The 230,686-nt window shown below is 63.3% G+C and carries 196 protein-coding genes, 7 tRNA genes and 1 pseudogene (2 of these 204 only partly in view); 95 read left to right on the top strand and 109 right to left on the bottom strand.

Going from position 1 to position 230,686, the window contains the following annotated elements; genetic code table 11:
- The 11 genes from lpxD to rpsB form a co-directional block, all read right to left on the bottom strand.
- A protein-coding gene (lpxD, locus tag OYT13_RS10180; RefSeq protein WP_017234131.1) for a UDP-3-O-(3-hydroxymyristoyl)glucosamine N-acyltransferase crosses the window boundary here: on the bottom strand, positions 1–297 show its 5' portion. Its footprint begins 774 nt before the window's first position; only the first 297 of its 1,071 coding nucleotides appear in the window; it begins with the start codon at positions 295–297; its stop codon lies beyond the left edge, outside the window.
- A 14-nt stretch (positions 298–311) separates the two neighbouring features.
- A complete protein-coding gene (locus OYT13_RS10175; RefSeq protein WP_017234132.1) occupies positions 312–854 on the bottom strand; it encodes an OmpH family outer membrane protein in 543 nt (180 codons plus the stop codon).
- Positions 855–901: 47 nt separating this feature from the next.
- Positions 902–3,205, bottom strand: coding sequence for an outer membrane protein assembly factor BamA (gene bamA, locus OYT13_RS10170; RefSeq protein ID WP_026131982.1), 2,304 nt, complete (start codon positions 3,203–3,205; stop codon positions 902–904).
- A 71-nt stretch (positions 3,206–3,276) separates the two neighbouring features.
- Positions 3,277–4,668 carry an RIP metalloprotease RseP gene (rseP, locus tag OYT13_RS10165; RefSeq protein WP_268567660.1) on the bottom strand — a complete coding sequence of 464 codons (1,392 nt, stop codon included), beginning with the start codon at positions 4,666–4,668 and terminating at the stop codon, positions 3,277–3,279.
- Positions 4,669–4,711: 43 nt separating this feature from the next.
- Positions 4,712–5,911: a 1-deoxy-D-xylulose-5-phosphate reductoisomerase gene (gene ispC, locus OYT13_RS10160; protein ID WP_268567659.1), complete on the bottom strand. Its 1,200-nt coding sequence runs from the start codon at positions 5,909–5,911 to the stop codon at positions 4,712–4,714.
- 2 nt (positions 5,912–5,913) lie between these two features.
- Positions 5,914–6,723, bottom strand: a complete 810-nt coding sequence (locus OYT13_RS10155; protein WP_261938685.1) for a phosphatidate cytidylyltransferase — start codon at positions 6,721–6,723, stop codon at positions 5,914–5,916.
- Complete coding sequence (gene uppS / locus OYT13_RS10150) at positions 6,723–7,505, bottom strand: polyprenyl diphosphate synthase (RefSeq protein ID WP_026131983.1); 783 nt, start codon at positions 7,503–7,505, stop codon at positions 6,723–6,725. The genes OYT13_RS10155 and uppS overlap by 1 nt, the downstream gene beginning before the upstream one ends.
- Before the next feature lie 64 nt (positions 7,506–7,569).
- Positions 7,570–8,130: a ribosome recycling factor gene (gene frr / locus OYT13_RS10145; protein WP_017234137.1), complete on the bottom strand. Its 561-nt coding sequence runs from the start codon at positions 8,128–8,130 to the stop codon at positions 7,570–7,572.
- An 85-nt stretch (positions 8,131–8,215) separates the two neighbouring features.
- Entirely contained in the window at positions 8,216–8,929 is a 714-nt protein-coding gene (gene pyrH / locus OYT13_RS10140; RefSeq protein WP_026131984.1) for a UMP kinase, read from the bottom strand.
- A gap of 97 nt (positions 8,930–9,026) precedes the next feature.
- Positions 9,027–9,908: a translation elongation factor Ts gene (gene tsf / locus OYT13_RS10135; RefSeq protein WP_026131985.1), complete on the bottom strand. Its 882-nt coding sequence runs from the start codon at positions 9,906–9,908 to the stop codon at positions 9,027–9,029.
- A 155-nt stretch (positions 9,909–10,063) separates the two neighbouring features.
- Complete coding sequence (gene rpsB, locus OYT13_RS10130; RefSeq protein ID WP_020372913.1) at positions 10,064–10,816, bottom strand: 30S ribosomal protein S2; 753 nt, start codon at positions 10,814–10,816, stop codon at positions 10,064–10,066.
- A gap of 520 nt (positions 10,817–11,336) precedes the next feature.
- Here rpsB and map point away from each other — a divergent pair.
- The 3 genes from map (at position 11,337) to OYT13_RS10115 (ending at position 16,664) form a co-directional block, all read left to right on the top strand.
- Positions 11,337–12,164: a type I methionyl aminopeptidase gene (gene map, locus OYT13_RS10125; protein ID WP_017234141.1), complete on the top strand. Its 828-nt coding sequence runs from the start codon at positions 11,337–11,339 to the stop codon at positions 12,162–12,164.
- 76 nt (positions 12,165–12,240) lie between these two features.
- Positions 12,241–14,805 (top strand): [protein-PII] uridylyltransferase, encoded by a 2,565-nt coding sequence (locus tag OYT13_RS10120; protein WP_017234142.1) that lies wholly within the window; start codon positions 12,241–12,243, stop codon positions 14,803–14,805.
- Positions 14,802–16,664 (top strand): pseudouridine synthase, encoded by a 1,863-nt coding sequence (locus tag OYT13_RS10115; RefSeq protein WP_268567658.1) that lies wholly within the window; start codon positions 14,802–14,804, stop codon positions 16,662–16,664. Before OYT13_RS10120 ends, OYT13_RS10115 begins: the two co-directional genes overlap by 4 nt.
- A gap of 200 nt (positions 16,665–16,864) precedes the next feature.
- Here OYT13_RS10115 and def read toward each other — a convergent pair whose 3' ends face one another.
- The 5 genes from def to OYT13_RS10090 form a co-directional block, all read right to left on the bottom strand.
- Positions 16,865–17,398 (bottom strand): peptide deformylase, encoded by a 534-nt coding sequence (gene def / locus OYT13_RS10110; RefSeq protein WP_150563524.1) that lies wholly within the window; start codon positions 17,396–17,398, stop codon positions 16,865–16,867.
- Between the two features lie 16 nt (positions 17,399–17,414).
- A complete protein-coding gene (ligA, locus tag OYT13_RS10105; protein ID WP_268567657.1) occupies positions 17,415–19,508 on the bottom strand; it encodes an NAD-dependent DNA ligase LigA in 2,094 nt (697 codons plus the stop codon).
- A 177-nt stretch (positions 19,509–19,685) separates the two neighbouring features.
- The gene (locus OYT13_RS10100) at positions 19,686–21,203 is read right to left on the bottom strand and encodes a cell division protein ZipA C-terminal FtsZ-binding domain-containing protein (RefSeq protein WP_268567656.1); all 1,518 of its coding nucleotides are present in this window, start codon (positions 21,201–21,203) and stop codon (positions 19,686–19,688) included.
- 39 nt (positions 21,204–21,242) lie between these two features.
- On the bottom strand, positions 21,243–24,758 hold the full coding sequence (gene smc / locus OYT13_RS10095) for a chromosome segregation protein SMC (protein WP_017234114.1): 3,516 nt from the start codon (positions 24,756–24,758) through the stop codon (positions 21,243–21,245).
- A gap of 123 nt (positions 24,759–24,881) precedes the next feature.
- Positions 24,882–25,868, bottom strand: coding sequence for a DMT family transporter (locus OYT13_RS10090; protein ID WP_268567655.1), 987 nt, complete (start codon positions 25,866–25,868; stop codon positions 24,882–24,884).
- A gap of 354 nt (positions 25,869–26,222) precedes the next feature.
- Between OYT13_RS10090 and dapC the strand changes: the two genes are divergently transcribed.
- From dapC to OYT13_RS10055, 7 genes are all read left to right on the top strand, one after another.
- Positions 26,223–27,425, top strand: coding sequence for a succinyldiaminopimelate transaminase (gene dapC / locus OYT13_RS10085; protein ID WP_150563529.1), 1,203 nt, complete (start codon positions 26,223–26,225; stop codon positions 27,423–27,425).
- A 24-nt stretch (positions 27,426–27,449) separates the two neighbouring features.
- The gene (dapD, locus tag OYT13_RS10080) at positions 27,450–28,277 is read left to right on the top strand and encodes a 2,3,4,5-tetrahydropyridine-2,6-dicarboxylate N-succinyltransferase (protein ID WP_017234110.1); all 828 of its coding nucleotides are present in this window, start codon (positions 27,450–27,452) and stop codon (positions 28,275–28,277) included.
- An 87-nt stretch (positions 28,278–28,364) separates the two neighbouring features.
- The gene (locus OYT13_RS10075; RefSeq protein ID WP_017234109.1) at positions 28,365–28,712 is read left to right on the top strand and encodes an ArsC family reductase; all 348 of its coding nucleotides are present in this window, start codon (positions 28,365–28,367) and stop codon (positions 28,710–28,712) included.
- Between the two features lie 4 nt (positions 28,713–28,716).
- Positions 28,717–29,868, top strand: coding sequence for a succinyl-diaminopimelate desuccinylase (gene dapE / locus OYT13_RS10070; RefSeq protein ID WP_017234108.1), 1,152 nt, complete (start codon positions 28,717–28,719; stop codon positions 29,866–29,868).
- 20 nt (positions 29,869–29,888) lie between these two features.
- A complete protein-coding gene (gene prmB, locus OYT13_RS10065) occupies positions 29,889–30,782 on the top strand; it encodes a 50S ribosomal protein L3 N(5)-glutamine methyltransferase (RefSeq protein WP_017234107.1) in 894 nt (297 codons plus the stop codon).
- Between the two features lie 111 nt (positions 30,783–30,893).
- Positions 30,894–32,321, top strand: coding sequence for a cardiolipin synthase (gene cls / locus OYT13_RS10060; RefSeq protein ID WP_017234106.1), 1,428 nt, complete (start codon positions 30,894–30,896; stop codon positions 32,319–32,321).
- A gap of 172 nt (positions 32,322–32,493) precedes the next feature.
- A complete protein-coding gene (locus OYT13_RS10055; protein WP_130025793.1) occupies positions 32,494–34,434 on the top strand; it encodes an ATP-binding cassette domain-containing protein in 1,941 nt (646 codons plus the stop codon).
- Between the two features lie 81 nt (positions 34,435–34,515).
- On the opposite strand, the gene radA is transcribed toward OYT13_RS10055, so the two are convergent.
- Together radA and alr are read right to left on the bottom strand one after the other, a co-directional pair.
- Positions 34,516–35,889, bottom strand: a complete 1,374-nt coding sequence (radA, locus tag OYT13_RS10050) for a DNA repair protein RadA (protein ID WP_017234104.1) — start codon at positions 35,887–35,889, stop codon at positions 34,516–34,518.
- Between the two features lie 23 nt (positions 35,890–35,912).
- Positions 35,913–36,983 (bottom strand): alanine racemase, encoded by a 1,071-nt coding sequence (gene alr / locus OYT13_RS10045; protein WP_017234103.1) that lies wholly within the window; start codon positions 36,981–36,983, stop codon positions 35,913–35,915.
- A 337-nt stretch (positions 36,984–37,320) separates the two neighbouring features.
- Between alr and lplT the strand changes: the two genes are divergently transcribed.
- A complete protein-coding gene (lplT, locus tag OYT13_RS10040; protein ID WP_017234102.1) occupies positions 37,321–38,613 on the top strand; it encodes a lysophospholipid transporter LplT in 1,293 nt (430 codons plus the stop codon).
- 1 nt (position 38,614) lies between these two features.
- Positions 38,615–39,439, top strand: coding sequence for a bifunctional hydroxymethylpyrimidine kinase/phosphomethylpyrimidine kinase (gene thiD, locus OYT13_RS10035; protein WP_268567654.1), 825 nt, complete (start codon positions 38,615–38,617; stop codon positions 39,437–39,439).
- Between the two features lie 52 nt (positions 39,440–39,491).
- Here the strand turns inward: thiD and OYT13_RS10030 are convergent, their stop codons facing one another.
- From OYT13_RS10030 to OYT13_RS10010, 5 genes are all read right to left on the bottom strand, one after another.
- Complete coding sequence (locus OYT13_RS10030) at positions 39,492–40,634, bottom strand: DUF1853 family protein (RefSeq protein WP_268567653.1); 1,143 nt, start codon at positions 40,632–40,634, stop codon at positions 39,492–39,494.
- On the bottom strand, positions 40,595–41,665 hold the full coding sequence (locus OYT13_RS10025) for a uracil-DNA glycosylase (protein ID WP_268567652.1): 1,071 nt from the start codon (positions 41,663–41,665) through the stop codon (positions 40,595–40,597). The genes OYT13_RS10030 and OYT13_RS10025 overlap by 40 nt, the downstream gene beginning before the upstream one ends.
- On the bottom strand, positions 41,652–42,131 hold the full coding sequence (rimI, locus tag OYT13_RS10020) for a ribosomal protein S18-alanine N-acetyltransferase (protein WP_017232251.1): 480 nt from the start codon (positions 42,129–42,131) through the stop codon (positions 41,652–41,654). The genes OYT13_RS10025 and rimI overlap by 14 nt, the downstream gene beginning before the upstream one ends.
- The gene (gene tsaB, locus OYT13_RS10015; protein WP_268567651.1) at positions 42,131–42,901 is read right to left on the bottom strand and encodes a tRNA (adenosine(37)-N6)-threonylcarbamoyltransferase complex dimerization subunit type 1 TsaB; all 771 of its coding nucleotides are present in this window, start codon (positions 42,899–42,901) and stop codon (positions 42,131–42,133) included. Before tsaB ends, rimI begins: the two co-directional genes overlap by 1 nt.
- A gap of 185 nt (positions 42,902–43,086) precedes the next feature.
- Positions 43,087–43,332: a hypothetical protein gene (locus OYT13_RS10010; protein WP_150563536.1), complete on the bottom strand. Its 246-nt coding sequence runs from the start codon at positions 43,330–43,332 to the stop codon at positions 43,087–43,089.
- Between OYT13_RS10010 and OYT13_RS10005 the strand changes: the two genes are divergently transcribed.
- Positions 43,331–45,130 carry a DEAD/DEAH box helicase gene (locus OYT13_RS10005; RefSeq protein ID WP_261938696.1) on the top strand — a complete coding sequence of 600 codons (1,800 nt, stop codon included), beginning with the start codon at positions 43,331–43,333 and terminating at the stop codon, positions 45,128–45,130. The two genes, OYT13_RS10010 and OYT13_RS10005, sit on opposite strands and share 2 nt — an antisense overlap.
- Positions 45,131–45,307: 177 nt before the next feature.
- Here OYT13_RS10005 and pip read toward each other — a convergent pair whose 3' ends face one another.
- From pip to OYT13_RS09990, 3 genes are all read right to left on the bottom strand, one after another.
- Positions 45,308–46,246, bottom strand: a complete 939-nt coding sequence (gene pip / locus OYT13_RS10000; protein WP_261939879.1) for a prolyl aminopeptidase — start codon at positions 46,244–46,246, stop codon at positions 45,308–45,310.
- Between the two features lie 402 nt (positions 46,247–46,648).
- Complete coding sequence (gene aceB / locus OYT13_RS09995) at positions 46,649–48,247, bottom strand: malate synthase A (protein ID WP_268567650.1); 1,599 nt, start codon at positions 48,245–48,247, stop codon at positions 46,649–46,651.
- 93 nt (positions 48,248–48,340) lie between these two features.
- Positions 48,341–49,048 carry a haloacid dehalogenase type II gene (locus OYT13_RS09990; RefSeq protein ID WP_017232256.1) on the bottom strand — a complete coding sequence of 236 codons (708 nt, stop codon included), beginning with the start codon at positions 49,046–49,048 and terminating at the stop codon, positions 48,341–48,343.
- A 119-nt stretch (positions 49,049–49,167) separates the two neighbouring features.
- On the opposite strand from OYT13_RS09990, the gene OYT13_RS09985 reads away from it, so the two are divergent.
- Both OYT13_RS09985 and OYT13_RS09980 read left to right on the top strand, forming a co-directional pair.
- Positions 49,168–50,109, top strand: a complete 942-nt coding sequence (locus tag OYT13_RS09985; RefSeq protein WP_150563538.1) for a LysR family transcriptional regulator — start codon at positions 49,168–49,170, stop codon at positions 50,107–50,109.
- Between the two features lie 287 nt (positions 50,110–50,396).
- Entirely contained in the window at positions 50,397–50,831 is a 435-nt protein-coding gene (locus OYT13_RS09980; RefSeq protein ID WP_026131659.1) for a universal stress protein, read from the top strand.
- 234 nt (positions 50,832–51,065) lie between these two features.
- Here OYT13_RS09980 and aceA read toward each other — a convergent pair whose 3' ends face one another.
- Positions 51,066–52,388, bottom strand: a complete 1,323-nt coding sequence (gene aceA, locus OYT13_RS09975) for an isocitrate lyase (protein WP_017232259.1) — start codon at positions 52,386–52,388, stop codon at positions 51,066–51,068.
- 333 nt (positions 52,389–52,721) lie between these two features.
- Positions 52,722–53,633: a DMT family transporter gene (locus OYT13_RS09970; RefSeq protein WP_039829890.1), complete on the bottom strand. Its 912-nt coding sequence runs from the start codon at positions 53,631–53,633 to the stop codon at positions 52,722–52,724.
- Positions 53,634–53,873: 240 nt separating this feature from the next.
- On the opposite strand from OYT13_RS09970, the gene OYT13_RS09965 reads away from it, so the two are divergent.
- Together OYT13_RS09965 and OYT13_RS09960 are read left to right on the top strand one after the other, a co-directional pair.
- Entirely contained in the window at positions 53,874–54,740 is an 867-nt protein-coding gene (locus tag OYT13_RS09965) for an NADPH-dependent 7-cyano-7-deazaguanine reductase QueF (protein WP_268567649.1), read from the top strand.
- Complete coding sequence (locus OYT13_RS09960) at positions 54,737–55,183, top strand: VUT family protein (RefSeq protein ID WP_268567648.1); 447 nt, start codon at positions 54,737–54,739, stop codon at positions 55,181–55,183. The genes OYT13_RS09965 and OYT13_RS09960 overlap by 4 nt, the downstream gene beginning before the upstream one ends.
- 127 nt (positions 55,184–55,310) lie before the next feature.
- On the opposite strand, the gene OYT13_RS09955 is transcribed toward OYT13_RS09960, so the two are convergent.
- Positions 55,311–55,805 (bottom strand): gamma-glutamylcyclotransferase family protein, encoded by a 495-nt coding sequence (locus OYT13_RS09955; RefSeq protein ID WP_268567647.1) that lies wholly within the window; start codon positions 55,803–55,805, stop codon positions 55,311–55,313.
- A gap of 222 nt (positions 55,806–56,027) precedes the next feature.
- The gene (gene clpB, locus OYT13_RS09950) at positions 56,028–58,664 is read right to left on the bottom strand and encodes an ATP-dependent chaperone ClpB (RefSeq protein WP_017232264.1); all 2,637 of its coding nucleotides are present in this window, start codon (positions 58,662–58,664) and stop codon (positions 56,028–56,030) included.
- A gap of 371 nt (positions 58,665–59,035) precedes the next feature.
- Between clpB and OYT13_RS09945 the strand changes: the two genes are divergently transcribed.
- Positions 59,036–59,434, top strand: a complete 399-nt coding sequence (locus OYT13_RS09945) for a group III truncated hemoglobin (RefSeq protein ID WP_268567646.1) — start codon at positions 59,036–59,038, stop codon at positions 59,432–59,434.
- A 57-nt stretch (positions 59,435–59,491) separates the two neighbouring features.
- Here the strand turns inward: OYT13_RS09945 and moaE are convergent, their stop codons facing one another.
- From moaE to OYT13_RS09915, 6 genes are read right to left on the bottom strand one after another with little or no spacing between them, the layout of a single operon-like run.
- The gene (gene moaE, locus OYT13_RS09940; protein WP_017232266.1) at positions 59,492–59,974 is read right to left on the bottom strand and encodes a molybdopterin synthase catalytic subunit MoaE; all 483 of its coding nucleotides are present in this window, start codon (positions 59,972–59,974) and stop codon (positions 59,492–59,494) included.
- Positions 59,975–60,026: 52 nt separating this feature from the next.
- The gene (gene moaD, locus OYT13_RS09935) at positions 60,027–60,284 is read right to left on the bottom strand and encodes a molybdopterin converting factor subunit 1 (protein ID WP_017232267.1); all 258 of its coding nucleotides are present in this window, start codon (positions 60,282–60,284) and stop codon (positions 60,027–60,029) included.
- Between the two features lie 39 nt (positions 60,285–60,323).
- The gene (locus OYT13_RS09930) at positions 60,324–61,535 is read right to left on the bottom strand and encodes a molybdopterin molybdotransferase MoeA (RefSeq protein ID WP_268567645.1); all 1,212 of its coding nucleotides are present in this window, start codon (positions 61,533–61,535) and stop codon (positions 60,324–60,326) included.
- A gap of 53 nt (positions 61,536–61,588) precedes the next feature.
- A complete protein-coding gene (gene thrC / locus OYT13_RS09925; RefSeq protein ID WP_268567644.1) occupies positions 61,589–63,055 on the bottom strand; it encodes a threonine synthase in 1,467 nt (488 codons plus the stop codon).
- Positions 63,056–63,095: 40 nt separating this feature from the next.
- Positions 63,096–64,406, bottom strand: coding sequence for a homoserine dehydrogenase (locus tag OYT13_RS09920; protein ID WP_017232270.1), 1,311 nt, complete (start codon positions 64,404–64,406; stop codon positions 63,096–63,098).
- 37 nt (positions 64,407–64,443) lie between these two features.
- A complete protein-coding gene (locus OYT13_RS09915; protein ID WP_017232271.1) occupies positions 64,444–65,670 on the bottom strand; it encodes a pyridoxal phosphate-dependent aminotransferase in 1,227 nt (408 codons plus the stop codon).
- Between the two features lie 324 nt (positions 65,671–65,994).
- On the opposite strand from OYT13_RS09915, the gene OYT13_RS09910 reads away from it, so the two are divergent.
- The 11 genes from OYT13_RS09910 to OYT13_RS09860 all read left to right on the top strand — a co-directional run bounded on the left by OYT13_RS09910 (position 65,995) and on the right by OYT13_RS09860 (position 77,665).
- Positions 65,995–66,381, top strand: a complete 387-nt coding sequence (locus OYT13_RS09910; RefSeq protein ID WP_017232272.1) for an Mth938-like domain-containing protein — start codon at positions 65,995–65,997, stop codon at positions 66,379–66,381.
- Positions 66,378–68,138 carry a glycosyltransferase family 39 protein gene (locus tag OYT13_RS09905; protein ID WP_017232273.1) on the top strand — a complete coding sequence of 587 codons (1,761 nt, stop codon included), beginning with the start codon at positions 66,378–66,380 and terminating at the stop codon, positions 68,136–68,138. The genes OYT13_RS09910 and OYT13_RS09905 overlap by 4 nt, the downstream gene beginning before the upstream one ends.
- 143 nt (positions 68,139–68,281) lie before the next feature.
- Positions 68,282–68,653 (top strand): SMR family transporter, encoded by a 372-nt coding sequence (locus tag OYT13_RS09900; RefSeq protein ID WP_017232274.1) that lies wholly within the window; start codon positions 68,282–68,284, stop codon positions 68,651–68,653.
- An 88-nt stretch (positions 68,654–68,741) separates the two neighbouring features.
- Positions 68,742–69,908 (top strand): DegT/DnrJ/EryC1/StrS family aminotransferase, encoded by a 1,167-nt coding sequence (locus OYT13_RS09895; RefSeq protein ID WP_261938703.1) that lies wholly within the window; start codon positions 68,742–68,744, stop codon positions 69,906–69,908.
- Positions 69,905–70,927 carry a glycosyltransferase gene (locus OYT13_RS09890; RefSeq protein ID WP_268567643.1) on the top strand — a complete coding sequence of 341 codons (1,023 nt, stop codon included), beginning with the start codon at positions 69,905–69,907 and terminating at the stop codon, positions 70,925–70,927. Before OYT13_RS09895 ends, OYT13_RS09890 begins: the two co-directional genes overlap by 4 nt.
- Positions 70,924–71,847: a formyltransferase gene (locus OYT13_RS09885; RefSeq protein WP_039829885.1), complete on the top strand. Its 924-nt coding sequence runs from the start codon at positions 70,924–70,926 to the stop codon at positions 71,845–71,847. The genes OYT13_RS09890 and OYT13_RS09885 overlap by 4 nt, the downstream gene beginning before the upstream one ends.
- Positions 71,848–71,854: 7 nt before the next feature.
- Entirely contained in the window at positions 71,855–72,904 is a 1,050-nt protein-coding gene (locus tag OYT13_RS09880; RefSeq protein ID WP_017232278.1) for a bifunctional UDP-4-keto-pentose/UDP-xylose synthase, read from the top strand.
- Between the two features lie 210 nt (positions 72,905–73,114).
- Positions 73,115–74,020 carry a polysaccharide deacetylase family protein gene (locus OYT13_RS09875; protein ID WP_017232279.1) on the top strand — a complete coding sequence of 302 codons (906 nt, stop codon included), beginning with the start codon at positions 73,115–73,117 and terminating at the stop codon, positions 74,018–74,020.
- 58 nt (positions 74,021–74,078) lie between these two features.
- Entirely contained in the window at positions 74,079–74,540 is a 462-nt protein-coding gene (locus OYT13_RS09870; protein WP_150563550.1) for a peroxiredoxin, read from the top strand.
- A 332-nt stretch (positions 74,541–74,872) separates the two neighbouring features.
- Positions 74,873–76,615 (top strand): PhoH family protein, encoded by a 1,743-nt coding sequence (locus tag OYT13_RS09865; RefSeq protein ID WP_017232281.1) that lies wholly within the window; start codon positions 74,873–74,875, stop codon positions 76,613–76,615.
- A gap of 231 nt (positions 76,616–76,846) precedes the next feature.
- Positions 76,847–77,665 (top strand): C40 family peptidase, encoded by an 819-nt coding sequence (locus tag OYT13_RS09860; protein WP_150563552.1) that lies wholly within the window; start codon positions 76,847–76,849, stop codon positions 77,663–77,665.
- Between the two features lie 372 nt (positions 77,666–78,037).
- Here the strand turns inward: OYT13_RS09860 and OYT13_RS09855 are convergent, their stop codons facing one another.
- The 8 genes from OYT13_RS09855 to OYT13_RS09820 all read right to left on the bottom strand — a co-directional run bounded on the left by OYT13_RS09855 (position 78,038) and on the right by OYT13_RS09820 (position 83,992).
- Positions 78,038–79,048 (bottom strand): inorganic phosphate transporter, encoded by a 1,011-nt coding sequence (locus OYT13_RS09855; RefSeq protein ID WP_017232284.1) that lies wholly within the window; start codon positions 79,046–79,048, stop codon positions 78,038–78,040.
- Positions 79,049–79,061: 13 nt separating this feature from the next.
- Positions 79,062–79,688, bottom strand: a complete 627-nt coding sequence (locus OYT13_RS09850) for a DUF47 domain-containing protein (protein ID WP_017232285.1) — start codon at positions 79,686–79,688, stop codon at positions 79,062–79,064.
- A 114-nt stretch (positions 79,689–79,802) separates the two neighbouring features.
- The gene (locus OYT13_RS09845; RefSeq protein WP_026131664.1) at positions 79,803–81,170 is read right to left on the bottom strand and encodes a replicative DNA helicase; all 1,368 of its coding nucleotides are present in this window, start codon (positions 81,168–81,170) and stop codon (positions 79,803–79,805) included.
- Between the two features lie 301 nt (positions 81,171–81,471).
- Complete coding sequence (gene rplI / locus OYT13_RS09840; RefSeq protein WP_017232287.1) at positions 81,472–81,924, bottom strand: 50S ribosomal protein L9; 453 nt, start codon at positions 81,922–81,924, stop codon at positions 81,472–81,474.
- Positions 81,925–81,951: 27 nt separating this feature from the next.
- Positions 81,952–82,233 carry a 30S ribosomal protein S18 gene (rpsR, locus tag OYT13_RS09835; protein ID WP_017232288.1) on the bottom strand — a complete coding sequence of 94 codons (282 nt, stop codon included), beginning with the start codon at positions 82,231–82,233 and terminating at the stop codon, positions 81,952–81,954.
- Positions 82,234–82,235: 2 nt separating this feature from the next.
- Entirely contained in the window at positions 82,236–82,538 is a 303-nt protein-coding gene (gene priB / locus OYT13_RS09830) for a primosomal replication protein N (protein ID WP_017232289.1), read from the bottom strand.
- A 46-nt stretch (positions 82,539–82,584) separates the two neighbouring features.
- Complete coding sequence (rpsF, locus tag OYT13_RS09825; RefSeq protein ID WP_017232290.1) at positions 82,585–82,962, bottom strand: 30S ribosomal protein S6; 378 nt, start codon at positions 82,960–82,962, stop codon at positions 82,585–82,587.
- A gap of 118 nt (positions 82,963–83,080) precedes the next feature.
- Positions 83,081–83,992 (bottom strand): LysR family transcriptional regulator, encoded by a 912-nt coding sequence (locus OYT13_RS09820; protein WP_017232291.1) that lies wholly within the window; start codon positions 83,990–83,992, stop codon positions 83,081–83,083.
- 121 nt (positions 83,993–84,113) lie between these two features.
- Here OYT13_RS09820 and gcl point away from each other — a divergent pair, with 121 nt between their 5' ends.
- From gcl to glxR, 3 genes are all read left to right on the top strand, one after another.
- Entirely contained in the window at positions 84,114–85,880 is a 1,767-nt protein-coding gene (gene gcl, locus OYT13_RS09815) for a glyoxylate carboligase (protein WP_017232292.1), read from the top strand.
- 156 nt (positions 85,881–86,036) lie between these two features.
- Positions 86,037–86,828, top strand: coding sequence for a hydroxypyruvate isomerase (gene hyi / locus OYT13_RS09810; RefSeq protein WP_017232293.1), 792 nt, complete (start codon positions 86,037–86,039; stop codon positions 86,826–86,828).
- Positions 86,829–87,067: 239 nt separating this feature from the next.
- Entirely contained in the window at positions 87,068–87,949 is an 882-nt protein-coding gene (gene glxR, locus OYT13_RS09805) for a 2-hydroxy-3-oxopropionate reductase (RefSeq protein ID WP_017232294.1), read from the top strand.
- Between the two features lie 126 nt (positions 87,950–88,075).
- Here glxR and OYT13_RS09800 read toward each other — a convergent pair whose 3' ends face one another.
- From OYT13_RS09800 to OYT13_RS09775, 6 genes are all read right to left on the bottom strand, one after another.
- Entirely contained in the window at positions 88,076–89,116 is a 1,041-nt protein-coding gene (locus OYT13_RS09800; RefSeq protein ID WP_017232295.1) for an asparaginase, read from the bottom strand.
- Positions 89,117–89,302: 186 nt separating this feature from the next.
- Positions 89,303–90,241 (bottom strand): CysB family HTH-type transcriptional regulator, encoded by a 939-nt coding sequence (locus OYT13_RS09795; RefSeq protein ID WP_017232296.1) that lies wholly within the window; start codon positions 90,239–90,241, stop codon positions 89,303–89,305.
- Positions 90,242–90,496: 255 nt separating this feature from the next.
- The gene (locus OYT13_RS09790) at positions 90,497–91,585 is read right to left on the bottom strand and encodes a sulfate/molybdate ABC transporter ATP-binding protein (protein WP_268567642.1); all 1,089 of its coding nucleotides are present in this window, start codon (positions 91,583–91,585) and stop codon (positions 90,497–90,499) included.
- 27 nt (positions 91,586–91,612) lie between these two features.
- Positions 91,613–92,518 carry a sulfate ABC transporter permease subunit CysW gene (gene cysW / locus OYT13_RS09785; protein ID WP_261938706.1) on the bottom strand — a complete coding sequence of 302 codons (906 nt, stop codon included), beginning with the start codon at positions 92,516–92,518 and terminating at the stop codon, positions 91,613–91,615.
- 20 nt (positions 92,519–92,538) lie between these two features.
- Positions 92,539–93,339 (bottom strand): sulfate ABC transporter permease subunit CysT, encoded by an 801-nt coding sequence (cysT, locus tag OYT13_RS09780; RefSeq protein WP_442796486.1) that lies wholly within the window; start codon positions 93,337–93,339, stop codon positions 92,539–92,541.
- Between the two features lie 97 nt (positions 93,340–93,436).
- Positions 93,437–94,468: a sulfate ABC transporter substrate-binding protein gene (locus OYT13_RS09775; RefSeq protein WP_268567640.1), complete on the bottom strand. Its 1,032-nt coding sequence runs from the start codon at positions 94,466–94,468 to the stop codon at positions 93,437–93,439.
- A 257-nt stretch (positions 94,469–94,725) separates the two neighbouring features.
- On the opposite strand from OYT13_RS09775, the gene lexA reads away from it, so the two are divergent.
- Together lexA and OYT13_RS09765 are read left to right on the top strand one after the other, a co-directional pair.
- Positions 94,726–95,379, top strand: coding sequence for a transcriptional repressor LexA (gene lexA, locus OYT13_RS09770; protein ID WP_017232301.1), 654 nt, complete (start codon positions 94,726–94,728; stop codon positions 95,377–95,379).
- Positions 95,380–95,553: 174 nt separating this feature from the next.
- On the top strand, positions 95,554–95,964 hold the full coding sequence (locus OYT13_RS09765) for a hypothetical protein (protein WP_017232302.1): 411 nt from the start codon (positions 95,554–95,556) through the stop codon (positions 95,962–95,964).
- Positions 95,965–96,002: 38 nt separating this feature from the next.
- Here the strand turns inward: OYT13_RS09765 and OYT13_RS09760 are convergent, their stop codons facing one another.
- Positions 96,003–97,115, bottom strand: a complete 1,113-nt coding sequence (locus OYT13_RS09760) for an enoyl-CoA hydratase/isomerase family protein (RefSeq protein WP_268567639.1) — start codon at positions 97,113–97,115, stop codon at positions 96,003–96,005.
- A gap of 136 nt (positions 97,116–97,251) precedes the next feature.
- Entirely contained in the window at positions 97,252–99,072 is a 1,821-nt protein-coding gene (gene typA / locus OYT13_RS09755; protein ID WP_017232304.1) for a translational GTPase TypA, read from the bottom strand.
- Between the two features lie 299 nt (positions 99,073–99,371).
- On the opposite strand from typA, the gene OYT13_RS09750 reads away from it, so the two are divergent.
- From OYT13_RS09750 to OYT13_RS09730, 5 genes are all read left to right on the top strand, one after another.
- Complete coding sequence (locus OYT13_RS09750; RefSeq protein WP_261938710.1) at positions 99,372–99,881, top strand: MarR family winged helix-turn-helix transcriptional regulator; 510 nt, start codon at positions 99,372–99,374, stop codon at positions 99,879–99,881.
- 117 nt (positions 99,882–99,998) lie between these two features.
- On the top strand, positions 99,999–101,516 hold the full coding sequence (locus tag OYT13_RS09745; protein WP_017232306.1) for an efflux transporter outer membrane subunit: 1,518 nt from the start codon (positions 99,999–100,001) through the stop codon (positions 101,514–101,516).
- Positions 101,517–101,589: 73 nt separating this feature from the next.
- Complete coding sequence (locus OYT13_RS09740; RefSeq protein ID WP_130025737.1) at positions 101,590–102,825, top strand: HlyD family secretion protein; 1,236 nt, start codon at positions 101,590–101,592, stop codon at positions 102,823–102,825.
- A 37-nt stretch (positions 102,826–102,862) separates the two neighbouring features.
- The gene (locus OYT13_RS09735; protein ID WP_026131667.1) at positions 102,863–104,413 is read left to right on the top strand and encodes a DHA2 family efflux MFS transporter permease subunit; all 1,551 of its coding nucleotides are present in this window, start codon (positions 102,863–102,865) and stop codon (positions 104,411–104,413) included.
- Between the two features lie 243 nt (positions 104,414–104,656).
- Positions 104,657–105,151: an acyl-CoA thioesterase gene (locus tag OYT13_RS09730; RefSeq protein ID WP_130025735.1), complete on the top strand. Its 495-nt coding sequence runs from the start codon at positions 104,657–104,659 to the stop codon at positions 105,149–105,151.
- Positions 105,152–105,292: 141 nt separating this feature from the next.
- Here OYT13_RS09730 and truB read toward each other — a convergent pair whose 3' ends face one another.
- The 7 genes from truB to scpB all read right to left on the bottom strand — a co-directional run bounded on the left by truB (position 105,293) and on the right by scpB (position 115,529).
- Complete coding sequence (truB, locus tag OYT13_RS09725; protein ID WP_268567638.1) at positions 105,293–106,279, bottom strand: tRNA pseudouridine(55) synthase TruB; 987 nt, start codon at positions 106,277–106,279, stop codon at positions 105,293–105,295.
- A 117-nt stretch (positions 106,280–106,396) separates the two neighbouring features.
- Positions 106,397–106,831: a 30S ribosome-binding factor RbfA gene (gene rbfA / locus OYT13_RS09720; protein WP_268567637.1), complete on the bottom strand. Its 435-nt coding sequence runs from the start codon at positions 106,829–106,831 to the stop codon at positions 106,397–106,399.
- Between the two features lie 83 nt (positions 106,832–106,914).
- Positions 106,915–109,863, bottom strand: a complete 2,949-nt coding sequence (gene infB / locus OYT13_RS09715) for a translation initiation factor IF-2 (RefSeq protein ID WP_150563587.1) — start codon at positions 109,861–109,863, stop codon at positions 106,915–106,917.
- 80 nt (positions 109,864–109,943) lie between these two features.
- Complete coding sequence (gene nusA, locus OYT13_RS09710; protein WP_017231556.1) at positions 109,944–111,419, bottom strand: transcription termination factor NusA; 1,476 nt, start codon at positions 111,417–111,419, stop codon at positions 109,944–109,946.
- Positions 111,416–111,874, bottom strand: a complete 459-nt coding sequence (gene rimP, locus OYT13_RS09705; protein WP_017231557.1) for a ribosome maturation factor RimP — start codon at positions 111,872–111,874, stop codon at positions 111,416–111,418. Before rimP ends, nusA begins: the two co-directional genes overlap by 4 nt.
- A gap of 460 nt (positions 111,875–112,334) precedes the next feature.
- Positions 112,335–114,155, bottom strand: a complete 1,821-nt coding sequence (locus tag OYT13_RS09700) for a pseudouridine synthase (protein ID WP_442796468.1) — start codon at positions 114,153–114,155, stop codon at positions 112,335–112,337.
- Between the two features lie 153 nt (positions 114,156–114,308).
- Positions 114,309–115,529, bottom strand: a complete 1,221-nt coding sequence (gene scpB / locus OYT13_RS09695; RefSeq protein WP_017231384.1) for an SMC-Scp complex subunit ScpB — start codon at positions 115,527–115,529, stop codon at positions 114,309–114,311.
- A 327-nt stretch (positions 115,530–115,856) separates the two neighbouring features.
- On the opposite strand from scpB, the gene fnr reads away from it, so the two are divergent.
- Together fnr and OYT13_RS09685 are read left to right on the top strand one after the other, a co-directional pair.
- The gene (fnr, locus tag OYT13_RS09690) at positions 115,857–116,585 is read left to right on the top strand and encodes a fumarate/nitrate reduction transcriptional regulator Fnr (protein WP_150563590.1); all 729 of its coding nucleotides are present in this window, start codon (positions 115,857–115,859) and stop codon (positions 116,583–116,585) included.
- A 271-nt stretch (positions 116,586–116,856) separates the two neighbouring features.
- The gene (locus OYT13_RS09685; protein WP_051060029.1) at positions 116,857–117,279 is read left to right on the top strand and encodes a YybH family protein; all 423 of its coding nucleotides are present in this window, start codon (positions 116,857–116,859) and stop codon (positions 117,277–117,279) included.
- 12 nt (positions 117,280–117,291) lie between these two features.
- Here the strand turns inward: OYT13_RS09685 and OYT13_RS09680 are convergent, their stop codons facing one another.
- Positions 117,292–118,224, bottom strand: coding sequence for a LysR family transcriptional regulator (locus tag OYT13_RS09680; protein WP_150563591.1), 933 nt, complete (start codon positions 118,222–118,224; stop codon positions 117,292–117,294).
- 137 nt (positions 118,225–118,361) lie between these two features.
- Here OYT13_RS09680 and OYT13_RS09675 point away from each other — a divergent pair, with 137 nt between their 5' ends.
- Positions 118,362–119,378 carry a zinc-binding alcohol dehydrogenase family protein gene (locus tag OYT13_RS09675; protein WP_268567636.1) on the top strand — a complete coding sequence of 339 codons (1,017 nt, stop codon included), beginning with the start codon at positions 118,362–118,364 and terminating at the stop codon, positions 119,376–119,378.
- A 115-nt stretch (positions 119,379–119,493) separates the two neighbouring features.
- Here OYT13_RS09675 and OYT13_RS09670 read toward each other — a convergent pair whose 3' ends face one another.
- The 4 genes from OYT13_RS09670 to hrpA all read right to left on the bottom strand — a co-directional run bounded on the left by OYT13_RS09670 (position 119,494) and on the right by hrpA (position 126,915).
- A complete protein-coding gene (locus OYT13_RS09670; RefSeq protein WP_017231389.1) occupies positions 119,494–120,333 on the bottom strand; it encodes a competence/damage-inducible protein A in 840 nt (279 codons plus the stop codon).
- 88 nt (positions 120,334–120,421) lie between these two features.
- Complete coding sequence (locus tag OYT13_RS09665) at positions 120,422–121,342, bottom strand: EI24 domain-containing protein (protein ID WP_017231390.1); 921 nt, start codon at positions 121,340–121,342, stop codon at positions 120,422–120,424.
- A 118-nt stretch (positions 121,343–121,460) separates the two neighbouring features.
- On the bottom strand, positions 121,461–122,456 hold the full coding sequence (locus OYT13_RS09660; RefSeq protein ID WP_017231391.1) for a YVTN family beta-propeller repeat protein: 996 nt from the start codon (positions 122,454–122,456) through the stop codon (positions 121,461–121,463).
- Positions 122,457–122,823: 367 nt separating this feature from the next.
- Entirely contained in the window at positions 122,824–126,915 is a 4,092-nt protein-coding gene (hrpA, locus tag OYT13_RS09655; RefSeq protein ID WP_268567635.1) for an ATP-dependent RNA helicase HrpA, read from the bottom strand.
- A 95-nt stretch (positions 126,916–127,010) separates the two neighbouring features.
- Between hrpA and argA the strand changes: the two genes are divergently transcribed.
- Both argA and OYT13_RS09645 read left to right on the top strand, forming a co-directional pair.
- Positions 127,011–128,360, top strand: a complete 1,350-nt coding sequence (gene argA / locus OYT13_RS09650; protein ID WP_130025723.1) for an amino-acid N-acetyltransferase — start codon at positions 127,011–127,013, stop codon at positions 128,358–128,360.
- A gap of 177 nt (positions 128,361–128,537) precedes the next feature.
- Positions 128,538–128,813, top strand: coding sequence for an oxidative damage protection protein (locus OYT13_RS09645; RefSeq protein WP_017235753.1), 276 nt, complete (start codon positions 128,538–128,540; stop codon positions 128,811–128,813).
- Between the two features lie 186 nt (positions 128,814–128,999).
- Here OYT13_RS09645 and OYT13_RS09640 read toward each other — a convergent pair whose 3' ends face one another.
- Complete coding sequence (locus OYT13_RS09640) at positions 129,000–130,067, bottom strand: hypothetical protein (RefSeq protein ID WP_017235752.1); 1,068 nt, start codon at positions 130,065–130,067, stop codon at positions 129,000–129,002.
- A gap of 15 nt (positions 130,068–130,082) precedes the next feature.
- Positions 130,083–130,775, bottom strand: coding sequence for a ribose-5-phosphate isomerase RpiA (gene rpiA, locus OYT13_RS09635; RefSeq protein ID WP_017235751.1), 693 nt, complete (start codon positions 130,773–130,775; stop codon positions 130,083–130,085).
- A gap of 127 nt (positions 130,776–130,902) precedes the next feature.
- On the opposite strand from rpiA, the gene tal reads away from it, so the two are divergent.
- Entirely contained in the window at positions 130,903–131,853 is a 951-nt protein-coding gene (tal, locus tag OYT13_RS09630; protein ID WP_268567634.1) for a transaldolase, read from the top strand.
- Positions 131,854–131,971: 118 nt separating this feature from the next.
- Here the strand turns inward: tal and rlmB are convergent, their stop codons facing one another.
- Positions 131,972–132,745, bottom strand: coding sequence for a 23S rRNA (guanosine(2251)-2'-O)-methyltransferase RlmB (gene rlmB, locus OYT13_RS09625; protein WP_017235749.1), 774 nt, complete (start codon positions 132,743–132,745; stop codon positions 131,972–131,974).
- Positions 132,746–132,925: 180 nt separating this feature from the next.
- Positions 132,926–135,499, bottom strand: coding sequence for a ribonuclease R (rnr, locus tag OYT13_RS09620; RefSeq protein WP_261938715.1), 2,574 nt, complete (start codon positions 135,497–135,499; stop codon positions 132,926–132,928).
- Positions 135,500–135,779: 280 nt separating this feature from the next.
- Between rnr and OYT13_RS09615 the strand changes: the two genes are divergently transcribed.
- From OYT13_RS09615 to OYT13_RS09600, 4 genes are all read left to right on the top strand, one after another.
- A tRNA-Leu gene (locus OYT13_RS09615) sits at positions 135,780–135,864 on the top strand.
- Between the two features lie 352 nt (positions 135,865–136,216).
- Positions 136,217–137,131 carry a LysR family transcriptional regulator gene (locus tag OYT13_RS09610; RefSeq protein WP_017232019.1) on the top strand — a complete coding sequence of 305 codons (915 nt, stop codon included), beginning with the start codon at positions 136,217–136,219 and terminating at the stop codon, positions 137,129–137,131.
- A 129-nt stretch (positions 137,132–137,260) separates the two neighbouring features.
- Positions 137,261–137,345 (top strand) — tRNA-Leu (locus OYT13_RS09605).
- Positions 137,346–137,415: 70 nt separating this feature from the next.
- A complete protein-coding gene (locus OYT13_RS09600; protein WP_026131869.1) occupies positions 137,416–138,135 on the top strand; it encodes a pseudouridine synthase in 720 nt (239 codons plus the stop codon).
- Between the two features lie 116 nt (positions 138,136–138,251).
- Here the strand turns inward: OYT13_RS09600 and OYT13_RS09595 are convergent, their stop codons facing one another.
- The 3 genes from OYT13_RS09595 to OYT13_RS09585 all read right to left on the bottom strand — a co-directional run bounded on the left by OYT13_RS09595 (position 138,252) and on the right by OYT13_RS09585 (position 140,859).
- Positions 138,252–139,124, bottom strand: a complete 873-nt coding sequence (locus tag OYT13_RS09595) for a 23S rRNA (adenine(2030)-N(6))-methyltransferase RlmJ (protein ID WP_017233530.1) — start codon at positions 139,122–139,124, stop codon at positions 138,252–138,254.
- Positions 139,124–139,786 (bottom strand): DNA-3-methyladenine glycosylase I, encoded by a 663-nt coding sequence (locus tag OYT13_RS09590; protein WP_017233529.1) that lies wholly within the window; start codon positions 139,784–139,786, stop codon positions 139,124–139,126. The genes OYT13_RS09595 and OYT13_RS09590 overlap by 1 nt, the downstream gene beginning before the upstream one ends.
- Before the next feature lie 212 nt (positions 139,787–139,998).
- Positions 139,999–140,859, bottom strand: coding sequence for a fumarylacetoacetate hydrolase family protein (locus OYT13_RS09585; RefSeq protein ID WP_150563601.1), 861 nt, complete (start codon positions 140,857–140,859; stop codon positions 139,999–140,001).
- 412 nt (positions 140,860–141,271) lie between these two features.
- Here OYT13_RS09585 and OYT13_RS09580 point away from each other — a divergent pair, with 412 nt between their 5' ends.
- Positions 141,272–142,354 (top strand): calcium:proton antiporter, encoded by a 1,083-nt coding sequence (locus OYT13_RS09580; RefSeq protein WP_026131867.1) that lies wholly within the window; start codon positions 141,272–141,274, stop codon positions 142,352–142,354.
- Positions 142,355–142,376: 22 nt separating this feature from the next.
- On the opposite strand, the gene OYT13_RS09575 is transcribed toward OYT13_RS09580, so the two are convergent.
- Together OYT13_RS09575 and OYT13_RS09570 are read right to left on the bottom strand one after the other, a co-directional pair.
- Positions 142,377–142,607, bottom strand: coding sequence for a hypothetical protein (locus OYT13_RS09575; protein WP_017233526.1), 231 nt, complete (start codon positions 142,605–142,607; stop codon positions 142,377–142,379).
- A 54-nt stretch (positions 142,608–142,661) separates the two neighbouring features.
- On the bottom strand, positions 142,662–142,916 hold the full coding sequence (locus tag OYT13_RS09570; RefSeq protein ID WP_150563603.1) for a hypothetical protein: 255 nt from the start codon (positions 142,914–142,916) through the stop codon (positions 142,662–142,664).
- A gap of 114 nt (positions 142,917–143,030) precedes the next feature.
- Between OYT13_RS09570 and OYT13_RS09565 the strand changes: the two genes are divergently transcribed.
- Together OYT13_RS09565 and xth are read left to right on the top strand one after the other, a co-directional pair.
- Positions 143,031–143,768, top strand: a complete 738-nt coding sequence (locus OYT13_RS09565; protein WP_261938716.1) for a riboflavin synthase subunit alpha — start codon at positions 143,031–143,033, stop codon at positions 143,766–143,768.
- Positions 143,769–143,796: 28 nt separating this feature from the next.
- Positions 143,797–144,576, top strand: a complete 780-nt coding sequence (xth, locus tag OYT13_RS09560; RefSeq protein ID WP_017233523.1) for an exodeoxyribonuclease III — start codon at positions 143,797–143,799, stop codon at positions 144,574–144,576.
- 105 nt (positions 144,577–144,681) lie between these two features.
- Here the strand turns inward: xth and OYT13_RS09555 are convergent, their stop codons facing one another.
- The 6 genes from OYT13_RS09555 to glnA all read right to left on the bottom strand — a co-directional run bounded on the left by OYT13_RS09555 (position 144,682) and on the right by glnA (position 154,289).
- Positions 144,682–145,665, bottom strand: a complete 984-nt coding sequence (locus OYT13_RS09555) for a flagellar brake protein (RefSeq protein ID WP_261938717.1) — start codon at positions 145,663–145,665, stop codon at positions 144,682–144,684.
- Positions 145,666–145,940: 275 nt separating this feature from the next.
- Positions 145,941–148,790, bottom strand: a complete 2,850-nt coding sequence (locus tag OYT13_RS09550) for a pentapeptide repeat-containing protein (protein ID WP_268567633.1) — start codon at positions 148,788–148,790, stop codon at positions 145,941–145,943.
- 125 nt (positions 148,791–148,915) lie between these two features.
- Entirely contained in the window at positions 148,916–149,797 is an 882-nt protein-coding gene (rfbD, locus tag OYT13_RS09545) for a dTDP-4-dehydrorhamnose reductase (RefSeq protein ID WP_017233520.1), read from the bottom strand.
- Positions 149,798–149,852: 55 nt separating this feature from the next.
- Positions 149,853–151,439 carry a nitrogen regulation protein NR(I) gene (ntrC, locus tag OYT13_RS09540; protein ID WP_261938719.1) on the bottom strand — a complete coding sequence of 529 codons (1,587 nt, stop codon included), beginning with the start codon at positions 151,437–151,439 and terminating at the stop codon, positions 149,853–149,855.
- Positions 151,440–151,501: 62 nt separating this feature from the next.
- Positions 151,502–152,632, bottom strand: coding sequence for a nitrogen regulation protein NR(II) (glnL, locus tag OYT13_RS09535; protein WP_268567871.1), 1,131 nt, complete (start codon positions 152,630–152,632; stop codon positions 151,502–151,504).
- A 241-nt stretch (positions 152,633–152,873) separates the two neighbouring features.
- The gene (gene glnA / locus OYT13_RS09530; protein ID WP_017233517.1) at positions 152,874–154,289 is read right to left on the bottom strand and encodes a type I glutamate--ammonia ligase; all 1,416 of its coding nucleotides are present in this window, start codon (positions 154,287–154,289) and stop codon (positions 152,874–152,876) included.
- Between the two features lie 463 nt (positions 154,290–154,752).
- Between glnA and OYT13_RS09525 the strand changes: the two genes are divergently transcribed.
- The 9 genes from OYT13_RS09525 (at position 154,753) to OYT13_RS09485 (ending at position 158,370) form a co-directional block, all read left to right on the top strand.
- Positions 154,753–155,220 (top strand): rhodanese-like domain-containing protein, encoded by a 468-nt coding sequence (locus OYT13_RS09525; protein WP_150563608.1) that lies wholly within the window; start codon positions 154,753–154,755, stop codon positions 155,218–155,220.
- Between the two features lie 107 nt (positions 155,221–155,327).
- Positions 155,328–155,945 (top strand): LysE family translocator, encoded by a 618-nt coding sequence (locus OYT13_RS09520; protein ID WP_017233514.1) that lies wholly within the window; start codon positions 155,328–155,330, stop codon positions 155,943–155,945.
- Positions 155,946–156,195: 250 nt separating this feature from the next.
- Complete coding sequence (locus OYT13_RS09515) at positions 156,196–156,528, top strand: DUF4148 domain-containing protein (RefSeq protein WP_017233513.1); 333 nt, start codon at positions 156,196–156,198, stop codon at positions 156,526–156,528.
- A gap of 434 nt (positions 156,529–156,962) precedes the next feature.
- Complete coding sequence (locus tag OYT13_RS09510) at positions 156,963–157,202, top strand: hypothetical protein (RefSeq protein ID WP_017233512.1); 240 nt, start codon at positions 156,963–156,965, stop codon at positions 157,200–157,202.
- Positions 157,203–157,385: 183 nt separating this feature from the next.
- Positions 157,386–157,571: a hypothetical protein gene (locus OYT13_RS09505; RefSeq protein ID WP_017233511.1), complete on the top strand. Its 186-nt coding sequence runs from the start codon at positions 157,386–157,388 to the stop codon at positions 157,569–157,571.
- Positions 157,572–157,642: 71 nt separating this feature from the next.
- Positions 157,643–157,718: transfer RNA gene (locus tag OYT13_RS09500), tRNA-Lys, on the top strand.
- 57 nt (positions 157,719–157,775) lie between these two features.
- Positions 157,776–157,851, top strand: a tRNA-Lys gene (locus tag OYT13_RS09495).
- 55 nt (positions 157,852–157,906) lie between these two features.
- Positions 157,907–157,982 (top strand) — tRNA-Lys (locus tag OYT13_RS09490).
- 199 nt (positions 157,983–158,181) lie between these two features.
- Positions 158,182–158,370 carry a glycine zipper 2TM domain-containing protein gene (locus OYT13_RS09485; RefSeq protein WP_150564494.1) on the top strand — a complete coding sequence of 63 codons (189 nt, stop codon included), beginning with the start codon at positions 158,182–158,184 and terminating at the stop codon, positions 158,368–158,370.
- A gap of 27 nt (positions 158,371–158,397) precedes the next feature.
- Here OYT13_RS09485 and OYT13_RS09480 read toward each other — a convergent pair whose 3' ends face one another.
- Positions 158,398–158,760 (bottom strand): hypothetical protein, encoded by a 363-nt coding sequence (locus OYT13_RS09480; RefSeq protein ID WP_150564495.1) that lies wholly within the window; start codon positions 158,758–158,760, stop codon positions 158,398–158,400.
- A gap of 359 nt (positions 158,761–159,119) precedes the next feature.
- Here OYT13_RS09480 and OYT13_RS09475 point away from each other — a divergent pair, with 359 nt between their 5' ends.
- The 4 genes from OYT13_RS09475 (at position 159,120) to fusA (ending at position 164,863) form a co-directional block, all read left to right on the top strand.
- Positions 159,120–159,389: a MoaD/ThiS family protein gene (locus OYT13_RS09475; RefSeq protein ID WP_026131863.1), complete on the top strand. Its 270-nt coding sequence runs from the start codon at positions 159,120–159,122 to the stop codon at positions 159,387–159,389.
- A gap of 72 nt (positions 159,390–159,461) precedes the next feature.
- Positions 159,462–160,586 carry an exo-alpha-sialidase gene (locus tag OYT13_RS09470; RefSeq protein ID WP_268567632.1) on the top strand — a complete coding sequence of 375 codons (1,125 nt, stop codon included), beginning with the start codon at positions 159,462–159,464 and terminating at the stop codon, positions 160,584–160,586.
- 314 nt (positions 160,587–160,900) lie between these two features.
- Entirely contained in the window at positions 160,901–162,547 is a 1,647-nt protein-coding gene (locus OYT13_RS09465; RefSeq protein ID WP_268567631.1) for a methyl-accepting chemotaxis protein, read from the top strand.
- Between the two features lie 219 nt (positions 162,548–162,766).
- Positions 162,767–164,863, top strand: coding sequence for an elongation factor G (fusA, locus tag OYT13_RS09460; protein WP_017232355.1), 2,097 nt, complete (start codon positions 162,767–162,769; stop codon positions 164,861–164,863).
- A 151-nt stretch (positions 164,864–165,014) separates the two neighbouring features.
- Here fusA and fghA read toward each other — a convergent pair whose 3' ends face one another.
- From fghA to OYT13_RS09445, 3 genes are all read right to left on the bottom strand, one after another.
- On the bottom strand, positions 165,015–165,869 hold the full coding sequence (gene fghA, locus OYT13_RS09455) for an S-formylglutathione hydrolase (protein ID WP_017232354.1): 855 nt from the start codon (positions 165,867–165,869) through the stop codon (positions 165,015–165,017).
- 471 nt (positions 165,870–166,340) lie between these two features.
- The gene (locus tag OYT13_RS09450; protein WP_268567630.1) at positions 166,341–167,813 is read right to left on the bottom strand and encodes an aminotransferase-like domain-containing protein; all 1,473 of its coding nucleotides are present in this window, start codon (positions 167,811–167,813) and stop codon (positions 166,341–166,343) included.
- 65 nt (positions 167,814–167,878) lie between these two features.
- Entirely contained in the window at positions 167,879–169,360 is a 1,482-nt protein-coding gene (locus OYT13_RS09445) for an EAL domain-containing protein (protein ID WP_268567629.1), read from the bottom strand.
- Positions 169,361–169,683: 323 nt separating this feature from the next.
- Between OYT13_RS09445 and OYT13_RS09440 the strand changes: the two genes are divergently transcribed.
- Positions 169,684–171,135, top strand: coding sequence for an aminotransferase-like domain-containing protein (locus OYT13_RS09440; RefSeq protein ID WP_261938725.1), 1,452 nt, complete (start codon positions 169,684–169,686; stop codon positions 171,133–171,135).
- A gap of 14 nt (positions 171,136–171,149) precedes the next feature.
- Here the strand turns inward: OYT13_RS09440 and OYT13_RS09435 are convergent, their stop codons facing one another.
- From OYT13_RS09435 to OYT13_RS09420, 4 genes and pseudogenes are all read right to left on the bottom strand, one after another.
- The gene (locus OYT13_RS09435) at positions 171,150–172,277 is read right to left on the bottom strand and encodes a diguanylate cyclase domain-containing protein (protein ID WP_268567628.1); all 1,128 of its coding nucleotides are present in this window, start codon (positions 172,275–172,277) and stop codon (positions 171,150–171,152) included.
- A gap of 123 nt (positions 172,278–172,400) precedes the next feature.
- Positions 172,401–172,802 carry a GAF domain-containing protein gene (locus OYT13_RS09430; RefSeq protein ID WP_268567627.1) on the bottom strand — a complete coding sequence of 134 codons (402 nt, stop codon included), beginning with the start codon at positions 172,800–172,802 and terminating at the stop codon, positions 172,401–172,403.
- Positions 172,708–173,694 (bottom strand): EAL domain-containing protein, encoded by a 987-nt coding sequence (locus tag OYT13_RS09425; protein ID WP_232424525.1) that lies wholly within the window; start codon positions 173,692–173,694, stop codon positions 172,708–172,710. The genes OYT13_RS09430 and OYT13_RS09425 overlap by 95 nt, the downstream gene beginning before the upstream one ends.
- A gap of 138 nt (positions 173,695–173,832) precedes the next feature.
- Positions 173,833–174,152: pseudogene (locus tag OYT13_RS09420) on the bottom strand (alpha/beta hydrolase-fold protein); the annotation flags it as partial.
- A 202-nt stretch (positions 174,153–174,354) separates the two neighbouring features.
- On the opposite strand from OYT13_RS09420, the gene OYT13_RS09415 reads away from it, so the two are divergent.
- The 6 genes from OYT13_RS09415 (at position 174,355) to OYT13_RS09390 (ending at position 178,813) form a co-directional block, all read left to right on the top strand.
- Positions 174,355–175,062 carry a succinate dehydrogenase iron-sulfur subunit gene (locus tag OYT13_RS09415; RefSeq protein ID WP_268567870.1) on the top strand — a complete coding sequence of 236 codons (708 nt, stop codon included), beginning with the start codon at positions 174,355–174,357 and terminating at the stop codon, positions 175,060–175,062.
- A 615-nt stretch (positions 175,063–175,677) separates the two neighbouring features.
- Positions 175,678–175,884: a hypothetical protein gene (locus tag OYT13_RS09410; protein WP_017232346.1), complete on the top strand. Its 207-nt coding sequence runs from the start codon at positions 175,678–175,680 to the stop codon at positions 175,882–175,884.
- Between the two features lie 112 nt (positions 175,885–175,996).
- Entirely contained in the window at positions 175,997–176,185 is a 189-nt protein-coding gene (locus OYT13_RS09405; protein ID WP_017232345.1) for a hypothetical protein, read from the top strand.
- 393 nt (positions 176,186–176,578) lie between these two features.
- Positions 176,579–176,872, top strand: a complete 294-nt coding sequence (locus OYT13_RS09400) for a hypothetical protein (protein ID WP_261938728.1) — start codon at positions 176,579–176,581, stop codon at positions 176,870–176,872.
- Positions 176,873–177,101: 229 nt separating this feature from the next.
- Complete coding sequence (locus OYT13_RS09395; protein ID WP_261938729.1) at positions 177,102–177,863, top strand: GntR family transcriptional regulator; 762 nt, start codon at positions 177,102–177,104, stop codon at positions 177,861–177,863.
- A gap of 2 nt (positions 177,864–177,865) precedes the next feature.
- On the top strand, positions 177,866–178,813 hold the full coding sequence (locus OYT13_RS09390; protein ID WP_017232342.1) for an AEC family transporter: 948 nt from the start codon (positions 177,866–177,868) through the stop codon (positions 178,811–178,813).
- 50 nt (positions 178,814–178,863) lie between these two features.
- On the opposite strand, the gene OYT13_RS09385 is transcribed toward OYT13_RS09390, so the two are convergent.
- On the bottom strand, positions 178,864–179,946 hold the full coding sequence (locus OYT13_RS09385; protein ID WP_261938730.1) for a sensor domain-containing diguanylate cyclase: 1,083 nt from the start codon (positions 179,944–179,946) through the stop codon (positions 178,864–178,866).
- Between the two features lie 881 nt (positions 179,947–180,827).
- Between OYT13_RS09385 and OYT13_RS09380 the strand changes: the two genes are divergently transcribed.
- Positions 180,828–181,031, top strand: a complete 204-nt coding sequence (locus OYT13_RS09380) for a cold-shock protein (RefSeq protein ID WP_017232339.1) — start codon at positions 180,828–180,830, stop codon at positions 181,029–181,031.
- Between the two features lie 137 nt (positions 181,032–181,168).
- Here OYT13_RS09380 and purT read toward each other — a convergent pair whose 3' ends face one another.
- Together purT and OYT13_RS09370 are read right to left on the bottom strand one after the other, a co-directional pair.
- Positions 181,169–182,371: a formate-dependent phosphoribosylglycinamide formyltransferase gene (gene purT / locus OYT13_RS09375; protein ID WP_017232338.1), complete on the bottom strand. Its 1,203-nt coding sequence runs from the start codon at positions 182,369–182,371 to the stop codon at positions 181,169–181,171.
- Between the two features lie 96 nt (positions 182,372–182,467).
- Positions 182,468–183,178 (bottom strand): TetR/AcrR family transcriptional regulator, encoded by a 711-nt coding sequence (locus OYT13_RS09370; protein ID WP_083902198.1) that lies wholly within the window; start codon positions 183,176–183,178, stop codon positions 182,468–182,470.
- A 106-nt stretch (positions 183,179–183,284) separates the two neighbouring features.
- Here OYT13_RS09370 and OYT13_RS09365 point away from each other — a divergent pair, with 106 nt between their 5' ends.
- From OYT13_RS09365 to OYT13_RS09350, 4 genes are all read left to right on the top strand, one after another.
- Positions 183,285–184,181: an SDR family NAD(P)-dependent oxidoreductase gene (locus OYT13_RS09365; RefSeq protein ID WP_268567626.1), complete on the top strand. Its 897-nt coding sequence runs from the start codon at positions 183,285–183,287 to the stop codon at positions 184,179–184,181.
- A 25-nt stretch (positions 184,182–184,206) separates the two neighbouring features.
- Entirely contained in the window at positions 184,207–185,781 is a 1,575-nt protein-coding gene (locus tag OYT13_RS09360; protein ID WP_268567625.1) for a flavin-containing monooxygenase, read from the top strand.
- A 112-nt stretch (positions 185,782–185,893) separates the two neighbouring features.
- Positions 185,894–186,889, top strand: a complete 996-nt coding sequence (locus tag OYT13_RS09355; RefSeq protein WP_268567624.1) for an alpha/beta fold hydrolase — start codon at positions 185,894–185,896, stop codon at positions 186,887–186,889.
- A gap of 39 nt (positions 186,890–186,928) precedes the next feature.
- Positions 186,929–188,623: an MBL fold metallo-hydrolase gene (locus tag OYT13_RS09350; protein ID WP_026131671.1), complete on the top strand. Its 1,695-nt coding sequence runs from the start codon at positions 186,929–186,931 to the stop codon at positions 188,621–188,623.
- Between the two features lie 22 nt (positions 188,624–188,645).
- On the opposite strand, the gene OYT13_RS09345 is transcribed toward OYT13_RS09350, so the two are convergent.
- Positions 188,646–188,894, bottom strand: coding sequence for a hypothetical protein (locus tag OYT13_RS09345; protein ID WP_261938732.1), 249 nt, complete (start codon positions 188,892–188,894; stop codon positions 188,646–188,648).
- A 648-nt stretch (positions 188,895–189,542) separates the two neighbouring features.
- Here OYT13_RS09345 and OYT13_RS09340 point away from each other — a divergent pair.
- Complete coding sequence (locus tag OYT13_RS09340) at positions 189,543–190,706, top strand: GGDEF domain-containing protein (RefSeq protein WP_232424524.1); 1,164 nt, start codon at positions 189,543–189,545, stop codon at positions 190,704–190,706.
- Between the two features lie 79 nt (positions 190,707–190,785).
- On the opposite strand, the gene OYT13_RS09335 is transcribed toward OYT13_RS09340, so the two are convergent.
- A tRNA-His gene (locus OYT13_RS09335) sits at positions 190,786–190,861 on the bottom strand.
- 188 nt (positions 190,862–191,049) lie between these two features.
- Positions 191,050–192,063: a tRNA dihydrouridine(20/20a) synthase DusA gene (gene dusA / locus OYT13_RS09330; protein ID WP_268567623.1), complete on the bottom strand. Its 1,014-nt coding sequence runs from the start codon at positions 192,061–192,063 to the stop codon at positions 191,050–191,052.
- 141 nt (positions 192,064–192,204) lie between these two features.
- On the opposite strand from dusA, the gene OYT13_RS09325 reads away from it, so the two are divergent.
- The gene (locus OYT13_RS09325) at positions 192,205–193,290 is read left to right on the top strand and encodes a site-specific integrase (RefSeq protein WP_268567622.1); all 1,086 of its coding nucleotides are present in this window, start codon (positions 192,205–192,207) and stop codon (positions 193,288–193,290) included.
- A 176-nt stretch (positions 193,291–193,466) separates the two neighbouring features.
- Here the strand turns inward: OYT13_RS09325 and OYT13_RS09320 are convergent, their stop codons facing one another.
- The 3 genes from OYT13_RS09320 to OYT13_RS09310 form a co-directional block, all read right to left on the bottom strand.
- Positions 193,467–193,982, bottom strand: a complete 516-nt coding sequence (locus tag OYT13_RS09320) for a hypothetical protein (RefSeq protein ID WP_268567621.1) — start codon at positions 193,980–193,982, stop codon at positions 193,467–193,469.
- A gap of 8 nt (positions 193,983–193,990) precedes the next feature.
- On the bottom strand, positions 193,991–194,707 hold the full coding sequence (locus OYT13_RS09315; RefSeq protein ID WP_268567620.1) for a DUF5343 domain-containing protein: 717 nt from the start codon (positions 194,705–194,707) through the stop codon (positions 193,991–193,993).
- Between the two features lie 612 nt (positions 194,708–195,319).
- A complete protein-coding gene (locus tag OYT13_RS09310; protein ID WP_268567619.1) occupies positions 195,320–197,260 on the bottom strand; it encodes an AAA family ATPase in 1,941 nt (646 codons plus the stop codon).
- 637 nt (positions 197,261–197,897) lie between these two features.
- Between OYT13_RS09310 and OYT13_RS09305 the strand changes: the two genes are divergently transcribed.
- Positions 197,898–198,362 carry a hypothetical protein gene (locus tag OYT13_RS09305; protein ID WP_268567618.1) on the top strand — a complete coding sequence of 155 codons (465 nt, stop codon included), beginning with the start codon at positions 197,898–197,900 and terminating at the stop codon, positions 198,360–198,362.
- 176 nt (positions 198,363–198,538) lie between these two features.
- Here OYT13_RS09305 and OYT13_RS09300 read toward each other — a convergent pair.
- Positions 198,539–199,737 (bottom strand): IS3 family transposase gene (locus tag OYT13_RS09300; RefSeq protein WP_181762485.1). Its coding sequence is split into 2 segments (ribosomal slippage): positions 198,539–199,422 and positions 199,422–199,737, totalling 1,200 coding nucleotides; the frame shifts between segments, so codons are not numbered across the junction.
- Positions 199,738–200,380: 643 nt separating this feature from the next.
- On the opposite strand from OYT13_RS09300, the gene OYT13_RS09295 reads away from it, so the two are divergent.
- From OYT13_RS09295 to OYT13_RS09280, 4 genes are all read left to right on the top strand, one after another.
- Entirely contained in the window at positions 200,381–200,602 is a 222-nt protein-coding gene (locus OYT13_RS09295) for a hypothetical protein (protein WP_042114726.1), read from the top strand.
- A 946-nt stretch (positions 200,603–201,548) separates the two neighbouring features.
- Positions 201,549–202,349, top strand: coding sequence for a rolling circle replication-associated protein (locus tag OYT13_RS09290; protein WP_268567617.1), 801 nt, complete (start codon positions 201,549–201,551; stop codon positions 202,347–202,349).
- A 108-nt stretch (positions 202,350–202,457) separates the two neighbouring features.
- On the top strand, positions 202,458–202,718 hold the full coding sequence (locus tag OYT13_RS09285; protein ID WP_010807246.1) for a pyocin activator PrtN family protein: 261 nt from the start codon (positions 202,458–202,460) through the stop codon (positions 202,716–202,718).
- 594 nt (positions 202,719–203,312) lie between these two features.
- The gene (locus OYT13_RS09280) at positions 203,313–204,197 is read left to right on the top strand and encodes an EamA family transporter (RefSeq protein WP_261938733.1); all 885 of its coding nucleotides are present in this window, start codon (positions 203,313–203,315) and stop codon (positions 204,195–204,197) included.
- 161 nt (positions 204,198–204,358) lie between these two features.
- On the opposite strand, the gene OYT13_RS09275 is transcribed toward OYT13_RS09280, so the two are convergent.
- A tRNA-Met gene (locus OYT13_RS09275) sits at positions 204,359–204,435 on the bottom strand.
- A gap of 200 nt (positions 204,436–204,635) precedes the next feature.
- Here OYT13_RS09275 and OYT13_RS09270 point away from each other — a divergent pair.
- The 6 genes from OYT13_RS09270 to OYT13_RS09245 all read left to right on the top strand — a co-directional run bounded on the left by OYT13_RS09270 (position 204,636) and on the right by OYT13_RS09245 (position 209,684).
- Complete coding sequence (locus tag OYT13_RS09270) at positions 204,636–205,253, top strand: NUDIX hydrolase (RefSeq protein ID WP_083902200.1); 618 nt, start codon at positions 204,636–204,638, stop codon at positions 205,251–205,253.
- A gap of 59 nt (positions 205,254–205,312) precedes the next feature.
- On the top strand, positions 205,313–206,077 hold the full coding sequence (gene aat / locus OYT13_RS09265) for a leucyl/phenylalanyl-tRNA--protein transferase (RefSeq protein ID WP_017232327.1): 765 nt from the start codon (positions 205,313–205,315) through the stop codon (positions 206,075–206,077).
- On the top strand, positions 206,074–206,850 hold the full coding sequence (locus OYT13_RS09260; protein WP_017232326.1) for an arginyltransferase: 777 nt from the start codon (positions 206,074–206,076) through the stop codon (positions 206,848–206,850). Before aat ends, OYT13_RS09260 begins: the two co-directional genes overlap by 4 nt.
- A 186-nt stretch (positions 206,851–207,036) precedes the next feature.
- On the top strand, positions 207,037–208,065 hold the full coding sequence (locus OYT13_RS09255) for a quinone-dependent dihydroorotate dehydrogenase (protein ID WP_026131670.1): 1,029 nt from the start codon (positions 207,037–207,039) through the stop codon (positions 208,063–208,065).
- Between the two features lie 50 nt (positions 208,066–208,115).
- Positions 208,116–208,913, top strand: a complete 798-nt coding sequence (locus OYT13_RS09250) for a transporter substrate-binding domain-containing protein (protein ID WP_026131669.1) — start codon at positions 208,116–208,118, stop codon at positions 208,911–208,913.
- Positions 208,914–209,024: 111 nt separating this feature from the next.
- Entirely contained in the window at positions 209,025–209,684 is a 660-nt protein-coding gene (locus OYT13_RS09245; protein ID WP_017232323.1) for an amino acid ABC transporter permease, read from the top strand.
- Positions 209,685–209,807: 123 nt separating this feature from the next.
- Here the strand turns inward: OYT13_RS09245 and OYT13_RS09240 are convergent, their stop codons facing one another.
- From OYT13_RS09240 to OYT13_RS09230, 3 genes are all read right to left on the bottom strand, one after another.
- Positions 209,808–211,217, bottom strand: coding sequence for a lactate utilization protein B (locus OYT13_RS09240; RefSeq protein ID WP_017232322.1), 1,410 nt, complete (start codon positions 211,215–211,217; stop codon positions 209,808–209,810).
- Between the two features lie 88 nt (positions 211,218–211,305).
- On the bottom strand, positions 211,306–212,031 hold the full coding sequence (locus OYT13_RS09235) for a (Fe-S)-binding protein (RefSeq protein ID WP_017232321.1): 726 nt from the start codon (positions 212,029–212,031) through the stop codon (positions 211,306–211,308).
- A gap of 90 nt (positions 212,032–212,121) precedes the next feature.
- The gene (locus tag OYT13_RS09230) at positions 212,122–213,171 is read right to left on the bottom strand and encodes a hypothetical protein (RefSeq protein WP_261938735.1); all 1,050 of its coding nucleotides are present in this window, start codon (positions 213,169–213,171) and stop codon (positions 212,122–212,124) included.
- 555 nt (positions 213,172–213,726) lie between these two features.
- On the opposite strand from OYT13_RS09230, the gene OYT13_RS09225 reads away from it, so the two are divergent.
- Positions 213,727–214,554, top strand: a complete 828-nt coding sequence (locus OYT13_RS09225; RefSeq protein WP_017232319.1) for an IclR family transcriptional regulator — start codon at positions 213,727–213,729, stop codon at positions 214,552–214,554.
- A gap of 92 nt (positions 214,555–214,646) precedes the next feature.
- Here OYT13_RS09225 and pbpG read toward each other — a convergent pair whose 3' ends face one another.
- The 4 genes from pbpG to OYT13_RS09205 all read right to left on the bottom strand — a co-directional run bounded on the left by pbpG (position 214,647) and on the right by OYT13_RS09205 (position 218,906).
- On the bottom strand, positions 214,647–215,900 hold the full coding sequence (gene pbpG / locus OYT13_RS09220) for a D-alanyl-D-alanine endopeptidase (protein WP_017232318.1): 1,254 nt from the start codon (positions 215,898–215,900) through the stop codon (positions 214,647–214,649).
- 188 nt (positions 215,901–216,088) lie between these two features.
- Positions 216,089–216,910, bottom strand: coding sequence for a nitroreductase (locus OYT13_RS09215; RefSeq protein ID WP_017232317.1), 822 nt, complete (start codon positions 216,908–216,910; stop codon positions 216,089–216,091).
- A 47-nt stretch (positions 216,911–216,957) separates the two neighbouring features.
- Positions 216,958–217,911, bottom strand: a complete 954-nt coding sequence (locus tag OYT13_RS09210; RefSeq protein WP_017232316.1) for a DMT family transporter — start codon at positions 217,909–217,911, stop codon at positions 216,958–216,960.
- Between the two features lie 53 nt (positions 217,912–217,964).
- Positions 217,965–218,906, bottom strand: coding sequence for a histone deacetylase family protein (locus OYT13_RS09205; RefSeq protein ID WP_261938736.1), 942 nt, complete (start codon positions 218,904–218,906; stop codon positions 217,965–217,967).
- Between the two features lie 486 nt (positions 218,907–219,392).
- Between OYT13_RS09205 and OYT13_RS09200 the strand changes: the two genes are divergently transcribed.
- Complete coding sequence (locus OYT13_RS09200) at positions 219,393–219,956, top strand: phasin family protein (protein ID WP_017232314.1); 564 nt, start codon at positions 219,393–219,395, stop codon at positions 219,954–219,956.
- A gap of 240 nt (positions 219,957–220,196) precedes the next feature.
- On the opposite strand, the gene lpdA is transcribed toward OYT13_RS09200, so the two are convergent.
- The 4 genes from lpdA to aceE all read right to left on the bottom strand — a co-directional run bounded on the left by lpdA (position 220,197) and on the right by aceE (position 227,101).
- A complete protein-coding gene (gene lpdA, locus OYT13_RS09195) occupies positions 220,197–221,969 on the bottom strand; it encodes a dihydrolipoyl dehydrogenase (RefSeq protein WP_268567616.1) in 1,773 nt (590 codons plus the stop codon).
- Between the two features lie 20 nt (positions 221,970–221,989).
- On the bottom strand, positions 221,990–222,571 hold the full coding sequence (locus OYT13_RS09190; RefSeq protein WP_026131554.1) for an MFS transporter: 582 nt from the start codon (positions 222,569–222,571) through the stop codon (positions 221,990–221,992).
- Positions 222,572–222,653: 82 nt separating this feature from the next.
- The gene (aceF, locus tag OYT13_RS09185; RefSeq protein WP_268567615.1) at positions 222,654–224,318 is read right to left on the bottom strand and encodes a dihydrolipoyllysine-residue acetyltransferase; all 1,665 of its coding nucleotides are present in this window, start codon (positions 224,316–224,318) and stop codon (positions 222,654–222,656) included.
- Between the two features lie 95 nt (positions 224,319–224,413).
- The gene (gene aceE, locus OYT13_RS09180) at positions 224,414–227,101 is read right to left on the bottom strand and encodes a pyruvate dehydrogenase (acetyl-transferring), homodimeric type (RefSeq protein WP_017231577.1); all 2,688 of its coding nucleotides are present in this window, start codon (positions 227,099–227,101) and stop codon (positions 224,414–224,416) included.
- Positions 227,102–227,443: 342 nt separating this feature from the next.
- On the opposite strand from aceE, the gene OYT13_RS09175 reads away from it, so the two are divergent.
- The 3 genes from OYT13_RS09175 to OYT13_RS09165 all read left to right on the top strand — a co-directional run.
- Entirely contained in the window at positions 227,444–229,927 is a 2,484-nt protein-coding gene (locus OYT13_RS09175) for a PAS domain-containing sensor histidine kinase (RefSeq protein ID WP_039829656.1), read from the top strand.
- The gene (locus tag OYT13_RS09170) at positions 229,924–230,568 is read left to right on the top strand and encodes a response regulator transcription factor (protein ID WP_017231575.1); all 645 of its coding nucleotides are present in this window, start codon (positions 229,924–229,926) and stop codon (positions 230,566–230,568) included. The genes OYT13_RS09175 and OYT13_RS09170 overlap by 4 nt, the downstream gene beginning before the upstream one ends.
- A 70-nt stretch (positions 230,569–230,638) precedes the next feature.
- Positions 230,639–230,686, top strand: partial view of a hypothetical protein gene (locus tag OYT13_RS09165; RefSeq protein ID WP_157211311.1) — the 5' portion only. Its footprint extends 96 nt past the window's final position; 48 of the gene's 144 nt are visible here — the first part of the coding sequence; its start codon is at positions 230,639–230,641; its stop codon lies beyond the right edge, outside the window.

Below are 230,686 nucleotides of genomic sequence, written 5' to 3'. Positions count from 1 at the left end.
CTGCGCGAACATCTGCGCGACGCGCGCGAAGTACGCATAAGGATTCGGCGCGAGAATCCACGCCCGCCCCTCATGCGACGGCAGCTTGTCGAAGTCGGCCTTCGAGAGAATCACCGCCGCCGCGCCCGAGTTGGGCACTTCGGCGAGATACAGCGGATTGGACAGAAACGCGAGCTGATTCGCACCCGCATGATCAAGCGGCGCCAGACCGGCCACGGTGACTTCGCCATCGCCCACGAGGTCGCCGCCAAAGCGGGCGACCAGCTGTGCCAACGAAATCGACGGCGATCCCGGCATCAAAGGCGAGACCGTCACTTGCCGGCGGTGCCGCCGCCCGAACTTGCGTTCAGGGTCTTGAGCACCTTGTCAGTGATGTCGATACGCGGGCTCACGTAGACGGCTTCCTGCACGATCAGATCATACTTTTCCGTTTCGGCAATCTGCTTGATGACGCGATTGGCGCGATCGAGCACCGCGGCGAGTTCTTCGTTGCGGCGCTGATTCAGGTCTTCACGAAACTCGCGCTGCTTGCGCTGGAATTCCGTGTCGGCCGCGGCCAGATCGCGCTGACGCTTGGCGCGCTCGGCGTCGGACAACGTCGGGTTGTCCTTGTCGAGCTTGTCCGACATGGCTTTGAGGCGCTGGGCCATGGCCTGCAGATCCGAGTCCCGCTTGGAGAACTCGGCTTCGAGCTTGGCTTGTGCGGCCTTGGCCGGTGCCGAATCGCGCAAAATGCGATCCGAATTGACGGCGGCGATGCGCGCATCCTGAGCCATGGCAGCAAAGGCTGCCCCAGCCAGCAACGCTGCGGCGAAGCCGCGCAGGCAATGCTTACGGATACCGTTCAATGTCATACCCCTTTACAACGATAAAACGTTCGGAACCGATCGACTCGCCGTCGTTAGAACGACGTACCGACCTGGAACTGGAATTTCTGGTACTGATCGCCCACCTTCTTGACCAGCGGGAAGCCCATCGAGAGCTTGAGCGGGCCAATCGGTGAAATCCACGACAAACCGAAGCCGTAGGAATAACGCAGGTTATTGAAGGTAATCGCCTGGCCGTTATCGAACACGTTACCACCGTCCATGAACGTGAAGATACGCAGCGTACGGTCATACCCCGTACCCGGCAGCGGGAACGTCAGCTCGATGTTGCCGATCAGCTTCGACGCGCCCCCGAGCGGTTCGCCATTGGTGTCCTTCGGACCCAGCGAACTCGGCTCATAGCCGCGCACCGAACCGATACCGCCGGCAAAGTAGTTCTTGAAGATCGGGAACGGCTGACCGCCCATCCCGTGGCCGTAGCCGATTTCGCCGTTGAGTGCCAGCGTAAAGCCACGGCTCACCGGGTAGTAGTACTGGTGCTGATAGTAGGCACGGTAGTACTTGGTCGTGCCAATCGGCGTACCGATTTCAATATTGGCCTGCTGATAATGACCGCGGTTCGGGATCAGCGCGCTATCACGCGAATCGCGCGACCAACCGATGGTCAGCGGATAGTTGTTGCTGACGTAGCCGAATTGGTTGGCGTAGTCGATGTAGCGCTGCGGCGTCGAGCCGTCGCTCGTCAGATGCAGACGCGTCTGTTCGAAGCCCAGACCGAAGAACACCGTATCGACTTCCGAGAACGGCACGCCGAACTTCAGATTGCCGCCCAGCGTGTTGATACGGAAATCCGAATCGCTCGTGAGCAGCAGCGGCTGATACGTGCGGTAGTAGATGTCCGTGATACGGCTCACGCCATCGACCGTGAAGTACGGATCAACCTGCGTGACAGCCAACGTCCGGTACGTCTTACCGGTGTTCACGTTGACCGACAGCGACGTACCCGACCCGAACACGTTGTCCTGGCTGATACCGGCTTGCAGCACGACCTTGTCCGTCGACGAGAAGCCCGCACCGACGTTGATCGTGCCAGTCGGCTTTTCTTCGACCTTCACCTGGAGGTCGACCTGGTCGTTCGAACCGGCCACCGGCTCGGTCGTCACGTTCACGTCGGTAAAGTAGCCCAGGCGGTTGATACGATCCTGCGACAGCTTGAGTCGATCGGCGTCGTACCAGGAGCTTTCGAGCTGGCGCATTTCGCGGCGAATCACTTCGTCACGCGTACGCGAGTTGCCCACGATGTTGATCTTGCGAACGTACACGCGACGACCCGGATCGACGGTCAGCGTGAGCGCCACGGTGTGGTCCTTCCGATCGATCGTCGGCTGAGCGTTCACGTTCGCGAACGCGAAGCCGTAGTTGCCCAGCATGTCGGAAATTGCCTTCGTGCTGGCCTGCAGCTTGGCCGCCGAGAACGTGTCGCCGGCCTTGAGTTGCACGAGCTTGCGCACGTCGTCCTGCTTGCCCAGCATCTCGCCGGTCAGCTTGACGTCCGACACTTTGTACGGATCGCCTTCGTGCAAGTTGATCGTCAGGAACATCTCGTCCTTGTCCGGCGTAATGGAAACGTCGGTGGAGTCGATGTTGAATTCCAGATAACCACGGTTCAGATAGAACGAACGCACCTTTTCCAGATCGCCCGTCAGCTTGTCCTTGGAGTACAAGTCGTTCTTCGAATACCACGACAGCCAATTCGGCGTGCCAAGTTGCATCTCGGCCGTCAGATCCGACGACGAGAATGCCTTGTTGCCAACGAAGTTGATCTGCTGGATCGTGGCCTTCGGGCCTTCCGTGACGGCGAACTGGATCCCCACGCGATTACGCTCGAGCGGCGTGATCGTCGTCTTCACCTCGGCAGCGTAGTAACCGCGCGTAAGGTATTGACGCTTGAGTTCCTGTTCCGATTTCTCTAGCAGATTTCGGTCGAAGCTGCGACCCTCGGTCAGGCCGACCGAACGCAAGGCCTTTTTCAAACCGTCCTTGTCGAATTCCTTGATGCCGAGGAAGTCGATGGAAGCAATCGCGGGACGCTCGTTGACGTGCACCACCAGCACGTTACCTTGCGCTTCGACGCTCACGTCCGAGAACAAGCCCGTTGCATAAAGGGCACGAATTGCTTCGGTGCCCTTATCGTCGTTGAACTTGTCGCCCGGCTTGACCGGCAAGTACGAAAACACCGTACCGGGTTCAATGCGCTGCAAGCCCTCCACTCGGATATCCTTGACCACGAACGGCTCGACGGCCCGCGCCAGGAAACTGTGTGCCGCCAGAACCGCAATCACCAGGGTCTTCGGAACAAGGTGGTATTTATTCGACAACTTGCTTCCCCAAGAAACAATTGAATCGTAACAACTCGGATTTGCCTGCGACGGCAGGCGCGTGACGCCGTCTAGTGCAACAATTTCGACAGGTCATTGAATAGGGCTACGGCAGACAGCGCGAGGATGCAAACGATGCCCACTCGTTGCAGTGCGCCCTGCCACCGCTCGGAGACTGCCCGACCGGTAATCGCTTCGACCGCATAATATAACAGATAGCCACCGTCCAGAACCGGAATCGGCAACAGATTCAATACGCCAAGGCTAATGCTGACAAGCGCGAGAAAGGCGACGAAATAATCCAGGCCGAGTCGGGCCGAACGCCCCGCATAGTCCGCAATCGTCACCGGCCCACTCAGATTCTTGAGCGATGCCTGCCCGGTAATCATCTTCCCGAACATTCGTACGCTGAACGAAGTGACATCCCAGGTGCGCTGCGCCCCCCTGCCAATGGCCTCGATCAGTCCATACCGGACCGTCACCGTATCGACCTGAGACGCCAGCGCCGCGCCGATCTTGCCCACGCGCGCACCGCCCGCCTCGGCCGGATCGACTTCCGCGCTTGGCGTCAGGGTCACGTTGTGCAGCGCGCCGTCGCGTCGCACGGTAAGCGTCATTGGCTTGCCCGGGTGAGCACGTACGGCGTCCACCAGTGCCTTGGCCGACGCGATGGGACTGCCGTCGACGGCCGTGATCTCGTCGCCGACACGTAGTCCAGCGGGCCCTGCCGCACCACCCGGCAGGAGCTGGCCCACCTTGACCCGCGCCGACGGCGTCAGACCGAGGCGCTGCATGAAGTCCTGCTCGCCATCGGCGTCGAAGTGCTGACCCGCCGCGTCCAGCATGTATTCAGCGCGCCCGTCGCGGGTACGCGCCACGAGCGTCACGCGCTGCCCTTCGATCATCGGATCGACCAGGCGCCAGCGAAGGTCTTCCCAGGACCGAACGGGCATCTCGTCTCCGACGGCTTCGTCAGGACTCTTCCCGTTCTCGCGAACGCCGGTAATCAACTCGCCACCGGACAGCCCCGCGCGAGCGGCCAGCGTACCGGCCGCCGGCGGTGCAATGCGCGCGACGGGTTCGGTCACGCCCGCGAGATTCAGGCCCGCATACAGGGCGATCGCCAGAAGGAAGTTCGCGACCGGACCGGCCGCCACAATGGCAAATCGCTTATAGACGGATTGGCGGTTGAAGGCCCGCGCGCGATCCTCCGGGGCGACGACCTGGGTTTCATCGCGCTCGTCGAGCATTCGGACGTACCCGCCCAGCGGCAGCGCGCAAACCGTCCACTCCGTACGATCGCGCCCCATCGTCCACTTGAGCAGCGGCGTGCCGAACCCGACCGAAAAACGCAGAACCTTGACGCCGCACAGCCGCGCGACCGAGTAGTGCCCCAACTCATGGAATACCACCAGCACGCCAATGGCGACGGCAAACGCAAGCAACGTGGTCAACAGAGTCATGAGCGAATGGGGGCGCGAAGGCGTTACGACATAGAGTCAGGCGTCAGGACGACGCCCGGGCCGGCAGTTTGGCGACGATGGCCGTCGCCAGTTCGCGCGCGCGGCGATCGGCGTCGAGCACGACGTCGAGCGACGTCGCCTCACCGACGGCAACCGTGTCGAGCACCTGCTCGACCACCTGGCCGATGGCCGTAAAGCGAATGCGGCCTTCAAGGAAGGCGGCCACGGCGATCTCGTTGGCCGCATTGAGCAGCGCGCCCGCCGTACCGCCGCGATGCAGCGCGTCGAATGCCAGACGCAGGCACGGAAAACGGCGCAAATCCGGCGCTTCGAAAGTCAGCTTGCCGATGTCGGCAAGATTGAGGCTCGCCACACCCGACGTCACCCGATCCGGGAACGCCAGCGCGTGGGCGATGGGCGTACGCATGTCCGGGTTGCCGAGTTGGGCGAGCGTCGAGCCGTCCGTGTACGTCACCATCGAGTGAATCACGCTCTGCGGATGGATCAACACCTCGATCTTCTCGGGCGGCATATTGAACAGCCAATGCGCCTCGATGACTTCGAGGCCCTTGTTCATCATGCTGGCGGAGTCGACCGAAATCTTGCGGCCCATCACCCAGTTCGGGTGCGCGCACGCCTCGTCCGGCGTCACGTTCTCGAGCGACGCCAGCTCGCGCTCGCGGAATGGCCCGCCCGACGCGGTCAACACCAGTTTTTCAACGCCGCGCGTCGACACGCGGGTCTCGCCGGCCACTTGCGGCAGGCATTGGAAGATGGCGTTGTGCTCGCTGTCGAGCGGCAACAACGTCGCCCCGGCGCGTTCGGCCGTCGCCATGAACAGGGCACCGGAGAGCACCAGCGACTCCTTGTTCGCCAGCAGAATGCGCTTGCCGGCGCGCGCGGCGGCGAGTGTCGACTGCAGCCCCGCGGCACCGACGATCGCCGCAACGACCATCGTGGCCTCGGCCGCTTGCGCGATCTCGACCAGCGCCTGCGGACCGTAGGTCACGTCGATCTTCAGACCGGCGTCAGCCAGACGCGCCGCCAGCGAGCGGGCACCATCGGCGTCGGCCACCACCGCCACTGCTGGGCGATGCGTGACGCACTGCTCGAACAGGCGATCCAGGTTACGGTGCGCCGACAACGCGTAGACGGAGAAGCGGCCGGGATGACGCCCCACCACATCGAGCGTGCTAACGCCAATGGAACCGGTGGAGCCAAGAATGGAGAGTCGTTGCGACATGATCAGACGAGGAGCAAAGCCAGCGGGAGCACCGGAAGCAACGCGTCGATTCGATCGAGCACGCCCCCGTGGCCGGGAAGCAGCGCGCTGGAATCCTTCACGCCGGCCTGCCGTTTGAGTTGAGATTCGAACAGATCGCCCACGACGGAGAAAGCCACCAGCACCGTCAGCGCCAATGCGCCCAGTGCCAGACCTTGCGTGCCGGCGAAATGAGAAACGAGGGTTGGCGCCTGCAAGCCGCTCGCGAGAACCCCGGCAGCGACCACGAGCACCAGCAGCCACCCGCCGATCGCCCCTTCCCAGGACTTGCCGGGACTGATCGACGGCGCGAGCTTGCGACGGCCAAACGCACGGCCGGCGAAATACGCGCCCGTGTCGGCAAGCCAGACGATCACGAGCACCGAGAGCAGGAATGCCACGCCGCGATCACGCGCCAGACACAGCGCCTGCCATGCCGCGATCAGCAACACCGGGCCGGCGACCAGCAACAAACCGCGCCATGCCCCTCGCGTCGCCGGCTTGCGGGCGAGCGTGTAGGGTCCCGCGAGCACCCAAAAGATGGCCGCGGGCTTGAGCCAGATTGACGAGAGCATCCAGCCGCCTGCCCATGTCAGGCCCACCCCCAGGAGGGCAAGCGCCCCATAGAAGACGGCGCCCGTGTCATTCAGACCGACGAGCCGCCCCCATTCCCAGCCGGCGGCGGCCACGATCACGGCGGCAAGTAATGCGAACTGCGCCGGCGTACCGACGAAGATCACAGGCAAAAGAATGGCGAGAAGTACGACAGCGGTAATGACGCGTGTCTTGAGCATCAGGCGGAATGTCCCGGAGGGCTCTGGACTTGCGCGCTGGTACGGCCGAAACGGCGCTCGCGCTGCTGAAACTCGGCGACGGCCCGTTTGAGGGTATTGGCGTTGAAGTCCGGCCAGAATTCTTCGGTGAAATACAACTCAGTGTACGCCAGTTGCCACAACAGAAAATTACTGATGCGTTGATCGCCACCGGTGCGAATGAAGAGATCCGGCTCCGGCGCGTAGGCCATGCTCAGGTAAGGCGCGAGATCGTCCTCGGTGAACGGCGCGTCGAGCGCCGCGGCACCACCGGCCGCCACACGCGCGGCGGCGAGCTTCTGGGCCGCCTGCAAAATGTCCCATCGGCCGCCATAGTTGGCGGCAATGGTCAGCGTGAGGCCCGTGTTGTCCTGTGTGCGGGCTTCCGCACGCCTGACCAGTTCCTGAATGCGCGGCTCGAACGCGTCGAGCGCGCCAATGACGCGAAGGCGAATACCGTTGCTGTGCAGCTTCCCGACTTCACGCTCGAGCGCGAGAATGAAAAGCTGCATCAGCGTCGACACCTCGTCCTGCGGACGGCGCCAGTTCTCGGAACTGAACGCGAACAGCGTCAGATACTCGACGCCGATTTCGGCGCAGGCCGTCACTGCCTCTCGCACGGCATCGACGCCACGCTTGTGGCCCGCCACGCGAGGCAACTTGCGACGGGTAGCCCAACGCCCATTGCCATCCATGACGATAGCAACGTGGCGAGGAATGCTCTCTGTCTTGGGAACGGAGCGCGTAGAGCTGAGAAAACCCATTGAGGTACGGTGCGGGAGTCGAGCGCGAAAGTCAGCGGAGGTCTTGCGGTGAGTGCCGGGGCACTCAGACCGTCATGATCTCGGCATCCTTCTGCTTGACCAGTTCGTCGATCTCGGCGACAAACTTGTCCGTGAGCTTCTGCACTTCGTCGCTGCCACGGCGCTCGTCGTCTTCCGACGCTTCCTTGTCCTTGACCAGCTTCTTGAGCTGCTCGTTGGCATCGCGGCGCAGGTTACGCACGGCGACCTTGGCGGCTTCGCCTTCCGACTTGACCAGCTTGGTCAGCTCGCGACGGCGCTCTTCGGTCGGCATCGGCATCGGCACACGAATCAGATCGCCTTGCGTGGCCGGGTTCAGACCCAGATCCGATTCGCGGATAGCCTTCTCGACCACGCCAACCATCTTCTTTTCCCACGGCTGCACGCCGATCGTACGGCTATCCACGAGGTTCACGTTGGCGACCTGGGAGATGGGCACCATCGAGCCGTAGTAGTCCACCTGAACGTGATCGAGCAGGCCGACGTGCGCACGACCGGTACGAATCTTCGCCAGGTTGTTCTTGAACGACTCGATCGAGCTTTTCATCTTTTGCTCGACACTTTTCTTGACGTCAGCAACGCTCATGACAACCTCCAAACCTTGAATTGTTACGCAAACGTAAATAATACGGCGTCGGCGCGCCCATGCACGCCGACGCCGCAATTTGAACTCAAACGTGGACGAGCGTTCCCTCGTCTTCGCCGAGAATGACGTGCTTGAGCGCGCCCGGCTTCACAATCGAGAAGACTCGCACCGGCATCTTCTGGTCGCGGCACAGCGCGAAAGCCGTCGCGTCCATGACCTGCAGGTGCTTGGAGATCGCCTCGTCGAAGCTGATGGTCGAATACTTTACCGCGTTGGGATCTTTCTTGGGGTCTGCGGAGTATACGCCGTCGACCTTGGTCGCCTTGAGGACCACTTCGGCGCCGACTTCCGAACCGCGCAGCGCCGCTGCCGTGTCGGTCGTAAAGAACGGGTTGCCGGTACCCGCGGCGAAAATCACGACTTTGCCCTCTTCGAGCTGACGGATCGCACGCGGGCGGATGTAGGGCTCGACCACCTGATCCATGCGCAGCGCGGACTGCACACGCGCTTCGATACCCGCATGGCGCATGGCATCCTGCAGCGCCAGGGCATTCATCATCGTGGCCAGCATGCCCATGTAGTCGGCCGTTGCACGGTCCATACCCGCGGCACCGCCTGCCACGCCCCGGAAAATATTACCGCCGCCGATCACGACGGCCAGTTGCGTGCCCAGGCGAACGACCTCGGCAATGTCGTCAACCATCCGTTCGATGGTCGCGCGGTTGATGCCGAACGCATCGTCACCCATGAGGGCTTCACCAGAGAGCTTGAGAAGTACGCGTTTGTAAGGAGTAGACATGGCGGTCCTTAAGAAGTCTGGTCGGGCACTGTTGGGTATTCTGGATGAAACAACGGGGACGGCACCGCCGCCCCCGGATACTGCGGTACTGCGCGAATTACGACTGCTTGGCCGCAGCCACTTGCGCCGCCACTTCCGCCGCGAAGTCGTCCTGCTTCTTCTCGATGCCTTCGCCGACCACGAACATGGTGAAAGCCTTCACCGTGGTGTTGTTGGCCTTGAGCATCTGCTCGACGCTCGACTTGTCGTCCTTCACGTAAGCCTGGTTGAACAGCGAGACTTCCTTGAGGAACTTCTGCACGCTGCCTTCCACCATCTTGGCCACGATCTCGGCCGGCTTGCCCGACTCGGCAGCCTTCTCGGCAGCGACCTTGCGCTCCTTCTCGATCAGTTCCGGCGAGACCTGATCGCCCGACACGGCCACCGGCTTCATTGCGGCGATGTGCATGGCGACGTTCTTGCCGACTTCGGCGTCAGCGCCGTCATACTCGACGACCACACCGATACGCGTGCCGTGCAGGTAAGCCGCCAGCTTGCCCGCCGTGTCATAGCGCTGGAAGCGACGAATGGTCATGTTTTCGCCGATCTTGCCGATCAGGTCCGCGCGCACTTGCTCAACGGTCTTGCCGTCGAGCGGCAGCGCCGACAGTGCCGCCACGTCGGCCGGGTTGTGCTCGGCGACCAGCTTGGCCACGTCGTTCGCAAACTTCAGGAAGTCGTCGTTCTTCGAGACGAAGTCGGTTTCGCAGTTGATTTCGACCACGGCACCCTTGCCGCCGTCGATGTAGGCAGCGATCACGCCTTCGGCGGTGATACGGCTGGCGGCCTTGCTGGCCTTGCTGCCCAGCTTGACACGCAGGATTTCTTCAGCACGGACCATGTCGCCATCGGCTTCGGTCAGCGCCTTCTTGCATTCCATCATCGGCGCATCGGTCTTGGCGCGCAGTTCGCCCACCATTGCTGCAGTAATTGCCGGCATATCGTTACTCCTGTATATCGAATCAGTCGGGAGTGGATGGCGTCCGGACGGCCTCGCTGCCCGCCCCGTGGCGCCCCGCGCACCCGACGCGGGAAAATCGGACTAAAAAAAAGGGGCGCCACCAGCAGCCCCTTTTGTTACGCAGCGGCGGCCGCTTACGCCTCTTCGTTCACTTCGACGAACTCGTCGTTGCCATCGCCGCGAACGGCTTCCACGACTTCCTTGACGGCGTTTGCACGGCCTTCGAGGACAGCGTCGGCAACGCCTTGCACGTACAGCTCGACAGCCTTGCTCGAGTCGTCGTTACCCGGGATGATGTAATCCACACCTTCCGGCGAGTGGTTCGTGTCGACCACGGCGATCACCGGAATGCCCAGCTTGTTGGCTTCCGTGATGGCGATCTTGTGGTAGCCGACGTCGACGACGAAAATGGCGTCGGGCATGCCGCCCATATCCTTCACGCCACCGATCGACTTCTGCAGCTTGGCCATTTCGCGATCGAACAGCAGCGCTTCCTTCTTGCTCATGCGCTCTTGCTCGCCGGCTTCCAGGGCCTGCTCCATGTCCTTGAGCTTCTTGATCGACGACTTCAGCGTCTTGAAGTTCGTCAGCATGCCGCCCAGCCAACGGTTGTTGACGTAGGGCATGCCGGCGCGACCCGCGGCTTCCGCCACGATGTCACGCGCCTGACGCTTCGTACCCACGAACAGGATCGTGCCGCGATTTGCTGCCAGTTGACGCACGTACTTCAGTGCGTCCTGGTACATCGGCAACGTCTTTTCGAGGTTGATGATGTGAATCTTGTTGCGATGGCCGAAGATATAGGGGGCCATCTTGGGGTTCCAGAAACGGGTTTGGTGACCAAAGTGGACGCCCGCTTCCAGCATCTGACGCATAGTGACAGACATGTGATTCTCCGTGAGGGTTAGGTCTTAGACCGGCTGCCGTACCCGTTTCGCCAGACTGCCACACAGCTTTGCATGACCCGTCTGCGAAGATCGGGCACCCTGGGTGCGCCGGCCCGCGATTTCAAAATTTCCAAGCCGACGATCGACAATGCCACCCCGCAATCCGCCGGATGCGGCACCGATCGGCACCACACTGGGGCAAAAACACCCCTGAAAACCCGGCGAAGACCGTTGAAACACAAGGGAAAACCCTTGGGTTTATTAGCAATTCGTCCTCGACTTAGCCCGAGATTATAGCATCGGAGCCCACCTGCACTCAAGCGACGCGTGAACTTGTGATGACAAGTCGGAAACGCCCGATCTGCGCGGCGCTCCGGCCGGTTCACCGCGCGAGCGAGCGCTGCGCCAGGAACCTTGGAAATTCCTCGTCGGAACGCTCCGAAATCCAAGCCGGACGGGGCGAAAACCGTCCGTTGGTGCGATAATGCGGCACTGTTTACGCAATCTCTCCGATTCAGCAATGGCCATCACCCTCAAGAATGCCCACGATATTGAAATGATGCGCGTCGCCTGCCGACTGGCCAGCGAGGTGCTCGATTTCATTACACCGCATGTGCGCGCCGGCGTCACGACCGGGGAGCTCGACCAGCTCTGCCACGAATACATGCTCAAGGAGCAGGGCACCGTGCCGGCACCGCTGAACTATCAACCGCCCGGTTATCCGCCCTACCCCAAGGCCACCTGCATCTCGGTCAACGACGTGATCTGTCACGGCATTCCCGGCGACAAAACGCTCAAGAACGGCGACGCCCTGAACATCGACATCACCGTCATCAAGGATGGCTACTTCGGCGATACCAGCCGCATGTTCATCGTCGGCGAAGGTTCGATCCTGGCGAAGCGTTTGGCTCAGGTGACGTATGAATGCATGTGGCTCGGCATCAACCAGGTGCGCCCGGGCGCGCATCTGGGCGATATCGGCCACGCCATCCAGACGCATGCCGAAGCCCAGGGATATAGCGTGGTTCGCGAATACTGTGGCCACGGCATCGGCCAGGTATTCCACGAGGACCCGCAGATCGTGCATTACGGTCGCCAGGGCACCGGCCTCGAGTTGCAGGCGGGCATGATCTTTACCATCGAGCCGATGATCAACGCGGGCAAGCGCGAGATTCGGACGATGCCCGATCAATGGACGGTCAAAACGCGCGATCGCAGTCTGTCGGCGCAATGGGAGCACACGGTGCTCGTGACGCCAACGGGCCACGAGGTGCTCACGCACTCCGCCCTGACGCCGCCGCCGCCGCCCGGTTCGTCGTACGTGACATCGTTCGCCACCGCTACCTGAGCCACTGAAGTCCGGCCGCCTGTCACCGCGGCGGCCGCCCGGCCTGACTCGTTACTTTCACCACCAGGAAGCCGCCATGCACGCGCGTGCGCACGCCCCGTCTCCGCTACGTCAGGCCCTCAAGGACCGCAAAGCCGAACTCGTCGACCGCTTTTCCACACATGGCAAGATCGACGTGCTTCTGCATGGCTTATGCCAGGCGGTCGATCAAGCCATGCGCGACGCGTGGGACGAGTGCGAAATGCCCGACGGTTTCGCGCTCGTCGCCGTGGGCGGCTACGGGCGCGGCGAACTGTACCCGCACTCGGACGTCGACATTCTCCTGCTCCACGCGGACGCCGACGCGCAGGTGCTCACCTCGCACGTGGAGCCGTTTATCGGCTTCCTGTGGGATATCGGGCTCGAGATCGGATCGTCAGTCCGCACGGTCGACGAGTGCATCACCGAAGCCCATGCCGACGTCACGGTACAAACCAGCCTGCTCGAAGCCCGCCTGCTCACCGGCAATGCGGCGCTCTTCGACGACTTCGAGCGGCGCTTCTCCGCCGATCTCGATCCGCGAGCGTTTTTCCGCAGCAAACAGCTGGAGATCCGCCAGCGTCACGCCAAGTATCAGGACACCCCGTACAGCCTTGAACCCAACTGCAAGGAAAGCCCCGGCGGACTGCGCGACCTGCAGGTCATTCTCTGGATGACGAAGGCCGCCGGCCTCGGCAACAGCTGGGCGGAACTGTTCGCGCGGGAACTGCTGACCGATCGCGAGCTCAAGGAGCTGCGACGCAACGAGCAATTCCTCAAGGGCCTGCGCGCACGGCTACACTTATTGGCGCGACGGCGTCAGGACGTGCTCGTATTCGACATGCAAACGTCGCTCGCGCAAAGTCTCGGCTTCGACGCCACCCCCACCAAGCGGGCCAGCGAGCAGCTCATGCGGCGCTACTACTGGGCCGCCAAAGCCGTCTCGCAACTCAATACGGTGCTGCTGCTCAACGTCGAAGCGCGCCTGTTCCCGCAAACCAGCGGGGTCACGCGGGTGATCAACGAGCGTTTCGTCGAGAAGCAAGGGATGATCGAAATCGTGGACGACGAGTTGTACCAGCGTCACCCGAACGCGATCCTCGAGACGTTCCTGCTTTACGAACAGGTCGTCGGTGTGAAGGGGCTCTCGGCGCGCACGCTGCGGGCGCTGTACAACGCTCGCGAACTGATGAACGCGCAGTGGCGCGCCGACCCCGAGAATCGCAGCACGTTTCTCGGCATTCTCCAGCAGCCACAGGGCATTACCCACGCCTTGCGCCTGATGAACCAGACGAGCGTGCTCGGCCGCTATCTGATCAACTTTCGTCGCGTGGTCGGCCAGATGCAGCACGACCTGTACCACGTCTACACCGTCGACCAGCACATCCTGATGGTCGTGCGCAACATCCGCCGTTTCGCCGTGGCGGAGCACGCGCACGAGTACCCGTTCTGCAGCCAGTTGATCGCGAACTTCGACCGACCTTGGGCGCTGACGGTCGCGGCCTTGTTTCACGACATTGCGAAGGGTCGCGGCGGCGATCACTCCACGCTCGGCATGGCCGATGCCCGACGTTTCTGCACCCGTCACGGCATCGACGAGGAGGACACGGATCTGATCGTCTGGCTGGTGGGTGAGCATCTGACGATGAGCACGGTGGCGCAGAAGCAGGACACCACCGACCCCGAGGTCATCCGCCGCTTTGCGGCGAAAGTGGGGAATGAGCGGCGCCTGACGGCACTGTATCTACTGACGGTCGCCGATATTCGCGGCACCAGCCCGAAGGTATGGAACGCCTGGAAGGGCAAGCTGCTCGAAGACCTGTACCGGCTGACGTTGCAGGTGCTGGGCGGCGCCAATCCGGATCCGCGTTCACAGCTCAAAACGCGCAAGGAAGAGGCCCTCGGGCTGCTGCGCCTCTACACCGTGCCGGAGCGCGCGCAGGAGGCGCTCTGGAGCACGCTGGACGTCGCCTACTTCCTGCGCAACGATCCGGCCGACGTCGCATGGCAGACGCGCCATCTTTGGCGGCACGTGGGCAGCGCGACCCCCATTGTCAAGGCACGTCCCTCACCGATCGGCGAAGGGCTGCAGGTGATGGTCTACGTGCGCGACCAGCTCGATCTGTTCGCGCGCATTTGCGGCTATTTCGAGCGCAAAGGGCTATCGATTCTCGACGCAAAGGTACATACGACCAGCCACGGCTTTGCCCTGGACAGCTTCCTGCTGACCGACCCGGGTCTGGACACGAGCTATCGCGACATCATCAATCTGGTGGAGAGCGAACTGGTGTCGCTGCTCACGCGTGTCGAGCCGCTGGCAGAGCCCAGCAAAGGCCGGCTGCCGCGACGCTCGCGCAGTTTCCCGGTCACGCCGCGCGTCGATTTGCGACCCGACGATCGCGGTCAGTACTACTTGCTATCGGTGTCGGCCAACGACCGCACCGGTCTGCTGTACGCGGTCGCTCGCGTGCTTGCGCGTCACGGCGTAAGCGTGCGTACCGCCCGCATCAACACCCTCGGCGAGCGTGTCGAAGACACGTTCCTGCTCGATGGCAGCCGTTTGCAGGACAGTCGTCTGCAAATCGCCGTCGAGACCGAATTACTCGAAGCATTGGAATCATGAGCGATACCCCGCGCACCAAACTGAGCGCCAAACATCCCCGCACTCTCGACAAGACTCGCGCTCCGGTGCGTTCGTCCGGCGCGCTGAGCCGTCCGACCAAAGCCGTGCCCGCGTCGATGCTCGACGCGAGCGGCGCAAAGAAGAAGCCGGCCGCGAAACCGGCACGACCGCGTCCGGTGGACAATGCGGCTGCGCCGGCGGGTACACGTCGCCCGGCCGGAAGTGCCGCCGCGCCACGCAAACCTGCGGCCGGCAGCACAACGCCGTACGAAAAGCGTTCGACGGGCGAACGTCCGCCCGCACGTGGCCAACGCGAGCGCGTTGCTGGCGCGCGTCCGGCACGACTTGACGACGAATCGCGTCCACGTCGCGCTGCCGAAGGTGGCGCCCGTGGCGATTTCGCCCGTCCGGCCAAACGGGGACCCGACGACCGCGCCCCGCGCCGTTTTGACGAAGATCGTCCGCGTCGTGCCGCCGAAGGTGGCGCCCGTGGCGATTTCGCCCGTCCGGCCAAACGGGGACCCGACGACCGCGCCCCGCGCCGTTTTGACGAAGATCGTCCGCGTCGTGCCGCCGAAGGTGGCGCCCGTGGCGATTTCGCCCGTCCGGCCAAACGGGGACCCGACGACCGCGCCCCGCGCCGTTTTGACGAAGATCGTCCGCGTCGTGCCGCCGAAGGTGGCGCCCGTGGCGATTTCGCCCGTCCGGCCAAACGGGGACCCGACGACCGCGCCCCGCGCCGTTTTGACGAAGATCGTCCGCGTCGTGCCGCCGAAGGTGGCGCCCGTGGCGATTTCGCCCGCCCGGCCAAACGGGGACCCGACGACCGCGCCCCGCGCCGTTTTGAAGAAGATCGTCCCCGTCGTGCCGCCGAAGGTGGCGCCCGTGGCGATTTCGCCCGTCCGGCTAAACGGGGACCCGACGACCGTGCCCCCCGCCGTTTTGACGAAGACCGCCCGCGTCGTGCTACCGAAGGCGGTTCCCGTGGCGAAGGCGCGCCCGGCGGCCGCTTCGCCCGCGACGATCGTGACGCGCGGACTGCACGGCCGGCACGCCCCGCGCGCGATGCCGATGACGACATCAAGGTCCATCACGACGCCGCTGGGTCGCTGCGCCTGTCCAAGCGCATGTCTGAGCTCGGCCTGTGTTCGCGTCGCGAAGCCGACGAGTGGATCGCCAAGGGCTGGGTTCGCGTCGACGGCAAGGTCGTGACCGAACTCGGCACGAAGATCCTGCCGACCCAGGACATCACCGTCGTGCAGGCTGCGCACAAGGAGCAGGCCAACCGCATGACGATTCTGCTGCACAAGCCCGTGGGCTACGTCTCCGCACAGGCAGAAGACGGCTACGAGCCCGCTGTCGTGCTGGTCACGCGCGAGCATCACTGGGCCGAGGACGATGCCGGCGTGCGCTTCTCGCCGTCGCATCTACGCAGTCTCGCGCCCGCCGGACGCCTCGACATCGACTCGACCGGCCTGCTCGTCCTGACGCAAGACGGTCGCATTGCCAAGCAACTGATCGGGGAAGATTCGGATATCGAGAAGGAGTACCTCGTGCGCGTCTCGTATAACGAGCATGTCGAGAACGTTCAGGCGCATTTCCCGACAGACCGTCTGGCCCTGCTGCGTCACGGCCTGGAACTCGACGATCAACCGCTCAAACCCGCACAGGTCGAGTGGCAGAACCCGGAGCAACTGCGCTTCGTGCTCAAGGAAGGCAAGAAACGCCAGATCCGCCGGATGTGCGAACTGGTCGGCCTGCATGTGACCGGCCTCAAGCGCGTTCGCATGGGACGCATCACGCTGGGCAACCTGCCCGTTGGTGAGTGGCGCTATCTGCGCGCCGGCGAAGGCTTCTGAGTCAGCGACGACATAGCCCATGAAAAAGCCCGCCATCGAGGCGGGCTCAGCGTTCAGACGAACCCCATGTTTTTCGGAGCATGGGGTTTTGTCTTTCAGGCGAGGGCATTATCGGACTGGCCCGCGATCCGGTCCAGACGCTCGGCAAGATCAGCCAATTGCCGCGTATCAGGTTAACGCGGTGCCGCCTCGTCCCCACGTCAGTCGTCGCTCTTGGGATCCAGTCCCGGAAAGAGAATCTCGGTAAATCCAAACTTGCTGAAGTCGGTAATGCGCATCGGGTAGAGCTTGCCGATCAGGTGGTCGCACTCGTGTTGAACGACCCGGGCGTGAAAGCCCTCAGCCACGCGGTCGATCGCTCGGCCATACTGGTCGACCCCCTCATAGCGCAGCATCGAATAACGATTGACCATGCCGCGCAGCCCCGGCACCGACAAGCAGCCTTCCCAGCCCTCTTCCATGTCCTGCGTGAGCGGCGTGATGACGGGATTGATGAGCACGGTTTCAGGCACTTCGGGCGCGTCCGGGTAGCGCTCGTTATGCTCGAAGCCGAAGATCACCACCTGCAGATCAACGCCGATCTGCGGCGCCGCCAGTCCCGCGCCGTTTGCGTGCTTCATGGTGTCGAACATGTCGGCGACCAGCTCCCGCAACTCGGGCGTGTCGAAATGTTCCACGGGTTTGGCGATGCGCAGCAGGCGCGGATCGCCCATCTTCAGGATGTCGCGAATCATCGATTGGATCCTCCCATCAAAGCGCGGCCAACATCGCCCGCATAGCGTCTTCGTCCAGCACGGGCACACCCAGTGCCTCGGCCTTCGCCAACTTGCTGCCGGCTTCTGCGCCCGCGACCACGTAGTCGGTTTTCGCAGAAACCGAGCCGGCAACCTTTGCCCCCCGCTCCTCCAGCATGGCTTTCGCCTCGTCGCGCGAGAGCGTCGGCAGCGTGCCTGTGAGCACGAAGGTCTTGCCGGCCAGCGGCAGCGGTGCCGCAGCCGCCGGCTCAGATTCCACCCAGGTCACGCCCGCCGCCCGCAGTTGCTCAATCACTTCGACATTATGCGGTTCGCCAAAGAAATTGGCGATGGACTGGGCCACAATCGGTCCGACGTCGGGCACGGCCAGCAATTCCTCGGTGCTCGCCGCCATCACATTGTCGAGCTTGCCAAAATGACGCGCGAGATCCTTCGCCGTCGCCTCGCCCACATGGCGAATACCCAACGCGAAGATGAACCGCGCCAGCGTCGTGTGACGGGCCGTCTCCAGCGCCGCCACGAGATTGGACGCCGACTTGTCGGCCATCCGGTCAAGCGCGGCAAGCTTCGCCACGCCCAGTTTGAACAGATCCGCAGGCGTGCGAATGATGTGCTGGTCAACCAGCTGCTCCACGAGCTTGTCGCCAAGCCCCTCGATGTCGAGCGCCCGACGCTGGGCGAAGTGCAGCAACGCCTGCTTGCGCTGCGCCGCGCAAATCAAGCCGCCCGTGCATCGCGCGATCACCTCGTCGGGCAGTTTCTCGATGGCCGATCCGCACACCGGGCACGCCGTCGGCATGACGAACGCTCTTGCATCGTCCGGTCGACGCTCGAGCACCGATCCGACGACTTCCGGAATCACATCGCCCGCCCGGCGCACGATCACCGTATCGCCAATCATCACGTCCTTGCGGCGAATCTCGTCTTCGTTGTGCAGCGTAGCATTCGTGACGGTCGCTCCGCCGACAAAGACGGGCGAGAGCCGCGCCACCGGCGTAATTGCCCCGGTTCGCCCCACCTGCACTTCGATGTCGAGCAACGTCGTCAGCGCCTCCTGCGCCGGAAACTTGTGCGCCAGCGCGAAGCGCGGGGCGCGTGAGACAAATCCAAGCCGATCCTGCTCGTCGCGACGGTTGACCTTGTAGACGACGCCATCGATGTCGTAAGGCAGCGTCTCACGCGCCTCTCCCACCGCGCGGTAGAACGCCAGCAACCCCTGTGCGCCCCGCACGACTTCGCGCCGCTCGTTGACCGGAATTCCGAGCGTGACATACCAGTCGAGCAATGCCGAGTGCGTCTCCGGCATCGGGACACCCACCAGCTCCCCCACCCCATAAGCAAAGAACGACAACGGGCGCTTCGCCGTAATCCTCGAATCGAGCTGTCGCAGACTGCCCGCCGCCGCGTTGCGCGGATTGACGAACACCTTCTCGTGCGCCGCTTCCTGCGCCCGATTGAGCTTGTCGAAGTCGGCCCGGAACATCAGCACTTCACCCCGCACCTCGAGCACTTCGGGCGGGTTATCGGTCTTCAGGCGCAGCGGAATCGTCTTGATCGTGCGGATGTTCGCGGTGACCTCCTCGCCCGTCGTGCCGTCGCCACGCGTGGCTGCCTGCACGAGCACCCCGCGCTCATAGCGTAAAGCGATCGCGAGCCCGTCAAACTTCAGCTCGGCCGCATATTCGACGGGCGCGCCGAACAGATCGCCGGTGGGTGCTCCGCCATCGCGCAGTCCATCCGACACACGACGATCGAACGCTTCAACATCCTCGTCGGCAAAGCCGTTGTTCAGCGAGAGCATCGGCACGCGATGCACGACCTGCGCGAACCCTTCCACCGGCTTGCCACCCACACGTTGCGTGGGCGAATCGGGACGCTTCAATTCGGGATGACTCGTCTCGAGCGCGACCAGTTCGGCAAACAGGCGGTCGTACTCGGCATCCGGAATCAGCGGCGCATCCTCTTCGTAGTACGCGCGGTTGTGACGCACCAACTCGGCACGCAACTCGGCCGCGCGGCGGGTGGCGGGCGATGCATCGGTAGCGGTAGGGGCGTTCGCGCCCTGACCCGGAACAGAAGTTTGGGACATGCAAGCAGACTCGGGAGACGGGAAGTCAGGACATTATGCCTTCGACGTACGCAACTGCGCGTTGTCGATCGCTTTCATCCATCGATTGGAACAAAAAACGCCGCTCACCCGACGGTGAACGGCGTGCTTCGAACACGGCATCCGACGGGTCGTCGTCTGCCGCGCTTCGGTTCGAAATTACTGGCTGAACAGGCGGCGCGTGACGGGCGAGCCCGCCGGCAACCCGCGCGCCTCGAGGCGTTCGTAGAGCTTGAGCAATTGCTTGTCGACGTTTTGCAGCGCAGCATCGGAGAGCGGTCGACGCTGATCGTCCACCACGCGGCCCCCAATGCGTTGTCCGATCGAACGTGCGTAATCGCACATCAGACGGAACGGCAGCAGGTCCTCGTCGGCCACCGGCACATCGAGCAGCATCGTGATCAGATCGCCGCCCTTGTATGTCAGGTCGTCACGCAGGAAGTTGGTGTCGCCGAACTGCAGCATGAACACCGGATTCTGGCGTGCATCGAGCTTGACGAACCGCATGCCGTCGCGTGAGAGCAGCAGCCCGTCTTGCGTGGCGACCGCCTGCACGTAGTTGGCCGACCACGGCGCGCCGTCCGAAAGCACGTTCACCGACAGTTGGGCATCGCATTGCGCGGCAAAGCTGTCGAGTTCGCGGCCGCGGGCGACCGTCTCCACCATGTCGGGCAATTCGGGCAACGCGTCAGCCGCATCGGCGAGCGTCTGCACGAGATTCGAAAACTCGGAGAACTCGACCTCATTCAGGGCGCCCGCGCGGTTGGCCAACTGTACAGCCATGCGCAACTGGTGGTAGCGCCCGCCGGAGCGAATCAACTCCCACGGCGAATGCTCGTCGGCACGGCCCTCGATGTTGACGGGTTTGCTGCCCGCGCGGCGCATGCGTACCGTCAGCGGCATCAAACGCTCCGCCGCGATCACATTGGCCAACGGCAGCGCAACGACGCAGTCGATGCGCTCGTCGATGACCGGCGGCGGACCGCTCGGCGCAGCCGGCGGTGCCGCCACGGGCACCACGGTCGCAGCCGCTGCCTCGGGCGTGGCAGCCGCCGTCGCGACTGCCTCGGCGTTTGCAACGGGTTCGTGGGTGTCGACGTTGGCGAGCTCGGGCGCCCCGGCCACCGTGGCGACCGAACCGGCTGCCGCAGCGTCCACGGTGTCATCGGCCGCCAGTTCCGCGTCAAAGCGTGCGACCGCGCTCGCGGCCGCCGCTTCCTGCGCGTCGCGGGCCTGCGCTTGCCTGTCGAGAGCGCCGTCGTCGGCCTCCACCGCCGTGTCGGCCGTGGCAGTCACGGGTTCCTCGGGGCGGGCGGCATGGGCGGCGGCGTCCTGCGCGGCGCGCTTGCGCGACGCCGGCGGCGCATCCCAGGCATCCTCGTTGATCGCGAAAGCATCCTGCACCGAACTCCCGGCCGCCACCGCTGGCCCCAGCGTGGGCTCACGGCGCTCGCTCGACTGTGCCGGCACCCGCGGCGGCGAAAGCGTCGGTTCGATGAACGGACGGTCGTCGTCGGCATCCGGCACGCCGGCGGTCGCATCGATGCCGGCACCGTCGACCGGCATGCGACGCGGTATTCGTGCGCGTGCCTTGCTGCCCTGCCAGGCGTTATAGGCCACGACTCCCAGCAGTACCACTACCCCTGCGCCAATCAAGCTGAGCTGCAGTTCATTCATGCGCGGCGTTCCTCTCTCTTCTCCATCGTGGGCGCGGGCTCAGACGATCTCGGCCAGATTGATCGCCGACTCCATGTCCACCGCGACGATCCGCGACACCCCTTGTTCCTGCATGGTGACGCCGATGAGCTGATTGGCCATTTCCATCGCGATTTTGTTATGCGAAATAAATACGAATTGAGTACGGTCCGACATGCGCGCCACCATCTTGGCGTAGCGCTCGGTGTTGGCATCGTCCAGCGGCGCGTCCACCTCGTCGAGCAAACAGAACGGTGCCGGATTGAGCTGGAACATGCCGAACACCAGTGCAATGGCCGTGAGCGCCTTCTCTCCCCCCGACAGCAGATGAATCGTGGAGTTCTTCTTGCCCGGCGGTTGCGCCATGACTTGTACGCCAGCGTCGAGGATTTCGTCGCCGGTCATGATGAGCTTGGCCTGTCCGCCGCCGAACAGCAGCGGGAACAGTTCGCCGAAATGCTTGTTCACTTCGTCGAATGTGCCCTGGAGCATCACCCGCGTCTCTTCGTCGATTTTGCGAATCGCGCCTTCGAGGGTGTCGATGGCGTCGTTCAGGTCGGCCGACTGTGCGTCGAGGAAGACCTTGCGCTCACGCGCCGTCTCCAACTCTTCCAGCGCGGCCATGTTGACCGGACCCAACGCGTTGATCGCGTTGTTGATGCGGGTGACTTCGCCTTGCAGGTACGACGGCTTCATATCGGGCGTCAGCTTGACGGCGAGTGCCTCCTCGTCGACCTCGGCCGCCGTCAGTTGCTCGACGAACTGCTCGCGGTTCAGGCGTGCCGCCTGCTCCTTCAACTGGAATTCCGTGATCCGGTCGCGCAGCGGTTGCAGCCCGCGCTCCGCCGCCAGCCGCTCTTCGTCGCTCTGACGCAACTTGTGCGTGAGCGCCTCGAGTTCAATGCGTGCGGCCCCGAGAATCTCTTCCTTCTGCGCGCGGAGTTCAAGCGCGTCCTGCAAACCGTTCTCTACCGTCTGTTCGGTGATCTGCGTGAGTTCGGCCTGTGCCTGCTCGATCGACACCACCAAACGTTCGGCCTGCTCGAGCGCCGTCTGGATACTGCGGCGGTGCTCGTCGATCTTGCTTGAAATCCCCTTTTGACCGAACGCCGCTTCCTGCGCCAGACGCTCCAACTCGCGCGCACGGTTGCGGGCATCCGAGAGCCGGCTGTCGAGCGATTCGAATTCGAGCTGCCCGTCTTCGAACGTCGCCTGCAATTCGGCCAGACGCGCGTCGCTCTGCTCGAAGTTCGCCTCCGATTCGGCGCGCAGCGCCAGTTGCTCCTCGATCTGCGCGGCGATTTCACGCAGCTCTTCGTCGATCTGCGTGCTGCGGGCGTTGAAGCGCTCATAGGCTTGCGTGAGCTTGAGCACGTCCATCTGCAGCGCATGCACACGCTGGGTGGCGCGCTCGGCACGCCCGCGCACCTCGCTGAGTGACTGCGCCGCCTGGCTGTAGGCAGCCTCCGCCCGCACGGCGGCAGCCTTGACTTCGTCCGACAGCAACACCTGCGCGCGCAGTTGCTTGCCCAGGTTCTCGATTTCCTGCTGACGCGCGAGCAAGCCAGCCTGCTCGGAGTCGGCGGCATAAAGCTGCACACCCACGCGCGTGACCTGGTGCCCCGCCTTGACGACGAGCGACGCGCCCTCCGGCAGTTGCGCCCGGGCGACCATCGCCTGCGCGAGATCGTCGGCGACGAACACGTGACCGAGCCATTCCTGCAGCACGGCACGAAGGCCAGGATCGTCGATGCGCAGCAACGAAAGCAGCGGGCGCAGCGACGCCGGGGCGTCGAGCGCACGCGCGGCCGGTGGCGGCGAATAGAACGCCAGCTTGGCCGGCGGCGCATCGCTCGCAAACGCCTTCACCCAATCGAGATTGCTGATTTCCAGGGCGGCGAGACGCTCGCGAAGCACCGATTCAAGGGCGTTTTCCCAGCCCGGCTCAATGTGCAGTTTCTTCCATAGACGCGGCAATTGCGCCAACTCGTGCTTGTCGAGCCACGGCTGCACCTTGCCCTCCGTCTGCACACTCTCCTGAAGTTGCTTGAGTGCGGTGAGACGCGCTTCGAGCTGCGCAATGGACGCGGCTTCGGACTGCACCCGCGCCTGCGCCTCGGCACGCTCGGCTTCGAGTCGCGGCAGCCGCTCCTGCGCATCGGCAAGTTCGGCCTGCGCGTCTTCGAGCATCGCCTGATGTTCGGCAAGATCGGCGCGCTGCATCTCCAGTTCGGCTTCGTCGGGCTTGTCGAGCCCGCGCGCCTCGCCTTGCAGACGCTCCTGACGCTGCTGCAACTGTTGCAATGCCTGATCGGCATTGCGCTGGTGCGCCGCTTCGAGTTTCAGACTCTGCTCGACCTGCGAAATCTCGCTGCGCTGCTCGTTGAGCAGGGTCTGCGCGTCGCGCCAGCCGGCTTCCAGCGCTGGCAGCGCATCGTTCTGATCGGCCGCCTGATCCTGCGCCGTGGCCGCGCGCTCCTCGGCGATGATGAGTTCTTCTTCCGCGAGCGTCAGGGCCTCCTCCGACTGCGCCGAGCGCGCCTGCCATTGCTCGCGCTGCGAGGTGAGCGCCGCCAGTTGCGCCTGCACGCGGTTGCGCGACTCGACGACGTAGCGGATCTCGGCTTCCAGCCGGCTGACCTCCGAATTCGCCTCGTACATGGCGCTTTGCGCGGCCTGAACGGCATCGGTGGCCGTGTAATGAGCGGCGCGCAGCGTTTCGAGATCCGATTCGGAGCCGCGCAGACGCGCCATCTGCGCTTCGAGATCGACCTGCGCCGATTCGATCGCGCGCTGTTGACGCTCTTGTTCGTTCTGGGCTTCGTTCTTGCGCAGCAGCCACAGCAACTGCTGCTTTTCTTCGCCGTCGCGATGCAAGTCCTTGTACCGATTGGCCACCACGGCCTGCGATTCCAGCTTTTCGAGATTACTGCCGAGTTCGCGCAGAATGTCTTCGACGCGCGTGAGGTTCTCGCGCGTGTCCTGCAGGCGGTTCTCGGTCTCGCGACGACGCTCCTTGTACTTGGAGACGCCCGCAGCTTCTTCGAGGAACACGCGCAACTCTTCCGGCTTGGCCTCGATGATGCGCGAGATCATCCCCTGTCCGATGATGGCGTAGGCGCGCGGCCCGAGGCCGGTACCGAGGAAGATGTCCTGGATGTCCCGCCGGCGGGCCGGCAGGTTGTTGATGTAGTAGCTGGAGGTGCCATCGCGCGTGAGCACGCGCTTGACCGCGATGTCGGCGTACTGGCTCCACTGCCCGGCGGCGCGCCCGGCGCTGTTGTCGAACACGAGTTCGACGCTGGCGCGGCTCGCCTGCTTGCGGGCGGTCGATCCGTTGAAAATCACGTCCTGCATCGATTCGCCGCGCAGCTCCGAGGCGCGCGACTCACCGAGCACCCAGCGCACGGCGTCGATGATGTTGGATTTGCCGCACCCGTTGGGGCCAACGATCCCGACCAGTTGGCCAGGCACCGCGAAGTTCGTCGGATCGACGAAGGACTTGAAGCCGGCGAGTTTGATGGAGGTCAGACGCACGGCAGGTTCGCTTTATCGGTCATGGAATGATGGGAAAGACGCAGACGCGCTTAGCTGGTCCTGTCGGGCCTTGCGCGCACTGCTGCGCACTGGCCGCTGACATCGATATGACATCGGTTCGCATCATACCATCGCATCCCTCGCCGTCGCGCATTTACAACGCCCGGAATCCGGCAAAATGCCTGACAGCACGCCGGCGGCCACAATGCACAGTCCACCCGCGATGTCGCGCACGCCCAGCCCTTCGTTCGCCAGCCACCAGGACGACATCGCCGCCACCACGATCTCGAAGAGCATGATGAGCGCCGCCTGATTGGCGGGCACCTGGGCCAACCCGAACTGCACCACGACATTGGTCAGCGCAATCGCGCAGCCCAAGGCGAGCGCCACGGCAGCGGCGGCCGTACCCGACGTGAGCGCCGAGACGGCAGCGCGCCCCGTGTCGGCCCCGCCATCGAACGGCAACACCAGCAACCCGCCGACCACGCAGCCGAGATACAGCGTCCAACTACGCATTTCGGCACGCACGTCAGGCATCGCCTGACTGACGCGCCGCAGCAGCACATTGTTGAGCGCAAAGGCCGCCCCGGCAATGGCGCCCGCCCATTCGCCGGGGTTGTTGGGCAGCGGCCAGCCCAGCGCGGGCGACCAAAGCATCAGCCCCGCCCCACCGAGCGCCAGCGCGATCAGCCCTACGCCGCGCACACCGACGCGCTCGCCCAGCAGCCAGTGGGCGAACAGCGCCGTCCAGACCGGCGTCAGGTAGAACAGCAGCAGGACACGCATCACGTGTCCGTGCGTCGTGCCCCAGACAAACGCGACGTTGGTCGCGCCGCCGGCGAACGCCACCCCCGCCAGCAGCCACGACCACCGTAACGTGCCGAGCGAGCGGCGATATACGAGCGTGAGCAACAGCAGCGCGACGCTTGCGGTGCCGACCTGCGCGGGGACCGCCGCCACGCCCCACTGGGCTAGCATGCGATAGGGAAACCAGGCCAGCCCCCACACCGACGACCCCATAAGAATGGCCAGGGCAGGTGCCGCCCGAACGCGCCGCGACGCGCTCGCCGTCGACGCCGGGCCGTGCGCGCCGTTACCGGCTACGGTCATGCTGTTGACTCCTGAAAAATCTGAGTTATTCCCTGGGCTTGCCCCATCGGCGCCTCGGAATAGGCTGAATTACGCAGCGGTCGCGCTTTGTGCGCGCCATAACGGTATAATTTTCGCTTTGCCGATCTTGCCATTCTTTAGCGCGTTCGGGAACCGTCCTTCGCGCGTTGTTACGAACGATACCGCCGCCCTGTGTGGCCTGCGCCCTGCCAGTCCGGCCCCGGAAAGCGCTCGTCGTGCCGCGCGGCGGCGCGGCACGACGCCCAGCCGGCCGGCCCGCACGGCGCCGGATTGCCCTCGAAAGTTGCCTTGCTCGGCAGCGCGAACCCTAGCCCTGAGTCTGTTTGAATTCTCGTGAACCCATTACTCGACAAGCTCCAGCCCTACCCCTTTGAACGCCTGAAGTCGTTGGTGGCGGACATCACGCCTGCCAGCGCGTACAAGGCCATCAGCTTCGGCATCGGGGAACCCAAGCACCCGACGCCGCAGTTCATCAAGGAAGCCCTGATCGACGGGCTGGGCGGCCTCTCGAACTATCCGGCCACCGCGGGCGGCGAGCCGCTGCGCGCGGCGATCGCCGAGTGGCTGGAGCGCCGGTACGCACTGCCCAACGTGAATCCGGCCACGGAAGTTCTGCCGGTCACGGGCTCGCGCGAGGCGCTCTTTTCGTTCGCCCAGGCGGTCGTCGACGGTAGCAAGCCCGGCGCGCGCGTGGTGTGTCCGAACCCGTTCTACCAGATCTACGAAGGCGCCACGTTGCTCGCCGGCGCGACGCCCTATTACGTCGACAGCGATCCCGCGCGTAATTTCGCGCCGGACTACGACGCCGTGCCGGCCGACGTCTGGCGCGACGTCCAACTTGTCTATCTCTGCTCGCCGGGCAATCCGACCGGCGCCGTGCTGAGCCTTGCCGACTGGAAACGCCTGTTCGACCTCTCCGACGAATTCGGCTTCGTGATTGCGTCCGACGAGTGTTATTCCGAGATCTACTTCGACGAAGAACATGCGCCACTGGGCGCCCTGGCGGCGGCGCATCGACTGGGTCGGGGCTTCGACCGTCTGGTCGTGTTCTCGAGCCTGTCGAAGCGCTCGAACGTGCCGGGCATGCGCTCGGGGTTCGTGGCGGGCGACGCCGCTGTCCTCAAGAAATTCCTGCTGTACCGCACGTACCACGGCTGCGCGATGAGTCCGGCCGTGCAAGCGGCGAGCGTTGCAGCGTGGAACGATGAAGCCCACGTGCGCCTGAACCGCAGCAAGTACCTGAAGAAGTTCCAGACCGTCACGCCAATGCTCGCCGACGTGCTCGACGTGCGTCTGCCAGACGCGGGCTTCTACCTGTGGGCTCGGGTCGACACGAAAACCGGCCTGTCCGACACGGAATTCACGCGCCAGTTGCTGGCGCAATACAATGTGGCCGTCCTGCCCGGGTCGTACCTGGGCCGCGCGGCGCACGGCACCAACCCGGGCGAGAACTATGTGCGCATCGCCCTTGTGGCCGATGTGGACGAATGCACCGAAGGCGCCCAGCGCATCGTGCAGTTCTGCCAATCCCTTTAATTCTCACTGCAACCGATTCTCGCCATGTCGCAACAACTGCAAACCACCATCGACCAAGCCTGGGACAACCGTGCCGAGATCTCGGCGAAGTCGGCACCTGCCGAGGTGCGTGAGGCCGTCGCCCACGTCATCGCCGAACTGGACAAGGGCGCCTTGCGCGTGGCCCAGAAGCAAGACGGCCATTGGATCGTGAACCAATGGGTCAAGAAGGCCGTGCTGCTGTCGTTCCGCCTCGAAGACAATGTCGTGATGCCGGCTGGCGGCTTCAGCCAGTTCTACGACAAGGTGCCGAGCAAGTTCGCCAACTACACCGCCGACGACTTCGCACGCGGCGGTTTCCGCGTCGTGCCGCCGGCCGTGGCGCGTCGTGGCTCGTTCATCGGCAAGAACGTGGTGCTGATGCCGTCGTACACGAACATCGGCGCCTACGTTGACGAAGGCACGATGGTCGACACGTGGGCCACCGTCGGTTCGTGCGCCCAGATCGGCAAGAACGTTCACCTCTCGGGCGGCGTCGGTATCGGCGGCGTGCTCGAACCGCTGCAGGCCAACCCGGTCATCATCGAAGACAACTGCTTCGTCGGCGCCCGCTCGGAAGTCGTGGAAGGCGTGATCGTCGAAGAGAACTCGGTGATCTCCATGGGCGTGTATCTGGGGCAGTCGACCAAGATCTACGATCGCGAAACCGGTGAAGTGCATTATGGCCGCGTGCCGGCCGGCTCGGTCGTGGTGCCGGGCAACCTGCCCTCGAAGGACGGAAAGTACAGCCTGTACTGCGCCGTGATCGTGAAGAAGGTCGATGCGCAAACGCGTGCCAAGACGGCCATCAACGACCTGCTGCGCGGCGAGTAAGGCAACGCGGTATCCGAGGCTTCGCCGCCAGTTGGGCGGCGAGGGCTTCGGCGCATCTTTGCAATCGCGACACCAGGAGTTTCGGCGATGACGGCAGTGCTGTATGGCATTCCCAACTGCGACACCGTGAAGAAGGCGCGCACCTGGCTCGACGAGCACGGCGTGGCGTACGACTTTCACGACTTCAAGAAAGCGGGCGTGAACGACGCGCTGCTGGACACCTGGCTCGCCCAGGTTCCGCTTGCCACGCTGCTCAATCGCAAGGGCACGACCTGGCGCAAACTCTCGCCGGAACAACAAGCGGCGGCGGCCGATACGTCGGTGGCCCGCACGCTGATGGTCGAAAATCCATCGCTCATCAAGCGCCCGGTGCTGGTGGCCGACGGCCAGGTTTCCGTGGGCTTCGCGCCCGACAGTTACGCCTCACGATTCTGAATTCATGACTTTCTCCCAAGGCGCCACACTGGCGCTCACCGAGCAACTGATCGCCCGTCACTCGGTGACGCCCGAAGACCGCGACTGCCAGGCCATCCTGGCGCGCCGCCTTGAGGCCATCGGCTTCGCGTGCGAGACCATCGCGTCGAACGGCGTGACCAACCTCTGGGCGATCAAGCGCGGCACGCGCGGCCCCGACGGCCGGCTGCTCGTCTTCGCAGGCCACACCGACGTCGTACCGACCGGCCCGCTGGAGCAATGGCATTCGGATCCGTTTGCCCCCACGCATCGTGACGGCATGCTCTACGGTCGTGGCGCCGCCGATATGAAAACGTCGCTGGCGGCGTTCGTGGTCGCCTCCGAGGAGTTCGTCGCCCAACATCCGGATCACACCGGCTCCGTGGGTTTCCTGCTGACCAGCGACGAGGAAGGCCCCGCCACCGACGGTACCGTGAAGGTCGTTGAAGCGCTCACGGCGCGGGGCGAGCGCCTGGACTACTGCGTGGTCGGTGAGCCGACCTCGAGCCAGCGCCTGGGCGACATGGTCAAGAACGGCCGTCGCGGATCGATGTCGGGCAAGCTGGTCATCAAAGGCGTGCAGGGGCACATTGCCTATCCGCACCTCGCCAAGAACCCAACGCACCTGTTCGCGCCGGCACTCGCCGAGCTGACGCAAACCGTGTGGGACAACGGCAACGAGTATTTCCCGCCCACCACGTGGCAAATCTCGAATATCCACGCAGGCACCGGCGCGACCAACGTCATTCCCGGCGAGTTGACGGTGATGTTCAACTTCCGCTTCTCGACCGCCAGCACGTCCGACGGCCTCCAGCAACGGGTGCATGCGTTGCTCGACCGTCACGGCCTGACCTATACGCTCGACTGGTCGATCAGCGGCCAACCGTTCCTCACGCCGCGCGGCGACCTGTCGGCAGCGCTCGCGAGCGCCATCCGCGAGGAAACGGGGCTCGAGACCGAACTCTCGACCACGGGCGGCACGTCCGACGGGCGTTTTATCGCGCGCATCTGCCCGCAGGTCATCGAATTCGGTCCGTGCAACGCCAGCATCCACAAGATCGACGAACACATCGCGGTGGCCGACATCGAACCGCTCAAGAACATCTATCGGGGCGTGTTGACGCGCCTGGTGGCCTGAGGCGCACGAGGCATTCCACCATGACGACACAGACCCATCCCTTCCAGACATTACGCGACCTATTGCGCTACGCCGTTTCGCGCTTCACCGAGGCCGAGCTGGCCTTCGGGCATGGCACGGCCACGGCGTACGACGAGGCCGCCTATCTGCTGCTGCATACGCTGCACCTCCCGATCGACACACTCGACCCGTTTCTCGACGCCCGTTTGCTGCCCGACGAAATCGAGCGCGTACTGTCGGTCGTCAACCGTCGTGCGGGCGAGCGAGTGCCGGCGTCTTACATCACGAATGAAGCGTGGATGCACGGTCACCGGTTCTACGTGGACGAGCGCGTCATCGTGCCGCGCTCGTTCATCGGCGAATTACTGGAAGACGCTTTGCAGCCGTGGGTCGATCACGCCGACGACGTGGCCGAGGTCCTCGAACTGTGCACCGGCTCCGGCTGCCTGGCGATTCTGGCCGCCGAGACCTTCCCGGCCGCGCAGATCGATGCCGTCGACATTTCACCCGACGCGCTCGCCGTGGCCAGGATCAACGTGGCCGACTATGGCCTCGACGACCGTGTCGCGCTGCATCTGGGCGACCTGTATGCACCGCTGCCCACGGGCAAGCGTTACGAAGTCATCCTCACCAATCCGCCGTATGTGAACGAAGGTTCGATGCAGGTGCTGCCGGCCGAGTATCGCCACGAGCCGCGTCTTGCCCTGGCGGGGGGTAACGACGGGATGGACGTGGTTCGACGCATCATTGCCGGTGCACGCGAGCACCTGACGGAGCATGGCGTCCTGGTCGTGGAAATCGGCAACGAACGTCACTTTGTCGAAGCCGCGTTCCCCGATCTGCCGATGACGTGGCTCGCCACGAGCGCCGGCGACGACATGGTGTTCCTGGTACAGGCCGCCGACCTGCCGTAATCGCCTCGGTGCTCGCCCATTGCAGCGAGTGCTCGCCTAAGGTCGTGCAGCCCGGTTACACTCGGGTTCCCGGGTCCGCGCGACTCACGGCATGGAGGAAGATTGTCCGTCATGGTGCTCAATTGGCTCGACGTCGGCTTTGCCGTCGCCTGTATCCATGCACTGGGGGCGATCGCCGCGATCCATGCCGTGCTGACGGTACGGACGTCGCAGGGCGCCGTGGCGTGGGCGGTATCGCTCGTCACGATGCCCTACCTCACGCTCATCCCCTACCTGTTCCTCGGCCGATCGAAGTTCATCGGCTACGTCGAGGCCCGGCGCGCCCGGAATCAAGCGTTGCAAACCCGCATCGGCGAAACACAATGGAGCGGTGAGCCGCCTGTCGCGATGGAAGCCCATCCCGAGTTTGCGGCGCTCACCGCCATGACGGGCATGTCGTTCGTTGCCGGCAATCGCGTGCGTCTGCTGGTGAACGGCCACGCCACGTTCGACGCCATCTTTGCCGCCATCGACCGCGCGCGCGACTACATCGTCATTCAGTTCTTCATCGTCAAGGACGATGCCCTTGGACGCGCCCTGTCCGCCCGCCTGCTCGCGCGCGCCGCCACGGGCGTGAAGGTATTCTTTCTCTACGACCGGATCGGCAGCCACGACTTGCCCGGCAGTTACTGCGACACGCTGCGCCAAGGCGGTGTCCTCGTGCACGAGTTCGCCGCCGCCAAGCGCGGTATTTTCGTGAATCGCTTCCAGTTGAACTTTCGCAATCACCGCAAGATTGTCGTGATCGACGGCAACGAAGCGTTCATCGGCGGTCACAACGTCGGCGTGGAGTATCTTGGCGAGAAACCGCCGCTGGCCCCCTGGCGCGACACGCACATTGCCGTGCGCGGCCCGGCAGTGGTCGGCATTCAACGCGCGTTCGCCGAAGACTGGCACTGGAGTACGGGCACGGTACCGGAGCTGAATCGTCAACCGGTCGCCTCCGGCGAAGACATGCACTGCCAGGTGGTGCCCAGCGGCCCCGCCGACCGGCTGGAAACGTCGTCGCTCTTCTTTGTCACCGCCATCAACGCTGCGCAACAGCGGGTCTGGCTCACCACTCCCTACTTCGTGCCCGACGAAGCCGTGTTCTCCGCATTGCGCCTGGCGGTGCTGCGCGGCGTGGACGTGCGCATCCTGATCCCCGACCGGGCCGATCACCGCGTGGTGTTCGAAGCCACCACGTCGTACGCCTTCGAAGCCGCCCGCAGCGGCATCAACGTCTATCGGTATCAACACGGCTTCGTTCACCAGAAGGTCGTACTGATCGACGACAGCGCGGCCGCCGTCGGTAGCGCCAACCTCGACAACCGGTCGTTCCGCCTCAATTTCGAGATCATGCTGCTGACCGTCGACCGCGCCTTTGCCGATGACGTCGCGTTCATGCTCACGCACGACTTCGAGCATGCCACCCTGCTGAACAAGGACGAATTTCGGACGATTCCGAAATGGCGCCAGATTGTGATGCGCGTGGCGCGGCTTTTCGCCCCAATTCTGTAGCCAGTCGACGGCGCGCATCGCATTCGCCTGCGCAGACCGGTAAAATAGCGGTTTTGCCGTCCTCTGCGCGTGGGTTTGCCGGCATGGCACGTTCGGTCCTCATTGGATCGACGGCACATGCCCGCCGCGCAGGCCAAGGACGCACTGACCCGCTTACCCCTCGGCCTTTTTCGTGATCCGATTCGAACACCTTTCCCTCGCGCGCGGCACCAAGCCGCTCTTCGAGGACACCTCCGTCACGCTCAACCCGGGCGAGCGCGTCGGCCTCGTCGGCGCCAACGGCGCCGGCAAGTCCACGCTGTTCGCGCTGTTGCGCGGGCAGTTGCACGCGGATGGGGGCGATGTCTTCGTGCCCAGTAGCTGGCGCCTGGCGCATGTGATGCAGGAGACGCCAGCGGTCGAGCGTACTGCGCTCGACTACGTTCTCGACGGCGACACGCGGCTGCGTGAGATCGAAGCGAATATTGCGGCGGCGGAAGTCGCTCACGACGGCCATGCCCAGGCCGACGCCCACGCGGCCTTCGCCGACGCCGACGGGTACACCGCCCCGGCCCGCGGCGAGGCGCTGCTGCTCGGCCTCGGCTTTACGTTGGCGCAAACGCAGTTGCCGGTCGCCAGCTTCTCGGGCGGGTGGCGCATGCGCCTGAATCTGGCGCAGGCGCTCATGTGCCCGTCCGATCTGTTGCTGCTCGACGAGCCGACCAACCACCTGGATCTGGACGCCATCGTCTGGCTCGAAGACTGGCTCAAGCGTTACCCCGGTACGCTCATCGTGATTTCGCACGATCGCGAATTTCTCGACGAGGTCTGCAACGTCACGCTGCACATCGAGAATCAGCAGATCAAGCGTTACGGTGGCAACTACAGTCAGTTCGAAATCCTGCGCGGCCAGCAACTGACGCTGCAGCAAAGCGCCTTCGAGAAGCAGCAAAAGACGATTGCGCACCTGGAGTCGTTCATCACGCGCTTCAAGGCCAAGGCGACGAAGGCACGCCAGGCGCAGAGTCGCGTGAAGGCGCTCGAAAAGATGGAGCGCATCGCCCCCGCGCATATCGCGTCGCCGTTCACGTTTGAGTTCCGCCCGGCTGACAGCGCGCCGAACCCAATGCTCGTGCTCGAAGCCGTCCGTTGCGGCTACCCGCTCGAGGACGGCAGCGAGAAGGTCATCCTGCCGCACGTCACGATGTCGGTGCAGAACGAGCAACGTATCGGCCTGCTCGGCGCCAACGGTCAGGGCAAATCGACGCTGATCAAAACGCTCGCCGGCACGCTGGCGACCCTCACCGGCTCGGTGAAAACCGGCAAGGGCCTGCAGATCGGCTACTTCGCCCAGCATCAGGTCGAAACGCTGCGTCACGACGATTCGCCGTTGCAGCACTTGCAGCGGCTCGCCCCGGATACGCGCGAGCAGGAGCTACGGGATTTTCTGGGCGGGTTCAATTTCCGTGGTGACATGGCCACGTCGTCGATCGCCCCGTTCTCTGGCGGCGAGAAGGCGCGTCTGGCGCTCGCGCTCATCATCTGGCGCAAGCCGAACCTTCTGCTGCTCGACGAACCGACCAATCACCTGGACCTAGAAACGCGCCACGCGCTCACGATGGCCTTGGCGCAGTTCGACGGCACATTGATTCTCGTCTCGCACGATCGGCATTTGCTGCGCGCGACCACCGATCAGTTTCTGCTCGTGGCCGGCGGCGAAGTAAAGCCGTTCGACGGCGATCTCGACGACTATCGCGACTGGCTGCTGCAACACGCGGCCGACCAACGGGCCGCGGCACGTGATGCCAGCAACGGTAGCGGTGAGAGTGCAGAGGGTGGCGACGGCGTCAATCGCAAGGATCAGAAGCGCGCCGAAGCGCAGGAACGCCAGCGGCTGTCTCAACTGCGCAAACCGCTGCAACGCAAGATCGAGAAGCTGGAGCAATCGATGGCGAAACTCGCGGACGAAAAGGCGCGACTCGACGCCATCCTCGCCGACAGCGGCACCTATGAAGACGCGAAAAAAGCCTTGCTGACCGACAGCCTGAAGCAGCAGGTGGACGTCACGGCCAAACTGTCGGACATTGAAGCCGAATGGCTCGACGCACAGGAAGCGCTCGAGCAGATCGTCTGACAGGCGTCAGACCCTGGCTGCCGGGGCGGTGGCATGGCCTTGAGAAGGCCTGCCCCGGAGCGCCCCCAAGCGCCAGCGCGACTACAACCCCGCCACGACGGAAATCGCGTGCTCCAAACGGTCGACGGCATGCACTTCGAGGCCGTCGATGGGTTGCTTCGGCGCATTCGCCTTCGGGATGATCGCAATCGAAAAGCCCAGTTTGGCGGCTTCCTTGAGACGATCCTGACCGCGCGGGCTCGGCCGGATTTCGCCCGCCAGCCCGACCTCGCCGAATGCCACGATGCCGCGCGGCAACGGCTTGTTGCGCAGCGACGAATGAATTGCCAGCAATACGGCCAGATCGGCCGCCGGCTCCGAGATCTTCACGCCGCCGACGGCGTTCAGGAACACATCCTGATCGAAACAGGCGATGCCCGCATGACGATGCATCACGGCGAGCAACATGGCCAGCCGGTTCTGCTCCAGCCCCACGGCCAAACGCCGCGGATTGGGCACCTGCGCCGTGTCGACCAGCGCCTGCACCTCGACGAGCAGCGGGCGCGTGCCTTCCTGCGTGACGAGCACGCACGAGCCCGGCACGCTTTGCTCATGTTGCGAGAGGAACAAGGCCGACGGATTCGCCACGCCGCGCAGGCCTTTCTCCGTCATCGCAAACACGCCCAACTCGTTGACGGCACCGAAGCGATTTTTGAACGCCCGCACCAACCGGTACGACGAGTGCGTATCGCCCTCGAAATACAGCACCGTGTCGACGATGTGTTCGAGAACGCGCGGCCCGGCGAGACTGCCTTCCTTGGTTACGTGGCCAACCATGATCACCGTTACGCCGCTCTGCTTGGCGCTGCGCGTGAGTTGCGCCGCGCATTCGCGCACCTGCGCGACCGATCCCGGCGCCGAACTGAGCGCTTCTGAGTAGACCGTCTGGATCGAGTCGATCACGACCACGTCGGGCTTCTCCGACTCGATGGCGCCCAGAATCTTCTCGAGCTGGATTTCCGCCAGCAAATCCAATTCCCCGCCGCCCTCGCCCGCGGCGCCGAGGCCCAGGCGCTGCGCACGCAAGGCAATCTGCGCGCCCGATTCTTCGCCGCTCACATACAGCGCACGCCGTTCGCGCGCCAGATGTGCAAGCGACTGAAGCAGCAGCGTCGACTTGCCGATCCCGGGATCTCCCCCGATGAGCACCACGCCGCCGGCAACCAGACCGCCGCCCAGCACGCGGTCGAATTCGCTCACGCCGCTGGAGAAGCGCGGCACATCGGCCGCCTCGATCTGCGCGAGCTTGCGCACAGGCGTACTCTTGGCGAGCGATTGGTATCGATGACCTGTCGGCGCTTCCGCCACCGATTCGACGAGCGAATTCCAGCCGTTGCAGTGGGGACACTGCCCCGCCCACTTGGGCGTCTGCCCGCCGCATTCGGTACAAATATAGACAGTCTTGGCTTTGGCCATGCGTGGCGATCCTGTCCTGATGCTCAGTTCGCGTACACCGGCACGCGGCGCGCCACGGCACACATCAGCTCATAGCCGAGCGTGCCGGCCGACGCTGCGACCTCGTCGATGCAAAGGCCCCGCCCCCACAACGTGACAGGCGCACCCACGCGTGCCTGCGGCACCGGCGTGAGATCGACGGCCAGCATGTCCATCGACACGCGGCCCACGGTGCGCGTGCGCACACCGTCGACCAGTATCGGCGTGCCCGAGGGTGCAACACGCGGATAGCCGTCGGCATAGCCGCAGGCCACTGTGCCCACGCGCATCGGCGTCTCGGCGGTGAATACGCTACCGTAACCGACCGTACCGCCCGCCGGCACGTCCTGAATACCGATCAACTCGGCTTCGAGCGTCATGGTCGGTTGCAGATCAAGCGTGGCCGCCGGGACTTCGAGACCTTTCGGCGAGGAGCCATAGAGCATGATCCCCGGGCGCACCCATGCGCCGTGTGCTTCCGGATGGAACAGCGTGGCGGCCGAGTTGGCCAGGCTGCGCTCGCCCGGCACGTCGCATGCGCCACGCTCGAACGCTTCCATCTGATACGCAATGCCGCGCGGACCGTCGGCATCGGAAAAGTGAGTCATCAGCACGATCTGGCTCACGCCGGGAATCGCGCGAGCACGCTCCCATGCGGCGCGAAATCGCTCGGGGGCAAAGCCGAGACGGTTCATGCCCGAATTCATCTTGAGCTGCACGTTGAGCGGCTTGCTCAGGCGCGTGGTCTCCAGCATGCGCAGTTGTTCGTCGCTGTGCACGGTCGTCGTCAGACCATACTTGTCGACGACGGCCAGATCTTCGGGTTTGAAGAACCCTTCGAGCAGCAGAATCGGACCGGCCCAGCCGAGTTCGCGCAAACGCACGGCCTCGTCGAGATCGAGCAGGCCGAAGCCATCGGCGTCGCGCAATCCGGGATACGCGTTTTCAATGCCATGCCCGTAGGCATTGGCCTTGACCACGGCCCACACCTTGGCGCGGGGCGCACTGCGGCGGGCGACATCGAGATTGTGGGCGAGGGCTGCGGTGTGAATCGAGACTTTGATTGGACGAGGCATAAGCGGACACGGGATCGAAGGAGACGCTCGCCAGGACAGGCTGGCGGCATAACGCATCGGCATATTTTCGTGTTATAAAGCCGTGCGCACAACTTGTTTTGCCAAATTTTTCTCCCGATAACAAGACCGGTCTCAGACCGAGGGCGACCGGGCGCCCGACACGGGGAGCATCAAGGCCGAATATACGGCCGAATAACGACAGTTGATTGGCCGAAGCGCGCCGATACCCCGATGTTTAAGCCCGGTTTCTTCCGTGGGGAAGCCCGTTGCGGGCGCTGCGGATACCGACAACCGAGACACGCAAGTTTTACGCAGCACGGGATCGACTCAAGGAACGATGAAGAAAGGCTTTTATACCATCATGGCCGCGCAGTTTTTTTCGTCGCTGGCCGACAATGCATTGCTCATCGCCGCAATCGCGCTCCTGAAAGATCTGCACTCCCCGCAGTGGATGACGCCGCTGCTCAAGCTCTTCTTCGTGCTCTCCTACGTCATTCTCGCCGCCTACGTCGGGGCCTTCGCCGATTCGATGCCCAAGGGCAAGGTCATGTTCATCAGCAACTCGATCAAGGTCGCGGGCTGCCTGATGATGCTGTTCGGCTCGCATCCACTGATCGCGTATGGTGTAGTCGGCTTCGGCGCGGCGGCCTACTCGCCCGCGAAGTACGGCATTCTCACCGAATTGCTGCCTGCGGAGAAACTGGTCGCGGCCAACGGCTGGATCGAGGGGCTGACGGTCAGTTCGATCATTCTCGGCACCGTTCTCGGCGGCACACTCATCAGTCCACATATTTCCGAATGGGTGCTCCAACGCACGCCAGAGGTCATCAATACGCCGGCGATGGCCTCGATGGTGGTCATCATGGTCATCTACGTGATTGCCGCGCTGTTCAATTTGCGCATCCCCGACACGGGCGCGCGTTACGCGCGTCAGCAACGTAATCCAATCCGACTCGTCTCCGATTTTGCCGACTGCTTCACCACGCTGTGGCGCGACAAGCTGGGCCAGATCTCGCTCGCCGTCACGACCCTGTTCTGGGGCGCGGGAGCAACGCTCCAGTTCATCGTGCTGCGCTGGGCCGAAAAAGCGCTGGGCATGACGCTCTCGGAAGGCGCCATCCTGCAGGCGGTGTCCGCGGTGGGCGTGGCCATCGGCGCCATCGCCGCCGCCTCGCGCATCCCGCTCAAGCGTTCACTCTCAGTGCTGCCGGTCGGCATCGCCATGGGCATCGCGGTGATGGCGATGGCCTTCTTCTCGAAGGACCTACTGCCGTGGGGCGCCGATTGGAAAGTGCCGCTGTACCTGATCGTTGCCTACATCTTCCTCATCATCGTCGGTGCGCTCGCGGGTTTCTTCGTGGTGCCGATGAACGCCCTGCTCCAACATCGCGGTCACGTCTTGCTCTCGGCGGGCCATTCCATCGCCGTGCAGAACTTCAACGAGAACCTTTCCGTGCTCATCATGCTGTGCCTCTACGCGCTGCTGATCTGGTTCAACGTGCCGGTGGGGGTCGTCATCATTCTGTTCGGCGTGTTTGTCTCGGGTACGATGTGGCTCGTCATGCGGCGTCACCAGGCCAATCAGCGCGAATTCGATTCGGTCGCGCTCATCGGCGAAATCAAGCATTGATATGTCTTCGCGTCAGTCGTCCGTTCCCATCGTTCTCACCATTGCCGGCTCGGATTCCAGCGGTGGCGCCGGCATCCAAGCCGATCTGAAAACGTTTTCCGCGCTCGGCGCCTACGGTGCCAGCGTGATTACCGCCCTCACCGCGCAGAACACGCAGGGGGTCACCGCCATCCACACGCCGCCGGCGAGTTTCGTCACTGCGCAAATGGATGCCGTTTTCCAGGATCTGACGGTCGATGCCGTCAAGCTGGGCATGCTTGGCAATGCCGAGGTCGTGCGCGCCGTTGCCGCCGGATTGCGGCAGTACAAGCCGCGCTTCGTCGTGCTCGATACCGTGATGATCTCTAAGAGCGGCCACGCGTTGCTGCAACCCGACGCCGTCGCCGCATTACGCGATGAACTGCTGCCGCTGGCGGATCTGATCACCCCCAACCTGCCGGAAGCGGCGGCGCTGCTCGACGTCGAGCCCGCGACCGACGAACGCGAGATGGAACAGCAAGCGCAAGCGCTGCGCGCGCTGGGCGCTCGCCATGTGCTGGTCAAGGGGGGCCATCTGGCCAGCGATCTCAGCCCGGACTGGCTCGTGAGCGCGACCGGGGTCGAGCGCTTCACCGCCCCGCGCATCGCCGTGCACAACACCCACGGTACCGGCTGCACGCTCTCCGCCGCGCTGGCCGCGTTGCGACCCCGCCGCCACGACTGGTCGGACACCGTGCGCGACGCCAAGGCGTATCTCAACGGCGCGCTTGCCGCCAGCGACACATTGCACATCGGCCACGGCGTCGGCCCCGTGCATCACTTCCACGCCGTCTGGCCCAAGGCGTGACGCAGTGAGGCGCTGACGCGCTGAACGCTCGCAATACGCGCAATACGCCGACTCAGATCGACGGCGCGCCGTCGTCGGCACTCTGCGCCAGCGCGCGACGCGCGGCCGCGTCGGCCCGCTCGCTCAATTCCTCGATGCGATGCCGGGCGCGCGGCGCCCAGAAATCAGGCACGATAAATCCGCGCTCTTCCTCGAACCAATCCCCCTCGCCCGCCCGCCGGTTCAGCGACACGACGAGCAACGGCTCGGCGCCGCGTTCTCGCCAGTGCGTCTCGATTCGGGTATGCATCGCCGCCAGCGATAGCGCCGAGGAATCGCTGACGCGCGCGGGGGCCAGCCAACGCGCGCGCGGCAGCAATGCCCACGTGCGTTCGCGTGCGGCGCTCGGCGCACGTTGTGTCGACTGCGCGTGCGCCCACCACTCGTCGAGCGTCGCCCACCAGCCTCGACCGTGCGCCTCGGACGCCACCGCCGGCAACTGCCCACCGTGCGCGAGTGGATGGAAAAGCCAGCCCTTCAGATAGACCTGCGGCAGCCACGGTCCGGCGATAGGCAATGCGCTAAGCGCTGCGTCCAGCGTGGTCAGGCGCAATTGATGATCGAGCAACCGCGCCACCTTGTCGGCCAGGCTGTCGGCCAGATTCGGTCCGAGCCAGTGAAACTGCACGGCACGTTCGTCGAGCCCCGGCGACGGCGTCGCTGGTGGCACGAACAGATACAGCTTCACCGCCAGCTCCCAATGCAGCAATTGACGGTCGGCGCGCCGGGCCAACAGGAAATCGCACTCGCCGAGCGTCATATTGCCGCGCCGGGCGTCACGCACCTGCAAACCGGCGGCGAGCAGATCGAAGCGAGGACTGTGCAGCAGTGCGAAGTGCAGCAGTTGCTCCGCATAGCGCCCCAGGCGATGACTTTCGCCGCGCGCAAGAAAGTCGCGCAACGGCTCGACGTCGGCATCGCAGGCCAGTAGCCAGTCGCGCAGGATTCGGGAATGGGGGACGGGATCGGCGATGTCGGGCTGGCGCGCCACATCGTTCACCGCCTGCACGCCGTCGAACTGCGCCAGCGCCGCCGGAAAGCGGGCGGCACTGAGCAGATCGGCGGACAACAGCAGCCACGCGAGGTCGCGCACCGGCGCCTCGCGCAGCGTTTCGATCAGTTCGCCGTAGGCGTCTGGGAGGGAGTCGATTCGCACACAGCCTCGTAGGTAGCCCGTGCCAGGCACCAATCGGTCCAGGCCTTGGCCTTGTCGGGCAAACTGCGCAACAGGTAAGCCGGATGGTACGTCACGATCACCGGCACGCCTTCATATTCATGCACGCGCCCGCGCAGGCTGGCGATGCTCGCCTGCGTGCGCAAAATGCTCTGCGCGGCGAAACGCCCCATCACCACGATCACGCGCGGCTTGAGCAGTGCCACCTGACGCTTCAGGTAAGGCTCGCAGCTCGCCACTTCGGTCGCTTCGGGATCTCGGTTGTTCGGCGGACGGCACTTGAGGACGTTCGCGATATACACGTTCTCGCCGCGCTGCAATGTCACGGCGCGCAGCATGTTGTCGAGCAGCTTGCCCGCCTGCCCCACGAACGGCTCGCCCTGCAAATCCTCCTGCTGGCCCGGGGCTTCCCCCACGAGCAGCCAGTCGGCCTCGCGGTCGCCCACGCCGAAGACCGTCTGCGTACGCGTTTCGCACAGGCCGCACAGGCGGCAATTGGCGACGCGCTCCGTCAGCGCCTCCCAGTCCAGTGTCTCGACGCCCGGCAGCGCAGGACGCGACGGCGCCCCGGCCTCGCCCGCATCGCGCATGATCGACCACAGCGCAGCATCGGCGGCTGCGTCGCCGTCGCCGCTGCCATCGCTGTCGAGCCACATCGGCCTGTCGTCGGGCGGCAGGTCCTCCATGTGACGGCTGGCCCCACGCGGTGCGGATGTCGGTGCGGGCACCGGTGCCGACTCACGGCGGACAGGGGCCGCGGGTACTTCGCCCGATATCGCGGCGCGTCCGGCAGCACGCGCCATCGCCGGCGTGACGCTCGGCGTCACGTCCCACGGCGGCAGGTCGTCGGCATGGGCTTCGCCCCGAGGGGCGGCCGCATCGACGCGTGTCGCAACGTCGCCGCCCTCGTCAATCGCCGTTACCGTTGCCGTCGCCGCCGGGGCCACGGCCTCGTGCGACATCCACACCGGCCACAGCCCGAACTCTTCCAGAATCGCTTTAGGCCACGGCACGATCAGTCTCCCACGTCAGGCGCATCACAATGGCGTCTTCACGACGCCCGCTCGCCGGATAATATCCCTTGCGCCGGCCAATCTGCACGAATCCGAAACGCTCGTACACGCGCAGCGCCCTCACGTTCGACGGACGCACCTCCAGCAATACGCCGCTCATGCCCTGCGCACGCGAGACTCGCACGACCTCGTCAAGCAACTGCACGCCCAGCCCGTTGCCCTGCATTTCCGGCTCGACGCACACGTTGAGCAAATGTGACTCGTCGACGACCGGCATCATCAGAAAATAACCGAGCAGTGTGCCATCGACCGCGCGCAGGCAGACGCCCTGATGCCCGGCGTCGAGCGAATCGGCGAAGTTCTGGCGGGTCCAGGGATACGGATACGCGCGCACTTCGACGGCTACGACCTCGTCGAGATCGGCCAGCGTCATCGGCGAATAATGGTTCGGACCGGTCTGGCGCATCAGGGCACCTCCGGGGCATTTGCCTTCGCGGTCTGGGCCACGGCCTGCTTGATCGCTTCGCGCTCGGCGGTCGTTTGCGCCACCTTGTTGCGGATGTAGACCGGCATGGCCTGATCGGCGGGAATGGCGCCGCCCCGCGCGAAGGCGCGGGCCGCGAGCGCTGCGACGTAACGGGCACGCGGCATGGCGTTGGCCAGGACCGCCTGCGCCTGCGCGCTTGCCTGCAAACGATCGCCGAACGCCAGCGCGGCATTGCCCGCGATGACGAAATCCACTTCGGGTGCGCGCACCCGTTCGGCAGCGTCTAGCGACGCAGGCAGAACTTCGCGCCAGTCGTTCGTGGCGCTGTCCCAGGCGTAATCGGCCCAATAGGCCTCATTCATGCGCGCATCGAGTGCGACAAGCACGCGTTGTGTGTCGACGCGCAATGCGCGCGCCGCTTCGGCACACGCGAGCAACGTGCCCACCGGCACCACGGGCAGTGCGGCGCCAAACGCCAACCCCTGCGCGACACCGCAGGCCGTGCGCAACCCGGTAAACGACCCCGGCCCCGCCCCGAAGGCGATCGCGTCGCATTCGGCGAGCGTGACGCCGGCCTCGCGCAGCACGTCGCGCGCGGCGGGCAGAATATGGGTGCTGGAGACCGGGCCGGTATCGAGGTGGCGCTCGACCACAAGGGCCGGGGCACCGCTGGCGGGATCGTGACGGTATACGGCAACCGAACAGAATTCGGTCGAGGTATCGAGGGCGAGAAGCGTAATCGAAGACATGGCGCTATTGTAATCGGGTGGGCGGCGAGCCACCTAGCGGCACCGACGGTCGCCCGCCCCTGGCCGGTGCCAGCTTGCCGCATTCCGCGTAGCCGAGCATCGCAACCGCCCCATCACTCCGTGCAAATCCGAACGTGCACTTCCCCGAAAACACTGCTATAATCCGCGCTTCGCTTCGCGGATCGTCATTGGACTTCCTGCGAGGCGACGAAAAACTGCGTTTTGCCCCAATCCTGTGATAAGCCGCTGTAGTTCTTGCCGGTACTGGCGCTCCTGATAAAGGAACGACCCGCCACCGTCCCTGGCTTACGATACGGATTTCGATCCGCTTTCTGCCCCATCCGCGATTTGCTTCCTGCTTGCGACGAATTGGGTTTGCCGATTGGCGCCAACGCCCCGACATCACCTTTTTGATCCGCAAGAGGCTTCATGGAACAAACTTCCAAGATGTCTGCGCTCGCGCAGACGTATTTCCCTTCGTCCGAAGAAAACGCTAACGCTATTGTTGTCGATGCTGCTCCGGCAGCCAGCGACGACGGCAAGCCCACGTTCGCCGAACTCGGCTTGAACGCGGCGATTCTGTCGACGCTCACCACCGCAGGCTATACCCATCCGACGCCGGTGCAGCAGCGCGCGATTCCCGCCGCGCTCGCCGGTCGCGATCTGCTCGTGTCGAGCCCGACGGGCTCCGGCAAGACGGCCGCCTTCATGCTGCCCGCCATCCACCGCTTCGCGGAAATGCAGGCCAGCGGCGAGCTGAACAGCCGCGCCCCGGCCGCGCATCCGCGCAACGTGCCGGCAGAGCCGGGCGAAAAGCCCCGCAAGGGCCAGCGCGTGCGTCGCGTGGCCGCCCAGCCGCTGCTGCTTGTGCTCACGCCGACGCGCGAACTGGCGCAACAGGTCTCGACCGCGGCCGACACGTACGGCAAGCAACTGCGCCGCCTGCGCACGGTGAGCATTCTCGGCGGTATGCCCTACCCCCGTCAGCTCGAAATGCTGGCGAAGCAGCCCGAGATCATCGTGGCGACGCCGGGCCGTCTGCTCGATCACATCTCCAGCGGCAAAATCGACCTGTCGCAATTGATGATGCTGGTGCTCGACGAAGCCGATCGCATGCTCGACATGGGCTTCATCGACGACATCCAGACCATCGTCGACGCCACGCCGGCATCGCGTCAGACGCTGCTGTTCTCGGCAACGATCGACGGCCGCATGGGCGAAATCACGCGTCGTCTGCTGCGCGATCCGGAAACCATCGAGATCACGCGCGGCTCCGACCAGCGTACCAACGCCAACATCGAGCAAACGCTCCATTACGTGGACGATCGCGCCCACAAGGATCGCCTGCTCGCACACCTGCTCGGCAACGATTCGCTCGACCAGGCCATCGTGTTCACGTCGACCAAGCGCGACGCCGACCTGATCGCCGACCAGCTCGAACAAGCCGGTTTCGATAGCGCTGCGCTGCACGGCGATATGCCGCAAGGCGTGCGTAACCGTACGCTGCGTGCCCTGCGCGAGCGTCGTGTGCGCGTGCTGGTCGCCACCGACGTGGCCGCACGCGGCATCGACGTGCCGGGCATCACGCACGTGTTCAACTACGATCTGCCGAAGTTTGCGGAAGACTACGTTCACCGTATCGGCCGTACAGGCCGTGCCGGTCGTCGTGGCGTGGCCGTGAGCCTGGCCGCACACGCCGAAATCGGCGCGGTGCGTCGCATCGAACGCTACACGCGTGAACTGCTGCCGGTGAATGTCGTGGCCGGTTTCGAACCGCGCCGTGCCGCACCGAAGGCCGGTGCCGGCGGCAAGCGTCCGGGCCCGAGCCGCAATGGTCCGCGTCACGGTCAAGGCAACGGCGGCGGCAGCCGCTGGAGCAACAACGGTCCGCGTCACGCCAGCAGCGCCGGTAACGGCGGCAGCGGTAGCGGCGGTTATCAGGGCGGTCAGCGTTTCGGCGGCAACAAGCCGGCCGGTGCCCCGTTCGAGCGTCGCGAGGGCAATGGCTTCCAAGGGGGTTACCCGCAGAACGGCGCGGGTAACGGCGGTAATGGTGGCAACGGCTTCTCGAACGGCAGCGCGACCGACCGCTTCGAGCGTCGCGCTCCGCGCCCCGCCGAAGGCGGCTATCGTCAGGATCGCGGCACGCGCAGCTTCGACGCCCCGCGTCAAGATCGTGGCTTCAGCAATCGCAACGGTGGCGGCTTCAACAAGCGTCGCGACGACTGAACGGCCTGAGGCCGTCAGGACCGATGCCACATCGGTCCTGCGCAAATACCTGAAAACCCCGGATGTTGACGTCAACGGTCAACGCCGGGGTTTTTTCTTACGCGCGCCGGATCGAAAGAGGCCGACGCGTAGGCGCAAGCACTGCCAATCCGCGCTCGACAAACGACGCCGTCGATCTCACCGCGTCGACACAAACTGATCGGTCGCTTCGATCAACCAGTGCAAAATGGTGGGCTCGTTGAAGGCATGTCCGGCGTCGGACGCCCAATAGAAATCCGCCTCCGGCCACGCCTTGTGCAAGTCCCAAGCCGTGCGGGCAGGGGTCGCTACGTCGTAACGGCCCTGGACGATCACACCCGGAATGTCGCGCAGGCCGCGCGCACCATCAATTAACTGGTTCGGCGCGAGAAAGCCATCGTTGACGAAGTAATGATTCTCGATGCGAGCGAACGCAATTGCGTAGCGCGGATCGCCGAACGCTTCGGCAAGACGGTCGTCGGGCAGCAGCGTGATGGTGCTGCCCTCCCACACACTCCATGCCCGCGCCGCCTCGATTCTCACGGCCTCATCGCGATGAGTCAGCCGCTTCTGGTAAGCACGCATCAGATCGCCTCGCTCTTCAAGCGGGATCGGCGCGAGGAAAGACTCCCAGCGATCCGGAAACAGCCACGATGCGCCCTTCTGGTAATACCACTGCAACTCGTCGCGGCGTACGGTGAAAATGCCGCGCACGATCAATTCGCTGACTCGGTCGACGTGCGCCTGCGCATAGGCCAGTGCCAAGGTGCTCCCCCACGAGCCCCCTAACACCAGCCAACGGTCGTATCCGAACTTGACGCGCAAGCGCTCGATGTCATCCACCAGATCCCACGTCGTGTTGTGGTCCAGACTCGCATGCGGTAACGAGCGTCCGCAGCCACGCTGGTCGAACAGCGTGATGCAGTATTTGGCCGGATCGAACAACCGCCGATGCTCCGGCGAGCAACCGCCTCCGGGACCGCCGTGCAGAAACACCGCCGGCTTGCCACGCGGATTTCCGCACCTCTCCCAATACACTTGGTGCCCATTGCCCACATCGAGCACGCCGCACTCGAAAGGCTCGACCGGCGGGTACAGGCCACGCAGCGTCTCCGGGCGAATCTCTACGACCTTGCCAGGCCCCCGCGGTACAAGCGCCTGCGCGCGCGGACCGTTTGGCAGGCTGCGGGCGGCATCATCGGGAAAGTCGAGCGACATCGGCATCCTCACTTGAACACGGGGCTGGGCAGTGTCAACGTCACGCCCCAGCGCAACGCCGACCACGGAAACTCGGGCGAATAGCACGAGAATCCATCCGTCGACGTTCAGTGTAGCGCGGCACCCAAGACAAGACAAAGCGCGCGCTCAAAACGAAATGGAACGATGTTGCCATCGTCCCATTCGTACAGCGATGCGATCACCGAGTCACGATAAGGGCGTGATTTCGACTCAAGCCTAGTCAGACCGTTTCAGCCCCCCATCGGAGCCCTTCATCACGCTTCAAACCACTTCGTACAGCGGCAGCGTAAGGAACTCGACAAAGTCGTCGCTGGTGCTCATCTGTTCGAAGATGACGGCCGCGCGATCATACGTCGGCGCCACTTGCCCCACGAGTGCTTTCACATTGGCAAGCTCTTGCGCAATCAGCTCGCGCACCAGCTCGGCGGTGACCTTGCGGCCGTCGTCGAGCTTGCCCTTCGGCGAGCGGATCCACTGCCACACCTGCGAGCGAGAGATCTCGGCCGTTGCCGCATCTTCCATCAGGTTGTGAATCGGCACGCAGCCATTGCCCGCCAGCCAGGATCCCAGGTAGTGGATGCCGACATTGATGTTGTTGCGCAGCCCCGCCTCGGTAATCGGCGCTTCCGGCTGGAACGTCAGCAGGTCACGGCCCGAGACCGTCACATCGTCGCGTTGCTTGTCGATCTGGTTCGGACGCTCGCCCAGCACCTTCACGAACTCCTCCATCGCCACGGGCACGAGCCCTGGGTGTGCCACCCAGCCGCCGTCGTAACCGTCGGCGGCGTCGCGCGCCTTGTCGCCGCGAATGCCGGCCATCGCCCGCTCGTTCGCTTGCGGATCGTGCTTGATCGGAATCAACGCGCTCATGCCGCCAATGGCAGGCGCATTGCGGCGGTGACACGTCTTGAGCAGCAGCAGCGCGTAGGCCCGCATGAACGGCACCGTCATGGTGATGCGACTGCGATCGGCCAGGCAGAAGTCGGCATCGACCTTGAACTTCTTGATGCACGAGAAGATGTAATCCCAGCGGCCGGCGTTCAGGCCCGCGCTGTGCTCGCGCAGTTCATACAGAATCTCGTCCATTTCGAACGCGGCGAGAATCGTCTCGACGAGCACGGTCGCCTTGATCGTGCCCTGCGCCAGGCCCAGTTCGTTTTGGGCGAGCACGAACACGTCGTTCCACAGACGCGCCTCGAGGTGGCTCTCCAGCTTCGGCAGATAGTAGTAAGGCCCGAAGCCGCGCTCGAGCGACGCCTTCGCGTTATGGAACACATGCAGGCCGAAGTCGAACAGGCTGCCTGACATGCGCACACCGTCCACGCTCACGTGCTTCTCGTCGAGATGCCAGCCGCGCGGACGTACGATCAGCGTGGCGACCTTGTCGTTCAAGGCGTAACGCTTGCCGTTCTGTTCGAGACTGATGGTGCCGCGCACGGCGTCGCGCACGTTGATATGCCCTTGCAACTGGTTATGCCAGTTCGGCGTGTTCGAGTCCTCGAAGTCGGTCATGTAGCTGTCCGCCCCCGAGTTCAGCGCGTTGATGATCATCTTGCGCTCGACCGGCCCCGTGATTTCCACACGACGGCATTGCAACGCCGCCGGCAACGGTGCGATGCGCCAGTCGCCGTCGCGGATCGCTTGCGTCTCGGGCAGGAAATCGGGCACTTCGCCGGCGTCGAGTCGTGCGGCGCGGTCCGCGCGGGCCGCAAGTAGTGCCTGACGGCGCGGTTCAAAGGCGCGGTGCAGCTTGGCGATGAAAGCGAGTGCCTCGGGGGTCAGGATCGCTTCGTACTCAGAACGAATATCGGTGCTGGCATCAACATGCAATTGCATGCCGGGGGGCAGAATCAGGGACATCAGGGATCTCCAACGATCTTCATTTATATAAGGGAGTGCGCCGCAAGGAAGAACTTCAGGGGCTTTGCACCAGGCCTCACACCGCGTTGGGCGTCAGGCGCGCGCTCCCGTCACTACCTCGACGAACCGCTGCAAGTCGCGCATGTCGCGCCCCATCCCTTGCGGCGTGACGCCGAGCTGTTCGACCGGCAGCCCGGCCCGGTTGACCCAAAACGTCGGGTAACCGAACCAGGTGGCACCGGCCGCGTCCCAGCCGTTGCTGGAGACGAAAACGATGGCGTCGGCAGGCAAACCGAACGCGTCGGGGCCGAGTTGATAGGCCTCCGGGGCGGTCTTGAATTTGCGTACCGCGTCGACCGACAGCACATGCTCGAACAGATCCTTGATCCCAGCGCTCTTCAGGCCGACGTCGAGCATGCGGGGATCGCCATTCGAAAGCACGCCGAGCCTGAGACCCATTGCACGCAACGCGCGCAGCACGGACGGGTTTTCGGGGAAGACCGACAGGCAGGTGTATTCGTCCATCAGGCGCTTCTCGGCGACAGGCGAGAGCGTGAGATTCAGACGCGCCGCAGCGTAGCGCAACGCGTCGACGGTGATGTCCCAGAACGGACGGTAGCGTTCGCCGCGCGGGCCCGAGAGCGAGCGCAGTTGCGTGTATTCGATCTGCTTGGCCCGCCACAGCTCGGCAAGCGCCGCCCCGCGTCCCGGGAACTGCTGCTCGGCGGCCGCCGCGACGGAGTACACGTCGAACAATGTGCCGTAAGCATCAAAAATCACTGCCTGAATACGCGAAGCCATAAGCTGGGTATCACTCAATATCACTTGTCATTGCCTGCCAATTGTATTATTGATATCAATCGCCATAAAAGCGCACAAAAATCACTTTATCTTTGACTTTTTAGTACATAATCCGCCGCGTGGATCGCTTCAAACAAATCGAAACGTTCGTCGCCGTGGCCGCCAAGGGGAGTCTGTCGGCGGCCGCAGCGCTCGAAGGCGTGGCGCCGGCCGTGATCGGGCGGCGCATCGACGCGCTCGAGTCCCGCTTGGGCGTGAAGCTGCTCGTGCGCACGACGCGGCGGGTCACGCTCACGTTCGAGGGATCGGCGTTTCTCGAGGACTGCCAACGCATTCTCAACGAGATGCACAACGCCGAGGCCGCCGTATCGGCGGGCGGGGTCAAGGCCAGCGGCCATCTGCGGCTCTCGGCACCGGCCGGGTTCGGGCGACGGCACGTCGCCCCGCTGCTGCCGGTGTTCATCGAATCGCATCCAGACGTCACGGTCACGCTGGACCTCTCCGACCGTCTCGTCGATCTGGTCAACGAAGGCTTCGATTGCGCGATCCGGCTGGGCGAGTTGCCCGATTCGAGCCTCGTATCGCTGCGGCTGGGCGAGAACCGGCGCGTGTGCGTGGCGTCGCCGGGGTATCTCGCACGACACGGACGGCCCGAATCGCTCGACGCCCTCGCGCGTCACAATTGCCTCGCCTTCGGATCTACCGCTAACCAGCAGCGCGGCTGGACCTTCTCGCAGGACGGCAAGGTCGTGACCATCCGCGTGAACGGCACCATGGAATGCACCGACGGTGCGGTACTGCACGACTGGTGCCTGGACGGCTACGGCCTCGCATGGCGCTCGTGGTGGGAGGTGGGCGACGATATCCGCGCGGGCCGGCTCATGAGCGTGCTCGACGACTTTGCCGCGCCGCCCATCGGCATTCATGCCGTGTTCCCGCAACGCCGTCACCTGCCGCTGCGCGTACGCCTGTTCATCGACCATCTCAAGCACCACTACAGCAGTTCGGTCTACTGGCGAGATGACGCGGCGCCCATCGCGCCGCACGGCGCGGCCGTCTGAGCGGCGGCGCGTCGCGGTGCGAGGGGGCGTGAGGGGGCGTGAGGGGGCGTGAGGGGGCGTGAGGGATCACCGCCCTATCGGGACTATCGGGTTTGCCCCCGTTGTTGCGTCGCGCCAAAGCCATAGAATCGAAACGAAGGGTCCGCTGGCAATGCGCAGGCTTGAGGGCGAGACATGGCCCTGACTGGCACCGGATGTCTCGGGACAGCGGACGGGGTGCAAGACCGTGATACCTGCGCGAGCCTGTGAACGCGTGTTCAGCAACGCCAACTGCGGGAGGTCATATGCTGTTTACCCACATCCTCATTCCGACCGACGGCTCGGAGCTTTCCGAAAAGGCGGTCACGGGCGGACTCGAACTGGCGCGCGCGCTCGGCGCGAAGGTGACGGGCTATTGCTGCCTCGCGGAGTATCCGTATTCGCCCTTCAGCGAGTATGTACTGGAAGCGCCGGCCACTTTCAGCGAGCGCATTGCCGAAGAGGCATGCGCACACCTCGACAAGCTGGCCGAAGCCGCCGCGGCGGCGGGCGTGCCGTTCGAGCGCGACAGCTCCACCTTCCCGGCGCCTTATCTCGGCATCATCGACGCGGCGCAACGTCACGGATGCGATGTCATCCTGATGGCCTCCCACGGACGGCGCGGGCTGACCAGCCTGCTGCTTGGCAGCGAGACGCAACGTGTTCTCGTGCACTCCAAGATTCCGGTGCTCGTCTACCGCTGATCCATTCGCGGCAACTCGATCGCACATGAAAAAAGGCCCGTGAGCGGGATACGCTCACGAGCCTCCTCTCGTTCAGGCGTGCATGGCACCCTCACCGCGACGGGACCGCAGTCAGGGCCGCCCCGGCCGGATAGGCCGGACGCGCGGTCATAGCGCGATGTCGCACCGCCGGCTGACGATGTGCCCCCACGCGCATCGTCGCTGGCGGGCGCACCGCGCCCTCCCTCAGCCCGGTCAGGCTGCCTTGACCTTTGCCTTCTTCTCGTCGAAGAACTGTTCGTCCTCCGTCGAACCCTTCAGGGCCGTGGTCGATGCGTCACGCTCAATCGTCTGCGTAACAGCATCGAAGTAGCCCGTACCCACCTCGCGCTGGTGCTTCACCGCGGTGAAGCCCTTGTCCGCCGCCGCGAATTCGGCTTCCTGCAACTCCACGAAGGCGCTCATCTGACGACGGGCATAGCCATGCGCCAGGTTGAACATCGAGTAGTTCAGGCTGTGGAAGCCGGCCAGCGTGATGAACTGGAACTTGTAGCCCATGGCGCCGAGTTCCTTCTGGAACTTGCCGATGGTCGCATCGTCGAGGTTCTTCTTCCAGTTGAACGACGGCGAGCAGTTATACGAAAGCATTTTGCCGGGGAAGTGCTTGTGAATCCCCTCGGCAAATTGCCTGGCGAATTCGAGATCGGGCTTGCCGGTCTCGCACCACACCAGATCGACGTACGGCGCGTAAGCCAGACCACGGGCAATCGCCTGATCGAGGCCATTGCGCGTGCGGTAGAAGCCTTCGACCGTGCGCTCGCCGGTGCAGAACGGCTGATCGATCGGATCGACGTCAGCGGTGATCAGGTCTGCTGCTTCGGCATCGGTCCGGGCGATCAGGACGGTCGGCACGCCGAGCACGTCGGCCGCCAGTCGCGCCGCCACCAGCTTGGCCACGGCTTCGCGCGTCGGCACGAGCACCTTGCCACCCATGTGACCGCACTTCTTGACCGACGCGAGCTGATCTTCGAAGTGCACACCGCCGGCGCCCGCTTCGATCATCGCCTTCATCAGTTCGAAGGCGTTGAGCACGCCGCCGAAGCCGGCTTCGGCGTCCGCCACGATCGGGGCGAAGTAATCGATATAGCCTTCGTCGCCCGGGTTCTTGCCTTCCGACCATTGGATCTGATCGGCCCGCGTGAAGGTGTTGTTGATGCGGCGCACGACTTGCGGCACCGAATTGGCCGGATACAGCGATTGGTCGGGGTACATTTCACCCGCCATGTTCGCGTCGCCGGCGACCTGCCAGCCTGACAGATAAATCGCCTTGAGGCCGGCCTTGACCTGTTGCATGGCCTGATTGCCGGTCAGCGCGCCCAGGGCGTTCACAAACGGCTCGTCGTTGATCATTTGCCACAGACGCTCTGCACCGCGGCGGGCGAGTGTTTGTTCAGGCTGGATCGATCCGCGCAGGCGCACCACGTCTTCGGCCGAGTAGCCACGCTTGATGCCCTGCCAGCGCGGATTGTTCGCCCAATCCTGCTCGAGTTGCTTCACCTGGTCTTGACGTGTCGTCATGATGATCTCTCCTGGTTTCTCGATACAAATAAAGCGGTGACGCCTGACTGCCTGTGCGGCTTGAAACCGGCATGTCTTGTATAAGAGTTTAGGGATTTTTCACGCAACGCAACAGAACGAACCACGGCATGGAGTAAAATTTTTTAACTATAAAAATCAATAGTATATGAACTTTATTTCTTGATGCGAAACGATATTTTCCGTTCTGAAATGGCATCGTTGTGCCGAGCAGCGCAAATTTTTACGCACCGCAAGATCATTCCACATCATGAAAAAAGCCGGTGACGGCGAGTCCCGGCTTTGCAACCTCGCGAACAGGCGCGGGCGCGGTGGTTACGATGCGGCCCGACGGGCTGCCGTCGCCGCCCTGGGCGGCTTGCATACGAACCACACGGCGAGCGCGATGAAACAGCCGCCGACAACGTGCGCCATCGTGACCGCTTCATTCAGGAACAAGGCGCCCCACAGCACACCGAACGGCGGAATGAGAAACGTCACGGTCAGCGAGCGCAACGGGCCCAGATCCGCGATCAGGCGGAAGAACATCATGTAGGCCACCGCGCTGCAAAGGAAGCCGAGTGCGGCCATTGCGGCCCAGACGCCGCCGGTCGCCGGGCCGGGAATGCCGGACGTTGCCGACACGTAGCCGAAGAACGGCAGCAGCACGACGGCCGCCCCCAGTTGGCTGCCGAAGGCGACCAGCTTCGCATCGAGGCCGCCCCGGTCGGAAATCCAGCGTTTGGTCAGATAGCCCGCCAGGCCATAGCAGGACGTGGCGACGAGACACGCCAACGCCCCAATGACCACCGGCCCCGACATCGTGACCGGTCCGGCCCGCGTCAATACGGCCACGCCGACAAGCCCGAGCAACACGCCCAACCCCTTGGCTCCCGTCAGGCGCTCACGGAAGAACAACGTGCCGATGATGACGCCCATCAACGGCGTGGTTGCGTTGAGAATCGCCGAGTAACCGGCCGGGAGCACGCGCGCGGCGAGGCAGTACATCGCGAACGGAATGCCGGAATTGATGACGCCGAGCAGCATCGACGCCCCGAGCCGCCCCTTGAACTCCCAGCGCACGCGCATGACCAGCAGGATGACCGCCAGACCGATGGCGCCCAGGGTCACGCGAAGGAACGCCGTGGGCAGCGGCCCGAGCACAGGGACGATGATGCGCATGAAAAGAAAGCTCGCGCCCCAGATGGCGGAGAGCGTCAGCAAACGGGCAATGTCGGACGAACGCATAGTCGGCATGACGGCACGGTTGGCCGCCGGGAAGAATGGGAACGCGTGAATCGTCCCACATCGACGCCAGGCCTGCTGGTCAAAATCGGACATGGCGGCAACGGCACAGTGGCGTTCATCGTCAACCCGTATCGCCCGCCATGGCGGGTCACGCACGGTCCATTTTCGGAATCGGCGCATTGAGCAAGCAAGTGGTCGCGCGCTATGGTGACTGACCGATCGATCGGAGATTTCATACTCATGACGTATCACGATTCACGCGCCGTCTCTCCTCGCGAGGTCCGCCCTCCGTCCGACGGGCGACCTCTCACTCACCAGACCGTCATTCATCCGATTCTCCGCACCCGCCCTCCCACCCAGACGACCTCACTGCACGCATCGCCCGCCGTGGTGCCACGCGGTTACGACCTATGGAATCACTATGAGGTCGCTTGGCTCGACATGCATGAGCGCCCCCAGATCGCCGTGGCGGAAATCGTGATTCCGTGCGATTCCCCGTACACGCTGGAGATGTCGGACGCGCAACGCTATTTCCTGACGTTGCGCGAGCGATGCTTCGAATCTCCCGACGCGCTGGAAGCGCACGTGGCGGGCGAATTATCGCGCTGCCTGCAAGCGTATGTCCTGGTGCGCACGACACCGGTCAGGCAAGCCGTTCGCACCACGGCCGCCTGCGGGCCGGGCACGGAGAGTCTCGACCTCGCGCCGGTCAGCGTGATACGCGGTGGCGTGCAGGCTCATGCCCTTTGCCTCGCCAGCGACGCCGATGGAGCGCTGGCCTCGCCGATTCGCGAATGCCTGGTCTCCGACCTGTTGAGCGTGCGATGCCCGCTCACCGGCGGCGTCGACTACGGAACCGTCTGGTTCGACTATACCGGCGCGCCGATCTGTCGCCGCGCACTGCTCGCGTACGTCCTGTCGTTTCGCCATAGCGCGATGCTGATCGAGCACTGCGTAGATACGCTCTTCAGTGACGTGCTCACGCGATGCGCGCCAACGCGACTGGCAGTCGGCGCACGCTTCACGCGGCGTTACGGACTCGATATCAATCCCGTGCGCTCCACACATGCCATCGCCCTCACCAATCTGCGCACCATTCGCCAATGACCTCGACGATCTCCCCTGCCCCGCTGCCCGCAGCGCTCGCCGCACGCCAGGCCACGCGCATGACGCCCGCCGTCATCGTGCTTGCGATCGCCTTCGTGAGCTTCCTGCTGATCTCGAACGCATTGGGCGCTCGCGTATGCGAGGTCGCGCTGCCCTGGTCGGTCGGCGACGAGCCGTTACGGCTGACATTCTCGGCCGCCCTCATCAGCTTCCCGTTTGCTTACCTCTTTGCGTCGGTGCTCACGGAGGTCTACGGCTATCGCATCAGCCGCATCGTGATCTGGAGCGGACTCGCGGCCAATCTGGCGATGATCGGATTTCTCTGGCTGATGACCCGGCTGCCCACCGAAGCAGCCTGGGCGGCAGAAACCGGCTTCACGGACGAGGTGCAGCGTCACTGGTACGAGGCCATTGCGCATATGTTCCTGGCATCGGTGTCGTGACGTCGGCACCTCGCTCAATCCATTCCGCTTTCGAGCATCGATGCCGCGGCAATCCGTCGAGACTCAATAGCGCATGTCGCTCGCGCTGTCACAGCCGTGCCGCAGCGACACCACGGCTACACCAGGATTACGCCGCGTTGGCGTCGCGCGCGCGACGATACTTGACCCAGTCTCCATCGGCAATCTGCGGCAATGCGTGGACCGCCGATTCGCTCACCGGATAGACGATGCAAGCGTAGGTCGCGCCGTCACAGGCGACCTCGCGCATGTCTCGAACGAACAACCCCGCCTCGCCCGGATACACGGCTTCGATCTCGTCGAGCACGGGGACCAGTGCCGTTGCGATGCGATAGACGTCGCCAGTGACGCGGCCTGCGCTGTGGCCGTCGCACGCCGTGGCGTCGAGCACCATGCCCGGATAGTCCCCGAAATCGTACAGCCGCCCGCCGAGTGATGTGGTGCCGACATAGACCGGCGCCTCGATGCCGTGTCGCTCGGCGGCATACGACACGTCGTTGATTTCGCCGGCACGCAGCGTGCCATAGACAAAAACGTAGACCCCCTCGTCCTGCGAGTCATAGGCATCGTGGGCGTCGACCCGGTCACGCGTTGCAGTATTCATCACCAGCATCCAAATCGGAAAAAGTGGGGAAGCAGACAACGCGTCGGCCCTGAACTGCGCATGCCGTGCCCAACACGTCCTCTGTCCGAGCCAATCGTCGTCCTGATGACCGACGGCGGACACGATCGCGCGTACCCCTGAAGTAAAAAAATCCCCGCGCACATTGCAATACGCGGGGACGGATCATGCGGTCCAAGCGGGTTGCAGGAACCGCGTTCGCGCTTACTCGGCGGCCGGTGGCGTCGCTTCGGCCGCTTCGGTCACCGGCCCGGCGGCGTCGCCCTCGAACGTGAATCGCCCGTTGCGCCAGTCGACCGGGATGGTGTCCTTCGGCCCGAACTTGCCCGCCAGCACCAGCTTGGCGATCGGGTTCTCGATTTCCTGCTGGATCGCCCGCTTGAGCGGCCGCGCACCGAACACCGGGTCGAAGCCTTCCCGCGCCACATGCGTGAGTGCCGCCTTGGTCACGTCGAGCGTCATTTCAAGCTTGGCCAGACGTTGACGCAGGATCTCGATCTGGATCGTGGCAATCGACTCGATGTGCTTCTGGTCGAGACCGTGGAACACCACGACTTCGTCGATCCGATTCAGGAACTCCGGACGGAAGTGATCCTTGATCTCCCCCCACACGGCATCCTTGATGCGGTCCTGCGGCTCGCCGACCATCGACTGAATCATCGACGATCCGAGATTCGACGTCATCACGATCACCGTGTTCTTGAAGTCCACCGTGCGGCCCTGGCCATCGGTCATGCGCCCGTCGTCGAGCACTTGCAGCAGCACATTGAACACATCCGGGTGCGCCTTTTCGACTTCGTCGAGCAGGATCACGCTGTACGGCTTGCGACGCACGGCTTCCGTCAGGTAGCCGCCCTCTTCATAACCGACATAGCCCGGAGGCGCGCCAATCAGCCGAGCGACGCTGTGCTTCTCCATGAACTCGCTCATGTCGATGCGGATGAGGTGATCGTCGGCATCGAACAGGAACATCGCCAGCGCCTTGCACAGCTCGGTCTTGCCCACACCGGTCGGCCCGAGGAACAGGAACGAACCATACGGACGGTTCGGATCCGACAGCCCGGCACGCGAACGCCGGATGGCGTCGGCCACGGCGGTAATCGCCTCGTCCTGCCCAATCACGCGCTCGTGCAGCTTGTCTTCCATGTGGAGCAGCTTTTCGCGCTCGCCCTGCATCATCTTCGAGACCGGGATGCCGGTCGCCCGCGAGACCACTTCAGCAATCTCTTCGGTGCCCACCTGCGTGCGCAACAGGCGTGGATGCGACTGCTGGCCCGCCGCTTCCGCCGCGTCGGCGTCCTTCAACTGGGCTTCGAGCTGCGGCAGCTTGCCATATTGCAGTTCAGCCACCTTGTCGAGCTTGCCTTCGCGTTGCAGCTTCGTAATGTCGGCACGCACGCGCTCGATCTCTTCCTTGACCTGGGCGCTGCCCTGTACCGCCGCCTTCTCCGCGGTCCACACTTCTTCGAGGTCGGCGTACTCGCGTTCCAGGCGCGAGATCTCTTCCTCGATCAGCGCCAGGCGCTTTTGCGAGGCTTCGTCGGTTTCCTTCTTGACGGCTTCGCGCTCGATCTTCAACTGGATCAGGCGACGGTCGAGCTTGTCCATCACTTCCGGCTTCGAGTCGATTTCCATCTTGATCTTCGACGCGGCCTCGTCGATCAAGTCGATGGCCTTGTCCGGCAGGAACCGGTCGGTGATGTAGCGCTGGCTGAGTTCCGCCGCCGCCACGATGGCCGGGTCGGTGATCTCCACCCCGTGGTGCAGCTCGTATTTCTCCTGCAAGCCACGCAGAATCGCGATCGTTGCCTCGACACTCGGCTCGTCGACGAGCACCTTCTGGAAACGACGCTCCAGCGCGGCGTCCTTCTCGATGTACTTGCGGTATTCGTCGAGTGTGGTCGCGCCGATGCAATGCAATTCGCCGCGCGCGAGCGCCGGCTTGAGCATGTTGCCCGCGTCCATGGCGCCTTCGGCCTTGCCGGCCCCCACCATCGTATGAATTTCGTCGATGAACAGGATCGTGCGCCCTTCATCCTTGGCAATGTCGCTCAGCACGCTCTTCAGCCGCTCTTCGAATTCGCCACGGAATTTCGCGCCGGCGAGCAGCCCCGCCATGTCCAGGGCAAGCACGCGCTTGTTCTTGAGCGACTCCGGCACTTCGCCATTGATGATGCGCTGCGCAAGTCCTTCCACAATGGCGGTCTTGCCCACCCCCGGCTCACCGATGAGCACCGGGTTGTTCTTCGTGCGGCGTTGCAGAATCTGGATCGTGCGACGAATTTCGTCGTCGCGGCCGATCACCGGATCGAGCTTGCCAAGCGACGCGCGCTCGGTCAGATCCAGCGTGTACTTCTTGAGGGCTTCGCGCTGATTCTCGGCATCCTGGCTGTTGACGGATTGTCCGCCGCGCACGCCTTCGATGGCGGCTTCGAGCGACTTGCGCGTCAGGCCACGCGCCCGCGCCAGTTTGCCCGTTTCGCCCTTGTCGTCGGCCAGCGCGAGCAGAAACATTTCGCTGGCGATATAGCTGTCGCCATGCTTCTGCGCTTCCTTGTCGGCCTGATTGAGCAGGCCCGCGAGTTCACGGCCGACCTGGACGTTGCCGTCGGTGCCTTGAACTTGCGGCAGCTTCGCGAGGGCCGTCTCGATGTCGTGCGCGAGCGGCTGCACCTGCACGCCGGCGCGCTGCAGCAACGAGCGTGCGGCGCCCTCGGGTTGAGCAAGCAGCGCTGCGAGAAGATGCAGCGGCTCGATGTATTGCTGGTCGCGACCGACTGCCATGCTTTGGGCATCAGCCAGCGCTTCCAGGAACTGCGTGGTGAATTTGTCTTGTCGCATCTAGGGCTCCGGTAAGAAATCTTTCTGGATCGGATGTGCGGACAAGCCCCTGCGGTTTCAAGGGGCATGGCAGCGCGACGATTGACATTGTCGTGCGAGGCCGGAACGGGTCAGCACCCGCCCCAGCATCGGGCGAGATGACGCCATACGGGGAGCGTGAAACGACCGCGGGACACGCCCGGCATTGAAGCTCATAATAGCGATTTTCAGCCTCCCGCACCACGCGTCGCGCTGACGGTAGAACGTCGAGAAGTGCCGGCGCGCCCGCCCGGGTGCCACTCGAAATGTCAGCACAAACCTCCCGCCAGCCGCCGGATCCGTGGCCCGCAACGCGCCTCGCCGAGATCGACGAAGACGCCGTGCGACTGCTCGTGAACACCTTCTACGGGCGCATCCGCGACGACGAGATGCTCGGCCCGGTGTTCCGGCAGGCGCTCGAAGGCCGCTGGGATATGCATCTGGAAAAAATGGTGGCGTTCTGGTCCAGCATCGTGCTCGGCGCCAAACGCTACCGCGGCAATGTGACGCAGGCGCATCAGCCGTTCGGCCACCTGAGCGGCGAGCATTTCAGCCGCTGGCTCGCCCTCTTCTTCGATACGCTGGACAGGCTCTTCGAACCGCAGGCCGCCTTCGCCTTCGCGGAACCGGCCATCCGGATCGCGGAAAGCCTTCAGTTGAATCTGTTCGGATGGGAATACACGCTGCCCCCGGCGCAACGGGCGCTACTCGACAGCGTGAAGCAGGCGAGGCCTGCACGGCCCCGAGAATGACACGATCGGCGATGATGGGAAATCTTCGCCGATGTTATTTGATAATCAAAGAAGAAATCAGCGGTTACCAGTCGACTCGGGCGCCCCTTCGGTCGCCCAGCGCTCGCGTGCTGCCGTGTCCGTCTCGCGCGCATCGACCCAGCGCTCGCCCTGCGGCGTCGCTTCCTTCTTCCAGAAGGGCGCCTCGGTCTTCAGATAGTCCATGATGAACTCGCAGGCAGCAAACGCATCCCCCCGATGGGCGGACGTGACGGCCACGAGCACAATCTGATCGCCGGGGCCCAGTTCGCCGTAGCGGTGAATCACCAGCGCGTCGAACAAGCGCCAACGCGCGCACGCCTGCTCGACAATCGCCGCGAGCGCCTTCTCCGTCATGCCCGGATAGTGCTCGAGCGTCATGCGCGAAACGTCGTTGCCGTCGTTCAAATCGCGCACCGTGCCCACGAAGCTCGCCACGGCCCCCACGCGCAGATCGCCTGCGCGCAGCCGTCGAATCTCCTCCGACAGGTCGAAATCCTCGGTCTGTACACGAATCGGCATGCTGGCGGTATCTCCTGTCCCGTGAATCGCTACGCTGGCGACGACATGCGGCTCAACCGCCCGTCACGGGCGGGAAGAACGCGACTTCACAACCGTCGGTCAGCCGCGTGGCCGCCGGCACCATCGTATGGTCGAGCGCCATGCGCAGCGCGCGCTGTGCGCCGAGCGTCTCGGCCCACACCGGTCCACGGCCGCACAGCCACTGGCGCACGTCGCCCACCGTGGCAATCCCGGCGGGAACATCCACACGCTCCTCAGCGACATTGAGCGCCTCGCGGACGCTGGCGAAAAAACGAAGTTCGATCTGCATAGTCTGGCTGGCACGCCGCATCGGCGACGCACCTGTCTCTCAATATAGGAGGTCGGAGAACGGCAGGAACGCCACCGTCTGGCCGGCTTCGATACGATGCCCCGGCGGATTGTCGATGAGGCCGTCGCCCCACACGGTCGACGTCAGCACCGCCGAGCTCTGGTTGGGAAACGCGTCGAGGCCGCCCTGCTCGTTGATACGGGCGCGCACGAATTCATTGCGACGGTCCGCCTTCGTCTGCGTGAAGTCCGCGCGCATGGGAATGCGACGCGGCGTCACCGCCGTCGCGCCCAGCAAACGCAGAATGAACGGGCGCACGAACAGCAGGAACGTCACGAAGCTGGACACCGGATTGCCGGGCAGGCCGATGAAATGCGCCGTCTCGCCGCCAGCCCGATTGACCTCGCCATACGCCAGCGGCTTACCCGGCTTGAGCGCGATCTGCCACAGATTGAGGCGGCCTTCGGCTTGCACGGCGGGTTTGACGTGATCCTCCTCGCCCACCGACACGCCGCCGGACGTGATGATCAGGTCGTTGCTGCGCGCCGCGTCGCGCAGAATCGCGCGCGTGGCGGCCAGATTGTCGGGCACGATGCCGTAATCGGTCATCTCGCAGCCCAGATTCTCCAGGAGCCCGCGCAGCACGAAGCGGTTCGAGTTGTAAATGCTGCCTGCACGCAGCGCCTCGCCAGGCATGGTCAGCTCGTCACCGGTGAAGAAGACGGCCACACGCAAGCGACGTGCGACTTGCAGCTTCGCCATGCCTACGGACGCCGCGAGCCCCAGCGCCGGGGCCCTCAGCCGGGTTCCGGCGGCAAGCACGACGCTGTCACGGCGAATATCCGACCCTTGCCGATTGATGAACTCCTCGACCGCCGGCCTATGGCGAATCACGATGGTCCCGTCCTCGCGCGCGTCGCACTGCTCCTGCATGACGACGGCGTCGGCACCCGGCGGCACCGGCGCGCCCGTGAAGATGCGCGCCGCCGTGCCGCGGGCGAGCGGTTCAGGGGCGTGCCCCGCCGCAATGCGCTGCGAGACCGGCAGCACGGTCTCGTCCCCGACCAGGTCCGCGACCCGCACGGCGTAGCCGTCCATGGCACTCGTATCCATCGGCGGCACGTCCAGCGTGGCGATCACGTCGGCGGCCAGCACGCGAGCGTTGGCCGCAAGCGTGTCGACCGTCTCCTGCCGATCCAGCGGTCGGGCTGCTGCCAGCACGGCATCCAGGGCGTCTTGTGTACTCAGCATGGTGAAGGCGCGCAAGTCAAGGGAGACATCAGGGGGACAGGGCGAGCGCCGCCTTACAGGCCGGTGTGCTCGGCGATATAGGCCTTCACGCTCGCGACGTCGTTCGGCACCGTCTCGAAGCGCTGCGGCAGCGATTCGAGCTGCTCGAAGCCGGCCGGGCGCGGCGGCTCGCGATGCAACGCCTCGCGAATCGTCTCGGCGAACTTCGCCGGCTGGGCGGTCTCGAGCACCACCATCGGCACGCCGGGTTCGAGCGCTTCGCGCGCGACCTTCACACCGTCGGCCGTGTGGGTGTCGATGACCACGTCGTAACGCTTGGCGACGTCCTGGATCGTCGCCACGCGATCGGCATGCGTACTTCGCCCCGAGACAAAACCAAACTGTGCCACGCGAGCGAAGGCTTCGGTGCCCGACAGGTCGAAGCCGCCTTCGCGCTCGACTTTCGAGAGCAGCTCGGCGGTCGCGTTCGCGTCGCGGCCGAGCAGGTCAAACAGGAAGCGCTCGAAGTTCGACGCCTTCGAGATATCCATGCTCGGGCTGCTGGTGTGGAACGTTTCGGCGGACTTGCGCACGCGGTAGTGACCGGTGCGGAAGAATTCGTCGAGCACGTCGTTCTCGTTCGTGGCCACGACCAGCTTGCGGATCGGCAGGCCCATCATGCGGGCGATATGGCCAGCGCAAACGTTACCGAAGTTGCCCGACGGTACCGTGAACGACACCTCGCCGTCCTGGCCCGACTGACCGCCCGTCGCCGCGAAGTAGCCCTTGAAGTAGTACACGACCTGCGCCACGACCCGCGCCCAGTTGATCGAATTGACCGTGCCGATCTTGTAGCGCGCCTTGTAGGCGTGATCGTTCGACACGGCCTTGACGATGTCCTGCGCGTCGTCGAACACGCCTTCCACCGCGAGGTTGAAGATGTTCGGATCCTGCAGGCTGTACATCTGGGCCGTCTGGAACGCACTCATCTTGCCGGCCGGCGAGAGCATGAAGACGCGAATGCCTTCCTTGCCGCGCATGGCGTACTCGGCCGCGCTGCCGGTGTCGCCGGACGTCGCGCCGAGAATGTTGAGTGCATCGCCATGCTGCGCCAGCGCATACTCGAACAGGTTGCCCAGCAACTGCATGGCCATGTCCTTGAACGCCAGCGTCGGGCCATTCGAGAGCGCCAGCAGCGAGAGCTGCGTGCCCCCTTCGTCGCCCAGCGGCAGCAGCGGCGTGATGTCGGCCGCGTCTTCGCCCGGACGCACATTGCGGTACACCTCGGCGGTGTACGTGCGCGCCGTCAGGTCGGCCAGGATCTCGGCCGGAATGTCGCCCGCGAATTTGGCCAACACCTTCGCGGCCAGCTCGGCGTACGACAACTGGCGCCAGGCGCGCAGCTCGTCCGCTGTCACCTGCGGGTATTGCGTCGGCAGATACAGACCGCCATCCGGGGCCAGGCCGCCCAGCAGAATGCTGGAGAACGATTGCGGCTCGCCCGAGGTCAGGCCCGCGCCGCGCGTGGAGATGTATTTCATGTGGGTCGTGTCCTGTCGTATCGGTTCGTGTGGCCGGCGCTCAGCTGAGCGCCTCCATACGGATGCGCGTGACCTTCGAGAGCACGGTGTCCATCGACTCGATCTTCGCGATGGCCGTGTTGATGTGCTTCTCCTGGGTCTGGTGCGTCAGGATGATGATGTCGGTCTGATGCTCACCCTCGCGCGATTCCTTCTGCAGCAAGGCGTCGATGGAGATGTCCAGATCGGCGAGGATGCGCGTGAGTTCCGCCATCACGCCCGCGCGATCGACCACGCGCAGACGCAGGTAGTAGCTGGTCGTGACCTCGTCGATGGGCAGCACCGGGGTGTTCGACAGCGCGTCGTGCTGGAACGCCAGGTGCGGCACGCGATGCTCCGGATCGGCCGTTTGCAGACGCGTCACGTCGACGATATCGGCCACCACGGCCGAGGCGGTCGGCTCGGCGCCCGCACCCTTGCCGTAATACAGCGTGGCGCCCACGGCGTCGCCCTGCACCAGCACGGCGTTCATGGCGCCTTCCACGTTGGCGATCAGGCGCTTGGACGGAATCAGCGTCGGATGCACGCGCAATTCGATACCGGCCTCGGTGCGACGCGTGATGCCCAGCAGTTTGATGCGGTAGCCGAACTCCTCCGCATACTTGATGTCCAGCGCCGAGAGCTTGGTGATGCCTTCGACATAGGCACGCTCGAACTGCACCGGCACGCCGAACGCGATGGCGCTCATGAGCGTGAGCTTGTGCGCGGCATCAACGCCTTCGATGTCGAACGTCGGGTCTGCTTCCGCGTAGCCCAGACGCTGCGCGTCGGCAAGGGCCACGTCGAAGTCGATGCCCTTGTCGCGCATCTCCGAAAGAATGAAGTTCGTGGTGCCGTTGATGATGCCGGCGATCCATTCGATGCGGTTGGCGGTCAGGCCCTCGCGCAGCGCCTTGATGATGGGAATGCCCCCAGCGACGGCCGCTTCGAAGGCGACCATCACGTTGGCCTTGCGCGCGGCAGCGAAAATCTCATTGCCGTACAGGGCCAGCAGCGCCTTGTTGGCCGTGACCACGTGCTTGCCGTTTTCGATCGCCTTGAGGACCAGTTCCTTCGTGAGGTCGTAGCCGCCGATGGTCTCGACCACGACATCGATGTCCGGATCGTTGACCACGTCGAACGGATCGCCCGTCACGACAGCGGCGCTGCCCACGAGGCCTCGGGCGCGTTCGACATTGCGCACTGCGACCTTCGTAATCTCGATCCCCCGGCCGGCGCGACGTTGAATTTCTTCCTGGTTGCGAGCCAGTACCTGGAAGGCACCGTAGCCTACCGTGCCAAGGCCGAGCAGGCCCACTTTGATCGGTTTCATGCGGTTTTACTCAAAAGTCGAAATCGGGTGGCGCGCATCACTTGCCGTGGCGACGGCGATAACCGTCAAGGAAGCGGGCAATGCGACTGATGGCGTCTTCCAGGTCGCCCTCGTGAGGCAGGAACACAACGCGGAAATGGTCGGGATGCATCCAGTTGAAGCCGCTGCCCTGCACCAGCAGGACCTTCTCTTCAAGCAGCAACTGGAGAATGAAGTCCTGATCGTTGGCGATGGGATACATCGCCGGATCGAGACGCGGGAACAGGTACAGCGCGGCCTTCGGCTTCACGCAGGTCACGCCGGGAATGTCGGTGAGCATGCGGTGCGCGATCTCGCGCTGCTCGTACAGGCGTCCGCCCGGCACGATCAGGTCCTTGATGCTCTGGTAGCCGCCGAGCGCCGTCTGGATGGCGTACTGGCCCGGCACGTTCGGGCACAGGCGCATCGAGGCCAGGATGTTCAGCCCTTCGATGTAGTCGCTCGCCGGACGCTTGTCGCCCGACACGACCATCCAGCCCGCGCGGTAACCGCACGCGCGATAGCTTTTGGACAGGCCGTTGAACGTGATGGTGAGCACGTCCTCGGACAGCGAACCGATCGAGGTGTGCTCCGCGCCGTCGTAGACGATCTTGTCGTAGATCTCGTCGGCGTAAATGATGAGCTTGTGCTCACGCGCGAGGGCGACGATGTCTTTGAGCAGTTCGTCCGAGTACAGCGCGCCGGTCGGGTTGTTCGGGTTGATGATGACGATCGCGCGCGTATTCGGCGTGATCTTCTTGCGGATGTCGGCGAGATCCGGCTGCCAGTCCGCCTGCTCGTCGCAGACGTAATGCACCGGCGTGCCGCCCGACAGGCTGACGGCGGCCGTCCAGAGCGGGTAGTCGGGCGCGGGCACCAGCACCTCGTCGCCATCGTTGAGCAGCGCCTGCATGGCCATCACGATCAGCTCGGAGGCCCCGTTGCCGAGGTAGATGTCGTCGAGCTGGACGTCCTTGATGCGCTTTTGCTGGCAGTAGTGCATGATCGCCTTGCGCGCCGCGAACACGCCCCGCGAGTCCGAATAACCGGCCGAATTCGGCAGATTTCGGATCATGTCCTGCACGATCTCGTCGGGCGGCTCGAAACCGAACGGCGCCAGATTGCCGATGTTCAGTTTGATGACGCGATGACCCTCGTCTTCCATGCGCTTGGCATGTTCGAGCACGGGTCCACGAATGTCGTAGCAGACATTCTGCAATTTCAGCGATTTGAGGATCGGTTTCACGGCGGTTGTGGTCTTGGCGGGCGGCGCAGGGGTTCGGACGAGCCGGCAGGCAGGCGGGACGCACGACGCACCGGCGATCGGACGGCGATGTGCGCGAAGCGCACAGGGCACCGCATTTCCCCGGTTTAGGCGTGGCAAATGCCGCACTGCAACGGTTTTGCCGTGCTGCGTACGGCAAAAAGCTATAATTTAGCCAATTATGACAGAGTTCGGCAATGCATCATTGACGGTTTGCGCCATGCGAGGCAAGATGCCCGCCCGTTGAACGATCTGCCGACGTGCATCCACCCCCGGGGCAAGCCCTGGGCAGGGAATCTTTCTAAAGTGAAACTGCATCAAGACCCGTCGCAAGCATTGAACACGGTCACCGGCTACGGCCGGGGCTATGTCGAGGTCAACAAGATTCGTCACGAGCACAGCGTGATCATTGCGCCCGAGGGCGAGATCCAGGCCTGGCCGGTGTCGCGCTTCGACGCGCTCGAATCCGCCCATTTCGACCAATTGCATGCCCTCGCCCCCGAAGTCGTGATCTTCGGCAGCGGTGAGCGCCTGCGCTTCGCGCATCCGCGCCTGACCACGTCGCTCACCAGCCGGCGCGTTGGCGTCGACTCCATGGACACCCAGGCCGCCTGCCGCACCTACAACATCCTGATGAGCGAAGGGCGCCGCGTCGTGCTCGCCCTGCTCATCGAGACCGAGGCGACTGCGTGAGCCGCCGCCCGCTCGCCTCCGGCCTGCAGGCTGCCGCCCCCCTCGCGTCCTCTCCCCTGCCCGCCCCCGCCTCGCCGCCCGCGGCCTACCCGCTCTCGCCGACCGCTTTCTGGCTACTGCTCGTGGCGTTCGCGCTCGTGTGGTTCGGCGTGCTCGACTACCGCCACCTGATCGCGAGCGACGAAGGCCGTTACGCGGAAATGGCGCGCGAGATGTGGGTCACGGGCGACTGGATCACGCCGCGCTACAACGGCTACAAGTATTTCGAGAAACCGCCGCTGCAAACGTGGATGAATGCGCTCACGTTCGCGGCATTCGGGCTTGGGGAATGGCAAGCCCGGCTGTGGACCGCGCTCACGGGGTTCGCGGGCGTGCTGATGGTCGGTTTTACCGGCCGGCGCGTGTTCAATGCCCGCGTGGGTCTGTTCGCGGCCGTCGCACTCGCCAGCGCGCCGCTGTGGTCGTTGCTCGGGCACTTCAACGTGCTGGACATGGGCCTGTCGTTTTTCATGGGGCTCTCGCTGTGCGCCCTGCTGCTGGCACAGCGCCCGGGGCTTGCGCGCCCCGCCGTGCGCGCCTGGATGTGGCTGTGCTGGGCGGCCATGGCGCTCGCCGTGCTGAGCAAGGGGCTCGTCGGCATCGTGCTGCCGGGCGCCGTGCTCGTGCTCTATACGCTCATTGCACGGGACTGGGCCTTGTGGCGACGCCTGTACCTGGGCAGCGGCCTGATCGTTTTTTTCGCGCTGGCGGCCCCGTGGTTCGTGCTGGTGCAAATGCGCAACCCCGAATTCTTCGACTTCTTCTTCATCAACGAGCACTTCCGACGCTTCGCGATGGAGGGCCATAACCGCGATGGCGCGCCGTGGTATTTCGTGCCCGTGTTCCTCGTCGGCTTCCTGCCCTGGCTGTCGGTCCTGCCGGGCACCGTACGCGCCACGCTGCGCATGCCCCGCCAGCCCAACGGTTTCGCCCCCGCGCTGATGCTGTGGGTGTGGTCGGCGTTCATCTTCGTGTTTTTCAGCGCCTCGCACTCGAAGCTGATCTCGTATCTGCTGCCCATCGCGCCGGCCATGGCGCTGCTCGTCGGCCTGTATCTGGCGCAATTGCGGCGCGACACCGTGCGCTTGCACCTGGCCGGTTATGCGATCCTGCTGATTGCCGCGCTCGTGATGGTGGCCATCTTCGCGGGACGCCCCGGGAACGTGCGCAATCCGAACGAGTTGTACAAGGCGTTCCAGATCTGGCTGTATGTCGCGATCGGCCTCGGCCTGGCCGGCACGCTCGTGGCATGGCGACTGGCGCGCCATAGCGCGCGGCGCGCGCTGCTCACCTTTGCCGGCGGCATGCTGTTGCTCGTGAGCGTCGGCGGCATGGGACACGAAGTGTTCGGGCGCCAAAGCTCAGGCGTGTTGCTCGTGCCGGCCATCAAGGCCGAGATGCAGCGTCTCGGGCCGAATGTGCCGTTCTATTCGGTCAATGTGCTCGATCACACCCTGCCGTACTACCTCGGCCGCACGATGATCATGGTGCAGCACCCGGACGAACTGGAATTCGGTGTGAAGCAGGAGCCGCAGAAATGGCTGCCCACGCTCGACGACTTCTACGCCCGCTGGCGCACCGCCCCGAAAGCGCTCGCGCTGGTCGATCCGGACACGTTCGGCAAGCTCGAAACCGAGCACTTGCCCATGCGGATCGTCGCGCGTGACGCGCGCCGTATCGTAATCGCCAAACCGCAGGCGGAAGACAACGTAAAATAGCGCATCTGGCTTTCGTTCGATCCGTTTGCCGTTGACGGCTTTGGCCGGAGACAGCGACGACAACAGGCTGATGCGCTTAGGGAAACTAAGCGCCAGCCCATTTGCGGTATCCATAATTATTCACAAACGTTCATCAACGTTCCATGAATCTCGCCACATTTTCACTTATTCTCACGGGCGTACTGCTCAATGCATGCGCCCAGTTGTTGCTCAAGGCCGGCGCCAGCTCGATCGGCGCGCTTGAGTTCACGCGTGCCAACATCGTGCCCATCGGCCTCAAGCTGGCCACGCAAGTGCCGATCATGGGCGGGCTCGTCTGTTATGCGATCAGCGTGGTCGTCTGGATTCTGGCACTCTCGCGCGTCGAGGTCTCGATCGCGTACCCGATGCTCTCGCTCGGCTACGTGGTGAATGCCTTTGCCGCGTGGTACCTGTTTGGCGAGGCGCTGTCCATGCAGCGTGTCGTCGCCATCGGCATCATCCTGGTCGGCGTTTATATTCTTGCGCGCAGCTAAGGCTGCTGACGGACCGAAATCACGGACGCGCCGCAACAAGCAAGCGCTGGCGCGTCTCCCCCTGTTTATCTGAGGCTTGGTCTTAATCATGAGCGACTCGGCAACCGCCCAACCGAATCTTCCGTTTCTGCCGTTCACGCGGCCGAGCATCGACGACGCCACCATCGCCGGCGTTACCGAGGTGCTGCGTTCTGGCTGGATCACCTCCGGCCCGCAAGTGCAGGCCTTCGAGAAGGCCTTGTCCGACTATTTTGGCGGACGCCCGGTGCGCGTCTTCAACTCGGGCACCGCGACGCTGGAAATCGGCCTGCGCCTCGCCGGCGTGCAAGACGGTGACGAAGTGATCACCACGTCGCTGTCGTGGGTCGCCACGGCCAACGTGATTCTGGAAGTCGGCGCGACGCCCGTATTCGTCGACGTCGACCCGGCGACCCGCAATCTCGATCTCGATCTGCTCGAAAAGGCGATCACGCCCAGGACGCGCGCGATCATCCCGGTCTATCTGGCCGGGCTGCCGCTCGACATGGACCGGCTGTACGACATCGCGCGCCGTCACAACCTGCGCGTGATCGAGGACGCCGCGCAAGCCATGGGCTCGACATGGGGCGGCAAGCGCATCGGTGCCTTCGGCGACCTCGTCTCGTTCAGCTTCCACGCCAACAAGAACCTGACCTCCATCGAAGGCGGCGCGCTCGTCTTCAACAATGAGGACGAAGCCCGCCTGGCCGAGAAGTACCGTCTGCAGGGCGTGACCCGCACCGGCTTCGATGGCATGGACGTTGACGTGCTCGGCGGCAAGTTCAACCTCACGGACGTCGCTGCACGCGTGGGCCTCGGCCAGATGCCGCATCTGGCGGAATTCAACCGCCGTCGCTCGGCGCTGGCGCGGCTGTATTTCGACACGTTCGCGGGCGGCGCGGCCGTGGCGCTTGGCCTCGGCCTGCCGCACGCCGACTTCACGAACTCGAACTGGCACATGTTCCAGGTCGAGCTGCCGCTGGCGCGCCTCACGATCGACCGCGCGGGTTTCATGGAAAAACTCAAGGCGCGCGGCATCGGCAGTGGCGTGCATTACCCGGCCATCCACCTGTTTACGCTCTACCGCGGGCTCGGCTTCCGGGAAGGGCAGTTCCCGCATACGGAGCGTCTGGGCCGTTCGATCCTGACGTTGCCTCTCTTCCCCGCCATGGCGGATGCCGACGTTGCGCGCGTCTGCGAAGCCGTCAACGCCCTCTGCGCCGACCATCAAAAATGACCTGTCCCCAACTCTCCATCGTCATCCCGGTATATAACGAAGAGGCCGGACTCGCCGCCCTCTTCGCCCGGCTGTATCCGGCGCTCGACAAGCTGGGCGTGGCTTATGAAGTGGTGTTCGTCAACGACGGCAGCCGCGACCGCTCGGCCGCCTTGCTTGCCGAGCAGTTCCGTGCGCGCCCGGACACGACGCGCGTGGTGCTGTTCAACGGCAACTACGGACAACACATGGCCATCCTGGCCGGCTTCGAACACACGCGTGGCGAATGGGTCGTCACGCTCGACGCCGACCTGCAGAACCCGCCCGAGGAAATCGGCAAGCTCGTCGAGAAACTGGCGGCCGGGCACGACTACGTGGGCACGGTGCGCATGAACCGTCAGGACACATGGTTCCGCCGCCATGCCTCGCGCGCGATGAACCGCTTGCGTGAGCGCATCACGCGCATTCGCATGACCGACCAGGGCTGCATGCTGCGCGGCTACAGCCGTCATATCGTCGACACGGTCAATCAGTGCCGTGAGATCAACACGTTCATTCCGGCGCTGGCCTACACGTTTGCGCAGAACCCCACCGAAGTCGACGTCGCCCACGAAGAACGCTTCGCCGGCGAGTCGAAGTATTCGCTCTATGGCCTGATTCGTCTGAATTTCGACCTCGTCACCGGCTTCTCGGTGGTGCCGTTGCAGTGGCTCTCGGGCGTCGGCATCACGCTGTCGGCGGCCTCCGGTCTGCTGTTCGTCGTGCTGATGGCCCGCCGCTTCCTCTTCGGCTCGGAAGTTCAGGGCGTGTTCACGCTGTTCGCCGTCACGTTCTGCCTGCTGGGCGTGATTCTGTTCGGCATGGGCCTGCTCGGCGAGTACATCGGCCGCATTTATCAGCAGGTTCGCCAGCGTCCGCGCTATCTGGTACAAGCGGTGCTGGAGGACCCGTCGTCCGGCCAATCAGACAAGGGCACCAGCGTGACGTCGAGCGTGCGTCAGACGACCGGCGCCACGGAACTGGGATCGCACGCCTCATGAGCGCCCCAGTGCCCCAAGCCGCCAAAGCTGTCGTCTTTGCGTATCACAACGTGGGCGTGCGCTGCCTGCAGGTGCTGCTCGCGCGCGGTGTCGACGTCGCACTCGTCGTCACCCATCAGGACAATCCGAACGAGAACATCTGGTTCGGCAGCGTGGCCCGTGTCGCCGCCGAGCACGGTATCCCAGTCGTCACCCCCGACGATCCGGCCGATCCCGCGCTCGCCGCACAACTGCGCGCCATCGCGCCGGATTTCATCTTTTCCTTTTACTATCGCCACATGATTCCCGTGGCGGTGCTCGAAATCGCCTCGCGCGGCGCGTTCAACATGCACGGGTCGCTGCTGCCGAAGTATCGCGGCCGCGTACCGGTGAACTGGGCCGTTTTGAAGGGCGAAACGGAAACGGGCGCGACGCTGCACGAGATGGCCGCCAAGCCGGATGCCGGCGCCATCATCGACCAGACCGCCGTGCCGATCCTGCCGGACGATACGGCGGGCGAGGTCTTCGAGAAAGTCACGGTCGCCGCCGAGCAGACGCTCTGGCGCTGCCTGCCAGGCCTGATCGCCGGCACGGCACCGCGACAGGTGAACGAACTGAGCGCAGGTAGCTACTTCGGCGGACGCAAGCCGGAAGACGGCCGCATCGACTGGTCGAAGCCCGCAAAAGACGTCTACAACCTCATTCGCGCGGTCGCGCCGCCCTATCCGGGGGCGTTTACCGATGTGGCGGACCGTCGCTGGGTTGTCACGCACGCCCGTTTGTCACGCGCGCCGGCGCCCGCCGGTTTGCCCTGCGGACTGCAAGTAGTGGATAATGCGCTCCTTGGCGTTTGTGGCGACGCAAATGCTGTCGTCATTCATGAACTAATGCTGGACGGCAAAGCAGTCACGCCGGCACAGTTTTCCCAGCTCAATCACTGACCGCAATATGAAAAAAGTCCTGATTCTCGGTGTCAACGGGTTCATCGGCCACCATCTGTCGAAGCGCATCCTGGAGACGACCGACTGGGAAGTTTATGGCATGGACATGCTCACCGATCGCCTCGGCGATCTGATCAACCACGAGCGCATGCACTTCTTCGAAGGCGACATCACGATCAACAAAGAGTGGGTCGAGTACCACATTCGCAAGTGCGACGTGATTCTGCCGCTCGTCGCCATCGCCACGCCGGCCACCTACGTGAAGGCTCCGCTGCGTGTGTTCGAACTCGACTTCGAGGCGAACCTGCCGATCGTGCGCTCGGCCGTGAAGTACGGCAAGCACCTGGTGTTCCCGTCGACCTCCGAGGTCTACGGCATGTGCACCGACGGCGAGTTCGATCCGGAAAACTCGCCGCTGATCTATGGCCCGATCAACAAGCCGCGCTGGATCTACGCGTGTTCGAAGCAGCTCATGGATCGTGTGATCTGGGGCTACGGCATGCAGGAAGGCCTGAATTTCTCGCTGTTCCGCCCGTTCAACTGGATCGGCGCCGGCCTCGACTCGATCTACACGCCGAAGGAAGGTTCGTCGCGCGTAGTCACGCAGTTCCTCGGCCACATTGCTCGCGGCGAGAATATCAGCCTGGTCGACGGCGGCAGCCAGAAACGCGCCTTTACCGACATTGACGACGGTATCGACGCCCTGGTGCGCATCATCGATAACAAGAACAACATTGCCAGCGGCAAGATTTACAACATCGGCAACCCGACGAATAACTTCTCGGTGCGCGAGCTGGCCAACATGATGCTCAAGCTGGCCGCCGAATATCCCGAGTACGCTGACACGGCCAAGAAGGTTCAACTCGTCGAGACCTCGTCGGGCGCCTACTATGGCAACGGCTATCAGGACGTGCAGAATCGCGTGCCGAAGATCGAGAACACCATGCAGGAACTCGGCTGGGCACCGACCACGTCGATGGACGACGCGTTGCGCAAGATTTTCGAAGCGTATCGTGGCCATGTCGCCGAAGCGCGCCGTCTGGTCGAGGCCGAGTAAGGAACAGTCAGGGACATCCGCGACACGGTCGGGCGGCCTGCGTCAGGCCTACCGCCTCGGGGTTACGGGCAGCGCATTGCCGCCCATTGCAGCCCTTCGCATTGCACGCCCGGTGCGCCCTCGGCGCATCGGGCGTTTTTGACTCGGTAGTTTGTTTCGCAGTTCAGGATATCGCTCGAAGTCATTGCGATATCTCACTCAAGGGCGGCTATGGCCAACATTGTCCTGAAGATCGACGTCGACACGCTGCGCGGCACACGCGAAGGCGTGCCCAATCTGCTCGCCGCACTGGCCGAGCACGAGGCGCAAGCGACGTTCCTGTTCAGCCTCGGGCCGGACCACACCGGTTGGGCACTCAAGCGTGTCTTCCGTCCTGGCTTTTTGAAGAAAGTTTCACGCACTTCGGTGGTCGAGCACTACGGCTTCAAAACGCTCATGTACGGCACGTTGCTCCCCGGCCCGGACATCGGGCGGCGTGCGGCCGACGTCATGCGCACTGTGCGAGACGCGGGCCACGAGACCGGCATCCACACGTGGGACCACACGTATTGGCAAGACAACGTGCGCACACGCGACGCCGCCTGGACGCAACATCAGATGTCGCAAGCCCATGCGCGCTTCCTCCAGGTCTTCGGTGCGCCGCCGCGCACGCATGGGGCAGCCGGCTGGCAGATGAATCCGCACGCGTTTCGGCAGATCGACGCCTGGGGCATGAAGTATGCGTCTGACGGACGCGGCATCGCCCCGCACTACCCCATCGTCGATGGCGTGCGTCTACAGCATGTGCAGATGCCGACGACCCTGCCGACGGTCGACGAGTTGCTGGGCATCGACGGTCGTGACCTCGACGGCGTGGCCGAGCATCTGCTTGCCCTGACCCGCGATCCGGCGCAAGATCACGTGTTCACCCTTCACGCAGAACTCGAAGGGCAGAAACTGGCCCCGCTGTTCCGTCAATTGCTGGCTGGATGGCGCCGCCAGGGACACGCCCTGGTGACGATGGGCCAATACTACGAGACGCTCGATCTTGCCTCGCTACCGGCGCATCCCGTCGTGTGGGGCGAAATTCCGGGCCGCTCGGGCGATCTGATTCTCGAGGGCCAGGCCACTGCCTGAACCCGCTTTCGATCCACTTCCCCGTTCCGGCCTTGCAAGGCCACCCAAGGAGACCATAGTGACGGTAGCCATCGACACCCCCGTGCCCGATTTCACCGCACCGGCCACCGGCGGCGATTTTTCGCTCAAGGCGCATCGCGGCCAGAAGGTGGTGATCTATTTTTACCCGAAGGACAATACCCCCGGCTGCACGACGGAAGGCATGAACTTCCGCGACAACTACGATCAGTTTCAGGCAGCCGGGGCGCAAATCGTTGGCGTGTCGCGCGACAGCCTTCGCTCGCATGAAAACTTCCAGCGAAAACTCGAACTGCCCTTCCCGCTGATCTCGGACGGCGACGAAGCAGTTTGCCAATTGTTCGGTGTCATCAAGCTGAAAAAACTGTATGGCAAGGAACATCTGGGGATCGAACGCAGCACGTTCCTGATCGACGAAAAAGGCGTATTGCGCAACGAATGGCGCGGCGTACGTGTGCCCGATCACGTTACCGAAGTGCTGAGCGTCGTGCAGGCGCTCTGATCCGCTGGAGGGCTTGTCAGTGCCGCGGCGCATCGGGCGCCGGGCATCGTCGCCGGCCCCGCGCAAGCGCGCTTCTGTCGCGTGTTGCACGAGGACCGAAGGCGACCGCCAGTGCGGACATTCGGCGCTATACAAGCACGGCAAGAGACGTTATAGTCAGCCGTAATGATGAAGCGCATTGAACCAGACTATTGCAGGCGTTGCCACGGCGGCGCCTTCAGCCAAGCCGCCTCTCCGGTGCGTCCGGGCAGGCGGCTTTTTTGTTGCCGGGACGTGGGGTACCGCAGTCTGTCCCGGCCGAGTCGTGTTGTGTTTTCTTGAACGGGAAATCTATGCCATTGCCATCGGCGCCGACCAAACCGGGCTCGTTGCTCGCCCCGGAACAATTCCCCACTCGCCTCAAACCTTCGCGCACGGAGGCCAAGAAACCGATCCCCTCGTCTGAGCAACTCGCACTGGGCGAGACGTCCGGTGCCACGGGTGCCGGCGCGGCCGAATTGAAGGTCGTGCCTAAACCCTCGGCGGCACCGCAGACGACAGTACAACCGTCGCCTGTCGCACGCTCGCCCCAGTCGCCGCCGGCGGCCGAGTCGAACGGGGCAACACCGTCCCTCAAGGCCGTCAAGCCTACGTCAACGGGCACGGGTTCGAAACGGGCACGTCTGAAGGACCAGGAACCCGCCAAGCTCTTCGTGCTCGACACGAACGTGCTCATGCACGACCCAAGCAGCCTGTTCCGCTTCGAAGAGCACGACGTCTATCTGCCGATGATGACGTTGGAAGAGTTGGACAATCACAAGAAGGGCATGTCGGAAGTGGCGCGCAATGCGCGTCAGGTGAGCCGCACCCTTGACGGGCTGGTCGCCGAGAGCGGCACGAAGTCGATGGTCGAAGGCATCCTCCTCTCGCGGCTTGGCAACAAGGACGCCACGGGGCGCCTGTACTTCCAGACCGACCTGACCGACGTGCCGCCGCTCGACGGGTTGCCGCAAGGCAAGGCCGACAATCAGATTCTCGGCGTCGTGCGGGCATTGCAGGACAAGTTCCGCGATCGCCAGGTCGTGCTGGTGTCGAAGGACATCAACATGCGCGTCAAGGCGCATGCGCTTGGCCTGCCCGCGGAAGACTACTTCAACGACAAGGTGCTCGAGGACAGCGATCTGCTCTACTCGGGCGTGATGCCCCTGCCGACGGACTTCTGGACCAAGCACGGCAAGGGTATGGAGAGCTGGCAGGACAATCGCACCGGCACCACGTTCTATCGCATTACCGGGCCGCTCTGCGCGAGCTTCCTCATCAACCAGTTCGTCTATCTGGAGACGAACAACGGCGAGGCGCCGTTCTACGCGCAGGTTCGCGAGATCAACGGCAAGACGGCGCTGCTGCAAACGCTGCGCGACTATGGACACCACAAGAACAACGTGTGGGGCATCACGGCGCGCAACCGGGAGCAGAACTTCGCGCTGAACCTGCTGATGAATCCCGAAGTGGACTTCATCACGCTGCTCGGTCAGGCCGGTACCGGCAAGACGCTACTGGCGCTGGCCGCTGGTCTGGCGCAAACGCTTGACGAGAAGCGCTACAACGAAATCATCATCACGCGCGCGACCGTGCCCGTCGGTGAAGATATCGGCTTCCTGCCGGGCACCGAGGAAGAGAAGATGCAACCGTGGATGGGCGCGTTCGACGACAACCTCGAAGTGCTGCAAAAGACCGACGATTCCGCCGGCGAATGGGGCCGCGCGGCCACGCAGGAACTGATTCGCTCGCGACTCAAGGTCAAGAGCATGAACTTCATGCGCGGTCGTACGTTCGTGAACAAGTTCGTCATCATCGACGAGGCGCAGAACCTTACGCCGAAGCAGATGAAGACGCTCGTCACGCGTGCCGGCCCGGGGACCAAGCTGATCTGTCTGGGCAACATCGCGCAGATCGATACGCCGTACCTGACCGAAGGCAGCTCGGGCCTCACCTACGTGGTCGATCGATTCAAGGGATGGGGACACAGCGGGCACGTCACGCTGGCGCGCGGCGAACGTTCGCGTCTGGCCGACTACGCGGCGGAAATCCTCTGACGTCTGCCGACCGCGGACGGCGAGCCTCTTCGCTCTACGCGCTTCGCTCCATGCTCAACACGACGGCGCCTTCGGGCGCCGTTTTTTTTGACCGCCGGCGTCGCCAAGGCGGAGCGCACCGACGACAGCGTCATCCGGGAATCCGCTGATTTGTGACGTCGATGCCACAGAACGCCCGTCTTTCGGCGCTTTTACGGTGCATCGACCCGATAAGCGTCGTAAACTCGGCGCATGCGACTGTTCTCTCGCCTCCTCGCTCGCGACGTGACGCATCCGGCTATCCCGCCGAACGCGTGGGGCCGTTGCGTGGGCACGCTGGCGCTGACGTTGCTGGTCGCGGCTTGTTCGTCGGGTCCATCAATCCGACAAGGCGGCAGTGCGAACTATGGCAACCGAACGATGGGGCCGGAGCGCAGCGCGGGTCAGGAGGAGATTACGCTCGAAGCGATGAGCCTCGTTGGCATTCCTTACCGCTACGGCGGCAACACCCCGGATTCCGGTTTCGATTGCAGCGGCCTCGTGCGCTATGTCGTGGCGCGCGCCGCCGGCGTGAACCTGCCCCGCACGACGGCCGACATGAGTGGTGTGGGCACACCGTTGGCGCGCGACGACCTCGCCTCGGGCGATCTTATCTTCTTCAACACGACGGGACGCGCCCACTCGCACGTAGGCATCTACGTGGGTCAGGGGCAGTTCGTACACGCGCCGAACACCGGCGGCACAGTGCGCCTGGAGAGTCTCTTCATTCCATATTGGGCACGCCGGATCGATGGTGTTCGACGCGTCGCAGCGAACAAGGCACCCGCAGGTAATACGACTTACGTGAATCGGTCGGCGCCGGCCTCGCTCGCTCAGTCGCCCGCCGCGGCAACGCCACCGAGCGAGCCTGTGAACCCATCGAATACCGCACCGAACCACCCGCTTACCGGGGCGACTCCGTCTCCGATGGTAGCGCCGCAGGTCTTGGTGCCGAGTCGCACAGCCAACCTTGCCGCCCCAGCCCCGCAGGACGACGATCCCATCGCTCGCTTCGCCAACAGCTCGATGTAATCACTTCCGGCAGACGAGCATCGGTTGAGCGTGAATTGAAGGATCAGCGCAGGTGGGCAAGCAGCGTCGCCGCGCCGCCGACATTGATCGCGACGCCCACCAGTGTGGTGACCGGACGGCGATGCAAGCAACGATGGATCAATGCAGTCATGTTAGCCTCCCACGGGAATCGATTAAACACTATGACGGAATAGTAATTGATCGCTATTGGCTATAGAAATTGATTCTCTCGATGGCCTCGATGCGGCCTGCCAATGGCGCCATGCCGCCCGCGGGGGGCTAAAGCAGGACACAAAAAAAGCGGCCGAAGCCGCTTTTTTTGTTGCCCTGGCGGGTCACACCGTCATGAGACGGCAGCCCGCCGAACCGACATCACAGAATCTGCTTGCCGACCCACCACGCGATCGCGGCGATGAACGCCGAGGCCGGGATCGTCAGCACCCATGCCCAGACGATGTTGCCTGCCACCCCCCAGCGCACCGCAGAGAGCTTGCGCGTGGCGCCAACGCCCACGATGGCGCCGGTGATGGTGTGCGTGGTCGAGACCGGCACGCCGAGCCACGACGCGAAGAACAGCGTAAACGCCCCGCCGGTTTCGGCACAGAAGCCACCGACCGGCTTGAGCTTGGTGATCTTCTGCCCCATCGTGCGCACGATGCGCCAGCCACCGAACATGGTGCCCAGACCGATCGCCAGATAGCAGCCCACGATCACCCACAGCGGCGGTTCCGCAGCCTCCTGCGGCCACATGCCCGCGGCGATCAGCAACATCCAGATGATACCGATGGTCTTCTGGGCATCGTTACCGCCGTGTCCCAGGCTGTACATACCGGCCGAAATCAGCTGCAGGCGGCGGAACCAGCGGTCGACGCGCGCGGGTGGCGTTCGGAAGAACAACCAGGACACCAGCAGCATGAAGAACGAACCGAGCACGAAACCGAGCAGCGGCGAGATGAAAATGAACGCGACCGTTTGCAGCAGTCCACTCGTGACAAGCGAACCCGTGCCGGCCTTGGCCACCGCAGCGCCGACCAATCCACCGATCAGCGCGTGCGACGAACTCGACGGAATGCCGTAGTACCAAGTAATCACGTTCCACGCGATCGCCCCGACGAGGGCGCCGAAGATCACGTAGTGATCCACGATTTCGGGATGAACCGTCCCCTTGCCCACCGTCGCCGCGACTTTCAGATGAAAGACGAACAGCGCGATCACGTTGAACATGGCGGCAAAAGCCACCGCCTGATGCGGCTTGAGCACGCCCGTCGAGACCACCGTGGCGATCGAGTTGGCGGCGTCGTGGAAGCCATTCATGAAGTCGAACAGGAGCGCAAGTGCGACCAACAGTCCGATCAGCCAAAGGCTGATGTGCAGCGTTGCCATCGAAAGTCTCCGCTCAGGCGTTTTCCAGCACAATGCCTTCGATGATGTTGGCAACGTCCTCGCACTTATCGGTCACCGATTCGAGCAATTCGGACACGGCCTTTTGCTTGATCAGCTCCTTCACGTCGGATTCTTCGCGAAACAGCTTCGAGAGCGACGCACGCAACAGGCGGTCGGCGTCCGATTCGAGCCCGTCGATTTCCTCGCAGAGCTTCAGGATCTCGCGCGCGCGATCCATGTCATTGAGCAGCGCCACGGTGCTTTGCACCCGTTCGCAACACTTCACACAAATCTCGCCCAGCGTGCGCGCCTCGGACGGCACGCTCTTGACGTCGTACATCCACACGGCTGTCGCCACGTCCTCCATCAGATCCAGGATGTCGTCCATCGTGCTGATCAACTTGTGGATTTCATCGCGATCGAACGGCGTGATGAACGTCTTGTGCATCAGGTCGATGGTCTCGTGCGTGATGCGATCCGCTTTCTTCTCGTTGTTCTGCACGGCAACGGTGCGTGCCTCGGCATTGGGCAGATCGTTGAGCATGGCAGACAGCTCGCGGCTGCCGGCAACCATACACGCCGCGTGCTGGTTGAACAGCTCAAAGAACTTGCCCTCGGTGGGCATGAAGCGACCGAACATTATTGGAAAACTCCGGATATTAATAGGGGACGGGTCGACACAAAAACGTCACATTCTACCTCGTTGCGGGCGCGCGTTACCGCACGCCCTTACGAATGGGCGGAAATCAATGCGTCAATATTGGGGACCGGCCAGATTGTCGAACTTGGTATACGCACCGATGAACGCCAGACGCACCTGACCGATAGGACCATTACGCTGTTTTGCGATGATGATCTCGGCAGTGCCCTTGTCGGGCGTATCGGGGTTGTACACTTCGTCGCGATAGATGAACAGGATGATGTCGGCATCCTGTTCGATAGCACCCGATTCACGCAAGTCCGACATGACCGGACGCTTGTTCGGGCGTTGTTCAAGACTGCGGTTGAGCTGTGAGAGCGCGATCACCGGCACGTTCAGCTCCTTGGCGAGCCCCTTGAGCGAACGCGAAATCTCGGAGATTTCGGTCGCGCGGTTCTCGCCGTTGCCCGAACCGCTCATGAGCTGGAGGTAATCGATGATGATCAGCCCCAGCTTGCCGCACTGACGTGCCAGACGCCGTGCGCGCGCGCGCAACTCCATCGGATTGAGCGCAGGCGTCTCGTCGACGAAAAGCTGCGTCTCGTTCATCTTCTGCATGGCGTGCGTGAGCTTCGGCCAGTCTTCGTCGACCAGCTTGCCGGTGCGAAGACGATGCTGATCGAGACGCCCCACCGACCCCAGCATACGCATGGCCAGCTGCGTGCCCGGCATTTCCATCGAGAACACGGCGACCGGCAGCCCCTCTTCCACGGCGATATGCTCGCCGATGTTCATCGAGAAGGTTGTCTTACCCATCGAAGGACGGCCCGCCACGATGATCAGATCGCCGCCGTTGAAACCCGACGTCATGCGATCCAGGTCGACGAAGCCCGTCGGAATACCGGTGATGTCGCTCCCGCCTTCGCGGTGGTACAACTCGTCGATGCGCTCGACCACCTGCGTGAGCAGCGGCTGCAGTTCAAGGAAGCCGTTCGTGCTGCGCGAGCCTTCTTCCGCGATGGCAAACACCTTCGCTTCCGCCTCGTCGAGCATCTGACGCACTTCCCTGCCCTGCGGATTGAAAGCATCTGACGCAATTTCGTCGGCGACTGTCACGAGCTTGCGCAACACCGCACGGTCGCGCACGATTTCCGCGTAACGACGAATGTTCGCGGCACTCGGCGTATTCTGCGCCAGGGCGTTCAGGTAGGCGAGCCCGCCCACGTCCTCGGCTTTGCCGGCTGAGGTGAGCGATTCGAAAACGGTGATCACGTCGGCAGGACGGTCGCTGGCGATCAGCCGACCGATGTGCTGATAGATCAGCCGGTGGTCGTAGCGGTAAAAGTCCGATTCGGCCAGAAAGTCGCCGATTCGATCCCACGCCCCGTTGTCGAGCAGCAGCCCACCGAGCACGGATTGCTCCGCCTCGATAGAGTGCGGCGGCACTTTGAGGGAATCGAGTTGGGGATCGGGAGCGTTCATGCCGGGCATTATACCGCCCCCGCGCTCACGATCCGATCCGGCGAAATCGCGCTTGCGCGGCGATTTTTCCGAACGTGTTTTGTTCAGCAGTTTCCCGGGAGGCAACATAAGGCAGCGCTATCGAACGTGAGGAACGTGGAAGGGAGTGCGCAACCGGGACGCGGTCGGCATAGACCTGCGCATGCGCGGCCATCGGAAAGCCCGGCAACCGACACCACAGAGGGGACAGACATAAAAAAACGGAAGCCGGCGGACCGACTTCCGTTTTTTGTTCGCGTCGGGAAGCTGACGCGGATACGGCTTACGCGTGCTCGCCCAGCACCGACACGTTCACGTCGACGACGACGTCCGTGTGCAGCGACACTTGGACCGGGAAGTCACCCACGGTCTTGAGCGGGCCATTCGGCAGGCGCACTTGCATCTTTTCAACCTTGAAACCTTGGGTGCCCAGGGCTTCGGCGATATCGAAGTTGGTGACCGAACCGAACAGACGACCGTCAACGCCGGCCTTCTGCGAGATTTGCACGGTCAGGCCCGACAGCTTTTCGCCTTCGGCTTGTGCGGCAGCCAGCTTCTCGGTGGCAGCCTTTTCCAGGTCGGCACGGCGAACTTCGAACTCGGCGATCGCGTCCTTGGTGGCGCGACGCGCCTTCTTGGTCGGGATCAGGAAGTTACGTGCGAAACCATCCTTGACCTTCACGATGTCGCCCAGGTTACCCAGGTTGACGACTTTTTCCAGCAGAATCACTTGCATTATCTATTCTCCTTCGTCGACTGGCGATTAAGCACCGTGCAGATCGGTGTACGGCATCAGCGCGAGGAAACGCGCGCGCTTGATGGCCGTGTCGAGCTGGCGCTGGTAGTGCGCCTTGGTGCCCGTCAGGCGAGCCGGGGTGATCTTGCCGTTGTCGCCGATGAAGTCCTTCAGCGTCTCGATATCCTTGTAATCGATCTGGTCAACACCAGCGACGGTGAAGCGGCAGAACTTCTTGCGCTTGAACAGCGGGTTTTGCTGTTGGCGGCGGCGATCAAACTTCTTGTTTTTACCGTTAGGACGCGGCATGTTCAACAATCCTTTTCAAATACTTGCAATGCTGTGATGTGAAACACCAGGGTGCGGCTATTGCGATGCTTCTTGGCCAGAAACCCTGCCCACTGGGCCGGTTTCTCCAGTCCCAACGCCATGACTTTGGCACTGAGGGGACCGATCGCAACGGCTGGCATCGAGAACTCGACTTGCCGGGCCACGCCCGACTCTTCGACGGTTCCCGCATAGGCCAGCGTGACCTCGATCACGGGAAGCCCGGCTGGGGTATAGCGCAGCGTGCCGATTTCGACGATGCTGGCTTCAAGCCGTAAGCGATTCACGCGGTCGACGTTTCCGTGGATTCCCTGATGCGTTCCGGTGCGCTAATTACGATGCGGCAGCTTCGGTCGCGGGCGTGGCGGCAGCCTTCTTGGCTTCTTCGCGGGCCACTTCCTTCATCATCGGCGACGGTGCGGTCTCGGCCTTCTTCATGCGAACCACGAGGTGGCGCAGCACGGCGTCGTTGAACTTGAATGCGTGTTCCAGCTCGTCCAGGGTTTCCTGGTCGCATTCGATGTTCATGCAGACGTAGTGAGCCTTGGCCAGCTTCTCGATCATGTACGCCAGTTGACGACGGCCCCAGTCTTCGATGCGATGGATCTGACCGGCCTTGGCCGTCACCATGCTCTTGTAGCGCTCGATCATCGCAGGCACTTGCTCGCTCTGATCGGGGTGAACGATAAATACGATTTCATAATGACGCATATATAAGCTCCTTATGGACAAAGCCGCCCGGGCGTCAAAACCAGTGCAGCAAGGTTGCAGAACCCGCGATTCTAGCGGATTTCACGTCGATCATCAACTGCCGTCTCATCAGGACCGGTCAAGTGTTTTCCAGCCAATAGTTCGGACGGGCATAGATTTGCCGCAGTTGCTCGATGAACAGGCGCACCCGCGCGGGCTGGAAGCGCTGTTGGGGGTACACGGCGAGGATGTCGTAGTCAGGTAACGCGTACTCGTCGAGCACGGTCTCCAGTTCGCCGGAGAGCAGTTCGCGCTGGATTTCCCACGTCGAGCGCCAGCCCAGCCCGATGCCCTCCAGTGACCAGCGGTGCAGCAACTCGCCGTCGTTGCAGTCCAGACTGCCCGCCACGCGAATCGTCACGAGCTTGCCCTGGCGCTTGAAGTACCAACCGCGCTGCTGGCCGCCTTGCAGGTTGAACGCGAGGCAGTTGTGCCTGGCCAGGTCTTCGAGCGTCTTCGGACGACCGTAGCGGGCGAAATATGCCGGGGTGCCGCACACCACGCGCCGGTTCTGGGCGAGTTTGACAGCCACGAAATTCGGATCGACCGAGCCGCCGATGCGAATGCCCATGTCGTACCCCTCGCGCACGAGGTCGACCACGCGGTCGGTCAGGTTGAACGAAATCTGCACCTCGGGGTGCAGGCGCAGGAACGCCGGCGCATGCGGCGCGACGTGCTTGCGCCCGAACGCCGCCGGCGCCGACACGATCAGGTGCCCCGAAACGGCATGACGCCCCGCGCTGATTTCGTTCTCGGCCATCTCCCAGTCGCCGAGCAACTGTTTGCACCGCTCTAGGAACGCGCCGCCCTCTTCCGACAACGCAAGCCGTCGTGTCGAGCGGTACATCAGCTTGATGCCCAGACGCTTTTCGAGCGCGTCGATGCGCCTTCCGAGGATCACCGGCGAGACCCCTTCCTTTAAGGCCGCGGCGGCCAGACTGCCCGCTTCGGCCACCTGCACGAAGGTTTCGATCTGTTTGAATCGGTCCATGCCCCCTCCATTCGATACTTTTTGTTCTTAAAAAAACGATCTTTTGTGATCTTATCAAACAAATCGTACCGGCTTAAAGTGGCTTCCAACACATTGACTCATTACCCATTGGAGACGTCACATGGCCAAGATGACCGCCGTAGAGGCCGCAATTCGAGTGCTCGAGAAAGAAGGTGTCACCACCGCATTCGGTGTGCCCGGTGCTGCCATCAACCCGTTCTATTCGGCAATGCGCAAGGCCGGCAGCGTGGAGCACGTGCTCGCACGCCACGTCGAGGGCGCGTCCCACATGGCCGAAGGTTACACCCGCGCCGAAGCCGGCAATATCGGCCTGTGCATCGGCACCTCGGGGCCTGCGGGCACCGACATGATTACCGGCCTGTACTCCGCCTGGGCCGATTCGATTCCCATCCTCTGCATCACGGGTCAGGCGCCGCGCGCCCGTCTGTACAAGGAAGATTTCCAGGCTGTCGACATCGAGACGATCGCCAAGCCGGTCACCAAGTGGGCCGTGACGGTGCGCGAGCCCGCGCTCGTGCCGCGCGTGTTCCAGCAGGCATTCCACCTGATGCGCTCGGGCCGTCCGGGTCCGGTGCTCATCGATCTGCCGTTCGACGTGCAGGTTGCCGAGATCGAATTCGATCCGGACACCTACGAACCGCTGCCGGTGTACAAGCCCGCGGCCACGCGCGCCCAGATCGAGAAGGCCATTCAGATGCTGGTCGCATCGGAGCGCCCGCTTATCGTCTCGGGCGGTGGTGTGATCAATGCCGACGCCGCCGACCTGCTCGTCGAGTTCGCCGAGACCGTGAACGTGCCGGTCGTGCCCACGCTCATGGGCTGGGGCACCATTGCCGACGACCATCCGCTCATGGCCGGCATGGTCGGACTGCAGACCTCGCATCGCTTCGGCAATGCGACGATGCTCGCGTCGGACTTCGTGATGGGCATCGGCAACCGCTGGGCCAATCGCCACACGGGCAGCGTCGACGTATTCACCAAGGGCCGCAAGTTCGTGCACGTCGACATCGAGCCGACGCAAATCGGCCGCGTGTTCGGTCCGGACTACGGCATCGTCTCCGACGCCAAGGCCGCGCTCACGCTGTTCGTGGAAGTTGCCAAGGAACTGAAGGCCGCCGGCCGTCTGCCGGATCGTGCGCAATGGGTGGCCGATTGCCAGAAGCGCAAGCGCACCATGCTGCGCCGCACGGACTTCGATCAGGTGCCGATCAAGCCGCAGCGCGTGTATCAGGAAATGAACGCATTCTTCGGTCGCGATGTGCGCTATGTCTCGACCATCGGTCTGTCGCAGATCGCCGCCGCGCAGTTCCTGCACGTGAACAAGCCACGCCACTGGATCAACTGCGGCCAGGCAGGCCCGCTGGGCTGGACGGTGCCGGCCGCCATCGGGGCGAAGGTTGCCTCGCCGTCGTCGGACGTGGTGGCGATCTCGGGCGACTATGACTTCCAGTTCATGATCGAAGAACTGGCCGTGGCCGCGCAGTTCAAGGTGCCGTACATCCACGTGGTCGTGAACAACTCGTACCTGGGCCTGATCCGTCAGGCGCAGCGCAACTTCGACATGGACTACTGCGTGCAGCTCGCGTTCGAGAACGTGAACTCGCCGGAAGTCAACGGTTACGGCGTCGATCACGTGAAGGTGGCCGAAGGCCTCGGCGTGAAGGCGATCCGTGTGTTCCAGCCGAACGACATCCAGCCGGCGTTCGCCCAGGCCCGCAAGCTGATGGCCGAGTTCTCCGTGCCGGTGATCGTGGAAGTGATTCTCGAGCGTGTGACCAACATTGCGATGGGCACCGAGATCAACAACGTCAACGAGTTCGAAGACATCATCGACGTGGTGGAAGAAGACAACGCAGTGTCGGCGTAAGTCAACGCTGTAAAACGGTTTGCGGGGCGCGTGCGTCCCCTGCGCTCTCGGCTAGACCCCTTGAACGAAAAAAGCAGGCGCCCCGCAACCTTGCAACACCCTGGCATCGAAATCGTCGAAACCACCCCCTAAAAGAGAGAAAGAGGAGTCAGCGCAATGCCGAAATTTGCCGCCAATCTGACCATGCTGTTCAACGAGGTGCCGTTCCTCGACCGCTTCAAGGCGGCCGCCGCAGCGGGCTTTCGCGGCGTGGAGTTCCTGTTCCCGTACGCGTTTCATCGCGACCAGATCGCTGACAAGCTGAACCAGTACCAGCTCGATCTCGTGCTGCACAACCTGCCCGCTGGCAACTGGGATGCGGGCGAGCGCGGCATCGCGATCTTCCCCGAGCGCGTGGCCGAATTCCGCGACGGCGTGGGCGAAGCCATCACCTACGCCAAGGCGCTGGGTGTGAAGCAACTGAACTGCCTCGTGGGCAAGCAAGGCGCGGACCTGTCGACGCAAGTCGCGCAAGACACGCTCGTGGGTAACCTGCGCTTCGCCGCCGATGCCCTCAAGGCCGAAGGCATCCGACTGCTGGTCGAGCCGATCAACACGTACGACATTCCCGGCTTCTTCGTGAACCGCACGAAGCAGGCGTTGGAGATCTTCGACGCCGTGGGTTCGGACAACCTGTTCCTGCAGTACGACATCTATCACATGCAGCGCATGGAAGGCGAACTCGCCAAGACCATCGAGACGAATCTGGCGCGCATCGCTCACGTGCAACTGGCGGACAACCCGGGCCGCAACGAGCCGGGCACGGGCGAGATCAACTACGCCTACCTGTTCGCGTTCCTCGACCGCATTGGCTACCAAGGATGGATCGGTTGCGAGTACAAACCGGCCACCACCACGACCGAGGGCCTCGGCTGGTTCAAGGCAGCGGGGCTGCGCGAAGCGGCGTAATTCCTACGCGCCCCCATACCCACCGCGCGACACCTCCCCCGGTGGCACGCGGAAGAAACGAAGGCGTATCCGCCCGAGGCGGTGCGCCGGCTGACCGGGTTTCGACGAGGAAGGGCCCCGCCGGCCGCATGCAGGGGGCATGCGGCCGGAGCACGGGGGCGCCGCGATAAGGCGTCACCGCCCCGCTCGTCTGAGCGTCAGCGACACCACATCACACTTTGGCAACAAGGAGTTACGAAATGGCACAACTCGGTTTCATTGGTCTGGGCATCATGGGCGCGCCGATGGCGAAGCATCTGCAAAATGCCGGTCACAAGCTGTTCCTGTATGAGCGCCGCACGCCCCCGCAAGACCTGATCGACGGTCAGGCCACGGTTTGCACGTCGGCCAAGGAAGTCGCCAAACGCGCCGACATCGTCTTCGTGATGGTGCCGGATACCCCTGATGTGGGTGCCGTCCTGTTCGGTCAGGACGGTCTGGCCGAAGGCCTGTCGGCAGGCAAGATCGTCGTGGACATGAGCTCCATCTCGCCGATCGAAACGAAGGAATACGCCAAGAAGGTCAAGGCGCTGGGCTGCGAATACCTCGACGCCCCGGTCTCGGGCGGTGAAGTCGGCGCAAAAGGCGCCACGCTGTCGATCATGGTCGGCGGCTCGCAAGCGGCGTTCGACGATGTGAAGCCGTTCTTCGAATTGATGGGCAAGAACATCACGCTCGTGGGCGAGAGCGGTGCCGGCCAGACCTGCAAGGTCGCCAACCAGATCGTGGTCGCGCTGACGATCGAAGCCGTAGGTGAGGCTTTGCTGTTCGCGTCGAAGGCCGGTGCCGATCCCGCGAAGGTGCGTGAGGCGCTGATGGGCGGCTTCGCATCGTCGCGCATTCTCGAAGTGCACGGCGAGCGCATGGTCAAGCGCAACTTCGAACCGGGCTTCCGCATTGCCCTGCACCAGAAGGATCTGAATCTGGCGCTGCAGAGCGCCAAGGCCCTCGGCGTGTCGCTGCCGAACACGGCCACGTGCCAGGAGCTGTTCAACGCGTGTGCCGCAAACGGCGGCGCCGCGTGGGATCACTCGGGCATGGTGCGCGCGCTGGAAATGCTGGCTAACCATACCGTGGCGTAAAGCATTGACCGCGTAGGGAGCGTCAGGCCATCAGGGAGATGCGGTGGATGACGACGGGCGCCGGGCCGCAAGGTTCGGCGCCTTTTCGTTGAGGGTCGCTTTTTTATGCGCCGGCGCTTGGCTGGTTCAATACTCGTCAAACAAGCTCTGCATGCGCTCGCGCGGCACGCCCGCCTGCAACGCGAGCATCAGCAAGACACGCGCCTTGAACGGATGCAGGTTGCCTGCGCTCACGAAGCCATACTGATCGTCGGGTGCCGCGCCGTTGTGCATGACATGTCCGCTGCCCACCCGCGCGGCGCGCACGACCGTCACACCGCGCTGCACCGCTTCGGCCAGCGCCTGTTGCAGCAATGAATGCAGCGAGCCGTTGCCCGTGCCCGCCACCACGATGCCCTGCACGCCGGCTTCCACCAGGGCGTCGACGGCGATCCGCGACACCCCCGCATAACTCGAGACCACCTCGACAGCCGGCAACTCGCCCGACAGCCCGACGAACTCGCTTTCGACGGTGTGGTACTGCAACGCCGCACGTTGATACGCCACGCGCTCGTCCTGCACCCAGCCAAGCACGCCGATCTCCGGCGAGTGAAACGCATCGACCTTGTAGGTACTCGTCTTGATGACGTCGCGCGCGCAATGAATCTGGTTGTTGATGGCGACCATCACGCCGCGCCCGGCCGAAATCGGGTCGGTGGCCACGCGCACGGCGTTGAGCAGGTTGAGCGGGCCGTCAGCCGAGAGCGCCGTCGCGGGCCGCATCGCCGCGGTCAGCACCACCGGCTTGCGACTGTTGACCGTCAGATGCAGGTAGTACGCCGTTTCTTCAAGCGTATCGGTGCCATGGGTAATCACCGCCCCGGCCACATCGGGCTGCGAGAGCAACGCATTCACGCGCGCGGCCAGCTTCTGCCAAAGCGCCACGCTCATGTCCTTGCTATCGATCTGCGCGACCTGCTCCGCGTGGATATGCGCAACGCTGCCCAGCGCCGGAACCGCCGCGAGCAAGTCCTGGACACCGAGCGCCCCGGCTTGATAAGCGGCGGTACGCGTGGCGTCGGACGCGCTGCCCGCGATCGTGCCACCCGTGGCGAGCAACGCAATGCGCGGCAGATCGCCCGATGACACCGTGTAGTGGGGAATCGGGTTGAATGAGGTCGAAGTCATGGCAGTAATTGTATCCAATACTGCCCGGCTTCCCAATCGCTGAAAATATGGAACCCGCCGCGTTGAACGGGATCGCGGCCGGGTCACGGCCGACGGGCAGCGGCGCGCCCGACAACGCGGGACGACATCAGGCAACGCCCGGCGCCGCTTGAGCAGGCCGCCCATGCGGCCCGGCGCGACGACGCATCAGGCCGCAAATTCAAGCGCTTCGCGCAGTTGCGTCGAGATGTCCTGCTCCTTGAGCGCCGGGGCGAGCATTTCGATGAAGCGGTAAGCATACGAGCGCAGAAACGCCCCGCGGCGAACGCCGATGCGCGTCGTGCTCGGCTCGAACGCGTTGTCGAGTTCCAGCACCACCAGATCCTGGTCCTTGCGCGGATCGACAGCCATCGCCGCCACGATCCCCACCCCCAATCCCAGCTCGACGTATGTCTTGATCACGTCCGTATCGAGCGCGGTGAGCACGATGTCCGGCACCAGACCCTGGTCCGAGAACGCCTTGTCCACGTGCGAGCGCCCCGTGAAGTCGCCGTCATAGGTGATGATTGGATAGTCGGCGATCTCCGCCAGCGTGACGCCCGCTCGCCCGACGAGCGGATGATCCTTCGGCACGACGGCGACGTGATGCCACGAATAGCACGGGAACGTGACGATATCGGGAAAGCGATCGAGCGCCTCGGTCGTGATGCCGATGTCGGCCTCGCCGTCGATCACCATCTGTGCAATCTGACGCGGGCTGCCCTGCCTCAACGCCAGTTGCACCTTTGGGAACACGCTCGTGAATTGCTTGATGACCTGCGGCAGCGCATAGCGCGCCTGCGTGTGGGTCGTCGCCAGCACGAGATGGCCGCTGTCCTGATCCGCGAACTGACGCGCCACACGGCGCAAGTTCTCGGCGTCGAGCAACATGCGCTCGATCAGTTGCAGCACGGCCTTGCCTGGCTCGGTCAGCCCCGTGAGCCGCTTGCCGCGACGCACGAAAACATCCACGCCCAGTTCGTCTTCGAGATCCTTGATCTGCTTGCTCACGCCCGACTGCGACGTGTACAGCGCACTGGCGGCTTCCGTCAGGTTGAGATTCTGCCGAACGGCTTCGCGCACGTAGCGCAATTGCTGAAAATTCATGAGGGGACTCCACCCTGTGGCTTGCCGGTTCATGACGTCTTGTTCATGACGTCTTGTTCGTAAGGTCCTGTACGTGACGTCGTGTTTGCTACGTCGTGTTTGCTACGTCGTGTTTGCTACGTCGTATTTGCTACGTCGTATTTGCTAGGCCTTGTTCGCTACGTCTTGTCCGGTCGTTGGTTAGATCGTCTGTCAGGTCGTTAGGCGTGGCGCCCCCAGGTCGCGTGGACTAGCGCCGTCGTTTTGTCGTGCGGCTCACGCCGGCGCGGCAAACACCCGCAACTGACGCGGCACCGCCCGCATCGGCGCACCACTTTGCGCGCCGAGCGCCTGCCAGCCAGCGCGAGTCAGTTCCGCTTCCCACACCGCCCCTCCCGGCGCGGCAAGTTCCACGCGCACGGTGCCGCCCAGCGGAATGGCGCGGCGCACGGCCACGTCGATCCCCGGCCCACCGTCGTGCGCCGGCAGCAGCGCAAGATCGTGCGGACGCACATACGCCATCACGCGACCGTCCGGCGGCGCAGCGGGCAAATCGTCCTTGTGCACCGTCACGCGAAACGCGCCGGCACCGGCACCGACATCGGCAATGAAGTCGTGCGTGCGCAACTCGCCCGGCAGCCGGTTCACGGCGCCGAGAAACTCATAGACGAACGGGCTGCGCGGCGTGTCGTACACGTCCTGTGGCGCGCCGATCTGTTCGACGCTGCCGCGATTCATCAGCACTATACGGTCGGCCACTTCGAGCGCCTCTTCCTGGTCGTGCGTGACGAAGACCGTGGTGATGTGCAGCTCGTCGTGCAGACGGCGAAGCCAGCTACGCAATTCCTTGCGCACCTTGGCATCGAGCGCCCCGAACGGTTCGTCGAGCAGCAGCACCTTCGGCTCGACGGCCAGTGCACGCGCCAACGCAATGCGCTGACGCTGACCGCCCGAGAGTTCCGCCGGATAGTGATCGGCCAGCCAGTCGAGTTGCACCAGGCCAAGCAGTTCATGCACCTTGGCGCGGATCTGCGCGTCCGTGAGCCGCTCGCGGCGCGACTTCACGCGCAGCCCGAACGCCACATTCTCGAACACGGTCATGTGACGGAAGAGCGCATAGTGCTGAAACACGAAGCCGACCTGACGCTCGCGCGTGCCGACCGTCGCCACGTCCTCGCCGTTGAGCACGACGCGACCGGCGTCGGCGAACTCCAGGCCCGCGACGATACGCAGCAGTGTGGTCTTGCCGCAGCCGGACGGCCCCAGCAGCGCGACCAGTTCGCCTGTCGGGAATTCCAGCGTGACGTCATCGAGCGCCGCAAAATCGCCGAAGCGTTTTGACACCCGTTGTACCTGAATGCTCATGGTCTTGCTCCTCGAATCAATATCGGCTCAGGCCGGCACGACGTCTTCGCGACGCGCTGCCTTGTCCTGCGCCAGCTTGCGCTCAGCCCACAGCTTCAGCGCCAGCGTGGCGAGCGCGAGCATCGCGAGAATCGACGCCGCCGCGAACGCGCCCACCGTGTGGTAGTCGTTGTATTCAATTTCCACGTGCAGCGGCAGCGTGTTCGTCTCGCCGCGAATATGGCCGGAGACGACCGACACGGCACCGAACTCACCCATCGCCCGGGCATTGCAAAGGATCACGCCATACAGCAGGCCCCATTTGATTTTCGGCAGCGTCACGCGCGTGAATATCTGCCACCCGCTGGCCCCCAGCACGCGCGCCGCCTCCTCCTCTTCGCTGCCCTGCGCCTGCATGAGCGGGATCAATTCGCGCGCGACGAATGGGAACGTGACGAACACCGTCGCGAGTATCAGTCCAGGCAGCGCGAACACGACCTTCAGGTTGTGCGCGTCGAGAAAGTCCCACAGCGGCCCCTGACGACCGAAGATCAGCAGGAACGTGATGCCCGCGATCACCGGCGAGACCGAGAACGGCAAGTCGATGAGCGTCGTCAACACGCTCTTGCCCTTGAAGTCGAAACGCGCAATCGCCCACGACGCCGCCACACCGAACACCAGGTTCAGCGGCACGGCAATGACGGCGACCAGCAGCGTGAGACGAAGCGCTGACAGCGCGTCGTCGTTCGTCAACCCGTCCCAATACGCGGGGAAGCCTTTGCCCAGCGCGGTGACGAAGACCGACGCGAGCGGCAAGAGCAGAAACAAAGCGAAGAACAACAGCGCCACGGCAATGAGTGCGCCCTTGACGAACGCCGGCTCGTCGGTCGGATTGACCTGGCGGGCCTGGATCGGTTGCAGCAAGGCGCGCGACAGCGCAAGTGAATCGGACATGAGCGAGACGTTCTCTTGAATCAAGCGCCACTGGCGCGTCGGCCCGCATGGCGGCGTTGCAGCCACCATTGCAGGGTATTGATCAGCAGCAGCAACACGAATGAGATCACCAGCATCACCACAGCCAGTGCCGCGGCGCCCGCATAGTCGTACTGCTCGAGCTTGGTGACGATCAGCAGTGACGAGATTTCCGAGACCATCGGAATGTTGCCGGCAATGAAGATGACCGAGCCGTACTCCCCCACCGCGCGCGCAAACGCCAGCGCAAAACCGGTCAGTAGCGCAGGCAGCACCGCGGGGAGAATGACGTGACGCAGTGTCTGCCAACGTGTTGCGCCCAGACACGCGGCGGCCTCTTCCTGTTCGCATTCAAATTCCTCGAGCACCGGCTGGAGCGTGCGCACAACGAACGGCAATCCGATAAATGTCAGCGCCACGAAGATGCCCAACGGCGTAAACGCGATCTTGAGATCGAGCAGCGCGAACCAGCGTCCGATCCAGCCGTTCGGCGCGTAGATCGAGGCCAGCACGATCCCCGCGACCGACGTCGGCAAGGCAAATGGCAGGTCGATCAGCGCATCGACGAAACGCTTGCCGGGGAATGAGTAGCGCACGAGCACCCACGCCAGCACGACACCGAACACGGCGTTGAGCATGGCCGCCGCGAGCGACAGGCCGAACGTGAGGCGGTATGAGGCCAACACGCGCGGCGAACTCACGGCGGCGATAAAGCTCGCCCAATCGAGCGAGCTGGCCTTGATGAAAACCATCAGCAGCGGCACCAACACCACGAGGCTCAGATAGCCGACCGTGTAGCCCATCGTCAGGCCAAATCCTGGCAAAGCACTCGGCTTGCGCCAGAGCGGAAACAGTACGGTACTCACGCTTGCATCCCTTTGTCTTCTCGGGCCCTGGGGGTCACTTCTTCGTGTAGATCTGGTCGAAGATGCCACCGTCGGCAAAATGCTTGGCCTGCGTTTTCGTCCACCCGCCCAGATCGGCGTCGACCGTGTAGAGCTTGAGCTTCGGATACTGCGAGGCATACTTCCTGGCGATGTCCGGCGAGCGTGGACGATAGAAGTGCTTCGCGGCGATCTCCTGCCCTTGCGGCGAATACAGCCATTGCAGATAGGCTTCAGCGGCTTTGCGAGTTCCGTGCCTGTCGACGTTCTTGTCGACCACGGCGACCGGCGGCTCCGTGAGAATCGACGACGACGGCACGACGATGTCGAACTTGTCCGGACCGAGATCCTTCACCGAGAGCAGCGCCTCGTTTTCCCAGGCGATCAGCACGTCGCCGATGCCGCGCTCGACGAAGGTCGTGGTGGCGCCTCGCGCGCCGGAATCGAGTACCCCCACGTTGCGGTAGAGCGCCGCGACAAAGGCCTGGGCGGTCTGCTCGTTGCCGCCTGGCTGCTTTAGCGCGTAAAGCCATGCAGCGAGGTAATTCCAGCGGGCGCCGGCCGACGTCTTCGGGTTCGGCGTGACCACGCTGATGCCCGGCCTGGTGAGGTCGTTCCAGTCCTTGATGTGTTTGGGGTTGCCCTTGCGCACGAGCAACACGATGGTCGACGTGTATGGCGTGGCGTTATCGGGCAGACGCTTCTGCCAATCTTTGTTCACGAGTCCGGCCTGCGCCAGTTCGTCGATGTCGGCGGAGATGCCGAGCGTCACGACGTCGGCCGGTGCGCCGTCGAGTACCGTACGGGCCTGCTTGCCCGAGCCGCCATGCGAGGCCTTGAGCGTCACCGTGTCGCCCGTGGTCTGCCTGTAGTGCGCCTCGAATGCCTTGTTGTAGTCGGCATATAGCTCACGCGTCGGGTCATACGACACGTTGAGCAGGGAAAAACTCGCGGCGCGCGCCTGAAGCGACAGCCCGGCAGTCAGTGCCAGCCCTCCCAGTGCGATCGCCAGCGCCCTGGCTTTTCCCCCCCGTATCACTTGGCCCATGACTTGCGCTCCCTCGTGTTTTTTCGTGTGTAGGAGGCCAGTCTATGGGGACAGCTAAATACTTAAAAATAATATTTATACGATTGTTTATATCAAATCATGGATTAGCCCGCTCATACCGACGCCGGTTTGATCCCGCGGGGGTCCCACGACGCGGGCGTGGGACAGACACATCCTGCAGGAGAGGAAGTTTTCCCTTGCGTTTTTACAAACACTGTACAAAAATACAGCCACCTGTGCTTCCATACAGTGATGCCATGATCAAACTTACTGCTCGTCAACAGCAGGTCTACGAACTGGTCCGACAAGCGATCGAGCGCACCGGCTTTCCGCCGACGCGCGCCGAGATCGCCGCCGAACTCGGCTTCTCTTCCGCCAACGCCGCGGAGGAGCACCTGCGGGCGCTGGCGCGCAAAGGGGTGATCGAACTGGCCGCAGGCCAATCGCGCGGCATCCGCCTCAAGCGGCTCGACGAAGCGGGCGGCATGCATCAGTTCACCTTGCCGCATATGGGCCTGATGCAACTGTCGCTGCCGCTCGTCGGGCGCGTTGCCGCAGGTAGCCCGATCCTGGCGCAGGAACATATCGAACGCAACTTTCAGTGCGACCCGAACATGTTCGCGCGCCAGCCCGATTACCTGCTGAAGGTGCGCGGTATGTCCATGCGAGACGCGGGCATTCTCGACGGCGATCTGTTGGCGGTACAGAAAGCCGCCGACGCGCGAGAGGGCCAGATTGTCGTGGCACGCATTGGCGACGATGTGACCGTCAAACGTTTTCACCGTGTGCCCGGCGGCGTCGAGTTGATCGCCGAAAACCCCGACTTCGAGAACATCGATGTCAATGAAGGCAGCGGTGACTTTGCGCTGGAAGGGATTGCGGTCGGCCTGATCCGCAACAACGACCTCTAGACGCAGACCTGGGTACTGCGCCGCGTCTCGATCACGCAGCAGCCCACTCACTGAAGTTTCGCATTTCCGACTGCGCCGGGCTGGGTCCGGCGCCCGTGCCCTGCTGCGCCCGCGATTTGTGAAGGTCGTGGCAGGACGCGCCCCTCAGACCCACATTGGAGGAAGGATCGCATCATGGCTCGACTCTTTGGTTTGCTGCGTACGTCTTTTGGTCAACCGCGCGTCCGCGTGCCGTCGCAGGCGCGTCTGTCTGCGGTGTACGGGCTGTCGGCCCTGTCCGGCCCGTTTGCCGCCGCCCCGGCCATCGCACGCTCGTACACCGTGCCTGCGCGCTCGCGCTCCACGGCCCTGCCCCGTACACTCGCCGCTGCCATGGCGTCGGCCTCGCGTCGCGCGTGCCCGACCGGAAAAGCGGTCAAGGCGTCGCGCAGCGTGCGAGACGTTCAGCAACGCGACACGCAAGGTGGGCACGAGGTGCGCGTGTATCGCGACATGTCGCACATCGTGATGGTCGGCAGCATCGCCGACATCTGCCGCAAACTCGATCTGGCCGTTGGCGATCAGTTCTGTCAGGCTGCGGTATAAGCCCTCGGGCCACCGCGACCCTCCATGGCGCGACGGACTTATCGCCCGAGTTCGCGCAGTGGATGGTCCGCGCCATGCCGATCGCCATCGAAGAATCGCGCGATGTCGGCGGGCGTGACCGCTTCGATGCTACCGTGCTGCCAGCGCGGCGCATGATCCTTGTCGACGACCATTGCGCGAATGCCTTCAACACCCTCCGCCCCGGTACGGCCGTCGAGATTGAAGACACAGCGCATCATCAGCCACTCCTCGCGCAACTCGTCCGCGAGTGACAGCTTGCGTGCGCGGCGCACCTGTTCCAGCGTGACGCAAACCATCAGCGGCGAGCGCTTGGCACGCAACAGATCTTCCGTCTCTTGCGCCCAGCCGGAGAACTCGCAGCGGGCTTCCCGCTTGAGCGACGCCAGGATGGCCGGCAGATCCGGCAGGCCGAAGTGATGGTCGATCACGTCGCGCAGCGGCGCAAGCTTGCCCGGGGCCAGTCCGGCAGGCGGCACGCTTTGCCGGGCGAACGCGCGCGCCGCGTCGAGTACCGCATCACTGTCCGGCCAATCGCCGCTCGCCAGCCGTTCACAGAGCACCGGTAATTCGGTACGCGGCACCACGGCGTCGGCCAGACCGATTTCGCATGCGTCAACGGCACCGAACACCACGCCCGTCGTGCCAAGGTACTCGCCAAGATGACCGGCAAGATTCGCGAGAAAGTGCCCGCCGCCCACATCGGGAAACAGTCCGATGGCCGTCTCGGGCATTGCCATGCGCGTGGCTTCCGTGACCAGGCGCAACGCCGCCCCCTGCGAGACGCCCATGCCGCCGCCCATCACCACGCCGTCCATCAGCGCGATATAGGGCTTCGGGTAGGTGGCGATCGTGTAGTTCAGCGTGTACTCGTCCGTGAAGAAATCCATGATGTCGGTGCGCCTCGCGCTCACCGCCTCGTGGAAATAGCGAATGTCGCCGCCCGCGCACAAACCCTTCTCCCCCTCGCCCCGTAGGACGACGGCGAGCACGCGCGGATCGTCGCGCCATGCATCGAGGGTCGAGGCCATCGCACGAATCATGTCGTGCGAGAGCGCATTGAGCGCCTTCGGGCGGGTCAGGGTGATAAAGCCGATGCGGCCGCGGATGTCGGTACTCACAAAGTCGGTCATGTCTGGCAATGGCTTCAGTGACGTCAACGAAAGGGATAACAAAAAAGCCGGTGCGAGGCACCGGCTTTCTTTCCAACAGACTGGCATCGGCGCGTAGCAGAAGTTTCTCCGCTACGCCACGACACCCTCGCCGGCTTTACTTCTCTTCACGCGATGCGCGCTTGCGCTCGTGTTCCTTGAGGTAGCGCTTGCGCAGGCGAATCGTCTGCGGCGTGACTTCGACCAGTTCGTCGTCGTCGATGAATTCCACGGCGTACTCGAGGCTCATCGAGATCGGCGGCACCAGGCGCACGGCTTCGTCGGTGCCCGACGCGCGCACGTTCGTGAGCTGCTTCCCCTTGATCGGGTTGACCACGAGGTCGTTGTCACGGCTATGGATACCGATGATCATGCCTTCGTACAGGGCGTCACCCGGCGACACGAACATGCGGCCGCGATCTTGCAGCTTCCACAGCGCGTAGGCCACGGCAGCGCCGTCGTCCTGCGAGATCAGAACGCCATTGCGACGCTCGCCCAGCGTGCCATCCTTGAGCGGTGCGTAAGCATCGAAAATGTGGCTCATCAGGCCCGTGCCGCGGGTCATCGACAGGAAGTCGCCCTGGAAGCCGATCAAGCCACGCGCCGGAATGCGGTATTCAAGACGCGTACGGCCGCGACCGTCCGACACCATGTCCAGCATTTCGCCCTTGCGGCGGCCGATTTCTTCCATGACCGCGCCCTGGTGATCGTCTTCCAGGTCGATGGTCAGCATTTCGTACGGCTCATGCTTCACGCCGTCGATTTCCTTGAGCACCACGCGCGGACGCGACACGGCCAGTTCGTAGCCTTCGCGACGCATGTTCTCGATGAGAATCGTCAGGTGCAGTTCGCCACGGCCGGACACTTCGAAGACGGAATCTTCGGCGGTGTCTTTCACGCGCAGCGCTACGTTGTGATTGAGTTCCTTGTGCAGACGGTCGCGAATTTGACGGCTCGTCACGAACTTGCCTTCACGGCCGGCCAGCGGCGACGTGTTCACGCAGAAGTTCATGGTCAGCGTCGGCTCGTCTACCGTCAGCAGCGGCAAGGCTTCCGGCGTGTCGACGTCGCAAATCGTTGCGCCGATACCCACGTCTTCAATCCCGTTGATCAGCACGATGTCGCCGGCTTCCGCGCCGTCCGACATCACACGCTCCAGACCGCGGAACGTCAGCACCTGATTGATCTTGCGCTTGAGCACTTCGCCTTCCGGACCAAAGCGCATCACCACTTGCTGACCCGGCTTGATGCGACCGCGCGTAATACGGCCAATACCGATACGGCCAACGAACGTCGAGTAGTCGAGCGAGCTGATCTGCAGTTGCAGCGGGGCGTCGACATCGGCTTCGCGGACCGGCACGTGTTCGAGAATCGCGTCGAACAGCGGGCGCATCGTGCCTTCGCGCACATCGGAGTCGAGGCTCGCGAAACCGTTCAGGGCCGACGCGTAGACGACCGGGAAGTCGAGCTGCTCGTCGGTGGCACCCAGCTTGTCCATCAGGTCGAACGTCTGGTTGATCACCCAATCCGGACGCGCGCCCGGACGGTCGATCTTGTTGACCACGACGATCGGCTTCAGACCGAGGCCGAGGGCCTTGCGGGTCACGAAGCGCGTTTGCGGCATCGGGCCTTCGACGGCGTCGACGAGCAACAGCACACTGTCGACCATCGAAAGCACACGCTCCACTTCACCGCCGAAGTCCGCGTGTCCCGGCGTGTCGACGATGTTGATGTGCGTGCCTTCGTATTCGACGGCGCAGTTTTTGGCGAGGATCGTGATGCCGCGCTCTTTTTCAATGTCGTTCGAGTCCATCACGCGTTCAGCGACTTGCTGGTTTTCGCGGAAGGTGCCCGACTGGCGCAGCAGTTGGTCGACGAGCGTGGTTTTGCCGTGGTCGACGTGCGCGATGATGGCGATATTACGGAGAGCGCGGGTCATGAAGAGGTGCTCGAAAAAAGCCTTTGGAGAATCCGCGATTCTACCACTTGCGCGTGTCTTACGTCATGGTCTTTCTGCAATGCAGCAACGGCCCCTGCGCGGGAACGTCGACGGCGTCGCATTCGCCGAGATGCCCCCCCCTGCCATACCCCCTCGCCCCCCCCCCACGCCACACATGCATTTAGAACGTTGGTTCCAATTTTTATCGAAATATTTGCCTAGTCAACTATTGCATGGCCTTGAAATTTATTAAGTAACCGCTATAATCGTGACAAGTCAACTATTGCAGCAGCACGAAAATGATCGATCCGTCCGCTTCCTCTTCCGATGCCGCGCCGACGTCGCCGCCGGATGCCCCCCAGAGCGATCCTCCGCGCTGCGCCTACGACATCGACAACTCGCTGGGGTATCTTGTCTCCCGCGTGCGCCAGTTGATCCTGGCAGAGCTGACCAACGAAACGTCGCAATACGGCTTGACGAGCACCCAGGCGACCATGCTTTACAAGGTGGCCACGGGCAAGAGCAAGACGGCGGCCGATCTGGCTCGCGACTACTGTATCGACGCGAGTGCGGTGACGCGTCTTCTCGACCGGCTTGAAGCGCAAGGCTTGCTCGTGCGCGAGCGCAGCAAGATGGATCGCCGCACGGTGAACCTGAGTGCGACCGAAGCCGGATACGCCATGGCCGACCGGATGCCGGACATCTTCGTGCGTGCCGCCGATCATCTGATGCGCGGGTTCTCCGTAGAGGAAGTGGGTTTCCTGAAGAGCCTGCTGCGCCGCGTGATCGCCAACGGCGAAACCGGATGACAACGACGGCCCCCAGATTCCCCCAAAAAAGCATGTCGAGTCCACTACTCCTGGTACTCGCCATCACCCGGTTTCCGATTATTGTCGGTGCCTAACGTCACTCGTAAAGGCTTTGCGATGAAAGTGGCCTCACCGTTCCTCCCGCATCTGCGGGCCCGCTCCATCATTTCCGCCGTCTGTCTGGCGGCGATGACACTGGGGTTTGCCGGTTGCGCGAATTTTGCCGGCATCCACAGCGACAAGCAGATCAGTACCCCCGATCAGTATCAGACCCAGCGCAGCCTGCCCGCCGAGGGCGGCCAGTGGCCCGGCACGGATTGGGCACAGCGGTTCGGCGATCCGCAACTCGTCTCGCTGATCGACGAAGCGCTCGCCGGCAACCCCGATCTGGCCATGGCGGTCGCTCGTCTGAAGGGTGCGCAGGCGCAGACCGAAGGCGCCGCGGCCGCGCTGCTTCCGGCAGTCAATGCCTCGGGCAGCATCTATCGCGAGAAATTCACCGAAAACACGATCTACCCGCCGGGCTATGGTGGCACGTGGTTCACGCAGGGCGACTTGACGGCCTCGTTGTCGTGGGAACTCGACCTGTGGGGCAAGAACCGCTCGGCACGGGCACAAGCCACGTCGGCCGAACGCGCCGAAGAAGCCGAAGACCAGGAAGTGCGACTGGCGCTGGCCACCGCCGTGGCGCGTTCGTATAACCAGCTCGCCCAGCAATATGCACAGCATGACGTGCTCGATCGCATCGGCAAGCAACGCCAACGCCTCGGGCAACTGACGTCAGACCGTGTGCGGGCCGGTCTCGACACGCAAGTCGAGCAGAAGCAGGCCGAGAGCAACACCGCCGACATTCAGACGCAAATCGCCCAACTCGACGGCCAGATCCTGCTCACCCGCCATCAACTTGGCGTGTTGCTCGGCAAGGGGCCGGATCGCGGTCTGGCCATTGCGCGTCCGACGCTCGCGCAACTGGCGACACCCGCCCTGCCCGACAACCTGCCGCTCACGCTGCTCGGCCGTCGCCCCGATATCGTCTCGGCCCGCTGGGGCGTGGAAGCGCAGCTCAAGGGGATCGACGTCGCGAAGGCTCGCTTCTATCCGGACGTGAACCTGAACGCCGCCTTTGGCTTTTCCACCTTCGGACTGGGCAAGCTGATCGATCCGACCAGCCAGAACATCCAGTACGGTCCGGTCATTTCGCTGCCGATCTTCGATGGCGGGCGCCTGCGCGCCAACTTGAAGGGGCAGTACGCGGCCTATGAAAGCGCGGTGGCGAACTACGACTCGACGCTGAACAAGGCGCTCGGCGACATCGCGGATCGCATGTCGTCGATCCGCTCGGCGGACAAGCAAATGGTCTCGCAACGTGTGGCGCAAGACGCCGCGCAACGCGCCTACGACCTGGCCATCGACCGTTACAAGGCCGGTCTCACGCCGCAGTTGACCGTGCTCGCCGCCGAGTCGTCGCTGCTGGCGCAGGAACAGGCGCGCGTGAATATCGAAAGTGCGCGCCGCGACCAGCAGATCGGCTTGATCAAGGCGCTCGGCGGTGGCTTCGACGCCCAGGCGGCGGGTCTCGTCGTGGGGCAGGAACGCCCCGCCAAGGCCGAAGGCGACGCGGTGCAGACGCACTGAGCGGGCGCCGCACATCACACAGAACAGACAAGACAACGTCAAAGCACATTAAGAGATTAGTACGGAGCGAATGATGAGCGAGAACCAACAACAAACGCCTGCCCAGCCGGCTCAGGCCAATGGCAAGCGCCGCCGCATGATGCTGACGCTAACGGCCGTGATCGCGATCGCGGCCATCGCCTACGGCGCCTATTACGGGCTGTATGCGCGCTTCTATGAAGACACCGACGACGCTTATGTCGCGGGCAATGTGGTGCAAATCACTCCGCAGGTGCCGGGGACCGTGACCGGCGTGAAGGTCGACGACACGCAAATGGTCAAGGCAGGCCAGCCGCTGGTCACGCTCGACCCGACCGATGCCCGCGTCGCCCTGCTGCAAGCCGAGGCCAATCTGGCGCAAACCGTGCGTCAGGTGCGCACGTACTTCGTGAACAACGACGCCTATGCCGCCACCGTGGCCATGCGCGAATCCGAATTGGCCAAGACGCAGGCCGACGTGAAGCGCCGTGAAATGGCGATTGCGACGGGTGCCGTGTCGCGCGAAGAACTCGCCCACGCCCAGGACGCCGTGAAGACCGCACAGGCGTCACTCGAGCAAGCCCGCGCGCAGTGGGTGTCGAACCGGGCGCTGACGGACAAGACGTCGGTGACCACCCATCCGAACGTGCAGCAAGCCGCCGCCAAGGTACGCGCCGCGTATCTCGACTACGCCCGCACGTCGATCCCGGCGCCGGTCGACGGCTACGTGGCCAAGCGTTCCGTGCAAGTGGGTCAGCGCGTGGCGACGGGCGCGCCGCTCATGGCGCTGGTGCCGCTCAATCAAGTCTGGGTCGATGCCAACTTCAAGGAAGTGCAGATCGCGCATATGCGCGTCGGCCAACCGGTGACGCTCACGGCGGACGTGTACGGCTCGTCGGTGGAATACAAGGGCACCGTGGCGGGCTTCTCGGCAGGCACGGGCAGCGCGTTCTCGCTGCTGCCGGCACAAAACGCGACAGGCAACTGGATCAAGGTCGTGCAGCGTTTGCCGGTGCGTATCGCACTCGACCCGAAGCAGTTGCAGCAACATCCGCTGCGTGTCGGCCTGTCGATGCAGGTCAAGGTGGACGTGCGCAATACGGACGGCAAGGAACTGGGTGAAGCGCCGGCGCTGCCGGTGTACGCCACCGATGTGTACGACAAGGTGGGTCATGACGCCGACGACATCGTCGCCAAGATCATCACCGAAAACGCCGGTGCCGCGGCTGCCTCAGGCGCAAACGGCGCCAGCGACACGCGCAACCAGCCGGCTCGCGCACGCCCCCTGTAAAGCGGAGGGGGGTGGCCCCCACCCCCTTTGACATCTCATGGCAACTCAAAACGCTCCTGGCCCCCTGACGGGGAGCCAGTTGGTATTCGGCACCATCGCGTTGTCGCTCGCCACGTTCATGAACGTGCTCGACACCTCGATTGCCAACGTATCGATTCCCGCCATCTCCGGCGACCTTGGCGTCTCGTCGAGTCAGGGGACGTGGGTGATTACGTCGTTCGCCGTGGCCAACGCCATCTCGGTGCCACTCACAGGCTGGCTGACCGAGCGCTTCGGCGCGGTGCGGCTGTTCATTTCGTCGATCCTGCTGTTCGTGCTGGCATCGTGGCTGTGCGGCATGGCGCCCACGCTCGAATTCCTGCTGGCGGCCCGTGTGTTGCAAGGTGCGGTGGCCGGTCCGATGATCCCGCTCTCGCAATCGCTGCTGCTCTCCAGCTATCCGAGCGCGAAGAGTTCGATGGCGCTCGCGCTATGGGGCATGACGACGCTGGTCGCCCCCGTGATGGGCCCGATTCTCGGCGGCTGGATCTCGGACAACTACCATTGGCCCTGGATCTTCTATATCAACATCCCGGTCGGCATTGGCGCCGCTTACGCCACTTGGCTGATCTATGCCAAGCGTGAAACGCCCACGCAACGCAAGCCGATCGATACCGTCGGGCTGGCCTTGCTCGTGTTGTGGGTCGGGTCGCTGCAAGTGATGCTGGACAAAGGCAAGGAACTCGACTGGTTCAATTCGTCGACGATTGTCGTGCTGGCGCTGGTGGCGTTGGTGTCGTTCTGTTTCTTCGTCATCTGGGAAATTACCGAGGAACATCCGGTGGTCGATCTGACACTCTTCAAGCGGATCAACTTTACGGGTGGCGTGGTGGCGATCTCGGTGGGTTACGGCCTGTTCTTCGGGAACCTGGTGATTCTGCCGCAGTGGCTGCAGATCCATCTCGGCTATACCGCGACGGAGGCCGGCCTGGTGCTGGCACCGGTGGGCCTGTTCGCCATCCTGCTCTCGCCAGTGATCGGTAAAACGCTGCCCAAGCTCGATGCCCGTTGGGTCGTGACCGTCTCGTTCCTGCTGTTCGCGCTGGTGTTCCTCATGCGTTCGCACTTCAATACGCTCGTCGATACGCGCACGCTGATGATTCCGACGTTCCTGCAGGGCGTGCCGATGTCGATGTTCTTCATCCCGCTCACTGCGATCATCCTGTCAGGGTTGCCGCCGAGTCGCATTCCGGCGGCGGCGGGGCTGTCCAACTTCGTGCGGATCACGTGCGGTGCGGTGGGCACGTCGATTGCGACGACCATGTGGGAGAACCGGATCACGCTGCACCATGCGCAGTTGACGGAGCATTTGACGCCCTACAACCCGACGTACAACGCGTCCGTGCAGACCCTGAATCAACTCGGCATGAGCACACCCCAGGCCAACGGTTACATCGACCGGCTGGTCACGCAGCAATCGGCGATGCTCGGCGCGAACGATATTTTCTGGATCTCGGCGCTGCTGTTCGTGCTGATGATCTCGATGGTATGGATCACGCGGCCGATGAAGGGGGGCGGCGGTGCCGACGCCGCGGCCGGCGCGCATTGAAGCGAAGTCTTCCCCAGTGTCTGGCCCTGCCCTGTGCAGCCGGACACCTCTCGAACCCCGCTGACGTTAGCGGGGTTTTTTTTGGCCACGCCGACGATGCGCGCAACGCATAACAGTGAGGTTGATTCGCGACGCGGGTCGGCAACGACCACGCAATCGAAGTATGATGGCGCACTGCCCGACGCGATACCGGAATACCGCACGACGCTCGGGAATGTCACGTCCCCAGCCAAAACCAACATCATGACGACCCCGCAGAACCCGAACGAACGCTCAGAAGTCACTTTCCGTTTTCTGGCCGAGCCGGCCGCCGTCAATTTCGGCGGCAAGGTGCATGGGGGCTCGCTGATGAAATGGATCGACGAAGTGGCGTATGCCTGCGCAGCCACCTGGTCGGGTCGCTATTGCGTAACGGTCAGTGTCGGCAACATCCGCTTCCGCCGTCCGATTCTGGTGGGCAATCTGGTGGAACTGCGTGCGCGTATCGTGGCCACCGGACGCACCAGCATGCACATCCATGTCTCGGTGCACGCAGGCGATCCCAAGTGGGGCGAGCTGCGTCAGACGACCGATTGCCTGATGGTGTTCGTCGCCGTCGATGAGAGCAATCACCCGGTCGGCATTCCGTCGTTCGAACCGAAAACAGACGAGCAGAAAGCGTTGGCCAAGTACGCGATGGACGTCAAGGCAGCGCTGGACGCCATCGTGGAACTCAAGCCGGAGAACGTCGCCCACTGATGGCGACGGCGGTCGCTCGACCGCTGAAAGGCGCGAGGGGTGCCCCTCGGGAACCGATGAGGCCCGCGAGCATGCGCCTCTTCGCAACATCGGCTGACCGCGACTGAACGGCGCCGACTGCGCTTGCTGCGATGACTTTGCTTACTGGGTCTTCAACAGCCGTTGCGGTGTGAGCAGCGCCTCGCCATCGAGTCGCGCAACGCCGAGCAACCGCACGGCGGCGTCGCCATCGGCTTCGGCATACACCTTCACCTCGATCGCCTCGGACGCCCCGGCGCACGCGCGCAGCGCCTGAGGACAGCGCGCCTCGTCCAGACGCAGACGTTGTCCGTGGCTGAACCGCCTGGCGAGCGTTTCGTCGAGCCAGATCGTCGGCAGCGTCTTGAGCAACGCATCGACCGGTGCCAGCCTCTGCACACGTTGCGCGTGATCGAGCGCCCCCAAATCTTCCAGCGTCACCGCGCCGTCGAGCGTGAGCGGACCGACGGCCGTGCGGCGCAGCGCGCGCAAATGCGCGCCGCAGCCCAGCGCCTCACCGATATCTTCGGCCAACGTCCGCACGTACGTGCCTTTGCTGCAAGTCACGCGAAACGAGAACTCGGCGACGGCCGGCAACGCGCACGCTGTCATCTCCAACGCGAGAATCGTGACCGCGCGCGCTTCGCGCTCAAGGGTCTGCCCCGCGCGCGCATATTCGTACAACGGCTTGCCGTCTCGCTTGAGCGCCGAATACATCGGCGGGACCTGCGAGATCGGCCCCGTGAAGCGGGGCAGCACTGCGCGAATCGCCGCTTCGTCCACCGTCACAGGGCGCGTTTGCAACACCTCGCCCTCGGCGTCGCCGGTGGTCGTGGTCTCGCCAAGCCGCACCAGCGCTTCATAGGTCTTGTCGGCTTCGAGCAAGTCCTGCGAGAACTTCGTCGCCTCGCCGAAACAAAGCGGCAACAGACCGGTCGCCAACGGATCGAGCGTGCCGGTATGCCCCGCCTTCAACGCCTGCAGCAATCGCTTGGCCCGGATCAACGCGTCGTTGGACGACATGCCCAGCGGCTTGTCCAGGAGCAACACGCCATCGAGCGCGAAACGGGGAAGTTTTTGGCGGGGTGCCTGCGAACGCGGGTCCGTCATGATGCGCAGAGTGCTTGAGAGAGTCTTGTGGGATACAACCCCTGGCACTCATGGCAAGTGCAAAGGTCGTGCCATACCGCCGGGCCGGCCCATCGGGCCGCCCGGCAAGGGGCATCGTCAATCGACGGACTTGCCGTCGTCTTCCTTGTCGCTGGGCGCGTCTTCGTCGACGACGCCGTCGCTCGCTTCGTCTCTCGCTCGCGTCGCGTTAGCCGTATCGATCAGTCGCGACATTTCGATCGCACGTTCGATCGACTGGTCGAAGTGGAAATGCAACGTCGGCACCGTGTGGATGTGCAACCGCTTGAACAGCAGATTGCGCAGGTAGCCCGCGGCCTCGTTGAGCGCCTCGCCGGTCGCCTTCGGCTCACCGGTCAGCGTCGTGAAAAATACCTTTGCATGCGCATAGTCGGGCGTCACTTCCACGCTTTGCAGCGTCACCAGACCAATACGCGGGTCCTTCACTTCGCGCTGTATCAACTCCGACAGATCGCGCTGGATCTGATCGTTGATGCGAAGGTTTCGACCCGGAACGCCACGTTTCTTTGCCATAACATACTCGCTAGTAATGCAATGGCCCACGCCACCGGTTTCCCGGTCTGGTGGGCCATTCCACATTCATTGTGCAAATCGCGTTACAGCGAGCGCGCAACTTCCGTGATTTCGAACGCTTCCAGTTGGTCGCCTTCCGTGATGTCGTTGAAATTCTTCACCGACAGACCGCACTCGAAGCCGGACTTGACTTCCTTTACGTCATCCTTGAAGCGCTTGAGCGAATCCAGCTCGCCCGTGAAGATGACAACATTGTCGCGCAACACACGCACATGCGACGAACGCTTGACGAAGCCGTCCAGGACCATACAGCCGGCCACCGTGCCGATCTTCGGCACACGGAACGTCTGACGCACTTCGACCGTACCGGTGATCTCTTCCTTCTTTTCCGGCGACAGCATGCCCGACATCGCCGCCTTCACTTCATCCACAGCATCATAGATGATGTTGTAGTAGCGAATATCGATACCGTTCGACTCGGCCAGCTTGCGTGCCAGCGCATCGGCGCGCGTGTTGAAGCCGATGATGACTGCCTTCGACGCCGTCGCCAGGTTGACGTCGCTTTCGCTGATGCCACCCACGGCAGCGTGCACGATCTGCACACGCACTTCCGGCGTCGAGAGCTTGTTGAGCGACTGCGCCAACGCTTCCTGCGAACCCTGCACGTCGGCCTTGATGATGAGCGGCAGCGACTTGACTTCGCCTTCGGCCATCTGCTCGAAAATGTTCTCGAGCTTCGCGGCCTGCTGCTTGGCCAACTTCACGTCGCGGAACTTGCCCTGACGGAACAGCGCGATTTCACGCGCCTTGCGTTCGTCCTGGACCACGAGCACTTCTTCACCCGCGCCCGGCACTTCCGACAGACCCTGAATTTCCACCGGGATCGACGGACCCGCTTCCTTCGCGTTCTTGCCGGTTTCGTCCAGCATCGCACGCACACGGCCATAGGCCTGACCGGCCAGCACCATGTCGCCACGACGCAGCGTGCCCGACTGCACCAGAATCGTCGCCACCGGACCCTTACCCTTGTCCAGCTTCGCTTCGATCACGATACCCTTGGCCGCGGCTTCCGCCGGCGCCTTCAGCTCCAGGACTTCGGCCTGCAGCAGCACGTTCTCGAGCAGATCGTCGATGCCCGCACCCGTCTTCGCCGACACCGGCACGAACGGCGATTCGCCGCCGTATTCTTCCGGCACCACGCCCTCGGCCACGAGTTCCTGCTTCACGCGGTCCAGGTTCGCATCCGGCTTGTCGATCTTGTTGATCGCGACCACGATCGGCACGCCGGCGGCCTTGGCGTGCGCAATGGCTTCCTTCGTCTGCGGCATCACGCCATCGTCCGCCGCGACCACGAGAATCACGATGTCCGTGGCCTGCGCACCGCGAGCCCGCATGGCCGTAAAGGCTTCGTGACCCGGCGTGTCGAGGAACGTCACCGTACCGCGCGGCGTATCGACGTGATAAGCACCGATGTGTTGCGTAATACCGCCGGCTTCGCCCGCCGCCACCTTGGCGCGACGGATGTAGTCCAGCAGCGAGGTCTTGCCGTGGTCGACGTGACCCATCACCGTCACCACCGGCGGACGCGGCAGCGCTTCGCCTTCCGTCGCATCGTTGCCCAGTGCCAGCAGCGTTTCCGGATCGTCCAGCTTTGCGGCGATCGCGCGGTGGCCAAGCTCCTCCACCACGATCATGGCCGTTTCCTGATCGAGCACCTGGTTGATGGTCACCATCTGGCCCATCTTCATCATCAGCTTGATGACTTCCGAGGCCTTCACCGACATCCGGTGCGCCAGATCGCCCACGCTGATCGTTTCCGGTACGTGAACATCACGCACGACCGGCTCGGTCGGGGCCTGGAACGACGAACGATCATCCTGCGAATGACGGTCGCCACGACGGCCGCCACGGCCACCGCCACGCCAACCATCCGAACCACCGCTCGTGTCGCCGCGCGTCTTCATGCCGCCGCGCTTGTTGCGGTTATCGGCATCCTTCTGCCAGGCGCCCGGCTTCTTGTCCTTCTTGTCGGCGGCACCCGCGGTCGTCGAGGCCGGGGCGGCTGCCGCCGGCTTCTTGTCCGCCGGCTTGGCCGACGCGGCACCTTCCGGCTTGGCCGGCTTGTGCAGGGTACCCTTCGCTTCCGGCTTGGCTGCAGCCGCCGGCGCGGCAGGTGCCGGCTCCGGCGCCTTGAGCACGCGACGCGGCGCGTTCAGCATTTCGCGAATGGCACGCGCTTCGGCTTCTGCCGCCGCACGGCGCTTGCGAATCGCTTCCTCTTCGGCACGAGCCTTGTCGGCCGCCGCGCTCGCCTTCTCGGCGGCCGCGCGCGCTTCCTCGCTGGCCTTGCGGGCCTGCTCGCGTTCGGCTTCGGCCTTGGCCGCTGCCGCCTTCTCGGCTTGCTCGGCCTTTTCGGCGTCGGCCTTGGACACCTTCTCGGCTTCGACGTCGACCTGGGCCTCCGCCTTCGCTTCGGCCTTCGCCTTCTGTTCGTCGGCCGCCTTGGCCGCCGCGGCGCGCTCCGCTTCCTCGCGCGCACGGCGCTCGGCGGCTTCCTTCTCTTCGCGCTCGCGACGCTCGGCTTCCTCGCGCTCCAGTTGTTCCTGGCGCAGCTTGAGCTCAGCCGCTTCCGCCGCCAGACGCTCCGCTTCGCGACGCGCGTCTTCTTCACGCTGGCGCAGGGCTTCGTCTTCGGCGGCAGCCGCCGCGCTCTCCGCGCCTTCCGCGACGTCGTCACGCTTGACGAAGGTGCGCTTCTTGCGCACTTCCACCTGAATCGTGCGCGCCTTACCGGTCGCGTCGGCTTGCTTGATTTCCGAGGTCTGGCGACGCGTCAGAGTAATCTTCTTTTTGTCGCCGTCGCCGGCGCCGTGCGAACGGCGCAGGTGCTCCAGCAGACGGGCCTTGTCGGCTTCCGTCAGGGAATCGTCGGCGCTGAGTTTTTCCACGCCGGCGGCTTTGAGTTGCTCCAGCAACACGCCGGCCGGCATTTTGAGTTCTGCAGCAAATTGGGCTACGTTGATGCTCGCCATTCAAACCTCTTCAAGCAAGGCCAGGCGCCTTGCGGTTAACTTCAAAGTTCACTGTTCCATATACATGCCAGGGCAGGTCATCATTGGAACCAGTGCTCTCGCGCTTTCATGATCAGGGCTTTCGCGGCTTCCTCGTCGACGCCGGTCATCTCGGTCAGTTCGTCGACGGCCAGCTCGGCCAGATCATCGCGCGTCTGAATTTCGTGCTCGGCCAGTTGGGCCAGCAACTCAGGCGACATACCGTCGAGGCTCTTGAGATCGAGCGCAACGCCCTCGACTTTCTCCTCGGTGGCAATCGCCTGTGTCAGCAGGGCGTCGCGCGCACGATTGCGCAGTTCATGCACCGTGTCCTCGTCGAACGCTTCGATCTCGAGCATTTCGTTCAAAGGCACGTAGGCGATCTCTTCCAGGCTCGAGAAACCTTCCTCGATCAGAATGTCCGCCATTTCTTCGTCCACATCGAGACGCTGCATGAACAGCGAGCGCAACGTGCCACGCTCCTCGTTCTGCTTCTCGGCCGACTCGTCCGGCGTCATGATGTTGATCTGCCAACCGGTCAGATCCGATGCGAGTCGCACGTTCTGACCGCTGCGACCGATCGCCACCGCCAGTTCGTTCTCGTCGACGACGACGTCCATGCTGTGCTTTTCTTCGTCCACGACGATCGACTGCACCGACGCCGGCGCAAGCGCGCCGATCACGAATTGCGCGGGGTCTTCCGACCACAGCACGATGTCGACGTTCTCGCCGCCAAGCTCGTTACGCACCGCCTGCACGCGCGTGCCGCGAATGCCCACGCAGGTGCCGATCGGATCGATACGCTTGTCATACGCCACCACGGCGATCTTGGCGCGCACACCCGGATCGCGAGCGGCCGACTTGATCTCCAGCAGACCTTGCTCGATTTCCGGCACTTCCATGCCGAACAGTTCGATCAGGAATTCCGGCGCCGTGCGCGAGAGCTCGATCTGCGGGCCGCGCGCCGTGCGGTCGACCTTCGCGATGTACGCGCGGACACGGTCGCCGATACGCAGATTTTCCTTCGGGATCAGTTGATCGCGACGCAGCAGCGCTTCGACACGCCCCGACTCGACGACCAGGTTGCCCTTGTCGAGACGCTTGACCGCACCGGTCATGATCTTCTCGCCGCGATCCAGGAAGTCCGTGAGGATCTGTTCGCGCTCGGCATCGCGGATGCGCTGCAGAATCACCTGCTTGGCCGCCTGCGCACCGATACGACCGAATTCGACCGACTCCACGGGTTCTTCCACGAACTCGCCGATCTCGATGGACGGGTCGTCTTCCTTGGCTTCGAACTCCAGAACCTGCTTGTCCGGCTCTTGCAGGCCCGCCTCGTCCGGCACCACGACCCAGCGACGGAAGCTCTCGTGCTCCCCCGACTCGCGGTCGATATGTACGCGAATGTCGACGTCCTCGGCATAGCGCTTCTTGGTGGCCGAGGCCAATGCTGCTTCAAGCGCGGCGAACACGACGTCCTTGTCGACGTTCTTTTCGCGCGCGAGCGCATCGACCAACAGCAATACTTCGCGACTCATCGTTTGCGACTCCTAAAATCAATCTGCGGCACTAGGCGCGCACGGTCAATATCCGCGAGGGTGAAGTCGAGCAGCGCCGGGCCGCCCTTGCCTTCGAACTCCAGGCTCAAGTTCTCACCTTGCGGCGCCTGCAGGATGCCGCGAAACTGCTTGCGACCTTCCAGCGGCACACGCAACGTAAGACTCACTTCCGCACCGGCAAAACGCTCGAAGTCACGCAGCTTGCGCAGCGGACGATCCAGCCCCGGTGACGACACTTCGAGTCGGTCGTAATTGACGTTCTCGACCATCAGGACATGCGAGAGCTGACGGCTCACCGTCTCGCAGTCATCGATCGCGATGCCTTCCGGCTTGTCGATGTACACGCGCAGCAAACCGCCGCCGGCGCGTTCAATATCGACCAGCTCGTAACCCAGGCCTTCGACCGTGGTCTCGATCAGTTCTGGCAATTGCAACTTTGCTCACCCTAGAAAAACTCGCGCGCATTAGCGGCGCCCGACAGGTCTGCGCGCCCCGCATGGGGCGCCGCACGATACCGGCCCTCGATCGTCCGGGCCGGCGTACCCGTGTCGGCACACCCACTCCCGAACGCGGCGGCATCGGCCGCGCGCAAAACGCTCGCGGCAAAAAAAAATGGGCGAAACGCCCATTTCTTACAGCCTCATTGCGCATGAGGTGCGTGCCGCAACAGGAGTTGCTGCACGCGGACCAGCTTATTCATTGATTTTATATGATTTTGGGCCGATTTGCAACGCTTGGCACCCCCAAAACCCGTCGGACAGGCGCCCTTGCCGCGTTGCCGCATGCAGGATGGACCCAACGAACGAATGTCCCCGTTATTTCGGACGCCAGGCCAGGGGCAACACACTGGCGCCCCTGCCTGCCGTCGTCCGCCCTGGGGGCGTTCCAACGAAATCAACGTGAACGGTTGCCGCCGCGATTGCCACGGTTGCCTTGATTGCCACCACCTGTATTGCCGCCGCCACTTCCACCCGCACGGTTGCCGCCACGACTGCGATTACCATTGACGTTACCGTTGCCGCCACCGTTACCGCCGCGCGACTGACCGCCAAAACCACCGCCGCCCGCCGACGAATTCCCACCGCCGAAACGTCGTCCCTCGCCTCGCGGCGAAGGCGTTTGCCCCGGGTAGCCGCCGCTCGGGCCAACGAAGGCCGTCAGCGGATTGGGCCGGGGACGACGCGACTGGCCCGGCTCGCGGCTGAACACGCCCAAGGCCGTCTGCATCGGGTCCGGTTGACGGCGCGGCTCTTTCGGCGCGCCGGCTTTGCCGCCACGACCACCCACACTGCCCTTGTCGTCCGAGCCGGTGCCCGGCATCTTCATGCCGACCGTCGCGAACAGGGAGCGCACCTGCGCCTCGTCCAGCTCTTCGTAACGGCCGCGCTTGAGACCGCGTGGCAGCGTCAGCGGGCCGTAACGCGTACGGATCAGACGACTCACCATCAGGCCCGCCGCATCGAACATGCGACGCACTTCGCGGTTGCGGCCTTCGGTCAACGCGACGTGATACCAGTGATTCGACCCTTCGCCACCGCCGTCCTGCAACCGCAGGAAATTGGCTTTGCCGTCGTCCAGCTCGATGCCGCGCAGCAGCTGCTGACGCGACGCCTCGCTCAATTGCCCCACGGTACGCACGGCATATTCACGCTCGATGCCATAACGCGGATGCATGAATCGGTTCGCCAGATCGCCCGACGTCGTGAGGATCAGCAAGCCTTCCGTGTTGAAGTCCAGGCGCCCAACGGCGAGCCACTTGGCCGTCTTCATCGGCGGCAAGCGGTCGAATACCGACGCACGGCCTTCCGGATCGGAATGGCTGACGATCTCGCCCGACGGCTTGTGATAGAGCAGCACGCGCGGCGGTTTGCTCGTGATGCGACGCTTGACGAGCTTGCCGTTGATGCGGACCTGATCGGTCGGCAGAATGCGCTGACCGATGTGCGCGGGCTCGGCGTTGACCGACACGCGTCCGGCGAGAATCAGCTCTTCCATCTCGCGACGCGATCCCATGCCGGCCTCGGCCAGCACTTTGTGCAGCTTGGGCGCCTCATCGTCCGGCGACAGGACACGACGGTCGGCCGGGCGGCGGCCGCGCTTGGCAGCCGCCTTGGCATCGCCTTCGGACTCGTCGCTATCGAAGCCACCCGACGTCACGAACGCGAACAGATCGTCGTCACCGCCCTTAGGCGCCTTGCCACCCTTGCCGCCCTTGCCGCCACCGACGCCTGCGCCGCCCCGGGCACCGCCCGTCGACTCCTTGCGGCCACGGCCCTTGGCACCCTGCGGCGCCCTGCCTGTCGGCGTCGCACCATGACCGCTGGCTGCGCTGCCATCGCCTTGCGCCGACTGCGCCGGCGGCGAGGACTGTGCGGCACCGTCACGCTTGCCGCTACGCGGCTTACGGGGTGCGGCATTGCGGCCTCGCGCCTGAGCGGCCAACGGTGCACCGTCGGCGCCCAATGCTTGAGCTTGCGGCGCATCGCCGTGCGGTTCCCCGCGTGGGGCGTCCGACGCGGCAGATTCACCTGCGCCGCCGTCCTCGCCTTCACGCTTGGATTGCTGAGCCGCCCGACGGCGGGCAATCAGACTGCGCGGACCACGGCGCAAGCCGCGGCGCGATGCTTTTTCGTCGCCGCCCTCGCCTTCCGGCGCACGGGCTTCGGCACCAGCATCGCGTGCGTGCAGGTCCTGGGATTCTTCGATTTGTTTCAACACAACCTCATTGGAAAACGGGATCGTCGCGGGCAGGCGTAAATGGCTGCCCCGATCCGTGTTCGCACCATGAATGCGCGGCAAATGCTTGCCGCGACTTCGTTCTTATCGCTAACGGCCCTGCTGGTGCGCGCGACGCGATGCGCCGACGCCTCAGGTGCCCGTGACGAGACTCTTGTCGTCCCCGTCGCTCTCGTCGTCATCTCCCTCACCGGACAGGGGCTGCCCGGTGGCGGGTTCGTTCGCTGCCGAGTCGGCAGCGTGCGGGGAAACCTCTTGTGTTACCGACGCCGCGGGATCTGCCGCCGACGTCGCTACATCCTGCGCATCTTGCGGCGGATCGTCGCCGACCGACACCGCAGACTCCGATTCTTCGGAAAATTCCTTGTCCTGCGCGACCTCCACCGACATTGCGGCACTGGAGGACACCGGCCCTTGATCTGCCTCGCCGTCGCCAGACTTCGCTTGCGTCGCATCGTCATGCACCGCGTCGACCTGCTCACTGACGTGCGCCGCGCCCGCGAGTTCCGCGAGCGATGCCCGTTCAGCGTCTACCGGCTCAATCTCCGCCGGCGCCTCGACCGGGACTGTCACCCCATCATCGCCTTCGCCTTCCGCCATCACGGCGTCGAGCAACGCGTCTTCCGTCGGCCCGTCGCCCTCGCCCGGCGGCGGGCGCTGATCTTCGGGCAGCCCTTGTGCAAGCGGCAGGTCATCGGCACGCGCTTGCGCCAGACGTGCCAGCGCTTGCGCATCGGCGACAGGCACGTCATCGGACATCGCGTCATCCCCCGCGTCGGCCTCGGCACGTTCGCCGAATTCGATGTTCTGCTGCGCGAGCAAGTCGATCTGCGCCTGTGCGGCCGGATCTTCGAGCGGCGGCAACGCATCGAGCGCCCGCAGCCCCAGATCGTCGAGAAAGTCCTTGGTCGTGGCGTACAGACCCGGGCGTCCCGGCACATCTCGATGCCCGATCACCTCGATCCAGCCTCGATCCTCGAGTTGCTTGATGATCTGTGTGTTGACCGTCACGCCGCGAATCTCCTCGATATCGCCGCGCGTGACCGGTTGACGGTACGCGATGATCGCCAGCGTCTCCATCACCGCTCGCGAATACTTCGGCGGCTTCTCTGGATTCAGGCGATCAAGGTATTCACGCATGCGCGGACGGCTCTGGAAACGCCAGCCGGTGGCCAACGCCACCAATTCCACACCTCGGCCATCCCATTGCACGCGGATTTCCTCGAGCAGCGCGCGCACCGTGTCGCCAGACACGGCGTCATTGAAAAGCTTGCGCAGATCGCCGACCTTGAGCGGCTCCTGCGCGCAAATCAACGCGGTCTCGAGGACGAGTTTCGCCTCTTGGGTATTCATGTGCGACTAAGCAGACCGGGGGCTTGGCGACCCGGTATCAGGAATAAATGGATGCTTGGAACACGAGAAACGGTCGTAACCGCTTCGCATAAGCGCGCGCCCGATTGTGTTCGGTCGTAGTGACGGCGGCGCGACCTGAATGCTTCGAAACGACCTGCCGGGAAAACGCCCAGGCCGATTGTGCGGCGAGACGGACGTCCGGTATGTGCGCAATTATTACTGAAACACCGACGCCCGTAAAGCCTCGTCGACATTCCGACGTGCGGAAAGGGAAAACGATAGGTCAACGCACCATGATAGACTCTCCAAAAAACTTCAGGGGCCCTCATGACCACAGAAAACGGTCGCACTCCCATCGCTCAGCCCCGCTGTTCCACATGTTCGCTCGGGCAATTCTGCTTGCCGGTCGGCATTCCGGAACCCGAGCTGGAACGACTCGACGCACTGGTAAGCGAGCGCCGCCGCCTCAAGAAAGGCGACGTGCTGTACCACGCGAACGACGATCTGCACGCTGTCTACGGCATTCGCTTCGGTTCGCTCAAAAGTTGCGTCACGGCCCCCGACGGCCGCGAGCAAGTCGTCGGCTTCCACCTCCAGGGCGAACTCATCGGCCTTGACGCCGTGGCCGACCACCATCACCCGAGCACCGCCATCGCGCTCGAAGACAGCGAGCTGTGCATCGCCCGCTTCGGCGAACTGGAGACGTTGTCGCGTCAAGTGCCATCGCTCCAACGCCAGTTGCACCGCCTGATGAGTCAGGAAATCCGCAACGAGCACCAGCAACTGCTCGCGCTCGGCACCATGCGTGCCGAGGAACGTCTGGCCGTCTTCCTGCTCAACCTGTCCGAGCGGCTGTCCGCGCGCGGTTACTCCGCCCATGAATTCGTGCTGCGCATGAGCCGCGAAGAAATCGGAAGTTTCCTCGGCCTCAAGCTTGAAACCGTCAGCCGCCTGTTTTCACGCTTTGCACAAAACGGCATGATCGAAATCCGGCAGCGCCACGTCAAGATCATCGACGCCGCCGCGCTGCACGAACTCGCCGGCGTTCCCTGCTGACACCCGCCAACGGGGACGCACGAGCGTCCCCGCAGCCGAAGCTCCCGCCAGTGCGCCGTCACCCGCCATCCCTGCCTCGGATGTTACCGATACGCTAACGGCCCCGCCCCCGCGTCGTGTTGCGCCAGATCAAGCGTCGCGCGCGATGGCGCGATTTTGCCCTCCCGACGTTCGACAAGCCCCGGCAAACGCTCCATAATCGGCGCGTTCTCCAGGCGCCCCCATTGCCTGGCGCTCCACCCCGTCGGAGGCTGCCGTTATGCCCGCTGCCATTTTTCTAAGTCCGGAAGACGCCGAGCACGCCTACTACGAAGCGCTGCGCGCCGGCGATACCGATACGCTGATGGACGTCTGGTCGGAAGACGAGGAAATCGTCTGCATTCACCCGGCAGGGCCCCGCCACGTCGGCCCGGCGGCGGTTCGCGAGAGTTGGCAGCAGATCCTTGCCAAGGACGGATTGCACGTCACGGCCAGTCATCTCCAGGTAGCGCGCAATCCGCTGTGCGCGGTCCATAACGTGCTGGAACAGGTACAGGTCGAGACCCGTCCCGAAGCCCGTTACGCCTTCGTGCTCGCCACGAACGTTTACATGAAGGAAGCCGATGGCTGGCGCCTTGTGCTTCACCACGCCAGCCCGGCGATCGGTCACGAGGACGCCGGCGCACAACTCACGCGGCCCCATCACCTGCACTGACGCTTCGTCGCGTTACGGCCTCGATAGGCCAGCCGATGGGTCGTCGCCGTCATCCCAATACGGCGCCGGCCCAAAGCGCGCCTGCAGGAATTCGATCAGCGCATGGGTTTTCGGCGGCACGAACGCCCGGCTCGGGTACACGGCCCAGATCGCCACCTCCTCCGCGAGCGGATAGGCGGGCAACACCGGCACCAGCGCCCCGCTGCGCAGATGCGCGCCGACGTCCCACGTGGACTTGAGCGCAATGCCCAGGCCCGCCAAAACCGCGTCGCGCAGCACTTCCCCGTTATCCGACGCCAGACGCCCGCCGACACGCACGCTCAGCGGACCACCGGGCGTCACGAACCGCCAATCGCGCTGCTCCCCCAGGATCAGGCAGTCGTGCGCGGCAAGCTCGCCTGGGTGCTTCGGCGCGCCGCGCGCCGCGAGGTACGCGGGCGACGCACACAATGTCCGGCGATTCGGGGCGAGCTTGCGAGCAACGAGCGTCGAGTCACGCAACGCCCCGACGCGAATCGCGAGATCCATGCCGGCCTCGATCAGGTCGACAACCCGATCCGTGAGCCGGAAGTCCAGCGAAATCCCCGGATAGCGCGCCAGGAAGGCCGACAAGGCGGGGGAAACATGCTGACGCCCGAACGACGAGGAGCATGACACCCGCAAACGCCCCTGAGGCGCTGCGTGCCCCTGCCCAACGCTTGCCATCGCTTGCGCCTCGGCCGCGAGCAAGGTCTGCGCGTCTCGCAGAAAGGCTTCCCCCTCTTGCGTGAGCGCCACCCTGCGTGTCGTCCGATGCAGCAACCGTGCCCCGAGCACACCTTCGAGTTGTGTCAGGCGCGTACTGGCCGTGGCCGGAGACAGCCCTTGCTCGCGCCCCGCGGCCGACACATTCCCGAGCGCCGCCACGCGCACGAACAACGCCACGGTATCGAGATCCAATGCCATTTGATGGAATCTCCAAAAGATCTTTTCCGCATTATGCGAATTATCAAAGCAATCGACTAGCCTTAGTCTCTCGTTATCGCATCGGGGGTGTCGCCGGCGCACTGCCGGCTGCGCCCCGCCTATTCAGGAGAAAACAGATGAAAGCCGTCGGATTGACCCATTACCTGCCGATTGACGACCCGAAGTCGCTCGAAGACATCGAGCTGCCGACGCCAACACCCGCGGGGCGCGACCTGCTGGTCAAGGTCGAAGCGATTTCCGTGAACCCGGTCGACACCAAGGTTCGCGCCCCGAAAGATAAGGTCGAAGCCACGCCGCGCGTATTGGGGTGGGATGCGGCGGGCACCGTCGCAGCCGTCGGCCCGGACGTCACCCTCTTCAAGGTTGGCGACCCGGTGTACTACGCGGGCAGCATCACGCGCCCAGGCGCGAACAGCGAGTTCCATCTTGTCGACGAACGCATCGTCGGCCACATGCCCACGTCGCTCGACTTCGCGGGCGCCGCTGCTTTGCCACTCACGACGATCACGGCGTGGGAAGCCCTTTTCGACCGCCTTGGCATCGCTCCCGACGGCGGCGATGAGGGCAAGTCGATCCTCATCGTCGGCGGTGCCGGCGGCGTCGGCTCGATTGCCATTCAGCTCGCGCGACGCCTTGCCCATCTGCACATCGTCGCTACCGCGTCGCGCCCGGCATCGGCCGACTGGTGTCGTCAACTCGGTGCGCAACACGTGATCGACCATACCCAGGACATTCCGGCGCAGCTGCAGTCGATCGGCATGCCACAGGTGGATTTCGTGCTGTGCCTGAACGACACCAACGCGCATTTCCCCGCCATGGCGCAGGTCGTCGCCCCACAAGGCAAGATCTGCTCCATCGTGGAGAATGCGGGTCCGCTCGACATCGGTCTGCTCAAAAACAAGAGCGCCACGTTCGTCTGGGAGTTCATGTTCACGCGCGCCATGTTCGCAACGCCGGACATGATCGCGCAGCACACGCTGCTGACCGAAGTGGCACGCCGGGTCGATGCGGGTACGCTGCGCACGACGGTGGGCGAGGTCCTGGGCCCGATCAACGCGGTGAACCTGCGCCGCGCCCACGCGCAGCTCGAAGGCGGACGCACCATCGGCAAACTCGTGCTCGCCGGATTCTGACCGGCGCGCAGGGCGCGCATGGTTCCCGCCGTGCGCGCCGGCAACGAAAAACGGCGCTTGCCCTTCACAGGCAAGCGCCGTTTTTATGCGCTCTCGCGGCAGTACCGCCCGCCCGTCAATTGCCCGACGGCAGCGTGCCCTCGGGCAGCGCGAGCGCCTCGGTCGGATGCACGATCTCGCCGCCCAGCGCATTCACCCCGGCAATCAGTCGCTCGAACGCCGCGCCAACCAGTGCGGGGTCGCCCTTCACGCCCAGGTCGATATGTCGGCGCGCGTAGATCGCGCCACGTTGCGCGTCGCCCACGCTGGGCAGACTGAACACTTTCACGCCGCCATATTCGGCTTCGATGGCCTCCATGAGCGGCGTCAATGTCGACTCGGCCAACCCGAACACCAGCACCGATCGCTCGGCGTGCTTCGTCAGGTGATGCAACTCGGCGTAGTCCGTGTCGAGCACCCACGCCATCATCGGCCACGCCATGACCGGGAATCCCGGCATGAAGTGATGCCGCTCGACCGAGAACCCCGGAATCTTGTTGTAGGGATTCGGCAGCACGCGCGCGCCGACCGGAAACTCGCCCATCTTCAGACGATGCCGGTTATCGGGCTGGCTCATGTCCGCACGTCCGTCGGGACTGGTGTCGGCGATGCGCTCCATGATGAGCGCCTCGGCTTCCGGCGTGAGCACGAGCGGGACATTGAGTGCCGCCGCGGCGCACTGACGCGTGTGATCGTCGGGCGTCGCCCCGATGCCGCCGGTGACGAAAACGATATCCTCGCTCGCAAACGTGCGTCGCAGCGTGGCCGTGATGCGCTCAGGGTCGTCACCCACATATTCGGCCCAGCCGAGTTGCATGCCGCGCTCGGTGAGCAGTTCGACGATCTTGGGGAGATGTTTGTCTTGACGGCGCCCGGAGAGAATCTCGTCGCCGATGATGATGATGCCGACCGCCATGATGCTTCCTTTATCTTGTCGTCAGGGCCTGGGGGGGAGCGCGCGGCGCCGCCCGGCGGCAGCGCGCAGTCACACGATTGTGCCACTTTCACGGAGAACCGTTCGACGACCCTCGTCCCGGCGGCAACGCAGGCGGCAGGTCCTCGCTCTCTCGCGACGGCGGGCTCGCCACAGGCAACAGCGTTGCCCCGAGCATCGGCTCGTGACGCGCCGCCTCGGCCGCGCGCAATCGCGACAATGCCCGCAGGCAATAGTGCGCGAACCACAACGCTGAAAATATGAAGATCACCACGTACAGCCAAATTGCCAGCAGCGCGATGACCGGGAACATCACGATCATGATGACCGACGACACCCACAGCAGCGTCGGCAATGAGCCGAGCAGCCCGGTTGCCACGCCGATCACCAGCAGTGGCAGACGCCGCTCGCGCACGATCCGGCGACGCTCCTCGGCGCTCGCGTGATACGCCAACGCGTCGTACGTCATTACGCGATACGTCAGCCAGCCCCATAACAACGGCGGCACGATGGCGAAGAACGGCGGCACGAGCCACAGCGGCAGCGTGAGCAGCGCGGCGACTAGAAAGACCACGGTGGCGCCCAGCGACTGACCGAGACTGCCCCAGAACGAGCCGCCCTGCCGCGCTTCCAGATGAATGTAGTGGCGACGCGAGAGGTGACGCAACACCGCGGGCATCGACCACCCCGCGATGAGCAGCAGCGCCGTGACCACGATCAGCGGGATGAGCAGCGCGACGAGAATGAACGGCGCGAGCGCCATGCGCACGCTATCGATGCCGAAATAGCCGAAGAAGCGGTAGATCCATTGCGTGAACTGCCACTGTTCGAGCCAGACGCGCAGAAAATCGGTGAACGGCACCCAGCCGAACCAGATCACGGCGCCCCAGATCAGGCCGGAGACCACAAAGGGCATGGCGGTGAGCCACAGCATGCGCGGATGCAACAGGCTCACGAGCGCGCGGCCCAGCGCGCGAAGAATGTCATTCATGCAGTATCAATACGGTCGGTGCCGTCAGGACGAGAATCGGAATCCATCGCGTTGAGGACCGTGCGCCCCGAGCGGGGACGCTCGGTCGGTGTGGCGCCCTCGTCGCGATGTCCCGATGTTACAGCACCGGGGCGCGGTCGAAGAAATAGATCCCGTGAGGGGATCGTCCGACCGGAATGGTGTTGATCAGCTTGCGCTGCGTCATATCGATGATGCCGACCTTGCGGGCCCAACGGAACGTCACCCACAGCGTCTTCCGGTCGGCCGAGAGTTCCATGTCGTCCGGTCCCGGCAGCAGGCCGGTGATGTTGCCGACGTTCGTGAGCGCCTCCTGATCGACGATGCTGATCGTGCTCGACACGCGATTCGAAATCAGTACGTGCCTGCCATCGGCGAGCGATCGGAAGTTGTGCGCCCCCTTGCCCGTCGGGATCGTCTTGATCACCTTCTGATTGCGCCAGTCGACCACGGCGGCATAGTCCGCGCCGGTCATTCCCACGAGCAGGTATTTGTCCCCCGGCGTGAGCCACACCCCTGCCGGACTGTCGCCCACCTTCATCGTCCAGAGCACTTTCTGAGTGGCCAGATCGATGGCGGCGATCTCGTTGGACTGCTGCAACGAGATAAAGACAAGTTTGCTGTCCTGCGTGAAGACCAGGTGGCTCGGCATCTTCTTGAGGGGAATGCGCTGCGCCACGCTCAGGTTCTTGCCGTCATAGCGATACACGTCCACGCGATCCAGTCGCAGGGCGTTGGCGACGAACCACTTCTTGTCCGGCGAGAAGCCAATCTGGTAGGGGTCCTCGACGTTCTCGATCTTGCGCTGGACCTGTCCCGTCTTCGGGTCGAGGAAGATGAGGTTGTTGCCGACCGAATTCGCCACGATGAGCGACTGATTGTCGGGCGTGGCCATGAGATGATGCGGCTCCTTGCCAACCGGGAACGTCTGGATGACCTTCTGCGTCGCCTTGTCGATCAGGCTGACGCTGGCGTCGGCCGAGTTGAGCACGACCACGACACTGTCGGGCGCCGGCGCCGCAGCCGTGGCCGGCGCAGCGAGCGCCGCCAGACCGAAGGAAGCCACCAGACCGGCAGCGATCAGCAGTTTGCGCATTGCAGCGTCTCTCGGGAGAAAATTAGGCAGGAAAAGTGGCGAAAACGGCGCGTGGACCGCCCGTTCTCGATACGTCGTAGCGACTCGCCATTGTAGGCCGGGAACACCCCGTCAACGCGCGTCCGGCGCACCTTTTTTTACGTATCGAAACATAATTTCGACACTTTCTGACGTAGCGCAAACCGGCAAGCGGATGTCCCATCGAAATGGTGTCGGGGGTTGGCGTCGGGGCCGAACGCCGTCATTGCACGCGTGGGTTGGCATCCCCCGAATCAGCTTGGTCGCCAAGTCCGCGACGCTCGCCGGGATCAACGAGATCGCAGCGCTCGCAGCCATCGTTGCGCACGACGGCCGCGCCCCCAGCACGTCAGCGCTGCAACGCCTCCCAAACCTTGTGCAGACGCTTGACCGACACCGGCATGGGCGTGCGCAACTCCTGCGCGAATAGCGAGACGCGCAACTCCTCGAGCAGCCAGCGGAACTCCTCGAGTCGCGCGTCGCCCTGATCGCGGCGTTGCGACGTCGCCCGCTGCCAGTTCTGCAGCAACGGCCCCAGTTCGCTCATGGCGCGGGCGTCGCGGGTCGGATCCGCCTTGAGCTTGTCGATACGTCCGGCCATCGCCTTCAGATAGCGCGGGAAATGCGCCAGTTGCGCGTACGGCGTGTCGATCAGGAACCGCTTGCCGATCAGCCGTTGCAACTGTGCCGTCAGATCCGCATACGCCTGCGCGAACGGCTTGGCCTGGGCCAGCTTCTTCTGCAAGGTCGCGTACTCGGTGAGAATCTGTCCGGCCAGCCGCGCGATCTCCTGCGCGAGCAGCGTGAGGCGTCCCCGCCCCTCGTCCTTGCGCGCGACGAACGACGCGTTATCGCTCGGCCAAGGCAACTGAAGGCACGCACGCTCCAGCGCCAGATCGACGATCTGCTCCCGCAGTGCTTCTTGCGTCCCCAGGTTCATGTACTGCATCGCCATCTGCTGCAGGCCCGGGATGTTCTTCTCCAGATACTTCACCTGCTCGCGCAGTTGAATCGCGAAGAGCCGACGCAGACCCGCGCGATGCTGCCGTTGCGCTTCGTGCGGATCGTCGAACACTTCGAGATCGCAGTGATCGCCGCGCTCGACCAAGGCCGGGTAGCCGAACAACGTCTGACCGCCGCGACGGATTTCCAGCATCTCGGGCAGTTCGCCGAAGCTCCACGCCGTGAGGTTGTCGTAGCGGCCGGGCTCGACAGCGGCCGCTGAAGGCGCTGCCTGCGTGCCCGCCCGTCCCGCACCACGCGCCTCGCCGCGCGCCGCCGGCGACGTCGTCGCCGATGCACCATGTGCGTCGGGCTCGACGGCGGAACCACGGGTCGGCGTCGCGCCACTCTTCGCCGCCAACTGCTGAAATGTGCGCTGCGCCTGCTGACCGAGTTCGGCACGCAGTTGCGGGAGATTGCGTCCCATGCCGAGTTGACGCCCGTGTTCGTCGATCACCTTGAAGTTCATCGACAGGTGCGCCGGAAGCATTTCGAACTTGAAGTCACTGGACTTGAGCATGACGCCGGTCTGTTCGCGCGCGTCGGCGATGAGGGCATCGAGCAGCGCGCCCTGTCCGAACGTCGCCCGGTCGACGAAGCCGGCCGCAAACTCGGGCAACGGTACGAAGTGACGCCGCAGCTTCTGCGGCAGCGACTTCATCAGCAGGTGCGCCTTCTCTTTGAGCATGCCCGGCACCAGCCATTCGCAGCGGCGCGCGTCGACCTGATTGAGCGCGTAGAGCGGCACGGCGAGCGTTACGCCATCGCGCGGCGAGCCCGGTTCGAAGTGATAGCTGAGCACCATGTCGATGCCCGCAATGGCCGTCTTCTTCGGGAACAAGTCGGTCGTGACGCCCGCTGCCTCGTGACGCATGAGATCGTCGCGCACGAGGTAGAGCAGCTTCGGCGAGCCCTTGGCCGTTTCGCGATACCAGTGCTCGAAGCTCGCGCCGTCGTAGAGATCGGCGGGGACATGGGCATCGTAATACGCGTAGATCAGTTCGTCGTCGACAAGCACGTCCTGGCGGCGCGACTTGTGTTCGAGCTGCTCGATGTCGGCGATCAGCTTGCGATTGTGGGCGTAGAACGGGAGCTTGGTCTCCCATTCGCCTTCCACGAGCGCACTGCGCAGGAAGATTTCGCGGGCGCGACGCGGATCGCGCGGGCCGAAGTTCATCCGTCGGCGCGCATAGATCGTCAGGCCATAGAGCATGCCGCGTTCGTACGCCACGACTTGCGCGGCCTTCTTCTCCCAATGCGCGTCGGAGAGCGACGTCTTCACCAAGTGCTTGCCGACACGTTCGATCCACTCCGGCTCGATCCGGGCGATGCATCGTGCGTAGAGCCGGCTCGTCTCGACGAGTTCGCCGGCCATCACCCAGCGCCCGGCCTTCTTCACGAGCGACGATCCCGGCCAGATGTGGAACTTGATGCCATGCGCGCCGAGGAAATGCGGATCGTCGTCGGCCTTGCAGCCGATGTTGCCGAGCAGGCCCGCGAGCAAGGCAAGATGCACCTGCTCGTAAGTCGCCTCCGACGCGTTGATGCGCCATCCCTGTTCGCGCACGACGGTGAGCAACTGGCTATGCACGTCGCGCCATTCGCGCAGGCGCAATTGCGACAGGAAGTTGTCGCGGCAGGCTTGTCCGAGCAGCCGGTTCGACTTCTTGTGCGCGATCGCCTCTTCGAACCACTGCCAGATCTTGAGCCACGAGAGGAATTCGGAGCGTTCGTCGGCAAACTTGCGATGGGCGTTGTCGGCGGCGTCCTGCGCTTCGAGGGGGCGGTCACGCGGATCCTGCACGGCCAGCGCACTCGCGATGATGAGGACTTCGCGCAGCGACTGCTGGTCGCGCGCCGCCAGAATCATGCGGCCCACGCGGGGATCGAGCGGCAGACGCGCCAGTTCGCGCCCAAGCGGGGTGAGCTGGTTGGTGTCGTCGACCGCACCGAGTTCGCCCAACAGTTGATAGCCGTCGGCAACGGCCCGGCCGGGCGGCGGTTCGATGAACGGGAATTCCTCGACCTTGGCGAGCCGCAGCGACTGCATGCGCAGAATGACGGCGGCAAGCGACGAGCGCAGGATTTCCGGATCCGTGAAGCGCGCGCGCGCCTGGAAGTCAGCTTCGTCGTACAGACGAATACACACGCCGTCGGCCACGCGGCCGCAGCGCCCCGCGCGCTGGTTGGCGGCGGCCTGCGAGATCGGCTCGATCTGTAGTTGTTCGACCTTGTTGCGGTACGAGTATCGCTTGACGCGCGCGGTACCGGCATCGACCACGTAGCGAACACCCGGCACCGTGAGCGAGGTTTCCGCCACGTTGGTGGCCAGCACGATACGGCGCGCGTTGGACGGTTTGAACACGCGCTCCTGCTCGGGACCCGAGAGGCGCGCGAAGAGCGGCAGAATTTCGGTGTGCGGCGGATGATGCTTGCGCAACGACTCGGCCGCCTCGCGGATTTCGCGCTCGCCGGGCAGGAAGACGAGCACGTCGCCGGCGCCTTCGCGGCACAGTTCGTCGACGGCGTCGACGATCCCGTCCATCAGGTCCCGTTCGCGATCGCGCGCGCTGGCGCGGCTGCCTTCGCGCCCCAGCGCGTTCGCGATGCGCGCATCGTCCTGGATCGGGCGGTAGCGCACTTCCACGGGGTACAGGCGCCCGCTCACTTCGATGACCGGCGCTGGACGCAGGTGGTCGCCCTCGCCCGTGCCGAAATGGCGGGCGAAGCGATCGGCGTCGATGGTGGCCGACGTGATGATGACTTTCAGGTCGGGCCGACGCGGCAGCAACTGCTTGAGGTAGCCGAGCAGAAAGTCGATGTTCAGGCTGCGCTCGTGCGCCTCGTCAATGATGAGGGTGTCGTACGCGCGCAACAGCGGATCGGTCTGCGTCTCGGCAAGCAGAATGCCGTCGGTCATCAGTTTGACGGACGCGCCGTGGGACAAGGTGTCGTTGAAGCGCACCTTGAAGCCGACGATGTCGCCAAGCGGGGTGTTGAGTTCGTCGGCGATGCGGCGCGCGGTGGCCGACGCGGCGATCCGACGTGGTTGGGTGTGGCCGATCAGGCCGGTGCCGCCCGCGCCAAGCCCGCGGCCGAGCGCGAGGCAGATTTTGGGAAGCTGAGTGGTCTTGCCCGAGCCGGTCTCGCCGCTCACGATGACGACCTGATGGCCGGCGATGGCGCGCGCAATCTCGTCGCGCCGGCCGGAGACGGGCAGCGCCTCGGGAAAGACGATGTCGGGAAGCGGATTGGCGGCGGCCTGGCGCGCCGCGAGGCGTTCGGCGTCGCGCGCGGCGCGCTCGGCCGGCGTCGTGCGTCGCCCCGCTGCCGGGTTCGGGCCGCCGGCCTGCCCCGTGTTCGCGGGTTTGGGCAGCCTGGCGGGCTTTGGAGTCGACGCGGTGACCGTGGGTTGGGCGCGCGTATGCCCCGGAGCCATCACTTTCGGCTTCGGGGGCGGAGATTGTCGATTTCGTTCATCACTTGCCATGGGCGCGCATTATATAATCTGCGGATGTTTGCGCACGTACACTCATGCTGACCGAACCCGACCCCGCCCTACAAGACGAAGAGACCGCCCACCAAGCCCAGTTCGTGGACTGGCTGCGATCGGTCGCCCCTTATATCCATGCGTTCCGCGACAAGACCTTCGTGGTCGCCTTCGGTGGCGAACTCGTCGCGGCGGGCGGACTCGACACCCTGATTCAGGATGTCGCGCTGCTGTGCGCGATGGGCATGCATATCGTGCTGGTGCACGGTTCGCGACCGCAGGTCGAGGAGCAGATGCGCCTGCGACATATCGAGTCGCACTTCGCCCAGCAGTTGCGCATTACCGACGCGGCCGCGCTCGAAGCGGTGAAGGAAGCGGCCGGGGAACTGCGGCTGGACATCGAAGCGTCGATCAGCCAGGGGCTGCCGAACACGCCCATGGGCAATGCGCGCATCAGCGTCGTGTCGGGCAACTTCGTGACGGGGCGCCCGGTGGGCATCGTGGACGGCGTGGATTTCCAGCACACCGGCGTGGTTCGCAAGGTCGATGCCGAGTCGATTCGCCTGTCGCTGGCGAGCGGCAAGATCGTGCTGCTCTCCCCGCTGGGCTTCTCGCCGACCGGTCAGTCGTTCAATCTGACGATGGAAGATGTGGCGTCGTCGGCGGCCATCGCGCTGCGTGCCGACAAGTTGATTTTCATCACGGAAACGCCCGGCGTCATGAACGAGTACAACGAGTTGCAGCACGAACTCACCCTCGAAGACGCCCAGCGCCTGCAGTCGCAAGGTACGCTCGACCGCGATTCGGCGTTCTATCTTAAGTACGCGACGCGCGCCTGCCGGGCGGGTGTCGGCCGTGCCCACATCGTGCCCTTCGCGCTCGACGGCAGCATGCTGCTCGAACTGTTCTCGCACGACGGCGTGGGCACCATGATCTCGTACGAGAACCTGGAGAGCCTGCGCGAAGCGACGATCGACGACGTCGGCGGCATTCTGCAGCTCATCGAACCGCTGGAGGCAGACGGCACGCTGGTGCGACGCGGTCGCAACCAGCTGGAGCGCGACATCGATCACTTCTCGGTCATCGAGCACGATGGTCGCCTGTTCGGCTGCGCGGCACTCTATTCGTATCCGATGGAACGCATCGGGGAGATGGCCTGCCTGACCGTCGACCCGGAAGCGCAAGGCTCCGGGGACGGCGAACGCCTGCTCAAACACATCGAGCAACGCGCCCGTGCCCGCGGTCTGGATCGCCTGTTCGTTCTCACCACGCGCACCGAGCACTGGTTCCTCAAGCGCGGCTTCGTCAAGGCAGGCGTCGACGATCTGCCGGCCGACCGCCGACGCCTGTATAACTGGCAACGCCGCTCGCTGGTGCTCATCAAGAAGCTGTAACGAAGGGCAGGCAGGCGGCGCACGCCCAAGGCTCCCCCTTGTGTCTCGCGCCGTTGTCCCCATCTACCGCTCTCGGCCGCAGCGCGCTTTTTCGTCGCATGTCGATTCCCCTCTCCGGGACCGACTCATGCGCCCAACATTCATTCACGCCCCAACCAGATCACGAAGGAGTTCCCCATGGCTCGCATGATTCAATGCGTCAAACTCGGCAAAGAAGCCGAAGGTCTCGATTTCCCCCCCATGCCCGGCGAACTTGGCAAACGCCTCTGGGAAAGCGTCTCGAAAGAAGCCTGGGCCGGCTGGCTCAAGCAACAAACCATGCTGATCAACGAGAACCGCCTGAATATGGCCGATCCGCGCGCCCGCCAATATCTCGTCAAGCAAACCGAAAAGTATTTCTTCGGAGACGGCGCCGATGTCGCTCAAGGCTATGTGCCGCCGCCCTCTGAGTAAACACCTCCCCCCCGACGGATCGGGGCCCCTTTCCGCCGCTCAGACATAAACCCAACTCGCTGCAGAAAGGGGCCCCGATCCGTCCCCGCATACGCCCTATGGCACCATGCCACCGGCGTCGGGAAACAGGCAGGCGAATCGGCTCGTATGCTTTTTTTCTCGATTGAGATCTGCTGGATGTGCTGGTCAGGCGGGCGTCGTGCCACCCACGGCTGCCTTGCCAGCCGAAGCCGCTCCGCAGTGGTGGCAGAAATGCGCGAACGCGTTTTTGCGCGCATCGCACACACCGCAATGGTCAAACAGGCAAATGCCACAGTGCACGCAGTAATCGCGATTCGGATCGTCCAATTTCACCGGACGCTCACACCCCGGACACACCGACTTCGCCAACCGCGCCTGCGCCAAATCGTACGACAACGTCTTGCGACGCTCTTCGTCCGGTAACTGCTCCTCCGCCCTCTGCCTCGCCAGGTATCGCTGCAACGACACGATGGCGTAGCGTCCGATCATCACCGTGAGCACAATGCCCACGAGGTACCGCACATATCCACCGTAGTCCGGCAAGTACGGCACCAGCTCTACGAAGAACGCAAACAGCGCGAAGAAGATGAAGCCCCACACGAATGGCCACCACGTGCTTTTGCGCTGGCGCACAAAGAGCCATCCCGCCACCACCAGCAATGGCAGCGTAAGCGCAAGCCGAATGCCGAATACTTTCAAATCCTGCGCACGCTGGATCGCCGCAAGCTTTTCTCCCGCCGCCGTGTTCAGCGCATAGCGCGCCATGCGCGCCGACTGCACCGCGCGCTGGGCATCCAGCTGTTTTGCCTCGAGGGCATCGACTTGCGTCTGGACGTCGCGCTGCGCCGCCTTCAAGGCATCGAGCGCCTGCGTGCGCGCAACAAGCTCCGTATCCTGACTGGCCTGCGCCGTCGCCGTACGCGTGGCCACCCAATCGTTGAACGACTCTCGCGCACTGCGATACGCCGTACTCCGCGCCTTGAGCTGCAAACGCGCCGTCTCCAACCGGCTCTCGACATCTTCGAGCTGTGTCTGCGCCTGCTTGATGGCGGCGTCGGCACCGGCCGCCTGCCCGCGATCGACGAACGAGTCGAGCGTCGGCGCAGGCGCTACGCCCGGCAATTTGTCGACGACGAGCCCGCCCAGGCCAATGAGGAACGCCGCAAATAACACGGCGATCAGCCACAGGCCACGGCGGAACCAGGTTTCGGGAAGACGACGCGATCCAGCCATCCTGCCCTCCCGGGATCAGTTGTGGTAGTCGAGCGTGCGCACGCCTTGCGGCGTACCCATGAGCGTGATGTCCGCGCCGCGCTGTGCGAAGAGCCCTACGGTCACGACGCCCGGGATCTGGTTGACCTGCGCCTCGAACGCCACCGGATCGAGGATCTGCAGCCCGTGGACGTCAAGAATCGCACACCCATTGTCGGTCATGTACGGGCTGCCGTCGGCACGCACCCGCGCCTGCGGCTTGCCACCCAGCGCCGTCAGCGCACGGGCGACGCTCGCCTGCGCCATCGGGATCACTTCGACCGGCAGCGGAAAGACGCCAAGCACGGCAACTTCCTTGGACGCGTCGACGACGCACACGAATTCCTTCGCCACCGAGGCGACGATCTTCTCGCGCGTGAGCGCCCCGCCGCCGCCCTTGATCATGTGGCCAAGCGCGTTGATCTCGTCGGCACCGTCGACGTAGACCGGCAGGCTGTCGATCTGGTTGAGGTCGAAGACTTCGATGCCATGTTTGCGCAGACGCTCGGTGCTGGCCTCGGAACTGGAGACGGCACCGCGATAGCGGCCCTTGTGGGCGGCGAGCGCGTCGATAAAGCAGTTCGCGGTGGACCCGGTGCCCACGCCGATCACGCTGCCCTCGGGCACGTGCTGGTTCACATAGTCGGCGGCGGCCTCGCCGACCAAGCGCTTGAGTTCGTCCTGGGTCATGGGGATTTCCGGCAAAGTTTGGTAAAGTCGGAAGTTTACCGGAGTCAGGCGGGCCGCGCCGTTTTTCATCGCCCGGTCGCATCCCGGACTTCATGTCACGCAGTGCATTTCTCGCAAGGCCGCTCTCATGAATCAGCTCGACCAGCTCAAACGCCACACGATCGTTGTTGCCGACACCGGCGACTTCCAGGCGATGGACGCCTACAAGCCGCAAGACGCCACGACCAACCCGTCGCTGATTCTCGGTGCCGTCCAGAAGGACGCCTACCGCCCGATGCTCACCCGCATCGTCAGTGAACACCGCGCGGAATCCACCGCGGAGATCATCGACCGTCTGCTGATTGCCTTCGGGCGGGAGATTCTGGACATCGTGCCGGGTCGCGTGTCGACGGAAGTGGACGCCCGACTGTCGTTCGATACGGCCGGCACGGTGGTCCGTGCGCGCAAGCTCATCGCCATGTATGAGGCGCAAGGCATCGAGCGCGACCGCGTGCTCATCAAGATTGCTTCGACGTGGGAAGGCATTCGCGCGGCCGAGATTCTCGAGCGCGACCGGATTCGCTGCAACATGACGCTGCTGTTTTCGCTGGTGCAAGCGGCGGCCTGCGCCGAGGCAGGCGCCCGGCTGATTTCGCCGTTTGTCGGTCGAATCTACGATTGGTACAAGAAGTCGGCGGGTGCGAACTGGGTCGAGGCGGACAACGCGGGAGAGAACGATCCGGGCGTGCGCTCGGTGGCCGCCATCTATCGCTATTACAAGCACTTCGGCCATGACACGGAAGTCATGGGTGCGAGCTTCCGCTCGACCGGGCAGATCCTGGCATTGGCAGGCTGCGATCTGCTGACGATCAGCCCCGCCCTGCTCGAACAACTCCGCACGACACAGAGCGAAGTGCCTCGACGGCTCGACGCGAAGGACGCCCGCGCCGCGAGCATCGATCGCGTGAAAACGGATGAGCCGTCGTTCCGCTTTGCGCTCAACGACGATGCCATGGCGACCGAAAAACTCGCGGAAGGGATCCGCGCGTTTGCCGCCGATGCGATCAAGCTGGAAGCGCTGATCGACGCGGCACGCTAAACGCCCCCTGCGACGTGCCCGGCAATCTTGCGCCGGGCGTCGCTGGCTTGGCTTCGCACCGCTGACCTCACGTCCTTGACGTCATCCCCTCGGCGTGAAGTCGCTCACTTCACGTTTGTCACTTGGCGCCTTTGGCCGCCACTGCGCGCTGGCGTACCGCTTCGTATAGGCAGACGGCGCTCGCTACCGAAACGTTCAGGCTTTCGCAGCCGCCCGCCATCGGAATACTCATCAGCTCGTCGCAGTGCTCGCGCACCAGTCGGCGCATGCCCTCGCCTTCCGCCCCCATGACAATCGCCATCGGCCCGGTGAGCTTGGTGCGGTAGATGTCGGCAGGGGCGTCGTCGGAGGTGCCGACCACCCAGATACCACGCTCCTGCAATTCCCGAAGCGTGCGCGAGAGGTTCGTCACCATGATGTAAGGCACGGTTTCCGCCGCGCCGCTGGCCACCTTGGCGGCGGTCGCATTCAGACCGACGGCGCGGTCTTTCGGTGCGATGACCGCGTGCGCCCCGGCCCCGTCGGCCACACGCAGGCACGCGCCGAGGTTGTGCGGATCGGTCACGCCGTCGAGCACGAGCAGCAGCGGCGGCCCGGAGATGCCATCGAGCAATTCGTCGAGGTTCAGCGCCAGCGACACTTCCTGAGCACGCGCAACCACGCCTTGATGGCGCGACGAACCGGCCATGCCGTCCAGGCGCTTGCCGTCGGCCTGAATGACCTTGACCTTTACGCCCGGGGCGCCCTTGAGCGACTCAACGTGCTTCAGGAAGTCCGTCATGCGGCGATCGCGCCGGCTCGGATCGTAGTAAATCTCTTCGACGCTACCGGCATCGTGGCGCAGACGCGCCGTCACGGCATGAAAGCCGAACAGCAGTTTCAATTGACTCATTTCACATCCTCAAAATAGCGTGTGCCGGCACGGCCGCCGACAACGGGCGCCGCACAAAGCACGACGGCGGCGGAGCCCGCATGGGCCACCGCCGCCGCAATCCATCGCGGACCCCTGTTGCCGGTCACCGCCGGCACAAGGCGCCCATCTTACTGCAAACCCTCCGCCGCGCTGCGCGAATCAACGACGCGGCTTCTTCGCCGGACCTCCTGGACGCTTCACCGGCGCCTTGCCGCCTCCCGACTTCGCTGGCGAGGTGGCGCCTCGCTCAGCCCGCTCAGCCCGCGCGGCATTCACTTTTACGGACTTCGGCTTGGCGGCGTGCTTGCCCGCCGGGGCCAGTTGCACGCCGTTGAGCAGCGCACCGCCCTTGGGCATCTGGCGAATGCCCGGCCGGGCTGCGGCGGAACCCGCCGAACCGGCCAGTCCGGGCGCACCGGCGGCGGGGGCCGGCACCGGTGCGCCGCCGCGCTCGGTGCGACCCGACGTTTTCGCCAGCGTGCGCGCGTTGACTTCGCGCACAAGACGGAAGTCGATCTTGCGCGCGTCCAGGTCTACACGGCTCACCTGCACGCGCACGCGGTCGGTCAGTCGATAGCGGATGCCGGTGCGCTCGCCGCGCAGTTCGTGGCGGACTTCGTCGAACTGGAAGTAATCGCTGCCGAGCTCCGTGACGTGCACGAGGCCTTCGATAAAGAGATCGTCGAGCTGCACGAAGATGCCGAACGAGGTGACGGCGCTGACGGTGCCGCCGTACTCCTCGCCGAGCTTGTCGCGCATGAAGTAGCACTTGAGCCACGCTTCGACGTCGCGCGAGGCTTCGTCGGCACGACGCTCATTCGCCGAGCAATGCAGGCCCAGCTCGTCCCAGATGGCATCGTGCTTCTTGGTGCCTGCGGCCTTCTTGGCTTTCCCGGCGGCGGAGTCGTCGGCCTTCTGGAGCTTGCGCGCGTGCGGCGAGAGGCCGGTCGTCATTTCCACACCCGCCGGGACTTCGGGCTCGTACTTCTTGCCCGCCAGAATCGCCTTGATGGCACGGTGCGTGAGCAGGTCCGGGTAGCGGCGAATCGGGCTGGTGAAGTGCGCGTAGGCGGGATACGCCAGACCGAAGTGGCCGATGTTGTCCGGACTGTAGACGGCTTGCTGCATCGAGCGCAGGAGCATCGTCTGGAGCATGGGTGCGTCGGGGCGCGACTCGATCTGCGTCATCAGGTCCGCGTAATCGGACGTTGCAGGCTCGTCGCCACCGCCGAGCGACAGCCCGAGCGTCTTGAGGAACGTGCGCAGCACCTGGAGTCGTTCGCCCGACGGACCGGCGTGAATCCGGTACAGGCCCGCCTGCTTGTGACGCTTGAGGAGGTCGGCGGCGCACACGTTGGCCGTGAGCATGCATTCCTCGATGAGACGGTGAGCATCGTTGCGCGTGCGCGGCAGGATCTGTTCGATCTTGCCTTGCGCGTTGCAGACGATATACGTCTCGGTCGAATCGAATTCAATGGCCCCACGCGTCTTGCGCGCTTTCGCGAGCACTTTGTACAGCTCGTACAGGTTCTGCAGATGCGGCAGCAGCGCAGCGCGGCGTTGGGCTTCGGGGCCTTTGGTGTTGCCGAGAACGGCGGCCACTTCGGTGTAGGTCAGGCGCGCGGCCGAGTGGATCACGGCCGGATAGAACTGATAGGCCTTGACTTCGCCGTTCGGGGCGACGAGGGCGTCGCACACGAGGACACAGCGATCCACGTCGGGATTGAGCGAGCACAAGCCGTTCGAGAGCTTTTCCGGCAGCATCGGAATGACGCGTCGCGGGAAGTAGACCGATGTGCTGCGCGTCAGGGCGTCCGCGTCGAGGGGGCCGCCGGAAGTCACATAATGCGAGACGTCGGCGATGGCGACGATCAGGCGGAAGCCATCGCTGCGGCCGACCTTGGCCGGCTCGCAGTACACGGCATCGTCGAAGTCGCGCGCATCTTCTCCGTCGATGGTGACGAGCGGCACGTCGCGCAAATCGATGCGGTGACGCAGATCAGGCGCACGCACTTCATCGGGCAGCGCCCCGGCAGCGGCGAGCGCTTCGGCGGAGAACTGGTGGGGCACGCCGTACTTGCGCACGGCGATTTCGATTTCCATGCCGGGGTCGTCGATGTCGCCAAGGACTTCCGAGACGCGGCCGATGGGCTGGCTATAGCGGCTGGGGTAATCGGTAAGTTCGACGGACACGACCTGACCGACCTTGGCCTTGCCCTGGGCGCGCGGCGGGATCAGGATGTCATGGCCGATGCGCTTGTCTTCCGGGGCGACGACCATCACGCCGTTTTCGTTGAGCAGGCGACCGATGACGTGCGTGTTGGCACGGCTCACCACTTCAACGATATGCCCTTCCGGACGGCCTCGGCGATCGTAGCCGGCAACGCGCAGAAGGACGCGGTCGTTGTGCATGACCTTCTTCATCTCTTCGCTGGGAAGGAAGAGGTCGTCGCCGCCCTCGTCGCGCACGGCGAAACCGTAGCCGTCGCGGTGACCGATGACACGGCCGGCGATGAAGTTCGAGGGGTGGGTCAGTTGATAATAGCCGTGGCGGTCGAGGCGAATCTGGTCATCGCGCTCCATGGCGGCGAGGCGCTTGAAGAAGCCTTCGCGCTCCTGCTTTTTGATCGCCAGGGCTTCGGCGATATCGTTGGCGGACAGCGCGGCATCGGCGGTGCGCAGGACACCGAGGATTTCTTCGCGGCTCGGAATCGGATAGGGATATTTGCTCAAAGGTCGGTAGCGTTGCTGTGCCGGTTGAGTCCGGCCGAGGGGCACATCTGGCGCCCGACGGTCCGTGGTGTTGTGCGTCGCGCGAAAACGCGGGGTCGCACAGTCAGGGACAATCATACGGCAAACCTCGCGAAAACTGCCACCTATGCGGAATTTGAGCGTGGGCTTGCAGGCGGGTGAGAAAAAAGAAAAATTATTCCACCCAAGTGTTGACAGTGCCGCACGGCGTACGCATAATCTCACTTCTTCGCGGCGAGCAAGCAGTCAGCAAGTCGACGAGGCCCAGATGGCGGAATTGGTAGACGCACTAGTTTCAGGTACTAGCGGGTAACACCGTGGAGGTTCGAGTCCTCTTCTGGGCACCAAAAATTCAAGAAAGCCGATGATCGAAAGATCATCGGCTTTTTTCATGCGCGCTCGCCCACCGTCCGCCCCTCCCCCTCCCTTCCCGAGCGCCGACGCCGGTACAGCGCACTGCCAACCATCGATGCCGATCGATCGGAGACCGAGCACGATGTGCGTCACCGCGCGAGCGATTCGCAAAACATGTCGCGCGCGCGTCACGCCACACGCGCCCTCCGTCCAGACGTCGAGCGAAATCGGTAGAATTTGCCTCATAAAAAATTGAATATTGCTCAACGGCCATCCAAGGGGTTGGGCGTGCCGCGCGTGTAGCGCGTATTCGATTTCGGTTGCTTGATACTTGTTGGGAATGACATGCCTGCCTTCACTCGCGGTGAGCTTGCCGATTTGAACGTCTTTGTCACGATCTGCCGCCGGCAGAGTTTTCGGGAGGCCGCCACCGAACTGGGAGTAACGACCTCGGCCCTGAGTCACGCGATGCGCAATCTGGAAGCGCGCCTGGGCGTGAAGTTGCTGAACCGCACAAGTCGCTCCGTGTCGCCAACGGCCGCGGGCGCCGCACTGGCGAAGGAGCTGGAACAGGGCCTCGAGCAGATTGCCTCGGCCATTGGCGCATTGGACCGCTACCGTGCGTCGCCGGCCGGGCGTTTGCGACTGAATGTGCCGCGCGATGCGGCGCGGTTGCTGCTGGATCCGATTCTGCCGCGATTCGTGGCGTCGTATCCGGACATCGAATTGGATGTCACGGTGGACGATCGGATGCTCGACATCGTGGCGGAAGGTTTCGACGCCGGGATGCGGTATGGCGACACGGTGCCGGGCGACATGATCGCAACGCCGCTCACGCGCGCGCTGAAGTGGATCGTGGTCGGGTCGCCCGCGTACCTCGCGCGGCATGGCAGACCGAAGGTGCCGCAGGATCTGATGTCGCACAATTGCATCCGGATGCGCCTGGGCGACAACACGCTCTACAAGTGGGAGCTGGGCAATGGGCCAACGGCGATCGAACTGGATGTGCCGGGGGCGCTTAGCATCAACGAGAGCGACGGCGTGATTGCGGCGGCAACGGGCGGCCTGGGGTTGGCCTACGTGTTGGAGCGAAACGTGTCGCAGGCACTGTCCAGCGGCACGCTCGAAGCCGTGTTGACGGACTGGGCCGTCGACGGGCCGCCCCTGTCGATGTATTACCCGAGCCGACGTCAAACGCTTCCGGGATTGCGCCATTTGATCGACATGATTCGCTCGGAGCATATGGGCCACGCCGCCTAACGTGGCGGCGCCCCCGATCAGGTAGGTCGCCCCCCGATTTATCATTTTTTGCCGCAAATCGCTTGACAGTATGTAAGCCCCTCGGCATAATCTTGCTTCTTCGTAGCAAGCAGCAAGCGAGCTGACGAAGCCCAGATGGCGGAATTGGTAGACGCACTAGTTTCAGGTACTAGCGGGTAACACCGTGGAGGTTCGAGTCCTCTTCTGGGCACCAAAAATTTAAGAAAGCCGATGATCGAAAGATCATCGGCTTTTTTCATGCATGCCCGGACGGAGATCGCATCATCGAGCTAGATCGTTTACTGCAATCGCAGGGCTTCGGCAGTCGCAAGATGTGCCGCAAACTCATTGTCACCGGTGCCTTTGCCATCGACGGCGTGGTGCACGACAATCCGCGCGAGTCGTTGGACCCGCAAGGTCTGCAATTCACGCTCGACGGCGAGCCGTGGGAATATCGCGAACACGTCTACGTGCTGCTCAACAAGCCGCAAGGCTACGAGTGCTCCACGAGCCCGACGCATCACGAAGGCGTGCATTCGCTACTCCCGTTGCCGATGGCCGTGCGCGGCGTGCAGCCGGCCGGTCGCCTCGACCAGGATACAACCGGCATGCTGCTGCTCTCCGACGACGGTGCGTTCCTGCATGCCATGATGTCACCGCGTCGCCACGTGCCCAAGCGGTACGTGGCCACGACCAAGCATCCGGTCACCGACGACATGTTGCAGGCCTTGCGCGACGGCGTATTGCTGCGCGACGAGACGGAGCCGCTCGCCGCGACGGATGTCATGCGTGCCTCGTCTCACGAGATTGCCATGACGATCACGCAGGGCAAATACCATCAGGTCAAACGGATGGTCGCCGCCGCAGGCAATCGAGTGGAAGGGCTGGTCAGAATCGCGATCGGCGGTCTGCCGATGGGCAATCTCGCGTTGGGCGAATGGCGCTACCTGGCGCCGGACGAACTGTTGTCGCTACCGTACGAAGTGCCCGCCGCCGGCAAATGAGCGCCGCGGGTTGGCGTTGACGTTGACGTTGACGTTGACGTTGACGTTGACGTTGACGTTGACGTTGACGTTGAAGGCGACGATAGCGGTGATCCGACCCGCGCGGGTCGGATGTGTCAGCTCTGGCGGCCTTCGAGCGTGAATTGCGCGCCCTTGTCCTGGCCGAGCGTCTTGACGAGATACGGCAGCGTTGTCTTGAGGGTGTCCTGCAACATGTACGGCGGATTCACAATGAACATGCCGCTACCGTGCAGGCCCATACCGCCCGGCACCGGATTGCACACCGTCAGCGACGCATTCACCCAGTTCTTGATCGGCTGCCCGTTGATCGTGAGCCGCTTCATGCGCTCCGGCAACTGCGCCGCCTCACGACGCTGCACCAGCGGATACCACACGGCATACATCCCCGTCGGAAAGCGGTCGAGTCCCTCCTGCACGGTCTGCGTAGCACGCGTGTAATCGCGCTTGTCTTCGTACGACGGATCGATCAGCGTGAACGCCCGGCGCGATGCCGGCGGCAGAATCGTCTTGAGCCCCGCAAACCCGTCGGCACCAAAAATCATCGTACGACGCGCCACTTCCCGCCCTTGCGCCTCGAAGTTTTCGCGCAGCACGTCCTGTTCGGTCGGATGCATCTCGAACAACCGCAACCGATCGCGATCCCCAAGCAGTTGCAGCGCAAAGAACGGCGAGCCCGGGTAATAGCGCAGCTTGCCGTCCGGATTGAATTCGCGCACCAACGTCACGTAGTCTGCGAGCGGCGGCGGCAGATCGTCGCGCGTCCAGAGACGGCCGATACCGGTCTCGAACTCACCGGTCTTGTCGGCCCATTTGCCGTCGAGCGCGTAACCGCCTGCGCCCGCATGCGTGTCGATGTACCAGAACGCTACGTCCTTCTGGCGCATGTAATCGATGCATTCAACGGCGATAAAGTGTTTCAGCACGTCGGCGTGGTTGCCGGCGTGAAAGGCGTGGCGGTAGCTGAACATTAGGCAGATCCTGATTCGTCAGGCGCGATTGTAGCCGACGACGCGCCCACACGGCGTTTCCGGGCTTGCACGCTGCCGCTTTGACTCGCCGCCAACGCCTTCGCTTTCACCGCCTTGTGACGCGGACAGGCGACCAGATGATCGTTCACCAGACCCGCCGCCTGCATGAATGAATAGCAAATCGTCGAGCCCACGAAGGTAAAGCCCGCTTTCTTCAGCGCCTTGCTCATCGCATCGGAGACGGCGGTGCTCGCCGGCACCTCGCCAAGCGCTGTCCAGCGGTTCTGCAACGGTTCGCCGCCCACAAACTGCCAGACAAAGTCGCTGAATCGCGTGCCCGCGGCCTCCATCGCCAGGTAGGCCCTCGCCCCCTTGATCACGCCGGCGATCTTGAGACGGTTGCGCACGATCCCGGCATCCGCCAGCAAGCGAGCCTCGTCCTCCGGCCCGAACGCCGCAATGCGCACCGGATCGAAGTGATCGAACGCCAGCCGGTAGTTATCGCGCTTTTTAAGGATGGTGGACCATGAGAGCCCCGCCTGCGCGCCTTCGAGCATCAACAGCTCGAACAACGCGCGCGAATCGCGCAGCGGCACCCCCCACTCTTCGTCGTGATACTGACGATACTGCTCGAAGCCATCGCTCCACGGACATCGTTCCATTGGTCTCTCGATAGTTGCGTCCGCGCGCTAGTGGCGCGGACAGGTGCAGACGAATGGGACAAGTGTGCCAGCAAACGCACGCGAAGCGAACCGCGCAGCCCGTGCCACGCGTGACTTTGCGCCGACGGACTATGCCGAGACGGAATTTTCCGGGCCGAACGCCGGACATCCGTCGCCCTGAGCGATGGACAGGAAAGCCATCCGCTACACGCTCAGTCGAGCCAGCGCGTGTCGTAAGCGTGCACTTCCTGCGTCTGCTCGCCCAGGCCATCGATACCCAGGTGCATCACGTCGCCCGGTTTGAGGAACACCGGCGGCTTCTGCCCCAGGCCGACGCCCGGCGGCGTGCCGGTGGTCACGAGATCACCCGGCTTGAGCGTGGCGAACTGGCTCATGTAATGCACGAGATACGCCACGCTGAAGATCATCTTCGACGTGTGGCCCGTCTGACGGCGTACACCGTTCACGTCGAGCCACAGGCCCAGTTGTTGCGGATCGCGAATCTCGTCGGTCGTCACGAGCCACGGGCCGACCGGACCGAACGTGTCGAAGCCCTTGCCCTTGTCCCACGTGCCGCCGCGCTCGATCTGGAACTCGCGCTCGGAGACGTCATTCACGAGGCAGTAGCCCGCCACGTAGTCGAGCGCGCTCTCGAGCGGTACATACCGTGCCGTCTTGCCGATCACGAAGCCCAGCTCGACCTCCCAATCGCCCTTGACGGCGTTCTTGGGCAGCACCACGGGGTCGTTCGGGCCGTTCAGGCAGTTCTCCCACTTGGTGAAGAGCACCGGCTCGGACGGCGCGTCCAAACCCGCTTCCGCCGCGTGGTCGCTGTAGTTCAGACCGACGGCCAGGAACTTGCCCACCCCCGAGAACGGCACGCCCAGACGCCCCGGCGACTTCACCACGGGCAACGTCGCTGGATCCAGCGCGCGCAATGTCGCCAGCCCCTGAGGACTCAACGTCTCGGGCGTAATGTCGGCCAGCACTCCGGAGAGGTCTCGCACATTGCCGTCGCCATCGAGCAGGCCCGGCTTTTCCTGCCCCTTCGGGCCGAAACGCAGCAGTTTCAAAACAGTTCTCCGTGTGCCGCGACAGAAGTGAGCAACAGCGTTACCCGTCGACAGCTTGGTGGTAAAAGGAATGCACGAGACACTACGCCGGTCGCCCCCAACGCGTCAATGGCGGCGCGGCGATCAAAGCGACGAAGCTCGGATGCGTTGTTCACGACCTCGACTTCCTCGACGGACTCGAACGCAGTATCAACGGCGTGGTCGAGGAAGATCGTTTGTCCGTGGGCCTCTCGACAGACCGGCATGGCCTGGCTCGCAACGTGGCGTGTCAATGGCGTCTGTTGTCGGGGTGTCACTTTTCTGAGACTATGGCTCGCCGCCTCGACATTCTCACCGAGGCAAGGTTCTCGCCGTTGCTGGATCTGCTGTCCCTCGCGCCCTGCCCGTTCCCCGAATTCTGGAGTCTCCGACGATGTCCTCCTCAAAGACCGCCATGCTGGGCCACTGGACCATGTACACGCCGATCGTGGCCCTTGTCGTGCTCGGCCTCGCCGGTTGGCTGCCCTATGGCGCCTCGCTGGCGGTGTGTGCCGCCGCTTTGGCCGGCGCCGTATTCTCCGCCGTGCATCACGCCGAAACGGTCGCCCATAAGGTTGGCGAGCCGTTCGGCACCTTGGTGCTGGCCGTGGCCGTGACCATCATCGAAGTGGCGCTGATCGTCTCGGTGATGCTCTCGGGAGGACCGGACAAGGCGGGATTGGCCCGCGACACGGTGTTCGCGGCCATCATGATCGTCTCGACCGGGATCGTCGGGCTGTGCCTGCTCTTCGGCGGGGTGCGTCATCACACGCAGGGCTTTCATGTCGAAGGCGCGAGTGCCGCGCTCGCGGTGCTGTGCGCCCTGTCGGTGCTCACACTGGTGCTGCCGAACTACACCAGCTCAGTACTCGGCCCGGGACTCACGGCGTCGCAACTGGCCTTCGAGGGCATGATTTCGCTCGTGCTGTATATGGTGTTCGTGTTCGTGCAGACAGTGCGTCATCGCGATTACTTCCTGTCCAAAGCGCCGAGTGAGGAAGTGCATGTGGCGCCGCCGTCGGGCCGCACGGCCGTGCTGAGCCTGGGGCTGCTGGTCGTGGCGTTGCTGGCCGTGGTCGGCCTGGCGAAAAAGCTCTCTCCCGCCGTCGAACAAGCGGTCGCCGAGGCCGGTGCGCCGAAAGCGGTCGTCGGTATCGTGATTGCCGCGCTGGTATTGTTGCCGGAAGGGCTGGCCGCCTTGCGCGCCGCACGTGCGAACAAGCTGCAGACGAGCCTGAATCTGGCGCTCGGCTCAGCGCTGGCGAGTATCGGGCTGACGATTCCAACCGTGGCGGCCGTCTCGCTCGTGCTCGATCAGCACATCGAATTGGGGCTTGCGCCGAAGGAGACCGTGCTGCTTGCCGTGACGCTGCTCGTTGGCGTAATCACGCTCGGTACCGGACGCACAACCGTGCTGCACGGTGCCGTCCATCTGGTGCTGTTCGCCGCCTTCCTGTTTCTGGCGATCGTTCCCTGACCCGCGGGGTGAGCAGACGCGCTCAGGCCTTGTCGGCGCCCTGCTTTGTCGCGTCGTTGCCGGTCGTGCCGGCAGCGTCGACGGCCGTCGCGTCTTCCGAAGCGGTGCCGAGCAACGCGCCCAGCAGCTTGCTGCCGGCGGCATTGCGCTTGTTTTGCGAGCCGACCTGTTTGCCGCCTTGCGGGCCGCGGCGCACGCCGGCGCCGATCTTCAAGCCCTTGCGCTTCTGAATTTCAAATTTCGTCTGTGTCATGATGCTGTCCGTGGTGGGCTTGCCCTCAGGCAGGCCGTGTGAAATTCTGGGGGTTCAGAGATCGATGCCGAGGCTGCCGTCTTCGGCCAACGTCTTCGCCAGCGCGTGAGCGGCTTCGAGCGCGTCGTTCGCCCAGCGATAGGCCTCAGGCGTGGTGTGGGTCAGCGGCGGGTCCAGCGTTTCGATGACGTCGTCCACGTCGCGCCAGCCGGTGAAATGCACCACGCCGTGGTATTGCCCGTCCGGCGCGGGCGACGTCTCCGCCCAATAGTAAAAGTCCTCCGCCAGCAGGCAACCTTCGAAACTCATGTCGATCCCGTGAAAAGGCGGCATCGTAGCACGTCGCACGGCGTGCGGCATACCGGCGCTAGGCAGTAGAATACTGCGGCACGGCACCCCACGACTCTAGTTACCGACATCACGATGTTTACCGGAATTGTTCAAGGCACGGCCACGCTCTCGTCCATCGACGATCGCGACGGCATGCGCACCCTCGAGCTGGCGTTCCCCGAAGGCTTTTGCGAAGACCTGACGCTCGGGGCCAGCGTCTCGGTCGACGGCGTTTGCCTGACGGTCACGCAATTGCTCTCGCCCACCAGCGCGTCGTTCGACGTGATTCTGCAGAGCCTGAACGTCACGACGCTCGGCGGCTTCGGCGCGGGCGCACAGGTCAACGTCGAACGCGCCGCCAAGGACGGCGCCGAAATCGGTGGCCATCCGCTCTCGGGCCATATCGACTTCTCGACGGACATCCTCAGCGTGCGCACGTCGGACACCAACCGCGTGCTGCGCATCGCGATTCCCGAAGCGTTCCGCAAGTATGTCTTCGCGAAGGGATATATCGCGATCAACGGCGCGAGCCTGACGGTCTCGGAGGTCAATCGGCAGGAAGGCTGGTTCGAAGTGTGGCTGATTCCCGAGACACGCCGCATGACGACGTTCGAAGACAAGCTCGCCGGCACACGCGTCAACATCGAGATCGAGCGGAGCACGCAGGTGGTGGTCGACACGGTGCGCGAAGCCGTTCAGGAAAGTCTCGGCCGTCTGCAACCGGTGCTTGAGGCGCTGCTCAAGGAAAAGGGCCTCTCGCTCGACGATTTCGTGTCGGTGCCGCAGTTGCCCGCCGGCAATGCCAGCGACAAACCGGCTCCCAAAGACTGAGCCTGCCGAACATCACTGAAGGACATTCATGCAACTCGCCACCTGGAACGTCAATTCGCTCAAGGTTCGTCTCGGTCATGTGCAGGACTGGCTGCGCAGCAACCCGGTCGACGTTCTGTGTCTTCAGGAACTGAAGCTGACCGATGAGAACTTCCCGATTACCGAGATCGCCGCGCTCGGTTACACATCGCACTTCACCGGCCAGAAGACGTATAACGGCGTCGCAATGCTCGTCAACCACGCGAAAGTGGGAGAGGCGACCGATCTGGTCAAGAACCTGCCGAATTTTGCCGACGAGCAGCAGCGTCTGATTACCGCAACGATCGGCGGCGTACGCGTGGTCTGCGGTTACTTCCCGAATGGACAAGCCGTCGATTCGGACAAGTTCGTCTACAAGCTGAACTGGCTCGACGCACTCACGCACTGGCTCTCCGACGAATTGGAGCGTCATCCGCGACTCGCACTGCTCGGTGACTACAACATCGCCCCCGAAGACCGCGACGTACACGATCCCGCGAAATGGGAAGGTCAGAATCTGGTGTCGCCGCAGGAGCGCCAGGCGTTCGCACGTCTGCAAGGACTCGGGCTGCGCGATACGTTCCGCATGTTCGATCAGCCAGAGAAGACGTTCAGTTGGTGGGACTATCGCATGGGCGCGTTCCGACGCAACGCGGGGCTACGCATCGACCACATTCTCGTCTCATCCGCATTGGCCGAGCGCTGCACCGGATGTGAGATCGATCGCGTACCCCGAACGTGGGAACAGCCGTCGGATCACACACCTGTCATTGCCACTTTCAAGGACTGACGCGCGTCCCGACACGTCCTGGGCACTGCGCTCCGCGCGCTACGCGCACGCCATGCGAACGGCACCCGATTCAGGTGCCGTTTTTTCTATCGAAGGCTTTTCGGATCATTGGCCGCTGCGCGGATCCGTCAGGCGCGACTCATAGACAAAACAGCGAATCGCCGCCTTGTTTCGCGTGTCCATCTGCGTGAACTCCAAACCATAGGCCCACGTCCCATCAACCCGCGGACCTTCCACGCTGCGAACCGCTGCCATACCGAGAATCGCCACCACATCGGCACCGATCGGCACACGGAACTGCAACGCGACGAGATGACAGCCTTCCGGCAGCGGCGCCTTCACTACGATTCCCGCGCCATCCGCGCTGATATCGCGCACGAGTACGAGCCACTCAGGTGTGTCCTGCGGGTCGGCAAGCATGCGGGTGAACGAGACACGCGACGTCTCGTCCAGTGGCGACAGTCGCGCCACCAGCCGCGTATCGACGCGAGGTGTACGGCGCACGGGCGTCTCGCGCACCTGCGAAGGACGCGAAAGCACCACATAGTCAAACGGCCCCTGATGCACGCTGTGTACATCGCAATTGAATTCGTACAGGTTGTCGCCCGGGAATGTCCATAGCGCAAGCCGGTCACCCGCCGTCACCGGTCGACGCGTGTCGCCCGAAGCGGGCGGCGTGATGATCAGCATACCGTTGGGCGCACGACCGATCAGGCGAGCGCGTACGCGCGGGCGCTCGGCGTCCGGAGAGACACGCACCTGTATCCACGCGCCGACCGGCAACGGCACCGGCAACCCCTGCAGGTACACGGCCGACGCGCCCGTCCCCAGCGGCGATACGGAATTTGCGGCCTCCGGGCGCCCCGCCGCCTCGCCCGTTGTCGCCCCCTCGGGAAGCGGCCGGTGCGGCGCGAACGTGGTGAATAGCCAGTCGAGATCGGCCTCGGACGGCAAACGCTCGCCCGCCGCCAGCAGCGGTGTGCCATCGGCGTCGAACAATGGCCAGGAGAGCGGAACGTGGGCGTCAAGCTCGCGACGATTCACAGCCACGAACCCCGGATAGCCTGACGCGATACCAGTCGAGTCCATGATGCCTGGGAGAGTATGAAACCCTTGATTGCCTGAGAACAGGGCGTTGACCTTCCCGTATCCCAGCGCACAGGGCCGCCGCTTGGGCAGTCCCGCTTCGCAATGGCATCCGCAGCCAACACCCAACAAAAGTCGCCAACGGCCGGCGCATGACGCGTCCGGCCGTCCGAAAAGCGTCACCGCGAAGGGCGACGCTTGGCGTGCAAACACGTTTTACCACGAAAGACGACATGCCCTGACGGTGAAACATCGGGCAAAAACCGGCTCATTCCTGATTAATCCCCTTCGATTCCGACGGGCGCACCGACATTGCCCTCCCCCGAAAGCATCCACCGACGAATCGCCGCCGCCGGGAGCGGTAGACGGATCGCCCAGAACCAAGGCAGCGTTTGACGGCACGCCTGCGCCAACCCCGGCAGCTGTGCGATCTCCGGGCATGTCAGCCAGTCGGCCAGCCGCTCTGCCAGTCCTTCCACCGAACTCGTCTCGCCAGCCAGACATTCGCGCAGCGCCAGCGCTTGCGGCAAGTTACGCGACGCGACGTCTCCTCGCAGTGTTTCGTTAAGGGCCGCGAGCGCGTAATCGCGATAGGCCCTCATCTCATCCGCCGGCACCCCCTCACTTGACGGCGCCACCGAGGCGCCTTTCGCGATCGACCACGGCCGGCGCCATTCCGGTTGGGTCGCCAGCCAACCCAGTCCGGCCACGACAGACACCCATCGAACGTGCCGCGCCATGACGACGCTCAACGGCGGCTCGCCAGCGGGCATGACGACCGGAATCTCGCGAAAAACATCGTCGATATCGGCATGTCCTGCCCGCCGCAACCGCACATGGTTCGATGAGCGCGACGAACTGACCACGGCGTCGAGTCGGTCGGACGTACGCAATGGCGTCGGCACGGCCGGCCTTGTCGCCGTGCTGACGGCCGAGTGCCACGGATCCCACGCCCCGTGACATGCCGCCTCGGCGCGGCTAGCTCCGCCCGTGCCCAACCAACGCCCGACGAGCCGGACGAAGGGCTCGAGCGGATGCTCCACTGGCCAAAGCCCGGCAAGAAAGCCGAACTCCCTGAGCAGCCCCTGAAGTTGCGCCATGCTGCCCGGGACAAAATCGTCGGGCGACGCCGCATCGCGCACGACAACCCGCGTACCGAGCCATCGCCAGCCCGGCAGCGTCTCAAAAGCGAGCGACACGTCGCCCTCCGTCGCCGGAAGACCCGCCCCCGCCTCCAGCACACTCTCCAGAAGGTGCCTGGGCAGACGTGCCGCAACGCCGCCGTCGGCCCCGATCAGCACGACGTAAGCGGCATCAAATGCGTCGACCCCGTCGGCTGAAAGCGCCACATGCAGTTGCGGCGGCAACGCGTCGAACCACGCGGACCGCAGCGCCTGCGCACGGGCATCGCCAACCCCATCCACGCCGTCCTCGGCCCAGTAAAGGGTTTGGCACATCGCCCCGGCGAGCGGCCATACGGCCTGCGGCGATGCCGCGCCACAGTGCCGGTGCAACGCGGTCATGAGCGACGCGGTGCCCCATTGCGCACGCGCGCGTGACCAGCGCGTGTCCGTCAGTTCGTGAAGCGTCCGCTTGAGCCATTGCGCTCGCACTTCGGCAAAGCCCTCATGCTCGCCAATGCCGCCCGCCTCAATGCCCGACACGAGCAAACGGCCGAGCCAGTCGCTGCGCTGCACCGACTCGGGCAGGCGCTCGAGCCGCGGTGCCATCTCGCGCCCCTTGTGCATGAGGCCCGGCGGGCGGGCAACTGCGACCAGCAATTGCATGAAAACGCTTGCGCGCGCCGCGGGCTGATCGAGCGGGAACGTCATCAACGATTGCACGACGCCTTCGAGTTCGGACGGCGTCAGGCGACGCAGCCACGCGGCGTCCAGACGAACCCGGGCGCCCTGCCACTGCGTGCCGGCCAGATGGCAGCCGGCCCCGATGCGCACGCCCTTCAGGCTTGCGCCGCAGAACCGGGCATGGCCCAAATCGCAGGCCTCGAACGACGCACCATTGAGCTTTGCCCCGCGCGCGTCCCACCCAAGGAGTTCGCATTGGCGGAATTCGGCGCTCCGCAGATCGGCGCCGATGGCTTGCCCGTTGCGCATGGCCACCGACGTCCATTGCGAGCGTTTGGCCTTGGCGCCAATCCATTTCGCGCCATGTGCGGTGCCCCCGGTAAAGCACGCGTGCTGCAGTTTGGCCCGATGGAACGAGGCGCCGTTCAGACGCCCCTGCGCAAAGTGCAACCCCTGGCACCGCGCTTCGCTCAGGTCGCTGCCGCACATCACCGTGTGCCGAAGGTCGGCGCAACGAAGATCGGCCGCCACGAACCGCGCGCCGCTCACATCCGCCGCATGAAAACAGGCACCGCGCAAATCGGCCCCGTCGAAGTCGGCATTGACCTGGTTCGAATACGCAAACCCCGCGTTCGCCAACGATGCCCCGGTCCACCATGTCCCACTGAATTGTCCGCCGCCAAACTGAGCGCCCGACGCGATCACGCCGCGCAAGTCGCCGTTCGGCATCGACAGATCAGGCAGCACGGCATTGCGCAGATTCGACAGCGTTAGCGCGACATTCAGTACGGCAACCGGCCATTCATGCATGGGCAAACGCGCGCAGGCCTGCACATCGGAAGTCGCGTCATCGGTCGACGACAGCCAGTGCCATCGGGGGGCGACCGCGGTCTGGCCATCGGGCGCCGCGCACCACTTCACCAGATCGCGCGCCACCGCGCCGACCCGCGCGCCGTCAAGCAGATGCGAGAAGCGGGTGCGCCATGCCTGCCGCAGCGCACTCTTGTCGAATAGCAAGTCGGCGCTCTCGGCGGACGACACGCCAAGCGGGGTCGTATCGCTCGCGAATCGAACCGCGGCATCGGCGCTCCCTGCGCTCCCGTCGAGCCTGTGCGCCAGCCAGGCCACTTGCAGTGAAATCACGCGACGCTCGTCCGCGTTCGCGCGCAGCACCGCGTGGCGCAGCCCGTCGGGCGGCGGCGCACTGCGTGCCGCCAGTTCGGACGACGTCAATGCGCGGTCGCTCGCAATACCGCCCTCGATCGGGCGGGCAGCGACGGATGTTTGGGCCCCACCCGATATCCCGCTCTGAACCGGCATCATGCGTCACTCCTTGGCGCGCGCTCATGGGCGCGCGCAAAAAGCCACCATGTTGCCGAAGGAATGCGGCCCTGCGCGCCGGGGAATTTCCGATTCGGTGCTCGAGCCCGTCAGGCGGGACGGTCGTGTCAGCCCAGGCAGAGTGCCAGCGCGGCCCGCCAGTCGGGCGCGCGAACGCCGAAAGTCCGTGCGAGTTTGTCGTTGTCGAGGACCGAATACGCCGGGCGCTTGGCCGGCAATGGATAGGCAGAAGTCGGAATCGCCACAACGTTCGGACGCTTCTGCGCTGCGCTCAGGTCGAGAATCGCTTCGGTGAACCCGTGCCAGGTCGTCTGCCCTGCGGCCGTCAGGTGGTACAAACCGCCATGTTCGCGCCAGAAGTCGGCGTCACCTCCGTTCCGTCCGAACCCCTGCACCAACACCTGCGACGTCAGTTCGGCGATCGTGCGGCACCACGTCGGCGCCCCGTGCTGGTCGGCCACGATCCGCAATTCGTCGCGCTCGCGGGCAAGTCGTTGAACGGTGAGCAGGAAGTTCGCGCCGCGCGCTCCATACACCCAGCTCGTGCGCAGCACCAGATGATTCGCACCGCTCGCCGCGATGGCCGCTTCGCCTGCCAGCTTGGTGCGGCCGTACGCGTTCTGTGGGTTCGTGGGTTCGTCCTCGCGATAGGGCGTGGACGACGTACCGTCGAAGACGTAGTCAGTGGAAAAGTGAACGACGAGTGCGCCGGTGCGCTTGGCCGCTTCGGCCATGATGCCGGGCACGACCGCGTTCACCTGATACGCGGCGGCCTCGTCCGTCTCGGCACGATCGACCGCCGTGTAGGCCGCCGGATTGACGATCAGATCCGGTGAGAAGTCGCGCAGGGTGCGCACCACGCTGTCGGTGTCGAGCAGGTCCATCTCGTCGCGCCCGGGAGCGTGAACGTCGCCCAAACCTTGCAGGCTGCGTGCCAGCTCCCAGCCCACCTGCCCGGTGGCACCCGTCAACAGGATGCGTCTTGCCATGGTAATGCTCCCTTGTGGCCGAATCGTCAAACCTGGGAGCCTACCGTGATTGGCGTCAGGTTTCCAGCCCGAGTTCCTGAATCTTGCGCGTGATGGTGTTCCGGCCGATGCCAAGGCGGCTTGCCGCCTCGACCTTGCGTCCGCGCGTGAAGTCGAGCGCCTCGTTGATCAACGCCGTCTCGAACCGGCGCGTCAATTGATCCATCACGTCGGGCGACGCAGAACGAAGCAGGCGCGCCACTTCGCGGCGCAAGAGCGGCTCCCAGCTGTCCGCTCCGGTGCCGTCTCCCGTCGCGCCGACATTGCCCGCGACCGCAGCGGCACCGCCAGCCCCCGCGATCCCGCCGACAGCCGACAGCCCCGCGTCTACGCCGCCATAACCCGCGATGGCCGGCACCGGGGCGGTGGTCCCGGTTGCCGCCTGGGGCGTCGCGGCGGGGTAGGCAGGCAAGCTAGCCGACGCCCCCACCCCGGTCCCTGGCGCCGCTGCCAGCGTCTGGAACTCCGGCGGCAGATCCTTGATCTCCACCGTCTGCGCCGGGGCCATGACCGTCAGCCAGTTGCTCAGGTTTTCCAGTTGACGCACGTTTCCCGGAAACGGGAAGCGCGTCAGATGCGCCAGCGCGGCCTCGCTGATGCGTTTCGTCTCGACGCCCAGATCGCGCGCACTCTTCTGCAGGAAGTGACGCACCAGCAGCGGGATATCCTCATTGCGCTCGCGCAGTGACGGCAAACGCAAGCGAATCACATTCAGTCGGTGATACAGATCTTCGCGAAACAGACCCTGCCGCACACGATCTTCCAGATTCTGGTGCGTGGCCGCGATCACGCGGACATTCGCCTTGATCGGACTATGGCCGCCGACGCGGTAGTAATTACCGTCCGACAGCACGCGCAGCAAACGCGTTTGCAGATCGAGTGGCATGTCGCCGATTTCGTCGAGGAACAGCGTGCCGCTCTCGGCCTGCTCGAAGCGCCCGCGCCGCGTGGCCTGCGCACCGGTGAACGCCCCGCGCTCATGGCCAAACAGTTCGGATTCCAGCAGATCCTTCGGAATTGCCGCCGTGTTGAGCGCGATGAATGGCCCGCCGGCGCGCGGCGAGTGGCGGTGCAGTGCCCGCGCGACCAGTTCCTTGCCGGAGCCCGATTCGCCGGTGATAAGCACCGTGGCGCTCGAATGCGAGAGACGACCGATCGCTCGGAACACGTCTTGCATGGCGCTCGCCTGCCCGAGAATTTCCGGCTCTTCGGTGATGCGTTCGTCGTCCGTCGCCTCGCGCAGGCTTTCCTCGACCGCGCGCAGAATCAGCTCGACCGCGCGATCAACGTCGAACGGCTTGGCGAGATATTCGAACGCACCGCCCTGAAAGGCCGCGACGGCGCTGTCCAGATCCGAGAACGCCGTCATGATGATGACCGGCAGTCCGGGATGTCGTTGTTTGACCGTCTGCAGCAGTTCGAGCCCGGAGCCGCCCGCCATGCGGATGTCCGAGACCAGCACCTGCGGCGAGTCGTGTTCGAGTGCCGCGCTGGCTTCGCGCGGACCGGTAAAGCTGCGCACCGGCAGATTGGCTCGCGAGAGCGCCTTTTCGAGCACCCATCGAATCGATTGGTCGTCGTCTACTATCCAGATCGGCTTCATTGTTCACCGTTTAACGTCTATGCCCGGCCGCAGGTGCTACGGCCGACGGCGTGAGGGCCGCTTCAGCCCAGGGGCAGCAGGATTCGGAAATCCGTCCGTCCGGGCCGGCTTTCGCATTCGATCAAACCCTCGTGGCGCTGCACGAACGACTGCGCCAGTGTGAGTCCCAGACCGCTCCCCCCTTCGCGCCCGGAGACGAGCGGATAGAAAATGCGGTCACGAATGTCGGCGGGAATGCCTGGCCCGTTGTCGATCACATGCAATTCCAATGCCAGCTTGTGCAAACGTTTGGCAATCGTGATCTTTCGCGCCACTCGCGTGCGCAGGACGATGCGCGCATCGCCGCGTGCAATCTGCCCGCGCAGCGCTTCGGCACCATTGCGCACGATGTTGAGCAGGGCTTGAATGAGTTGTTCCTTGTCGCCACGAAAGTCGGGCAGGCTCACATCGTAGTCGCGCTCGATCGACAGCCCCTGCGGAAACTCGGCGAGCACCACCGACCGCACGCGCTCGCACACCTCATGGATGTTGACGTCGGTGGCAATGAACGGATGACGGTGCGGCTCGAGCAGGCGGTCGACCAGCGTCTGAAGTCTGTCGGACTCCTTGATGATGACCTGCGTGTACTCGCGCAGCTCACGCTGATCCAGCTCGAATTCCAGCAACTGCGCCGCGCCGCGAATCCCGCCCAGCGGGTTCTTGATTTCGTGCGCCAGGTTGCGGATAAGCTGTTTGTTCATCAGCGCCTGATCGATGATGCGCTCTTCACGCTCGTTCTTGATCTTCTGTTCGTTCTCGATCAGCTCGACGATCACGAAATCGGGGGCGGCCTCGGGGGCGGCAACAATCGCATGCGTGTGCAGAGGCTCCTGCGCGGTGCGCTCGAGCACCAAATCGAGGCGCGTCGTCTGAAAGCGGTTGGCGATGAGATCGGCCATCGTCGACGCGAGCACCTCGCCGTTCGTGAAGACGTCGTTCCACGTCATTTGCGACAGCGAACGGCGCGAAAGCGCGAGCAGCGCCTCGGCGGCCGGGTTGGCAAACACGACACGCAGTGATTGCTTCTCAAGCACCAGCAAGACGGTCGGCAACGCTTCGAGACCGGGCAACACGCCCGTCGACGCGAGCCTGGCTTCCCACGGATCGACGCCCGGCGGCAACGCAGTCGTATGGCCGGCGGCGTCGGGGGTCATCTCGGCGGCATGGGGATCTTCCGCGGCAGCGGCGTGCTCGGCGCGCTTCGTCTGCCCTTTCCCACCGGCACGGACACTGTTCATTAAGGATCGAGGCGAGAGGTTCATGGCTGGCTACGTGGCGAATGCGCGCTGCGGATAAAAAAGGGGGACGGCCGCGGCCATCCCCCTTGCCTGTCGAGCATGACGGTCGGCCGCTGGCGTTCCGTCATGCCGGCGCATTCCCTGCGCAGCGATTCAATTACAGCGAGTAGTACAGTTCGAACTCGAGCGGGTGCGTGGTCATGGCGATACGACGCGCTTCGTCCGTCTTCAACGCGATGTACGAATCGAGCATGCCATCCGTGAACACGCCACCACGGGTCAGGAACTCGCGGTCTTCGTTCAGGTATTCCAGCGCCTGTTCGAGGCTCGAGCACACGGTCGGGATCTTTGCGTCTTCTTCCGGCGGCAGGTCGTACAGGTTCTTGTCGGCAGCTTCGCCCGGGTGGATCTTGTTCTGCACGCCATCCAGACCAGCCATCAGCATGGCCGAGAAGGCCAGGTACGGGTTGGCCATCGGATCCGGGAAGCGCGCTTCGATGCGGCGACCCTTCGGGTTGGCAACGTACGGAATGCGGATCGAGGCCGAACGGTTACGGGCCGAGTAGGCCAGCTTCACCGGTGCTTCGAAGTGCGGCACCAGACGCTTGTACGAGTTGGTCGACGGGTTCGTGATCGCGTTCAGGGCACGTGCGTGCTTGATAATGCCGCCGATGTAATACAGCGCGAACTCCGACAGACCACCGTAGCCGTTACCGGCGAACAGGTTCTGACCATCCTTCCAGACCGACTGGTGGATGTGCATGCCCGAGCCGTTGTCGCCCACGATCGGCTTCGGCATGAACGTTGCCGTCTTGCCGTAGCTGTGTGCCACGTTGTGCACCACGTACTTCAGAATCTGCGTCCAGTCGGCGCGCTCGACCAGCGTCGAGAACTTCGTGCCGATTTCGTTCTGGCCCTGACCCGCCACTTCGTGGTGGTGCACTTCGACCGGCACGCCCAGTTGCTCGAGCAACAGGCACATTTCCGAGCGCATGTCCTGGAACGAATCGACCGGTGCGACCGGGAAGTAACCGCCCTTCACGCCCGGACGGTGGCCGGTGTTGCCGCCTTCGAAGTCCTTCGCCGACGACCACGGAGCTTCTTCCGAATTCACGCGGACGAACGAGCCGGACATGTCCGTGCTCCACTGCACCGAGTCGAAAATGAAGAATTCCGGCTCCGGACCGAAGAAGGCGGTGTCGCCCAGGCCCGTGCTCTTCAGGTAGGCTTCAGCGCGCTTGGCGATGGAACGCGGATCGCGGTCGTAGCCCTTGCCATCGGCCGGCTCGATCACATCGCAGGTCAGCACCAGCGTGTTTTCTTCGTAGAACGGGTCGATGTAGGCAGTGTTCGCGTCCGGCACGAGCAGCATGTCCGAGGCTTCGATGCCCTTCCAGCCAGCAATCGACGAACCATCGAAAGCGTGGCCGCTCTCGAACTTGTCAGCGTCGAAGTGCGACACCGGCACCGAGACGTGTTGTTCCTTGCCGCGCGTATCGGTAAAGCGGAAGTCGACGAACTTGACGTCTTCTTCCTTAACCAGATTCATCACATCTGCCACAGATTTGCTCATGCTATCTCCCGAAAGATTCAATCTGGCGCTGCTGGCGCTTATCGCCCGCGTCGCCGTACCGTCTTAACGAACTCCGTGTTCGGATTCGCCAGTGATAAGCAGGAAGCGTGCCAACAATCCATCACCCTGCCCTCCCTGACCCTCGCCCTCTGATTTCTAAGCGAATATTCTATTCTGGTGCGTCCAGCCTGGAATCCCCGCTCACGGGCCATAATTCCCCGATTCGGTGCAACGCGCGCCGAAACATCACCGTATTGGTGCATTTTGTGATTATGCACCTTTTATGTGCTAGCCGCCGATCGGCGCGAACCGAAATTGTGCGTCGCCCTGCACCGCCATCACGCGCGGCCAAACACTGGCTGCGCTCCGGCCAATCCCGACGCCACGCAACACGTAAAGCGCCTCGCGCACGAAGGGCACGCTAGAATAAAGCACAATCATCGTTCAACGAGATCACAGCCCCATGACAAGCGCCAAAGCCATTCTCGAGCAAGCCTCCCAACGCCGCGCGAGCGCTCAGCTCGCCTACGCAGGCGCCGTGACGCCGGACGAAGCCCTGGCACTGCTTGGCGCCGATGCCAACGTTCGCCTGATCGACGTGCGCACGCGCGCCGAACTCGACTGGGTCGGCCGCCCGCAGGTACCCGATGGTCAATACGCCAACGTCGAATGGGTTCGATACCCAGGAGGCGTGCCCAACGAACACTTCCTCGAGCAACTCGCTTCCCAGACGCCGGACAAGACCACGCCGCTGTTGTTCCTGTGTCGCAGCGCCGCTCGCTCGAAGGCCGCGGCCAAGGTCGCCTATGAAGCCGGTTACACGCAGTCGTTCGACATTCTCGAAGGCTTCGAGGGCGACAAGGACAAGGCCGGCCATCGAAAGACGGTGAGCGGCTGGTGCTTTCGTGGACTGCCTTGGCTCGGCGCCTGAGTGGGCATTTCTGTGTGCAAATGAGCGCACAGGAGCCCCCGTCGAGGCGCGCGCGTCGGCACGTTTCCAGACAACGCTGAACGTCTCAATCGCGAGGAAGCACTGAGATGGAGTGGACCCCTTTACTTACGTTCGCCCTCGCCCTGTTCGTCGGCGCCGGCACGCCCGGGCCGGGCATCGCGGCCATTGTGGCGCGCGTGCTCGGACGCGGTACGCAGGGCGCCATCGCGTTCACAACAGGCGTGGCGATCGGCGATGTCGTGTGGCTGACGCTTGCCGTGCTGGGCGTCGCCGCACTGGCCCATACCTTCGCGGGCGTGTTTCTCGCGATCAAATACGCCGGCGCCGCCTACTTGCTCTACCTGGCCTGGAAGATGTGGCACGCACCGGTCACCGCGCCCGCGGAACCGATGGCCGCCGCGCCGCGCGAGCAATCGTGGCGTCTGTTTCTCGGAGGACTGTCGGTCACGATGGGCAACCCGAAGGTCGTCGTGTTCTACTTCGCCCTGCTGCCCAATCTGCTCGATCTGCAACGGGTGACAGCGCTCGGCTACCTCGAAATCGTGGGCGTTACGCTGAGCGTTCTCGCGCTCGTGTTCGGCAGCTACATCGCGCTCGCTGCCCGCGCGCGCCGACTGCTCAGTTCGGCGCGCGCCGTGCGACGTCTGAATCGCGCGACCGGCACGGTGATGGCCGGCGCCGCCGTCGTCATCGCGACGCGCTGAACGCAACACCCGCAGCCATCGCCGCTACGTCGTGATCGCCACCTGCGGGTGGCGTTTTTTTTGGGCGCACGTCGCGCATTGTTGCGATTCCCGGAAGTATTTATTCCCTCAATTGCCATTTTTCCGTGATAGCCAGACGCCTAGACTGTCTTCAACGGTCGCACACAACGCATACCGAAGCCTACGAAAGCGAACGCCGGTACCGATGCATTGCGCGCCCCCGCAACTGAGAAAGACAGGAGTCAACGTCATGAATCGCAAGCACATCGCCTCAGCCCTGATGTCGGTCTTGATGGTCACCGCCGCCGGAGCCGCCTTCGCACAGGCGGGTCGGAGCAGCGATGCCTATCCCGAGGGTTCACAATTCGCGTGGGTGTCGCAAACCTCGCAGGTCTCGCGCGAGCAGGTTCGCCAGGAACTGGTCGATGCCCGCGCGCAGGGCCTGATTCCGCAGAACGATTACGAGTATCCCGTGCTCGCCACGATGCAGCCCAATCAAGCGCCGGGCAAGACGCGCGCCCAGGTGTATGACGATCTCGTGCGCGCACGCCAGAACGGCGAAATGAAGTACTCGAATCCGTAAGCCTTGAGCCGTCGCTGAGCATCGCGGCACGCCGCAGCGCTCAATCGACAGCGGCGGTCGCCGCTCTCGGCCCCCTCCGAGCCGCGCCGCACGCGCCGTCCCTCGTCGTGTTGCCGTACCCCGGCAGCATGACGTGACGCACACAGGCAGGACGGCATCGCCAGCCTGTGTTGCGTCACCTCGTATTGTCCCGCCGACAGGCACGCGCCTGAGCCTGACCGGGCAACCGGCACGCCCGCTCGTCCAGAACACTTCCCCTCTGGTTGGGCGGGCACCGACGGTTTCCCCACGGGCGCCTCTCCTGTCGCCATGCGCTCCCGCGAGCGCATGGGACCTTCGCCCGCGCCCAGCCCAAGGCGCGGGCTTTTTTCTTGAGTCGCGCAAGCTGCGTGCTACCATGCAGCCGTTTCAATTTGCATAGACAGGATCATCCGGTGAGTCAGATCGAATTCGATATCGAGTGGACCGAACGCGCAGCGAAGAAGGCCGAAAAACTCGTCCCCAAGGGCACCCCTCTCGCGCTGCCGCCGATCGAATGCATGCCGGCCGAAGGCGACGTGCTGTTCCTCGGCCAAGGCGACAAGAAGCAACCGTTTATCGTGGTGGAGCGTCAGTACCACCACGAGGGCGACGACGCATGGACGATCGTGCTGATTCTCGATCTGCCCGAATAACGTTGAGGATCGTTTGCGGCGCCTGGATCGAGTGAATCGAACGTTTCGGACAGATCGCATCGCAACAACGCGCGGCGCGGCCACTGGGGAAATCCCGGTTGCCGCGCCGCTTTGCTTGGACGGGGCCGTTTTCTATACTTGAAACATGATTTGACTCGCGCAATAGCGGCAGGGAGACCGGCGATGATCGTGCCCCACCTTTCCAACGCGGAACTCATGAGCATGTTTGCGATCGCCGCATTCGGCGCGATCGCTGTCGGCGCCATGCCCTGCAAAGGCGCCGTTCGAATGTGCTGGCGCTCGCTACTCGTTGTCGTCGGCGCGGTGCTTGCCGTGCTGGCGTTCGAGCTGGTACCCCTCCTGACATAAGTCGTTTTTGCGGATTTTCACCATTAAGGGTTGACCCCTTACGGAAGAGCCGATATTATCTCGGTCTCGTTGGGGCGTTAGCTCAGTTGGTAGAGCAGCGGACTCTTAATCCGTAGGTCGAGTGTTCGAGTCACTCACGCCCCACCAAACGAATTCTGAAAAAGGCTGCTACGCCGTGCAGCCTTTTTTATTCCCGGTAGCATCGGGGCGTTAGCTCAGTTGGTAGAGCAGCGGACTCTTAATCCGTAGGTCGAGTGTTCGAGTCACTCACGCCCCACCAAAGTACGACAGCGAAGGCTGCGCCGCGTGCAGCCTTTTTTGTTCCCGGCAGCACCGGGGCGTTAGCTCAGTTGGTAGAGCAGCGGACTCTTAATCCGTAGGTCGAGTGTTCGAGTCACTCACGCCCCACCAGATGCATGACGAAGGCCGCACGCTGTGCGGCCTTCGTCGTTTCTGCCCGCCCATGCTCCGCCTCCTGCCGGTCATCCCCTGTCGTCCGATTCCTACAGTCGATTCAGCCGCGACCGATAGTCCGCGAAACGCGTGCCATCTATGCTGGATTCACGTCGTTGCGGGTCGCACGGCCACCCCTTGCTTCAGGAGACGCATCATGAATACGACGAAGTCGATTCTCGTTGTCATCACGGCACTCGCGATGGGCTCGTCCCTCGTCGGCTGCACGCTGGGCGGCGCCGCCGCGGGCGGGGTCATCGGGCACGAAGCCACCGGCGGCAGCACCGCCGGCACCATCGGCGGCGCGGTCGTCGGCGGGGTCATCGGCCACGAGTTGGGCAAGTAACGTTGCCGCTCGGCCCGGCGCACGCCGTCATCGCCCCACGGCATAGAGTGGGGAGTTGGCGGCGTAGCCGTACATGATCAGCACCGCGCCCACCAAGGCATCTGCCGCCGCCCGGGCCTCCGCCACATTCGCATAGCGCTTGGCCTGCGCCGTGCAGGTCGCGTAATGACGCGCGCCATGCTTTAACGCGCCGTCGTGCCGACCGATAAACGCCGCCTGACGGCCGCTCCATACGAAGTAGCCTTCACACCTCGCCATCTCCGGCGGCCGCCTGACCGTCAAGTCCTCCTTCTGCGATGCCTCGCCCGCCTTGTGCAAGCGCCACTGACGCTTGATCGCCGCATCGGACCAGCGTCCCATGCCAATGTCTTTTCCTCGGTTCTTTGCCATTGCTCCCTCCTGGAGTTTGCCTGCGGCACTGCGCTCGCGGGCACTCCAATAATGGTGAACAATAACGCGGTGAAGTGGGATGGGGAGTGTCCGATATGCGATGCCACACCCTACGACGACGCCCCACAAGACTCGATACTCGCTGCTCGTCATGCAAAGGAAACCAAACCGCGCCCTCTCGCCTCATGATTGGCCGCAAGGGACGATGAGCCCGCTATCTTCCGGCAAACATAGCGCGGCGAACGCACAACAGTGCTGCACTGCACACCATGCAAGCGATCCGCATTGTCTACACTGAAGGTCTCGTTCTCTTCGGAAGATGGATCCGTTGGCCGCAACGGCATCCGCGAAACCAGGACATGGCGACCGTCACCTTCGCACCCGCAATTCAGCGCCACGTCTGCGTTGACGATCAATGCATCGATGGACCGACCGTCCATGCCGTGCTCGCGCAATGCGTGACGCTCACGCCCGAGTTGCGCGGCTACCTGTTCAACGATCAGGGACGATTGCGTGCGCACGTCGCGGTCTTTGTCGATGGCCGGCTGATCCGCGACCGACACACGCTGGGCGACACACTGAACGACGCCAGCCGCGTGTATGTCGCCCAGGCGCTCTCGGGCGGATAAGGGAGCACGGCGGGAGCGGCGGATGAATGCGCGAGCATCGAACAAGACTCGCGCGAGCCAAGGAGGCAGATCGTGAAACACGTCACCGGAGCCACGTTGCTGGTTGCCACCCGCAAGGGATTGTTCACATGGCAGCGTGAGGACGCCGTCTGGCGCCTGAAGTCGAGCGCGCCCGACTTTCCCGGCGAGCCCGTGAGCATGGTGCTGCGCGACCCGCGCGACGGCACCGATTACGCCGCGCTCAATCTGGGTCACTTCGGCGTGAAGCTCTGGTGCCGCGAACGCGACGCGAGCGAGTGGACCGAACTCTCACCGCCGGCCTTCGCCCCAGAAATAGAGCAGTCCGAAGCATCGGCGAACGATGCGCAGGCGTTGTCGGCACCATCGGTCTCCCTGCTCTGGTCGCTCGAAGCCGCGGGGCCCGACGCCCCCGGCGTTCTGTGGGCAGGCACGATTCCCGGTGGCCTCTTCCGCTCCCACGACCGAGGCCGCACCTGGACACTGGTGCAAAGCTTGTGGGATCGCCCCGAGCGCGCCGAATGGATGGGGGGCGGCTACGATCACCCCGGCATTCATTCGATCTGTATCGATCCGCGCGACAGCCGACAGGTGAGCGTCGCCATCTCGACCGGCGGCGTCTGGCGCACACGTGACGACGGACACACCTGGGCTTTGGCGGCCAGCGGCATGGAAGCCGATTACATGCCGCCCGAACGACGCCTCGATCCGAATGCGCAGGACGTCCACCGTCTCGTGCAATGCCGCGACGCCCCCAACGCCCTGTGGGCACAGCATCACAACGGCATCTTCCGCAGCCTCGACTACGGCGCCTCGTGGCGGCGGATTCAAGCGTCACCGTCGAGTTTTGGTTTTGCTGTCGCCGTCGATCCGCACGACCCCGATGTCGCGTGGTTCGTACCCGCCCAGCGCGATGCCTGTCGCATGCCGGTCGACGCCCGTCTCGTCGTCATTCGCACGCGCGATGGCGGCGAGTCGTTTACATCGCTCTCGCACGGACTGCCGGAGGTGCCGTCCTACGATCTGATCTATCGCCACGGCCTGGATATCGACGCCACCGGCCACTCGCTCGCCATGGGCTCGACCACCGGCGCGCTGTGGGTCAGCGACAACGCAGGCGAGCAGTGGCAATGCCTGTCCACGCACTTGCCCCCTATCTACGCCGTGCGCTTCGTGTAGCGGGCGTCTTGTCGTTCGACATGCCGAGCGTCTCGTCGGTACGCCCTCGCCCGTTTTGCTGAAGGAAACCTTCAGTTAGCGCGTTTCGCGTCGTAGATAGAGATAGGCGAACTGGCTTCATTGATCCCCCCCGTCACGCGTTGCTTGGCGTGTCGCGCGCGCCGATGTCGGTGCGTGCGACAAGGTCGCGTCGTGCTTCCTGCTGAGCGTCGGCACGCACCGCGCAGCGATCGGCAACCCGGCCTCGCAACGCAAGTGGGCCACAACGTCACCCTTGTCGTCCAGGCATCCCATCCCTAAACGGAGTCACCCGAATGCGAATCGCCGACCTGAAAATCCGAACCCGACTGGCCATCGGTTTCGGCACGTTGCTAGCCCTGTTGTTGACCATGCTTGTCATCACCCTGATGCGCTTCGTCGCCATCGAGCGCGATAACGAAGAACTGCTCACCAGCGCGTGGGCCAAGGCCGATGCGGCACACAGCATCGATGCCATGGTGCGTGGCAACGGCCGCCGCATGCTGGAGATCTTCACGATCACCGACGCCGCGCAACGCAACACCATCAACCAGCGTATCGACGCCAATCTCAGCCGGATCGGCGAGGCGCAGGCCGTGCTCGACAAATACGTGGTGTCGGCGCACGGCAAACAATTGATGACCTCGATCCGGCAACACAACGACGCGTTTGTGACGGCACGTCGTGCGATGCTCGCCGCATTGACCTCGGGCGAGCGAGACTTGGCGCTGGACCTCACCCATCGCGACGCCCTCCCCGCGCTCGACGCCATGCAGGCCGAAGCCGCCGAACTGGTCACGCTCCAGAAAAAGATCGTCGACGACACCGGCGCCACAACGCGCGCCGGCATCGTCTTCGCCAAATGGCTGCTCATCGCCATCGGTGCAGCGGCAACCCTCCTGGGCATCGGCGCCGCCTGGTCGGTCACGCGCAGCATCACGCGTCCGCTCGCGCGCGCCGTGGCCGTGGCCGAGCGCGTGGCACAGGGCGATCTCACGAGTCGCATCGATGTGACCAGCCGCGACGAGACGGGCCAATTGATGGGCGCACTCAAACACATGAATGAAAGTCTGGAACACATTGTGCGACGCGTACGACACGGCACAGCCGCCATCGCCTCGGCATCGGGGCAATTGCTTGCCGGCAACACCGATCTGTCGTCCCGCACCGAAGAACAGGCCGCATCCCTGGAAGAGACCGCCTCGTCGATGGAAGAGTTGACGGCCACCGTGCGCCAGAACGCCGATAACGCGCGGCAAGCCAGCCAATTGGCCGCGAACGCGTCGGAAATCGCCGGTGAAGGCGGCCGGGTGGTCGAACGTGCGGTCGCCTCGATGCAGGGGATTGCGGCCAGCTCGACGAAGATCAACGACATCATTGGCGTGATCGACGGCATTGCCTTTCAGACCAATATTCTCGCGCTGAACGCCGCCGTCGAAGCGGCGCGTGCCGGCGAGCAAGGTCGCGGTTTCGCCGTCGTGGCGGGCGAAGTGCGCACGCTAGCCCAACGCAGCGCCGCCGCGGCCAAGGAGATCAAGACGCTCATCGAGACGTCCGTCGACAAGGTCGAAGACGGCTCGGCACAAGTGCGCGACGCCGGTCGCACGATGGCGGAAATCGTGCAGGCCGTGCAGCGCGTGACCGACATCATGGGCGAAATCTCGGCGGCATCGAGCGAGCAATCGGGCGGCATCGAGCAGGTCAACACCGCCGTCATGCAGATGGACCAGGTCACGCAGCAAAATGCCGCGCTCGTCGAGCAGGCCACGGCGGCCGCCGGGTCGTTGGAAGATCAGGCGCGCTATCTGCGCGACGCCGTCGCCGTGTTCCGGCTGACCGATGGCGACCTCGTCACGGCCATGCTCGACGCCCCCGCCCAGACGGCCGCCAACGGCCCGCGGGGCGACGTGCTGGCGTTCGCCCGGGCGCGCCATACCGCGTAATCGGCATCATCGGCATCATCGGCGCCTTCGCCGTTCCGGCCGTGCCGCTGGGGCGTGCCGGCGAGGCGCCGCGCCCGCCCGCAGGCGGTGCCGCCGGCCGGCGCAAACCCCCATGCCTGCTGGGCTTCCAGCCGATGTCACGCTCAGCGCGGCATGGAGACATTGGAGTATGATGGCTGCTGCTATGCTTTTTCCCACCGTCTGGAAAAGAGGTGTACCGTGGCCCGAAAGACCCCCATCGAGCGCTACCGAAACATCGGCATCAGTGCTCACATCGACGCTGGCAAGACAACGACGACCGAGCGCATCCTGTTCTACACAGGCGTCAACCACAAGCTGGGCGAAGTCCACGAAGGCGCTGCCACAATGGACTGGATGGAGCAGGAACAAGAGCGCGGCATCACGATCACGTCTGCCGCGACGACCTGCTTCTGGCGCGGCATGGCCGGCAACTATCCCGAACACCGCATCAACATCATCGACACGCCGGGCCACGTCGACTTCACGATTGAAGTCGAGCGCTCGATGCGCGTGCTCGACGGCGCCTGCATGGTCTACGATTCGGTCGGCGGTGTGCAACCGCAATCCGAGACCGTCTGGCGGCAAGCCAACAAGTACAAGGTGCCACGCATCGCGTTCGTCAACAAGATGGACCGCGTGGGTGCCGACTTCTTCCGCGTGCACAAGCAGATTCACGAGCGTCTGCGCGGCAATGCCGTGCCCATCCAGATTCCGATCGGCGCCGAGGACAATTTCCAGGGCGTGGTCGATCTCGTGAAGATGAAAGGCATCGTCTGGGATGAGGAATCGAAGGGCGTGAAGTTCGAATACGTCGACATTCCGGCCAATCTCAAGGACACGGCGCAGGAATGGCACGACAAGATGATCGAAGCCGCCGCCGAGGCCGATGAGGCGCTGCTCGAAAAGTATCTTGGCGGCGATACGCTGACCGAGGCCGAGATCCGGCAGGGGCTGCGCAAGCGTACCGTCGCGGGTGAAATCGTGCCGATGTTGTGCGGCACCGCGTTCAAGAACAAGGGCGTGCAGGCCATGCTCGACGCTGTGATCGATTACCTGCCGTCGCCCGTCGACGTGCCCGCCATCGCCGGTCACGACGAAGACGACAAGGAGATCGAACGCCACCCGTCGGACGACGAGCCCTTCTCCGCCCTCGCCTTCAAGATCATGACGGACCCGTTCGTCGGCCAGTTGATCTTCTTCCGCGTGTACTCGGGCGTGATCGACTCGGGCGCCACCGTCTTCAATCCGACCAAGGACAAGAAGGAACGCTTGGGGCGTATCTTGCAGATGCACGCCAATCAACGCATCGAGATCAAGGAAGTGCGGGCGGGAGATATCGCCGCGGCGGTCGGTCTGAAGGAAGCGACGACTGGCGACACGCTGTGCGATCCGAACGCCGTGATCATTCTGGAGAAGATGGAATTCCCCGAGCCCGTGATTTCGCAGGCGGTCGAGCCCAAGACCAAGGCAGACCAGGAGAAGATGGGCCTCGCCCTGAATCGGCTGGCGCAGGAAGACCCGTCGTTCCGCGTGAAGACCGACGAAGAATCGGGCCAGACGATCATCTCGGGCATGGGCGAGCTGCACCTCGAAATTCTGGTCGATCGCATGCGCCGCGAGTTCGGCGTGGAGGCGACCGTCGGCAAGCCGCAGGTTGCCTATCGCGAAACGGTGCGCAAGAAAATCGAAGACGTGCAGGGCAAGTTCGTCAAGCAGTCGGGCGGACGCGGCCAGTATGGCGACGTGGTCATCACGCTGGAGCCGGACAAGGAAAAGCCGTATGAATTCGTCGATGCGATCAAGGGCGGCGTGGTGCCACGCGAGTTTATCCCGGCCGTGGACAAGGGCATTCGCGAGACGCTGAACAACGGCGTGGTGGCCGGCTATCCGGTCGTCAACGTGAAGGTTACGCTCACGTTCGGGTCATACCATGACGTGGACTCGAACGAAAACGCGTTCCGCATGGCGGGCTCGATGGCGTTCAAGGAGGCGATGCGCCGCGCCGACCCGGTGCTGCTCGAGCCGATGATGGCGGTCGAAGTCGAGACGCCCGAAGAGTTCATGGGCAACGTGATGGGCGACCTGTCCGGTCGTCGCGGCATGTTGCAGGGTATGGATGACATCGTGGGCGGCGGCAAGATCGTACGCGCCGAGGTGCCGCTGTCAGAAATGTTCGGTTACTCGACCTCGTTGCGCTCGCTCACGCAAGGGCGCGCCACGTACACAATGGAATTCAAACACTACGCCGAAGCGCCGAGGAACGTGGCCGACGCGATTATTTCGACCAAGAAGTAATGCGTCATCGGATGTCGAGCGCGGCGGGTCAGGATTGACCGCCGCGCCCGATGTCGTTATCCGGCTGTCGCGCTCGCTAACGCGCTGACTGCCGCTCCGTCATAAGGCGTGATCGGCCCGAGAGAATCGGGCGTCGCGGGCACGGGCGCGGTCAGTAAGTGCGCAGATGCTCGGCGTGATGCGACAGATGATCCGCCATGAAGGTCTGAATGAAGTAGTAGCCGTGGTCGTAGCCGGGGTGGCGCCGCAGGTTCAGCGGCTGACCGGCATCCTGGCAGGCGCGCTCGAAGAGGTGCGGATGCAGTTGTGATTCGAGGAATTGATCGTTCAAGCCCTGATCGATCAGGATGCCGCCGGGAAACACCACCTGCCCGGCCTTCGCCATCAGTTCGCTGGCGTCATACTGACGCCATGTCTCGCGATCCGCGCCCAGATATCCCGCGAATGCCTTCTCGCCCCATGGGCAACGCGTTGGCGCCGCGATCGGCGCGAATGCCGACACCGAGCGGAATTTGTCAGGGTTGCGCAGTGCTAGCGTCAGGGCACCATGCCCGCCCATGGAGTGGCCGAAGATGCCGATCCGTCCCGCGTCGATCGGCAGCGATTGCGTCACCACGCCGTAGAGTTCGTCGACGATATAGCTGTACATGCGATAGTGCGCCGACCAAGGTGCCTGTGTCGCATCGAGATAGAAGCCGGCGCCGACGCCGAAATCCCAGGCATCGGTCTCGCCCGGCACGCCAGCACCACGCGGGCTGGTGTCGGGCGCAATCAGCGCCACGCCGTGTTCTGCGGCGAGCCATTGCGCGCCGCCCTTGATCATGAACGTTTCTTCCGTGCAGGTAAGCCCCGCGAGATAGAACAGCGCCGGCACCGCCCGGCCGTCACGCGCCTGAGGCGGGATGAACACCGAGAAACGCATCGGCAGGCCGATGACAGTCGACGTGTGGCGATAGAAGCGTTGCGCACCACCGAAACAACGGTGTTCGGAAATGAGTTCGAGCATGACGAAATCCGAGAGGGTTCGGGAAGTCGGCCATGGCGCCGCGCCGCCGGGAGCGGGGCAACCATTGCGATGATGGCCGCTATCTTACCTCGCGAGGCGACAGGTGACATCGGCGAGGTGCGTGGGGTGCGCGATGTTCATTCTAGCGGGTTGCATGACGGTCGCGATGTCGCGCAGACGTTCGCTCAGGCGACCTGATGATACCGAAGCCAAAGTCCGTGTTAAGTTGCTGTGCCACCACGTTGCCAACGATTGTGGAACTGGGCTGAAGCTCAGGCGAAAATGCTGCCACCGTGGTACGTCGAATGTCGACGCTCCGGCCTGCTCCGGCCTGGCGACATCGATTGATCGGGCCAGCGAATTCGTCTCCAGCGGTAGAACAACTACTTCCACCGCCCCCGGGCCAATCACCGCCGCATGCAGGTGGCAGGTAGCTCCGGAGGCGCTTCGCTCCGCCGGCATCGCCATCGATCACGGCGCCTCGCCTGCCATTGCTTCCGCGCCTTCACGCCCCGCATGCCTGGCCGCCCGTTGCTCAGCCACGGCTCGCCTCGCCAGGGTGCCCAAAGTGTGTATCTCCTTTTCAACGTCCCGGGTCCACGGACGTCCATAGTTAATCCGGATGTGACGGCGAAATTCGCTATCGCGTGAAAAAATTGCACCGGGTGCTATCGCGATTTCGTGCGCTTCGGCCATTTCGAACAACTGCACTGCCCCTACCCCTTCTGGAAGTTGCACCCAAAGGAAGAATCCGCCCGGCGGCCGGACCACCAGTGTCCCTTTGGGGAAGTACTTTACGACAGCGGCCACCATCCGTGTCTGAAGGGACGCCAGTTCGCGGCGCAGCTTACGCAGCAGCCGGTCGTAATCCCCATGTTCAAGGAGGCCCGCAATTGCGCATTGCACGGGCACAGACGCCGGGTCCATTGTCAGCCAACGCGCGTGCTCAATTCTCCTGGCGTAGCGCCCCGCGGCTACCCAACCGAGGTGCAGGCCCGGCGCAAGGCTCGTCGAGAACGACCCGCAGTGCAGCACGAGACCTTTGGCATCGAAGCGCTTCGCCGGATACGCCGGCGTCAAACCGAAATGCAGTTCGCGGAATACGTCGTCCTCGATCAGCGGCACGCCATATATGGCCAGTAGCCTCACAAGTGCCTGCTTCCGTTCATCGGAGAGCGTCGCGCCTGTTGGCTGATGCAGTGTCGTCATAAACCAGCAAGCCCGTACCGGACGCTGCCGCAACGCCTCCTCTAATACGCCGAGGTCGAGTCCATGGTGTGGATCGACAGGGATTTCCACGGCCTTAAGACGGAGGCGCTTAACCACATCTCGCACGGCGTGGAAAGCAGGCCGTTCAATTGCGATGGTGTCGCCAGGCCGAGTCAGAACCTGCAGACAAAGCATCGTTGCGTCGAGCGCGCCACTCGTCACAACAACCTCTTCGATTGGGACCGCAACACCTGTGACAACGTAGCGCAGGGCGATCTGGCGACGCAGATCCGCTTCTACCTCTCCCGCCGACAAGGCGTTCCGGGAACTCGCCATCCTCCGAATTGCTGCAGCCAATGCGCGCGCAATCCGGCTAAACGGGAACAGCTTGGCACATGGCTCGGAAGAGCCAAGCCACGGATGCGCGCATCGACGTTGAGCCCTCATGAAGCGGATAGTCAGGCTGTCACCACCCGCGTCCTCAACACTGTGCTTCGAAACGAGGGTTAAGGCTTTCGTTGACGCGGGCCCGCTTGCGACGAAATAGCCCGAGCGAGGTCTTGCGACGATCAGGCCTCGTCGTTCGAGGGTGTAGTAAGCATGGAAAACGGTTGAAGGACTCACGCGATACGAACTGCTCGCCCGGCGCACCGACGGGAGTCGCACACCGGGTTCAAGCGTACCGTTCAGCATCAGACTTTCGAACTCCGCCGCCAATTGGAGATAGCGCTTCATTATTGTGTTATGCCAACCAAATGGAGCTATTCCGCTCTGCCCCGGTTGAGGGTGGAACGCGTCGTTCAGAAATTCCGACCCCGCCAACTGAGCGCGGTTGCGGCGCCAGCCGGCTTTTTGGACGCGGCGCTGGCGGTCTCGAAAAGTACCTTCAGCCGGCTGGCGCTGAGCGCACGGCTGTAGAAAAACCCTTGACCATACTCGACACGGTTCGCGCGTGCGACGTTGTGATGCGCCGAGTTCTCAATGCCTTCGACCACGACCACGGCGCCCATCTCATGGCCCATGCGCGTCAAAGTACCGATGTGTCGGGATCGCTCATCGGGATTCATTCCCAGCACGCGCCTGTCAATCTTTACCATCTCAAAGGTCATCGCTGCCGGCAGTTCAGGTTCAACGTCAGCAGGCCGCGCGACCGACAGGGCAAAACGCACGCCTATTTCACGCGCCCGCGCCATCATCGGGATGAGTCGGTTTTTGAACTTCCTCGCGCTGCCCGCCCCGATCTTTAGCATCAACGGGGGAAGACCGAGGGAACCAACGTCGCCAAGGTGCGCGAGGAACGCAGAACTTACCAAGTAAGACGCGGGCGCTGTAACGCCGAGGTAGAGCGATTTTGGAGCACCGATTTCCCGCAACTCCTGGGCGGCGCGCGACAGGACAAAACGTGTCACCGGTCCGATCAAACTACTCTTCTCGATGACGTCCATATAGTGAGCCGGGCCCAGCGCGCCGTACTTCTGGTTGTCCCAACGCAACAGGGCGTCGACGCCCACGCACCTGGCCCGCCTCACGCCAACGACCGGTTGGTACTCAAGGTGGAATTCGCCGCGACGTAGCCCTGCACGCGCAGCACGCAGGAGCGACTTGTCGTAGCGAAACCACCGCTTGAGGGCCCAGCCGACAACGACGACCAGCACCGCCACCAGGATCGGCCACAATACAAAGCCCGATAGGGTCCATGCTGAGGCGCGCTGTGTCGCTGCGCTTGCCGACGGCCGCGCCGGGGCGAGCGTGTCGGCCTCGATCCAAGGCGAGTTCGCCCGGGTTTCACAATCCGCACCCAATGAGCAGTCCGAGACCGGCATTGTCGGCGGTTCCGGCGATTGCTTCGCCAGGTCGGCCCGCGACGTGCTACCCACCAGCGCGTCAGAGGCTAGAAGGCCATTTCGTTCTGCCGCTGCCTGGCCGCTGATTTGCCACCGCACGTCGCTGAGCAGCGTCGCAAGGTTCGCCTCTGCATGGGCCCTTACAGCAGTAGTTCCAATGACAACTTCACGCGCATCCTTCAGCGAATCGCAGGTATTCGTTAGCACAGGCACCGGGCCGGCGACCGGGCCGACAAGGGCTGCGGGAACAACGGGCAACCGTACAATGGACGCGCAGGGTGCGCCAAAGCGAATCGGGGGCGCGGGTGGGTCGGCGAGCCTGTCCGTCAATGGTTGCCAGTCGTTATGTTCAAGCGTATGAATGCGACTAGAGCGGGTGTCGGCCGGATCTGCAAGAGCAAGTGTGGTGCCTGCGCAGATGACCAGGATGACTGTCAACCCTTGTTCCGAGGCACGACCGAGCGCGACGAACGCGCTGCGCCTGATTTTTGATACAGGGAACCCAAATGCCATTGGTCTATCACTAAAAGAATTCGGCTTGAAAAATCGTTATGGATCGGACCGCTTCGCGTCGGCGAAACTTCGAAGGCAGTGGAGCCTGTCTGGGCCGCACTTTGCCAGCGTGTGTGCGTCCGCAATAGAAGCAGATTGCGAAAGAATGGCCGTATCAGATTGAGAAGTGGCTATCTTCCGAGGTTAGGCGTGTGTGCTGGCGGGGCCGGTCCGATGCCCGAAATCGTGTTTTCCGTAAGGAGCACCCGTTGAAACGGTACGAGCGGTTAGCCGAACAAATCAGTGAGCTCATCAAGCGCGGTGATCTGCCACCCGGCGCGCGTATTCCTTCGGTTCGCTCGGCTTGCAAGGCATGGGACGTGAGCCCCGCGACGGTATTTCGCGCCTACTACCTGCTCGAAGACAGGGGCGTGATCAAGGCGCGCCCGCGCTCAGGCTATTTCGTGTCGCCGACTACCGGAGCATTACCGCGGCAAAGGCCCCGGACCTCGCCGGGTGCCGATCCGAAGACCGTCAATATCAGCGACCTTGTCTTTGAGGTACTCGAGACGATCAGGCAGCCCGAGACTGTCCCATTGGGTTCAGCGTTTCTGAGCCCTACGTTGCTTCCAATGGCACGTGTCGGAAAGTCATGCGCGACTGTCAATCGCTCAACGCACCTGGCCAGCATGGTTGACGGCCTGCCGCCGGGGTTTGAAGGATTGCGCCAGCAGATTTCGTTGCGTTACCTGATGTCGGGGATGATGGTGCCTGTCGATGAGATCGTCATTACGAGCGGTGCACTCGAAGCCCTGACGCTCAGCGCCCAGTTGCTGGCCGCGCCAGGCGATGTGATCGTGATCGAAAAGCCGACGTTTTACGCAGCGCTGCAGGCTATCGAGCGTTTGAGGCTGAACGTAGTGGAGATTCCCGTCGACCCGGTGAAGGGTCATGATCTGGATGCGCTAGCGCGGGCGCTGCAGCAGCATCCGGTTCGGGCCTGCTGGTTCATGACCTCGTTCCACAATCCGACCGGAGTGACGCTGGTCGATTCCAGAAAGCAGGCGCTGGTTGATCTGCTCGCCAAACACGACGTGCCGCTCATTGAGGATGACGTCTACCACGAACTGCATTTTGGCCCGGACCCGGTGCGTCCGGCCAAATTCTTTGACCGGAAAGGTCTTGTCATCCATTGTGGATCGTTTTCGAAGTGCCTTGCCCCCGGATATCGTATCGGCTGGGCGGCAGCCGGAAGGTTCGCGGGCAGGCTGGAACGTGCGAAATGGATGACCACGCTATCGGCCAGCATGCCGGCCCAGCGCGCAATCGCCGACTATCTGGAGCACGGCGGCTACGAACGATTTCTTAAAAAACTACGTCGCGAGTTGGCCCATCAGCAATCGCAGATGCTTGACGCGATCAGCCGGTACTTCCCGGCCGATACCCTAGCCACCAAGTCCGACGGCGGTTATTTCACCTGGGTAACGCTTCCGGACCACGTAGACTCGATACAGTTCTTCCAGGCTGCGCTCAGCAGTGGCATCAGCGTCGCGCCCGGACCTATCTTCTCAGCGGACGGCGCCTTCCGGCACCGTGTACGACTGAACTATGGATACCCATGGTCAGCGCGGCTCGAGAATGCGGTTGCGACACTAGGTGCCCTGTGCGCTGATGAATCGCGTTGCGGCGCCAGGCTTGCCGGTCCGGTTCGGCCGGCATGATACGGACGTCGATCTCAACCCGGCACGCCGGCCGGTGAATCGTGAATCTCATGCACGACAATACGCGCCTTGCCTGCGACTTTCGCACGATACATCGCGGCATCCGCCGCACGTAACAGGGCTTCGCCACTTAACGACGCTGCCTGGCCGCGCAGTAGCATGCCGATACTGGCTGATAACCTGACGACCTTCGCCCCAAACGTTATGGGCTGGCTCAGTGTCAGCAGGATCGCCCGTGCAATTCTCTCCAGTGCAGCGTGATCGATGGCAGGGCCGGCCAGCAGCACGGTGAACTCATCCCCGGCGTGCCGCGCAACCAGATCCCCGCCACGCACGCAGCGGCTTATCCGGCGCGCGGTTTCAACCAGGACTTCGTCGCCGCACTGATGCCCGTAGGTATCGTTGACAGCCTTGAAGCCGTCCAGGTCGATAAACATGATGGCCGCCACACCGTCGCTGCCTGCTGCGCACGCCTCATCGAGCCTCTCGAAGAACGAGCGTCTGTTCGGCAGGCCGGTCAGCGCGTCGTGGAATGCCTGGTGCCGCAGGCGATCGAGCAACGCCCTTCGCTCAGTCACATCCTGCACCAGCAGGCAGTACCCATCATCCGCCTGATCATGGACACGACGCGGCACCATCACACCACGCAGGACACGTTGGCTCCCGTTAAGCGTCGCTCCAACCTCGTACTCGGCCCTTTCGCCGCTGAGCACGCGCTGGACGTACGGCTCGATGGCAGCAAAAAAATCAGCGTCGAGAACCTCGTGGGTGAGCCGTCCCACGATCTCCTCGGGGTCCAACCCCAGCCACTCGCGATAGGTTGAGTTGGCGAACCGATAACGTCGCTCACCGTCGACGTACGCGACCAGCGCCGGCAGATTGTCAGCGATAGCGCGCAAATCCACGCGCGTGGCTCCCAATTGTCGCTCGGCGCTCGTCAGTTGCTCATGCGCCTTGCGCAGACCTTCCGAGGCCTCATGGGCTCCCCGATGCAACGCAGCCTCCCGCGCATCGCGCGCGGCTTTTTCCTGTTGCTCCGCCTGGGTATCATGAATGACAAACAGCCAGCCGCCGTCGCGGGCCGACGTCGTCTGCCTCCGTGCCACCTGCACTCGCGCTGGCTTTCTTTGCTTGTTGCGCAACCTGAACGTTACGTCGAGTGTCAGGACCTCGCCCCCCCCGGCTACGAATATCCAGGGACTGCACGGCCTGCTCAAACCTGGTCCGGTCGCTCGCATCCAGCAGATCGCGTATGTTCGTTTTCGTCAGCGGAGCGCGCGAGTGCGCGAGTGCGCGAAGAATTTCACGCAGGCATCATTCATGTGTCGCCACTCCCAGTCCCTTCCGATATGTGCGATAGCGACTGGAGTCCGATGGAACGTCTCGACGTAAAGCGTGTGCTGGGTCTGAAGCCGGTCGATCGCCCGAAGCACCTGCAAGCGATCAGCGCTGTCCAGCTTGCTCAGGCCAATTTCGTGCTCGAGCATTTGCCCCAGGTCTGCCAGCATCTGACGCTGTTGGCGCGTGAAACGCCGCGGCATCGAGTGCATCACACATAGCATACCGATGGGTTTACCGCACGGTAGACGCAGCGCAATGCCTGCGAAAAAACGGATTCCAAAGTGGTGGGTTGCCAGTGGCCCCTGCGCAAGCTCCGCATCGGACAATGTATCCCTGACGACAAACGGTTCCTCGCATTGGAGCGTCCGGCCATAGTAAGTCGCCACATGGAATACGACGTTCCGTTGCAGCGACCGACTTCAGAAACTGGATGCGCGCATCGCCACGCATGGCTAGAAAACGCCGGTCTACTTTCACGTAATCGAACCGGAAGTCCGCGAGCAAGTCAAAATTGCTGACGCCTGTACCGAAATCGTCGAGTGACAGGTGTACGGCGCGTTGCCTTAAGTGGCCAAGGGCCGTGACAACCCGCGGCGTACGCTCGACGCAACTGCGCTCGGTGAGTTCCAAAATGAGGCGCTCCAGCATCGGACCGGCTGACTCGCAGACATCCTCGACAAAGCCGTCCTTCATCAGATGCCGCGCGCAGATGTTGACCGATATATGCCAGTGCTGGGGGAACGGCGGCTGGCTCAGTGCGTTAGTCGCCTCGCGCAGCACGAAACGGGTCAACGCGCCGAGCAGCCGCGAGCCTTCGAGCTTCCCAATGAACTGCCCCGGCCCCGCGGCGCCGAACTTTGGATGGCCCCACCGGAGCAGCGCTTCCACGCCCACGCAATGTCGCATGCACATGTCCACAATGGGCTGATAAACGACATGGAACTCACCACGGCGAAGACCGATGCGCACCGCGCGCCGCAATCTCGCTTTTGGGTGAACGCAATAGCCAACGTACACAATCGCGTCGCAAGCAGATAGTGCGAAAAGCAGAACGACGGCGGCGTGAGCGGCGAACAGGCTGGCCGCGAGGAAGCCCGCCAGGCTCGACGCAACGACGACAGTCACCGCCGCGTCGGGATGCTCGTCGAATATATAGGTCGCAGCCAGCGTATTCGTGCTGTGTAGCGTTGCAAAAATCGCATGGCGTTCTTTTCGCACGGTTATCGTAGTTGCGAACTATGACCTGGCTGCGATCCCAAAACGAGTAGCAGTCACGTATCAAAACATGCGTATCAGATCCGATGTCGTACCCGGGAAAGCTGGCCGGCAACTCACCGGAGCAGGCTTGTCTGCTTACACGATGCCGCCCGGAAATCCCACCTGACCGGCCTTGGCCATCAGTTCGCTGGCGTCATACTGACGCCACGTCTCGCGATCCGCGCCAGATATCCCGCGAACGCCTTCTCGCCCCACGGACAACGCGTTGGTGCGGCGATCGGCGCGAATGCCGACACCGGGCGGAATTCATCAGGTTTGCGCAGAGCGGGCGTCAGGGCACCATGCCGGCCCATCGAGTGGCCGAAGATGCCGATGCGTCCCGCGTCGATCGGCAACGATTGCGTCACCACGCCGTAGAGTTCGTCGACGATGTAGCTGTCGATGCGATAGTGCGACGATTGGCAATTTCGCGCATGTTGGCTTCGCCCGGGATTGATCCAAGTCATCACGCCTGGCTCGGTCTTTTATATCCTATTGAGATATATCCAAAGCGCGCATGGTATGTCGCGACGCGATGCGCTCATGCCGCTGCCAGGCCCATGCGCGCAGCAGTGCCGATGCATCAGCGATGCTGACGCAGAAAATGACGGGGGAGCCTCCATGACCGAGTTCAGAACATTCGACATCTTCCGCTACGATCCGGACGGCGATTCTGCGCCACGCATGCAGACGTTCACGATCGACATCGCGCCAACCGACCGGATGCTGCTCGATGTGTTGATGCGACTGAAGGCTCTTGACGAAACGTTGAGTTTCAGGCGCTCGTGCCGAGAGGGCGTATGCGGGTCGGACGCGATGAACATCAACGGCAAGAACGGTCTTGCCTGTACGACGAATCTTCACGATTTGCCACGTCATACGGTGTTGCGCCCGCTCCCCGGCTTGCCGGTCGTGCGCGACCTGATCGTGGACATGACGGCATTCTTCGAGCAATACCATTCGATCATGCCGTACCTGATCAACGATACGCCTCCCCCCGAACGCGAGCGCCTCCAGTCACCGGACGAACGCGATGCGCTCGACGGACTCTACGAATGCATCCTGTGCGCCTGTTGCTCGAGCGCCTGTCCGTCGTTCTGGTGGAATCCCGACAAATATGTTGGCCCCGCGGGGCTGCTGCAGGCCTACCGGTTCCTCGTTGATTCACGCGATGAAGGCACGAACGCACGGCTCGACAATCTCGAAGATCCGTATCGGCTATTTCGCTGCCGATCGATATTGAACTGCACCGACGTTTGCCCTAAGGGATTGAACCCAGCGAAGGCCATCGGCGAGATTAAATCCATGCTGGTGCGCCGGACCCTTTAAACCGAACGCCACGCGAACCCTCGGAAAACTGATCCACGCGCGACCGGCCAGCCCAAGCGTGAACGGTGCCAAGTCGGTGACGCTCATGCGACCCGACCCGCTTGAGGTCGTACAGCCTTCGACTAGAAACGCCCCCCGCTTTCGCCCCCCCCATTGCCGAACCGGGACAATCGCCGGGGCGGCCGTGTATGACGACTTACGGCAGCCGCGCCGACACAGGCGCCCCGTGCGCATGCCATCGCATTCGCACCCCGTCTCAAAAAATTTGTCACGATTTCTAAACTTTTCGCCGCGCACGTCGCTATACGGTAAAGGACGTGGGAGACGTGCGGTGATCTGTTGCACCGCGATCGACGCGAGATGTTCCCCGCTGGGAGATTTGTCACATTTGCCGGTTATGATGCGTCGCGCCATGTAAGACGCGAATGGCGATCAGGCCGCGTCAGGCACACCGAGCCCCGTCCCGCCAGGCAGTCGCAGCAACGTAGTCCATCAGCAGTGCACAAAGCAGCATCGCGCCACCACCGCCGGCACGGTCCCCCTTCAAGGACTGGTCAGGACAAGGACGACGATGCATGACACCGACCAGATCATCAGAGATTTACCGGGGCCCCAATGAAGCTGATCCTGCTGGCGCTTGCCGCCTCGCTGTTTACGCTCGTCATGATGGTACAGGCGCGCAGCGAAGCCGACGACGTAGGTATCTCCGCTGCCCGCGCGCAACCGCCGGGCGTCATCGTCAGTGACCGCGTACGTACGCGCAAGGACATGGCGATGTGGAATGCTCGCCGCAAGATGCACGCGGTGCGTCAGGAAGACTGACGCGGCCAGGGCATCGTTTCCCGTGCAGCAACATGCTGCAACGCACCAAACTTGGGCATCCTCCGCAACCGTCCTATAGTGGAAGGGAAATTCAGGCGAGGAGACAAGAACGATGCCCGCACTTCACTTCAACCTTTACGACCTGACCCTGTTCCTGCCGATGGCCGTGGCCGGTGCATTGCTCGTTGGCGGCATTCCCGTCACCACACGGGCCACGCGCTACAGTCTGCGCGCGGTCGGTGCCGTGGTCGGCGCCCTCGTCGCGTTGCTGGTCATGGAGGCGTTGCCCGTATTGGTGTAGCCACCGGGCGCCCCGAGCAGGCAAGTCGCGATCCGGCTTCGGATAGCGACTTGCGGAGCTATCCCTGTCGGCCCCGTCGCCCGCAGCCCGTTGGCACGTTGGCCCTGCCGTGCTAGTCGCGACGTCGGTCACGTCGCTGTCATCACGGCCACCTATGCTGGTTTCCGGCAACTTCGGTTGCGCTGTCACCCTCTCTGTTGCGCCGCCGACCCGCTCGGCGGCTTTTTTTATGTCGAGGCCGATGCCCCGCATCCCCGCGTTTGCACCGGCATCGTTTTCTCCCAACGCGCACACCGCCATGGCCTACAATCACCGGAAGTGCAACGCTTCGCGCCAAGTCTCCAACGCTCGACATCCGGGACACCGCGCTACGCCGACAGAGGAGGTTTCCGTATGTCCGACGCGCTCTCCCGCGCCTTCGCCGTGGTCATCAATCAGTACCGCTCGCCCCGTCAGTACACCGTTTCGGTCGAACGCACAAGTGAGATGATCGCCAAAAATATCGGGCTGTTCTCCGACGGCTTCGCCGCGGAACCGCATCTGATCGTCGGCTTGTTCGAACGCGAAGCCGACGCCTGGGCCCTCGCCCGACGTCTGCAGCGCACCCGCACCACCATGCAGGCCCTGCTCCAGACGCCCGCCCGCGCCACCTCCGTCTCGCCCCCCGAACTCGATCCGAGCGACTGATACCCCTCACGTCTTTCGCCGCCCCCCTCGGCGTCGCCGCTTGACTGCGTCACCGGATCCTCTCTCGCCCCTTCCCGTCCCGCGTCCGCCGCATGCCACGTCCTCTTCCTCTTATTCCTCGCGCCAGCACACGTTAACCGGTGATCTAAAAAACGTCCCCCGGCGTTCGCTTGCAAGCGTAGAATTCGGAATTCCATATATCACTGATACCGGCAAGCACCGGAATCCCATGTCGAACCCCGCTGCCAGCGCCGACTTTCCGGCGTCCTACCCAGCTTCCGCGCCCCAAGCGGCGCTTGCGCCGCTTGGCCCACTGACCAGCACGCCGGTGCTGATCGACCTGGTGTATTCGCGTCTGCGCGACGCCATCGCCGATCTCACATTGCCGCCGGGCGAGCGCATCCGCCAAGCCGAGTTGGCCGATGCCTTGGGCGTGTCGCGTCAGCCTGTCAGCCATGCGTTGCAGTTGCTCAAGCGCGACGGTCTGGTCTGCGACAGCGGGCGCCAAGGGCTCGAGGTCGCGCCGATCGACGCCGACCATCTTCGCCAGCTCTATCAGGTGCGCACCGCGCTGGATGGGCTCGCCGCCCGGTTGGCGGCCACGCGCATGGCACAGGGCACGCTGACCGACGTCGAATTGCGCCGCCTGCAGGACGCCGTCGCCGCCGGCATGGCGATGACACGAGGCACGCCGGTGGCGCGTCAAGTCCGCGTGGAGGTTGCCTTCCACACGGCGCTGCACGACGCGTCGGGCAACCCATTGATCGCGCAAACGGTAGCGCCGCAATGGCCGCACATCATGCGGGCGATGGCGGCAACGCTCGGCGCGATGCCGATGCAGGAAGTCGTCTGGCATGAGCACGGGGAGATCGCCGCGCGCATCGCGGCGGGCGACGCCATCGGCGCCGAAGCCGCCGCACGCGAACACACCGAAGCCGACGGCGGCCAGTCGCGACGCGAGTGGCTTGCCCGACTGGCGGGGACCCACTGACGATGCAAGCCGTTATCTCTGCTGCCCTGCCCGTCTTCGGGCTGATCTTCGTGGGCTATCTCTGCGCCCGCCGGGCCTGGCTCGGCGAGGGCGCCCTCGACGCCCTCAACCGTTTCGTCGTCTATCTCGCCCTGCCCGCCGTGCTGTTCCAGTCGATGGCGCAGATTACGTGGGCGGAGCTGGTCAATCCGGGGTTTCTGGGAGCGTTCGGCGGCGGCATGGCGGCGACCTTCGCGCTGTCGTTCCTGCTCGATCGCACGGTACGAGGACGGCTGACCGACGCGAGCATCGAAGGCATGGGCGCGGCCTATCCGAACGCCGGGTTCATGGGACTGCCGCTGTGCCTCGTGGTCTTCGGTCCGGCCAGCGTGCCGGCGGTCGTCGTCGCGATGCTGCTCACCGCCACCGTGCTCTTCGCAATCTCCATCGCGATCATCGAGACGGATTTGCAAGTCACGCCGAACTGGCGTCGCACGGCAGGCTTCGTAGTCCGCGCGCTGGTGCGCAATCCGCTTGTCGTCTCACCGTTCGCCGGCATGGCATTTGCGGGCGCCGGTATCGCGTTGCCCGCCCCCGTGCTGCACCTCACGACATTGCTCGGCGGTGCCGCGAGTCCCTGCGCATTGGTCGCGATCGGCCTGTTTCTCGCGCAGCGATCGGGCGCGGCGCGAGCGCCGCGCATGGCGCGGGCGGTCGGGCGTCTCGTCGGACTCAAGCTGGTGTTTCAACCGGCCATCACGGCGTTCCTGGCGTTCCGCGTCTTCGATCTTCCGGCGATCTGGGCACACAGTGCCCTGCTGCTCTCGGCGCTGCCCATCGGCACCGGCCCGTTCATGCTCGCGCAACTGTACGGACGCGAAGCCACCGTCGCCTCGCGCGCGATTCTGATGTCGACGGTGCTCTCCGTGGTAACGGTGTCGCTGCTGATTGGGTGGTTCAGCGTGCGTTAAGCGCACGCAAAAGCAACGCCCCGAGACGGCAGGCGCGAACGGCGATCCCTTCAGCCCAGGCTCGCCGCAGGTGCCACGACCACGCGGTCGCGTCCCCCGCGCTTGGCCGCGTAGAGCGCCGCATCGGCGGCGCCGAGCAGACGCATCGGCAGCGTGTCCCGGTCGGACACATCGCGCGGATCCACGCTGGCAAGCCCGATGGAAATCGTGAGCGGTACGCGCGCGCCATCGTCGTCGGGCACGTCCAGCCCTGCCACGGCCCGACGCACTCGCTCGGCGACCGTGCCCGCCCAGTTCTGCTCGGTCTGCACGAGCAACGCGGCAAACTCTTCCCCGCCATAACGCGCGAGCGTGTCCGTCACCCGAAGTTGCGCACGCATGCACGCGCTGGCCGCCCGCAAGGCCCGGTCGCCTGTGGCATGACCATGACTGTCGTTGACGCGCTTGAAATGGTCGATGTCGATGAGCAGGCACGCGAGCGGCGCGCCATAACGCGCCCCCCGGATCACTTCTTCCCGCAAGCGCTGATCGAAGTAGCGTCGGTTCGACAAGCCCGTGAGCGGATCGGTCAGGCCGATACGCTTCAAACGCTCGCGATTCCACATGTTCTCGAGACACACCGCGACGACCGCGCCGAAACGTTCGATGAAATCGGTGGCCATCTCCGGCGCGAAGCGGCGCGCGTCGCGGCTACCCAGCGCGATCACGCCGAAATACCGGCCGTTGCGCGCCAGGGGCATCACCACGGCGCTGGCCGGCGGACGTGCCCCGAAGAGCGGCGCGTGGCGCTCGCGCGGCGCACCGATCCAAAGCTGCCCGTCGCCACAGACGGCCGCGAACGTGCCGGCATCCTGCGCAATGCACAGACCGGCGTCGAGTGCGCGAATGCCCTCGGCCGTATCGATGAGATCGCGCAGGGTGTCGTCGACCTCGGCGAGCATCAGCCGTACGCCCGACAGGTCGAAATCGTGACGCAGGCGATTGAGCACCACTTCCAGAAACTCGCCGAAGTCCGGGGCGCCCATGAGCGCCAACTCGATATCCTGGAATCGCTTTAGCGAACGCTCATTGCGCTGGACCGTCGCCAGCAGCGATTGCAAGGAGTCGAGCGTCGGTGCCTGGTTGGTTGCCACGTAAGGTCTCGAAAGACACGCGGCACTTCGCGGCCGCCTAGCGTGATCGCCCGGCATCGTGCCGTAGCGCCCCGGTATCGCGCTCGCACTGCGCGCCGAGAAACAAGTTCCGGGCAGAGACGCACACGTTGAACGCATTCGCCGAACCCGATGGTGAGGCCATGACGACGCCGGTTATCCGACTGTCATTAATTAGCCGTTAACGGCACGCCCCCCACCGGAGTGAAGGGTAGCAGAATCGAATCTTGCCAGACGTGAAATCGAGCCGTCACGCGGCCCTCCCACACCCTAGGGAAAATACTTAGTTCACCCCAACGTCATGCGGCAGCGCATCAAAACACTCGCTGCGGCTCAGGACGTCGTCCGGGCGATCGGCCGGCCATCGCGCCAAGTCGCAGTCGACGGCAACCCATCGCCTTCATGGTGCATCAGCAAAATCGTTGACAGTCGGTGTCGCGAGCCCGCAACGCGCCCGCCACCGCTCGCGTTGCGCCCGCGCCACATGACATTGGCCCGCATTCGGCTTGTGCGCGTGTCTTTGCGTCGTCGACGCGTGGCTGCCGACGGGGCCGATACGCCGGACGCACTGTCCGGATATGAGATTCCGATATTGGGAAACCGGTCGTCCGGAACGCATGCATACCTATCGCAACGCAGCGAAAAATCTTCGAAAACTGGCGTAGATCAACAATCCCAATGTTTCCCTGCTTGACACCTTCCCACCTTTCCCGTAAAAAAACGAATGCATGAACGTTGTATGGCGAGTCTTGTGTTCATCTAATGTCGCCCTAGCGTCGCCTCGGTTGTACCTGATCAGCTTTAATGTCATGCGCTCACTGAGCTTCTGGCTCGCTCATTTGAAAACTTTAAGGATTTAAGAAATGGCAACTGGTACCGTCAAGTGGTTCAACGACGCCAAGGGTTTTGGTTTTATTACGCCGGACGAAGGTGGTGAAGATCTCTTCGCTCACTTCTCGGAAATCCAGTCGAAGGGCTTCAAGTCGTTGCAAGAAAACCAGAAGGTCACCTTCGAAGTGAAGATGGGACCGAAGGGCCGTCAAGCCAGCAACATCCAGCCGGTCTAAGCGACGGATGTTTCGCTGCTGATCGCTTAACGCGATCGACGCGTCTCGGGCAGGGTTAAACTAGCCCGCCCGAACTGAAAACCCCGCTCTCGCGGGGTTTTTTCGTTTCGCTCGACCGGCGCGTCAGCGCCGCGTAATCACGCCGCGCGTGGCTTCACCCGACTCGCGGCTTCGAGCGCGTGACGACGGGCCACCTCCAGATCGTTGTCGTACGCCAGCGCCACCCCCATACGACGCTTCACGAAGCTCTCCGGCTTGCCGAACAGACGAATATCGGTGTGCGGCACCTGGAGCGCCTGATCGACGCCGTCGAACACAATGCCCGCCGCATCCACGCCACCATAGATGACCGCGCTCGCCCCTGGCGTCTTCAGCGTGGTGTCGACCGGCAAGCCGAGAATCGCCCGCGCATGCAGTTCGAACTCGTTCTGCCATTGGGTAATCATTGTGACCATGCCCGTATCGTGCGGACGCGGACTGACTTCGCTGAACCACACCTCATCCCCTTTGACGAACAGTTCGACACCGAAGATGCCCTGCCCCCCAAGGTTGTTCGTCACCTCGCGCGCCACCACGCGCGCACGCTCGAGCGCCACCGACGACATCGGATGCGGCTGCCAGCTCTCGACATAATCGCCGCTCACCTGCTTGTGGCCGATCGGCGCGCAGAAGTGCGTTTCGACCTGGCCGTCGGCGCCACGTGCGCGCACGGTCAACAGCGTTATTTCGTAGTCGAAATCGATGAAGCCTTCAACGATGATGCGGCCGTGACTCACGCGGCCACCGGCCATGGCGTAGTCCCACGCCGCCTTCACGTCGTCGGGGCCGTCGATCTTGCTCTGTCCCTTGCCCGAACTGCTCATCACCGGCTTGACAATGCAGGGGTAGCCGATCCCGCTATCGATGGCCGCTTGCAGTTGTGCCAGCGAATCGCAGAATTGATACGGGCTCGTCGGCAAACCAAGCGTCTCGGCCGCCAGACGGCGAATGCCTTCGCGATCCATCGTCAGACGCGCGGCACGGGCCGTGGGAATGACGCGAACGACACCGTCGGCCTCCAGCGCTTCGAGCATCGGCGTGGCGATGGCTTCGATTTCGGGCACGACGAGATCCGGCTTCTCGGCTTCGATCAGCGCCTTGAGCTGCTCGGGATCGGTCATCGCAATGGTGCGCGCGTGATGCGCCACCTGCTGCCCCGGCGCATTTTCATAACGATCGACGGCAATCGTCTCGACGCCAAGACGCTGCAGTGCGATCAGCACTTCACGGCCGAGTTCGCCGGCGCCCAACAGCATGACCTTCGTCGCGCTCGGCGACAGCGGTGTTCCGATAGTGGTCATGGGTGACCTTTGGAGAGTGAGAAATCTGGCGCGTCGACGCCCTTTGGCGTCATACGCGAAAGTCGTATTGTAGCGAGCATGAACGGCAACGCGGCATCAAACCAGCGCGCCACGCAGCACGCGACGGCAGCTTGCGACCATGCACGCATCGGTCTCCTGGTAGCCCATGAGCACCCAGGCGGTGCCGGCGTGGGTCATGGCGCCCACTAGCGCCAGGCCCACGATTCTCGCTTGAGCTTGCGCGTCCTCACCGAGGGGCGGCGGCGCGTCGGCCATTCCCAGGATCAGCCTCGCGAATTCGAAGATGTAGCGCTGATAGATCTGGTCCGTCTCCGGACTCACGCCCATCACTTCGAGCAGCAAGACGCGCGCCGCTGGCGGATGGCGCAAGAACGCGAAAAAGGTATGCAGACCTGCATCGAGCCGGGCATCGAGGGTCGGTGCGCTCGCGGCAATGGCGGCCTGCAACCGGTCGACCAGCGTTTGCGCGTGATGGGCATACGTCGCGCGCAACAATTGCTCCAGGTTCTCGAACGCCGCGTAAAAGTACCGGTCGTTGAGCTTGGCCAGACGGCAGACCGAGCGCACCGTGGCGCGGCGAAAACCCACCGTGCCGAAGACTTCCGTGGCGGCGTCGAGCAGCGCCGCACGGCGCGCCTGCTCTCGCTGCGCCTGCCCCACGCCACCGTAGCGCCGTCCGGGCGTCGCCCCGGGCGGTGTCGCGTCCGTGCCGACCGGTGCCGATGCCGATGCTGTCGACGCGGTATCCCTCGATTCGAGTCCTTGTTCCATTTCGCTATTTGACATCACTCGGACGCAAAACTAAAGTGGTGACACGTATCACCACATTATAGGCAGCGCGATGCCCGTAGCCAAACGGCCTATCGACGCGGCGCCGATGGGAGACAGCACCATGAAGACATTCACGGACAAGGTGGCGGCCATCACCGGCGCAGGCTCCGGCATGGGCCGTTCGTTGGCGCTTGAGTTGGCGCGGCGAGGGGCGCATCTCGCGTTGTCCGATATCGACGAAGCGGGCGTGACGGACACGGCCATCGCCTGCCGCGCCTTCGGCGTGCGCGTCACATCGCAACGGCTCGATGTGGCCGACCGAGAGGCCGTCTTCGACTGGGCCCGCGAGACCGCCGCCGCGCACGGCAAGGTCAATCTCATCTTCAACAATGCCGGTGTCTCTCTATCGGTGCCGGTCGCGACCGCACGCCACGAAGATTTCACATGGCTGATGGGCATCAACTTCTGGGGCGTCGTGCACGGCACGCAGGCATTCCTGCCCTACCTGAGCGCGTCCGGCGACGGCCACGTCGTCAATACGTCCAGCCTGTTCGGCCTCATTGCGATGCCAACGCAATCCGCCTATAACGCGAGCAAGTTCGCGGTACGCGGGTTCACCGAAGCGCTGCGCATGGAGCTCGATCTGGCGAATGCCCCAGTGTCCTGTACCTGCGTGCATCCGGGCGGCGTGGCGACGAAAATCGTGCAGGCCTCGCGCATCGATGACAGCATTGCCGCGCTCACCGGCGTCGATGCACTCACACACCGGCAACGTGCGAACCAACTCATCGACGTGACGAGTGCCGACGACGCCGCGCGGCAAATGCTCGCAGGCGTCGAGCGCAATGCGCGGCGCGTGCTCGTGGGCCCCGATGCGCGCCGCGTCGACAAGCTGGCCCGCCTGCTGGGTGCGCGCTATCAAGGCATGGTCGTGTGGTTCTACCGGCGCACGGCCATGTCGCGCAAACCTTCGTCGAACAAAGGCCGCGCGACAACGCGCCCCACCACGCCCCAATAACGGACGACGGCCGAAGGACATCGCGATGAACACCCACACCACAGCCACCGATATCGCCAGCGCCGCCACGGATCTCGACGTCATCGTGGTTGGCGCCGGGCTCTCCGGCATTGCCGCCGCTCATTACCTGAGCGAGCGCTGCCCGGGCACGCACTTTGCCATGCTCGAAGCGCGCCAGTCGCTGGGCGGCACATGGGACCTCTTCCGTTACCCTGGCGTACGCTCGGACTCCGACATGTTCACGCTGGGCTTCAGCTTTCGCCCCTGGCCAAGCGACCAGGCGATTGCCGAGGGCGGCAAGATCCTCGACTACCTCAACGACACCGCCCGCGCAGAGGGCCTGGACGCTCGGATCCGCTACGGCCACAAGGTGCTTGAAGCCCGCTGGGATTCGAGCATCGCCCGCTGGACGCTGGACATCGAACGCACGCACGCCGACGGCGCTCAGGATACGCAATCGCTCACGTGTCGCTTTCTCTTCATGTGCAGCGGGTACTACGCCTACGACGCCGGACACACGCCGACGTGGCCGGGCACGGACACCTTCACCGGCACCGTCGTCCATCCGCAGCATTGGCCGGCCGATCTCGACTATCGCGACAAGCGCATCGTCGTCGTCGGCAGCGGCGCCACCGCCGTGACACTGCTGCCGAGCCTGGCGGCAACGGCGGCACACGTCACGATGCTGCAACGCTCGCCAAGCTATATCCTGTCGATGCCGCAGCGCGACGGCGTTGCCGAACGGCTGCGCGCGTGGCTGCCGGCGCGCGTTGCACATCGCATCGTCCGCATGAAGAACGTGCTCATTGCGCTCGGCTTCTATCAGGCGGCGCGACGCTGGCCGCATGCCATCCGCCGCGTGCTGATCCGGCGCGCGGCGCAACAGGTGCAGGGTCATGCCGACGTCGCACGCGATCTCACGCCGCGCTATCAGCCTTGGGATCAACGGCTTTGTCTCGCGCCGGGCGGCGATATCTTCAAAGCACTGCGCGGTGGACGAGCGGCCATCGTGACCGACGAGATCGCGTCGTTCACACCACGCGGGCTGGCACTCAAGAGCGGCAAGACGCTCGACGCCGACATCGTCGTGACGGCCACCGGCCTGCGCGTGCAACTGATGGGGGGCGCGCGCCTGCGGGTCGACGGCAAACCGGTGGATCTCTGCGACGCGGTCGCCTACAAGGGCATGATGTACAGCGACGTGCCCAATCTCGCGTCGATCTTCGGTTACACCAACGCATCGTGGACGCTCAAGGCCGAGCTGATTGCGCAATACGTCTGCCGCCTCATCAATCATATGAACGCACACGATGTCGACACCTGTGTGCCGCGCCTGCGCGAAGGCGAGCATGGCGAGTTGCCGGCCATTGGCCTGACGTCGGGCTATATTCAGCGCGCCGCGGGCGTGCTACCGAAGCAAGGGCGGCGCAAGCCGTGGGTGTTCTATCAGAGCTACCTGCGCGATCTTCGACTGATGCGCTGGGGCAACGTCGACGACGGCGCCATGCGCTTCGAGCGTCGCGCCACGCGCTCGGTCACCCAGGCCACAACGACGCGCGCTTCCGATACGTCGAGTGCAGTGGCCACTGCAGCGCGTTAGTGCGCGTCCTTCGACGACGTCTCGCAAGACATGCGGCGCCCGATAGCCAACCCATGCCGCGCGTTGCTACGATGCGGCCTAACTTAACTTGCCTGCGGATCCACTCGACACCATGCTCATCGTCTACTTGCTGGGTTGCCTGGCCATTGCGATTGCCGCCGCGGTGTTCGTGCTGAGACGCTTCACGCGCCGCGTCGAGCGTCGCGCCGAGGCGGCCGTGCCACCGGACGGCCAATATCTCGACATCGATGGCGACCGCCTGCACTACGTCGACATCGGGCGTGGACCGGCCATCGTGTTCATCCACGGCCTTTGCGGCCAGTTGCGCAACTTTGCCTATCTGCCGCTGGAGACGTTGGCCCGAACCCATCGCATCGTACTGATCGACCGTCCAGGGTCTGGCTACTCGACGCGCAACGCACTGCGCGACGGCGGCCTCACGTCACAGGCGAACGCGGTCGCGCGCTTGATCGACGCGCTCGCGCTCGACCGGCCGCTGGTCGTGGGGCACTCACTGGGCGGCGCAATAGCGCTCACGCTGGCGCTCGACCATCCGCAGCGAGTGGGGGCGCTCGCGTTGATCGCCCCGCTGACGCAACCGGTGTCCGACGTGCCAGCACCGTTTCGGTCGCTTGCGATTCGCAGTGCCGGGTGGCGTCGCTGGATCGCGCGCACGCTCGCCGTGCCTGTCGGCATGATGACGGGCCGCACGACGCTCGCCTATGTCTTCGGCCCGGAAGACGCGCCAAAGGACTTCCTCATTCGCGGTGGTGGCGTGCTCGGCTTTCGTCCCGGCAACTTCGAGGCCGGCTGCGCCGACGTGCTCGCCGCCGAACGCGACATGCCGGGCCTCGCCGCACGTTACGCCGCGTTGACCGTGCCCGTCGACATTCTCTACGGGCGCCGCGACCGCATCCTCGACGTCCGCGTGCATGGCGAAGCGATGCCGCCGCTCAGCGAACGCGTTCGCCTGACGCTCGTCGATGGCGGGCACATGTTGCCCGTGACACAACCGGAAGCGACTCTGCAATGGTTACACGACGTCGTTGCACGAATGCCCGCGCAGCAAGCACCGCAATACGGCGTCGCCCAACCGATGGCACACTAGGGACTTTCCGATTTCGCGCGGCGGGTGCGCGCACGTCTCATGTCCGATCGTCCTGAAGTCCCCCGCGGACCGTCCAGCTTGCGCATGGCCGCCAGTCTCGTCACGCTGCGCGAGCGCGCAAGCGGCATGGAAGTCTTGTTGCTCCGCCGCGCCGTTCGGGCGAACGACCATAGCTCCGATGCGTACGTCTTCCCGGGCGGCGTCGTCGATGCGGCCGATGCGTTCGGCCACGCCGCCTGCGACGGACTCGACGACGCCACTGCCAGCCAACGCCTGTCCCTCACGCACGGCGGCCTCAATTACTACGTGGCCGCCATACGTGAATGCTTCGAGGAAACCGGCGTGTTGTTTGCCGACGATGTCTCGGGCATGCCGGTCGACGCAGCTCGCCTCGTCGCCATGCGCGCGCAACGCGATGCGCTGCATGAGGGGCGGATCGATCTCGTGTCGCTGTGCCGATCGTTCGGCGTCAGGCTCACACCGGAACGTCTGCACTATCTGAGCCACTGGGTCACGCCTTTGGGTCTACCGAAGCGCTTCGATACGCGATTCTTTCTGGCGATGCTGCCCGCGGGTCAGCAGGTGGAAGTCGACCAGGTCGAGACGGCGGCGCACCGCTGGATGCGCCCCCAATATGCGCTCAAGCATGCCGATCAACTTCGGCTGTTGCCTCCCACACGCAAGCTGCTGCAATGGCTGGACGGTCTCGGCACGGCGGATGCTGCCATGGCGGCCGCCGGGGCGCTGGCGGCGGTGCCACGCATTCAACTGCGACTGGCCACCGGCAAGCGCGGCCGCTGGCCGGTCACGCCCGACGAGCCCGCGTGGGCCGAACTGACACTGACCGATCCCCATGAACTTGGCACCGGCAGCTACGACATCGTGCCTGGGCGTAGCGTGACGCTGATGCCGGGCGTGCTGCGTCTCACCGCCCCGAATCCCGGCATGATGACTGGCCCCGGCACGAACACGTACCTCCTGGGCGGTGGGCCCGACAATGCGTGGGCCGTCATCGATCCGGGCCCGGATGATCCGGCGCACGTCGACGCGATTCTGGCCGCGGCGCCCGGCACCATCCGGCAGATCTTCGTGACGCACACCCACCGCGATCATTCGCCGGGGGCGCGCCGACTAAAGGCGACGACGGGCGCAACGACCTACGGCATGCGCGCGCGTCACGACGAGGGGCAGGACGCGGCGTTCATCCCTGACGTGGCGCTCGCCGATGGCGATGGGGTGCCCTTGCCGGATGGCCGAATCTTGCGGGTCATTCATACGCCGGGGCATGCGGCCAATCATCTGTGCTTCGGACTGGACGACGCGTCGCTTGTCTTCACTGGCGATCACGTCATGCAGGGTTCGACGGTCGTCATCAACCCGCCTGACGGGCATATGGCGACCTATCTGGCGTCGCTCGAGAAGCTTGCGGCACTTGCGCCTGCGTGGCTCGCGCCGGGACACGGCTTCGTGATGGATCGGCCGGCGCAGCGGATTGCGCGGCTCATGGCGCATCGACTCGCGCGCGAATCGCGCACGCTCGAGGCGCTTGCGCAAATCGGCCCGGCCACGCTCGACATGCTCATTCCGGTGGTCTACGCCGACGTGCCCCTGGCACGTCACGCAGTGGCGCGACGCTCGCTGCAGGCGCATCTGGAGAAGCTGGCGGAGGATGGCCTCGCGGCGGTGTCGCCAGACGCGCGGTGGCGGCGTGTCGGAACGATGGCGGCAGGGTGACGCCTACTGGCGTGGGTCGACGTCAGTCGTAGGCGTCGCCGATCAACTCGTCTACGATGCGTTCCCCCGCCTTGCGCCCGGCCATTTCGGCGTCGAGGCGATTGTCGCGATGCCCGTCGGGGGATCGCACCTCCGGCCCCTCCGGCTTGCCGTGCCGGATGACCTGGACCAGGGAGTCCCACGGTCCCGCGTACTCATTCTGAAAGGCCCGCACGCGAATCTGATAACCCGCGCGATAGTCGTAGACCTGCTCGTGCGATGCATAGCTCATGACGGACTCCGCTTGTCTTGAAAACGCCCTGCTCTGCTAAAAAGCGTAGCATCTTCACGATTCGTCGGCCACATAGAGGTTTGGCTCCAAACGAGAGAACAATGCCGTGAACCGGCGAAAAAAAACCCACCTGAGCGAGGTGGGTTTCGAAGCCGGGACGCATGGGGCACCATGACACGCCCGGGAAGACAGGGTCATGCGAACATGACGAGCCCATTATGGACGGACGTGCTCCCTCAGAGTGCGTGTGCCGTGAGTGGAATTAGACATAGATCAAATGTTGCGATATTGAGAGCGTCGTGAGGGATGCGTCGGCGGATTGCGCAGGCAAAATGCGGGCTGCGCTGACGGCAGACATCGTCGATCGACCGGCGCCCGCTGTGCGCGACATTCGCCCAGGGGACGCAACTTCCGCCGGGCGGCGCATCGGCCACGGATCAATGAGATCGTGGCGCCTTCATCGAATTCGGCTATGCTGACGACAAAACACGCCGAGACGCTGGCAAAACGACACGACATGGGGATGTCGCCCGAGGGAACGGGGTCGTATTGTCGGGCAACTGCGTCAGTAGGCGAAACATCATAATCAGTCACGCGGCCATGCCCATTTCGGCAGTTTTTATCAGCATTGCGGTTCTGTCTTGCGTCATGAGCGTAGCCGTTCTGGGTTCGTTGTTCGGAACGAAAGTCCCGGGGGTGCGCCTGTGGTGCTTGGCGAGCGCACTTCTGGCGATCGTGGCGGCGCTGCTCCTGACGGGAACCTCGGACATTGTCGTCGCGGTATCGAGCAGCGGGCTGCTCATCGCCTCGCTTATCGGCTTGCACGGCTTCCGGCAATTCCTCAACGCCCGAGCCTCGTACGCCTGGGAGTATGTCGCGCTTGGCGTCATCCTCGTCATGCTGATCTATTGGACCTATATTTCGCCCCACGTCGACGCTCGCAGCACCATGATCTCGGGGTGTATTGCGTACGTCCGCTTCAGTATCGGCGGGGCGGTGCTGAAATACCGACCGCGGGAACGCCCTAAATACGCGTATTACTTTGTGGCCATTGCTGCGATTCTCGGTGCCGTTGTGCATGCCGTTCGTGCCATTGCGTATGGACTGGGTCTGGCGCATGAATCCACGTTCCTTCAACCGACGCCGTTGAACGTCATGTTCCTGGGCATGGCGACGCTGACGCTGCCGTGTCTGTCGGTCGGCATGGTGCTGTTGGCGCACGACCGGCTGGCCGACCGCATGGAACGCCTGGCGACGTTCGACGACCTGACCGGCCTGCTCGCGCGGCGAGCGTTCATCTCGCGTGCGGAGGCCATCGCCAGGGAGTGCGCCCACAAGCAGTCGACCTTTTCGATCGCGATTCTGGACATCGATAACTTCAAGAGCATCAATGACCGTTATGGGCACGCCGCGGGAGACCTTGCGCTTGCGCATGTGGCGTCGTTGATCGCCGGGGCGGTGCGCGCCACCGACATTGTCGGACGCATTGGCGGCGAAGAGTTTGCGTTGTTGCTGCCGGGCGAAACCCGGGAGCACGCGGGACATCTCATCAATCGGTTGCGCGACATCGTGGCCTCCTCGGGCTCCTGTGTCCCCGGCAGGGACGTGATGTCCACGCTTAGCGCGGGCGTCGATGCGTTTCGCGAGGGCGACACGTTGGCCTCCGTGATGGCGAGAGCCGACGCGGCGCTTTATGCCGCAAAGGCCAAGGGCAGGAATTGTGTCGTGGTCGCGCCCGCGATGGAGCCGCTGCCTATCGTTGTCGAGCACGGGAATGGCGCCGGCTTCGGCGGCAAGACCGCGAATGGCTGATGCTGGAGTAAAACTTTTGGAGAATTCCCGAATCGGGAGAGAAATGACGCGCGAAACGCTTTGAACTACAAGGGAATTTTGGGGTGACCGATGGGACTCGAACCCACGACGACTGGAATCACAATCCAGGACTCTACCAACTGAGCTACGGCCACCGCCGTGATCAGCAACATCACTTGCTTGCTGAACAGAAGCAAGATTATAGCGACGTTTTTATCGCGCTGCCAAGCACTATTTTCACTCAATCGAAATATTACTTCGCTGGCATGCACGATCGATGCGCGAGATCGTCATCTCACGCGGCGAGCGCTCTCAACGCAACGCCGCGATTCGATGCCGGACGTCACGCCGTCGCGAGAGCCGCTACGCCATCGCGCTCCGAAAACGCCCCCGCACGCAACTGAGCACGCGCCTCTTCGAACGCGCCAATCCCCGCTTTGAGACGCTTCGGATCCGACAACACCCGGCGCCATCCCCGCGCGCCCGGTACACCGCGATACAGACCCAGCGCATGACGCGTGATCGCGCCGAGGTATTGGCCCTTCTCCACCTGCGCCGCCGCGTATTCGATCAATGCGTCTTCCACCGCCTCGCGCGATTTCACCGCAGACGTATCGCCGTAGAACCGCGCATCCACTTCCGCAAGCACGTAAGGATTGTGATACGCCTCGCGACCCAGCATCACGCCATCGACGTGCCGCAAATGCAGCTCGACTTCATCGAGCGTCTTCACGCCGCCGTTAATCAGAATCTCGAGTTGCGGGAAGCTTTGCTTCAGACGATACGCATAGTCGTACTTGAGCGGCGGAATCTCGCGATTCTCTTTCGGGCTCAGCCCCTTGAGGATGGCATTACGCGCATGCACGATGAAGGTCGAGCAACCGGCTTGCGCAATGCTGCCAACGAAGTCCTCGACGAAGGAGAACGATTCGACGTCGTCGATCCCAATGCGATGCTTGACCGTCACCGGCACCTGCACCACATCGCGCATCGCCTTGACGCAATCGGCCACCAGCGCCGGCTCCGCCATCAGACATGCACCGAACGCGCCACGCTGTACACGCTCCGACGGGCAACCGCAGTTCAGGTTGATCTCGTCATACCCCCATTGCTCGCCGAGCTTCGCGGCCCGCGCAAGGTCCTGCGGCTCGCTTCCGCCCAATTGCAGCGCGACGGGATGCTCGACGGCATCGAAATCGAGATGGCGCGCAACGTCGCCATGCAACAGCGCACCGGTCGTGACCATCTCGGTATAGAGCCACGTGTGACGCGACAACTGACGATGAAAAACCCGGCAGTTCGAATCCGTCCAATCCATCATCGGCGCGACGCTGACGCGGCGGGGTGTTGAATTCATTAAAAATCTCTTACAAAACAGGCGATTGCAGCAAAAAGCGCAGCGCTAGATTTCCCAATGTTAACCCCGATTTTGGCTCGTTTTAGCACCCAAGTGCTACGGTGTAGTACCGAAAAAAGCCGTGTAGCACCGACGAAACCTATGGGAACAATCTCAGTACGGGAACGAAAGGACAAAAGTATAGGGTATACCGCACAGATCCGCCTGAAGCGAGGCGGCCGGGTGGCCTATTCCGAGGCGCGGACGTTTGACCGCAGGCAAGCTGCCGCCGCGTGGATCATCAAGAGGGAGAAGGAACTGGCGCGTCCGGGGGCAATGGAAGCCGCCGCTCAAGCCGACCCGCTTTTCAGCGAAGTGATTGAAAAGTATGTTCGCGAATCGATTAAGGAAATCGGGCGGACGAAGGCTCAAGTCTTGAATGCCGTCGCGCGAGCGCCCATCGGCGAAAAGCGTTGCAGCGAGCTGGGAAGCACCGACTACGTTGAGTTTGCCAAAAGCCTCGACGTCCTCCCACAAACCGCGAGCAACTATATGTCCCACATCGGGGCAGTCGTGAACGTCGCGCGCCCAGCGTGGGGTTATCCATTGTCTGAGCAAGCTTTGAAGGATGCGCGACGAGTCCTATCCCATCTCGGTCATACGGCCAAGTCGGCCAAAAGGGAAAGGCGCGCAAGTTTTGCTGAACTGGATCTGCTGCTTGAGCATTTAGTTGGAATCCGCAAACGGCACCCGAATAGCGTACCGATGCAGCACATAGTGCCGTTCGCAATCTTCTCGACTCGACGCCAAGAGGAGATCGTTACGATCAAGTGGTCGAACTTTGACAAGGAGGGATCACGGATACTGGTTCGCGATATGAAGCACCCAGGACAAAAAATCGGCAACGACGTTTGGTGCGACCTTCCCCCGGAAGCAATGCGCATTCTGTCCGCGATACCGCAGCGCGAAGGAGAAGACCGAATCTTCCCCCACACCACCGATGCAGTCGGTGCGGCATTTACACGCGCATGCCGGTTTCTACAAATTGAGGATTTTAGATTTCACGACCTGCGCCATGAAGGCACCAGTTGGCTTTTCGAGCAAGGTCTGTCGATACCTCGTGTGGCAGCCGTAACCGGCCACCGAAGCTGGACAAGCCTAAAGAGGTACACGCATATCCGCCAAACGGGCAATCGTTTCGCTGACTGGCCTTGGCTTGAGAGACTGGCCCCGGCATCGGATACGTGACCCAGTAAGCGCTGGAGGAGGTCACGGCAGAGGCCAGGGTCGAAAAAACGACTCTGAAACGGCAGTTTCCGACCCACTTCTGTTGTTCGGCTCGGCGCAGCGTCAAGGGCGGCTTACAAAGTGCAACAGTCATTCGTGCGGTAGTACCGGCCGGAGATGATCGGCCTTTGGGGTGCCTATGGCTTTTTCAGGTTTGCCAGCGTCACGAGTTCCTGGATGACCACCCGTAGATCATCAATCAACTTGTCAATATCTTGCCGGTGCGCGACAAAATAGCGGCTATGGGCAGATTGGTCGCCTACATCCTTCAACCGAGGAAGCGCCGCCTTGCTGTTGCGCGAAAGATGCCAGCTTGTCTCGGCGATCAGCGTGGTGATCAGGGCGCGCAGATAAAAAAAGTCGCCTTTTGGGTTCTTGATTTTGTCGGCAATCCCGCGCGCTTCAAATAGCTCGATGATCAGCGTTTCGACGAGGCGACGGGTCATGACTGCCGACGCGTCATACCAGCCGCCCTCATAGGAGCCATTTATCTGATGCACTATCTTTTCGAGGTAGGGCCGTGTCCCCCTGACCAGCGAAAAATAGACCACGGGTTCAGCTGAACTGGGGGCTCCCTCTTCAGGCGGCGGGGTTTTTTCACGCACCGCGTCACGCAGTTGCTTCGCAACTTCCAGCGTCTTGGCAATATCCATGTTCTTGCTCAGGAGCGGAAGTCCTTGAGGTGCTTCGCCATGCTTTCAAAAATCTTGTCGATTTGCTCAGGGCTGCTTTCAGGCGAAATATGGATCTGAACATCGATGTGCAGCTTGGGCGAGAACGTATGCCCTTTTTCGCCTTCTGGCGGTTGTTGTGGCCGGAGCGCAGCGCCCGCAGAGCCGTTAGCCGCCGCCGTGGGTGATTTGCCGGGTTTCGCCGCTGCGGCCCTGGAAGGTGCGGGTGACGACTTTGATACGGGCTTCGCTTTGGGAGCTGCGCCTTCCTTTGACTTTTCCAGGTCCGCCTCAAGCAACATCAAATACGTCGTTGCATACATTTTTGCGGCACCCTCGCCGACCTTCCCATCGCGCGCAAACCATGAGGTGACACTTTTGTACGCGGCGTCCGGTGTGTGGAATAAGTCGCGAAGCTCTTGAGGGTAAATGCTTTGCAGAATGGTTGCGCAGACTTCGGGGTATTTCCCGTCGTCTCGCCATTCGAATGCCAAGTCAGTGGGCTTGCCACCGTCATCGATGAGCCCAAACGTCTTCAACGGTGCGATAACGTTCGAACTCGCTGAAGCGGGGCTCATATCCATCGCCGATGCTAGGTAGCTTGGCGACACCTCCGCTGGCACCTTCTGCTTAAACTTCGCGCGAAGCCCGAACCAATTGCCTTTTGCGATTTTCGGATAGCTGCGCTTTTTATTGTCTTCTGCCACGTTACACCCCGTTTGGTGGACGCCTATTTACCTACCCAGCCGTGTTTTTATCAAGCCACTGCGACCGGGCGCTCTCAATAGCGCTAAATAGTGACACAAATCAACACTTGACGGGGGGCGAAAACTTGGACGCAAGTGCTGCGGTTTTTGTGTGGGTCGGAAGGGTGGGTTCGCGGCCGGGCACCCGTGCCCGGAGCCGGTAACGCGGCGCTAAGCCCGTACCGTCGATGTAGATGAACGGCTAGTCCAAAGACATGAACAGGCATATCCACGTCGATTGACAAACGCCGGCTTTGGCACCGACGACCCGCCGGATGGCATCGTATAGCAAAGGATTGCAATCAACGGTGAAGCCGACGTTCAAATGTCCGAGTAACCGTGTGCGTGAACGGCAGCATATGGCCGATTGCGGACGGCCAAGGGCGCCCACTCCCTGCCAGGAACGGCCGTTCGACCGTTCACAGGATTGGATCGAACGGCGGCTGAAATTCCGTTAAAAGACCTTCCGACTGCGACACGCCTGCCACATCTCTTCGCCAAAGCAAACTCGCAAACCGGCATTCCGAGCATCGCACAATCGACAGAAAATGCAATAAGCAGATTTTCCTTCCCTTATCGTTTTTTCTTTTTTATCGATGGCGAAAAAATTTCTCGAAGCGCCATAACCCACTCTGGCGGAGATGTAACGCTTCCGCTTGTTTTGATGTAAGCCTGCGCAAACTTTACCTTGTTGTCTCCTACGTCGAAGTATTCAGCCATCATTTTTTTGTTGGCTGAGGGAGTAAGGTCTAAATACGCGTAGGAGCACCTTGCGTCATCAACGAGCGCCGAACTTGTGACAATCTCTTTCAGTGCCTTGCCGCCAAATTCATCATCCATTTCCGACGCCGCCTTCACGAAACGGTCTCCCTCCAAGGCGTGTTCCATTTCAGTCGACGGTGAAACCAGTTGATCATCAATTTTAACTAGCCGGACATCATTCTTTTCCGCATCGTAAATCAATCGGAGAAAATCGATTGACCTGCTCTCAGGCTTGGACGATACATGTTCGAGCTGAGCGTCCGTATCAACCAAACAAATTACTTTTCCCTTAACTTTGTATTCTGGATCATCGAGCGGAGTTTTAAGGTAAATGAAGCCCCTCCTTACTTCCTTAAAACCACCAAGCGGAATGATTCTAAGATTATGGCTTTCGATGAGATCCTTGAGGTAAAAATCCAGATAGATCTTATCGGAAAGTCCCTCGCAGAGAATCCAGTTGTACGGTTGCGGGCGAACAGTCGAGGAAACGATCGCCTGAAGCATATCATTGTAACTTTTTAATTCGATATCCCGCGGCAATTCTCCATTAGAGCTCTTCACGGCCTGCTTTATCTGCTCTCGAAAGTTGTATAAATCAAAGGTAAAAAAATCAATTCTCTCGGCACCCTCAGTGATGGAGTGAGCCACTCCATTCTGCACGACCGGGAGAAAACCGTACCAATGCGTTGTTATCAGCACTTGACTGTTTGGGCTCGTTAGGCACGGGATTTCAGAAAGCTTTGAAAATAGCTCATGACAGGCAGAGTTGTGCAGCGAGGCATCAGGCTCGTCAATTGCCAATATAATATTATGTTTTCTTTCCGCATTTCTGCGAAGAAGCGAATATGAAAGGTCGATAAGTGCCCGCCTTTTCTCTCCTGCACTCATCTCTCGGATTGGAATTGACGATGAATTCGAGACTTTGTGGAGCACCTTGATTGAGAAGTACGCTTCGAACACCTTCTCCACAAGGTCGTTCATTGTGAGCCGATCTTTGAATGTACCTTTGTAACGGTAGTCGGCCAAGCTGTTGCTAATTTGATTGATGAAATCCTGAAGGCGCGCATTGATTGTGTTGATAGTTCCCGAGCCAATAGCATCCCGAATTGCGCCTTGAATATCCTCATCAAGTAGCTTTTGAACGTGGGTCGACTCCAGTTTTGAGAATATCGTTGGGTCAGCCTCTACAGGTATATAAAAATAGGAATATCTTTCGCTTATTTTTTCAAGTAGATTGTTAAGATCGGATTGCGTCTGATCGCTTGCCTTCAGGGACTTATTGAGTTCACTGTCAGTGTGAAATGAGCCAAGATATGCCACCGAACGATTGTGCTGCCTCCCTATAGCAACGAGCAGATGCGTTTCAGAACTTAATCCCTTTTCAAGGAGGCTGGTCCGCAATGCATAAAAACCTGATAACGCATCAGTTGTCTTCAGCGTGGTGGTCCAAAGATGATCGCTTATCACTGTCGCCGTCACCTCCTCAGGATGACTAAGCATACCTTTTTTAATTAAGAAAACCGGAACAATGTATGGTAGCTTGTCTTCGGTGGAAATTCCGCCTTCGCTTTTCGCCTGTACGTTGATGCTCCAATCGCCGCCATTGAAAAACTTGTCTAGTGCATCAAGAATGGAACTCTTTCCGACGCCGTTTTGACCGAGAAATGCAGCAAGCCCGGCCCCCGTAGTGATCGGGATGAAGTTAATGTTTTTATAGACTTTGTAGTGACGCAAAAAAAGACCAACGAGCATCGCTTATTCCCCGTTCTATTTTGTTAGCATTTTGAAGTATGCCACGTGCACCCCGATGATTTTGATCTCACCCGCTTTAAGAGCATCGTGCCTTTCCTGACCCCGGATTCTCTCACGTTAATCAAATCGGGGGGCGGACGCGGTGACCGGCCATAGTCGGCCAACTCGGCCGTTAGCAAGCGCCGGTTCTCGAACCGTCGCTGATGATAGATACACGCGAGATCAACGGCAACTTTCCGAGCTAACGGACAGCCGCACTCCTCAATTGAGGTATTGCCCGTCCAGGTTCACCGCTTTCCAAAGCGGTGCTACGAGGAACCGAAAACCGATTTCGTTCCCGCTCGTATACGAAACTCCCAAACTTCCTCGGCTTGCAGGCTTTCGTTCCCGAGCGGGAACGAAAGCGTATCGCGGTACCGTCTGTTTGGGCGGACTCTTATATCTGCCCTCGCCAATACCCTCCGAGCCTCTCGGCAACCGCAAGCGGGATGGACAAAGAAGCGATTGTCCACGTTGGATACGCCCTTCAGCTGTCGACTCAACGCTAGATTGCTGACGTACAATCCGCGCCCATATCAACCGGGAGATACCGGCAAGTCCGCAGGCGGAGTTTTGATACACGACGAGGAACACTCACTTGTCTCCCGCAACTAAATGGGTACTGCTTGAAGCGTTGCTACCACTCTTCGGAGCGAGTTTGATTTATGGATTCTTTGGTGTAGCAAGATGGCTGGTGACGCCAGCAACCAAGCGAGTGACATGGGCTTGGGGCGAGGCGTTCGACTCGATGGGCTGGTTGTATGGCGGAGTTATTCTTGCCGTTCAAGCGGGAATTCGAGGTTACGCGGTCGCTGACACAGGACCACATCTCGTCGTTGTCTGGATTTGCTTTATCGCGGCAATCGCATGCGGCATCCTCTTGTCCGCAGCCATGATGGCACGCGGGGAGGATCACGAATGGAAACCGCCAGCAGTCATGCTAGTATCCACATGCTTCTTGATGATCGTGATTGTGGTTGCTGCTCACACGGTCCAAGAGGTGACATTAGCCAATGGAGTATTTGATGTCAGCCACGCCGACGCGGAAAAGACTTGCAGCTAGCGCATCGAAGGCGCGCTCTATCAAGAAAATGCGTTTTGCGCACGGCCGCAACATCCCCACGAGTCAGCACCGCTCGCAAGCCGCTAGCGGGATGATTAAGTTCGCATCCACTCTCAGTGGTGGAACTGCGGTTGGCCTTTGGAGTTGCCCCTGTAACTCAGGACACGCGGACACCGTTAGGTTGATGACACCGCATTACGCCTGAACTCGCGAGGCGAGCGGTATTTCAGGGCTTTGTGCGGATGGCGCTCATTGTAGTGTTCAAACGCGATAGCCAGACGCGAGAGCGCTGTTGGTGCGTCAGACTTGTCCATATAGGCGACGTAATTGTGCTTCATGGTCTTCACGAACGATTCGGCCATGCCATTGCTCTGCGGCGAACGAACCGGCGTGGTCAGCGGCTCAAGACCCAGTTCGCGAGCGAAGCTGCGCGTGCGGTGGTCGATGTAGGCCGAGCCGTTGTCCGTCAGCCATTCAATGGGCTGCGCGGCCTGCGTGGTGCCGAAGCGCTGTTCGACGGCGGCCAGCATCACGTCGCGCACCACATCACCGCTATGCCCGCTGGTCGTCGCTGCCCAGCTAATCGCCTCGCGGTCGCAGCAGTCCAGCGCAAACGTCACGCGCAGCGGCGTACCATCGTCGCACCGGAACTCGAAGCCATCGGAGCACCAGCGGGTGTTGCTGCGGTCCACGGCAACGCGACCGTCATGTCGCCGCTTGTCTCGCCGCACGCCAGGGCGGCGCAGCAGCAACTGATGCTCCCGCATGACCCGATACACGCGCTTGGCGTTGATGCACGGCGCACCGGTCTGCTCCCGACTGCGGCGCAGCAGCGCCCAGACACGCCGGTAGCCGTAGGTCGGCAGATGCGCCACATGGGCCTGAATCTCCTCGACCAGCCCGGCATCATTGGTCATGCGGGCACGGCGACCATCGCGCCAGTCAGACGAGCGAGTTCGCTTCACCGCCACGGCAGAGCGCGCCACGCCGAGAACTTCGCAGACCGTCTTCATCGGTCGTCCCCCGGCAGCAAGGGCGAGCGCGCAATCAGGTTTTTTGAACGGCCCCATTCCACGGCTTCTTTCAGGATTTCGACCTCCAGCGTCTTCTTCCCGAGTAGCCGTTGCAGTTCCTTGATTTCCTTGATGGCGGCGGCCAGCTCAGATGCCGGCACAACGGTTTCGCCTGCCTTCACCGCCGCCAGACTGCCTTCCTGGTATTGCTTGCGCCAGCCGAACACCTGGTTGGCATTGACGCCGTGCCGACGTGCAACGGCCGACACCGACGCTCCCGGCTCCAATGTTTCCTGCACGATGGCGATTTTTTCTTGCGCCGTGCGCCGGCGACGGCGCTCCGGCTCGGTCAGAATTTCGATGCTTTCCACGTAATGACTAGGCTTACTGATAGGCACAAGACTATCCCTTATTTTAAGAGAGTCCTCGTGTCCTCAGATACGTGGGGCCGCTCCAGCCTTGCTGTGGCGCTTCTTACGCCCAGCGTCATTGTTACGATAGGCGCAATGATCGCAGGGCTCATCGGTAGCGGGCTATTAGTCAAACGATACGGATAGAGTCGTCTGTCCACACATCTCAACGGAGCCCTTCGGCTCCGTTTTCGTTTCTGGCTGCTCATCACGACGACCTTCTCTGCCGACCAAGAAGAGTCCCTATTGAGGCATCGGAATGTTCTGAATCCCAACGAGTGACCTAGAATGCGACTCCGAACGCGTGGTGCCCACGAAATCGGATCGTTAATCTTGTTCCCGTCGCGCTCCAAACGCGGCCGGGTTTGGCGACCCGATTGATGTTTTACTAGGGCACACAGCCGCGATGTTTGCGGCTTTCGTGTGCACGCGGTCTTGCGCTTCACCTCTATGGGTGGGCCTGGATTGGGACACCTTCGGGTGTGCCGTTAATCCTAGTCATCAGCGGTTCGCCAACCTAGTCCAGTGCCCGCCCACCCCTGCGCAATGCAGCGGGTGGCGGGATTCTCAGATTGGCTAGATCGAGGTGCCCCGCATGACCTGTAATCCTCCAGCAGTTTTCCCCATCCGCTCGTCCGTAGACAAGCTCAGCACTCTCGCCGAACGTATCCTCGTGCTCACGACATGCACGACTACAGACGCGGGCAAGGAAATGCCTCACCGCTTCCTTCTCGCGATCTTCGAAGAGCTTGGCGAAATGACCGTCGAACTCGTCTGTGAATGCCACAAGTTGAAGGCTGACTTTCTCGACGCATAGTCGTCACCTTGCAGTTCATCTGACTTTGCCAACGGCATGGCCCCCCGCATGTTTCGGCTGCATTCATAGCGCTGCGCTTTACGGCGCTCGCTGTTTCAAATCCACGCCACGCCATTCGCCATGCAAGCCATCACTCCCCTCACCTCCAACCCAATCGGAATTTCCCCATATACGGTGCGTTCAGGCGCTGCTTTAATAACTCCACATTCGCGCCACGCCTCCATACGTGGCTTCCGTTTGGATTTAGTTTTTTCAGTGCATAGCAGTACGGGCGCGCACTGGCCTATCACCACTTCAGGCGGCAGAAGCCAGAAGTCGATCTGCGCTCAAAAGCGTATGCTGGGGCAATTAAACGAGAGCTCGGCCAAGATCCCATCGCGGGCAGTGTCCATCGTCGTACTGCGGCCATCATCCAAAATTCCCTATCTCACCCAGCAGGTAACACCGTCGTAACCCAGCCTCATCCGTTGGTTCGTTCGCTGACGTTTGTATTTCCGTAAGCCGGTCGTCTTTCAGGACGTCTAGCGTCGGGAGTGTCAGCGCCGTACCCGGAGAGAGGGTTGCGTATGCGTGCCTGCGGAGTCCGGGCGGTTATCGCGCGGCTCAGCGCGGCCCGCGTGACCGAGCAGCGGGTATGACCTCGCGCGTTCGCCACGACCTCATTCCTTTGCATTCCGGCTCTCATGCCGAACCTTTCAGCCTCAATGGCGCGCTATCGCTCGTCTTGTACGCGAAGGGTTACGGACAGAAGTTTGGAAGCACTGCGAGCGCCCGCCGCCCGCAGGGGCGAGGACGGCGGGCGCACGAAGTGCGCCCATAGACTTGTACTACTAATACTTAACGTACAAGTCCTCGAAATCGCCCGCCCGATCAGGCACGACAGGAACACCGACTCCCCAAGCAATCAACGTGCGGGGCACCCTGATCAGAGAGATAGAGGTTTGCGATGAATGACACCAACGTTTTGAATTACTCGCCCTTCCGCCGTGAATGGATCGTCCGTCTCCGTGCATTCGAAGATGGCCAAGTGGAGGCTTATGCAATTCGTTTTGACCGGTACATGAAGATGCAGTCTCTTCATCAGATGCCGAGAGCCAAGCGCGGCGAGTCGGATTCCACCGAATCCAACAAACTAGTTGCCGCGAAGCGTGCAAAGCAGCAAGTCCGGCTGCGTTGCAAGGCGATTGGTGCAGATCGAATGATCACTCTCACGTATCGGGAAAACGTGCTCGACAAAGAGAGGATCAAGCGCGATTTCGATTCGCTGCGACGCCTCTTGGGTAAGGTTCAGAACTTCCAATATGTCGCTGTAGCCGAACGGCAGAAGCGAGGCGCTTGGCATCTTCACATCGCGGTAAAGGGGCGGCAGAACTATCGCGTCTTACGAGAGCTATGGCTTCGTGTCGTCGGTGAGGGAAACGGGAACGTCGACGTACGCAATCCGAATCGCGAAGCTGGCCTGCGTCATAAGATCGCCAGTTACATCGGGAAGTACATCGTCAAGAATTTCGACGAGCATCAGCTCAACGAGAAGCGGTATTGGGCGAGTCGTGGCATCAAGGTTCCGGAGGCGGAAACGGTCAAGCACTTTCTCGAAGATACGCCAGCCGATGCCATCGTCGCGGCGTATGAGGCCGTACTCGCGACCGGAGCAACGCTTGAGGATCATCAGCAGTGCTGGGATCAGGATGCGGGCTACTTCTGGATGGCGACCAAAGAGCGGCCATCATCCTCTAGCAAGGCGTGAGGAGACGCATCGATGAGAAATCTGACCTCAATCCGGCTCTCATGCAGACAACATGCTGCCGATTGCAACTCACCTCGGGGCGAGCAAACCAAGCACAGGTGCTAACCAATGAACACAACTTTTCTTCTAATGGCTCAGTACGGTGCCGTCGCGGTCGTCCCCATCGAAGCCGTGTGCCGAGACTACTTCTCTCACCTGAGCGCCGAGAAACTGACGCGCAAGATTGGCGCAGGCGATATCGCGCTTCCGTTAGTCCGAATGGAGGGCTCTCAGAAAAGCGCGAAGGGGGTACACGTGGAGGATCTTGCGAAATACATCGATGAACGCCGCGCTGCGGCAGTGAAAGAGTGCAACCAACTCTGCCACTGAATCGTACGCCTCAGTCACAGTAACAAGAGGCTCGATGTCTAGACTGCACCCCGAAAATTGGATGCGAATTCAATCTTTGGGGTGTTTTTTATGGCCGCCCCATCTCCGGATATACGCCGCTCGTCAGCAGATGCACCCGACATTGCTCGCAGCCCGGAACCGCCTCGTCTGATGCACACCCGTGCATTCGCAACGGACTTGGGCCACGGTACGCCCGTCGAAGAAGTGCTACATCCATGCTACACCGAGCACTGCCCCGGCCCAAAGCGCCCAAACGACGGGCGTTTCGCGCCCTTAACCCGTCCAATCCATCATCGGCGCCACGCTGACGCGGCGGGCAGGCAAGTTCATGCAAATTCCTCGGCTACGGCAAACGTCGTCTCACTCCAGCAAGACGACGTCTCTTGATACGCAAAACACGAAGTATACGTCATGCCCCCATCGAGCACCGGCGCGAGCGCGCCCCCTCGGCCCCGCGCCACATCAGTCCACGAGGGCATTCGCGCGAGGACTTCCCCACCACACGTCGACGCCCCAGGAGTACACTTTCGCCTTCCCGAACGTCACACCAATGCCGCACAAGGAGACGCCAGCATGGCACCGAAGGACTTGTTACGGGCACTCATCGTCGTACTCGCCTGGGGCGTGAACTTCGTCGTCATCAAGGTCGGGTTGCACGGCGTGCCGCCCATGCTGCTGGGTGCGCTGCGATTCCTGCTCGCGGCCTTCCCCGCGATCTTCTTTGTCAAACGCCCGCAAGTGGCATTGCGCTGGCTAATCGCCTACGGTGCGACGATCTCGTTCGGGCAATTCGCGCTCTTGTTCACTGCGATGTACGTTGGCATGCCCGCCGGCCTTGCCTCGCTCGTCCTTCAGGCACAGGCGTTCTTCACCTTGGGGCTCGCCGTGGCGTGTCTGGGCGAACGCTTCCGCGCGCAAAATGTGGCCGGTCTGCTGATCGCGGCGGCAGGCCTCGCCGTCATCGGCATGCAAGGCGGCGGCGCCATGACGCTGCTCGGCTTCGCGCTCACCCTCTGTGCCTCGCTTGCCTGGGCAACGGGCAACATCGTCACCAAAAAGATCGGCAATGTCGATCTCGTCGGCCTTGTGGTCTGGGCAAGCCTGATCCCGCCGATTCCGTTCGCGCTCCTGTCGTATTGGTTCGAAGGCCCGCAGCAAATCGCGAACTCACTCGCGCATCTCTCGGCGGCGTCGATCTTCGCGGTCGCCTACCTGTCTTTCGTCGCGACGCTCGTCGGCTATTCGCTGTGGGGTCGTTTGATGACGCGCTATCCGGCCAGTCAGGTCGCGCCGTTCTCGCTGCTTGTGCCGATCATCGGGCTCGCATCGGCGGCACTGCTGCTCGACGAGCAACTCACGGCGCCGCAAATTGCGGGCGCGGCGCTGGTCATGGCGGGCCTCGTGGTGAATGTATTCGGCGCAAAGCTCAAGCAACGCCTGCTGCCGACGTCGCAATAGCGCTCAATAGCGCTCTTCGGTGCGGAAGCGGGCGCGCCCGCTTCCGACCGGGACACGACGCGCGCACGCACGCACCGGCGGACACAGGCGCGATGCCGCCGACACCCGCCGAGCCGAAACGCAAAAAGCCTGATTTCGTGAAGAAATCAGGCTTTCGAATTTGGTTGCGGGGACAGGATTTGAACCTGTGACCTTCGGGTTATGAGCCCGACGAGCTGCCAGACTGCTCCACCCCGCGTCTGAAGAATTGAAGTATATGACAATTACCACTGCAGTGCAACATAACTCGTCGATTATTTTCCTCGTGACCACGCGGCCGCTAACGCCGGTTCGCCGCACGCGGCGGCAACCCGGGATATCCCGGCCCACCACGTGCGCCACCGCACAGCGTGCGTTGCCGATGATACACTCGCAGCAACCATGAACCGACGCCCTCCCATCCAATTCTGTTCCGCCTGCGGCCACTCGGTCGAGTCGCGCATTCCGCCCGGTGATAACCGCGAGCGACACGTGTGCACCCATTGCGGCACCATTCACTACGAGAACCCGCGCAACGTGCTTGGCACGGTGCCCGTGTGGGGCGATCAGGTGCTGCTGTGCAAGCGCGCAATCGAGCCGCGCCTGGGCTACTGGACACTGCCCGCCGGCTTCATGGAAATCGGAGAGACAACGGCACAGGCCGCCGCACGCGAAACGCTGGAAGAAGCCGGCGCAAATGTCGAGGTCGGCGCCCTGTTCTCGCTGCTCAACGTGCCGCATGTGAATCAGGTCCATATTTTCTATCTGGCGCAGATGCGCGAGCCGCAGTTCGCCGCCGGAGAAGAGAGCCTCGAAGTCGCCTTGTTCTCGGAGCACGAAATTCCCTGGGATGACATCGCCTTCCCGACGGTGGCGAAGACGCTGCGCTTCTTCTTCGAAGACCGTCGCGCAGGGGCCTTCGGCGTGCACCTCGAGGCCTCCCGCAACGGCGCTGCGGCGCCCGGCGTGCCGGTGCCGTCGCTGCCCGTCAATACGGCGCACACCGAGGATATCCTCACGCCGATGCTGCGTGTCTGAGCCGGCCTGCGCGGCCCATCGCACCACGCCACCCGACACGCCGGAACGCTGACATCGACATGGTCGTCTGGCTCGAAGCAAACGATTCCTTTCCCCCGGTGAACGAAGCGCTCGACGCATCGAGCGAGGCGCCGGGTTTGCTGGCGGCCGGTCTCGACCTCTCGCCGCAACGTCTGCTTGCCGCCTACCGGCAAGGCATCTTCCCGTGGTACTCGCAGGGTCAACCCGTGCTCTGGTGGAGCCCGGACCCGCGCATGGTGCTGCGTCCCGAGAATTTCGTCGTCAGCCACAACTTCCGCAAACTGTTGCGTCGCGTGCTGCGCGACGACGCCTGGGAAATCCGTCTCGACGCCGACTTTGCCACCGTCATGCAAGCCTGCGCACAGGCCCCCCGGCGCGCGCAGGACGGCACATGGATCACACCTGCGATCATTGCCGCCTATCGCGCACTGCATGACGCCGGGCTCGCCCACAGCGTGGAAACCTTCTACGAGGGTGAGCGCGTCGGCGGTCTTTACGGCGTGGCGCTCGGACGCATGTTCTATGGCGAATCGATGTTCGCCCGCCGCACCGATGCGTCGAAAATCGCCCTCGCCGCGCTCGTCGCGTTTGCACGCGCACACGCAATAGAGGTGATAGACTGCCAGCAAAGTACCGCTCATCTGGCGTCGCTCGGTGGCAGCGAAATTCCCCGTCAGGCATTTCTGACGCATGTGCAGAAGGCGGTCGTGGCGCCCGCCCCGGTCTGGCGTCTGGATAAGCAAATGCTCAGCACGCTGGCCTACGGTAACGCAGCAGACAAGGCTCACGAGGTTTCCCAGTGACCCATCCGAACGAACTGCCGCTCTCCCCGCTGTCTGCCCTTCAGTTCTACGCAACGGCGCCCTACCCCTGCAGCTACCTCGATAATCACACGGCACGCTCGCAGGTCGCCACGCCCAGCCATCTGATCAACTCGGACGTCTACAGCGAACTCGTTCGCGCCGGGTTTCGCCGCAGCGGCGTGTTCACGTACCGCCCGTATTGCGACGGCTGCCGCGCGTGTGTGCCCGTGCGCGTACCGATCGCGCGCTTCGCGCCGAACCGCACACAACGTCGCATCTGGCGCCGCCACGCCGGCCTCGCGGTCAACGTCTCCGGGTTGCATTACACGGAAGAGCATTACCAGCTCTACATGCGCTACCAGTCGCAACGTCATGCAGGCGGCGGCATGGACCACGACAGCCGCGAGCAGTACGAGCAGTTTCTGCTGCAAAGCCGCGTGAACTCCCGACTGGTGGAATTTCGCGAGCCGCCCGGCCATCAGGGCGCAGGCACGTTGCGCATGATCAGCATGGTCGACATCCTGAGCGACGGCCTGTCGTCGGTCTACACGTTCTTCGATCCGGACATCGAAGGCGCGTCGTACGGCACGTACAACATTCTTTGGCAGATCGAGCAGGCGCGCGCGCTTGGACTGCCGCACGTCTATCTCGGCTACTGGATTCAGGCAAGCCGCAAGATGGTCTACAAGGCGAACTTCCGCCCCCTGCAAGGCCTGCTCGACGGCCAATGGCAAGACATGCCGGAAGCCATGCTCGACGCCGCCGGCGAGTAACGTCGGCACTGTGCTCCGTGGTGCTGTCAGGCGTGCGATTCGCGGGGCGGCCACCCGTGCGCACCGCGCTCATTCCCTTGCCACCGCGCCGCCATTCAGGAGTACGCAGAGCGTAGAAAATTGACGCGCTCGGCGACCGGGATACCGGTAAAATGGCGACTTTCCGATTCTGCCGAACCCGACATCGTGCTTGCGCCCCTCTACCCTCTGGCCCGTCGCGCCCTGTTCTGTCTTGATGCCGAACAAGCCCACCATTTGACGCTGGCCACGCTGCGCAGTGCTGCCTCGCTCGGCCTGGCCGGTCTCATCGGTCAGACGCTGCCCGAAGATCCACGCACGGTCATGGGCATCCGCTTCCCGAATCCCGTGGGCCTCGCCGCAGGCCTCGACAAGGACGGGAGCTGCATCGACGGCCTCGCCGCACTGGGCTTCGGCTTCGTGGAAGTCGGCACGGTCACGCCGCGTCCGCAGCCGGGTAATCCGAAGCCGCGCATCTTCCGCCTGCCGCAAGCCGAAGCGATCATCAACCGCATGGGCTTCAACAACGGCGGTGTCGAGCAGTTTCTTCAGAACGTGCAGTCGGCGCGCTACAAGGGGCCGCTGGGCCTGAACATCGGCAAGAACGCCGACACGCCGATCGAGCGCGCGGTCGACGACTACCTCATCTGCCTCGAGAAGGTGTACCCGTACGCCACCTATGTGACGGTCAACATCTCGTCGCCCAATACGAAAAACCTGCGCCAGCTGCAAGGCGGCGACGAACTCGACGCCCTGCTCGGCAAGCTCAAGGACAAGCAACGCGCGCTGTCCGACCGCCACGGCAAATACGTGCCGATCGCCCTCAAGATTGCGCCGGATCTCGACGACGAGCAGATCAAGGTCATCGCGGGCACACTCACGCGTCATGGTTTCGACGGCGTGATCGCCACCAATACAACGCTCTCGCGCGAGGCGGTAGCGGGCCTGCCCTACGCCAACGAAACCGGCGGCCTGTCGGGGCGGCCCGTGTTCGAAGCCTCGAATCGCGTGATCCGCGCACTGGCCGCCGAGCTGGGCGGCGCCCTGCCGATCATCGGCGTGGGCGGCATCCTGTCAGGCGCCGACGCGCAGGCCAAGCTCGATGCCGGGGCCAGTCTGGTACAAATCTACAGCGGGCTGATTTACCGCGGCCCCGAGCTGGTGCGAGAATGCGTGCAAGCGCTGCGTACGGCCTGATCGGGCGCACGTCGCGCCCCCTTTATTTGACACAGGGAGACCTCAACATCATGAAAAACTGGCTCAAGTCGCTGTGCCTCGTACCGCTGACCGCCGTTGCGCTGCTGGGCACCGCGCCCGCGCGCGCCGCCGATCTGCTCGACACCGTGAAATCGGCGGGCGTACTGAAAATCGGGATCGAAGGGACTTATCCGCCGTTCAACTATCGCGCGGCCGATGGCCAGCTCGAAGGCTTCGATGTCGACGTCGCCAAGGCCGTTGCCGAACGTCTCGGCGTAAAGCCGGTGTTCGTGACGACGGAATGGAGCGGCATTATCGGCGGTCTCGTGGCCGGTAAATTCGACGTCATCGTCAATCAAGTGGCCATCACCGACGAACGCAAGCGCTCGCTCGACTTCAGCCAGCCGTACACCTTCTCGGCCGCGCAGCTCATTCAGCGCAAGGACGACAAACGCGAGTTCAATTCGCTCGACGCCCTCAAGGGCCACAAGCTCGGCGTGAGTCTCGGCAGCAACTACGACAAGCTCGCGAAGGCGGTGCCGGGCATCGACGTGCGCACCTATCCGGGCGCGCCGGAGTACCTGCGCGATCTCGCCGCCGGGCGCATCGACGCGGCGCTCAACGATCGCCTGATGCTCGCCTATCTGATCAAGACGTCGAACCTGCCGCTGCGTGCGGGGGCCGTGTTGCAAGGCGCCAGCGAGTCGGTGGGCATTCCGTTCCGCAAGGGCAACCCCAAGTTCGCGAAGGCCATCGACGATGCCCTCACGGCCATGAAGCAGGACGGCTCGCTCGGCAAGCTCGCGCTGAAGTGGTTCGGCGAGGACACGTCCAAGCCGGCGAAGTAACCCGCAAGCCGCGCGCGACACACTTCGGTCGCATCACGGCCGGCACCACGCAAACCACGCGGGTGCCGGCCGTCGTCGTTCCGGCCCACGTTCCCCCCAGACACCCCCCTCATGAATCCATTCGAACTCGCCGCCCAATCCATGCCAGTGCTGCTGCAAGGCACCGTGCTCACGATCAAGTTCGCCTTGATGTCGATGGTGTTCGGCCTGGCGATCGGCGTGATCGTGGCGATCATGGGTATCGGCAACGTCCGCGTGCTGCGCGGCATCGCCCGCACCTATGTCAGCATCATGCGCGGCACGCCGCTGCTGGTGCAGATCTTCGTGATCTACTACGGCCTGCCGGGCGTTGGCATCGCGCTCGATCCGACGCCCGCCGGCGTGCTCACGCTCAGCCTGAACGTCGGCGCCTATCTGTCGGAGAGCATGCGCGGCGCCCTCGAAGGCATGCCGCGCGGACAATGGCTCGCGGCCTACAGCCTCGGCCTGTCCTATTGGCAGACGCTGCGTTACGTCATCGCCCCGCAAGCCCTGCGCATCGCTGTGCCGAGCCTCGGCAACAGCCTCATCAGCCTGATCAAGGACACATCGCTGGTCTCGGTCATTACCGTGACCGAGTTGCTGCGCTCCGCGCAGGAGGTCATTGCAACGACCTACCAGCCGCTGCCGCTCTATCTCGCCTGCGCCGCCATTTACTGGGTGCTGTCGACCGGGTTGTCGGCACTGCAGCGACGCATCGAGAAACGTCTGGCGTTGCCCGCCAGAACCTGACGGGGCGCCAACAAAAAAGCCGGGCCCCGGATGCCAATGGCAGACATTCGGGGCCCGGCTTTTGCTTTGAACGCCGGTACGTCAAGGCCACCGGTCGTTCCACATCGCTGAACGCTTAACCGCTTACCGCGGCGCGCGACGCTCGCGATACATCGTGCGGAACGTCTTGCCACTCGGGGCAGGCATTTCCCGCGTGTCGCTCCATCCTGCGGCGAGCGGCAGCTTCGAGAGGCTGCCACGCTCGCGCCCCATCCAATGGAGTACACGCGCACCCAGGCCGGCAAGCGCCGCATACAGACGAGGGCGACGCGCCGCAAACGCCCACGCGGCGAGCGCCGTGCGCTCCTGCCACGGCCGCAGGCCGCGATCGACCTGGCGCTCGCGCAGCTTGCGAAGCAGATCGGAGATCGGAATGCCCACGGGGCAGACGCGATTGCACTCCCCGCACAGCGTGGCGGCCTGCGGCAGATCGAGCGTCTTCTCCAGGCCGACATAGCTCGGCGTGAGCACCGACCCCATCGGCCCCGGATACACCCAACCGTAGGCGTGCCCGCCGATCTTCTGATAGACGGGACAATGATTCATGCAAGCGCCGCAACGGATGCAACGCAGCATGTCCTGAAACGCGCCGCCGATCAATCCCGAGCGGCCACCGTCGACCAGCACGAAGTACATATGGTCGGGGCCATCGAGCTCACCCTCGACGCGCGTACCGGTCAGCAGCGAGAAGTAGTTCGACGTGCCCTGCCCGGTCGCGGAGCGCGGCAACAGACGCATGGCCGTCGCCAGATCCTCGAGCGTGGGCAACACCTTCTCGATACCGGTCACGGCCACATGCACGCGCGGCATGATCGTGCACATGCCCTCGTTGCCTTCGTTCGTCACCACGGCCACGGAGCCGGTTTCGGCGACGAGAAAATTGCCGCCGGTCACGCCCATGTCCGCCGAGAGAAACTGCGGACGCAGCATCTCGCGCGCTTCGCGTGTCATCGCCGGAATGTCGGTCAGACGCGGCTTATGGTGAACGCGAGCGAACAGGTCGGCAACCTCGTCCTTGTCCTTGTGCACGACCGGCGCAATGATGTGCGACGGCGGTTCGTTGTCGTTGATCTGCAGGATGTATTCGCCCAGATCGGTCTCGACCGATTGCACACCCATGTCGGCGAGCACCTTGTTGAGCTGCAATTCCTCCGTGACCATCGATTTCGACTTGATCACCTTCTTGACGTCGTGCTTGCGGGCGATTTCGGCAATCAGGCGGGCAGCGTCCTGCGTCGATTCGGCGAACAACACCGTGGCGCCACGTCGCGTGGCCTCGCGCTCGAAAATCTCCAGCCAGACATCGAGCGTCTCGAGCCCGCGATTACGACGTGCCTTGAGCGCCTCGCGCGTGGCCTCGAAGTCGATTTCCTCGATGGCCGTGGCGCGCGCCGTCACGAACTTGGTCGAGAGTTTCCGGAGGTTGGCCTGCAGACGCTGGTCCGCGAGCTTTTGCCCGGCGCGCGCCTTGAATTGCATCGATTGAACTTGCATCGCGACTCACTGGAGGTGATGGCCGCCGGTGTGCGTCATCGCACACACGGGCGTGAAGGTCGGGAGGGTCGGGAGGACAGCGGCGAGCTCACACATCGCCCGCGAGCACCTGGGCAATGTGGAGCACGCGCGTCTTCGTGTCGCCGGTGCGGCGCAGACGTCCTTCGATGTTGAGCATGCATCCGAGGTCGCCCAGCACGACCGCTGGCGCCCCGCTCGCGGCGATGTTCGCGCACTTCTCGTCGACGATGGCCGTCGAGATGTTGCCGTACTTGAGCGCGAAGGTGCCTCCGAAACCGCAACAAGCCTGGCAGTCCTTCATTTCCGTCATCTTGACGCCCGGCATTTTCGCGAGCAATGCGCGCGGCTGCGTCTTGACGCCCAGCTCACGCAACCCCGAGCATGAATCGTGATAGGTCACTTCGCCGTTGTAATCGCCGGGCACGGTATCGATGTGCAGCACATTGACGAGGAAATCGGTCAGCTCGAACACGCGCGGGCGCAGTCGCTCGTAGCGGCCCATGAGTTCGGGGTCGTCGGCGAAGAGGTCGCCGTAGTGCGCCTTGACCATGCCACCGCACGATCCCGACGGCACGACGACGTAGTCGAACGATTCGAACTCCTCGAGGAACTTCTGAGCGAGATCGCGGGCAATGGCCCGTTCGCCCGAGTTATAGCCGGGCTGACCACAGCAGGTCTGGGAATCGGGAATCACGACCTCGCAGCCCGCCGTCTCCAGCAGCTTGAGCGTCGAGAAGCCGATCTCCGGACGCATCAGGTCGATCAGACACGTGACAAAGAGTCCGACGCGCATTGGGGGAATCCTCTTTCCGGGAATAATGCGCCATTATAAGTCGCTGGGCCGGTCTGGCCCAGCGTGGATTCCCGCATATCGCGCAGACGATTACGCCATTCGGGGCGTGATGTCGCTCAACGCGTTCAACGAGTTCGTCCGCGTCAGTCCCCGCCGCTCGGCGGGTGGCGCCGCCGGAGGATAGGGCATGAGTGCCAGGCGCGCCGCCATCATCTCCTGCACCCGCGACAACCGCTGCAAATCGCGCCTGAAGCTTTCAAATTTGGCGTCAGTGTTCGCGAACCCTGCCGCGACTTCCGACGCCAGGGAGTCCACTCGATTCGTGAGGGTGCCGAATTGATCGGTGAGGCTGGCGACTTGATCGGTGAAACCGTCGAACCGATTGGTGAGGGTGTCCACTTGATCGGAGACCGCATACATTTGATCATCCAGTCGGTTCGCCACGGTTTCCATTTGATTCGAAAGGGTCCCAGCCCGAGTATCCAGCGACTCCACCTGATGATTGACTTGGCCAAGCCCACTCTTGATGCCATTCAACAGATTCCACACCATATCTTCACGCTCGAGCGCGGCACGCCGATCGGCCACGTCCAAGTACGTTCTCATCATAGTCCCCTCCGTTTCAATGAATTGCCCGGTGCTTGCCAACAGACTTTCGACAGACTTCCATCCTCGCTCACGATCGAACCCACGAATGCTTCCCAGGCTGACCCCGCGGATCACCAGCGTCATCACCGTCGCCACAATGGCGAGAATGCCGCCCGACACAAACAGTCCTGCCACCGCAACGGCCGCCGCCGCGGCGTAAAGGGAAGTCGTAATGCCAACGCGCTTGCCATAGTGCTTCCGTTCCGGCCACACCTCCTTTGAGGCCAGTGCGATCGACTCGCGCACGCCCGTCAGGCATCGCTCGATCTCGGCGATGCCATCGGCACGCTCGACCGACAGGCGCTGGCTTGCCGTCTTTTGGATATCGGGTTCGCCAAAGGTCGCCCCGCCAAACCCCACCGAGCGCTGCGCCATTGCGAAACATTTCGTCAGGATTTCCTGCTCCTTGCGCAGTGCTTCCGTCAGATGTCCCAGAATCGCCGAGAACCGCCTGGCCGACGGCGTGAGACTGTCGACGTCGTGATCGTTCAACTGCTCGCCAACCCGGCAGTACGGACCCGATCGGCTCGCGTTACCGGCATATCGATAAACCCCGTCCCAGAGTCCGCCCCCCCAGTACCCTGATGTCGCTTTCCTGTAAGTCGCGTAGAACGTGTTTTCCAATCGGGAAAGCGAGCCGCAGTCCAATCCCAGTTGCGCCTTCGCGTTGGCGATCTGCCGAAACTGACCGACGATGTCCGCATGCTTGTCGGCAATCGACTTTTCGTAAGTGACTGCCCCCCGACTACGCGTGCACCTTGGCGGCGACCAACTCCCTGCCGCCGGCGAAAACCCATACCTGTACATTCCCCGAACCTCCTTGAGCGTGCCGATCTCGTCTTTCAACCCAGCCGGACACTGAATGAAATGACAAGGCCATGGTAGTCGTCTGGACGAGAGACCACTTTCGGTTTCAGTCAGCCGAGACTGCGGCAACGACGCTCTCCTGTGGCACGCCCACTTTTCGCAGAAGTCCTCTACAGGAAGGGTGCGAATTTTTCACAATATGATATAGAATCACCCCTATACGAAACTCGGCCCTCCCCCATGAAAGACGAAGGTAGTCAAAGTACGGAGTCGCGCACGTCCATCCAGGTCATCGAGCGCATGATGCGTCTGCTCGATGCCCTTGCCGCCCATGCCGACCCCGTCAGCCTCAAGGAATTGGCGCAGTCGACGGAACTGCATCCGTCCACGGCGCACCGTATCCTGAACGACATGGTCGCCTGCCGCTTTGTCGACCGCTGTGATCCGGGCACGTACCGTCTGGGCATGCGCCTGCTCGAACTCGGCAATCTGGTCAAGGCACGGTTGTCGGTGCGCGATGCCGCCCTCGCGCCCATGCGCGGCCTGCACCGGATGACCGGCCAGACTGTCAACCTGTCGGTGCGCCAGGGCGATGAAATCGTCTATATCGAGCGGGCCTACAGCGAGCGTTCGGGGATGCAGGTGGTGCGCGCCATCGGTGGTCATGCGCCCTTGCACCTGACATCGGTCGGCAAGCTCTTCCTCGCGGCGGACGAAGCCGCGCGCGTGCGCGCGTATGCCACGCGCACCGGCCTGTCGGGACACACCCGCAACAGCATCACCGATCTGCAAAAACTCGAGCGCGAGCTGAGCCACGTGCGCCAGTCCGGCTATGCCCGCGACAACGAGGAACTCGAACTGGGGGTTCGCTGCATTGCGGCGGGCATCTACGACGACAGCGGAAAGCTCGTGGCCGGACTCTCGCTGTCGGCACCCGCCGACCGTTTGCAGGACGCGTGGCTCGCAAATCTGAACGAGACGGCGCTGCAGATTTCCGCGTCGCTCGGCTTTCACGCGCCGCCCCCCGCCGTCGGCAGCAACGTGTCGCATGTGGCGACAGCCGAATAGCCCGAACCGACATCGCGCTTCGCGAATCCGGTCGCGGAATGCAAAAGGCGCTCCCGAGGGAGCGCCTTTTGTTTGGCAACGGTTTGGGCGACTTACAGCGCGTGTTCGCTGTTGGTCGCGACTTGTGCCGTCGGTGCCGTACCCGCCGTGCGTTGCGGCGTAGCGCCGCCCCCTTCGAGCAGCCACTTGCGAACGCGCGTGGCGTCGGCGAAGCGCGAGTACTTGCCGGTCGAATCGAGCAGAATCATGATCACCGGACGGCCATCGACGTTGGCTTGCATCACGAGGCATTGCCCCGCTTCGTTGATGTAGCCCGTCTTCTGCAGACCGATTTCCCAGCCCGGGTGTCCGATCAGGTGATTCGTGCTGACATAGTGCAACTCGCGACGGCCGGTATTGACGTCGTAATTGCTGTCCGTCGAGAAACGGCGAATCATCGGGTACTGATAAGCGGCCTTGACCATCTTCACCAGATCACGTGCGCTCGACACATTCTGGCTCGACAGGCCCGTTGGATCGTTGAAGTGCGTGTCGTTCATACCGAGCTGCTTCGCCTTGCGGTTCATCGCCGCGAGGAACGCCGGACGACCGCCCGGGAAGTAACGCGACAGCGCAGCGGCCGCGCGATTCTCCGACGACATCAGCGCAATGTGCAGCATGTCTTCACGCGACAGACGCGACCCCACCGACAGACGCGAGCCCGTACCCTTCTCGTAATCGCGATCTTCGTCCGTCACTTCCATCATGTCCGTCATCGGCACGCCCGCGTCGAGCGACACCATCGCGGTCATCAGCTTCGAGATCGACGCGATGGGCAACACGGCTTGCGAGTTCTTGTCGAACAGCGATTCGCCGGTGCGCTCATCGACAACATAGGCCACCGAGGAACGCAGCGCCAGCGCGTCAGGGGATTCATGCAGACCGAATGCGCGCCCGGCGGACAGTCGATCCTGCGCCTGCGGCGTAAAGTTGACCGTGCGATACGACGTCACGACACGACGTTTGCCGTGCTTGTAGACGACGTGTTTGATGGCAACACGCTTGGTGGCCGCGTCTTCTTCGACGGTAGCCAGTTTGCGCGCCTTGGCGCCCGCCTTCTCGCGCGAGGCGGTCTTGGCAACGGCACGTTTGGCACCGGAATGGGAGGTGGCGACAGATTTCGTCGCCTTGGAATTGGCACACGCGCGCTTCTGGGCGGCCGTCTTGGCTGCCTTGGACGAGCATACGCTCGTCTTACCGGCAGCTTGAACGACGGCTGGGGCACCGGCGGCGAGCGAGATCGCCACGACGGCAGCACCCCAGAGGCGGGAGCGGCACAGACGCGCAAGGGTGGTGATCGCGTACATAGATTGGGGGTAGCGTAAGGTTGACAGGCAACGAGTTTGGAAGAAGTTTAGTAACTTCCCAAAAAATAAGCAATATGAATGACTTAGCTGAAATACTTAAACCGGCATCTGGCAGTTTTGTGCGGCGCAATCCGCCAAACTGCACATTCGCAACAAATTGCCAAATAACGCAAACATCCAGAGATGATTCAGCTAAGGAAATGCGCCCACTCAGCCAGCGGCGCACGGTCGGTGACAAGCTGGTTTTCGATGGCATCCGGATCCGCATACCCCAATGCCATGCCGCACACCACCATTCGGGTCTCGGGCAGGCGCAGTTCCGCCGCAATTACCTGGTGAAACGTGGCGAACGCGGCCTGCGGGCAAGTGTCGAGGCCTCGCGCCCGCGCCGCGACCATCACGCTCTGCAGGAACATGCCGTAGTCCAGCCAACTTCCCTGCTCCAGGTGTCGATCGATCGTGAAGATCAGTCCGACCGGCGCATCGAAGAAACAGAAGTTGCGCGCGTGCTGCCCCTGCATGCGGTCTTTGTCGGCGCGGCCAATACCCAGCAGTCCATACAAATCCCAACCGACCTTGCGCCGCCGTGCCTGGTAAGGTTCCGTCCACTCGCGCGGGTAGTAGGCGTATTCCTCCTGATGCATCAGGCGCTGCGCCGGGTCGTTGAACGCCTCCAGAAGGCGCGACGTCAACGATGTCAGCGCCTGGCCGGTCAATACATACGTTTGCCAAGGCTGAATGTTGCTGCCCGACGGCGCACGCGAGGCCACGCCAAGAATGTCCGCCACCGTTGCCTGCGGCACCGGCGTGGGCAAGTACGCCCGAATCGATCGCCGGCTGCGAATGGCCTCGTCGACATAGGCCACACGCTGCTCGGCGTCATTGCCGATCGTCGGGCGACGCGCCCCCTCCCCCGTGCCCGGCTGCGCATGCAAGTCGGCTGCCTCGGCGGCGTTCTGCGCCGAGGACTGTGTGGCGTCCTGGTGCGGGTGTTGGTGTAGGTGTTTCATAAGTCAGGCTCACGGCAAACGAAGGGAGAAATGCGTCGCCCGGCTGCTCATGGCGACGACGCGGCCGGCACCGCCCGCCGCTCGATGACAAGCGCAACGCCAAGCGCCGCGACGACCATCCCGGCGGCACTCAGCGGGGACAACGTCTCGCCGAATAGCAACCAGGCCATGACCGCGGTCGTCGGAGGCGTCAGATACATCAGGCTGGATACCTTGGTCGCGGCACCCTGTCGAATCAGCAGAAACAGCAAGGAGATGGCACCGATCGACAACGCCAGCACCGACCATACCAGCGCGCCGATCATTGGCGCGTTCCAGCGCACTTGCATCGTCTCGAGCATCCACGCGGCGGGCAGCGTTACCGCAAACGCCGCACCGAACTGCACGAGCGTGCCGACACGCAAATCGAAATGGGCGCAAAACCGTTTTTGATAGAGCGTGCCCGCCGTGATCGCGAGCAGGCTCAACACGCACAAGGCCACCGGACCCACACCGATGCCGCGAACGCCAACCTTGTTCGCCACCACCAGCCCGACGCCGGCGAATCCGCACAACAGCCCCAACCATTGCCGGCGCGAGACCGGCTCACCGACCACACGTGCGAAGAGCGCCGTCAACAACGGCTGGATGCCGACGACCAGCGCGGCCAGCCCGGCGGGCGCGCCGTGCTTGATCGCTGCCCAGACGCCGCCGAGATACACCGCCTGGATCAGCGTGCCGGACACGGCAAGATGCGCAATGAGCGGCCAGTCGATGGGCCCGATCGTGCCGGCCGGTACCGTCCGGCCCTCCACCGCGCGCCGCCTCGGCCATGACATGCCCGTCAACCAGGCGATGGGAAGCATGACCAGCAGCGTGCCGCCGAAGCGCAGCGCTAGAAAGGTCAGCGGCTCGGCATTCGGCATGCCGTATTTGGCGACAATAAAACCGGTGCTCCAGATCAACACGAACCACCACGGCATGGCCGCGCGCCAGATCGCCGCACGTTCGGTGCCGGCCATCTCGCGACCATGTGGTGCATTCGCGGGCGAAGGTGACACGGTGCGATGCTCGCTCATACGAGAGCACCTTCTGCCGGCGCAGGGTGCCGACGGCGGACCGCCAGTTGGAACTGATCGGCGAGGCGGATCGTCGCAAAATGCGCGGCGACCGTCTGTTCGATGTCGCGACCGTAGCCGCCTGCCATTGCGATAGCCACCGGCAGCCCGCGCTCTGCGCAGGCCGTCAGCACCCGACGGTCGCGCGCGAGCAATCCGTCATGCGTCAATGCCAGCCGGCCAAGCCGGTCATTCGCCAGCGGATCGGCGCCCGCGAGATAAATCGCAAGGGTCGGGGTGAATTGCGCGAAGAGATCGGTCAGTGCGTGGCCGAGCGCGACCAGGTAATCGTCGTCGCCGCAGCCGTCGGGCAATGCCACGTCGAGGTCACCGCGCGCCTTGTGAAACGGGTAGTTGTGCTCACCGTGCAGCGACAGCGTGAACACGCTCGGGTCGTGCTCGAAAATGGCCGCTGTGCCGTTGCCCTGATGCACGTCGAGATCGATGATCGCCACACGCGTGCCCGGACCGAGTTCGGCCTGCATCGTGCGCGCCGCGACCGCTGCGTCGTTGAACACGCAGAAGCCTTCGCCGCGGTCGGCATACGCGTGATGTGTTCCCCCAGCGAGATTAGCAGCCACGCCATCGGTCAGCGCGGCCCGACAGGCGGCCACCGTCGCCCCCGCCGACCGGCGCGAGCGCTCGACCATTTGCGGTGACCATGGGAATCCGATCGTACGCTGCTCTTTGGGATCCAACTGACCGGCGCTCACTCGCGCCACGTACGCCGGCGAGTGGACGCGACCGAGCATCACGTCGTCCGCGGACAATGCCTCGGCAAGCGCAACGTGCGGCAACTCCCCCGCCACACGCTCGCGCAGACGGGCATACTTTTCCATCGGAAACCGATGCCCGGGTGGCAACGGCAGCACGAAATGATCGCTGTAGAACGCTTGCATCGACGCGAATGGCCGGCAGTGGCGGCACGCAAAAAGGCGTTGAACGACATCGGCACAGGCGCATCGACCACGCGAGCCACGCTCGGTAAGGCAGCGAGCCGTTGACCGCGAAGATGTTTCGCCAGTGCCGGAACTCGACGATAGTAACATCGGCGCACGGGGTGCGCCGGGTGCCAAAACGGTGCGGAGCCGCACCAATGAAGCGTTTCCGGACGGTGCCCGCCATTCGCCGCAACGCGGTGTCACACGTTAGTCACGGGATCCCAACCGGTTGATTTTGTAAGCTTTTATTGAATTGTTGCATCGCACAAAAAAGACTTGACAGCGACAAAAATATCTCTACACTTGCAATTGTGCGATGCACAAAAGAAATCGCACCCCCATTTAGAGGCCCCAACCGTGTTTTCACCAGGATAAGGTGAGAACTCATTAGCGAACACGGAGTGGGTCGATACGTTGTGTATGACACCATCATAGGAGAACGCCATGTCGTTTCTGACCCCCGAGCAATTCGCCGCCGCCCACAAAGCCAATCTCGAAACCCTTTTTGGCCTGACCAACAAGGCGTTCGAAGGCATGGAAAAGCTCGTTGAGCTGAACCTGCAAGCCGTCAAGGCATCGCTGGCCGAGTCCGCCTCGACCGCGCAGAAGGCCTTCGCAGTGAAAGACGCGCAAGAGTTGCTCGCCCTGCAAGCCAACCTCGTCCAGCCCGCCGCCGAAAAGGCGATTGCGTATGGCCGTCACCTGTACGAAATCGCTTCGTCGACGCAAGCCGAAGTGACGAAGGTGGCCGAAGCCCAACTGGCGGAAAGCTCGCAGAACATGCAAGCCCTGTTCGACAATCTGGCCAAGAACGCCCCGGCCGGTTCGGAGTCTGCCGTTGCACTGGCCAAGTCGGCCATGTCGGCAGCCAACAGCGCGTTCGACAGCGTGCAGAAGGCCACCAAGCAAGCCGTTGAAATCGCCGAGACGAACTTCGCTGCCGCGACCAGCGTCGCGACGAAGGCTGCTGCTCAGGCTTCGCGTGCTGCCTCCAGCGCCAAGAAGTAATCGATAGCGTTTCGCGACGCTAGCGTTCGAACCCGGCCTCGTGCCGGGTTTTTCTTTTTTGGGGCGAACGGCGACGTCGCCGCCATAAAAAAACCGCCATCTCGGAGCGAAATGGCGGTTTTTTTGGCATCCGACCTCGCCCCGAATGCGGCGCGGCGGACATCGGTCACGTCATGCATGCCCGGCGCGCGCCCCCCCCCCCCGGAATCATCCGAGGCGCGCACCAGACACCGACGCGCTTTACTTCTTGCGGGCCGGCGGAACGTCGGTGCAAACACCTTCGTAAATCTCCGCCGCCATACCGACCGATTCGGCCAGCGTCGGGTGCGGGTGAATCGTCTTCCCGATATCGACGGCATCCGCGCCCATCTCGACGGCCAGGCAAAGTTCGCCGATCAGATCGCCAGCGTGCGTGCCGACGATGGCACCGCCAACGATGCGATGCGTTTCTTCATCGAACAGCACCTTGGTGAAGCCTTCGTCACGGCCGTTCGCGATCGCGCGACCCGATGCCGCCCACGGGAACACGGCCTTGCCGTACTTCACCCCTTCGGCCTTCAACTGGTCTTCCGTCTTGCCGGCCCAAGCCACTTCCGGATCGGTGTAGGCGACCGACGGAATCTGGATGGCGTCGAAATAAGCCTTCTCGCCTGCCGCCGCTTCCGCCGCGACGTGGGCTTCATGCACGGCCTTGTGGGCCAGCATCGGCTGACCGACGATATCGCCAATCGCGAAGATGTGCGGCACGTTGGTCCGCATCTGCCTGTCGACATCGATGAACCCGCGATCGCCCACGGCGACGCCCGCGTTCTCGGCGCCGATCTTCTTGCCGTTCGGGCTGCGGCCTACGGCGACCAGCACGAGGTCGTAACGCTGGGGCTCCGCCGGTGCCGCCTCGCCCTCGAACTGCACGTAGATGCCATCGGCCTTGGCCTCGGCACCCACGGTCTTGGTCTTGAGCATGACGCGGCCGAAGCGCTTCGCGTTCATCTTCTCCCAGACCTTGACCAGATCGCGGTCGGCGCCTTGCATCAGGCCGTCGAGCATTTCCACGACATCGATCTCGGTGCCCAGGGCGCTATACACCGTCGCCATTTCCAGACCGATGATGCCGCCACCGATCACGAGCATCTTCTTCGGCAGTTGACGCAACTCGAGGGCGCCGGTCGAATCGACGATGCGCGGGTCCTCCGGCAGGAACGGCAACTTCACCGCCTGCGAACCCGCGGCGACGATGGCCTGCGCGAACTTCACGGTGCGCTTGCTGCCGTCTTCAGCGACGACTTCGATGTGATTCGGGTCGAGGAACGTGCCGACGCCGCGCACGACTTCCACCTTGCGCATCTTGGCCATGCCGGCCAGACCGCCCGTGAGCTTGCCGACCACGCTTTCCTTGTAGGCGCGCAGTTTGTCGAGATCGATCTCGGGTTTCGCGAACGAAATGCCGTGATGACCGAGCGTCTGGGCCTCTTCGAGAACGGCCGCCGTATGGAGCAGCGCCTTCGACGGGATGCAACCGACGTTCAGGCACACGCCGCCGAGGGTCGCATAGCGCTCGACGAGCACAGTCTTGCGGCCCAGGTCGGCACTGCGGAATGCCGCCGAGTATCCGCCCGGACCGGCGCCCAACACGAGCACGTCGCACTCGGTGTCGGCACCGCCGCTGTGCTTGGCCGCAGCCGGGGCCGGGGCGCTCGGCTTTGCCGCAGGCACGGCGGCGGCAGGCGCTGCCGGCGCGGAGGCTGCCACCGGGGCTTCGGCCTTGGCGGCACCGGCACCGTCCACTTCGACAAGCGCGATCAGCGTGCCTTGACTGGCCTTGTCGCCCACCTTGATCTTCACTTCCTTGACCGTGCCCGACACTTCCGACGGCACTTCCATGGACGCCTTGTCAGACTCAAGCGTAATGAGCGATGCATCCTTGGCGATCTTGTCGCCCGGCTTGATCATCACTTCGATGACATCCACGCCCTCTGCGCCGATGTCCGGTACTTTGACTTCGATGAGACTCATGCGGGGTCTCCCTGTCGCATTTATGACTTGATGGTGGTATCGATCGGAAACGTGTGCACCTGAAACGGGGCGGCGGAACTCTTGTCGAACTCCGCCCCCGCCTTCACGCCCGCTTCGGCGATGGCGCTGGCACTCAGATCCTGGTCATAGAGGGCGTACATGGCGCCGAGCGCGAAATTGCGCCCTGAGCCAATCCCCCAGAACCGATCGAAAACAAACACTTCCCGGTAGGAATAAATCCCGTAGATGCCGGTCGGATTCGCGATCACGCAGGTGATCTGCGACGACTCGTACGGATCGTCTTCCTCTTCCTTGGTGTTGAGGAAATACTCTTCCTTGAGCTTCTGGTGGACGCGGCAGAACGTGCGGAACACCTCGTCACGCGAGTGCAGACGGCATTCGTCCGCCATACCGGAGAGAATGGCGCGCATGACCGGAAAGTGTGCGGTCGTGCCCGCCAGGCCAACATAGGAATCGCCTACGAGAAAAACCTTGCGATTTTCCTCGTACGATTGCGAGAGCCGCGTATCGCCGAACGTCACAAGCGAATCGGCGGCAATCGCGATCTCACCGGCCTTCTTGACGACTACCACGGTGGTCATGATGCCCTCCCCGTCCAGATCCTGAAGCGTTCGCGCGAGCGCCGCCGGACTTGCGCTTGCGCGCAACCGGCGGCGCCTGCCATTACAGCATCGCGCGACGGAAATCCTGCAACAGTTGCCCCAGGTAGGCGTTGAAGCGTGCCGCCTCGGCGCCGTCGATCACACGGTGATCGTAAGACAGCGACAGCGGCAGCGTCAGTTGCGGCAGGAATTGCTGCTTGCGCTCATCCCACACCGGCTTCTGATACGAACGCGACAGGCCCAGAATGGCCACTTCCGGTGCGTTGATGATCGGCGTGAAGGTTGTGCCGCCGATACCGCCGAGCGACGAGATCGAGAAACACCCGCCTTGCATCTGGTCAGGCTTGAGCTTGCCTTCGCGGGCGAGCTTCGCCAGTTCCGAGGTCTCGCGAGCGATTTCGAACACGCCCTTCTTGTCGGCGTCGCGAACAACTGGCACCACCAGACCGTTCGGCGTGTCGGCGGCGAAACCGATGTGGAAGTACTGCTTGAAGACGAGGTTGTCGCCGTCCAGACTTGCGTTGAACGTGGGGAACTTCTTCAGGGCCATCACACAGGCCTTGACGACGAAGGCGAGCATCGTGACCTTGACGCCAGCCTTCTCGTTTTCCTTGTTCAACTGCACGCGGAACGCTTCGAGTTCGCCAATATCCGCTTCGTCGTTGTTCGTGACGTGCGGAATCATGACCCAGTTGCGGTGCAGGTTTGCACCCGAGATCTTCTTGATGCGCGAGAGCGCCTTGGGCTCGATCGGACCGAACTTCGAGAAGTCGATCTTCGGCCACGGCAACAGGTTCAGCTCACCACCACCGGCAGGCGCGGCGCCCGACACAGCAGGGCGATTGCCCGCAAGCGCGCTCTTGATGAAGTTACGCACATCGTCAACGACCACGCGGCCCTTCGGACCGGTCCCCTTCACTTGCGTCACATCCACCCCCAGTTCGCGGGCGAACTTGCGCACCGACGGACTGGCGTGGCTGATCGGCGGATGGTCCGACGCGGCAGCGGGGGTCGCTGGCGCGGCGGTCGGGGCCGGCGCCGGAGCCGGGGCTGCGGGGGCAGCGCTCGGTGCCGCCGGGGCCGGCGCGCTCGCTGCGGCAGCGGCCTTCGCCGGTGCGGCGGCAACAGCGCCTTCGAGCACAACGATCAACGTGCCTTCCGACACCTTGTCGCCCACTTTGATCTTCAATTCCTTGACCACACCCGCAGCCGGGCTCGGCACATCCATCGACGCCTTGTCGGACTCCAGCGTGACGAGCGATTGCTCGGCCGTCACGGTATCGCCCACCTTGACCAGCACATCGATCACGGGCACGTCGTCATACCCACCAATGTCCGGCACCTTGACGTCGATCTTGCTCGTACCGCCGCTGGCGGCCGGGGTTGCCGATGCGGCCGGTGCAGCGGGTGCCGCGGCCGCTTGCGGCGCAGCCGCAGGCGTCGGCGCGGGGGCTGCCGCCGCACTGGCTTGCGCGCCCGAACCGTTGGCGGTCTCGAGCGTCAGAATAAGAGAACCCTCAGATACTTCATCGCCGACTTTCAGGCTCAGCGCCTTGATGATGCCAGCGGCCGGGCTCGGCACATCCATCGTCGCCTTGTCCGATTCCAGCGTGATCAGGGCCTGCTCGGCATCGATCTTGTCGCCCGCCTTGACCAGCACGTCGATGACGGGCAAGTCCTTGAAGTCACCGATATCGGGGACTTTCACTTCGATCACTTGACTCATTTTCCACAGTCTCCTCGAGGCTGCGCTTGACGCGCGGCGCGCCCCGCCTGCCGCTTGAGGCGGCTGGCGGTCGCACGCGCCGCGCGAAGCGGCCTTTAGACGGTCATCGGGTTGGGTTTGTTCGGATCCAGGTTGTACTTGGCAATCGCTTCGGCAACCTTGGTCGCCGGCAGCGTGCCTTCGTCGGCCAATGCCTTGAGGGCAGCGACCGTGACCCAGTTACGATCCACCTCGAAGAAGTGACGCAGCTTCTCGCGCGTATCCGAACGGCCGTAGCCGTCGGTGCCGAGCGCCACATAACGACCCCGCACGAAGGGGCGAATCTGATCGGCGTACGTGCGGATGTAGTCGGTCGATGCGATGACCGGACCACGGGTGTCGTTCAGGCACGACTCGACATGCGACAAACGCGCCGGCTCGGTCGGGTGCAGCAGATTGTGGCGCGCCGCGTCGTTACCTTCGCGGGCCAGCTCCGTGAAGCTCGGGCAGCTCCACAGATCCGATTCGACGCCCCAATCGTTCTTGAGCATTTCGGCGGCGGCGATCACTTCGTTGAAGATCGTACCCGAACCCAGCAGTTGCACGCGCGGTGCCTTGCTGTCGTCCGCCCCGCGACGGAACGCGTACATCCCCTTCAGGATGTCCTGCTCAACGCCTTCCGGCATGGCCGGATGCGGGTAGTTCTCGTTCATCACGGTCAGGTAGTAATAGACATCTTCCTGATCCTGCACCATGCGACGCAGGCCGTCCTGAACGATCACGGCGAGTTCGTAAGCGAACGTCGGATCGTACGGCAAACAGTTCGGAATCGACGACGCCCACAGCAGCGAGTGACCGTCTTCGTGCTGGAGACCTTCGCCGTTCAGGGTCGTACGACCGGCCGTGCCGCCCACGAGGAAACCGCGAGCGCGCATGTCGCCGGCCGCCCAGGCCAGGTCGCCCACGCGCTGGAAGCCGAACATCGAGTAGAAGATGTAGAAGGGGATCATCGTCTCGCCGTGCGTCGAGTACGACGTGGCGGCCGCGATCCAGTCGCACATGCCACCGGCTTCATTGATGCCTTCCTGCAGAATCTGACCGCTCTCCGATTCCTTGTAGAACATCAATTGATCCTGATCCTGCGGGATGTAGCGCTGGCCGACCTGGCTCCAGATACCAATCTGGCGGAACAGACCTTCCATACCGAAGGTGCGGGATTCGTCCGGCACGATCGGCACGATACGCTGGCCCAGCGCCTTGTCCTTGAGCAGCACGTTGAGAATCCGCACGAACGCCATCGTCGTCGAGATCTCGCGGCCTTCGGCGGTCGCCTTGAGCAGGGCATCGAATGCGGACAGCGCAGGCACCGGCAACGATGCGGCCTTGGTGCGACGCTGCGGCAGATAGCCGCCCAGCTCCATGCGGCGCGCGCGCATGTATTCGAGTTCCTTCGAGCCTTCCTCGAACTTCAGGTACGGCACGTCGGCGATCTGGTCATCCGCGATCGGCAGCTTGAACTGGTCGCGGAATTTCTTGAGCGACTCCACCGGCATCTTCTTCTGCTGGTGGGTGATGTTCATGGCCTGACCGGCCTCACCCATGCCGTAGCCCTTGATGGTCTTGGCCAGAATGACCGTCGGCTGCCCCTTGTGCTGGGTGGCCGCCTGGTATGCGGCGAAAATCTTGTGCGGATCGTGGCCGCCGCGGTTAAGCGCCCAAATGTCTTCGTCTGACCAGTCGGCGACCATCGCCTTGAGTTCCGGCGTATTGAAGAAGTTCTCGCGCACGTACGCGCCGTCCTTCGACTTGTAGGTCTGATACTCGCCGTCAACACACTCCATCATGCGCGTCATCAGCAGACCCTTCTTGTCGCGGGCGAGCAAGGTGTCCCAGCGGCTGCCCCAGATCACCTTGATGACGTTCCAGCCGGCACCGCGGAACTCCGATTCGAGTTCCTGGATGATCTTGCCGTTACCGCGCACCGGGCCGTCCAGGCGCTGCAGGTTGCAGTTGATCACGAACACGAGGTTGTCGAGATGCTCGCGACCGGCCATGCCGATGGCGCCGAGCGATTCCGGCTCGTCCGTCTCGCCGTCGCCGAGGAAGGCCCAGACCTTGCGGCCCTCGGTCTTCACGATGTTGCGCGACTCGATGTACTTCATGAAGCGCGCCTGGTAGATCGCCATGATCGGGCCCAGGCCCATCGACACCGTCGGGAACTGCCAGAAGTCAGGCATCAGCCACGGGTGCGGATACGACGACAGACCGCCGCCGTCCACTTCCTGGCGGAAGTTCTCGAGCTGGGGCATTTCCAGACGGCCCAACAGGAAGGCGCGGCTGTACACACCCGGCGACGAGTGGCCCTGCACAAAGACCAGGTCGCCACCGTGCTTGTCGGACGGCGCATGCCAGAAATGGTTGAAACCAACGTCATAGAGCGTTGCGGCCGAGGCGAACGACGCGATGTGACCGCCGACGTTCGTGTCCTTGCCGGCGCGCAGCACCATCGCGATCGCATTCCAGCGCGTGTACGAGCGAATCTTGTGCTCGACATCCTGATCGCCGGGGATACGGGCCTGCTGGTCGAGCGGGATGGTGTTGATGTACGGGGTATTCGCCGAGAACGGGTGATGTTCGCCGTTGATGCGGGCGAACTCGATCAGCTTCTCGAGCAGGTAGTGGGCACGCTCTGGGCCCTCGGCCGCCAGCACGCCTTCGAGCGAGGCCAGCCATTCTTGCGTTTCTTGGGGATCGGCGTCCGCGGGGGACACGATCTTGAGGGCTTCTTCAGGTACGGCGGACATGGTGTCTCCTTGTCTGTCGTTAGCGGGTTGGCGTGACGGTCGAATCCCGCTTTATGGACGGGCCCACCGGCTTTTTTACCGGGGCATTGTACGAAGGTTACTCCCGCCTTCGCAAGCGAAATTTCAGATTACGATAGTAAATTTTATAATGCGGAATTCTGCTGCGGTGCACATAAAATCAATAGGTTGCTGGTGCCATCACACCACGATTTTCCAGCGTACCGATCGGTCTCAAGAGCAAATTGCGCGGCCGTCTTACGCAAAAGCTCGGAGGCTTCCGAAAAGCAAGCGGTCGCCGTTGATGGCAGCGGGAAACCGCCCGGCCTGCGCTACAATCTCGCCATGCTTTCTCCCCGCCTTGCCAATTCCGCTCCGCCGTCCCGGTCCGCCGCTACGTCTGCCCGCTCCAACCGTTGGTTGCAGGGGTTCGCGGAGTCGCATTACTACTTGCTGGTCCCGCTCGTCTCCATTGTGATCTTTCTCGTGGTGATGAGTCTGATCCTGTGGAGCCTGAACCGCCGGGAGACGGAGCAACAGCAGGACACGCTGTATCGGAATGTGGCATGGGCGCAGCAACAGATTCGCCTCAACATGCTGGCCATTCAAGATCAGATCAGCTCGCTTGCGCGCGACACGGCAGCCAAGCCGCAGGACGTTGCGCACTTCCAGAATACGGCGAACGAAGTGATGCAAAATCATGCGGACATCGTCTTCATGAATTGGCTGGACGCGTCGCAGCGTCCCAAGTGGGCGGCGCCGGCGGATTCCCCGTTCGCGTCGCGGTTGCAGGGCTCGGCGCAGCATCCAATGGAAGACGAATTATTGGTCGCGTTCCGCGCCGCCCGCGATTCGCGCCGCTCGGCCTATTCCACCCTGATTTATGACGCCTCGGGCGCAAGCTACATCGTTGTACAGGTGCCCGTGCTGCGCGAGCGCGAGTTCCTCGGCACGATCAGTGCGGTGTATTCGGTGGAAGGCTTGCTGATCCACGAGTTGCCGCAGGAGCTTGGCGACAAGTTCAAGGTGTCGTTCATCGACACTCACAACAACGAGCTGGCAACGACATCGACACGCCCGCCGTTACCGCGCGATGTCTCCTACGAGTTGCTCCTCGATCCCCCCGGGCACAGTCTCGCGGTGCGCATCTACTCGTATCCTGCCGTCGGCAATTTCGTCAACAACACGCTGGTGTGGCTGATCGCCGGCTTGTCGTGCTTCGTGCTCTGGAGCCTCTGGAGCCTGTGGCGGCATACGCGCCAGCGCTTCGAGGCACAGCAGGCGTTGTTCAACGAGACGTCGTTCCGGCGGGCCATGGAGAACTCCATCGTCATCGGCATGCGTGTGCTCGACCTGCAGGGCCACATTACTTACGTGAACCCCGCGTTCTGCCGGATGACAGGCTGGGACGAGCAGGACCTCATGTACCGGGCGCCGCCCTACCCTTACTGGCCCAAAGACGACATCCACGAAATGCAGCGTCGCATCGACATGACGCTGCGCGGCAAGGCGCCCTCGCACGGCTTCGAAATTCGCGTGCAGCGCAAAGACGGCACGATTTTCTACGCGCGCATGTTCGTCTCGCCGCTCGTGGACGCGCATGGCCGTCAGACCGGCTGGATGTCGTCGCTGACCGATATCAGCGAACCCAAGCGGGCGCGCGAGGAACTCGCCGCCGCCCATGAGCGGTTCACGACCGTGCTGGAGAGCCTCGACGCGTCGGTATCGGTACTCGCCGTCGACAAGGCGGAATTGCTGTTCGCGAATCGCTATTACCGTCAGTTGTTCGGTACGCGCCCGGAAGGCCACCTGGAGTTGTCCGGTGGCGGCGAACTCTCCCCTACGTCGCTCGATCACATCGATCTGGTCGATGCCTTTGCCGGACTGCCTGCCGCGTCGCTCACCGACACGGCTGCGCAGACACAGGAAATTTATCTGCCGGCGCACCAGAAATGGTTCGAAGTCCGGCGTCAATATATTCAGTGGGTGGACGGCCACTTGGCACAGTTGCAGGTGGCAACGGACATTACGGCCCGCCGTCATGCGGAGGAGCTGGCCCGTCAGGAAGAAGAACGCCTACAGTTCACGGGGCGTCTGACGACCATGGGCGAGATGGCTTCGTCGCTGGCCCACGAACTGAACCAGCCGCTCGCGGCCATCAACAACTACTGCATGGGCACGGCGGCCCTAGTGCGCGCCGGGCGCACCTCGCCGGAAACGTTGCTGCCCGCGCTGGAAAAAACGTCACAGCAGGCGGTGCGTGCGGGCATGATCATCAAGCGGATTCGCGCGTTCGTGAAACGTAGCGAACCGAAGCGTCAACCCTCGTCGATCTATGAGATCGTCGCGGATGCCGTGGGGCTCGCCGAGATTGAAGCGCGCAAGCGCCGCATTCGCATTGTGACCGAGCTGCCGGCAGGACTGCCACAGATCAACGTCGACCCGGTGCTGATCGAACAGGTGCTCGTGAATCTGCTCAAGAACGCCGCCGAGGCCATGCACGGCTATACGCCGCCGCCCGGCCAGCGTCGCGACCTGAGCGTGCGTCTGCACGTGGAACGGCGAGATAAATCGGTCGAATTCCAAGTCTCGGATCATGGACCTGGGGTGGACGAGGCCACCATCGAACGATTGTTTGAACCTTTCTTTAGCACTAAATCGGACGGCATGGGCATGGGCCTGAATATCTGCCGTTCGATCATCGAATCACACCACGGCCGTCTGTGGGTAGAAAACAATGACGTCGACGGCGTGCGGAATGGTTGTACTTTTTGTATTCTGTTACCGTTAGAAGGCGATACGACATCCGGATCCGGGGGAGGACTATGACGACACCCAACACCACTATCGAACAAGAAACCGTCTTCGTCGTTGATGACGACGAGGCGGTCCGCGACTCGCTTCGCTGGCTACTCGAGGCCAATGGCTACCACGTACGAGGCTTTGCCAGTGCCGAAGAATTCCTTTCGCACTACAACGGGCATCAGCTTGGCTGCCTGATTCTGGATGTCCGCATGCCGGGCATGAGCGGCCTGGAACTTCAGGAAAAGCTGGTCGAGAACCGGTTCAACATTCCCATCATCTTCGTGACGGGCCATGGCGACGTGCCGATGGCCGTCGACACGATGAAGAAGGGCGCGATGGACTTCATCGAAAAGCCGTTCGACGAAGCGGAATTGCGTGCTCAAGTCGAGCGGATGCTCGCAAAAGCACGGCAAGACGCCAGCAGCCAACGCGAGTTGCAAGCCGCCGAGGATCTGCTGTCCAAGCTTACAAGTCGTGAACATCAGGTGCTCGAGCGCATCATTGCCGGCCGCCTGAACAAGCAGATCGCAGACGATCTTGGCATCAGCATCAAGACGGTCGAGGCGCACCGCGCCAACATCATGGAGAAGCTCAACGTCAACACCGTTGCCGACCTGCTCCGCCTGGCACTCTCGAAACGTTCCGGCGGATCGCCTCGCCCCTGAACCCGGTCGCCGCCCGCCGTCCGCTCGCCATCGCGCCGGCTGACTGACGGGCGGCCGAAGTGCCGGACCCATGACCGGTAGCATCTCGACCGGTTGCGGTGGCATGATGCTGCTCGCC

The organism is Pandoraea sp. XJJ-1 (genome assembly GCF_026802345.1).
Lineage (GTDB): Bacteria > Pseudomonadota > Gammaproteobacteria > Burkholderiales > Burkholderiaceae > Pandoraea > Pandoraea cepalis.
The sequence above is the reverse complement of the archived record's forward strand: the minus strand, read 5'-3'. Positions and strand labels throughout refer to the sequence as shown.

Bases quoted from the DNA above. Each gene is read 5' to 3' on its own strand.
- OYT13_RS10175 (WP_017234132.1), bottom strand. From the start codon at position 854: ATGACATTGAACGGTATCCGTAAGCATTGCCTGCGCGGCTTCGCCGCA.
- rseP (WP_268567660.1), bottom strand. From the start codon at position 4,668: ATGACTCTGTTGACCACGTTGCTTGCGTTTGCCGTCGCCATTGGCGTG.
- ispC (WP_268567659.1), bottom strand. From the start codon at position 5,911: ATGTCGCAACGACTCTCCATTCTTGGCTCCACCGGTTCCATTGGCGTT.
- OYT13_RS10155 (WP_261938685.1), bottom strand. From the start codon at position 6,723: ATGCTCAAGACACGCGTCATTACCGCTGTCGTACTTCTCGCCATTCTT.
- uppS (WP_026131983.1), bottom strand. From the start codon at position 7,505: ATGGGTTTTCTCAGCTCTACGCGCTCCGTTCCCAAGACAGAGAGCATT.
- frr (WP_017234137.1), bottom strand. From the start codon at position 8,130: ATGAGCGTTGCTGACGTCAAGAAAAGTGTCGAGCAAAAGATGAAAAGC.
- pyrH (WP_026131984.1), bottom strand. From the start codon at position 8,929: ATGTCTACTCCTTACAAACGCGTACTTCTCAAGCTCTCTGGTGAAGCC.
- tsf (WP_026131985.1), bottom strand. From the start codon at position 9,908: ATGCCGGCAATTACTGCAGCAATGGTGGGCGAACTGCGCGCCAAGACC.
- rpsB (WP_020372913.1), bottom strand. From the start codon at position 10,816: ATGTCTGTCACTATGCGTCAGATGCTGGAAGCGGGCGTCCACTTTGGT.
- map (WP_017234141.1), top strand. From the start codon at position 11,337: ATGGCCATCACCCTCAAGAATGCCCACGATATTGAAATGATGCGCGTC.
- OYT13_RS10120 (WP_017234142.1), top strand. From the start codon at position 12,241: ATGCACGCGCGTGCGCACGCCCCGTCTCCGCTACGTCAGGCCCTCAAG.
- OYT13_RS10115 (WP_268567658.1), top strand. From the start codon at position 14,802: ATGAGCGATACCCCGCGCACCAAACTGAGCGCCAAACATCCCCGCACT.
- def (WP_150563524.1), bottom strand. From the start codon at position 17,398: ATGATTCGCGACATCCTGAAGATGGGCGATCCGCGCCTGCTGCGCATC.
- ligA (WP_268567657.1), bottom strand. From the start codon at position 19,508: ATGTCCCAAACTTCTGTTCCGGGTCAGGGCGCGAACGCCCCTACCGCT.
- OYT13_RS10100 (WP_268567656.1), bottom strand. From the start codon at position 21,203: ATGAATGAACTGCAGCTCAGCTTGATTGGCGCAGGGGTAGTGGTACTG.
- OYT13_RS10090 (WP_268567655.1), bottom strand. From the start codon at position 25,868: ATGACCGTAGCCGGTAACGGCGCGCACGGCCCGGCGTCGACGGCGAGC.
- dapD (WP_017234110.1), top strand. From the start codon at position 27,450: ATGTCGCAACAACTGCAAACCACCATCGACCAAGCCTGGGACAACCGT.
- OYT13_RS10075 (WP_017234109.1), top strand. From the start codon at position 28,365: ATGACGGCAGTGCTGTATGGCATTCCCAACTGCGACACCGTGAAGAAG.
- dapE (WP_017234108.1), top strand. From the start codon at position 28,717: ATGACTTTCTCCCAAGGCGCCACACTGGCGCTCACCGAGCAACTGATC.
- prmB (WP_017234107.1), top strand. From the start codon at position 29,889: ATGACGACACAGACCCATCCCTTCCAGACATTACGCGACCTATTGCGC.
- cls (WP_017234106.1), top strand. From the start codon at position 30,894: ATGGTGCTCAATTGGCTCGACGTCGGCTTTGCCGTCGCCTGTATCCAT.
- radA (WP_017234104.1), bottom strand. From the start codon at position 35,889: ATGGCCAAAGCCAAGACTGTCTATATTTGTACCGAATGCGGCGGGCAG.
- alr (WP_017234103.1), bottom strand. From the start codon at position 36,983: ATGCCTCGTCCAATCAAAGTCTCGATTCACACCGCAGCCCTCGCCCAC.
- lplT (WP_017234102.1), top strand. From the start codon at position 37,321: ATGAAGAAAGGCTTTTATACCATCATGGCCGCGCAGTTTTTTTCGTCG.
- thiD (WP_268567654.1), top strand. From the start codon at position 38,615: ATGTCTTCGCGTCAGTCGTCCGTTCCCATCGTTCTCACCATTGCCGGC.
- rimI (WP_017232251.1), bottom strand. From the start codon at position 42,131: ATGCGCCAGACCGGTCCGAACCATTATTCGCCGATGACGCTGGCCGAT.
- tsaB (WP_268567651.1), bottom strand. From the start codon at position 42,901: ATGTCTTCGATTACGCTTCTCGCCCTCGATACCTCGACCGAATTCTGT.
- OYT13_RS10005 (WP_261938696.1), top strand. From the start codon at position 43,331: ATGGAACAAACTTCCAAGATGTCTGCGCTCGCGCAGACGTATTTCCCT.
- OYT13_RS10010 (WP_150563536.1), bottom strand. From the start codon at position 43,332: ATGAAGCCTCTTGCGGATCAAAAAGGTGATGTCGGGGCGTTGGCGCCA.
- aceB (WP_268567650.1), bottom strand. From the start codon at position 48,247: ATGTCCCTGATTCTGCCCCCCGGCATGCAATTGCATGTTGATGCCAGC.
- OYT13_RS09990 (WP_017232256.1), bottom strand. From the start codon at position 49,048: ATGGCTTCGCGTATTCAGGCAGTGATTTTTGATGCTTACGGCACATTG.
- aceA (WP_017232259.1), bottom strand. From the start codon at position 52,388: ATGACGACACGTCAAGACCAGGTGAAGCAACTCGAGCAGGATTGGGCG.
- OYT13_RS09970 (WP_039829890.1), bottom strand. From the start codon at position 53,633: ATGCGTTCGTCCGACATTGCCCGTTTGCTGACGCTCTCCGCCATCTGG.
- OYT13_RS09965 (WP_268567649.1), top strand. From the start codon at position 53,874: ATGACGTATCACGATTCACGCGCCGTCTCTCCTCGCGAGGTCCGCCCT.
- OYT13_RS09960 (WP_268567648.1), top strand. From the start codon at position 54,737: ATGACCTCGACGATCTCCCCTGCCCCGCTGCCCGCAGCGCTCGCCGCA.
- OYT13_RS09955 (WP_268567647.1), bottom strand. From the start codon at position 55,805: ATGAATACTGCAACGCGTGACCGGGTCGACGCCCACGATGCCTATGAC.
- clpB (WP_017232264.1), bottom strand. From the start codon at position 58,664: ATGCGACAAGACAAATTCACCACGCAGTTCCTGGAAGCGCTGGCTGAT.
- moaE (WP_017232266.1), bottom strand. From the start codon at position 59,974: ATGCCGATTCGTGTACAGACCGAGGATTTCGACCTGTCGGAGGAGATT.
- moaD (WP_017232267.1), bottom strand. From the start codon at position 60,284: ATGCAGATCGAACTTCGTTTTTTCGCCAGCGTCCGCGAGGCGCTCAAT.
- OYT13_RS09930 (WP_268567645.1), bottom strand. From the start codon at position 61,535: ATGCTGAGTACACAAGACGCCCTGGATGCCGTGCTGGCAGCAGCCCGA.
- thrC (WP_268567644.1), bottom strand. From the start codon at position 63,055: ATGAAATACATCTCCACGCGCGGCGCGGGCCTGACCTCGGGCGAGCCG.
- OYT13_RS09920 (WP_017232270.1), bottom strand. From the start codon at position 64,406: ATGAAACCGATCAAAGTGGGCCTGCTCGGCCTTGGCACGGTAGGCTAC.
- OYT13_RS09900 (WP_017232274.1), top strand. From the start codon at position 68,282: ATGAATCTCGCCACATTTTCACTTATTCTCACGGGCGTACTGCTCAAT.
- OYT13_RS09895 (WP_261938703.1), top strand. From the start codon at position 68,742: ATGAGCGACTCGGCAACCGCCCAACCGAATCTTCCGTTTCTGCCGTTC.
- OYT13_RS09890 (WP_268567643.1), top strand. From the start codon at position 69,905: ATGACCTGTCCCCAACTCTCCATCGTCATCCCGGTATATAACGAAGAG.
- OYT13_RS09885 (WP_039829885.1), top strand. From the start codon at position 70,924: ATGAGCGCCCCAGTGCCCCAAGCCGCCAAAGCTGTCGTCTTTGCGTAT.
- OYT13_RS09880 (WP_017232278.1), top strand. From the start codon at position 71,855: ATGAAAAAAGTCCTGATTCTCGGTGTCAACGGGTTCATCGGCCACCAT.
- OYT13_RS09875 (WP_017232279.1), top strand. From the start codon at position 73,115: ATGGCCAACATTGTCCTGAAGATCGACGTCGACACGCTGCGCGGCACA.
- OYT13_RS09865 (WP_017232281.1), top strand. From the start codon at position 74,873: ATGCCATTGCCATCGGCGCCGACCAAACCGGGCTCGTTGCTCGCCCCG.
- OYT13_RS09860 (WP_150563552.1), top strand. From the start codon at position 76,847: ATGCGACTGTTCTCTCGCCTCCTCGCTCGCGACGTGACGCATCCGGCT.
- OYT13_RS09855 (WP_017232284.1), bottom strand. From the start codon at position 79,048: ATGGCAACGCTGCACATCAGCCTTTGGCTGATCGGACTGTTGGTCGCA.
- OYT13_RS09850 (WP_017232285.1), bottom strand. From the start codon at position 79,688: ATGTTCGGTCGCTTCATGCCCACCGAGGGCAAGTTCTTTGAGCTGTTC.
- OYT13_RS09845 (WP_026131664.1), bottom strand. From the start codon at position 81,170: ATGAACGCTCCCGATCCCCAACTCGATTCCCTCAAAGTGCCGCCGCAC.
- rplI (WP_017232287.1), bottom strand. From the start codon at position 81,924: ATGCAAGTGATTCTGCTGGAAAAAGTCGTCAACCTGGGTAACCTGGGC.
- rpsR (WP_017232288.1), bottom strand. From the start codon at position 82,233: ATGCCGCGTCCTAACGGTAAAAACAAGAAGTTTGATCGCCGCCGCCAA.
- rpsF (WP_017232290.1), bottom strand. From the start codon at position 82,962: ATGCGTCATTATGAAATCGTATTTATCGTTCACCCCGATCAGAGCGAG.
- OYT13_RS09820 (WP_017232291.1), bottom strand. From the start codon at position 83,992: ATGGACCGATTCAAACAGATCGAAACCTTCGTGCAGGTGGCCGAAGCG.
- gcl (WP_017232292.1), top strand. From the start codon at position 84,114: ATGGCCAAGATGACCGCCGTAGAGGCCGCAATTCGAGTGCTCGAGAAA.
- hyi (WP_017232293.1), top strand. From the start codon at position 86,037: ATGCCGAAATTTGCCGCCAATCTGACCATGCTGTTCAACGAGGTGCCG.
- glxR (WP_017232294.1), top strand. From the start codon at position 87,068: ATGGCACAACTCGGTTTCATTGGTCTGGGCATCATGGGCGCGCCGATG.
- OYT13_RS09800 (WP_017232295.1), bottom strand. From the start codon at position 89,116: ATGACTTCGACCTCATTCAACCCGATTCCCCACTACACGGTGTCATCG.
- OYT13_RS09795 (WP_017232296.1), bottom strand. From the start codon at position 90,241: ATGAATTTTCAGCAATTGCGCTACGTGCGCGAAGCCGTTCGGCAGAAT.
- OYT13_RS09790 (WP_268567642.1), bottom strand. From the start codon at position 91,585: ATGAGCATTCAGGTACAACGGGTGTCAAAACGCTTCGGCGATTTTGCG.
- cysW (WP_261938706.1), bottom strand. From the start codon at position 92,518: ATGTCCGATTCACTTGCGCTGTCGCGCGCCTTGCTGCAACCGATCCAG.
- cysT (WP_442796486.1), bottom strand. From the start codon at position 93,339: ATGGGCTACACGGTCGGCTATCTGAGCCTCGTGGTGTTGGTGCCGCTG.
- OYT13_RS09775 (WP_268567640.1), bottom strand. From the start codon at position 94,468: ATGGGCCAAGTGATACGGGGGGGAAAAGCCAGGGCGCTGGCGATCGCA.
- lexA (WP_017232301.1), top strand. From the start codon at position 94,726: ATGATCAAACTTACTGCTCGTCAACAGCAGGTCTACGAACTGGTCCGA.
- OYT13_RS09765 (WP_017232302.1), top strand. From the start codon at position 95,554: ATGGCTCGACTCTTTGGTTTGCTGCGTACGTCTTTTGGTCAACCGCGC.
- OYT13_RS09760 (WP_268567639.1), bottom strand. From the start codon at position 97,115: ATGACCGACTTTGTGAGTACCGACATCCGCGGCCGCATCGGCTTTATC.
- typA (WP_017232304.1), bottom strand. From the start codon at position 99,072: ATGACCCGCGCTCTCCGTAATATCGCCATCATCGCGCACGTCGACCAC.
- OYT13_RS09750 (WP_261938710.1), top strand. From the start codon at position 99,372: ATGATCGATCCGTCCGCTTCCTCTTCCGATGCCGCGCCGACGTCGCCG.
- OYT13_RS09745 (WP_017232306.1), top strand. From the start codon at position 99,999: ATGAAAGTGGCCTCACCGTTCCTCCCGCATCTGCGGGCCCGCTCCATC.
- OYT13_RS09740 (WP_130025737.1), top strand. From the start codon at position 101,590: ATGAGCGAGAACCAACAACAAACGCCTGCCCAGCCGGCTCAGGCCAAT.
- OYT13_RS09735 (WP_026131667.1), top strand. From the start codon at position 102,863: ATGGCAACTCAAAACGCTCCTGGCCCCCTGACGGGGAGCCAGTTGGTA.
- OYT13_RS09730 (WP_130025735.1), top strand. From the start codon at position 104,657: ATGACGACCCCGCAGAACCCGAACGAACGCTCAGAAGTCACTTTCCGT.
- truB (WP_268567638.1), bottom strand. From the start codon at position 106,279: ATGACGGACCCGCGTTCGCAGGCACCCCGCCAAAAACTTCCCCGTTTC.
- rbfA (WP_268567637.1), bottom strand. From the start codon at position 106,831: ATGGCAAAGAAACGTGGCGTTCCGGGTCGAAACCTTCGCATCAACGAT.
- infB (WP_150563587.1), bottom strand. From the start codon at position 109,863: ATGGCGAGCATCAACGTAGCCCAATTTGCTGCAGAACTCAAAATGCCG.
- nusA (WP_017231556.1), bottom strand. From the start codon at position 111,419: ATGAGTCGCGAAGTATTGCTGTTGGTCGATGCGCTCGCGCGCGAAAAG.
- scpB (WP_017231384.1), bottom strand. From the start codon at position 115,529: ATGAATACCCAAGAGGCGAAACTCGTCCTCGAGACCGCGTTGATTTGC.
- fnr (WP_150563590.1), top strand. From the start codon at position 115,857: ATGACCACAGAAAACGGTCGCACTCCCATCGCTCAGCCCCGCTGTTCC.
- OYT13_RS09680 (WP_150563591.1), bottom strand. From the start codon at position 118,224: ATGGCATTGGATCTCGATACCGTGGCGTTGTTCGTGCGCGTGGCGGCG.
- OYT13_RS09675 (WP_268567636.1), top strand. From the start codon at position 118,362: ATGAAAGCCGTCGGATTGACCCATTACCTGCCGATTGACGACCCGAAG.
- OYT13_RS09670 (WP_017231389.1), bottom strand. From the start codon at position 120,333: ATGGCGGTCGGCATCATCATCATCGGCGACGAGATTCTCTCCGGGCGC.
- OYT13_RS09665 (WP_017231390.1), bottom strand. From the start codon at position 121,342: ATGAATGACATTCTTCGCGCGCTGGGCCGCGCGCTCGTGAGCCTGTTG.
- OYT13_RS09660 (WP_017231391.1), bottom strand. From the start codon at position 122,456: ATGCGCAAACTGCTGATCGCTGCCGGTCTGGTGGCTTCCTTCGGTCTG.
- hrpA (WP_268567635.1), bottom strand. From the start codon at position 126,915: ATGGCTCCGGGGCATACGCGCGCCCAACCCACGGTCACCGCGTCGACT.
- argA (WP_130025723.1), top strand. From the start codon at position 127,011: ATGCTGACCGAACCCGACCCCGCCCTACAAGACGAAGAGACCGCCCAC.
- OYT13_RS09645 (WP_017235753.1), top strand. From the start codon at position 128,538: ATGGCTCGCATGATTCAATGCGTCAAACTCGGCAAAGAAGCCGAAGGT.
- OYT13_RS09640 (WP_017235752.1), bottom strand. From the start codon at position 130,067: ATGGCTGGATCGCGTCGTCTTCCCGAAACCTGGTTCCGCCGTGGCCTG.
- rpiA (WP_017235751.1), bottom strand. From the start codon at position 130,775: ATGACCCAGGACGAACTCAAGCGCTTGGTCGGCGAGGCCGCCGCCGAC.
- tal (WP_268567634.1), top strand. From the start codon at position 130,903: ATGAATCAGCTCGACCAGCTCAAACGCCACACGATCGTTGTTGCCGAC.
- rlmB (WP_017235749.1), bottom strand. From the start codon at position 132,745: ATGAGTCAATTGAAACTGCTGTTCGGCTTTCATGCCGTGACGGCGCGT.
- OYT13_RS09610 (WP_017232019.1), top strand. From the start codon at position 136,217: ATGCCTGCCTTCACTCGCGGTGAGCTTGCCGATTTGAACGTCTTTGTC.
- OYT13_RS09595 (WP_017233530.1), bottom strand. From the start codon at position 139,124: ATGTTCAGCTACCGCCACGCCTTTCACGCCGGCAACCACGCCGACGTG.
- OYT13_RS09590 (WP_017233529.1), bottom strand. From the start codon at position 139,786: ATGGAACGATGTCCGTGGAGCGATGGCTTCGAGCAGTATCGTCAGTAT.
- OYT13_RS09580 (WP_026131867.1), top strand. From the start codon at position 141,272: ATGTCCTCCTCAAAGACCGCCATGCTGGGCCACTGGACCATGTACACG.
- OYT13_RS09575 (WP_017233526.1), bottom strand. From the start codon at position 142,607: ATGACACAGACGAAATTTGAAATTCAGAAGCGCAAGGGCTTGAAGATC.
- OYT13_RS09570 (WP_150563603.1), bottom strand. From the start codon at position 142,916: ATGAGTTTCGAAGGTTGCCTGCTGGCGGAGGACTTTTACTATTGGGCG.
- OYT13_RS09565 (WP_261938716.1), top strand. From the start codon at position 143,031: ATGTTTACCGGAATTGTTCAAGGCACGGCCACGCTCTCGTCCATCGAC.
- xth (WP_017233523.1), top strand. From the start codon at position 143,797: ATGCAACTCGCCACCTGGAACGTCAATTCGCTCAAGGTTCGTCTCGGT.
- OYT13_RS09555 (WP_261938717.1), bottom strand. From the start codon at position 145,665: ATGGACTCGACTGGTATCGCGTCAGGCTATCCGGGGTTCGTGGCTGTG.
- OYT13_RS09550 (WP_268567633.1), bottom strand. From the start codon at position 148,790: ATGATGCCGGTTCAGAGCGGGATATCGGGTGGGGCCCAAACATCCGTC.
- rfbD (WP_017233520.1), bottom strand. From the start codon at position 149,797: ATGGCAAGACGCATCCTGTTGACGGGTGCCACCGGGCAGGTGGGCTGG.
- ntrC (WP_261938719.1), bottom strand. From the start codon at position 151,439: ATGAAGCCGATCTGGATAGTAGACGACGACCAATCGATTCGATGGGTG.
- glnL (WP_268567871.1), bottom strand. From the start codon at position 152,632: ATGACCCCCGACGCCGCCGGCCATACGACTGCGTTGCCGCCGGGCGTC.
- glnA (WP_017233517.1), bottom strand. From the start codon at position 154,289: ATGAGCAAATCTGTGGCAGATGTGATGAATCTGGTTAAGGAAGAAGAC.
- OYT13_RS09525 (WP_150563608.1), top strand. From the start codon at position 154,753: ATGACAAGCGCCAAAGCCATTCTCGAGCAAGCCTCCCAACGCCGCGCG.
- OYT13_RS09520 (WP_017233514.1), top strand. From the start codon at position 155,328: ATGGAGTGGACCCCTTTACTTACGTTCGCCCTCGCCCTGTTCGTCGGC.
- OYT13_RS09515 (WP_017233513.1), top strand. From the start codon at position 156,196: ATGAATCGCAAGCACATCGCCTCAGCCCTGATGTCGGTCTTGATGGTC.
- OYT13_RS09505 (WP_017233511.1), top strand. From the start codon at position 157,386: ATGATCGTGCCCCACCTTTCCAACGCGGAACTCATGAGCATGTTTGCG.
- OYT13_RS09485 (WP_150564494.1), top strand. From the start codon at position 158,182: ATGAATACGACGAAGTCGATTCTCGTTGTCATCACGGCACTCGCGATG.
- OYT13_RS09480 (WP_150564495.1), bottom strand. From the start codon at position 158,760: ATGGCAAAGAACCGAGGAAAAGACATTGGCATGGGACGCTGGTCCGAT.
- OYT13_RS09475 (WP_026131863.1), top strand. From the start codon at position 159,120: ATGGCGACCGTCACCTTCGCACCCGCAATTCAGCGCCACGTCTGCGTT.
- OYT13_RS09465 (WP_268567631.1), top strand. From the start codon at position 160,901: ATGCGAATCGCCGACCTGAAAATCCGAACCCGACTGGCCATCGGTTTC.
- fghA (WP_017232354.1), bottom strand. From the start codon at position 165,869: ATGCTCGAACTCATTTCCGAACACCGTTGTTTCGGTGGTGCGCAACGC.
- OYT13_RS09450 (WP_268567630.1), bottom strand. From the start codon at position 167,813: ATGAAGCGCTATCTCCAATTGGCGGCGGAGTTCGAAAGTCTGATGCTG.
- OYT13_RS09415 (WP_268567870.1), top strand. From the start codon at position 174,355: ATGACCGAGTTCAGAACATTCGACATCTTCCGCTACGATCCGGACGGC.
- OYT13_RS09410 (WP_017232346.1), top strand. From the start codon at position 175,678: ATGAAGCTGATCCTGCTGGCGCTTGCCGCCTCGCTGTTTACGCTCGTC.
- OYT13_RS09405 (WP_017232345.1), top strand. From the start codon at position 175,997: ATGCCCGCACTTCACTTCAACCTTTACGACCTGACCCTGTTCCTGCCG.
- OYT13_RS09400 (WP_261938728.1), top strand. From the start codon at position 176,579: ATGTCCGACGCGCTCTCCCGCGCCTTCGCCGTGGTCATCAATCAGTAC.
- OYT13_RS09395 (WP_261938729.1), top strand. From the start codon at position 177,102: ATGTCGAACCCCGCTGCCAGCGCCGACTTTCCGGCGTCCTACCCAGCT.
- OYT13_RS09390 (WP_017232342.1), top strand. From the start codon at position 177,866: ATGCAAGCCGTTATCTCTGCTGCCCTGCCCGTCTTCGGGCTGATCTTC.
- OYT13_RS09380 (WP_017232339.1), top strand. From the start codon at position 180,828: ATGGCAACTGGTACCGTCAAGTGGTTCAACGACGCCAAGGGTTTTGGT.
- purT (WP_017232338.1), bottom strand. From the start codon at position 182,371: ATGACCACTATCGGAACACCGCTGTCGCCGAGCGCGACGAAGGTCATG.
- OYT13_RS09370 (WP_083902198.1), bottom strand. From the start codon at position 183,178: ATGTCAAATAGCGAAATGGAACAAGGACTCGAATCGAGGGATACCGCG.
- OYT13_RS09365 (WP_268567626.1), top strand. From the start codon at position 183,285: ATGAAGACATTCACGGACAAGGTGGCGGCCATCACCGGCGCAGGCTCC.
- OYT13_RS09360 (WP_268567625.1), top strand. From the start codon at position 184,207: ATGAACACCCACACCACAGCCACCGATATCGCCAGCGCCGCCACGGAT.
- OYT13_RS09355 (WP_268567624.1), top strand. From the start codon at position 185,894: ATGCTCATCGTCTACTTGCTGGGTTGCCTGGCCATTGCGATTGCCGCC.
- OYT13_RS09350 (WP_026131671.1), top strand. From the start codon at position 186,929: ATGTCCGATCGTCCTGAAGTCCCCCGCGGACCGTCCAGCTTGCGCATG.
- OYT13_RS09345 (WP_261938732.1), bottom strand. From the start codon at position 188,894: ATGAGCTATGCATCGCACGAGCAGGTCTACGACTATCGCGCGGGTTAT.
- OYT13_RS09340 (WP_232424524.1), top strand. From the start codon at position 189,543: ATGAGCGTAGCCGTTCTGGGTTCGTTGTTCGGAACGAAAGTCCCGGGG.
- dusA (WP_268567623.1), bottom strand. From the start codon at position 192,063: ATGAATTCAACACCCCGCCGCGTCAGCGTCGCGCCGATGATGGATTGG.
- OYT13_RS09325 (WP_268567622.1), top strand. From the start codon at position 192,205: ATGGGAACAATCTCAGTACGGGAACGAAAGGACAAAAGTATAGGGTAT.
- OYT13_RS09320 (WP_268567621.1), bottom strand. From the start codon at position 193,982: ATGGATATTGCCAAGACGCTGGAAGTTGCGAAGCAACTGCGTGACGCG.
- OYT13_RS09310 (WP_268567619.1), bottom strand. From the start codon at position 197,260: ATGCTCGTTGGTCTTTTTTTGCGTCACTACAAAGTCTATAAAAACATT.
- OYT13_RS09295 (WP_042114726.1), top strand. From the start codon at position 200,381: ATGACCTGTAATCCTCCAGCAGTTTTCCCCATCCGCTCGTCCGTAGAC.
- OYT13_RS09290 (WP_268567617.1), top strand. From the start codon at position 201,549: ATGAATGACACCAACGTTTTGAATTACTCGCCCTTCCGCCGTGAATGG.
- OYT13_RS09285 (WP_010807246.1), top strand. From the start codon at position 202,458: ATGAACACAACTTTTCTTCTAATGGCTCAGTACGGTGCCGTCGCGGTC.
- OYT13_RS09280 (WP_261938733.1), top strand. From the start codon at position 203,313: ATGGCACCGAAGGACTTGTTACGGGCACTCATCGTCGTACTCGCCTGG.
- aat (WP_017232327.1), top strand. From the start codon at position 205,313: ATGGTCGTCTGGCTCGAAGCAAACGATTCCTTTCCCCCGGTGAACGAA.
- OYT13_RS09250 (WP_026131669.1), top strand. From the start codon at position 208,116: ATGAAAAACTGGCTCAAGTCGCTGTGCCTCGTACCGCTGACCGCCGTT.
- OYT13_RS09245 (WP_017232323.1), top strand. From the start codon at position 209,025: ATGAATCCATTCGAACTCGCCGCCCAATCCATGCCAGTGCTGCTGCAA.
- OYT13_RS09240 (WP_017232322.1), bottom strand. From the start codon at position 211,217: ATGCAAGTTCAATCGATGCAATTCAAGGCGCGCGCCGGGCAAAAGCTC.
- OYT13_RS09235 (WP_017232321.1), bottom strand. From the start codon at position 212,031: ATGCGCGTCGGACTCTTTGTCACGTGTCTGATCGACCTGATGCGTCCG.
- OYT13_RS09225 (WP_017232319.1), top strand. From the start codon at position 213,727: ATGAAAGACGAAGGTAGTCAAAGTACGGAGTCGCGCACGTCCATCCAG.
- pbpG (WP_017232318.1), bottom strand. From the start codon at position 215,900: ATGTACGCGATCACCACCCTTGCGCGTCTGTGCCGCTCCCGCCTCTGG.
- OYT13_RS09215 (WP_017232317.1), bottom strand. From the start codon at position 216,910: ATGAAACACCTACACCAACACCCGCACCAGGACGCCACACAGTCCTCG.
- OYT13_RS09210 (WP_017232316.1), bottom strand. From the start codon at position 217,911: ATGGCCGGCACCGAACGTGCGGCGATCTGGCGCGCGGCCATGCCGTGG.
- OYT13_RS09205 (WP_261938736.1), bottom strand. From the start codon at position 218,906: ATGCAAGCGTTCTACAGCGATCATTTCGTGCTGCCGTTGCCACCCGGG.
- OYT13_RS09200 (WP_017232314.1), top strand. From the start codon at position 219,393: ATGTCGTTTCTGACCCCCGAGCAATTCGCCGCCGCCCACAAAGCCAAT.
- lpdA (WP_268567616.1), bottom strand. From the start codon at position 221,969: ATGAGTCTCATCGAAGTCAAAGTACCGGACATCGGCGCAGAGGGCGTG.
- OYT13_RS09190 (WP_026131554.1), bottom strand. From the start codon at position 222,571: ATGACCACCGTGGTAGTCGTCAAGAAGGCCGGTGAGATCGCGATTGCC.
- aceF (WP_268567615.1), bottom strand. From the start codon at position 224,318: ATGAGTCAAGTGATCGAAGTGAAAGTCCCCGATATCGGTGACTTCAAG.
- aceE (WP_017231577.1), bottom strand. From the start codon at position 227,101: ATGTCCGCCGTACCTGAAGAAGCCCTCAAGATCGTGTCCCCCGCGGAC.
- OYT13_RS09175 (WP_039829656.1), top strand. From the start codon at position 227,444: ATGCTTTCTCCCCGCCTTGCCAATTCCGCTCCGCCGTCCCGGTCCGCC.
- OYT13_RS09170 (WP_017231575.1), top strand. From the start codon at position 229,924: ATGACGACACCCAACACCACTATCGAACAAGAAACCGTCTTCGTCGTT.